General features: G+C 66.8%; 203 protein-coding genes, 6 tRNA genes and 1 pseudogene (2 of these 210 running past the window's edge). 80 read left to right on the plus strand and 130 right to left on the minus strand.

The window, feature by feature from the left end; genetic code table 11:
* On the minus strand, nt 1-474 hold the start of the coding sequence (locus AC07PV_RS08135) for a putative bifunctional diguanylate cyclase/phosphodiesterase (RefSeq protein WP_218297314.1). 1,833 nt of this gene lie to the left of the window's left edge; the window shows 474 of its 2,307 coding nt (coding positions 1-474); it begins with the start codon at nt 472-474; its stop codon lies beyond the left edge, outside the window.
* 53 nt (nt 475-527) lie between these two features.
* On the opposite strand from AC07PV_RS08135, the gene purU reads away from it, so the two are divergent.
* The 6 genes from purU to AC07PV_RS08165 all read left to right on the plus strand — a co-directional run bounded on the left by purU (nt 528) and on the right by AC07PV_RS08165 (nt 7,074).
* Nucleotides 528-1,379: a formyltetrahydrofolate deformylase gene (gene purU / locus AC07PV_RS08140; RefSeq protein ID WP_218297315.1), complete on the plus strand. Its 852-nt coding sequence runs from the start codon at nt 528-530 to the stop codon at nt 1,377-1,379.
* 13 nt (nt 1,380-1,392) lie between these two features.
* Entirely contained in the window at nt 1,393-2,298 is a 906-nt protein-coding gene (locus tag AC07PV_RS08145; protein WP_218297316.1) for a LysR substrate-binding domain-containing protein, read from the plus strand.
* Nucleotides 2,299-2,503: 205 nt separating this feature from the next.
* Complete coding sequence (locus AC07PV_RS08150) at nt 2,504-4,498, plus strand: UvrD-helicase domain-containing protein (RefSeq protein WP_218341370.1); 1,995 nt, start codon at nt 2,504-2,506, stop codon at nt 4,496-4,498.
* Nucleotides 4,499-4,688: 190 nt separating this feature from the next.
* Complete coding sequence (locus tag AC07PV_RS08155) at nt 4,689-6,188, plus strand: FAD-linked oxidase C-terminal domain-containing protein (protein ID WP_494629936.1); 1,500 nt, start codon at nt 4,689-4,691, stop codon at nt 6,186-6,188.
* Between the two features lie 94 nt (nt 6,189-6,282).
* Nucleotides 6,283-6,525: a hypothetical protein gene (locus tag AC07PV_RS08160; protein WP_494629937.1), complete on the plus strand. Its 243-nt coding sequence runs from the start codon at nt 6,283-6,285 to the stop codon at nt 6,523-6,525.
* 114 nt (nt 6,526-6,639) lie between these two features.
* Nucleotides 6,640-7,074, plus strand: a complete 435-nt coding sequence (locus AC07PV_RS08165) for a hypothetical protein (protein ID WP_494629938.1) — start codon at nt 6,640-6,642, stop codon at nt 7,072-7,074.
* Between the two features lie 459 nt (nt 7,075-7,533).
* Here AC07PV_RS08165 and AC07PV_RS08170 read toward each other — a convergent pair whose 3' ends face one another.
* Complete coding sequence (locus tag AC07PV_RS08170; RefSeq protein WP_494630238.1) at nt 7,534-8,835, minus strand: DUF445 domain-containing protein; 1,302 nt, start codon at nt 8,833-8,835, stop codon at nt 7,534-7,536.
* 139 nt (nt 8,836-8,974) lie between these two features.
* On the minus strand, nt 8,975-9,190 hold the full coding sequence (locus tag AC07PV_RS08175) for a hypothetical protein (protein WP_494629939.1): 216 nt from the start codon (nt 9,188-9,190) through the stop codon (nt 8,975-8,977).
* A gap of 436 nt (nt 9,191-9,626) precedes the next feature.
* On the opposite strand from AC07PV_RS08175, the gene AC07PV_RS08180 reads away from it, so the two are divergent.
* A complete protein-coding gene (locus AC07PV_RS08180) occupies nt 9,627-10,052 on the plus strand; it encodes an XRE family transcriptional regulator (protein WP_218297323.1) in 426 nt (141 codons plus the stop codon).
* Between the two features lie 189 nt (nt 10,053-10,241).
* On the opposite strand, the gene AC07PV_RS08185 is transcribed toward AC07PV_RS08180, so the two are convergent.
* The 3 genes from AC07PV_RS08185 to AC07PV_RS08195 all read right to left on the minus strand — a co-directional run bounded on the left by AC07PV_RS08185 (nt 10,242) and on the right by AC07PV_RS08195 (nt 16,435).
* Nucleotides 10,242-11,381, minus strand: coding sequence for an aminotransferase class V-fold PLP-dependent enzyme (locus AC07PV_RS08185; RefSeq protein WP_494629940.1), 1,140 nt, complete (start codon nt 11,379-11,381; stop codon nt 10,242-10,244).
* Nucleotides 11,382-11,474: 93 nt separating this feature from the next.
* A complete protein-coding gene (locus AC07PV_RS08190) occupies nt 11,475-14,747 on the minus strand; it encodes an acetyl-CoA carboxylase family protein (RefSeq protein WP_494630239.1) in 3,273 nt (1,090 codons plus the stop codon).
* Nucleotides 14,748-14,827: 80 nt separating this feature from the next.
* Nucleotides 14,828-16,435: an AMP-binding protein gene (locus tag AC07PV_RS08195; RefSeq protein ID WP_494629942.1), complete on the minus strand. Its 1,608-nt coding sequence runs from the start codon at nt 16,433-16,435 to the stop codon at nt 14,828-14,830.
* A gap of 159 nt (nt 16,436-16,594) precedes the next feature.
* Between AC07PV_RS08195 and AC07PV_RS08200 the strand changes: the two genes are divergently transcribed.
* The 4 genes from AC07PV_RS08200 (at nt 16,595) to ltaE (ending at nt 20,886) form a co-directional block, all read left to right on the plus strand.
* Nucleotides 16,595-17,242 carry a TetR/AcrR family transcriptional regulator gene (locus tag AC07PV_RS08200; RefSeq protein ID WP_218297326.1) on the plus strand — a complete coding sequence of 216 codons (648 nt, stop codon included), beginning with the start codon at nt 16,595-16,597 and terminating at the stop codon, nt 17,240-17,242.
* 52 nt (nt 17,243-17,294) lie between these two features.
* Nucleotides 17,295-18,275 carry a Bug family tripartite tricarboxylate transporter substrate binding protein gene (locus AC07PV_RS08205; protein ID WP_218297327.1) on the plus strand — a complete coding sequence of 327 codons (981 nt, stop codon included), beginning with the start codon at nt 17,295-17,297 and terminating at the stop codon, nt 18,273-18,275.
* A gap of 78 nt (nt 18,276-18,353) precedes the next feature.
* A complete protein-coding gene (locus AC07PV_RS08210; RefSeq protein ID WP_218297328.1) occupies nt 18,354-19,622 on the plus strand; it encodes a branched-chain amino acid ABC transporter substrate-binding protein in 1,269 nt (422 codons plus the stop codon).
* A 193-nt stretch (nt 19,623-19,815) separates the two neighbouring features.
* Nucleotides 19,816-20,886: a low-specificity L-threonine aldolase gene (ltaE, locus tag AC07PV_RS08215; RefSeq protein WP_494629944.1), complete on the plus strand. Its 1,071-nt coding sequence runs from the start codon at nt 19,816-19,818 to the stop codon at nt 20,884-20,886.
* Between the two features lie 16 nt (nt 20,887-20,902).
* Here ltaE and AC07PV_RS08220 read toward each other — a convergent pair whose 3' ends face one another.
* Complete coding sequence (locus AC07PV_RS08220; RefSeq protein WP_494629945.1) at nt 20,903-21,619, minus strand: YggS family pyridoxal phosphate-dependent enzyme; 717 nt, start codon at nt 21,617-21,619, stop codon at nt 20,903-20,905.
* Between the two features lie 36 nt (nt 21,620-21,655).
* Between AC07PV_RS08220 and AC07PV_RS08225 the strand changes: the two genes are divergently transcribed.
* From AC07PV_RS08225 to AC07PV_RS08240, 4 genes are all read left to right on the plus strand, one after another.
* Nucleotides 21,656-22,699 carry a type IV pilus twitching motility protein PilT gene (locus AC07PV_RS08225; protein WP_010463046.1) on the plus strand — a complete coding sequence of 348 codons (1,044 nt, stop codon included), beginning with the start codon at nt 21,656-21,658 and terminating at the stop codon, nt 22,697-22,699.
* 60 nt (nt 22,700-22,759) lie between these two features.
* Nucleotides 22,760-23,395, plus strand: a complete 636-nt coding sequence (locus AC07PV_RS08230) for a Crp/Fnr family transcriptional regulator (RefSeq protein WP_218297331.1) — start codon at nt 22,760-22,762, stop codon at nt 23,393-23,395.
* A gap of 64 nt (nt 23,396-23,459) precedes the next feature.
* Nucleotides 23,460-24,596 carry a PilT/PilU family type 4a pilus ATPase gene (locus AC07PV_RS08235; RefSeq protein WP_218297332.1) on the plus strand — a complete coding sequence of 379 codons (1,137 nt, stop codon included), beginning with the start codon at nt 23,460-23,462 and terminating at the stop codon, nt 24,594-24,596.
* A 167-nt stretch (nt 24,597-24,763) separates the two neighbouring features.
* Complete coding sequence (locus tag AC07PV_RS08240) at nt 24,764-25,678, plus strand: NAD(P)-dependent oxidoreductase (RefSeq protein WP_369641207.1); 915 nt, start codon at nt 24,764-24,766, stop codon at nt 25,676-25,678.
* 223 nt (nt 25,679-25,901) lie between these two features.
* On the opposite strand, the gene AC07PV_RS08245 is transcribed toward AC07PV_RS08240, so the two are convergent.
* From AC07PV_RS08245 to AC07PV_RS08255, 3 genes are all read right to left on the minus strand, one after another.
* Nucleotides 25,902-26,570 carry a BON domain-containing protein gene (locus AC07PV_RS08245; protein WP_218341359.1) on the minus strand — a complete coding sequence of 223 codons (669 nt, stop codon included), beginning with the start codon at nt 26,568-26,570 and terminating at the stop codon, nt 25,902-25,904.
* Entirely contained in the window at nt 26,567-27,169 is a 603-nt protein-coding gene (locus AC07PV_RS08250) for an SIS domain-containing protein (RefSeq protein ID WP_218297335.1), read from the minus strand. The genes AC07PV_RS08245 and AC07PV_RS08250 overlap by 4 nt, the downstream gene beginning before the upstream one ends.
* Before the next feature lie 99 nt (nt 27,170-27,268).
* On the minus strand, nt 27,269-27,679 hold the full coding sequence (locus AC07PV_RS08255) for a YraN family protein (protein WP_492805894.1): 411 nt from the start codon (nt 27,677-27,679) through the stop codon (nt 27,269-27,271).
* Between AC07PV_RS08255 and rsmI the strand changes: the two genes are divergently transcribed.
* Nucleotides 27,679-28,632 (plus strand): 16S rRNA (cytidine(1402)-2'-O)-methyltransferase, encoded by a 954-nt coding sequence (gene rsmI, locus AC07PV_RS08260; protein ID WP_218297337.1) that lies wholly within the window; start codon nt 27,679-27,681, stop codon nt 28,630-28,632. The two genes, AC07PV_RS08255 and rsmI, sit on opposite strands and share 1 nt — an antisense overlap.
* Nucleotides 28,633-28,770: 138 nt before the next feature.
* On the opposite strand, the gene AC07PV_RS08265 is transcribed toward rsmI, so the two are convergent.
* Nucleotides 28,771-30,027, minus strand: coding sequence for an Hsp70 family protein (locus tag AC07PV_RS08265; RefSeq protein ID WP_218341357.1), 1,257 nt, complete (start codon nt 30,025-30,027; stop codon nt 28,771-28,773).
* Between the two features lie 458 nt (nt 30,028-30,485).
* Nucleotides 30,486-30,911, minus strand: coding sequence for a Fur family transcriptional regulator (locus tag AC07PV_RS08270; protein WP_218297339.1), 426 nt, complete (start codon nt 30,909-30,911; stop codon nt 30,486-30,488).
* Nucleotides 30,912-31,203: 292 nt separating this feature from the next.
* Between AC07PV_RS08270 and AC07PV_RS08275 the strand changes: the two genes are divergently transcribed.
* Nucleotides 31,204-34,569, plus strand: a complete 3,366-nt coding sequence (locus AC07PV_RS08275; protein ID WP_218341356.1) for an EAL domain-containing protein — start codon at nt 31,204-31,206, stop codon at nt 34,567-34,569.
* Nucleotides 34,570-34,623: 54 nt separating this feature from the next.
* On the opposite strand, the gene AC07PV_RS08280 is transcribed toward AC07PV_RS08275, so the two are convergent.
* On the minus strand, nt 34,624-37,509 hold the full coding sequence (locus tag AC07PV_RS08280) for an IPTL-CTERM sorting domain-containing protein (RefSeq protein ID WP_494629947.1): 2,886 nt from the start codon (nt 37,507-37,509) through the stop codon (nt 34,624-34,626).
* Nucleotides 37,510-37,896: 387 nt separating this feature from the next.
* Between AC07PV_RS08280 and AC07PV_RS08285 the strand changes: the two genes are divergently transcribed.
* Nucleotides 37,897-38,643, plus strand: a complete 747-nt coding sequence (locus tag AC07PV_RS08285; protein WP_218297342.1) for a helix-turn-helix transcriptional regulator — start codon at nt 37,897-37,899, stop codon at nt 38,641-38,643.
* Nucleotides 38,633-40,600 carry a sensor histidine kinase gene (locus AC07PV_RS08290; RefSeq protein WP_494629949.1) on the plus strand — a complete coding sequence of 656 codons (1,968 nt, stop codon included), beginning with the start codon at nt 38,633-38,635 and terminating at the stop codon, nt 40,598-40,600. The genes AC07PV_RS08285 and AC07PV_RS08290 overlap by 11 nt, the downstream gene beginning before the upstream one ends.
* 174 nt (nt 40,601-40,774) lie before the next feature.
* Here the strand turns inward: AC07PV_RS08290 and AC07PV_RS08295 are convergent, their stop codons facing one another.
* From AC07PV_RS08295 to pdxR, 7 genes are all read right to left on the minus strand, one after another.
* Nucleotides 40,775-42,130, minus strand: a complete 1,356-nt coding sequence (locus AC07PV_RS08295) for a sigma-54-dependent transcriptional regulator (protein WP_218297344.1) — start codon at nt 42,128-42,130, stop codon at nt 40,775-40,777.
* The gene (locus AC07PV_RS08300) at nt 42,130-44,034 is read right to left on the minus strand and encodes a sensor histidine kinase (protein ID WP_494629950.1); all 1,905 of its coding nucleotides are present in this window, start codon (nt 44,032-44,034) and stop codon (nt 42,130-42,132) included. The genes AC07PV_RS08295 and AC07PV_RS08300 overlap by 1 nt, the downstream gene beginning before the upstream one ends.
* A 50-nt stretch (nt 44,035-44,084) precedes the next feature.
* Nucleotides 44,085-44,666, minus strand: coding sequence for a poly-beta-1,6-N-acetyl-D-glucosamine biosynthesis protein PgaD (gene pgaD, locus AC07PV_RS08305; protein ID WP_218297346.1), 582 nt, complete (start codon nt 44,664-44,666; stop codon nt 44,085-44,087).
* A complete protein-coding gene (gene pgaC / locus AC07PV_RS08310) occupies nt 44,656-45,933 on the minus strand; it encodes a poly-beta-1,6-N-acetyl-D-glucosamine synthase (protein ID WP_218297347.1) in 1,278 nt (425 codons plus the stop codon). The genes pgaD and pgaC overlap by 11 nt, the downstream gene beginning before the upstream one ends.
* Entirely contained in the window at nt 45,930-48,026 is a 2,097-nt protein-coding gene (pgaB, locus tag AC07PV_RS08315) for a poly-beta-1,6-N-acetyl-D-glucosamine N-deacetylase PgaB (protein WP_494629951.1), read from the minus strand. The genes pgaC and pgaB overlap by 4 nt, the downstream gene beginning before the upstream one ends.
* The gene (gene pgaA, locus AC07PV_RS08320) at nt 48,026-50,515 is read right to left on the minus strand and encodes a poly-beta-1,6 N-acetyl-D-glucosamine export porin PgaA (RefSeq protein ID WP_494629953.1); all 2,490 of its coding nucleotides are present in this window, start codon (nt 50,513-50,515) and stop codon (nt 48,026-48,028) included. Before pgaA ends, pgaB begins: the two co-directional genes overlap by 1 nt.
* 805 nt (nt 50,516-51,320) lie before the next feature.
* Nucleotides 51,321-52,805 carry a MocR-like pyridoxine biosynthesis transcription factor PdxR gene (gene pdxR, locus AC07PV_RS08325; RefSeq protein ID WP_492245723.1) on the minus strand — a complete coding sequence of 495 codons (1,485 nt, stop codon included), beginning with the start codon at nt 52,803-52,805 and terminating at the stop codon, nt 51,321-51,323.
* 110 nt (nt 52,806-52,915) lie between these two features.
* Between pdxR and AC07PV_RS08330 the strand changes: the two genes are divergently transcribed.
* Genes AC07PV_RS08330 through AC07PV_RS08340 form a run of 3 tightly spaced genes read left to right on the plus strand, consistent with a single transcriptional unit; the run spans nt 52,916 to nt 55,705 of the window.
* The gene (locus AC07PV_RS08330) at nt 52,916-54,181 is read left to right on the plus strand and encodes a benzoate/H(+) symporter BenE family transporter (protein ID WP_494629954.1); all 1,266 of its coding nucleotides are present in this window, start codon (nt 52,916-52,918) and stop codon (nt 54,179-54,181) included.
* Entirely contained in the window at nt 54,174-54,989 is an 816-nt protein-coding gene (locus AC07PV_RS08335) for a YggS family pyridoxal phosphate-dependent enzyme (RefSeq protein ID WP_494629956.1), read from the plus strand. Before AC07PV_RS08330 ends, AC07PV_RS08335 begins: the two co-directional genes overlap by 8 nt.
* Nucleotides 54,986-55,705, plus strand: coding sequence for a glutamine amidotransferase (locus AC07PV_RS08340; protein ID WP_494629958.1), 720 nt, complete (start codon nt 54,986-54,988; stop codon nt 55,703-55,705). Before AC07PV_RS08335 ends, AC07PV_RS08340 begins: the two co-directional genes overlap by 4 nt.
* A gap of 138 nt (nt 55,706-55,843) precedes the next feature.
* On the opposite strand, the gene AC07PV_RS08345 is transcribed toward AC07PV_RS08340, so the two are convergent.
* On the minus strand, nt 55,844-56,902 hold the full coding sequence (locus AC07PV_RS08345; protein ID WP_494629959.1) for a DMT family transporter: 1,059 nt from the start codon (nt 56,900-56,902) through the stop codon (nt 55,844-55,846).
* A gap of 138 nt (nt 56,903-57,040) precedes the next feature.
* Entirely contained in the window at nt 57,041-57,835 is a 795-nt protein-coding gene (locus AC07PV_RS08350; RefSeq protein ID WP_218297355.1) for an SDR family NAD(P)-dependent oxidoreductase, read from the minus strand.
* A gap of 234 nt (nt 57,836-58,069) precedes the next feature.
* On the opposite strand from AC07PV_RS08350, the gene AC07PV_RS08355 reads away from it, so the two are divergent.
* The gene (locus AC07PV_RS08355; protein ID WP_218297356.1) at nt 58,070-58,513 is read left to right on the plus strand and encodes an ester cyclase; all 444 of its coding nucleotides are present in this window, start codon (nt 58,070-58,072) and stop codon (nt 58,511-58,513) included.
* A gap of 30 nt (nt 58,514-58,543) precedes the next feature.
* Here AC07PV_RS08355 and AC07PV_RS08360 read toward each other — a convergent pair whose 3' ends face one another.
* Nucleotides 58,544-59,548, minus strand: a complete 1,005-nt coding sequence (locus AC07PV_RS08360) for a LacI family DNA-binding transcriptional regulator (protein WP_218297357.1) — start codon at nt 59,546-59,548, stop codon at nt 58,544-58,546.
* 101 nt (nt 59,549-59,649) lie between these two features.
* Here AC07PV_RS08360 and AC07PV_RS08365 point away from each other — a divergent pair, with 101 nt between their 5' ends.
* The 4 genes from AC07PV_RS08365 to AC07PV_RS08380 are packed head-to-tail and all read left to right on the plus strand — an operon-like array spanning nt 59,650 to nt 63,116.
* Nucleotides 59,650-60,153, plus strand: a complete 504-nt coding sequence (locus AC07PV_RS08365; protein WP_494629960.1) for a 2,4'-dihydroxyacetophenone dioxygenase family protein — start codon at nt 59,650-59,652, stop codon at nt 60,151-60,153.
* Between the two features lie 37 nt (nt 60,154-60,190).
* Nucleotides 60,191-61,177 (plus strand): Bug family tripartite tricarboxylate transporter substrate binding protein, encoded by a 987-nt coding sequence (locus AC07PV_RS08370; protein WP_218297359.1) that lies wholly within the window; start codon nt 60,191-60,193, stop codon nt 61,175-61,177.
* 34 nt (nt 61,178-61,211) lie between these two features.
* Nucleotides 61,212-62,108 (plus strand): MBL fold metallo-hydrolase, encoded by an 897-nt coding sequence (locus AC07PV_RS08375; RefSeq protein WP_218297360.1) that lies wholly within the window; start codon nt 61,212-61,214, stop codon nt 62,106-62,108.
* 33 nt (nt 62,109-62,141) lie between these two features.
* A complete protein-coding gene (locus AC07PV_RS08380) occupies nt 62,142-63,116 on the plus strand; it encodes a Bug family tripartite tricarboxylate transporter substrate binding protein (protein WP_218297361.1) in 975 nt (324 codons plus the stop codon).
* A 275-nt stretch (nt 63,117-63,391) separates the two neighbouring features.
* Here AC07PV_RS08380 and AC07PV_RS08385 read toward each other — a convergent pair whose 3' ends face one another.
* The 4 genes from AC07PV_RS08385 to AC07PV_RS08400 form a co-directional block, all read right to left on the minus strand.
* Entirely contained in the window at nt 63,392-63,685 is a 294-nt protein-coding gene (locus AC07PV_RS08385) for a DUF4148 domain-containing protein (RefSeq protein ID WP_369641186.1), read from the minus strand.
* 260 nt (nt 63,686-63,945) lie between these two features.
* On the minus strand, nt 63,946-64,941 hold the full coding sequence (locus AC07PV_RS08390; RefSeq protein WP_494629962.1) for a Bug family tripartite tricarboxylate transporter substrate binding protein: 996 nt from the start codon (nt 64,939-64,941) through the stop codon (nt 63,946-63,948).
* Between the two features lie 93 nt (nt 64,942-65,034).
* The gene (locus tag AC07PV_RS08395; protein ID WP_494629963.1) at nt 65,035-65,901 is read right to left on the minus strand and encodes an HTD2 family dehydratase; all 867 of its coding nucleotides are present in this window, start codon (nt 65,899-65,901) and stop codon (nt 65,035-65,037) included.
* Nucleotides 65,902-65,915: 14 nt separating this feature from the next.
* Entirely contained in the window at nt 65,916-67,007 is a 1,092-nt protein-coding gene (locus AC07PV_RS08400; RefSeq protein WP_494629965.1) for a CaiB/BaiF CoA transferase family protein, read from the minus strand.
* Here AC07PV_RS08400 and AC07PV_RS08405 point away from each other — a divergent pair.
* A complete protein-coding gene (locus tag AC07PV_RS08405) occupies nt 67,006-68,106 on the plus strand; it encodes a LysR family transcriptional regulator (protein WP_494629967.1) in 1,101 nt (366 codons plus the stop codon). The two genes, AC07PV_RS08400 and AC07PV_RS08405, sit on opposite strands and share 2 nt — an antisense overlap.
* Before the next feature lie 25 nt (nt 68,107-68,131).
* On the opposite strand, the gene AC07PV_RS08410 is transcribed toward AC07PV_RS08405, so the two are convergent.
* From AC07PV_RS08410 to AC07PV_RS08435, 6 genes are all read right to left on the minus strand, one after another.
* The gene (locus AC07PV_RS08410) at nt 68,132-68,551 is read right to left on the minus strand and encodes a helix-turn-helix domain-containing protein (RefSeq protein ID WP_218341336.1); all 420 of its coding nucleotides are present in this window, start codon (nt 68,549-68,551) and stop codon (nt 68,132-68,134) included.
* Between the two features lie 126 nt (nt 68,552-68,677).
* Entirely contained in the window at nt 68,678-69,985 is a 1,308-nt protein-coding gene (locus tag AC07PV_RS08415) for a glycerate kinase type-2 family protein (protein ID WP_494629969.1), read from the minus strand.
* Entirely contained in the window at nt 69,982-70,944 is a 963-nt protein-coding gene (locus AC07PV_RS08420) for a D-2-hydroxyacid dehydrogenase (RefSeq protein ID WP_494629971.1), read from the minus strand. Before AC07PV_RS08420 ends, AC07PV_RS08415 begins: the two co-directional genes overlap by 4 nt.
* A gap of 122 nt (nt 70,945-71,066) precedes the next feature.
* Nucleotides 71,067-72,035 (minus strand): Bug family tripartite tricarboxylate transporter substrate binding protein, encoded by a 969-nt coding sequence (locus AC07PV_RS08425; protein WP_494629973.1) that lies wholly within the window; start codon nt 72,033-72,035, stop codon nt 71,067-71,069.
* A 38-nt stretch (nt 72,036-72,073) separates the two neighbouring features.
* Nucleotides 72,074-72,925, minus strand: coding sequence for an HpcH/HpaI aldolase/citrate lyase family protein (locus tag AC07PV_RS08430; protein WP_369641177.1), 852 nt, complete (start codon nt 72,923-72,925; stop codon nt 72,074-72,076).
* 4 nt (nt 72,926-72,929) lie between these two features.
* On the minus strand, nt 72,930-74,147 hold the full coding sequence (locus AC07PV_RS08435) for a CaiB/BaiF CoA transferase family protein (RefSeq protein ID WP_494629975.1): 1,218 nt from the start codon (nt 74,145-74,147) through the stop codon (nt 72,930-72,932).
* A gap of 87 nt (nt 74,148-74,234) precedes the next feature.
* Between AC07PV_RS08435 and AC07PV_RS08440 the strand changes: the two genes are divergently transcribed.
* On the plus strand, nt 74,235-75,170 hold the full coding sequence (locus AC07PV_RS08440) for a LysR substrate-binding domain-containing protein (RefSeq protein WP_494629976.1): 936 nt from the start codon (nt 74,235-74,237) through the stop codon (nt 75,168-75,170).
* A 40-nt stretch (nt 75,171-75,210) separates the two neighbouring features.
* Here AC07PV_RS08440 and AC07PV_RS08445 read toward each other — a convergent pair whose 3' ends face one another.
* The 5 genes from AC07PV_RS08445 to AC07PV_RS08465 all read right to left on the minus strand — a co-directional run bounded on the left by AC07PV_RS08445 (nt 75,211) and on the right by AC07PV_RS08465 (nt 80,391).
* Nucleotides 75,211-76,725 (minus strand): carboxylesterase/lipase family protein, encoded by a 1,515-nt coding sequence (locus tag AC07PV_RS08445; RefSeq protein WP_494629978.1) that lies wholly within the window; start codon nt 76,723-76,725, stop codon nt 75,211-75,213.
* A gap of 51 nt (nt 76,726-76,776) precedes the next feature.
* Complete coding sequence (locus tag AC07PV_RS08450) at nt 76,777-77,739, minus strand: Bug family tripartite tricarboxylate transporter substrate binding protein (protein WP_494629980.1); 963 nt, start codon at nt 77,737-77,739, stop codon at nt 76,777-76,779.
* Between the two features lie 90 nt (nt 77,740-77,829).
* Nucleotides 77,830-78,231 carry a VOC family protein gene (locus tag AC07PV_RS08455; RefSeq protein ID WP_494629982.1) on the minus strand — a complete coding sequence of 134 codons (402 nt, stop codon included), beginning with the start codon at nt 78,229-78,231 and terminating at the stop codon, nt 77,830-77,832.
* A gap of 8 nt (nt 78,232-78,239) precedes the next feature.
* Complete coding sequence (locus tag AC07PV_RS08460) at nt 78,240-79,220, minus strand: hydroxymethylglutaryl-CoA lyase (RefSeq protein ID WP_492254433.1); 981 nt, start codon at nt 79,218-79,220, stop codon at nt 78,240-78,242.
* Entirely contained in the window at nt 79,213-80,391 is a 1,179-nt protein-coding gene (locus AC07PV_RS08465) for a CaiB/BaiF CoA transferase family protein (protein WP_494629984.1), read from the minus strand. The genes AC07PV_RS08460 and AC07PV_RS08465 overlap by 8 nt, the downstream gene beginning before the upstream one ends.
* 112 nt (nt 80,392-80,503) lie before the next feature.
* Here AC07PV_RS08465 and AC07PV_RS08470 point away from each other — a divergent pair, with 112 nt between their 5' ends.
* A complete protein-coding gene (locus AC07PV_RS08470) occupies nt 80,504-81,415 on the plus strand; it encodes a LysR family transcriptional regulator (protein ID WP_494629986.1) in 912 nt (303 codons plus the stop codon).
* A gap of 159 nt (nt 81,416-81,574) precedes the next feature.
* On the opposite strand, the gene AC07PV_RS08475 is transcribed toward AC07PV_RS08470, so the two are convergent.
* Complete coding sequence (locus AC07PV_RS08475; RefSeq protein ID WP_494629988.1) at nt 81,575-82,507, minus strand: LysR substrate-binding domain-containing protein; 933 nt, start codon at nt 82,505-82,507, stop codon at nt 81,575-81,577.
* A gap of 104 nt (nt 82,508-82,611) precedes the next feature.
* Here AC07PV_RS08475 and AC07PV_RS08480 point away from each other — a divergent pair, with 104 nt between their 5' ends.
* Both AC07PV_RS08480 and AC07PV_RS08485 read left to right on the plus strand, forming a co-directional pair.
* Entirely contained in the window at nt 82,612-83,592 is a 981-nt protein-coding gene (locus tag AC07PV_RS08480; protein ID WP_494629990.1) for a Bug family tripartite tricarboxylate transporter substrate binding protein, read from the plus strand.
* A 14-nt stretch (nt 83,593-83,606) separates the two neighbouring features.
* On the plus strand, nt 83,607-84,026 hold the full coding sequence (locus AC07PV_RS08485) for a 5-carboxymethyl-2-hydroxymuconate Delta-isomerase (RefSeq protein ID WP_218297381.1): 420 nt from the start codon (nt 83,607-83,609) through the stop codon (nt 84,024-84,026).
* 504 nt (nt 84,027-84,530) lie between these two features.
* Here the strand turns inward: AC07PV_RS08485 and AC07PV_RS08490 are convergent.
* The 21 genes from AC07PV_RS08490 to AC07PV_RS08590 form a co-directional block, all read right to left on the minus strand.
* Nucleotides 84,531-84,606, minus strand: a tRNA-Phe gene (locus tag AC07PV_RS08490).
* 68 nt (nt 84,607-84,674) lie between these two features.
* Complete coding sequence (locus AC07PV_RS08495) at nt 84,675-85,358, minus strand: response regulator (RefSeq protein WP_218297382.1); 684 nt, start codon at nt 85,356-85,358, stop codon at nt 84,675-84,677.
* A gap of 38 nt (nt 85,359-85,396) precedes the next feature.
* Nucleotides 85,397-87,697: a sensor histidine kinase gene (locus tag AC07PV_RS08500; protein WP_218297383.1), complete on the minus strand. Its 2,301-nt coding sequence runs from the start codon at nt 87,695-87,697 to the stop codon at nt 85,397-85,399.
* A complete protein-coding gene (locus tag AC07PV_RS08505) occupies nt 87,694-88,266 on the minus strand; it encodes a DUF4390 domain-containing protein (protein ID WP_492255352.1) in 573 nt (190 codons plus the stop codon). The genes AC07PV_RS08500 and AC07PV_RS08505 overlap by 4 nt, the downstream gene beginning before the upstream one ends.
* Before the next feature lie 46 nt (nt 88,267-88,312).
* Nucleotides 88,313-89,740, minus strand: coding sequence for a 16S rRNA (cytosine(967)-C(5))-methyltransferase RsmB (gene rsmB / locus AC07PV_RS08510; protein WP_494629991.1), 1,428 nt, complete (start codon nt 89,738-89,740; stop codon nt 88,313-88,315).
* An 18-nt stretch (nt 89,741-89,758) separates the two neighbouring features.
* A complete protein-coding gene (locus AC07PV_RS08515) occupies nt 89,759-90,325 on the minus strand; it encodes a LemA family protein (protein ID WP_218341323.1) in 567 nt (188 codons plus the stop codon).
* Nucleotides 90,326-90,475: 150 nt separating this feature from the next.
* Nucleotides 90,476-94,711, minus strand: coding sequence for a DNA-directed RNA polymerase subunit beta' (gene rpoC, locus AC07PV_RS08520; protein WP_218297385.1), 4,236 nt, complete (start codon nt 94,709-94,711; stop codon nt 90,476-90,478).
* A gap of 21 nt (nt 94,712-94,732) precedes the next feature.
* Nucleotides 94,733-98,845: a DNA-directed RNA polymerase subunit beta gene (gene rpoB / locus AC07PV_RS08525; protein ID WP_218297386.1), complete on the minus strand. Its 4,113-nt coding sequence runs from the start codon at nt 98,843-98,845 to the stop codon at nt 94,733-94,735.
* 266 nt (nt 98,846-99,111) lie between these two features.
* Entirely contained in the window at nt 99,112-99,489 is a 378-nt protein-coding gene (rplL, locus tag AC07PV_RS08530; protein ID WP_008907085.1) for a 50S ribosomal protein L7/L12, read from the minus strand.
* Between the two features lie 40 nt (nt 99,490-99,529).
* Entirely contained in the window at nt 99,530-100,054 is a 525-nt protein-coding gene (gene rplJ / locus AC07PV_RS08535; protein WP_218297387.1) for a 50S ribosomal protein L10, read from the minus strand.
* 236 nt (nt 100,055-100,290) lie between these two features.
* Nucleotides 100,291-100,986 carry a 50S ribosomal protein L1 gene (gene rplA / locus AC07PV_RS08540; protein ID WP_218297388.1) on the minus strand — a complete coding sequence of 232 codons (696 nt, stop codon included), beginning with the start codon at nt 100,984-100,986 and terminating at the stop codon, nt 100,291-100,293.
* A complete protein-coding gene (gene rplK / locus AC07PV_RS08545) occupies nt 100,987-101,418 on the minus strand; it encodes a 50S ribosomal protein L11 (protein ID WP_063459212.1) in 432 nt (143 codons plus the stop codon).
* Between the two features lie 164 nt (nt 101,419-101,582).
* A complete protein-coding gene (gene nusG, locus AC07PV_RS08550; RefSeq protein WP_082437456.1) occupies nt 101,583-102,179 on the minus strand; it encodes a transcription termination/antitermination protein NusG in 597 nt (198 codons plus the stop codon).
* Nucleotides 102,176-102,562: a preprotein translocase subunit SecE gene (gene secE / locus AC07PV_RS08555; protein WP_218297389.1), complete on the minus strand. Its 387-nt coding sequence runs from the start codon at nt 102,560-102,562 to the stop codon at nt 102,176-102,178. Before secE ends, nusG begins: the two co-directional genes overlap by 4 nt.
* A 91-nt stretch (nt 102,563-102,653) precedes the next feature.
* Nucleotides 102,654-102,729, minus strand: a tRNA-Trp gene (locus tag AC07PV_RS08560).
* Between the two features lie 15 nt (nt 102,730-102,744).
* Nucleotides 102,745-103,935 (minus strand): elongation factor Tu, encoded by a 1,191-nt coding sequence (gene tuf / locus AC07PV_RS08565; RefSeq protein ID WP_056642984.1) that lies wholly within the window; start codon nt 103,933-103,935, stop codon nt 102,745-102,747.
* A 74-nt stretch (nt 103,936-104,009) separates the two neighbouring features.
* Nucleotides 104,010-104,084, minus strand: a tRNA-Thr gene (locus AC07PV_RS08570).
* Nucleotides 104,085-104,146: 62 nt separating this feature from the next.
* Nucleotides 104,147-104,220, minus strand: a tRNA-Gly gene (locus AC07PV_RS08575).
* Between the two features lie 76 nt (nt 104,221-104,296).
* Nucleotides 104,297-104,382: transfer RNA gene (locus tag AC07PV_RS08580), tRNA-Tyr, on the minus strand.
* 101 nt (nt 104,383-104,483) lie between these two features.
* Nucleotides 104,484-104,559, minus strand: a tRNA-Arg gene (locus tag AC07PV_RS08585).
* 101 nt (nt 104,560-104,660) lie between these two features.
* Complete coding sequence (locus AC07PV_RS08590; protein ID WP_218298049.1) at nt 104,661-105,320, minus strand: TetR family transcriptional regulator; 660 nt, start codon at nt 105,318-105,320, stop codon at nt 104,661-104,663.
* 195 nt (nt 105,321-105,515) lie between these two features.
* Here AC07PV_RS08590 and AC07PV_RS08595 point away from each other — a divergent pair, with 195 nt between their 5' ends.
* The 4 genes from AC07PV_RS08595 to AC07PV_RS08610 all read left to right on the plus strand — a co-directional run bounded on the left by AC07PV_RS08595 (nt 105,516) and on the right by AC07PV_RS08610 (nt 112,442).
* Nucleotides 105,516-106,808, plus strand: coding sequence for an efflux RND transporter periplasmic adaptor subunit (locus AC07PV_RS08595; protein WP_369641168.1), 1,293 nt, complete (start codon nt 105,516-105,518; stop codon nt 106,806-106,808).
* Between the two features lie 13 nt (nt 106,809-106,821).
* Nucleotides 106,822-109,977, plus strand: coding sequence for an efflux RND transporter permease subunit (locus AC07PV_RS08600; protein ID WP_218298047.1), 3,156 nt, complete (start codon nt 106,822-106,824; stop codon nt 109,975-109,977).
* Complete coding sequence (locus tag AC07PV_RS08605) at nt 109,970-111,397, plus strand: efflux transporter outer membrane subunit (protein ID WP_492254428.1); 1,428 nt, start codon at nt 109,970-109,972, stop codon at nt 111,395-111,397. The genes AC07PV_RS08600 and AC07PV_RS08605 overlap by 8 nt, the downstream gene beginning before the upstream one ends.
* A gap of 172 nt (nt 111,398-111,569) precedes the next feature.
* Entirely contained in the window at nt 111,570-112,442 is an 873-nt protein-coding gene (locus AC07PV_RS08610) for a c-type cytochrome (RefSeq protein WP_492245744.1), read from the plus strand.
* Nucleotides 112,443-112,548: 106 nt separating this feature from the next.
* On the opposite strand, the gene AC07PV_RS08615 is transcribed toward AC07PV_RS08610, so the two are convergent.
* The 3 genes from AC07PV_RS08615 to AC07PV_RS08625 form a co-directional block, all read right to left on the minus strand.
* Complete coding sequence (locus AC07PV_RS08615; protein WP_492254427.1) at nt 112,549-113,121, minus strand: DUF2946 family protein; 573 nt, start codon at nt 113,119-113,121, stop codon at nt 112,549-112,551.
* Complete coding sequence (locus AC07PV_RS08620) at nt 113,114-114,133, minus strand: YheT family hydrolase (protein WP_369641164.1); 1,020 nt, start codon at nt 114,131-114,133, stop codon at nt 113,114-113,116. Before AC07PV_RS08620 ends, AC07PV_RS08615 begins: the two co-directional genes overlap by 8 nt.
* Nucleotides 114,134-114,199: 66 nt before the next feature.
* On the minus strand, nt 114,200-114,649 hold the full coding sequence (locus tag AC07PV_RS08625) for a YybH family protein (protein ID WP_494629993.1): 450 nt from the start codon (nt 114,647-114,649) through the stop codon (nt 114,200-114,202).
* A 235-nt stretch (nt 114,650-114,884) separates the two neighbouring features.
* Here AC07PV_RS08625 and AC07PV_RS08630 point away from each other — a divergent pair, with 235 nt between their 5' ends.
* The 6 genes from AC07PV_RS08630 to AC07PV_RS08655 all read left to right on the plus strand — a co-directional run bounded on the left by AC07PV_RS08630 (nt 114,885) and on the right by AC07PV_RS08655 (nt 119,107).
* Complete coding sequence (locus AC07PV_RS08630) at nt 114,885-115,484, plus strand: LemA family protein (protein ID WP_218341852.1); 600 nt, start codon at nt 114,885-114,887, stop codon at nt 115,482-115,484.
* A 35-nt stretch (nt 115,485-115,519) separates the two neighbouring features.
* Nucleotides 115,520-116,452, plus strand: a complete 933-nt coding sequence (locus tag AC07PV_RS08635; RefSeq protein WP_494629994.1) for a TPM domain-containing protein — start codon at nt 115,520-115,522, stop codon at nt 116,450-116,452.
* A 1-nt stretch (nt 116,453) separates the two neighbouring features.
* Nucleotides 116,454-116,999: a TPM domain-containing protein gene (locus AC07PV_RS08640; protein WP_494629996.1), complete on the plus strand. Its 546-nt coding sequence runs from the start codon at nt 116,454-116,456 to the stop codon at nt 116,997-116,999.
* Nucleotides 117,000-117,426: 427 nt separating this feature from the next.
* Nucleotides 117,427-117,714, plus strand: coding sequence for a DUF4148 domain-containing protein (locus AC07PV_RS08645; protein ID WP_218293877.1), 288 nt, complete (start codon nt 117,427-117,429; stop codon nt 117,712-117,714).
* A 92-nt stretch (nt 117,715-117,806) separates the two neighbouring features.
* Nucleotides 117,807-118,103, plus strand: coding sequence for a DUF4148 domain-containing protein (locus AC07PV_RS08650; RefSeq protein WP_218298038.1), 297 nt, complete (start codon nt 117,807-117,809; stop codon nt 118,101-118,103).
* 146 nt (nt 118,104-118,249) lie between these two features.
* Nucleotides 118,250-119,107, plus strand: a complete 858-nt coding sequence (locus tag AC07PV_RS08655) for a hypothetical protein (protein ID WP_494629997.1) — start codon at nt 118,250-118,252, stop codon at nt 119,105-119,107.
* Nucleotides 119,108-119,238: 131 nt separating this feature from the next.
* Here AC07PV_RS08655 and AC07PV_RS08660 read toward each other — a convergent pair whose 3' ends face one another.
* The 9 genes from AC07PV_RS08660 to AC07PV_RS08700 form a co-directional block, all read right to left on the minus strand.
* Complete coding sequence (locus tag AC07PV_RS08660; RefSeq protein WP_218298036.1) at nt 119,239-119,655, minus strand: F0F1 ATP synthase subunit epsilon; 417 nt, start codon at nt 119,653-119,655, stop codon at nt 119,239-119,241.
* 81 nt (nt 119,656-119,736) lie between these two features.
* On the minus strand, nt 119,737-121,143 hold the full coding sequence (gene atpD, locus AC07PV_RS08665) for a F0F1 ATP synthase subunit beta (protein ID WP_055396243.1): 1,407 nt from the start codon (nt 121,141-121,143) through the stop codon (nt 119,737-119,739).
* A gap of 33 nt (nt 121,144-121,176) precedes the next feature.
* Nucleotides 121,177-122,043: a F0F1 ATP synthase subunit gamma gene (atpG, locus tag AC07PV_RS08670; protein ID WP_218298035.1), complete on the minus strand. Its 867-nt coding sequence runs from the start codon at nt 122,041-122,043 to the stop codon at nt 121,177-121,179.
* A gap of 18 nt (nt 122,044-122,061) precedes the next feature.
* A complete protein-coding gene (gene atpA, locus AC07PV_RS08675) occupies nt 122,062-123,615 on the minus strand; it encodes a F0F1 ATP synthase subunit alpha (RefSeq protein ID WP_055396240.1) in 1,554 nt (517 codons plus the stop codon).
* Nucleotides 123,616-123,657: 42 nt separating this feature from the next.
* Nucleotides 123,658-124,200, minus strand: coding sequence for a F0F1 ATP synthase subunit delta (locus AC07PV_RS08680; RefSeq protein ID WP_218298034.1), 543 nt, complete (start codon nt 124,198-124,200; stop codon nt 123,658-123,660).
* 10 nt (nt 124,201-124,210) lie between these two features.
* Nucleotides 124,211-124,681, minus strand: coding sequence for a F0F1 ATP synthase subunit B (locus AC07PV_RS08685; protein WP_007847746.1), 471 nt, complete (start codon nt 124,679-124,681; stop codon nt 124,211-124,213).
* A 34-nt stretch (nt 124,682-124,715) separates the two neighbouring features.
* On the minus strand, nt 124,716-124,985 hold the full coding sequence (gene atpE, locus AC07PV_RS08690; RefSeq protein WP_099657604.1) for a F0F1 ATP synthase subunit C: 270 nt from the start codon (nt 124,983-124,985) through the stop codon (nt 124,716-124,718).
* A 58-nt stretch (nt 124,986-125,043) separates the two neighbouring features.
* The gene (gene atpB, locus AC07PV_RS08695; RefSeq protein ID WP_218298033.1) at nt 125,044-125,922 is read right to left on the minus strand and encodes a F0F1 ATP synthase subunit A; all 879 of its coding nucleotides are present in this window, start codon (nt 125,920-125,922) and stop codon (nt 125,044-125,046) included.
* Nucleotides 125,923-125,941: 19 nt separating this feature from the next.
* On the minus strand, nt 125,942-126,415 hold the full coding sequence (locus AC07PV_RS08700; protein WP_218298032.1) for an ATP synthase subunit I: 474 nt from the start codon (nt 126,413-126,415) through the stop codon (nt 125,942-125,944).
* A 276-nt stretch (nt 126,416-126,691) separates the two neighbouring features.
* On the opposite strand from AC07PV_RS08700, the gene AC07PV_RS08705 reads away from it, so the two are divergent.
* Genes AC07PV_RS08705 through lipA form a run of 3 tightly spaced genes read left to right on the plus strand, consistent with a single transcriptional unit; the run spans nt 126,692 to nt 128,759 of the window.
* A complete protein-coding gene (locus AC07PV_RS08705; RefSeq protein WP_218298031.1) occupies nt 126,692-127,009 on the plus strand; it encodes a YbeD family protein in 318 nt (105 codons plus the stop codon).
* Nucleotides 127,010-127,056: 47 nt separating this feature from the next.
* Nucleotides 127,057-127,755, plus strand: a complete 699-nt coding sequence (gene lipB, locus AC07PV_RS08710) for a lipoyl(octanoyl) transferase LipB (RefSeq protein WP_369641159.1) — start codon at nt 127,057-127,059, stop codon at nt 127,753-127,755.
* A gap of 14 nt (nt 127,756-127,769) precedes the next feature.
* Entirely contained in the window at nt 127,770-128,759 is a 990-nt protein-coding gene (gene lipA, locus AC07PV_RS08715) for a lipoyl synthase (RefSeq protein WP_218298029.1), read from the plus strand.
* Nucleotides 128,760-128,806: 47 nt separating this feature from the next.
* On the opposite strand, the gene AC07PV_RS08720 is transcribed toward lipA, so the two are convergent.
* The gene (locus AC07PV_RS08720) at nt 128,807-130,288 is read right to left on the minus strand and encodes a TolC family outer membrane protein (protein ID WP_492244700.1); all 1,482 of its coding nucleotides are present in this window, start codon (nt 130,286-130,288) and stop codon (nt 128,807-128,809) included.
* 138 nt (nt 130,289-130,426) lie between these two features.
* Between AC07PV_RS08720 and AC07PV_RS08725 the strand changes: the two genes are divergently transcribed.
* Both AC07PV_RS08725 and AC07PV_RS08730 read left to right on the plus strand, forming a co-directional pair.
* Nucleotides 130,427-131,125, plus strand: a complete 699-nt coding sequence (locus tag AC07PV_RS08725; RefSeq protein WP_492808073.1) for a transglutaminase-like cysteine peptidase — start codon at nt 130,427-130,429, stop codon at nt 131,123-131,125.
* A gap of 30 nt (nt 131,126-131,155) precedes the next feature.
* Nucleotides 131,156-133,069, plus strand: a complete 1,914-nt coding sequence (locus AC07PV_RS08730) for an EAL domain-containing protein (RefSeq protein WP_218298026.1) — start codon at nt 131,156-131,158, stop codon at nt 133,067-133,069.
* 269 nt (nt 133,070-133,338) lie between these two features.
* Here the strand turns inward: AC07PV_RS08730 and AC07PV_RS08735 are convergent, their stop codons facing one another.
* The 5 genes from AC07PV_RS08735 to AC07PV_RS08755 form a co-directional block, all read right to left on the minus strand.
* On the minus strand, nt 133,339-143,181 hold the full coding sequence (locus AC07PV_RS08735) for a retention module-containing protein (RefSeq protein ID WP_494629998.1): 9,843 nt from the start codon (nt 143,179-143,181) through the stop codon (nt 133,339-133,341).
* A 141-nt stretch (nt 143,182-143,322) separates the two neighbouring features.
* Complete coding sequence (locus AC07PV_RS08740; RefSeq protein ID WP_255591960.1) at nt 143,323-143,553, minus strand: hypothetical protein; 231 nt, start codon at nt 143,551-143,553, stop codon at nt 143,323-143,325.
* Complete coding sequence (locus tag AC07PV_RS08745; protein ID WP_218298024.1) at nt 143,546-144,211, minus strand: response regulator transcription factor; 666 nt, start codon at nt 144,209-144,211, stop codon at nt 143,546-143,548. Before AC07PV_RS08745 ends, AC07PV_RS08740 begins: the two co-directional genes overlap by 8 nt.
* Before the next feature lie 5 nt (nt 144,212-144,216).
* The gene (locus AC07PV_RS08750; protein WP_218298023.1) at nt 144,217-145,632 is read right to left on the minus strand and encodes an HlyD family type I secretion periplasmic adaptor subunit; all 1,416 of its coding nucleotides are present in this window, start codon (nt 145,630-145,632) and stop codon (nt 144,217-144,219) included.
* 1 nt (nt 145,633) lies between these two features.
* Nucleotides 145,634-147,796, minus strand: coding sequence for a type I secretion system permease/ATPase (locus AC07PV_RS08755; RefSeq protein ID WP_494630000.1), 2,163 nt, complete (start codon nt 147,794-147,796; stop codon nt 145,634-145,636).
* A 136-nt stretch (nt 147,797-147,932) separates the two neighbouring features.
* On the opposite strand from AC07PV_RS08755, the gene AC07PV_RS08760 reads away from it, so the two are divergent.
* From AC07PV_RS08760 to AC07PV_RS08770, 3 genes are all read left to right on the plus strand, one after another.
* Nucleotides 147,933-148,679, plus strand: coding sequence for an AraC family transcriptional regulator (locus AC07PV_RS08760; RefSeq protein ID WP_218341843.1), 747 nt, complete (start codon nt 147,933-147,935; stop codon nt 148,677-148,679).
* 146 nt (nt 148,680-148,825) lie between these two features.
* The gene (locus AC07PV_RS08765; RefSeq protein WP_218298020.1) at nt 148,826-149,659 is read left to right on the plus strand and encodes a DMT family transporter; all 834 of its coding nucleotides are present in this window, start codon (nt 148,826-148,828) and stop codon (nt 149,657-149,659) included.
* A gap of 75 nt (nt 149,660-149,734) precedes the next feature.
* A complete protein-coding gene (locus AC07PV_RS08770; protein WP_494630001.1) occupies nt 149,735-150,340 on the plus strand; it encodes a class I SAM-dependent methyltransferase in 606 nt (201 codons plus the stop codon).
* A 66-nt stretch (nt 150,341-150,406) separates the two neighbouring features.
* Here AC07PV_RS08770 and AC07PV_RS08775 read toward each other — a convergent pair whose 3' ends face one another.
* The 6 genes from AC07PV_RS08775 to AC07PV_RS08800 form a co-directional block, all read right to left on the minus strand.
* Nucleotides 150,407-151,651, minus strand: coding sequence for an MFS transporter (locus tag AC07PV_RS08775; protein ID WP_492254414.1), 1,245 nt, complete (start codon nt 151,649-151,651; stop codon nt 150,407-150,409).
* 185 nt (nt 151,652-151,836) lie between these two features.
* Nucleotides 151,837-153,594, minus strand: coding sequence for a phosphoenolpyruvate--protein phosphotransferase (gene ptsP / locus AC07PV_RS08780; RefSeq protein WP_218298017.1), 1,758 nt, complete (start codon nt 153,592-153,594; stop codon nt 151,837-151,839).
* Nucleotides 153,591-153,860: an HPr family phosphocarrier protein gene (locus tag AC07PV_RS08785; RefSeq protein WP_218298016.1), complete on the minus strand. Its 270-nt coding sequence runs from the start codon at nt 153,858-153,860 to the stop codon at nt 153,591-153,593. Before AC07PV_RS08785 ends, ptsP begins: the two co-directional genes overlap by 4 nt.
* Nucleotides 153,829-154,281, minus strand: a complete 453-nt coding sequence (locus tag AC07PV_RS08790) for a PTS sugar transporter subunit IIA (RefSeq protein WP_218298015.1) — start codon at nt 154,279-154,281, stop codon at nt 153,829-153,831. Before AC07PV_RS08790 ends, AC07PV_RS08785 begins: the two co-directional genes overlap by 32 nt.
* Nucleotides 154,278-155,549 carry an MFS transporter gene (locus tag AC07PV_RS08795; protein ID WP_494630002.1) on the minus strand — a complete coding sequence of 424 codons (1,272 nt, stop codon included), beginning with the start codon at nt 155,547-155,549 and terminating at the stop codon, nt 154,278-154,280. The genes AC07PV_RS08790 and AC07PV_RS08795 overlap by 4 nt, the downstream gene beginning before the upstream one ends.
* Nucleotides 155,546-156,100 carry a hypothetical protein gene (locus AC07PV_RS08800; protein ID WP_218298013.1) on the minus strand — a complete coding sequence of 185 codons (555 nt, stop codon included), beginning with the start codon at nt 156,098-156,100 and terminating at the stop codon, nt 155,546-155,548. The genes AC07PV_RS08795 and AC07PV_RS08800 overlap by 4 nt, the downstream gene beginning before the upstream one ends.
* Nucleotides 156,101-156,260: 160 nt before the next feature.
* On the opposite strand from AC07PV_RS08800, the gene AC07PV_RS08805 reads away from it, so the two are divergent.
* Entirely contained in the window at nt 156,261-156,764 is a 504-nt protein-coding gene (locus AC07PV_RS08805) for a TlpA disulfide reductase family protein (RefSeq protein WP_218298012.1), read from the plus strand.
* A gap of 227 nt (nt 156,765-156,991) precedes the next feature.
* On the opposite strand, the gene AC07PV_RS08810 is transcribed toward AC07PV_RS08805, so the two are convergent.
* Complete coding sequence (locus AC07PV_RS08810; RefSeq protein WP_218298011.1) at nt 156,992-157,447, minus strand: c-type cytochrome; 456 nt, start codon at nt 157,445-157,447, stop codon at nt 156,992-156,994.
* A gap of 170 nt (nt 157,448-157,617) precedes the next feature.
* Between AC07PV_RS08810 and AC07PV_RS08815 the strand changes: the two genes are divergently transcribed.
* A complete protein-coding gene (locus tag AC07PV_RS08815; RefSeq protein WP_494630003.1) occupies nt 157,618-158,301 on the plus strand; it encodes a cytochrome b/b6 domain-containing protein in 684 nt (227 codons plus the stop codon).
* Nucleotides 158,302-158,350: 49 nt separating this feature from the next.
* Nucleotides 158,351-158,842, plus strand: coding sequence for a GNAT family N-acetyltransferase (locus tag AC07PV_RS08820; protein WP_218298009.1), 492 nt, complete (start codon nt 158,351-158,353; stop codon nt 158,840-158,842).
* A gap of 67 nt (nt 158,843-158,909) precedes the next feature.
* Here the strand turns inward: AC07PV_RS08820 and AC07PV_RS08825 are convergent, their stop codons facing one another.
* The 21 genes from AC07PV_RS08825 to AC07PV_RS08925 all read right to left on the minus strand — a co-directional run bounded on the left by AC07PV_RS08825 (nt 158,910) and on the right by AC07PV_RS08925 (nt 174,018).
* Nucleotides 158,910-159,416, minus strand: coding sequence for a peroxiredoxin (locus tag AC07PV_RS08825; RefSeq protein WP_218341849.1), 507 nt, complete (start codon nt 159,414-159,416; stop codon nt 158,910-158,912).
* 134 nt (nt 159,417-159,550) lie between these two features.
* On the minus strand, nt 159,551-159,820 hold the full coding sequence (gene rpsQ / locus AC07PV_RS08830; protein ID WP_218298007.1) for a 30S ribosomal protein S17: 270 nt from the start codon (nt 159,818-159,820) through the stop codon (nt 159,551-159,553).
* A gap of 9 nt (nt 159,821-159,829) precedes the next feature.
* On the minus strand, nt 159,830-160,024 hold the full coding sequence (rpmC, locus tag AC07PV_RS08835; RefSeq protein WP_008906429.1) for a 50S ribosomal protein L29: 195 nt from the start codon (nt 160,022-160,024) through the stop codon (nt 159,830-159,832).
* 16 nt (nt 160,025-160,040) lie between these two features.
* The gene (gene rplP, locus AC07PV_RS08840) at nt 160,041-160,457 is read right to left on the minus strand and encodes a 50S ribosomal protein L16 (RefSeq protein ID WP_218298006.1); all 417 of its coding nucleotides are present in this window, start codon (nt 160,455-160,457) and stop codon (nt 160,041-160,043) included.
* A 2-nt stretch (nt 160,458-160,459) separates the two neighbouring features.
* The gene (gene rpsC / locus AC07PV_RS08845) at nt 160,460-161,341 is read right to left on the minus strand and encodes a 30S ribosomal protein S3 (protein WP_142149114.1); all 882 of its coding nucleotides are present in this window, start codon (nt 161,339-161,341) and stop codon (nt 160,460-160,462) included.
* A 15-nt stretch (nt 161,342-161,356) separates the two neighbouring features.
* Entirely contained in the window at nt 161,357-161,689 is a 333-nt protein-coding gene (gene rplV / locus AC07PV_RS08850) for a 50S ribosomal protein L22 (RefSeq protein ID WP_007847806.1), read from the minus strand.
* Nucleotides 161,690-161,698: 9 nt separating this feature from the next.
* Nucleotides 161,699-161,974, minus strand: coding sequence for a 30S ribosomal protein S19 (gene rpsS / locus AC07PV_RS08855; RefSeq protein WP_010467177.1), 276 nt, complete (start codon nt 161,972-161,974; stop codon nt 161,699-161,701).
* 10 nt (nt 161,975-161,984) lie between these two features.
* Nucleotides 161,985-162,809 (minus strand): 50S ribosomal protein L2, encoded by an 825-nt coding sequence (gene rplB / locus AC07PV_RS08860; RefSeq protein ID WP_010467175.1) that lies wholly within the window; start codon nt 162,807-162,809, stop codon nt 161,985-161,987.
* A gap of 2 nt (nt 162,810-162,811) precedes the next feature.
* Nucleotides 162,812-163,126, minus strand: a complete 315-nt coding sequence (gene rplW / locus AC07PV_RS08865; RefSeq protein ID WP_007847815.1) for a 50S ribosomal protein L23 — start codon at nt 163,124-163,126, stop codon at nt 162,812-162,814.
* On the minus strand, nt 163,123-163,743 hold the full coding sequence (rplD, locus tag AC07PV_RS08870) for a 50S ribosomal protein L4 (protein WP_008906425.1): 621 nt from the start codon (nt 163,741-163,743) through the stop codon (nt 163,123-163,125). Before rplD ends, rplW begins: the two co-directional genes overlap by 4 nt.
* Nucleotides 163,743-164,417, minus strand: coding sequence for a 50S ribosomal protein L3 (rplC, locus tag AC07PV_RS08875; RefSeq protein WP_218298005.1), 675 nt, complete (start codon nt 164,415-164,417; stop codon nt 163,743-163,745). Before rplC ends, rplD begins: the two co-directional genes overlap by 1 nt.
* Before the next feature lie 225 nt (nt 164,418-164,642).
* Nucleotides 164,643-164,954, minus strand: coding sequence for a 30S ribosomal protein S10 (gene rpsJ / locus AC07PV_RS08880; RefSeq protein ID WP_005796953.1), 312 nt, complete (start codon nt 164,952-164,954; stop codon nt 164,643-164,645).
* Between the two features lie 26 nt (nt 164,955-164,980).
* Nucleotides 164,981-166,171 (minus strand): elongation factor Tu, encoded by a 1,191-nt coding sequence (gene tuf / locus AC07PV_RS08885; RefSeq protein ID WP_056642984.1) that lies wholly within the window; start codon nt 166,169-166,171, stop codon nt 164,981-164,983.
* Nucleotides 166,172-166,392: 221 nt separating this feature from the next.
* On the minus strand, nt 166,393-168,495 hold the full coding sequence (gene fusA / locus AC07PV_RS08890; RefSeq protein WP_218296707.1) for an elongation factor G: 2,103 nt from the start codon (nt 168,493-168,495) through the stop codon (nt 166,393-166,395).
* A 151-nt stretch (nt 168,496-168,646) separates the two neighbouring features.
* Nucleotides 168,647-169,120: a 30S ribosomal protein S7 gene (gene rpsG / locus AC07PV_RS08895; RefSeq protein WP_005798541.1), complete on the minus strand. Its 474-nt coding sequence runs from the start codon at nt 169,118-169,120 to the stop codon at nt 168,647-168,649.
* A gap of 171 nt (nt 169,121-169,291) precedes the next feature.
* Nucleotides 169,292-169,669: a 30S ribosomal protein S12 gene (gene rpsL, locus AC07PV_RS08900; RefSeq protein WP_007851137.1), complete on the minus strand. Its 378-nt coding sequence runs from the start codon at nt 169,667-169,669 to the stop codon at nt 169,292-169,294.
* Between the two features lie 288 nt (nt 169,670-169,957).
* Nucleotides 169,958-171,127, minus strand: a complete 1,170-nt coding sequence (locus tag AC07PV_RS08905; RefSeq protein WP_494630005.1) for a D-alanyl-D-alanine carboxypeptidase family protein — start codon at nt 171,125-171,127, stop codon at nt 169,958-169,960.
* 100 nt (nt 171,128-171,227) lie between these two features.
* Nucleotides 171,228-171,881 carry an alpha/beta hydrolase gene (locus AC07PV_RS08910; protein WP_218339103.1) on the minus strand — a complete coding sequence of 218 codons (654 nt, stop codon included), beginning with the start codon at nt 171,879-171,881 and terminating at the stop codon, nt 171,228-171,230.
* Between the two features lie 87 nt (nt 171,882-171,968).
* Nucleotides 171,969-172,328 carry a (2Fe-2S) ferredoxin domain-containing protein gene (locus AC07PV_RS08915; protein ID WP_218296704.1) on the minus strand — a complete coding sequence of 120 codons (360 nt, stop codon included), beginning with the start codon at nt 172,326-172,328 and terminating at the stop codon, nt 171,969-171,971.
* A 9-nt stretch (nt 172,329-172,337) separates the two neighbouring features.
* Entirely contained in the window at nt 172,338-173,435 is a 1,098-nt protein-coding gene (locus AC07PV_RS08920; protein WP_369641147.1) for a VanZ family protein, read from the minus strand.
* A gap of 154 nt (nt 173,436-173,589) precedes the next feature.
* Nucleotides 173,590-174,018, minus strand: coding sequence for a CopD family protein (locus AC07PV_RS08925; protein WP_218296702.1), 429 nt, complete (start codon nt 174,016-174,018; stop codon nt 173,590-173,592).
* Nucleotides 174,019-174,350: 332 nt separating this feature from the next.
* Here AC07PV_RS08925 and hemB point away from each other — a divergent pair, with 332 nt between their 5' ends.
* Both hemB and AC07PV_RS08935 read left to right on the plus strand, forming a co-directional pair.
* On the plus strand, nt 174,351-175,358 hold the full coding sequence (gene hemB / locus AC07PV_RS08930; RefSeq protein ID WP_494630006.1) for a porphobilinogen synthase: 1,008 nt from the start codon (nt 174,351-174,353) through the stop codon (nt 175,356-175,358).
* Between the two features lie 60 nt (nt 175,359-175,418).
* The gene (locus tag AC07PV_RS08935) at nt 175,419-176,552 is read left to right on the plus strand and encodes a magnesium transporter CorA family protein (protein ID WP_369641145.1); all 1,134 of its coding nucleotides are present in this window, start codon (nt 175,419-175,421) and stop codon (nt 176,550-176,552) included.
* A 23-nt stretch (nt 176,553-176,575) separates the two neighbouring features.
* On the opposite strand, the gene AC07PV_RS08940 is transcribed toward AC07PV_RS08935, so the two are convergent.
* The 3 genes from AC07PV_RS08940 to AC07PV_RS08950 all read right to left on the minus strand — a co-directional run bounded on the left by AC07PV_RS08940 (nt 176,576) and on the right by AC07PV_RS08950 (nt 178,914).
* Nucleotides 176,576-177,229, minus strand: a complete 654-nt coding sequence (locus tag AC07PV_RS08940) for a glutathione S-transferase family protein (RefSeq protein ID WP_218296699.1) — start codon at nt 177,227-177,229, stop codon at nt 176,576-176,578.
* A 66-nt stretch (nt 177,230-177,295) separates the two neighbouring features.
* Nucleotides 177,296-178,213: an amidohydrolase family protein gene (locus AC07PV_RS08945; protein WP_494630007.1), complete on the minus strand. Its 918-nt coding sequence runs from the start codon at nt 178,211-178,213 to the stop codon at nt 177,296-177,298.
* 11 nt (nt 178,214-178,224) lie between these two features.
* Entirely contained in the window at nt 178,225-178,914 is a 690-nt protein-coding gene (locus AC07PV_RS08950) for a dienelactone hydrolase family protein (protein ID WP_494630009.1), read from the minus strand.
* A gap of 171 nt (nt 178,915-179,085) precedes the next feature.
* Here AC07PV_RS08950 and AC07PV_RS08955 point away from each other — a divergent pair, with 171 nt between their 5' ends.
* The 4 genes from AC07PV_RS08955 to creC all read left to right on the plus strand — a co-directional run bounded on the left by AC07PV_RS08955 (nt 179,086) and on the right by creC (nt 182,947).
* Nucleotides 179,086-179,841, plus strand: coding sequence for an SDR family oxidoreductase (locus tag AC07PV_RS08955; RefSeq protein WP_218296697.1), 756 nt, complete (start codon nt 179,086-179,088; stop codon nt 179,839-179,841).
* Nucleotides 179,842-179,988: 147 nt separating this feature from the next.
* Complete coding sequence (locus AC07PV_RS08960) at nt 179,989-180,624, plus strand: MarC family protein (RefSeq protein WP_218296696.1); 636 nt, start codon at nt 179,989-179,991, stop codon at nt 180,622-180,624.
* Between the two features lie 99 nt (nt 180,625-180,723).
* The gene (creB, locus tag AC07PV_RS08965) at nt 180,724-181,413 is read left to right on the plus strand and encodes a two-component system response regulator CreB (RefSeq protein ID WP_218296695.1); all 690 of its coding nucleotides are present in this window, start codon (nt 180,724-180,726) and stop codon (nt 181,411-181,413) included.
* A gap of 73 nt (nt 181,414-181,486) precedes the next feature.
* Nucleotides 181,487-182,947 (plus strand): two-component system sensor histidine kinase CreC, encoded by a 1,461-nt coding sequence (gene creC / locus AC07PV_RS08970; protein ID WP_369641143.1) that lies wholly within the window; start codon nt 181,487-181,489, stop codon nt 182,945-182,947.
* Here creC and AC07PV_RS08975 read toward each other — a convergent pair.
* Nucleotides 182,944-183,324 (minus strand): phosphopantetheine adenylyltransferase, encoded by a 381-nt coding sequence (locus AC07PV_RS08975; protein WP_218296693.1) that lies wholly within the window; start codon nt 183,322-183,324, stop codon nt 182,944-182,946. The genes creC and AC07PV_RS08975 overlap by 4 nt on opposite strands.
* Before the next feature lie 172 nt (nt 183,325-183,496).
* Here AC07PV_RS08975 and creD point away from each other — a divergent pair, with 172 nt between their 5' ends.
* A complete protein-coding gene (gene creD, locus AC07PV_RS08980) occupies nt 183,497-184,939 on the plus strand; it encodes a cell envelope integrity protein CreD (protein WP_218296692.1) in 1,443 nt (480 codons plus the stop codon).
* A complete protein-coding gene (locus AC07PV_RS08985) occupies nt 184,936-185,259 on the plus strand; it encodes a hypothetical protein (RefSeq protein WP_255590917.1) in 324 nt (107 codons plus the stop codon). The genes creD and AC07PV_RS08985 overlap by 4 nt, the downstream gene beginning before the upstream one ends.
* Before the next feature lie 140 nt (nt 185,260-185,399).
* Here the strand turns inward: AC07PV_RS08985 and AC07PV_RS08990 are convergent, their stop codons facing one another.
* The 3 genes from AC07PV_RS08990 to AC07PV_RS09000 form a co-directional block, all read right to left on the minus strand.
* A complete protein-coding gene (locus AC07PV_RS08990) occupies nt 185,400-185,927 on the minus strand; it encodes a hemerythrin domain-containing protein (protein ID WP_494630010.1) in 528 nt (175 codons plus the stop codon).
* A 170-nt stretch (nt 185,928-186,097) separates the two neighbouring features.
* On the minus strand, nt 186,098-186,679 hold the full coding sequence (locus tag AC07PV_RS08995) for a hypothetical protein (RefSeq protein ID WP_218296690.1): 582 nt from the start codon (nt 186,677-186,679) through the stop codon (nt 186,098-186,100).
* A gap of 69 nt (nt 186,680-186,748) precedes the next feature.
* Entirely contained in the window at nt 186,749-186,967 is a 219-nt protein-coding gene (locus tag AC07PV_RS09000; RefSeq protein WP_492254403.1) for a CsbD family protein, read from the minus strand.
* A gap of 360 nt (nt 186,968-187,327) precedes the next feature.
* Here AC07PV_RS09000 and AC07PV_RS09005 point away from each other — a divergent pair, with 360 nt between their 5' ends.
* The 3 genes from AC07PV_RS09005 to AC07PV_RS09015 are packed head-to-tail and all read left to right on the plus strand — an operon-like array spanning nt 187,328 to nt 192,086.
* A complete protein-coding gene (locus AC07PV_RS09005) occupies nt 187,328-189,202 on the plus strand; it encodes a DUF1800 domain-containing protein (RefSeq protein ID WP_494630012.1) in 1,875 nt (624 codons plus the stop codon).
* Nucleotides 189,203-189,237: 35 nt separating this feature from the next.
* Entirely contained in the window at nt 189,238-190,677 is a 1,440-nt protein-coding gene (locus AC07PV_RS09010) for a DUF1501 domain-containing protein (protein WP_218339109.1), read from the plus strand.
* A 32-nt stretch (nt 190,678-190,709) separates the two neighbouring features.
* Nucleotides 190,710-192,086, plus strand: coding sequence for an NAD(P)/FAD-dependent oxidoreductase (locus tag AC07PV_RS09015; protein WP_494630014.1), 1,377 nt, complete (start codon nt 190,710-190,712; stop codon nt 192,084-192,086).
* A 122-nt stretch (nt 192,087-192,208) separates the two neighbouring features.
* On the opposite strand, the gene AC07PV_RS09020 is transcribed toward AC07PV_RS09015, so the two are convergent.
* The 4 genes from AC07PV_RS09020 to AC07PV_RS09035 all read right to left on the minus strand — a co-directional run bounded on the left by AC07PV_RS09020 (nt 192,209) and on the right by AC07PV_RS09035 (nt 196,098).
* Nucleotides 192,209-192,916, minus strand: a complete 708-nt coding sequence (locus AC07PV_RS09020) for an ABC-type transport auxiliary lipoprotein family protein (RefSeq protein ID WP_494630015.1) — start codon at nt 192,914-192,916, stop codon at nt 192,209-192,211.
* A 9-nt stretch (nt 192,917-192,925) separates the two neighbouring features.
* A complete protein-coding gene (locus tag AC07PV_RS09025) occupies nt 192,926-193,891 on the minus strand; it encodes an MlaD family protein (RefSeq protein ID WP_218296684.1) in 966 nt (321 codons plus the stop codon).
* Nucleotides 193,891-194,751 carry an ABC transporter ATP-binding protein gene (locus tag AC07PV_RS09030; protein WP_218339112.1) on the minus strand — a complete coding sequence of 287 codons (861 nt, stop codon included), beginning with the start codon at nt 194,749-194,751 and terminating at the stop codon, nt 193,891-193,893. Before AC07PV_RS09030 ends, AC07PV_RS09025 begins: the two co-directional genes overlap by 1 nt.
* 219 nt (nt 194,752-194,970) lie before the next feature.
* Nucleotides 194,971-196,098 (minus strand): MlaE family ABC transporter permease, encoded by a 1,128-nt coding sequence (locus AC07PV_RS09035; protein ID WP_218296682.1) that lies wholly within the window; start codon nt 196,096-196,098, stop codon nt 194,971-194,973.
* A 275-nt stretch (nt 196,099-196,373) separates the two neighbouring features.
* On the opposite strand from AC07PV_RS09035, the gene AC07PV_RS09040 reads away from it, so the two are divergent.
* Nucleotides 196,374-198,053, plus strand: coding sequence for a GMC family oxidoreductase (locus AC07PV_RS09040; RefSeq protein ID WP_218339114.1), 1,680 nt, complete (start codon nt 196,374-196,376; stop codon nt 198,051-198,053).
* A 20-nt stretch (nt 198,054-198,073) separates the two neighbouring features.
* Complete coding sequence (locus tag AC07PV_RS09045) at nt 198,074-198,424, plus strand: antibiotic biosynthesis monooxygenase family protein (RefSeq protein WP_369641137.1); 351 nt, start codon at nt 198,074-198,076, stop codon at nt 198,422-198,424.
* A gap of 42 nt (nt 198,425-198,466) precedes the next feature.
* On the opposite strand, the gene AC07PV_RS09050 is transcribed toward AC07PV_RS09045, so the two are convergent.
* Nucleotides 198,467-198,799, minus strand: a complete 333-nt coding sequence (locus AC07PV_RS09050; protein ID WP_494630017.1) for a hypothetical protein — start codon at nt 198,797-198,799, stop codon at nt 198,467-198,469.
* 173 nt (nt 198,800-198,972) lie between these two features.
* Nucleotides 198,973-200,328 carry an ammonium transporter gene (locus tag AC07PV_RS09055; RefSeq protein ID WP_218339116.1) on the minus strand — a complete coding sequence of 452 codons (1,356 nt, stop codon included), beginning with the start codon at nt 200,326-200,328 and terminating at the stop codon, nt 198,973-198,975.
* A gap of 365 nt (nt 200,329-200,693) precedes the next feature.
* On the opposite strand from AC07PV_RS09055, the gene AC07PV_RS09060 reads away from it, so the two are divergent.
* The 6 genes from AC07PV_RS09060 to AC07PV_RS09085 all read left to right on the plus strand — a co-directional run bounded on the left by AC07PV_RS09060 (nt 200,694) and on the right by AC07PV_RS09085 (nt 206,584).
* Nucleotides 200,694-201,452, plus strand: a complete 759-nt coding sequence (locus AC07PV_RS09060; RefSeq protein WP_218296677.1) for a sulfite exporter TauE/SafE family protein — start codon at nt 200,694-200,696, stop codon at nt 201,450-201,452.
* 365 nt (nt 201,453-201,817) lie between these two features.
* The gene (locus tag AC07PV_RS09065) at nt 201,818-202,579 is read left to right on the plus strand and encodes an ABC transporter substrate-binding protein (RefSeq protein WP_492254399.1); all 762 of its coding nucleotides are present in this window, start codon (nt 201,818-201,820) and stop codon (nt 202,577-202,579) included.
* Nucleotides 202,580-202,613: 34 nt separating this feature from the next.
* Nucleotides 202,614-203,396 carry an amino acid ABC transporter permease gene (locus AC07PV_RS09070; protein WP_494630020.1) on the plus strand — a complete coding sequence of 261 codons (783 nt, stop codon included), beginning with the start codon at nt 202,614-202,616 and terminating at the stop codon, nt 203,394-203,396.
* Entirely contained in the window at nt 203,393-204,139 is a 747-nt protein-coding gene (locus AC07PV_RS09075; RefSeq protein ID WP_218296674.1) for an amino acid ABC transporter ATP-binding protein, read from the plus strand. Before AC07PV_RS09070 ends, AC07PV_RS09075 begins: the two co-directional genes overlap by 4 nt.
* Nucleotides 204,140-204,185: 46 nt before the next feature.
* A complete protein-coding gene (locus AC07PV_RS09080; RefSeq protein ID WP_218296673.1) occupies nt 204,186-205,481 on the plus strand; it encodes a DcaP family trimeric outer membrane transporter in 1,296 nt (431 codons plus the stop codon).
* Between the two features lie 215 nt (nt 205,482-205,696).
* A complete protein-coding gene (locus AC07PV_RS09085) occupies nt 205,697-206,584 on the plus strand; it encodes a DMT family transporter (RefSeq protein WP_494630022.1) in 888 nt (295 codons plus the stop codon).
* Between the two features lie 136 nt (nt 206,585-206,720).
* Here the strand turns inward: AC07PV_RS09085 and mrdA are convergent, their stop codons facing one another.
* The 4 genes from mrdA to AC07PV_RS09105 form a co-directional block, all read right to left on the minus strand.
* On the minus strand, nt 206,721-208,661 hold the full coding sequence (gene mrdA / locus AC07PV_RS09090) for a penicillin-binding protein 2 (RefSeq protein ID WP_218296671.1): 1,941 nt from the start codon (nt 208,659-208,661) through the stop codon (nt 206,721-206,723).
* 124 nt (nt 208,662-208,785) lie between these two features.
* Nucleotides 208,786-209,304 (minus strand): rod shape-determining protein MreD, encoded by a 519-nt coding sequence (gene mreD / locus AC07PV_RS09095; RefSeq protein WP_218296670.1) that lies wholly within the window; start codon nt 209,302-209,304, stop codon nt 208,786-208,788.
* An 82-nt stretch (nt 209,305-209,386) separates the two neighbouring features.
* The gene (gene mreC, locus AC07PV_RS09100) at nt 209,387-210,310 is read right to left on the minus strand and encodes a rod shape-determining protein MreC (RefSeq protein WP_218296669.1); all 924 of its coding nucleotides are present in this window, start codon (nt 210,308-210,310) and stop codon (nt 209,387-209,389) included.
* Between the two features lie 129 nt (nt 210,311-210,439).
* Nucleotides 210,440-211,483: a rod shape-determining protein gene (locus AC07PV_RS09105; RefSeq protein ID WP_008907364.1), complete on the minus strand. Its 1,044-nt coding sequence runs from the start codon at nt 211,481-211,483 to the stop codon at nt 210,440-210,442.
* A 204-nt stretch (nt 211,484-211,687) separates the two neighbouring features.
* Here AC07PV_RS09105 and gatC point away from each other — a divergent pair, with 204 nt between their 5' ends.
* From gatC to gatB, 3 genes are read left to right on the plus strand one after another with little or no spacing between them, the layout of a single operon-like run.
* Nucleotides 211,688-211,987, plus strand: a complete 300-nt coding sequence (gatC, locus tag AC07PV_RS09110) for an Asp-tRNA(Asn)/Glu-tRNA(Gln) amidotransferase subunit GatC (protein ID WP_218296668.1) — start codon at nt 211,688-211,690, stop codon at nt 211,985-211,987.
* A gap of 7 nt (nt 211,988-211,994) precedes the next feature.
* Nucleotides 211,995-213,497 carry an Asp-tRNA(Asn)/Glu-tRNA(Gln) amidotransferase subunit GatA gene (gene gatA / locus AC07PV_RS09115; RefSeq protein WP_494630024.1) on the plus strand — a complete coding sequence of 501 codons (1,503 nt, stop codon included), beginning with the start codon at nt 211,995-211,997 and terminating at the stop codon, nt 213,495-213,497.
* Nucleotide 213,498: 1 nt separating this feature from the next.
* Nucleotides 213,499-214,953, plus strand: coding sequence for an Asp-tRNA(Asn)/Glu-tRNA(Gln) amidotransferase subunit GatB (gene gatB / locus AC07PV_RS09120; RefSeq protein WP_494630026.1), 1,455 nt, complete (start codon nt 213,499-213,501; stop codon nt 214,951-214,953).
* A 91-nt stretch (nt 214,954-215,044) separates the two neighbouring features.
* Here gatB and AC07PV_RS09125 read toward each other — a convergent pair whose 3' ends face one another.
* A complete protein-coding gene (locus tag AC07PV_RS09125) occupies nt 215,045-215,752 on the minus strand; it encodes a DUF4124 domain-containing protein (protein WP_218339121.1) in 708 nt (235 codons plus the stop codon).
* Nucleotides 215,753-215,757: 5 nt separating this feature from the next.
* Nucleotides 215,758-216,456, minus strand: coding sequence for an orotate phosphoribosyltransferase (pyrE, locus tag AC07PV_RS09130; RefSeq protein WP_218296664.1), 699 nt, complete (start codon nt 216,454-216,456; stop codon nt 215,758-215,760).
* A 10-nt stretch (nt 216,457-216,466) separates the two neighbouring features.
* On the opposite strand from pyrE, the gene AC07PV_RS09135 reads away from it, so the two are divergent.
* Nucleotides 216,467-217,270, plus strand: a complete 804-nt coding sequence (locus AC07PV_RS09135; RefSeq protein WP_494630027.1) for an exodeoxyribonuclease III — start codon at nt 216,467-216,469, stop codon at nt 217,268-217,270.
* Nucleotides 217,271-217,292: 22 nt separating this feature from the next.
* On the plus strand, nt 217,293-219,200 hold the full coding sequence (locus AC07PV_RS09140; protein ID WP_494630028.1) for a GspE/PulE family protein: 1,908 nt from the start codon (nt 217,293-217,295) through the stop codon (nt 219,198-219,200).
* A 144-nt stretch (nt 219,201-219,344) separates the two neighbouring features.
* On the opposite strand, the gene AC07PV_RS09145 is transcribed toward AC07PV_RS09140, so the two are convergent.
* The 3 genes from AC07PV_RS09145 to gstA are packed head-to-tail and all read right to left on the minus strand — an operon-like array spanning nt 219,345 to nt 220,591.
* Complete coding sequence (locus AC07PV_RS09145) at nt 219,345-219,722, minus strand: nuclear transport factor 2 family protein (RefSeq protein ID WP_369641130.1); 378 nt, start codon at nt 219,720-219,722, stop codon at nt 219,345-219,347.
* Complete coding sequence (locus AC07PV_RS09150) at nt 219,719-219,946, minus strand: tautomerase family protein (RefSeq protein WP_218339123.1); 228 nt, start codon at nt 219,944-219,946, stop codon at nt 219,719-219,721. Before AC07PV_RS09150 ends, AC07PV_RS09145 begins: the two co-directional genes overlap by 4 nt.
* A 36-nt stretch (nt 219,947-219,982) precedes the next feature.
* Nucleotides 219,983-220,591, minus strand: coding sequence for a glutathione transferase GstA (gstA, locus tag AC07PV_RS09155; RefSeq protein WP_218296661.1), 609 nt, complete (start codon nt 220,589-220,591; stop codon nt 219,983-219,985).
* A gap of 111 nt (nt 220,592-220,702) precedes the next feature.
* On the opposite strand from gstA, the gene AC07PV_RS09160 reads away from it, so the two are divergent.
* Nucleotides 220,703-221,620 (plus strand): LysR family transcriptional regulator, encoded by a 918-nt coding sequence (locus tag AC07PV_RS09160; protein ID WP_494630030.1) that lies wholly within the window; start codon nt 220,703-220,705, stop codon nt 221,618-221,620.
* A 65-nt stretch (nt 221,621-221,685) separates the two neighbouring features.
* Nucleotides 221,686-222,324, plus strand: coding sequence for an MBL fold metallo-hydrolase (locus AC07PV_RS09165; RefSeq protein WP_494630032.1), 639 nt, complete (start codon nt 221,686-221,688; stop codon nt 222,322-222,324).
* 161 nt (nt 222,325-222,485) lie between these two features.
* Here the strand turns inward: AC07PV_RS09165 and AC07PV_RS09170 are convergent, their stop codons facing one another.
* The gene (locus AC07PV_RS09170; protein WP_494630033.1) at nt 222,486-225,173 is read right to left on the minus strand and encodes an IPTL-CTERM sorting domain-containing protein; all 2,688 of its coding nucleotides are present in this window, start codon (nt 225,171-225,173) and stop codon (nt 222,486-222,488) included.
* Nucleotides 225,174-225,706: 533 nt separating this feature from the next.
* Here AC07PV_RS09170 and AC07PV_RS09175 point away from each other — a divergent pair.
* Nucleotides 225,707-225,805 (plus strand): annotated as a pseudogene (locus AC07PV_RS09175) (MBL fold metallo-hydrolase); the annotation flags it as partial.
* Between the two features lie 233 nt (nt 225,806-226,038).
* On the opposite strand, the gene AC07PV_RS09180 reads toward AC07PV_RS09175, so the two are convergent.
* Nucleotides 226,039-226,796, minus strand: the 3' portion of a protein-coding gene (locus tag AC07PV_RS09180; protein ID WP_494630034.1) for a TonB-dependent receptor. 1,372 nt of this gene lie beyond the right edge of the window; only the last 758 of its 2,130 coding nucleotides appear in the window; its start codon lies beyond the right edge, outside the window; the stop codon is at nt 226,039-226,041.

Raw genomic sequence — 226,796 nt, forward strand, 5'->3', positions numbered from 1 at the left:
GCGCTCGTCCACGCAGTGGTCGATCTCTCCCGCCAGCAGGCGCACCAGCTGGGCGGTGGCCCCCTCGGGGTCGGGGGACTGCATCACATCGTGGAAATTGAGGTGGCGCACCTGCGCCAGGGACACGCCCAGCAGCTCGCACAGCCGCTCATTGGCCCAGAGGAAGCGGCCGTCCGGCGCCACGCGCGCGAAGCCCGCGGGTGCATGGCGCACCACCTGGGCCAGCTCCCGGGCCATGGCCCAGCGCACCTTCTCGGCGTAGCGCATGCGCCGCAGCATGCACCAGGCGAGCACGCTGGTGGCCAGCACATAGCCCCAGCCTTTCCAGGTCTGCCAGTGCGTGAGCTGGGCCGGGTCGGTCACCCAGCGGGCCAGCAGCGCGTCGCCCGCGAACACCCAGGCCACCCCGAGCACCAGGTACAGCAGCATCCCCCGCCAGGGGGCAAGACGCGGGGCATCGCCCGGATTGACCATCGATTCCCTCGTTCCTTGGGCGCCTGTAGCCATGCTGCGACAATTGGGCAGCTATGACGACCAACGCCTACATCCTTACTCTGTCCTGCCCCGACCGCCTCGGGCTGGTGCACGCAGTCTCCGGCTTCCTGCTGGAGCACGGCGGCAACATCGAAGAAGCCGCCCAGTACAACGACCACGCCACCGGCCTGTTCTTCATGCGGGTGCAGTTCGCCTGCGACCAGCATGACCACGCCACGCTCAAGACCCGCCTGGCCAGCTTCGCGGAGCCCCACACCATGCGCTGGAGCCTGCACGCCACGGCCGCCCCCATGAAGACGGTGCTCATGGTCAGCAAGGAAGGCCATTGCCTCAATGACCTGCTGTTCCGCTGGAAAAGCGGCCTGCTGCCCATCGACATCCGCGCCATTGTCAGCAACCACCGCGACTTCTACCAGCTCGCGGCCAGCTACAACGTGCCGTTCCACCACATCCCGGTGACTGCCGCCAGCAAGCCGCAGGCCGAAGCGAAACAGTTGGAGATTATCGAGGCCGAAGGGGCCGAGCTGGTGGTGCTGGCGCGCTACATGCAGGTTCTTTCTCTTGATCTGTGTCAAGCTTTGGCCGGACGGGCGATCAACATCCACCACAGCTTCCTGCCCAGCTTCAAGGGCGCCAAGCCCTATTACCAGGCGCACGACCGGGGCGTGAAGCTCATCGGCGCCACCGCGCACTACGTGACGGCCGACCTGGACGAAGGCCCGATCATCGAGCAGGACGTGGCCCGCGCCGACCACACCGACACGGTGGAAGACCTCACGGCCCGGGGCCGCGACACCGAAAGCCAGGTGCTGGCCCGCGCCGTGAAGTGGCACAGCGAGCACCGCGTGCTGCTCAACGGCCACAAGACCGTGGTTTTCCGCTAGCCCGTTCTGCCCCATGGCCACGGCAGCTCCGTCCTCCTTCCTCAGCAGCGCGGCACGGCGCATCCCGCCGATACAGTGCCTGCTGACGTTTGAAGCCCTGGCCCGCCTGCGCAGCGTGACGCAGACGGCGGACGAGCTGTGCGTGACGCCCAGCGCGGTGAGCCACCGGGTCAAGCAGCTCGAACAGATCCTGGGCGTGCGGCTGTTCGGGCGGGCCGATTTTTCGCTGACCACCGAGGGCAGCGCCTACCTGGCCCACGTGCGCGAGGGGCTGGGCGCGCTGCAGCGGTTTCCGGGGGCCGCTGCGGCGCCCGGGCGCCGGCGGCTCAAGCTGGCCGTGACACCCACGTTCGCGCGCACCATCCTCATTCCGCGCCTGCGCCAGTTCACCGAGGCCTACCCCGAGATCGACCTGGCGCTGCAGGTGTCCATCCCGCTGCTGGACGTGGTGGCCGAGGACGCCGACCTGATGGTGCGCTTTGGCCCCGGCCACTACGCCGACGTGGAGCATGTGGAGCTGGCCCGCGACGTGGTCACGCCCCTGGCCTCGCCCGCGTTCGTGCGCGAACACGGCCCGTTCGACCGGCCGGAGGACCTGGAGGGCGTGCCCCTGCTGCGCAGCCCGCTGGAGCCCTGGCGCACCTGGTTTGCCGCCACGGGCCTGGACTGGGCCGAGCCCAGCGAGGGCTCGCAGTTCAACGACATCGGCCTGATGTGCGACGGCGCCGCCGCCGGCATGGGCGTGGCGCTGGTGCGCCTGAAGCTCGGGGCGCCGTGGCTGGAGAACGGCACGCTGGTGCGCCTGTTCGACACCGATACGACCAGCCCCCACGCACACTACCTGTGCTGGCGCACGGGCACCATGGACCGCTGGGAGTGCGCGGCGTTCGCCGAGTGGCTGCGCAAGACCATGGCCTGAGCCCTCGCCGCATTCAAGGCCATTCTGGCCTCCAGCGCTTACCTATAAAGCGTCAATAGCTATACATTTTATAGTACACCGGATCCACCCTGCCCTCCCCTGTGGCGCGCAGGGTTCCAGATTCACGCAGCCCGCCTGACGCCGTCACCCGGCACGCGCCTCTCGCCTGTCCTGTCTCTTGACCTCTCCACCATCTCACCACGCCGTGCCACAAGACGCCCACTTCAAGAAGAGATACCCCACGCTGGAGCAGAACGCGGTGCTCAACGCCACGGCGAGCGCGGTGCTGGTCAACGCGCTCGCGGGCACGGGCAAGACCACCACCCTGGCCATCAAGGCCGCCGACCTCCTGCGCACCCAGGGCGCAAGCCGCATCCTGATGCTCGCGTATTCGGAGGCCGGGCTGGCCGCCATTGCGCAGCGCCTGGAAAAGCTCGTTCCGGCCATTCCGCGCCAGGTGCAGATCATGACCGTGGAGCAGCTGTGCGCCACCGTGCTCAAGGAACAGGGCGACGAGCTGGTGCGTGTCACCGAGCCCCTGCAAAAGAACCTGCTGGTCCGCCAGGCCCACACCGCGCTGCTCCAGGACCCGGCGCTGGACAGGGCGCCCGAGGCCGGCGACTTCCTGTCGCGTGAACTGGACGTGCAGGCCTTCGCCGACTTCGAGGCCCGGGCCAAGCAGCAACTGCTGCTGCGCGACATGGACCGCTCGGACCTCGGCGCCCTGCCCTACTGCCGCGAGCACCAGCTCGACTACGGGCTCTACCAGCTGCTGGTGAAGTACGAACGCCTGCGCCGGGGGCTGAACCACGAACCGCATTTCTACGCACCGGGCGACTGCACGTATGAAGTGGCCACGCAGCTCGGGGAGCTGGATTTCGGCGATGCCTTCGCGCCGCTGCAGGGGCGCTTCGATGCGGTGCTGTTCGATGAGCTGCAGGACCTGGACGAAGCCGCCATGCTGGTGCTGCGGCATCTGGTGCAGGGCGGCAACGGTCTGTTCGTCGGCGCGGGAGACTTCAACCAGCACATCCTGCCCGGCGCGTTCTCCGTCTTCGGCGACAGCCTGGCCCGCATCCGGCAGGAGCTGCCCGCGGACACCCAGGTGGTCGCCCTCAACACCACCTACCGCTTCGGCAACGCCATCTGCCAGGGGCTGAACCCCCTGTTCGGCGTGGAATTTGCCGCGCACTACCCCACCAAGCCCTCCGCGTTCGAGCGGCGCAGCTACACCGACGACGAGGATTGCGCCCGGCAACTGCTGGCGATCCACGACGCCGTGCTGCACCAGCAGCCCCCCGCGCCCGGCGGCACCACGCCCCCTCCTTGCCTGAACGTGGTGCTGCGGTCGCCGGAAGACTCCATCCTGCTGGAATGGATGTTCGCCCACGAAGGCGTGCACTACGCCTGCTTGGGGCTGAAGCGCTTCTACCAGCGCCGCGAGATCGCCCTGGTGCTGGCCATCATGGGGGCCATGCAGGGCTGCGGCACCGGCGTGCGGCTCACGCAGGGCATTCTGAGCAGCGCCATGGAAGGCCTGCTGCGCTACGTGCGGCGCGGCAGCCAGCCGGACCAGGACGTGCTGGCCAACGGCGCGTTCGACATGCAGGCGCTGGTGGAGGACTCCCCCGTCGAAATGGACACCCGCGCCGTGGCGGCGGAACTCATCGGCAGGCAGGACCTGGTGCGCCGGTTTCTGGTGCGCGCCAGCTTCAACCCCCAGGCCCCGGTGGCGTCCCCCGTGTGCGAACAATTGCTGGCCTTGCCCCCCGAGGCCTGCGCCGACGCGGGGCAGCTGTGCGCGCACCCGCTGGTGCACCGCTTCTTCGCGCAGGCGCCCATCAGCCCGCAGGAGCTGCGCTACTGCAGAGACAGCCTGGCGGCGCTGGCCCGCATCTGCGCCGGCTTGTCCGTGGACGAATTCCTGGGCCGGCTCACGCTCATGGTGCAGGCCAGCATCCACCAGCACACCCAGCAGGAAGCCTCCAGCCTGCAGCTGCTGACGGTGGAGCGCTGCAAGGGGCATGAATACGACCATGTGGCCGTGCCCCTGGTGGAGCGCGGGCGCTTTCCGCGCAGTGCCGCCCGGCAGGAGGCCTATCGCGAACGCAACATGCTGTATGTCGCCATGACGCGCGCCAGCAAACGCCTGTGGCTTCTGGAAGGCAGCCAACGCCCGGTGAGCCCCGGGCCGGTGTGAGGAGGAGGAAGAGGAGGGGGGGCTGCGGGCCGCCCACCGGCCCAATTCAAGGCAAAGGAGCCTCCAGCGCTTTGTCCATATGCGCCAGCCGCTCATTGATTGATAGCAAACGGCCACACCCAGGCCATTTCACAGACCGCTGCAAGAAAACTCACGCTCCCGCGCGCGGGCTTCCTCTACAGTGGCGGCCATGAACACTGCCGCCGAACCCACCACAGCCCTGTCCGAACGCGCCGCACGCCAGGCCGAGGTTGTCCAGGCCCTGAGCCGCGTGGTGCCCGCGCACGCGCTGCTGTGGCACGCCGAAGACACCACCCCCTACGAATGCGACGGCCTCACCGCCTACCGCCAGCGCCCGCTGGTGGTGTGCCTGCCCGAAACATACGAGCAGGTGCAGGCCGTGCTCAAGGCCTGCCACCACCTGCAGGTGCCCGTGGTGGCGCGCGGCGCGGGCACGGGCCTGTCGGGCGGCGCCATGCCGCATGCCCTGGGCGTCACGCTCTCGCTCGCCAAGTTCAACCGCATCCTCGACCTCGACCCGGTGAGCCGCACGGCCGTGGTGCAGTGCGGCGTGCGCAACCTGGCCATCAGCGAGGCCGCCGCGCCCTACGGCCTGTACTACGCGCCCGACCCCAGCAGCCAGATCGCCTGCACCATCGGCGGCAACGTGGCAGAGAACTCGGGCGGCGTGCACTGCCTGAAATACGGTCTCACGGTGCACAACGTGCTCAAGGTGAAGGGCTTCACGGTGGAAGGCGAGCCGGTGGAGTTCGGCAGCGATGCGCTGGACACCCCTGGCTACGACCTGCTGGCCGCCGTGATCGGCAGCGAAGGCATGCTCGCGGTGATCACCGAGGTGACGGTGCGCATCATCCCCAAGCCCATGCTGGCGCGCTGCATCATGGCCAGCTTCGACGACGTGCGCAAAGCGGGCGACGCCGTGGCGGCCGTGATCGCCGCCGGCATCATCCCCGCCGGCCTGGAGATGATGGACAAGCCCATGACCGCCGCCGTGGAAGATTTTGTGCACGCAGGCTACGACCTCACGGCCGAAGCCATCCTGCTGTGCGAAAGCGATGGCACGCCCGAGGAGGTGGAAGAAGAAATCGGCCGCATGAGCGACGTGCTGCGCGCGGCGGGTGCCACCGCCATCTCGGTCAGCCAGGACGAGGCCGAACGCCTGCGCTTCTGGAGCGGCCGCAAGAACGCCTTCCCCGCCAGCGGCCGCATCAGCCCCGACTACATGTGCATGGACTCGACCATCCCGCGCAAGCGCCTGGCGGACATCCTGCTCGCCATCCAGGAGATGGAAAAGAAATACCAGCTGCGCTGCGCCAACGTATTCCACGCGGGCGACGGCAACCTGCACCCGCTGATCCTGTTCGATGCGAACGATGCCGACCAGCTGCACCGCTGCGAACTGTTTGGCGCGGACATCCTGGAGACCAGCGTGGCCATGGGCGGCACGGTGACGGGCGAACACGGCGTGGGCGTGGAGAAGCTCAACAGCATGTGCGTGCAGTTCACGGCCGAGGAGAACGCGCAGATGCTCGGGCTCAAGCATGCGTTTGACCCGGCGGGGCTGTTGAACCCAGGGAAGGTGATTCCCACGCTGAACCGGTGTGCGGAGTACGGGAAGATGCTGGTGCGCGGGGGGGCGATCAAGCATCCGGATTTGCCGAGGTTTTGAGGACAGCGGCCCCACCTGCCCGGTTTGTTGACTAAGTCGAAGTTAGCATTCCGGTCAGTAAGATCGCTTGAATCGCTTTCAGACCAGGAAAATCTTGAGCTTTGACACACTGTTGCTTATCTGCTTTGCCCTCGCGTTGGTTCAGTGGATCGTCATCGCCGTAAAAACGAAGAAGCATCGCAAGTTTCTTGATCAATTCAAGGCAAACTCACACGCTTATGCGATGGCGCAACTAGCGCAGACCCATCCGCAGGACGCGTTTTTGATCCGCGCGTGCTATGCGCTTTTTGGTGTTGAAGTAGCTGTGGCAACGCTCTTGAAGACGTTGTTTTATTAAGCCCCCAAAGGCGTTGAAGTTCGTTTCTGACTGAACACGAACGGTCGGTACGGAGCGATAGCAGCCGGCAAACCGCCGACAATCCGAACGCCTATCCTCTGCCATTTTGACCAGATGCTCAGCGACTCCCCCTCCACCCTCCTCCAGTCCGGCAACGCCCTCGTCGCCCAGGCGCAAGCCGTAGCCACGCAAGACTTCGCCGCAGCGCGGGCGCTGTGGCGGCAGGCGGGAGTGTTGTTTCAACGGGCGCATGACGCCGACCCCACTCAACATGCTGCTGCGTTTCGCCTGGGGCAGGCGTGGGTCGCAGAGGCCCATGCGCTGCAGAAAGAAGGATCAGAAGACGCGGCCGCGATGTGGCGCCAGGCGGCGCTGCAGTGCGAGGTGGCCTTTGCGCTCGACCCGCACCATGCAGTGACGGCCATGCACATCGCCAGTTGCTACGCCTGGGCGCAGGACGCCGAGGCCAAACAGGCGTGGGCGCAGATTGCGCAGCATCTGCAGGAAGAACACGCGGCCAACATGGTGGCGGATCAGGCAGCACGCTAGCTGACGCAGCCCAGCCGCGGCCGAGCAACGCGATGGCCCGTGTGGCTGCTCGGCTGTTGGCTGTTCGGCTCCCACCCCCTGCTGGCTGCGCCTGCGGCGGGGCGGTTGCGGGGTGAGCATGGGCGTCGCAGCGCCCATGCCTCGTGCTCTGACTCGCCGTGGTTGTCCGAGCGGCGCGCCGCAGGCGCAAAGCGAGTTCCACGGCGCACCCCGCAACCGCCCCGCCGCAGGTTTGCCCCGTAGCGAAGCGCAGGGGTCGCAGACTGTGGGTCGCCTTTCTTTTGGGTACTTTTCTTTGGCGAAGCAAAGAACAAGTACCTCGCCCGCCGGGGCGAGTCCCGGCCTCCGCCCTCAACACCAGCATGCTTTTCGAACCAGCACGCCCTGGCTGCGACAAGCTCAGCCCGAACGGTTGGGGTGGAACGCACCGGCTTCGACAGGCTCAGCCCGAACGAGTGGTCAGCTGCCCACCACCGCCCGCCAAATCTCCCCAGCGTGCGACACCACAAACAGCATCAGCCCGATCAGCCCGCCCACCACGGTGCCGTTGATGCGGATGTACTGCAGGTCCTTGCCAATGTTCAGCTCAATCAGCTGCGTCATCTCCTCGGTATCCCATCGCCGCACGGTGTCCTCAATGTGCTGCGCAATGAACGCCGACACATCCGGCGCCAGGCCCTCCACCCACCGCTCCAGCCGGTCATTGAGCGACTGCCGCAGCGCCGCATCCCCCGCCAGCGACTGACCCAGCCACTGCCCCAGGTTGCGCACCTGCCGCGCCAGCACCGAATCCGCGTCGGCCAGATCGCGCTGCAGCGCCCCGCGCAGGTCCTGCCACAGCGCCTGCACATAGCCCCCCACCGTGGCATCGGTCTGCAGCCAGGCGCGGATCTCTTCGCCCTTGCGCGCCCAGTCGGGGTCGCCGCGCAGGCGCTCGATGAAGCGCTGCACCGCCGCATCGAACTGCGCGCGCAAGGCGTGCTGCGGGTTGGCGGCCACATCGGCCATCACGCTCTCCAGCGCGCGCGCCAGCAGGGCCGAGCCCTTGTCGCCCAGCCAGTCGCTGGGCAATAGCTTCTCGGTGCGCGGGTGGTCCTTCTTGAGCCAGGCCACGATGGTCTGCGCCACCCAGGCACGGGTCTGCTCGTTCTGCAGCAGCTCGATGAGCTTGCCCAGCACGTCGTCCAGCAGCGCCTGGTGGCGGCCGTTGTGCGTGAGGGTGTCGAGCACCGCCGCCAGGGCCCGCGACATGTCCACCAGCCCGATCAATGCGCGCGCCGCCTTCTGGATGAAGCGCTCCACCTGCGCGTCCTGCACCGTCTCGAGCGCGGCCGACGCCAGGCGGGTGGCCTGGTGGCCCAGGAGCGCGGCGTTGCCGGGTGCCGTGAGCCACTGCGCCAGCCGCTCGGCGGGGTCGTGCCGGCGGATCAGCGCCACCAGCGAGGGCACGTCCAGGAACTTGTCGCGCACGAAGACCGCCAGGTTGCGGCCGATGCGCGCCTGGTTGCGCGCGATGACCGCCGTGTGCGGGATCGGCAGGCCCAGCGGGCGGCGAAACAGCGCCACCACCGCGAACCAGTCGGCCAGCGCGCCCACCATCGCGGCCTCGGCCACGGCCTTCAGGCAGTTCAGCCACAGGCCGCGCTCCACCACGCTGGTGGCCACGAACACGGCCGACACCAGCACCAGCAGCCCCAAGGCGTGGCGCCTCGCACGTTGCAGGGCAAGGGCTTGTGGCAGCGGTTCGGATTCCTGGGTCATGGCATCGGACAGGCAGCATGCGGGCGGGCGGGCGGCGGGCCGGCCGGCGGGGGATTCAAGATGCATTCACCCTACCATGCCCGGCCCCGGCGCATGCCCCGTCTCCACTCGCGCCCCGGCCGTCCAGGCGCACCCACTGTCATTCGCGGGGCGCGGGCTCGCTGGCCAGGATGCCGCGCGCGGCGCGCTCCTCCTCCCGCAGCTCCCGCAACCGCCGCACGTTCGCCAGGATCATCTGCCGCTGGGCGGGCGTCAGGATGAGCCGCTGGCGTTCACGGTCGTCCACGGGCGGGGCGGGCACCACTGCCGCCACCGCCGCCACCGGCCGGGCGCCGTCCTGGGAGCAGCCCCCCACGGGGTGGTCCCGCCCTGCGCAGGGCGGCAGCGATCCTTCGCGGGGGTGGCGGGGGCCGCTGCTGCACACGTCCCGGCCCCCTGTCAGTGCGGCAGCCCGCGCACCGCGGGCGTCACCGCCGCGCAAGTACATGGGTGACTGTGGCGCAATGCAGAACCCCGCACAATGGGCTGGCGGCCGGGCCACCCGCGCGGCCGCCGCCCGACCGGCAGGGCTGCCGCGCGCATGCAGGCACCGGGAAACCAGCCCACCCGCTCCCGCCGGGCTTCCCAGGTTTCCATCCTTCGGTGTTCGACAGCCACGCCACCCTCCTTGCAAGGCCGCTCGTTGCCCCTGAATTGGCGGGCAGACCCGCTACGTAACCAACGAGCAAATTGATTGCGTGACTATATACAAGAATCACCGCAGCTCCTGCGCGCCTTTTTAGTGTGACTGCATGCAGGATGCAAAAAGACAGTTTGCGGACCGGTTACGCAAGGCGATGATGGACGCAGGCTATGAACCCAGGCCGGCGGTGCTGGAGCGCGAGTTCAACACCCGCCACTGGGGCAAGCCCATGACGCTGCACGGCGTGCGCCGCTGGCTGCTGGGCGAGACCATGCCCGACCACAAGAAGCTCACCACCCTGGCCGAATGGCTGCAGGTGCCGGTGCAGCAGCTGGGCTACGGCGATGCAGAACCCCTGCGCGTGCGGGAGCGGCAGGCGCAGTGGCATGCGGGCCTGGGCTACCAGGACCGCGAGCTGTTCGACATCTACCTGCGCCTGCCCGTGCCCAAGCGGCGCCTCGCGCGCGACGTGATCCTGGCGATCGCGCGCGCCCACGCGGCCGAAGAGGCCGAGCGCGAAACCCAGGCCCCCTAGGGATTCTCTGCACGCATGAATCACCGCGCCGTGTGCATCTGCGGTCTCGGGCGGTCCGCGGCGCGCACTTGCCGCCCGGTGCGTGCCGAGCCCCCAGGCACCACCACCGCGCCCGGCCACCACGAAAAAAAGCCACCCGCGGGTGGCTTTTTTTTCAAGAGGCCCGCGAAACACGGGCGGCGGCCCGGTTCAGCCGCGCGGGGCCACCTGGTCGAGCGCGGTGCTCAGGTGGCCCACCGTGCGGTCCACGTTGTGCCACTTCTCCAGGCCGAACAGGCCGATGCGGAAGGTCTTGAAATCCGGCCCCTCGTCGCACTGCAGCGGCACGCCGGCGGCGGTCTGCAGACCCACCTCCATGAACTTCTTGCCGTTCTGGATGCCGGGGTCGGTGGTGTAGCTCACCACCACGCCGGGGGCCTTGAAGCCCTCGGCCGCCACGCTCGGGAAGCCGCGCGACTCGAGCAGCGCGCGCACCTTGGCGCCCAGCTCGATCTGCTCGTCGCGCACCTTGGCAAAACCGTATTCGCGCGTCTCGGCCATCACTTCGGAGAGGCGCACCAGCGCGTCGGTGGGCATGGTGGTGTGGTACGCGTGCTGGCCCTTTTCGTAGCCCTCGGCGATCTGCATCCACTTCTTGAGGTCGCACGAGAAGCTGCTGCTCGTGGTGCCGTCGATGGCCTGGCGCGCGCGCTCGCTGAGCATCACCATGGCGCAGCAGGGCGAGCCGCTCCAGCCCTTTTGCGGGGCCGAGATCAGCACGTCCACGCCGGTGGCTTGCATGTCCACCCACATCGCGCCCGAGGCCACGCAGTCGAGCACGAACAGCGCGCCCACCTCGTGGGCCGCGGCCGTCAGGGTGCGCAGGTAGTCGTCGCTCAAGATGATGCCGCTGGCCGTTTCCACATGGGGCGCGAACACGACCTTGGGCTTTTCGGCGCGGATGGTGGCCGCCACTTCCTCGGCCGGGCACGGCACCCAGGGCGCCTGCGGGCCGCTGCCCTGCGGGCGCGCCTTGCACACCACGGAGCCGCCGCCCAGGCCCTTGTCGGCGTCGAAGATCTGCGTCCAGCGGTAGCTGAACCAGCCGTTGCGCACGATGAGCACCTTCTCGCGATTGGCGAACTGGCGCGCCACGGCCTCCATGCCGAAGGTGCCGCTGCCGGGCACCAGCACGGCGGTGTGGGCGTGGTAGACCTCCTTGAGCGTGGCCAGGATGTCCTGCATCACGCCGGTGAAGCGCTTGGACATGTGGTTGAGCGCGCGGTCGGTGTAGACCACCGAAAACTCGAGCAAACCATCGGGATCGATATCGGGCAGCAGTCCGGGCATGGTGAAAAGTCTCCGTCAAACAGGGGCGCCGCCCCGGCGTGGGGCGGGCAAGGCGGGCCAGCTTAGCATGCAGAGCGCGGCCCGCGCGCTGCCCTACCAGGTGTCCACGAACCGGTGCCCGGGCGGCGCCACCTGCGCCGATGCCAGGCCCCGTGCCAGCCATGCGCGCGTGTCGGCCGGGTCGATCACCGCGTCGATCTCCAGCGTGGTCGCCATGTGCAGCGCCTCGCCGTTGGCGTACGACCTGGCCAGCAGCTTGGCGAACAGCGCGTCGCGCTCGGCGCCCTCGGGCAAGGCCTCCAGCTCCTTGCGGAAACCCAGGCGCACCGCGCCTTCGAGCCCCATGGCCCCGAACTCGCCCGTGGGCCAGGCCACGGTGAACACCGGCGCATGGAAGCCCCCGGCCGTCATGCCCATGGCGCCCAGGCCGTAGCCCTTGCGCAGCACCACGCTGAAATATGGAACGCGCAGGCTGGCGGCGGTGACGAACAGGCGGCTCACGTGGCGCACCTGGGCCGTGGCCTCCACCTCGGGGCCGACCATGAAGCCGGGCGTGTCCACCAGGCTCACGATGGGCAGGCCGTGCGCGTTGCACAGCTGCATGAAGCGCGCGCCCTTGTCGGCCGCATCGGCGTCGATGGCGCCGCCCAGGTGCAGCGGGTTGTTGGCCAGGATGCCCACGGGGCGGCCCTCGATGCGCGCCAGCGCCGTGTGGATGCCCGCGCCGAAGCCGGTGCGCAGCGGCAGCAGGCTGCCGTCGTCCACCAGGCCGGCCATCGCCGCGCGGGTGTCGTACACGCGCAGGCGGTTCTCGGGCACCACGGAGCGCAGGGCGCGTGCGTCCGGCGCCGTCCAGGCACCGGTGCGCCCCTGGAAGAACGACAGGTAGTGCCGCGCGGCCGCCACGGCCCCGGCTTCGTCATCGACCAGCACGTCGATCACGCCATTGGCATGCTGCACGCGGCTGGGGCCGATGTGCTCGGGCTTGAACACGCCCAGGCCGCCGCCCTCGATCATGGCCGGGCCGCCCATGCCGATGTTGCTGCCGCGCGTGGCGATGATCACGTCGCTGCAGCCCAGCAGGGCCGCGTTGCCCGCAAAGCAGCGCCCCGCCGCGATGCCGATCACCGGCACCTGGCCCGAGAGCGCGGCGTAGCTGGCGAAGGTGTGCACGTGCAGGCCGGCCACCACGGGCATGTCGGTGTCGCCCGGGCGGCCGCCGCCGCCTTCGGCGAACAGCACCACGGGCAGTTTCTGCGCCAGCGCCACGCCCAGCATGCGGTCGGTCTTGGCGTGGTTGCGCGCGCCCTGGGTGCCCGCGAGCACGGTCGCGTCGTAGGACATGACCACGGCGCGGGACTTCTCGGGCCCGAACAGCGCACCGTTGATGCCGCCGATGCCCGTGACCATGCCGTCGGCGGGCGTGTTGGCGATGAGGTCATCCAGGCTGCGGCGGCGCGTCTGCGCGGCGATGGCCAGCGTGCCGTATTCGATGAAGCTGTCCGCGTCGCACAGGTCGGCGATGTTCTCGCGCGCGGTGCGCCCGCCCTGGGCGTGGCGCCTGGCGATGGCCTCGGGCCGCGCGGCGTCGAGCGTGAAGGCGTGGCGGTCCCGCACGCGCTGCAGGTCGGGGCGAATGGCATCCAGGTCCTGCTGCGCGCCCTGTGCGTCCTGGGCGGCGTCCGCCCCCTCCACGGCATCGAGCACCAGCAGCGGCTGGCCCTGCACGAGGTAGCCGCCCGGCACCGCGAGCAGCGCGCGCACGCGGCCCGCATGCGGCGCCAGCAGCATGTGCTCCATCTTCATGGACTCGAGCACGGCCAGCTCGGCACCCGCGGCCACCACGTCGCCCTCGGACACGCTCAGTTGCACGAGGCGCGCGGGCATGGGAGCGAGCACGGAGCCTTCGGGTGCGGGCGCTGACGGATTTTGGGGGTTTTGAGCGCTAGCGCCCGAATCATATGCGCCATTAGCTATATTTTTAGTAGCAACCAGCAGTTCTGGCAGCACCGACTCCAGCCAGCGCGTGTGCACCTGCTGGCTTTCCATTTCGGGCCGCGCGGCCAGGGCCTGCAGCAGCGCGAGGTTGGTGGCCACGCCACCGATGCGGCACTCGTCCAGCGCGCGCCGCGAGCGGCGCAGCGCATCGGCAAAGCGCGGGCCGCCCGTGTGCACGATGAGCTTGGCCAGCAGCGTGTCGTAGTGCGGCGAGGGCGTGGCGCCCGCTGCGCCGTGCGTGTCCACGCGCACGCCGGGGCCGGTGGGAAGGTCGAAGCGGGTGAGCGTGCCGCTGCCGGGGGTGGCACCGCCCTGCGCGTCCAGCGTCTCGGCGTTGATGCGCCACTGCACCGCAAAGCCGCGCACGGCGGGCGGCGCGGCGGGGTCGAGCCCGATGTCTTGCAGCCTGCGGCCGGCCGCCAGCGCGATCTGCGCCTGTACCAGGTCCACGCCGGTCACCTCTTCGGTGATGGTGTGCTCCACCTGCAGGCGCGGGTTGCATTCGATGAACACGAAGGGCACGTCGCTGGAGGCCAGGTCCACCAGGAACTCGAAGGTGCCCAGGCCCTCGTAGGCCACCGCGCGCGCCATGGCCAGCGCGGCGGCGATGATGCGTTCACGCAGCGGCGCGGGCAGCGAAGGGCTGGGCGCGATCTCCACCACCTTCTGAAAGCGCCGCTGCAGCGTGCACTCGCGCTCGCCCAGCGCGACCACGTCCTGGCCGTCGCCCAGCACCTGCACCTCGATGTGGCGCGCGTTGGACATGAGCCGCTCCACATACACGCCGTCCACGCCAAACGCTGCCTGCGCCTCGCTGCGGCAGCGCGCGTAGGCGGCGGGCAGGTCGTCCTGCGCCTGCACGGCGCGCATGCCGCGCCCGCCGCCGCCGCCAATCGCCTTGATCACGATGCCGGCGCCGCCCTGCTGCGCGAAGAAGGCCTGGGCCTCCTCCAGCGACACCGCCGCCTGGGTGCCCGGCATGAGCGGCACGCCCTGCTGCAGCGCCAGCGCGCGGGCCTGCGCCTTGTCGCCGAACAGCGCGAGCTGCGCGGGCGTGGGGCCGATGAAACGCAGGCCGGCCCCGGCGCAGGCGCGCGCGAAGTCGGCGCGTTCGCTCAGGAAGCCGTAGCCGGGGTGCACGGCGTCGCAGCCCTGCGCCTGCGCGATGGCGATGATGCGCGCGCCGTCCAGGTACGCGGCGGGCCCGGTGGCGCCCAGGGCGACGGCGGTGCCCGCGGCCTGCACGTGCGGGCTGGCCGCATCGTCATCGGCAAACACGGCCACGCTGGCGATGCCCAGGTCATGAAGGCCGCGCACGGTGCGCAGCGCAATCTCCCCCCGGTTGGCGACAAGAACTTTGGTGAACAGAGCGGGCGATGGCATGGGGTGTTGCTATGGTTGGTGGAGCTGCCAGCGCAGGATGGGCAAGCGCTGGAATCGTTTCTGGTTCAGAGGTCGCGCAGCAGGCGGCGCAGCACCTTGCCGGCGCCCGTGGCCGGCAGCGCGTCGATGAAGCGCACCTCGCGCGGGGCCTTGTAGGGCGCCATGTTCTCGCGGCACCAGGCCACCAGGGCAGCGGCGTCCACGTCCTGGCCGGGTTTCTTCACGATGAAGGCACGCACCACCTCGCCCTTTTCCGCGTCGGGCACGCCGATGACGGCGGCCTGGGCCACGGCGGGATGCTTGATGAGCAGGGTCTCCACCTCTTCCGGGAACACGCTGTAGCCGGAGACCTTGATCATCTCCTTGAAGCGGCCGATGAAGGTGACGTAGCCGTCGGCATCGATCTTGCCCATGTCGCCGGTGTAGACCCAGCCGTCCCGCAGGGTCTTGGCCGTGGCCTCGGGCTTGTTCCAGTAGCCCTTGAAGTTGCCGGGGCCATGGATGGTGATCTCGCCCACCTCGCCCGTGGCCAGCGGGGCGCCGGTGTCGGGGTCGACGATGCGCAAGGTGTTGCCCGGCACGGGCTTGCCCTGGGTGCCCCAGCGGATCGCGTCCACGGGCATGGCGGTATCCACCGTGTGGGTTTCGCTCAAGCCGTAGGCGGCCTCGTGCGCGATGCAATGGGGCGCGAACTGCCGCCACTGCTGGGCGAGCGCCTCGGTGAAGGTGATGCCAAAGCTCGTGACCGGGTTGCGGCGCAGCGCGCTCCAGTCCATGGCGCGCGCGCCCGGCACCTGCATGAGCGCGCCGTTCATGGGCGCGATGCTGTACCACCAGGTGATGCGGTGGCGCTCCAGCGCCTGGGCCACGCCCAGCGGATCGAAGCGGTACAGCAGCACGGCCGTGGCGCCGGTGTAGACGGGCAGGTTCACGCCCATCACCATGCCGGCGATGTGGTACAGCGGCGCCACCGCGAGCAGCGTCTCCTGCTGCGTCATGCCATTGCAGTCGGCCGACGCGGCGGTCTTGAAGGTGGCGTTGCCGTAGCTCAGCATCGCGCCCTTGGGCAACCCCGTGGTGCCCGAGGTGTAGGTCATGAGCGAGACATCGTCCATGGACAGCGCCATGGGCGCGGGCCGCTGCCCGGTGCGCGTGGCGGCCAGGAAGTCCTCGCAACCCGCGGGGGCTGGCGCCATGGCGGCACGCATGGCCAGCAGCTCGGCGGGCGCGTCGATGCTGAGCGCGCCGTCGGGCAGCAGCTCGGCATAGCGCACCACGAACACGTGCCGCAGCGCCGTGCTGGCGCGCACCTTGTCCACCACGGGCAGCAGCACGTCGGCCGCGACGATCACGCGCGCCTGCAGGTCGGTGAGCTGGTATTCCAGCTCGTGCTCCTTGTTCAGCGGCCCGCAGGGGCAGACGATGGCGCCGATCTTCTGGATGCCGTAGTGCGCCATCACGTACTGCGGGCAGTTGTTCATGAACAGCGCCACGGGCTCGCCCTTGCCCACGCCCAGCGCCTGCAGGCGCGCGGCGAAGGCGTCGCTGGCCGCGTCGAGCTCTGCCCAGGTGACGGGCTGGCCGTACCAGAGGTACGCGGTGCGGTCGGGCGTTTCGCGCGCGTGGCGGCGCAGGTGTTCGTGCAGCGGCAGCTGCGGTGCGGTCTGTGGCATGGCGTTGTCTCCGAGGTGTCTGGAATCGCTGGTTCTAAGGGCTTGCTAAGGGTTTGCGATAGGCACCCCTGCCCGCCAGCGTCTTGCCAATATATACCGACTGGTAGAACAATGCTACCCATGGGTATAAATCAACCGTCACACAAAGGACAGCCTGCCATGGGCCAGCAGCTCCCCATGCAGGCCAGCGGCCGGCAGAAAGCCGCCACGGCCGGGTCGGACGAGAAGCGCGAGCGCATCCTGCGCGCAGCAGAGGCGCTGTTCGATGCGCAGGGCTACGCCAACACCACCATCGAGCAGATCGTGCAGAAGCTGGGGGTGACCAAGCCCTTCGTCTACTACTACTTCCGCAACAAGCAGGAGATCTTCGAGACCCTGTCGTGGGCACCCGCCGTGGCGTGCTTCACGGCCATGGACTTCGCCGAGGACGACCCGCGCCCCGCGCACGTGAAGGTGGCCGAGGGCATCGACCGCCTGATTCGCGCCACGCTCGCGCACCACCCGTCTGCGTTCTTTCCGTACCGCGAACCCCAGGTGTACCGCCCCGAATACCTGGCCACCCAGAAGCAGCTGGCCAACCATTTCTACGACAAGCTCTGCGCCCTGCTCGAGGAAGGCCGCGAGGACGGCATGTTCGAGTTCCACGACACCAAGATCACCGCCCTGGCGGCCTGCAGCCTGCCGGGCTTTCTCTACAACTGGTACCGACCGGACGGCCGCCTGTCGGCCGACGAAGTGGCGCAGGAGCTGTCCACGCTGGCCTACCGGGTGCTGGGCCTGCGCGCCCGGCGCCGGCCCGCGCGCTGAGCGCGGCGAGAGTCTTTCGTCCCCACACACCCCTCAAGGAAACCTAGCCACCATGCTGCTGTCACGACGATCCACACTGGCGCTGCTCGGCGCCACATCGCTCGGCCTGAGCCGCGCGCTGCACGCCTCCGCCCCTTTCCCGGCCAAGCCGCTGCGCTGGATCGTGCCCTACCCCGCGGGCGGCGGCTCCGATTTCATGGCGCGCACGGTGGGCCAGCCCATGTCGGCCGCCGTGGGCCAGAGCGTGGTGGTGGACAACAAGCCCGGCGGCAATGGCGCCATCGCCGTGGCCGACGTGCTGCGCGGCCCGGCCGACGGGCACACGCTCATCAACGTGGACAACGGCACGCTGGTCTTCAACCCGGTGCTGTACCGCAAGCTCGGCTACGCGCCCGACAAGGACCTCAAGCTCGTGACGCTGCTGGCGCGCGCCCCGATGATCCTGGTCGTGGGCCCCGCCTGCGACGCCAAGGACGCAAAGGAGTTCATCGAGCAGGCGCGGCGCCAGCCCGGCACGCTCAACTTTGGCTCGGCGGGCGCGGGCACGCCGCAGCACATGGCGATGGAGATGCTCATGCACCACGCCCGACTGAAGATGACGCACATCCCCTACAAGGGATCGTCGCCCGCGCTCGCCGACCTGGCGGGCGGGCAGATCCCGGCGGTGATGAGCGACTACGCGGCCGCGGGCGGCTTCCTGCAGGCGGGCAAGCTGCGCGCGCTGGCGGTGGCCGACAGCCGGCGCCACCCGCGCCTGCCCGATGTCCCCACGTTCGAGGAACTGGGACTCAAGGGCGTGGAGGCCACGGCGCTGGTGGGCGTGGCGGTGCATGCGTCCACGCCGGATGCCACCGTGCAGGCGCTGCAGAAAGCCATCGCCCAGGCCCTGCTGTCGCCGCAGACCAGCGCCCGGTACCGCGAGGTGGGGATCGAGCCCGTGGGCAACACGCCGCAGGAGTTCACGCAGATGATCACGGCCGAGGTGTCGCGCTGGCACCCGCTGATACGCAGCCTGGGCATCGCGCTCGACTGACGGGCCCAGCCTTCTCCCTCCCGCCGGGGTGGCAAGCCCGCCCCGGTCTCACCACGACAAGAAAGCGAGACAAGCACCATGCTGCGCCACCCCCTGACGCGTTCCCTCACGCCCCTGGCCGCCTGTGCGGCCCTGCTGTGCACCGCCGCCGCCTCCACGGCCTGGTCGCAGGAGACCTTCAAGGTCGCCTACATCGACCCGCTCTCGGGCCCCTTCGCCAACGTGGGCGAGCTCATGCTCACGCACACGCAGTACGCCATCGAGGACATCAACGCCAAGGGCGGCGTGCTCAAGGGCACGAAGCTGCAGTTGCTGCAGTTCGACAGCAAGCTCTCGGCCCAGGAGAGCCAGAGCGCGCTGCAGGCGGCCATCGACCAGGGGGCCAAGGCCATCGTGACGGGCGGCTCGGGCTCGTCGGTGGTCACGGCGCTGGTGCAGGCGGCGGCGCGCCACAACCAGCGCAACCCGGGCAAGGAGATCCTGGTGCTCAACCACTCCTCCATCGACCCCGAGCTCACCGGCAAGGCCTGCAACTTCTGGCACTTCCAGTTCGAGGCCAACACGGCCATGAAGATGAAGGCCATCGCCAACTACATCAAGAAGCAGCCGGACATCAAGAAGGTGTACCTGCTCAACCAGGACTACGCGCATGGCAAGCAGTGGGCGCACTACGGCCGCGAGATGGTGGGCCTGGCGCGCCCCGACATCCAGTTCGTGGGCGAGGCGCTGCACCCCATCGGCCGCGTGAAGGACTTCGCGCCCTATCTCGCCAAGGTCAAGAGCACCGAGGCCGACTCGGTCATCACCGGCAACTGGGGGCAGGACATGACACTGCTGCTCAAGGCGGCGGGTGACGCGGGCTACAACCTGCGCTACTTCAACCACAGCGCGGGCTCCATTCCCGGCACGGTACTGGCGGTGTCGCAGGCCAAGCAGGGCCAGCTGACATGGGTGGCCGAATGGCACCCGGGCCAGGCCGACACCCCCAAGGTGGACGCGCTCGCCAAGGCCTACCAGGCCAAGACGGGCAAGGACTTCCTCGCGCCGCGCATCGAGATGACGCCGCGCTTTCTGGCCGCGGCCATCAACAAGGCACAGTCCACCGACCCGGTGAAGGTGGCCCGCGCGCTGGAAGACCTGACCATCGACTCGGTGGTGGGCCCCGTGCGCATGCGCGGCGAGGACCACCAGCTGCTGCTGCCGCAGGTGGTCAACACCATCGCGCCGGTGGACGGCAAGACCGTGAAGGTGGGCTGGGAAGGCACGAACTATGGCTTCCGCACCGATGCCGCCTACACCGGCAATGAGCTGGCGCAAGGCACGGACTGCAAGATGACCAGACCGTAGCCCCCCTGAGTCGCCTTCGGCGCCTTCCCCCCAGGGGGACGACGCCCTCGCTGCGGGGCGGCCCTGGCTCGGCGTCCCTGGCCTCGGCAGCGCCCATGTCGCCGGCCGAGCGCCTTGCGGCCGCAGGGGAGGCCAACGCGACTAACATGGCCGGTCTTTGCATTCATTGACCCGACCCACGAGGACCGCGCCCATGCCCGACTTTCGCAGCGACACCGTCACCCAGCCCACGCCCGCCATGCGCGAGGCCATGTTCAAGGCCCCGCTGGGCGACGATGTGTTTGCCGACGACCCTTCCGTGAACGCACTGCAGGAGCATGCGGCGCAGTTGCTGGGCTTCGAGGCCGCGCTGCTCGCACCCTCGGGCACGCAGACCAACCTGATCGCGCTGTGGGGCCACTGCCAGCGCGGCGACGAGGCCATCGTGGGCCAGAGCTGGCACACCTACCGCTGGGAGGCCGGTGGCATGGCGGTGCTGGGCTCCATCCAGCCGCAGCCGGTGGAGACGCAGCCCGACGGCACCTTGCGCATTGCCGACATCACCGCCGCCATCAAGCCCGACGACCCGCACTTTGCCCGCACCCGCCTGGTGGTGCTGGAGAACACGACCGGCGGCCAGGTGCTGCCGCCCGCCTACATCACCGAGGTAGCCCAGCTGGCGCGCAGCCGGGGGCTGGCGATGCACCTGGACGGCGCTCGCCTGTTCAACGCCGCCACGGCCAACGCGGCGCGCCACGGCACCGATGTGTACGACGAGGCGCGTTCGCTGTGCAGCCATTTCGATTCGGTGTCGCTGTGCCTGAGCAAGGGCCTGGGCGCCCCCGTGGGCTCGCTGGTGCTGGGCTCGCGCGACTTCATCCGCCAGGCGCGCCGCACCCGCAAGATCCTGGGCGGCGGCATGCGCCAGGCCGGCGTGCTGGCCGCCGCGGGCCACCATGCGCTGGAGCACCACGTGCGCCGCCTGGCCGACGATCACGCGAACCTGGCACGGCTGGCCCAGGGACTGAGCGATATCAACCAGCGCCATCCGGTGCTGCAGGGCAAGATCACGGTCCACCCCTGGCAGACCAACATCCTGTTCACCGACCTGCATGCGGACGTAGCCCCCGCCTTCACGGCCTGGCTGGCAGAGCATGGCGTGCGGGTGACGAGCAGCCTGTACGGCGTCGCCACGCGCCTGCGCTGGGTGGCGCATCTGGACGTGAGCGAGGCCGATGTGACAGCGGCGCTGGACTGCGTGGGGCGGTTCCAGCTGCCGGGCTGATCGACCGGCTCATGCTTCAGGCGGGGTAAGTCCGACCTCCAAAAATGCCGGTGCCCACGCGCACCATCGTGCTGCCGGCGTGGATGGCGGCCTCCAGGTCGGCCGTCATGCCCAGGGACAGGGTGTCGAAGCGCTCGAGGCGGGGTTCCTGCAGCGCCGCTATCTGGTCGAAAAGCGCCTTGGCGCTCGCATGAAGGGCGCGTTGCGCTTCGAATTCAGGAGCATGGTCCGGAATGCTCATGATCCCGCGCACCACCAGCCGTGGCAGTTTCGCGACAGCGCGGACCAATTCCAATGCCTCAGTCGGCGCCACGCCCGACTTGGTACGGCCGCCATCGATGTTGACCTGCACGCATATTTGTAACGGCGCCAGGTGCTCCGGGCGCTGGGCCGACAGGCGCTCGGCGATCTTCAGGCGGTCCACCGTGTGCACCCAGTCGAAGTGTTCGGCCACCAGGCGCGTCTTGTTGCTCTGGATGGGCCCGATGCAGTGCCACTGCAGCGCCACGCCGGGCGCGGCGGCGCGCAGGGCGATGATCTTGTCCACCCCTTCCTGGATGTAGTTCTCGCCGAAGTCGCGCTGCCCGGCGGCCACGGCCTCGGCCACGGCGCCGGCGCCAAAGGTCTTGGAAACCGCCAGCAAGGACACGCTGGCCGGGTCGCGCGAGGCGGCTGTGCACGCCTGCGCCATCCTGCCCAGAACCTGTTGGAGGTTGTTAGCAATCGTGGTCATAATGTTTGACAGCGTATCAAACGATAGAGGGATTCCGTGGACATTACCCAACTGCTCGCTTTCAGCGTCAAGAACAAGGCCTCCGACCTGCACCTTTCCGCAGGCCTGCCGCCCATGATCCGGGTCCACGGGGATGTCCGCCGCATCAATGTCGATGCGCTCGACCACAAGACGGTGCATGCCATGGTGTACGACATCATGAGCGACTCGCAGCGCAAGACATATGAAGAGTTCCTGGAGGTCGACTTCTCGTTCGAGATCGAAGGCCTGGCCCGCTTTCGCGTCAACGCCTTCAACCAGAACCGCGGCGCGGCCGCCGTGTTCCGGACCATTCCCTCCAAGATCCTCACGCTCGAGCAGCTCAACGCGCCCAAGATCTTCGGCGACCTGGCCCTGAAGCCGCGCGGACTGGTGCTGGTGACCGGCCCCACGGGCTCGGGCAAGTCCACCACGCTGGCCGCCATGGTCAACTACCTGAACGAAACCGAGTACGGCCACATCCTCACGGTGGAGGACCCGATCGAGTTCGTGCACGAATCCAAGAAGTGCCTGATCAACCAGCGTGAAGTCGGCCCGATGACGCTGTCGTTCGCCGCCGCGCTGAAGTCCGCCCTGCGCGAAGACCCGGACGCCATCCTGGTGGGCGAAATGCGCGACCTGGAAACCATCCGCCTGGCCATGACGGCGGCGGAAACAGGCCATTTGGTGTTCGGCACGCTGCACACCTCCAGCGCCGCCAAGACCATCGACCGGATCATCGACGTGTTCCCGGCCGAAGAAAAGGAAATGGTCCGCGCGATGTTGTCCGAATCGCTGCAGGCCGTGATCTCGCAGACGCTGTGCAAGACCAAGGACGGCTCGGGCCGCGTGGCAGCGCACGAGATCATGCTGGGCACCAGCGCCATCCGCAACCTGATCCGCGAGGCCAAGGTGGCGCAGATGTATTCCACCATCCAGACCAGCAACAGCGTGGGCATGCAGACGCTGGACCAGAATCTCACCGACCTCGTTCGCCGCAACATCATCAGCCCGGCCGAGGCGCGCGCCAAGGCCAAGATCCCCGAAAACTTCCCGGGCTGATCCGCGCGCGGCACCCATGTACCCTGCGGCCCGACGAGCTGCCGCACACCGGAGCACTGTATGAAAGGCATTCTGAGCCTTCTGAAAATGAAAACCCGCGGCGGCAAGCCCATGGAGGACAACACGGATTCGGTGCTGTTTTCCACGGCCTTCGCCGGCCAGGGCGTGGACGATTCGATGCTCGTGCCCTGGGAGGCGCGTGCCGTGGAAGTGGGCGCCAAGCGCCTGCCCACCAGCCGTGGCGGCAAGCTGCTGCAGGGCCTGTGGGCCAAGGACAAGTACATGGCGCACCTGGACAAGGACGCCGTGGAGCGCATGGAGCGTTTCTTCGAATTCGCGGCCATCCCGTCCAACCGCGACGTGATCCGCCAGGACGAATACGGCAACTTCATGGTGGTGCTGCTCACCGGCACCATCGCGGTGGACCGCGTGCAGCCCTGGGGCGAACAGCTGCGCCTGGCCGAGACCCGGCCCGGCGACATCCTGGGCGAGATGTCGCTGCTCGACAGCGGCATCCGCTTTTCGGCCTGCACCACGCTCACCGACTGCGAGATCGCCGTGCTGAGCGCCGAGGCCATGGACGACATGATGACCAAGGACCCGCAGCTCGCCGCCAGCCTGATCGCGCTGCTGGCCCGCAAGCTGTCGCTGCGCCTGCGCGTGGTGAGCGCCCGCCTGAGCGACAACCAGAAATGATGATGCGCGGATACCACCTGCACAACGACCACCCGACAGACGAACACCCCCGGGAGAAATTCTGATGGAACGCGATCAGGCCAGTAAATTCATCAATGACCTGCTCAAGTTGATGGTGAGCCGCAATGGCAGCGACTTGTTCATCACGGCGGAATTCCCCCCCGCGATCAAGGTCGATGGCAAGGTGACCAAGGTGTCGCCCCAACCGCTCACGCCCAACCACACGCTCACGCTGGCGCGCGCCATCATGAGCGACAAGCAGGTGGCCGATTTCGAACGCACCAAGGAGTGCAACTTCGCGATCTCGCCCGCCGGCATCGGGCGGTTTCGCGTCAACGCGTTCATCCAGCAGGGCAAGGTCGGCATGGTGCTGCGCACGATTCCGCTCACGCTGCCCACCATCGACGGCCTGGGCGTGCCGCAGGTGCTGAAAGAAGTGACGATGACCAAGCGCGGCCTGTGCATCCTGGTGGGTGCCACGGGCTCGGGCAAATCGACCACGCTGGCCGCCATGGTGGACTGGCGCAACGAGAACTCGTTCGGCCACATCATCACGGTGGAAGACCCCATCGAATTCGTGCACCCGCACAAGAACTGCGTGGTGACGCAGCGCGAGGTGGGCCTGGACACCGACAGCTGGGAAGCAGCCCTGAAGAACACGCTGCGCCAGGCGCCCGACGTGATCCTGATGGGCGAAATCCGCGACCGCGAGACCATGGAGCATGCCGTGGCCTTTGCGGAAACCGGCCACCTGTGCCTGGCCACGCTGCACGCCAACAGCGCCAACCAGGCGCTGGACCGGATCATCAACTTCTTCCCCGAAGAGCGCCGCGCGCAGCTGCTGATGGACCTGTCGCTCAACCTGCGCGGCATGGTGTCCCAGCGCCTGATCCCCAAGCAGGACGGCAAGGGCCGTGCTGCGGCCGTGGAAATCATGCTGAACACGCCGCTGATCTCCGACCTGATCTTCAAGGGCGATGTCTCCGAGATCAAGGAGATCATGAAGAAGAGCCGCAACCTGGGCATGCAGACCTTCGACCAGGCACTGTTCGACCTGTACGAGGCCAACGTGATCAGCTATGAAGACGCGCTGCGCAACGCCGATTCGCTCAACGACCTGCGCCTGCAGATCAAGCTCAACAGCCAGCGCGCCAAATCGCCGGACCTTGCCTCGGGCACCGAGCACTTCGCGATTGTGTGACAACCCCCTGAGCGGCTGCGCCGCTTCCCCCTTCTCTCGCGCTGCGCGCGGGAAGGGGGACGACGCTGGTGGCCTGGCAAAGCCAGTTCCACGGCGTCCGCTGGCCTGGACCGCGCCAGTTTCAAACGCTGCCCCCGTGGCGGCCTTTTTTTGCAAGAACCACTCCCATGCCAAGCACCAATCCCCGCAACTACGACGCAACCCCATCCCGCAAGGTCGCCTTCCTGGGCCTGGGCGTGATGGGCTATCCGATGGCCGGCCACCTCGCACTGGCCGGGCATGAGGTCACGGTCTACAACCGAACCGCTACAAAATCCATAGCTTGGTGCGCGGAGTACGCCGGCGCCAAGGCGCCAAGGCATGCCGCAACGCCGCGCGAGGCCGCGGCCGGTGCCGACATCGTGTTCTGCTGCGTGGGCAACGACGATGACCTGCGCTCCGTCACCCTGGGGGCCGACGGCGCCTTTGCCGGGATGAAGCCGGGCGCGATCTTCGTGGACCACACCACCGCGTCGGCCGAGGTGGCGCGCGAGCTGTACGCAGCCGCCCGTGCCCTGGGCCTGCACTTCGTGGATGCCCCCGTCTCCGGCGGCCAGGCCGGCGCGCAGAACGGCCTGCTCACCGTGATGTGCGGCGGCGACGCGGCGGCCTTCGAGGCGGCCCAGCCCGTGGCCATGGCGTTCTCGCGCGCCTTCACGCTGCTGGGTGACAGCGGCGCGGGCCAGCTGGCCAAGATGGTCAACCAGATCTGCATCGCCGGGCTGGTGCAGGGGCTGTCCGAGGCGGTGGCGTTTGGCCAGAACGCGGGCCTGGACATGAAACAGGTGCTGGAGGTGATCGGCAAGGGCGCGGCCCAGAGCTGGCAGATGGACAACCGTGGCAAGACCATGGTGGACGGCAAGTTCGACTTCGGCTTTGCGGTGGACTGGATGCGCAAGGACCTGGGCCTGGTGCTCGACGAAGCCAAGCGCAACGGCTCGCGCGTGCCCGTGACGGCGCTGGTGGACCAGTTCTACGCCGATGTGCAGAAGATGGGCGGCAACCGCTGGGACACGTCGAGCCTGATCAAAAGGCTGACGTAGCCCCCTGGGTCGCCTGCGGCGCCCCGGTGGCACGCGCCAGAAGCGCGCGCGGCCTCTTCGGCCTGGCGAAGCCGGCTCTGCGGGTGCACTCGCTTGTGCCGTGCCAGCTTCATGCCGCAACGCGCGATGCAGGGTCTTCAAGAAAAAATCCCGGTCCGCGTCATGCGAACCGGGATGTTTCGACCCAGGGGCTGTGCAGGCTATCGAGCCTGGCCGCCCGCTTTCAACCGCCGGGCGATGCGCTGTTGTCGGTGGTCACTGGCGCGGGCTGCGGCGCGATGCGGCGCAGCTCTTCTTCCGAGACGATCTCGAACACGCGCACGACCTTGCTCACGCCGCTCACGCCCCGGGCGATCTCGGTGGCGCGGTTGGCCTCGCGCTGCGACACGCGGCCCATCAGGTAGACGATGTTGCGCTCGGTCACCACCTTGAAGGAATTCGCCGAGATGTCCTGGGCGTCCACCAGGCTGGCGCGCACCTTGCCGGTGATGAAGGTGTCGTTGGAGCGCTGGCTCAGGCTGCTGGCGGGCATCACGGCCAGGTCATTGACGACCGAGCGCGTGTTCTCCACCTGCGACACGATCTGCTCGACGGTCTGGCGGTCCTGGGCGCTCGGTACCTCGCCGGTCAGCAGGGCCTGGCGGTTGTAGCTGGTCACGTTGACATGGGCGCGGTCGCCCAGGGTTTCGCGGATGCGGTTGGCGGCGCGCAGCTCGATGCCTTCGTCCTCGATCTGCGTACCGGTCGTGCGGCGGTCCACGGCCATCACGCCGCCCACGACGGCGCCGCCCACGATCAACGGCGCGCAGGCCGACAGGCCCGCGGCCAGCGCGGCGGCGGCCAGCACCGTGCACACGGTGCGTCGGGTACGTTTCAGGGTGGTTTGCTTCATAGGGGAATCTCCTGTTCGCCAAGTAACTGGGCGTCCACGCCATCGCTCAGGCAATGCAGCACCAGGGCATGGACTTCGCGCACGCGCGCGGCGCGGTCGTGCGGAACGCTGATCAACACATCGGTCTCGCGCAGCAGGGCGGCCAGCTTGCCGCCCGTGCGGCCGGTCAGCACCACCACGGTCATGTCACGCTCGTGGGCGGCCTCGGCGGCGGCCAGCAGGTTGGCGTCATTGCCGGTGACCGACAGCGCCAGCAGCACGTCGCCCGCCTGGCCCAGCGCACGCACCTGGCGCGCAAACTGCTGCGCCGCATCGTGGCTGCCACCCGTGGCGGCCGTGAGCAGCGTGCTGTCGGAGGTGAGGGCCAGCGCGGCCAGCTCGGGCCGGTCGCGCTCGAAACCGGCCACGCAGAACGCGGCGAACTGCTGCGCCTCGGCGGCCGAGGGGCCGTTGCCGCAGGCCAGCACCTTGCCGCCGCTGGTCACGCAGGCCAGCACGGCCTGCACGGCGGCGGCGATGGGGTGGCTCAGAACCTGCGCGGCCTGGTACTTCAGGTCGGCGCTGTCGATGAAATGCTGTTGGATGCGTTGCTCAAGCATGAGGGCCCGATGATACCCGCCGCGTGTTACAGCTTTTGTAGCAAACCGTAGTTCCCTGCATGGCGCCGGCGCCAGGGATGGCGGCCACCGGGCGCGCGCCTACTGCGCATCGAAGGCGGCCTGCAGCCACTGCACGGACTCCTCGACCAGCACCACGTCGAAGCGGCACGGCGGCGGGGAAGGCAGGCGCAGCAGGTAGTGCCGGGCCGCGAAAATGATGCGCTGCTGCTTGGTGGCGCCGATGCTGGCCCCTGCGCCGCCAAACGCGCGGCCCGCGCGGCTGCGCACCTCGACGAACACGAGCGTGCCGTCCCGTGCACGCATCACCAGGTCGATCTCGCCGCCGCCGCGCCCGGGCGTCCGATAATTGCGCTGCACCAGGTGCAGGCCCGCCGCCTGCAGGTGGGCCAGGGCCTGGTCTTCCGCCGCATTGCCGCGCTCGCGCGTGGTGGCGGGTTTGGCGGCCGGGCCAGGGGCTTCCGCCGGTTTTCTCTTTCCAAGGAATTTCATTGAGCGCATCTTTCGCTTCAGCCCAGGGCGCCGCGCGTGAAGCGGCGGCTGCGCAGCATTATCCCGAGGGCGCCCTGTACGTGGTGGCCACGCCCATCGGCAACCTGGCCGATATCACCCTGCGCGCGCTGCATGTGCTGCAGATGGCCGACACCGTGGCCTGCGAGGACACGCGCCATACGCAATCCCTGCTGCGCGCCTATGGCATCGACAAGGGGGCCTCGCAGCTGCTGGCCGTGCACCAGCACAACGAGGCCGAAGCCGCGCAGAACGTGGTGCAGCGGCTGCAGCAGGGCCAGCGCGTGGCGTACGTGAGCGACGCGGGCACGCCCGGCGTGAGCGACCCCGGCGCCCGGCTGGTGGCCGCCGTGCAGGCGGCCGGCCTGCGCGCCGTGCCCCTGCCCGGCGCCAGCAGCATCACCACCGCGCTGAGCGTGGCTGGCGCCGTGGCCCACAGCACCGAACACGGCGGCTTCGTGTTTGCGGGCTTCCTGCCCGTCAAGAACGCTGAACGCGCCACGGTGATTGCGCAGCAGCTGGCCCATGAGCCCCGCTGCGTGGTGCTGCTCGAAGCCCCGCACCGCATCGGCGAACTGGCCCAGGCCCTGGCAGTGCTGGGCGATCGCCCGGTGACGCTGGCGCGGGAATTGACCAAGCAGTTCGAGGAAGTGACCACGCGGCCCGCCCATGAGCTGGCGGCGTGGCTGGACGGCGCCCCCCAGCGTTCGCGCGGCGAGTTCGTGGTGCTGCTGCACCCGGTGGCGGTGGCCAGCGACGATGGCTCCAGCCTGCGGGTGCTGCGCCTGCTGGTGCAGGAGCTGCCGCTGAAAACCGCCGTGCGCCTGGCCGCCGAGATCACCGGCGCATCGCGCAATGTGCTGTACGACACGGCCCTGGCATGGAAGCGCAGCGGTGCGGACGACGGTGGTGCAGACAGCGGCACCGCGGACTGATTCCGGCCCGGATTTCATGCCAAATTGGCCTTAGACCCTTGGCAGGAAAGCGCCAAAAGCTACATTTTCAATAGCAAACCGACCCGCCACGGCGAGTACCGGCACCGGCCAGGGTGCGCGGCACCTCCCGCCGGACTCTCACCCCGACACCGCCAGCCCGGCCGCCACGCCGCCGAACAGGTCGCCTTCCACCTGGGGGGTGCCGGGAAATGCCGCCTTGAGGGCCTGGCGCAGCGGCCGCAGGGCCGACGAGCCGCCCGTGAGATAGATCGCATCGACCCCCTGCTGCCCCAGGCCCGCCAGCTGCACACATTCCTGCGCGCAGGCCACCACCTGTTCGAGGGGCTGCGACAGGAACCGCGCCAGCCCCTCGGGGGTGACGGATTCAGCCAGCCCGGCCTCGATCCAGTCCAGCGGCATGGGCGCATCGGCATCGCCCAGGGACGCGGCGATCTTGGCCTGCTCCACGGTGTTGGCCATGCGGTGCCCCAAGCGCTCGTGCAGCACCCGCATGAGCCGCGCGTGCAGCCGGGCATCTGAATAGTCGGTGCGCAGGTTCTGCGCGTCGCGCAGCGCGCGCGGCGAGTACAGCCACTGGATCAGGTGCCAGGTGGACAGGTCGAAGAACACCCGGCTGGGCACCTCTCGCCCCGCGGGGCCGGTGTGCCGAAATCCGAGCAGGGGCATCAGCAGGTCCAGGCTCAGCCGCCGGTCGAAGTCGGTGCCGCCCACGTGCACGCCGGTGGTGGCCAGCACATCGCTGCCGCGCTCGGCGCGCGCCATGCGCTGCGGCCCCAGCCTCACCACCGTGAAGTCCGACGTGCCCCCGCCGATGTCCACCACCAGCACCAGCGACTCGTGCGTGATGCGCTGCTCGTGGTCCAGCGCGGCGGCGATGGGCTCCAGCTGGAACGACACCTCGGCGAACCCCGCGTCCACCGCGGCCTGGCGCAGCGCATCTTCCGCCTGCTGGTCGCGGCCGGCGTCCCCGTCCACGAAATGCACCGGGCGCCCCATCACCACCCGGGCCGGCATGCCGCCCAGGTCATCGCGCGCCTTTTGCACCAGCATGCGCAAGAAGAGGCTGATGATGTCCTGGTAGCTCACCAGCTTGTTGTGCACCGCCGTCTTGTCCTGCAGCAGCGCGCTGCCCAGCAGGCTCTTGAGCGAGCGCATCAGGCGCCCCTCCGTGCCCGCCAGGTACTGCCCCACGGCATCCCGGCCAAAGTGGGTGCGGTGGTCTTCCGCATTGAAGAACAGCGCGGTGGGCAGTGTGGGGGCGCCTCCTTCGAGCGCGATCATCCGCGCGGGCCCGGTGCCCTGGCGCACGGCCATCGCGGAGTTGGAAGTGCCAAAGTCGATGCCGAGGGTGGTGTCCTTCAGGAAGGGTGTCATGGGAGGTCAGAGAATCGGTGGCGAAGTCACTCTGCACGGCCGAACTGTCGTGCCCGGGCCGGCGAGTGGCGGCGGTGGCCGCGTGGAACAGGGTGAATGGCATGCCGCGAGGCATGCCGGGGGAAACCGTCCGGCGCCCAGGGCGCCCATTGAAAAGAAAAGGCCCTTGATTCCTTCATCAAATCAAGGGCCTTCGGCTGTGCAGGCGGGTACCGGCACATCGGCCGCGCATTCACACGCCGTTGCCTGGCGTTGCCGCCGGGCCTGGTGCCTGCCACGGCATGGCGCCCTCGGATCGGCAGCGGCAGTGGGGCTCCCGTGGAGCCGCTGCGCAGCGGCGGCATTGTCTCACGCTCCGCGCGCCCTTGGCCCGAAGCGGCATGCCGCCCCCGGCAGGTGCGCATGGAAACCGGCGACCGCCCGCCGCGGCCACCGGCGGGCACGGGAAAGGCAGGCCGTCAGCCCCGGGTGAGGCCCCGGCGCGCCGGGGCCGGCGCCTTCTTCGCCGGCGGCGGGGGCTGGCAATCGCTGCACTGGCCGTACAAGGTGATGTCGTGGCCGTCCACGGTGAAGCCCGGCGGGGCCAGGTGCGCGAAGCCGCCGGGGCATGCATGGATATCGAACACGCGGTGGCAGACCCGGCACAGGAAATGGTGATGGTGGTCCTGCCCCGCCATCTCGTAGCGGGCGCTGCTGCCGGGCAGGGTCACCGGCTCGATCGTGCCGTCCTCCATCAGCGCGCGAAGATTCCGGTAGACGGTTGCCACCCCCAGCGAGGGGATGTCGGCGCGTGCTGCCTCCAGGACCTCCTGCGGCGACAAGGGACGCCCTGCGGTGGCTATCGCGGCGTGGATTGCCGCACGCTGGCGGGTTGCTCGTTCCATGGTCGTGTTTCTTGGGGGGTCGGTGGGCTCCCGCGATTCTAGGGACTCGCCGCGCCCCACGGGACCGGCGGGCGGCGCGCCCTGAGGGGGCCCACAAAGCTCCACCATGCCATCTATTGGTTCCCCGCAAGGCCTCCAGTCGGTATATTCGAACTGGCCGATAGCAGCCAGCCAACGGATTCCTGATGTGCTGCACGATGCAGCAGGCATGGCGAACCCCGTCCTTCCGGTGCCGGCGTACTGTTCGATCCGGGTCCCTCCGGCCGGGTCTCCTCACGGAAAGGTCAATACGGTGGCACGCTGGTCCAGTTTCGAAAGCAAGGTCGCCATTGCATTCGGCGCCGCCGTGCTGGTGGTGGCGGCGCTGGTGGCGGCCACCTGGCGGGTGGCGAACGATGCGTCCCAGACCGCGCTGATGCTCGCGCATACCCATGAGGTGCTCAACAACCTGGCCCGCACCCGTGGCTACACCCTGCAGATCGAGCTGGCCACGCAGAACTTCCGGCTCAGCGGAGACCCCGCCCACATCGCCGAACGCGACGACACCATCGCGCAGAGAGAGCGCACGCTGGAGAGGATCCAGTTGCTGACCGCCAGCAACCCCGACCAGCACCAGCGCTGGGGCCAGCTGCGGGAAATCGTGAACCAGCGGATGGTGATCTCCCGGCAGGTCGAGATGCTGCGCAAGACCCAGGGCCAGGAGGCCGCCAATGCCTTCGTGGCCACGGCGCCGCTGCGGGCCACGCGCGCACGCACCTACGAGCTGCTCGGCGACATGGACACGGCGGAGCGCCACCTGCTCACGCTGCGCGCCAACGCGCATGCCCAGGCACGGCAGAAACTGGTGGTGGCGGGCTCCATCGCCGCCGCGATGCTGGTGGCCCTGCTGGGCGCGACCTACGTGCTGATCCGCCGGCAGCTGCGCGAAACCGAAACCAGCCAGCGCGCGCTGGCGGACAGCGAAGAGAGCCTGTCGACCACGCTGCACTCCATCGGAGATGCCGTGCTGGCCACCGACACCGAAGGCCGCATCCTGCGCATGAACCCCGTGGCCGAGCAGTTGACGGGCTGGCCCATCGCGCTGGCCCGGGGGTTGCCGGTGGAAGTGGTGTTTCGCATCGTCAACGAACAGACCCGCGAGCCCGCCCTGGTGCCCGTGGCCGCCGCGCTTGCCACCGGCGAGATTCAAGCCCTCGCCAACCACACGTCGCTGCTCGCGCGCGACGGCACGGAATGCCCCATCGCGGACAGCGCGGCCCCCATCCGGGATGCCAACGGCCAGCTGCATGGCGTGGTCCTCGTCTTCCGTGACGTCACGGCGGAGCGCCAGGCCGAGCAGACCATTCGCGCGCAGAACATCCTGCTGGAGTCGCACGTCCGGGAGCGGACGACGCAGCTCAAAGAAAGCGAAGACCACCTGCGCAGCGTCATTGGCGCGGTTCCCGCGCTGATCGCGTTCGTGAGCGCCGAGCGGCGCTATGTGTACGTGAACGACCAGTACCGCCAGAGCTTCGCCCCGGAACGCGCGGACATCACGGGGTGCACGGTGCAGGAAATACTCGGCGACGAACGCTACGGCCAGGCCGCCCCGATGATCGACGGCGTGCTGGCGGGCACCCCGCAGGCCTATGACTGGCAGCCCTTCCCCGGGGTCTGGCAGGCCATCCGCTACCTGCCCAGGTTCGAGGCGCACGACAAGGTGGGCGGCTACTACGTGCTGGGCACCGACATCACGGACCGCAAGCACTTCGAGAACCGCATACAGACGCTCAACACCGAACTGGAGCAGCGCATACGGCAGCTGGAGCACGCGACCCGCGCCCTGCGCACCCTGAGCGCCGGCAACCGCACCATGCTGCGGGCCAGCGAGGAACAGGATCTGCTGGACAGCATGTGCCAGGCCATCGTCACGGCCGGCGGCTATGGCATGGCCGTGGTCTGGTACTGCGGCAGCCGCCCGGAGCTGCCCCTTGAACCCATGGCCGAATGCGGCTACCCCGGCGGCATGGACGCGCTGCGGCAGCTGGGGCTGGACCTGAGCGGCACGGCCCTGGGCCAGGGGGTCACCTCCAGCGCCATCCGGACCGAGGAGGTCTGCCTGGTGCGCAACATGAACACCGACCCCGGCCATGCGCCCTGGCACGGCAGGCCCCACGGGCCGAGATCCGGCATCTCGTGCCCGCTGCGGGTGGCAGGCCAGGTCATTGGCGCCTTGTCCATCTACGACCCGGAACCCGACACCTTTGGCGAGGACGAAATCGCGCTGCTCACGGAGTCCAGCGATGACCTTGCCTATGGCATCGCGACCTTGCGCTCGCGCGTCGAACAGGAGCGCGTGCAGGCCGCCATGCACCACTTCACCCGGCATGACCCGTTGACGGGCCTGCCCAATGCCCTCCAGTTCGAAGAGGCGCTGGCCGCCGCCATCCACGAAGGCGGCGAACAGCCGCGCTCGCTGGCGGTGCTGCAATTCAATATCGAGCGCCTGAGCGAAATCAACGAAGCGCTGGGCTTTGCGCACGGCGACGACATCCTGCGCGAGTTCGCACGGCGGCTGCAGCGCAGCGCCCCGCCATCGGCCCTGGTGGCCCGCCTGCGCGGCGATGAGTTCGCGGCCCTCTTGCCGGACAGCGACCTGCACGCCGCCCGCCACACGGTGAACATGCTGGAGCAGAACTTGTCACAGCCGATTTCGGTGGCCGGCATCGCGCTGGATGTGGTGGCCAAGGCCGGCATCGCGCTGTTCCCGGAGCACGGGCGAACCGTGCACGACCTGCTGCGCCGCATGGACAAGGCGGTTCACCAGGCCAAGAGAATGGGCGTGGACCACGTCGTTTTCATTCCTCAGCAGGAACAGGACCAGGCCGAGCGCCTGAACATGGCGGGCGAGCTGCGCCACGCGATCGACGCCGGCCAGCTGCGGGTCTACCTGCAGCCCAAGGTCGATTTCGCCAGCGGCCGCGTCTGCGGCGCCGAGGCACTGGTGCGCTGGCTCCACCCCCAGCGCGGCCTGCTGGCGCCCGGGGTCTTCATCGAACTGGCGGAGCACACGGGGCTCATCAAGCCGCTGACGGAATGGATGCTGGTGTCCGTGCTCGACATACTCCAGGCCTGGCAGCGCCAGGACTGCGCCCTGCCCATCGCCGTCAACCTCTCGGCGCGCAACCTGCGCGATGAGCAGCTGTTCGCCAAGTTCCGCCACTGGCAGCGCGAGCGCGGCGTGGCACGCGGGCTGCTGGAGGTGGAGATCACCGAGAGCACCGTCATGGAGGATGCGCAATACGCCATGGGCGTGCTCCACGCCCTGCGGGAGGAAGGCATTCCGCTGTACATCGACGACTTTGGCACCGGCTACTCGTCCCTGGCATACCTGCAGAAGCTCCCCGTGGACTGCATCAAGATCGACCAGTCTTTCGTCGCCGCCATGACACACGACAAGAGCTCCGCCAAGATCGTGCGCTCCACCATCGACCTGGTCCATGACCTGGACCGCAAGACAGTGGCCGAGGGCATAGAGACCCGCGAGCACTGGGAGCAGCTCTTGCATCTGGGGTGCGACATAGCGCAGGGCTACTTCATTGCCAGGCCCATGCCGGCGGACGAGTTCCCGGCGTGGGCCGCCAGCTTCAGGGCACCGGCTCCCCCGCCCGGGGGATGACCGCGTTCACGCGCCGGGCAGAGGCCGTGCGCCGTGAGGGCCCCTGCACGCCCATCAGCCCCGGCGGCGGCGCAACCCCAGCAAGGCCATGGCGGCCAGCGTGGCCCCCGTCAGCACCACGCCCCATTCGCTCAGCGTGGGAATGGCGGTGGCCAGGCCCGCGGCGGCCAGTGGCATCACCGGGTCCACGATCACGCCGTTCTGGGCCCAATCGTCGTCTCCCAGCTGGCCGTCGGTCAGGTCGAAACTCACGGCGTTGCCGTCGATGGTGAGATTCCTCGGCGCAAAGAAGCTGGCGCTGGCGGCGCCGCTGCTGGCCTTGCCGTACTTGGTGAAGCCGGCGACCGGCTGCGGCCACAGGGTGGTCACGCGCACCGTGGCGCCCGGGGTGCAGTCCACCAGCCGGACGCGGAACGCGCCCTGCGGTGCGCTCTGCCCCGGCGGGGCGGCGCTGGCGGCCATGAAGCCGGTGGCGGCGGGGTCGAACCGGCAGCCGGCGCCTCCACCCGTGAAGCTGGCGCTGGCCGGGCCGCCCGCACCCGTGGTGGGCACGGTGGTGCCGCTGTAGGTGACAGGGATGGCGATGGTCTGCTGCACCTGGGCGGCAGCGGCGTAGTTCGCGTCGCCTGCCTGGTTGGCATTGACGGTGCAGGTGCCCGCGCCGGCAAATGTCACCACGCTGCCCGCGACCGAGCAGGCCCCGGCCGTCGAGGCGGCATCGATGGTGAACACGACCGGGTTGCCCGAGCCGCCGCCGAGGGCTGACACCGCATAGGCCCCGCCCACGACGGGGTACGCCGGTGGCGTGGAGGTGAACGTGATCGCCTGGCCGGGCAGGACCACCTGGTTGACGAGGACGTTCATCGTCGTCTTGATCGTGCCGTCGCCCTTGCTCGTCGCCGTGAGCGTGCGCGAGCCGGGCCCGGCAAACGTCGCCGCGAACGCCGCGCTGCCTTCGCTTTGCTGGATCTCGCCCGGCATCGTGTCGCCCGGGTTGCTGCTCGTGATCGCCCAGCGTGTCGTATCGTCGATGTTCGCATTGATCGGGTCGACCACGGTCAGCCGGAACGGGATCGGCGCATTGGCCGCGACCGTCACCGACGCGGCGCCGGGCACCATGTCGATGGTGCCCGGGCCACCGAGCGACGGCGCGGGCAGCGGCAGGTTCTCGAAGTGGATGACGGCGCGCAGGTTGTGCCCCGGCATGCTGATGATTCCCTGGTACTGGCCCGCGACGCGGTTGGCCCGGGCGTCGTAGATGTAGTAGCCGGTGCCGCCATCGCCCATGAAGCCCTGCTCCGCCGGATCGGGATCACTCTGGATGATCGCGCTGGCGCCGCTGGACGGCACCGCGACGTTGATCGGGGTCGCATAGGGCAGGTAGGAACCTTCGGGGGTCGATGCCCTTGGGTCGATGACGATGGGGTTTCTCGTGAAGAGCTGCCCCAGGCGCGCGCGCAGCGACAGCGACGGGTTGCACATCCCATCGCCCAGCGCAAGGCAGTAGTTGCGGGTGTGTTCGCTGTCGTCCCTGTCGAACTTCATGAAATTGCGCATCCTGTCCGACACGGGCGTGATCGCGGCGACGAAACGCGGCATGTGCCCGGTCCGGGTGTTGTTGTCGCTGTCCAGCGTCAGCGGAGCCTGCAGGTTCGTCGAGCCGGCGATGGCGAAGTTCTCGCGGCGATCCGCGTTGTAGGCACCCGCGAGCGCGGAGACATAGCCCTCACTGGCATCGACGAACAGGGACTGGTTCTGCGCATCCCGGTCGAGCGGTGCGGTGGCGAACAAGGCTGCTGCGGATGGTTCGGTCCAGCCCCCGTTCCAGGAGGTGACCTGCTGGTTCTGCGAGGTGAATCCCGGCCTGGTGTAGAAATTCGCCTGCGGCTGTGCCGTGGCCTGTTCCGGCACCGGCGCATTCACGAACGCCACCATGGTTTGCTTGACCCCCACGGAACCCATCTCGTTCAGGGCGGTGCGCAAGGTGAAGGCGCCCGTGGGCAATGATTGCGGCTGTATCAGCGCATATGCCCGGTTGCCCGGGACGCCGCTCAGCCACAGATTTTCGTCCTGGGCAAAATTCCGTGAAGCCACGGAGGGGTCGATGGACGACTGGCGCACGCTGGTCGCGGCATAGGCGTTCCTGGTGGCGCCCACCGCATCGCTGAGCGTGATCAGCAGCTGGGGCTGGTGCAGTACATGGGCCTGCCCCGCTGGCAGCTCCTTGCTCGCGAACTCGAAACTGCCAAAGGTGTTGTCGTTGGGATCGGGGGCCGCGCCCACACGCATCATCGACTCGACGTTGTTGGCCAACCGGTATTTGACCAGCTTGGTGACATCGAAGCTGTAGAAACCCGGCGTGGTGATGCGCAGGGGCTGCGCGGGACTGTCCGCATCGGTGGCGGCTGCATCGGCGCTGGCCACGGACTGGCCGCAGTGGGGCGCCGTGTCCTCGCGCTCGAAGCAATCGGCACCGTCCTGATGGGCGCTGAATATCGCGATATAGCCAGGCGCGGCCACTTTCTCCACATAGAGCACCAGGCGCGCGCGCGCGACCTTGTCGGCATTCAGCGTGTAGGCTTCCTGCCCCACGGAGGCCGTCGTGCTCGCCTTGTCCACGACCAGCTTGGTCAACGTTCCGCTCGGCAACGTGGCGTACGAGAACTTCAGCTGCGCATTCGCGTCGGGGTTCACGAGCAGCGTGGGCTCGAAGGGGAAATAGTCCGCGTTGCGGGTGTAGCCGTCGGCGACAAGCGGCGCCTCGATCCACGACGACAAGGTCGCTCCGCCGCAGGCCTGCAGCAAGACCACCGCCGCCGCAAGCGCGAGCCCCCGGACCGCCCGGGACCTTTCCAGGGATGCGCCCGCGCTGCGCCCTGGCCGGGAGCTGTGGCGCGCCGTTGCGCCCGGCCGCATCGCGGCCTCTACCATCCGAATCATGTATTCCTCACTCCGTGGTGCGTTCGAGAAAAGCCGCTCGGGCTTGCCCTGAATGGAACGGTGTCGGCCACCGTGTTCTTGTGGATTCAGGTGCAGGCCCCTGCTTGCGGGACCGGAAGTTACCGGATGGGCACGGTTTTGTATGTCCCCCGTTTGGGCGACATGACAAGGGCCCCGGGGGATGGCAGCATGGACAGAGCACCCGCCGAATGGGCGCGCATTGACGACCTGGAACCCATGCAGAAACCCACCGACCCCGCATGCAGCCCGAAGAACCGACCATGATCCGCCGCTTGCCACCGTACCGGCTGGCGCAGCCGGCCTGCCGGGCACAGCAGCCCCGCCAGGCCCGGCGCTTTTGACCTGGGCCTGTGGCAGCATCGGCGCATGGTTTCCCTTCCTCGCACAACTCCCTGGGCGCCGGATGCGGCGCCTGCGCCCCCTGCCATCCGCGTGGCGGTGGTGGAGGACGACTTCGTCTGCCGCAACGCGCTGGCGCATGCCTTGCAAGGCGCGGCCGACATGCATCTGCAGTGGGTGGCGGCCAGCCGCGCCGAAGCGCTGGCGGCGCTGCAGGCGGACGATGCGCCGCTGGACGTGCTGCTGCTGGACCTGGGGCTGCCCGATGGCAGCGGGCTCGACGTGCTGGCCGTGCTGCGCGCGCGCTGGCCCGGGGCGGCGGCCATGGTGAGCACGATCTTTGGCGATGAGGCGCATGTTCTGGGCGCCATCGAGGCCGGTGCGATGGGCTACCTGCTCAAGGACCTGCCACCCAGCGCCGTCGTGGACGAAGTGCGCAGCCTGCATGCGGGGGGCAGCCCCATCAATCCGATGGTGGCGCGCAAGCTGCTGCTGCGCCGCGCGCAGTCTCCCGTGACAGCCAAGCCGTCAGCGGGCCTGGAGCCGGGGTTGGCGGCGGCGGAGATCACGGAGGTGGCACCTTCGGCGCGCGAGGCCGAGTTGCTGCGCATGGTGGCACGCGGCTACACACTGGACGAGGTGGCGCGGGCGATGGGCGTGTCGCGCCACACGGTGCGTACCTTCGTGCGGCGCGTGTACGCCAAGCTGCAGGTGACGACCCAGGCCGAAGCGGTGAGCGCCGCGGCGCGCAAAGGGTGGATCGATGTGGCTTGATCTCGCGCGCCTGGCGCTGCGGCTCTTGCTGGCCGGTGCCGCCGCCGGGGGCGCGGCGCTGGCAGGCATGCTGCCCGCGCACCTGGTGCAGGCGCAGGCGTGGAACCCCGCCAGCGGGGGCTGGGCACCGCCGCCCTCGCTGCACGAATCACCCGATGCAGTGCTTTCGAGCACCATACCGTGGAGCACGGTGGACCTGCCACATGCCCGCGCACGCAGCACGGTCTCGACAGCCGCGCAGGCCGATGCGCCACCCGAGGTGTGGTGGTACCGCCTGCGGGTGCCGGGCGAGGCGCTCGCCGCCACGCCCCAGGGCACGCGCCTGTACATCCCGCGCTGGCAGACAGTGGGCACGGTGGCGGTGTATGCCGATGGGCACCTCGTCTGGCAGTCGCACGGCAGCCGGGTCTGGAACAGCTTCAACCGCCCGGTGTGGGTGGACCTGGCGGGCCATGCTGCGCCCGGCGTTCCCCTGGAGGTGCATGTGCGCATGGCCAACCTGCCCGGCGTGGGCGGCGCGCTGTCCAGCGTGTGGGCCGGGCCGGCCGAGGCGCTCTGGCCGGGGTGGCGGCTGCGCAGCCTGCTGCAGACCGACCTGGTGGCCTACCTGCGCGGTGCCTACCTGGTGCTGGGTGTGTTCGCGCTGGCGGTGTGGCTGGTGCGGCGCGGCCGGGGCGAGGCGGGCTACCTGCTGTTCTTCCTGCTGTCGGTGGGGCATTTGCTGGCCACGCTGTTCTACCTGGTCGATGCCGAGGGCTTCGGCGTGCCCGATGAATGGTTCTCCTGGCTCACGCTCGTGGGCTCGCTGGGGTCGTCGGCCTGCTCCTTCTTTCTGTTGTGCCGGATGCAGGGCCGGGGCTATCCGCGGCTGGCGCGCGCCGTGGTGGCCTATTGCGGCTTGGTGGCGCTGGCGGCCCTGCCACTGTGGGACCTGCGGCACGAGGCGATGCTGCCGCTGTTGCGCCTGGCGCTGTTTCCTCCGGCCCTGGTGGTGCTGTGCGTGGCGGCGCTGGGCGCGTGGCGCGAACGCTCCTGGTCCAGCGTGCTGCTGGCCGGGGCCGTGGCGCTCTCGTTTCCCCTGGCCATCCACGACCTGGCGATGCAGCGCTACCGCATCAGCATCGAGCACATCTACCTCACGCCCTACGTGTACATGGGCGTGTTCACCATGTTCCTGCTGGTCGGGTTCACGCGCTACCACCGCGCGCTGGAAGTCGCCGAGCAAGCCAATGCCGTGCAGGCCGAGCGCCTGGCCGCGCAGGAATTGCAGCTGCGCGAAACACACGAGCTGCTGCGCGCCGCCGAGCGCGAGCAGACGCTGCTGCACGAGCGCCAGCGCCTGATGCGGGAGATGCACGACGGCGTGGGTTCCTCGCTGATGAGCGCACTGCGGCTGGTAGAGACTGCGCCGGCGGCACCCGTGGACGTGGCGCAGGTGCTGCGGGAGTGCATCGACGACCTGAAGATCTCCATCGACTCACTGGAGCCCGTGAATGCGGATCTGCTGGCACTGCTGGCCGGCCTGCGCTATCGGCTCGGGTTGCGGCTGGAGGGCGCGGGACTGGTCATGCACTGGCAGGTGGACGACCTGCCGCCGCTGCCCTGGCTGGACGCGCAAAACGCGCTGCACGTGCTGCGCATCCTGCAGGAGATCCTCACCAACATCCTCAAGCACAGTGGCGCGACGGAGATCGTGCTGAGCACGGCCGAGGCCGTCTGGCCCCCGCCAGAGGGCGGCGGCGATGGCACGCGCGGCGTGCAGGTGTGCATACGGGACAACGGCCGTCCATTCAGCCCCCCGGCGTCCGAGGCGCTGGCGCCCGCCCGCCGGGGCCTGCCCAACGTGCACAGCCGCGCGCTGGCGCTGGGCGCGCATTGCACCTGGAGCACCAGTGACGGCGCCCAGGCGCAAGGTTCCACCTTCACGCTGTGGCTGCCGCTGCACAAGCAGGGCTGACACCCCGCCCTCCGCGCGAGCCAGCCGCCACGGGATCGTTGGCACCGGTTCAGGGCCGATGGCGCCAGCACAAGGCATCCACCGCAGCGACAGCGGTGGCGATCCAGAGGGCATGAAGTGCCGCCATCGAGCGAAGAAGACTGTGCGATGGGGACTTCCGTGCGCAGCGGGACCCTAGCCGCGCAGGAAGTCTCTTGCCACCAGGCCATGCCGGCGCAACTTGTCGTACAGCGTCTTTCGGGGGAGATGGAGCTGCTCGGCGGCCTGGGCCACGCGGCCCCGTGCCTGGCGAAGCGCTTCACGTATCAGCGCGGCCTCTGTTTCGTCCACGCGCGCGGTGAGCGACGTAGAAACCGGCGGCGGATCGGCTTGCGAAAGCCCGTCGGGCAGGCCCAGGCAAAGCCTCTCGGCAACGTTGCGCAGCTCGCGGATATTGCCGGGCCACCGGTGGGCCTTCCAGCGGCGCAGGTCGTCATCGCTCCATTCCGGTTGCGCCATGCCGTGGTGTTGGGCGAACTCGCGCAGGAAGTGGGCCATGAGCAGCGGGATGTCCGGCATGCGATCGCGCAATGGCGGGACGTCGATCGTCACCACATTGAGCCGGTAGAACAAATCCTCGCGGAATCGGCCTGCCGCCGTCATGGCCTTGAGGTCCCCCTTGACGGCGGCGAGCACGCGGCAATCGACGGGTATGGAGACATTGCTGCCCAGCCGTTCGATCTCGCGCTCCTGCAGCACCCGCAGCAGCTTCAGTTGAACGGAGAGCGGCATCGACTCGATTTCATCGAGGAACAATGTGCCTTTGTTGGCGAACTCGATGCGCCCCACGCGCCGCTTGGCGGCGCCGGTGAAGGCACCCACCTCGTGGCCGAAGATTTCACTCTCGATGACGCTCTCTGGCAGGGCGCTGCAGTTGAGCGCAACAAAGGGCCCGCTGCGGCCGCTGGCGGCATGAATCGCCCTTGCCACGACCTCCTTGCCCGCGCCCGTCTCACCGGCGATCAGGACATCCACGTTGGTCGCCGCCAGTGCGCGAACCAGCTGGCGGACACGCTGCATGGCGGGTGTCTGGCCAATGAGCGGACGCCCCTCTTCGCAAGGCAAGCGCTCACGCAGGCGCCGGTTCTCTTCCAGCAGCACGCGCCGCTCGACGGCCCGGCGCACGACGCCGACCAGCGTTTCCGAGGAAAACGGCTTCTCTATGAAATCGTAGGCGCCTTCGCGCATTGCCTGCACCGCCATGGCGACGTGCCCGTGCCCGGTGATGAGAACCATCGCGACTTCACGATCATGCTGGCGCAATCTGTTGAGCAGCTCCAGGCCATCCATGCCGGGCAACTTGACGTCGCTCACGACGGCCCACGGCTGCACGTCCTCGAAAACATCCAGCGCGGCCTCCGCGCTGCCGACCGCCTTCACGGCGATGCCGGCAAGCACCATGGCTTGCTCGAGGCCGCGCCGCACGGCGGGCTCGTCATCCACGAGGAGAACTCGCGGCCTTTCGTCGGCAGGGATGGGTGGCACGGGCATCAATAGACCTCCAGCGTGATGGTGAAGAGCGCGCCCTGCCGGTCCAGGTTGCGCGCTTCGATGCGCCCGCCGAAGCTCTCGACGATGCTTTGCGAAAGGGCGAGCCCAAGACCCAGCCCCGCGCCCGCGGGCTTGGTGGTGTAGAACGGTTCGAACAGCCGTTGCATGGCCTCTGGCGCGATGCCGCCGCCCGTGTCGCTGACGGAGATGACGGCATGGCGCCCTTTTTGCCGGACCGCCACCCTCACCAGGCGCTCCGCCCGGGACTCGACCGCGTCGAGCGCATTGCGCATCAAGTTCACGAGCACCTGTTCGAGCCGGGTGGCGTCGGCCCGCACCGGGCGGGTCGCCAGCGTTGAGCTGACCAGGATATCCGCCCGCACCTCGCACCGCCGAGACTCTACGAGCATGAGCGCATGATGGATCGCCATGTCCATGGCCACGGGTTCGAGGCTGGTGCTGTCGGCGCGGGCAAAGGCCTTGAGCAGCGCCATGATGCGCCCCATGCGGGCGGTGAGTTCGCTGATGAGGTGAAGGTTCTCGCGCACCTCTTCCAGGCGCGCGCCGTCAAGCAGCGTGATCGCGTTGTCCGACAGGGTCCGCAGCGCGGTGAGCGGCTGGCTGAGCTCGTGGCCCATGCCCGCAGACATCTGCCCGAGCACGGCGAGCTTGCCCGCATGCACCGCACCGTCCCGCGTCTCATGAAGAATCGCCTCGGTACGACGCAGTTCTTCTATCTTGCGTTCCAGCGAGGCATTGGCGTGGCTGATATCCGCCGTGCGCTCGATGATGCGCTGCTCAAGCCGGGCATTCGCTTCCACCAGCGCGCGCTTGGCTTTGCGCATCTCCTCACGACGATACCGGCCTTCCTGAAAGCCGATGGTGAGCGCCCCCAGGAAGGCGACGACGGAGGCGGCGGCCAGTGCGGCCAGGACGGCGGCGCGGCGCGAGGGTGCCTGGTCCACCAGAAGTGCGGCACGCCAACCCAGATCTTCGCTCGCATGGGTGGCCATGGTGTAGTGCGTGATGCCCCCTTCGCGCACGAGCGTTGCGTGGGACCGGGTGAAATCCAGCCCCGGCCCGAGCAGCGCGAGCAGCGGCAGGTCCCCATACTGCCGCGATTGCCGGATGCGGTCGCGCGCGGCCGGTGCGAGCGCGGCGACGGTGCGGTACCGCCACTCGGGAACGGAGCTGAGAATGACCACGCCCTCGCGGTCCGTGAGGATCACCACGTCGGTGCTCTGCCGCATGGCTTCCTCGAACTTTTCGAGCGAGAGCTTGACCGCGATCACACCGCGGGCGCCGCCCGGCGCCACCACGCCGGCCGCCAGGAAGTAGCCGGCTTCGCCGGTGGTGGATCCGATGCCGTAGAAGCGCCCGGTGCGGCCCGCCATCGCATCCTTGAAGTAAGGCCGATAGGCATAGTTCTCGCCAACGAAGGTCAGCACCTGGTTCCAGTTGCTCGAAGCCAGCGTCGTCCCGCCGGCATCCAGCAGGTAGACGGCAGAAATGCCGGAGGCCTTCGCCACTGTTTCAAGATACGCGTTGGCGGCGGCCTGGGCCGCCAGCGTGTTCGTGTCCAGCAGCGAGCCAAGCGTTGACTTGAGTCCGATGATGCCTGGCAGGGCTTCGTTGCGATGGACGAGCGCCTGCAGGCTGAGCACGACAAACTCGAGGCGTTTCGCGGCGCCCCGGGCCTGCTCTTCCCGATAGAAAGTGAAGGAGGCCACATAGGCGACCGCGCCGCACAGCGCGCATGCCGCCAGCACGACAACGTGGCGCCACCGCCAGCGGAGCGTCGTGCCCGCCCGGGCGGGTATCGAGAGATCGCCCGAGGATGCATCGCGCGCCGGATCCGCCGCAGGCAAGACCCGCAGCGAAGAGGCATTGCGGGGTGTCGTCATGGGCGATCCGTGGGGTCAACCTGCCTGCACGGCGCAGGCCCATTCTTCCATCAGCGCCGTCCCCGGCGCGATGCAGGGGGCTCGGGCTCCAGCTCCCCGGGGGTGGTGTCGGTGGCATCCCTGAGCTGCCCTTCATGGTCGTGGTGAACCAGCAGCTGCCGCGTGCGCTGCCAGGACGACAGGCGGGCGGGCGGCACGTCAATGTAGGAGGCCAATGCGGACAGCGACGATGGCTCATGGGTGGATGGCGCCTCGCGTTCATGCTGGCGGCGGCGCCACGGTGCCACCACCAGCATCGATACAAGGATCGCGGCGATCACTGCCGCGTACAGGCCAAGCAGATGTAGCACTTCGGGCTGCGAGCGGGCATTGAGCACATAGGGCCAAGCGTACCAGACCGCACAGAACCAGATCGCGAGGGTGAGCGCAGGGCGCAGCACGCGCAGCCAGAGGTACATGGCGAGCGTGCGCCGCGGTGACCGCCCCGCGCCGAACGCCTGCAGCGAGACCCGGGCGGCATCGATGATCGGCTCCTCGCCCACTGGCTGCCCCCAGGAATGCCGCCGGCTCGGTGGGCGCACGTCGGCGTGCGGCGCGGGCGGCAGGGAATGGTCGTCAGGCTCATGAGACATCGGAGACTCCTCGGTCGGGGCTCGTCCACACAGCGCGCTTGCCGCGGCGGCGCATCAGAGCGTTGGGAAGCGCGACCACGGTGGTGGTCATCGTGATGGTCCAGAATGCGATCGGATACCAAATCGTTCCCGCGAAATAGCGCATGAGATCGCGGTCGTAGCGCCGGTCGATCCACAGGCTCAGCAGCATCTGCAGGATGCAGGTCATGGCCAGCAGCGTGCCTTGCCAGTGCGGAAGAAGCGTGGAGTGCCAGACCGACTCCTGCGGCAGCAGCGGACGCATCGCGCTGATCAGCAGCACGATCGCCATCGCGTAGGCCCACACCACGCTCGCCATGTATTCGCCATAGATGAGCCACAGGCGCCAGCTGCGCAGACGCAGGATGGAGGGCGTGATGCGCAGCATGGTCTGGATACCGCCCACCGCCCAGCGCAGGCGTTGTTTCCAGAGGCCGCGCAGGGTTTCCGGCATCAGAATCCAGCACAGCGCGCGCGGCTCGAACCGCAGCCGCCAGCCAAGGAGCTGCAACTTCCAGCTGATGTCGATGTCTTCGGTGAGCACATCGGGGCTCCAGAAGCCCACCTCGAGTACCGCGCGGCGGCGGAACATGGCGAGCACGCCGGACACCGTGAACAGCGTGCCGACAAGCTGCTGCGAGCGCTTGATGAGACCGATGATCGAGGAGAACTCACCCACCTGCATGCGCCCGAGCAGCGTGGTGCGCGTACGGATGCGCGGGTTGCCCGTGACGGCGCCAATGCGGTCCGAGACCAGCATGCGCCGCAGCATCCAGGCGATGGCGTTGGGGTCCACCAGCGCGTCCCCGTCGATGCCGAGAATGTACTCGCCGCGCGCGAGCTGGCTCGCGGTGTTGAGGCCGACGGCCTTGCCCTGGTTGCTGGCGTTGTGGATCACGCGCAGGCGGCTGAACTCCAGCGTCATCGCGTCGAGCAGCTCGCCAGTTCCATCGGTGCTGCCATCATTGACGGCGATCACTTCATAGTTCGGGTAGCGCGTGCGCATCAGCTGCTCGATCACTTCTCGCAGGTGAGGCGCCTCATTGAAACAAGGGACCACCACCGTGACGAACGGCCGCGAGGGCAATGCCAGCAAAGGGTCGGTCTCTACGTCGTCCTTGCGTTCGAACGCCCACGCGTGCGAAAGGCCGCCGGCCATCCACACCCACGCCATGAAGAACGGGTAGTAGAAAACGAAACCGAAGAGCAACGAGGGCAGCGCCTGGACGAGCCACGGGCCGGAGGTCATCGGGATTCCCCGGCCTGCGCAGGGACCGCAGGCCCCGTCTGTGGAGGGACCGTCGCCGCTGCACCCGCCGGCGAGCGCAGCGCGCGCGGCAGCAGCTTGCGCACCGAGATCGCGCGGCGCACCGTGTCGAGCGAGGGATGGTTGCCAAGAAAGTCATCCGGGTAGTAGCCCAGGTGCCGCACGCCTGCGCGCTGCAGCTGCGCCCACTGGCGCGTGAGCTCGTCGTTGGGCACGGGCTTTCCGGTATGCCAGTCGCGGGCCTGCAATTCGAACACGGTGCCGTCCAGGCCACGGGGGGTGTCGGCTGCGCGGCGCGCCAGCCGGGCAAGCCAGCCCTGGGCATCGCTCTCGCGCTCCATGCGCGGCATGGCCATCAGCGCAACATAGTCGTAGGCCGCGAGCGATGCTTCGTAGTTTTGCGCGAACCATTGCTCCGCCTCGGGTTCGAGCACGGGCCGGGCGTACAGGTTGCGCGCGGTTTCCAGCGTCGGCCGCCAGGCGCCCACCCGGCCCAGGAGCTCCTGGGTGAACTCGATGAGGTGGCGGGTCTTGGCGGTGGTCCAGCGGGACCGCAGCGCCGGATCGGAGTGGATGGCGCCCACGTCGGGCGGCAGGCCCCAGCGGGCGTAGGCGGACAGCGCGTCGGGAGAGGCGTCCTCGTCGTCGGCCAGCATTGCGTCGTCGTGGAACAGCAGGCCATCGAAGAAGGTGTAGCGGCCCAGGTCTTCATAGATGTCGCCGATCAGCGTGCGCACCGCCGGATGGAAGGGCGTGAGCCGGTGATAGCGGTCGGCCGGCGCCTTGCCGCCCCGCGTCATCACCGTATGGGCAGACAGCGGATGCGAAGCCGGCAGACGGTAGGCCATCACCGGCATCCAGGCATAGACCTTCACGCCGGCGCGGCTGCGCAGCTGCCAGGCAGCGCGGCCGAACAGGTCGGCGCGCACGGGCAGATGGCGGTTCGGGAAGTACATGGCATCGGCCACGCCGTCGCCATCGGGGTCGGCGTAGGCCTGCAGGAACACCGAGCGCGGCCGCACGGCGGCCACACGCTCGATCAGTGCCGAAAGGTTGCGCTCCTGCTGTCCCGGATCGGGGTCGTACACATAGTCAAGGTCCACGTGCATCACGCGGTTGACAGGCCGCGTCTCGCCGCCCGCAGGGCTGCGCAGGAGCTGGGCGTATTCGGGCGCCGCATTGTCGTAGACGGCCAGCGCGCGGCGGATGCGTGCGAGCGGCACGGCGGCCGTATTGGGGCCATCGTCCAGCGTGAAGGTGATCGGCATGCCCGCGCGCTCGGAGGCCCGCAGCGCCATCGCGTTGTAGGCGCCATAAGGCCAGACGGTGGCGCGGACCCTGGCGCCGGTGCGCGCCTCGATGATCTCCCGGCTGCGGCGCAGGTCGGTCTCGATGCGGTGCAGGTAGGCGGCATCTTCTTCGTAGCGGCCGGCCCCGGGATCGTAGCGATGCGTGGCGGCGGCCGCCAGCATGTTCCCCTGCGGGTTGGCCTGGATGCCCATGTGCATGGCATCGCTGTGGCTGGCGAACTCGGCCAGGCCCGAGCGCGCCATTTCGGCGGCCTCGCGCCAGAGCAGGAAGTTCTCGCGCGGCGCCGGCTTGTCGCCCCAGTGCACCGGCTGGCCTTCGGGCACCTCGAGCCAGCTCGTCACCAGCGCGAACAGCGCCGGGTACCCGTAGCGCTTGAGCAGCGGAAACACCTTGGTGTAGGCGCTGCGGTAGCCGTCGTCGAAGGTCAACAGCACGGGCCGGACGGGCAGGGGCCGGCCGCCCGCACGCGCGTCGATGATCTGCTGCAGGCTCACCGGGTGGTAGCCGCTGTACTGCAGCCAGGCGAACACCTCCACGAGCGTGCGGTCGTCAATGGCGGTGGCATCGGGCGAGCTCTCGAAACTGGCGCGCACGCCGGTGCGCACGTCATGGAACGAGATCACGCGAAAGCTCACGCCATCGTCGGGGTCAGCCGGCGGCAGCGGTTGGGCGGGCGCAAGCCGGGACAGCGCGCACAGCGCAAGCCCGATCAGCAGCCATGCCATGGCGGCCCGCAGGAAGGGGAAGGTGTTCTTTGCGGACATCACTGCAGGGGCATCGAGAAGTTCAGAAAGACGCTGCGCTGTCGTTCGCGCACGCCGTCGTAGGGATGGCTGGCGATGCCCAGGCCGTAGCGCAGCGTGAGCCGCTGGCCCAGGCTCCAGCTGTGTTCATAGCGCAGGCTCCACAGCGGTCCGCTGCCGAAGCCGCGCTGGTGATAGTTGCCGCCACCGACCTCGATGGCCTGGAAGAACTGCCGGTCGTCGCTCTTCCACGTGAGCCATTGGGCCCGCGCCGCAAGCCGCACGCTGGCATCGCGCGGCGGGTTGAAGTACGGCGTGTCCAGCACGCGGCCACGGCCCGTGCCGGCCTCGAGCCGGGTCTCGGCCTGGACGCGCGGCGTGCTGACCCAGCGCTCGGTCCAGCCCAGGCCCAGGCCGCTGCGCACATTGCCGTCGCTGAAATCCAGGCGCTGCCACTGCAGGTTGAAGCGGCGCGCCTCGTTCACCACATGGCCCACGCCGCCCGCCATCTCGCGCGCGCCTGTGCCAGCTACCCGCGCCTTCCAGGGCAGTTCCTTGCTGTCGCCATCGTAGGCAGCCCACAGCCGCCAGGCATCGCTGGCGCGGTAATCGACGCGACCGGCCACCCCGTTGCGGTAAGGGCCGGCAGCGGCATGCTGCAGAGCACCTTCGGCCACCCAGGGACCGCGCTGCCAGCGCAGGCCGAGGCCACCACGGACCCTTTTGGCGTTGCCGGCCTCGGTGCTGCCCTGGGCGAGCGACTGGTCGTAGAACACGCGCCACTGGTCTGCGGTGAGTCCCGAACTCAGCCGGCTGTCGATGCGCCACTCGCTGCTGGCGATCACGGCGCCACCACGCGACGCCGCGGCGTCGACCTCAAGCCGCGCACCGGTGAGGGTATCGCGCTTGCGTTCCATGTCGCGCACCTGCAGGCTGTCGGGAACATCGGCCACCAGCGATGCGGCGCGCTGGCGGGCTTCGCCGAACCAGCCCGCACCGAGCAGCGCCTCGACATGGCCGACGCGCATGCCGATGTCGTCGGGATGGTCCGCCATCTGCGCCTCAAGGCGCGCGAGCCCGGCCTCGGGGCGTTCGCGCAAGCGCTCGGTGAGACTGGCGCCAAGGGCATAGCCCGCGTTGAGCGGCGCGTCCAGCGTCAGCGCCGTGAAGCTCTGCTGAGCAAGCGCGAGCCGGTCGGTGTAAAGCTGCATCAGCGCACGCATGCCAATCACCTCGGTGTATTGGCTGTTGGGCCGGCCAGGTTCGGGTGCCAGGCGCGTGAGCGCCGGCGTGCTCTCCTCGAGCCGCTTGAGCAGCGCTTCAGCCTGTTCGAAGCGGCCGGTGTCCAGGTAGGCATAGACCAGACCGAAGTGGATTTCGCCCGGCATCGGCACGTCCGCCCCACCCTTCGCGATGGCGGCTTCATACAGGGGCACGGCCTCGGCCGAACGGCGCTCCTGCGCGAAAGCGCGGGCCGCCGCGGCGAGTCCGTGGAACGGCAGGTCGATGCCCGCCAAGCTCAGGGTTTCGTAGAGCGCGACGGCGTCCCCGGGACGGCCACGCTCCACCAGCGCGAGCAGCCGATCGGACTCAAGATTCCTGCGCAGCACGCGCCAGGCCTCGGCGTCCGCGCCGCGGGCCTGCTGCGCCGCGGCTTCGAGCCGGACCAGGGCGGCCTCCTGGTCGGCCAGCACCTTGTCGAGTGCGACCACGCGCGCCACGCCCCGGCGTTGGTCGCGCTCCTGGAGGGCCCAGCGCAGCCGCTGGGCCAGTGCCTTCTGCTGCAGCATGGACAGCGCCAGCGCGGAAAAGGCGCCGGGGTTTTTCCCTGCGGCTGCTTCGGCGTCGTCGAAGGCGGTAGGCGCCGCGCCGTTGTCGGCGAGCAGAAAGTCGGCCTCGCGGCGAATGTCCAGGCGCTCGGGGCGCAGCGCACCGGCCTCGGCGTAGGCGGCCATCGCGATCAGTGGCTGGTCTTCGGCGCGGGCCACGGCAGCGCGCAACTCCAGCAGCGCGACACGGACTTCGATGTGCTCTACCGCTTTCCGCATGAGCGCCTCGCTGATTGTTTTCGCGCCCAAGACATCTCCGCTGTCGAGGCGCCAGAAAGCTTCGTGGATGCGGGGTCCGAGCGCCTGCGGCTGCCGCGCGCGCCAGATGCTGATGGTGTCGCCTTGCAGCGCGGTGTCCTGCACGCGCCGCGCGGCCACGGCGAGCGCCTCCAGCGCGTAGTCGCTCAACCCCGCCGCGGTTTGCTGGCGTCCCAATGTCACGGCTTCGGCGAACTGGCCGCCGGCGGTCGCCATCACGACGGCGTCGGAGACCAGACGCTGGCGCACGCTGTCGCTCAATGGCACGTCGAGCCAGTCCTTCAACTGCTGCAGCGCTTGGGCCGGGGGGACATGCCCCCCGCGGTGCGCCAGGATCAAGGCATCATGCCGCTGCGGGTCATAGGCCATGGAACTGCGGCCCGTGGCAGCTGGGGCGGAGTCCGCCGGGTTCGCGAATGCCACCGAGGCACCCAGCATCAATGCGCAGGCGATGGGAGGGAAAGCCGTTGACCACCCTCGATGCCGCAGCGGAACTGCGCCGACAGCCCCGGATGGCCGTTCCGCGGCAAACGATCCGCCGTCTTGTTGGAGGACTGGCACTCGGCAATCCGGCTATCGATGGAATTTGGCAGCAGTGCGCGGCGCCCATGCACACCCCAGGCGCTCGCCGTCATCGCCGATGACTGCCTGGCAAGACGGGTGGAGGCAGGGTGGAGGGGCGTGCGGCTTGGGGTGTGACAGCATGGAGATGGGGGTTCCTGAACCTGTGTTGGACGAAGCCGCCTTGTTCATGGCGGCTTGAAATCACGCAAGAAGATGGTTCACACGGCATCCATTTCTGCAATCGATGAACCGATCAACGAATGTCCATCTAGCAACGCATGTGCCACACGGCGCCATCCTTGGAAGTCATTGATTTCAAAGAGATTTCCATTTCCATGGCGGCACCTTTCCCGCATTCCTGGATGAAAATCCATCCCAGAAAACCGGAGAGGCTGGAAATCCGCACATGCCGCGCGGTGGTGCCCTGCGCCCGCGTTCACCCGGGACGCGGCATGTGCCTGAAGGAAAGACAACCCCGGGCTTGTCCGGCCCGTGCCGGCGGCCAATGAGCCGACAGACCGCCCCCATACGCTGGGCGCCTTGCGGCTGGGGGGTGTCGCTGCGGGTGGATGGCCGCGCTGCGCATCCACAGAATGGCCATGGGGCTTCGGCAGCAACCTCGACGGATCCGAAACCTTTCCAGCCACGGACTGGGCGGCCGCCTTCAACGATCCAGCGTGCGCAACACCTGCGCGAGCTTCTTCACAGCGGTCTCCAGTTCCTTCGGCGCATACGCGGCAAACCCCATGAGGAATCCGGCCCGGCTCGTGCCCGCTGCATGCAATGGCGTCAGTCCCAGCAGATCGATATCGGCACGCTGCGCTGCGCCCATGGCTTCCAGCTCGGGAATGTCGCGAATGAACCGGCAGGGCATTTGCATGCCGCCGTCCGGCACTTCAGGCTCGACGAAGTCCGCCAGGTGCCTGCGCACGAGCAGTTCCAGGGCATCGCGCCGCTCACAATAGACGGCACGCATGGTCCGCACGTGGGCCCCGAAATGGCCACCCTCCATGAAGCGCGCCAGGGTCAGTTGCGGAATCGGCGCACTGTGCCCATCCAGCAGGGTGCGTGCGGCGGTCATCGGAGCCACGAGTTCGGGCGGCAGCACCATGAAGGCAATGCGCAAGCCCGGAAACATCGACTTGGTGAATGTGCCGATGTAGATCGTTCGCCGGTTCGGGTCCAGGCCCTGCACGCAGGCCGTGGGCTTGCCCGCGTAATGGAACTCGCTGTCGTAGTCATCCTCGATGATCCAGGCCTGGTGCTGCCGGGCCCACTCGATGATGTCCAGCCGCCGGTCCAGCGCCAGGGTGGCTCCGGTCGGAAATTGATGCGAAGGCGTGAGAAACACCGCCTTGCCCGGTTGCCGCGCCTTGCGCAGAGGCTCCACCCGCATTCCCTCCCCATCCAGCGGCACGGGCACACATTCCAGCCCCGCGGCGTCGAACGCCTTGCGCGCGCCGTGGTACACGGGGTCTTCAACGAAGATGCGGTCGCCAGCGTCCAGCAGCACGGTAGCGCACAGGGTCAGGGCCTGCTGGGAGCTGGTGAGCACCAGCACACGCTCGGCCGTGGCATGCGCGCCGCGTTCGAGATTGACGTAGTTCGCAATCGCACGCCGTAGCGGCTCCATCCCTTGCGGTGGGCTGTGCAGCAGTGCCGTGGTGCCCCAGTCCTTCAGCACCTGCCGCTCCAGCCGCTCCCAGGTGGCCAGCGGGAAGCCGCGCGTTTCCGGCACGCCGGGAGCGAACGGGCGGGGAGCCAGGAAGTCCCGCACCCCACCGCCGCGGAACATGGCCGATCCGCGCTGGCTCAGCCGCAGAGGTTCCCGCAGTGCTGCAGGGCGCCGCCCCGTGCCCCGCCCCCGCAAACGCTGAGCCCTCTCCGAAACGAAGCTGCCGCTGCCCACGCGCCGTTCGATAAACCCCTCGGCATGCAGCTGGCTGTATGCCGCCTCCACCGTGTCGCGGGACAGGCCCAGCGACTTTGCCAGTGCGCGCGACGCAGGCAGTGGCGCCCCCACCTCCAGCGCACCGTCGAGGATGAGTTGCCGGATGGCGCGCTGAATGCGCGCGTGCAGGGGCAAAGCGCCATGCGCTGGATCGAGCACCCAGGCTTTCACGGATTCGAGTTGCGCATGCTTGAACAATTGGCCGGTATCTCATCGAAAAATTGGCTGGGCACAGTATGCCATTTCAAGCCTATAAATCCGCACCATGGCCCGCTCCATGGGGCCACTTTCAGGAGCCCCGATCCCACATGCCGTCCCCACCGCCCGCCTCCTCTTCCCGCTGGTCCGATCTCGCCCATCCCATTGTCGCGGGCCTCATTTCCGTCATCGTCAACTACGGCGGTACCTTCATTCTCGTGTTCCAGGCGGCCAGGGTGGCAGGCCTGAGCCCGGAGCTGACGGCATCGTGGGTGTGGTCGATTTCGATTGGCGTGGGCGTCACGGGGCTCATGCTCAGCTGGCGGACGCGCGAGCCGATCATTACCGCCTGGTCCACGCCGGCAGCGGCGTTCCTGGTGACTGCACTGGCCACCACGCCCTATGCCGAAGCGGTGGGCGCGTACCTGATCTCCGCCGCGGCCTTTGTGGCGCTGGGGCTGTCAGGCTGGTTCGAGCGCTTGATCCGGCTGATTCCTCCTGGCGTGGCCGCAGGCTTGCTCGCGGGCATCCTGCTGCAATTCGGCATCCAGGCTTTCGGCGGCATGGGCATCGATCCGGTGCTGGCTGGCTTGCTGATCATGACGTATGTGGTGCTCAAGCGCTTCAGCGCACGCTATGCCGTCGTGGGCATCCTGGTGCTGGGCCTGCTCTTTCTGCTCATGCAGGACCGGGTGGACCTGTCGGGACTGAGCTTGAAGCTCGCCGCCCCGGTCTTCACCATGCCGGCGTTCTCGCTCAATGCGCTGCTGAGCGTCGCCTTGCCGCTGTTCCTCATCACGCTGACCGGCCAGTACATGCCCGGCATGCTGGTGCTGCGCAATGACGGGTTCAGGACCAGCGCCAATCCCATCGTGGCGCTGACCGGGCTCGGCTCGCTGCTGATGGCGCCGTTCGGTTCGCATGCCTTCAACATCGCCGCCATCACCGCAGCCATCGCCACGGGCCGCGAGGCGCACGAAGATCCGTCCAAGCGCTGGATCGCGGGCATCGCCGCAGGCGTGTGCTACATCCTCGTGGGCGTGTTCGGCGTGACGCTGGCGGCTGTCTTCATGGCATTCCCGGCAACCTTCATCACCACGCTGGCGGGGCTGGCGCTGCTGGGCACCATCGGCGGCAGTTTGGCCACCGCACTGGCCGATGCCAAGACCCGTGAAGCGTCGCTGATCACCTTCCTGGCCGCGGCGGCCAATATCACGCTGCTGGGCATCGGTGGTGCGTTCTGGGGCCTGGTGGTGGGCCTGGCGGCGCACGCCGTGCTCAATGGCACACTGCCGCGCCGCGGGCGCCCCGCCACCGCGGCAGCGGCCGCAGAGCCCGCGATCATCAAGAGGGAAAGGAACCAGGCCAATGCTTGAGCCACCGGACACCCAGACCCGCCACGGCCAGCATGGCCGCTATCCGCAGGCAGCTTCCGTCGACGACTTCCGGCACAACCTGGCGGCGGTGCGCGCCCGCATGGATGCCGCCTGCCGCCGCGCGGGGCGCGACCCGGCCGGGGTGCGCCTGCTGCCGGTGAGCAAGACCAAGCCCGAGTCCAGCCTGCGCCTGGCCTACGCGGCGGGTTGCCGCCTGCTGGGTGAAAACAAGGTGCAGGAAGCCTTCGGCAAATGGAAAGCCATGCAGGACCTGGCCGATCTGCGCTGGTCGGTCATCGGCCATCTGCAGACGAACAAGACCAGGCTGGTGGCACGCTTCGCCAGCGAGTTCCAGGCACTGGACAGTCTGCGCGTGGCCGAGGCGCTGGAGCGCCGCCTGCAGGCCGAGGGCCGCGCGCTGGATGTGCTCGTGCAGGTCAACACCTCGGGCGAGGCAAGCAAGTACGGTCTGTCGCCCGAGGACGTTCCGGCGTTCCTGCGCGCGCTGCCCGCTTTCCCCGCGCTGCGCGTGCGCGGGCTGATGACGCTCGCGCTGTTTTCGCCAGAGGCGGGGCGGGTGCGGCAGTGCTTCATTCTGCTGCGCACTTTGCGCGACCGCTTGCGCCAGAGTGCGCCCGCCCACATCGCCCTGGAGGAACTGTCCATGGGCATGTCCGGCGATTTCGAGATCGCCATCGAGGAAGGCGCCACGGTGGTGCGTGTCGGCCAGGCCATCTTTGGCGCCCGCCCCCTGCCCGACAGCCACTACTGGCCCGGCGAGCCCAGCACCCAGGAGCCACGTCCATGAAAACCGCCATCGCCCTGCGCCATCTGCATTTTGAAGACCTGGGCACGCTCGAGCCGCTGCTGGCGGCGCGTGGCTATGCCGTGCGCTATCTGGACGCCACCACGGATGATCTGCACGCCGTGGACACGACCGCGGCGGATCTGCTGGTGGTGCTGGGCGGCCCCATCGGCGCTTTCGATAACCACATCTACCCCTTCATCCACGACGAGCTGGCGGTGATACGTCAGCGGCTGCAAAGCCGGCGACCGCTGCTGGGCATCTGCCTGGGCGCGCAGCTGATTGCCCGCGCGCTGGGTGCGGGTGTTGCCAGCATGGGCATCAAGGAAATCGGCTTTGCGCGCCTGGTGCTGACCCCGGAAGGCGAGGCATCGCCGCTGGCGGCGCTGGCCCACATGCCCGTGCTGCACTGGCATGGCGACCGCTTCGACATTCCCGAGGGGGCAACGCGACTGGCGGGTACACCCACCTGCGCCAACCAGGCCTTCCGCATGGGACGCCACGTGCTGGCGCTGCAATGCCATCTGGAAGCCGACCCCCGCCAGATCGAGCGATGGCTGGTCGGCCATGCCTGCGAACTCGCGCAGGCGGGCATCGATCCGCGCGCATTGCGCGCCGAAGCGCAAGCCTTGCAACCCGGTTTGCCGCTGGCGGCACGGGCGGCTTTCACCGCCTGGCTGGACGGGATCGAGGCAGGCCTTCAGGAGGAGACTCCGTGAGAAAAACCCGGCATTCCACCGCATCTCGACCGCCATGAACCGGCCCGGCCTGGACCGACCCCGGGCCAGAAATGGATAGCCCCATTTCTGGCCCGGGACGCACGACGCCGTCGCATGCGCTGAGGGCTGCGGGGCCCCTCAGTGCCTGTGCGAATGATGGGCATCCGGCACGTGGGCGTGGCGGTGCCGCACCGGACCGTGGACGTGCACATGGCTGTGCGGCCTCGCGGGCATGGGCTCATGGGCGTGCCCATGGTGACCGTCGTCATGGGTGTGGGCGTGCTCATGTTCCAGGAACTCGTGCGCATGCTCGTGGTGATGCGACTCCATCAAATGAACGGCCACCCCCAGCAGCATCAGCGCGCCCCCCGGCAGCATGCCCCACCCCCCGGGGCGATCCCCCAGCATGAGCGCCAGCGCCGCGCCCATGAACGGAGCAAAGGCAAATACCGATCCCGTGCGTGCCGCCCCGAACGCGCGCTGTGCAAGCAGGTAGAAACGCAGGCTCAGGCCATAGCCGCTCGCACCCACGGCCAGAAGCCCCAGGGCGGGCCCCGCTGCGGGAGCGGGCTCGTCCGTCAGCCAGGCCAGCGCCAGCGTGGCGGTGACGCCCAGCACGGCCTTCGCCACCACGACCTGCCCCGGGTCACGCTCCGCCAGCGCACGTGACAGCGTGTTGTCCAGACCCCAGGCTGCCGTGGCGCCCACAACGGCCATCAGTCCCCAGAACTGACTGCTGTTTCCGCTCTGCCCCTGGTCCAGCACGAGGGCGATCCCGCCGGCCAGCAGCAGTGCCACGGCCAGTCCCACTCTGCGGTCCATGGTTTCGCCGTAGAGGCGCCAGGCCAGCAAGGCCGTGAACAGCGCCTCCAGGGTCAGCATCAGCGACGCGCCGGTGCCGCTCGTGCGCTGCAGACCCCAGGCCAGGGCCACGGGGCCGATGCTGGCGCCCAGCAAGGCCATCGCCAGCAGGCGCGGAAAGTCTGAACGCCGCAGGCGCGCCTCCCGCTCGGCGGGCTGGCGCAGCAGTGCGCCGATGAAGGCAGCGCCTGCATAGAGCAGCGCCGCCGTGGTGAACGGGCCAACGCCCAGGCCGAGTTTCTGCACCAGCGGCGTGCTGATGCCAAACAGGACGGCCGCCAGCAACGCAAGCAGGCCGCCCCGCAGGGCGGGAAGGGTGTGGGTCGGATCTTTCATCAGCGCTCCATTCTTGCCCATCGGCCCGATCGGCGCCCCCGCCCTGCTGGCATTCTTCTTTCTTTCCCGCCTCCAAAAAAGGCTCCGGCCAGGGCGCTGTTCGCACCCGCAGCGCTGGCCCTTGCCTGCCATGTGTGGCTACAAGCTCGAGCCCCCATCGACGACCAACTGGACCCCGGTGATGTAGGACGAATCGTCCGAGGCAAGAAACAGCGCGGCCTTGGCGATGTCCCAGGGCGAACCCTGGCGCCCCATCGGGCATCGCGCATCACGGGCCCGGTGGCCGGCTGCAGCCTCTTCCGCGCCGCCGTACAGAGCGTCGGCATGGGGGGTGCGGATCATGCCGGGGATGATGCAGTTGCAACGCACCTGGTCCGCGGCATATTGCCGGGCAATGACACGGGTCATGTGGTTCAGGCCGGCTTTGGACGTGCTGTACGACAGAAACTGCATGGGACTCCACTTCAGGCTTGCCGTGGACGAGACATTGATGATGGAGCCCGACTTGCGGGCGCGCATCCCGGGCACCACAGCACGTGACGTGGCCATCGCTCCGCGAAGGTTGATCTCCATGACCCGGTCCCAGTCCTCATCCTTCACCTCCAGGAGGTCGCCCTGCATTTCAATGCCCACGTTGTTGTGCAACACGTCGATGCGCCCGTGCTGCGACAGAAGCTGGCGCACGACATCGTTCACTTGCGCCGTGTCGGTGACGTCCATCTGCACGGCCTGGGCGCGGCCGGATTCCCCGTGAATCATCTTTGCAGCGAGCCCGGCGGCGTCCAGCGAGCGGTCTGCACAAACCACGATCGCGCCTTCCCGCGCGAAGGTGAGCGCACACGCGGTCCCATTGCCCACCTGCCCTGCGTCCGTGAAGTCCTTGCGCAGGGTACCGGCACCCGTGACGAGCACCACCTTGTCTTTCAGTTTCATAGCCCATCCTTTGAGGAAACGTTTCCTCTCATGCTATGCCAACCTCGTCATGGAGCGGATGGGGATAACCCCACGGTCTCGCGGCTCGCCGGGTGAATTTGTGCAACTGGCCTATTGCCTTAGGGGAATTTCAGAAATCAACACCTGTCGGCATGGCAGGGTAAACCCCGGTCAACCCTTTGGCAGAATCTGCGCAAAATAGCGCAAACGTTTCCACAACAAGGAAAAGGACCCATGACCAACGAAGAGTTGCGCCAGGCGCGCATCCAGACCGTGCGAGACCACATGGCGCTCGAGTGCACCCAGGACTGGGACGGTGTCATCGACACCTTCGAGCACCCGCGGTATGAGATGTATGGCAATGGCGCTGTCTACGACGGCGAAGAGCAGGTTCGCGCCTACTTCCACGCTTCGCGCCAGGCCTTCCCGGACCAAGCCAACGAAGTCATCGCCATCGCCGCCGACGATGCACAGAACACCGTGCTGGTGGAGTTCTTCCTTTTCGGAACTCACCTGGGCGAGTTCCGCGTGCGCGACAGGACGTTTGCGCCGACCGGCAAGAGCTTCAAGGTGCGCATGGCGGCCACGTTCCTGTTCAAGCCGGGCTCGGCGAAAATCATCTGCGAGCGCCCCTACACCTCGCCGGACCTCAAGCTTCAGCAACTCGGGCTCCTGTAGGTGCAACACCCACCCCTTCAGGCCGGCGCGCTAGATGGTCGCGCACGACTCCCGCTCGATGAGCCGCATCTCCACAACGGCCGAACGGGGGCCTGTGGATTCGTCTCGCATCTGGGAGAGCAGCAGCGAGGAGATGTCGCCCGACAACGCCTTGATGTCCCAGGCCAGCGAGGTGATGGACGGGCTGTGCAGTTCCGAGAAGTCCGAGTCGCCGATGGATATCACGCTCACGTCTTTCGGGATGGCCCGCCGAGCGCTGCGTATCGCGGCCAGGACGCCCGCCAGAATCTTCGTGCCCAGGCACAGGAAGGCCGTGGGCCGCTCTCCCGGCATGTTCAGGAGCATCTGGGCCCGCTCGGGAGGAAAGTTCATCGACGAATCCGCCAGGCAAATCAGGCTGGGGTCGAAGCCTATGGACGCTTCCACGAGGCAGTCCTGATAGGCCCGGATCCGGTCCTTGATGGGCTGGATCTGGCTGCCCGGTGTCAGAAGGGCGATGCGCCGGTGGCCCCTGGCAATCAGATAGCGCATCGCGGAGCACGTGCCCTGGTAGTGGTCGACCTTCACCGAACTCAGTGCGTTTCCTCCATCGCGGTCGAACAGAATTGTTGGCGTGCCTTTGATTTCAGACACCAGGTGCGCGATGGAGTCGGTTTGGCACGGGCCAAGAATGATGCCGTCGACCTCTCGGCTCTTGAACAGGCGCACGAGGTTGACTTCGGTCGAGATGTCGTTGTTGGAACTGGCGACAAAGCAGGCGTAGCCACTTTCGGACAGGCTGCGCTCGAGTGTCTTGACCAGGCGGCCGTAGAACGGATTGGAGATGTCGCTCACGATAACGCCCACCGCATGGCTCTGCTTGGAACGCATGGCCCGCGCAATCGCATTGGGCTGGTAACCCAGGCGCGCCGCAACCTCCTGAACCTTTTTCACCGTGTCTTCACTGACACGGCCCGCCCGGTTCATGGCCCGAGATGCGGTGCTGATCGAAACGCCCGCCACGCGAGCCACATCGTGAATGCTAACTGCTGCCATCGAATCCGCCGTACGTTCAAATCATTCAATCGCCGCAATTTTACGCCTATTTTTAGTTTTTGCGGAAACGTTTCTTCATATTAACGCGGACAGGATACCCCATGGCAACCCCCACCTCGCTGACCCCACAAGATGAGCTGCTCACGGTCAATATCAGGAACATGGACTATTTCCCGGGCGGAGCACCGGGCTCGGAAATCATTCCGCTCTTTCTCGACCGGGAAAATGGAATATGGGTGCTTTATGGGAAATTCGCCCCTGGCACCAGGCTTCCAAAGCACTTCCACACGGGTACGGTGCACTTTTTCACCACCAAGGGGCAATGGAACTACGTCGAGTACCCCCAAAACCCGCAGACCGCCGGGAGCTACCTCTATGAGCCGGCGGGCTCCATCCACACTTTTTGCGTGCCTGACGACGCACCGGAGCCGGCGGAAGGATTCATGGTCGTTCACGGAGCCAATGTGAATTTCGATGGCGAGGCCTTCATGAATGTCCGCGATGCAGGGGCCATCGAAGACGGGATATTGAATTATGCAAGGACACAAGGGCATTCCATACCCGAATATATCTCACCCAGGGCTGCCGGATACAAAAACAGATAATCCCGGCCTGATTTTCAACCGCAAAAGGAGACATGATATGAAGTCGCGCAGAAACGTTCTGAAAACCACTGCGGCGGTCGCCGCCTCGGTGTTTGCTCCTGCCCTGTCATGGGCGCAAGCCAAATGGACGGCGAAAAAGCCGATTCAATTGATTGTTCCTGGCCAGGCGGGGGGCAACTCCGACATCTTTGCCCGACTGATCTCCAACGCCATCGGCAATGCCCTGGGCCAACCCATCGTGGTGGACAACAAGCCTGGCGCCTCGGGAACCTTGGCATCGGGCATTCTGAGCAAGTCGCCAGGAGACGGCCACTACCTGCTGGCCGCCAGCAGCGACACCCATACCATCTACCCGCACTTCTTCAACAATCCGAACTTCCGCCCCGAAGGCCACGTCCCCGTGGCCGTGCTGTGCTTCGTGCCGTTCGCGCTGGCCGTGCGCAAGGACCTGGACGTGAAGGACGTTGGCGAATTCATCGCGCTCGCCAAGCGCCAGCAAGTGAGCTTCTCGACCTGGGGCGTGGGCACCACCGGCCAGGCCGCCATGATGCTCTTCGGCCGCGCCGCCGGCACCAGGGAGATGCTGCACGTGCCGTTTACCGGCAGCGCTCCGGCTATTCAGGCGCTGATGGCTGGCCAGGTGGATGCCATGATGGGCGCCATTCCGCTGATTTCATCGGCACGCGCACACCTGAAGCCGCTGGCGGTCATGTCCAGGAACCGATCGCCGGCCATGCGCGATGTCCCCACGATGGACGAGGCAGGACTGGTCATCAACGAGACCAAGGAGTTCTGGGTGGGCATCATGGCGCCGCCCGGAACCCCCGCCGATGCCGTGCACACCATCGCCGACGAGGTGCGCAAGGCGATGGCCCTTGCGGCCGTGAAGAGCCGCATCGAAGAGCTCGGTGCCATCGCCGAATTCGTCGGGCCAGAGGACTTCAAGAAGGTCATCTCCCACGAGTTCGCCCAGTGGGCCCGGATTGCCCGTGAAGCGGGTGTGACGCGCCAGAACATTGGCTAGGTGCCCGCATGTCGTCATCCGTGCTTTTCCTGCGATGAAACAGCTCCACCTGGGCAACACCACGGTCGACAAGGTCGTGGAAATCGACAATTTCTGGGTAGACCCCACTTGGCTCTATCCCAACATTGAACCGTCAGCAGTCTTGAAACACCAGGAGGCCTTGGGCCCGACGTTGATTCACCCAGAGACGAAGAAACTCAACCTGAGCTTTCACAGCTATCTGGTGCGCACGGGGACGGCCAATATCCTGGTGGACACCTGCAACGGAAATCACAAGGACCGGCCCCGCGCGAAGTGGCAGCACATGTTCAAGTCGCAGGAGTACTTGCGCAATCTGGCACGCCTGGGCCTGGGCCCCGAGGACATCGACATGGTTCTGTGCACCCACCTCCACACCGACCATGTGGGGTGGAACACCGTGCTCAGTGATGGCCGATGGATGCCGACTTTTCCCCGCGCAAAGTACATCTTTGCACGGGAAGAGTTCGAACATTTCCTTCGGCAGCACCAAAGCGGGCCGGAATTTCCGGTGGGTCAGGGCTCCTTCCTGGACAGCGTGCTGCCGGTCGTGGAGGCCGGGCAGGCCCTGTTGGTCGACTCCAACCACAGGGTGGATGGAGACCTGGCCAAAGGCGTCTGGCTCGAGGATGCCAAAGGGCATACGCCAGGCCACGTCACGGTCCATGTGAAGGACAACGGACAGCACGGGGTCATGACGGGCGACATCTTCCATCACCCCATCATCTTCCTGGAGCCCGGGCTCATCAACACCGGCGACTGGAACCCCACGCTGGCGCGGGAGACGCGGCAACGGCTTTGTGAGCGATTTGCCGACACATCGTCCGTCCTGCTGACGATGCACTTCCCCGCGCCGACCGCCGGCCGCATCCATTCATGCAGTCACGGCTTCAAGTTCAAGTACCTCAGCTGACGGGCCAGTGCAACCCCAAAAAGGAGACAACCGATGACGAAGACATTCAAGCTATCTCGCGTTCTTGCCGGCCTCGTGATGCTGGCGAGCGTGGCGGCCCTTGCGCAAGGCAAGGACTATCCCCACCGTCCCATCAAGCTCTTGCTTCCCTTGTCCGCGGGCAGCGGCGGCGACGCCCTGGGCCGCCTGGTCGCCGAAGCGATGGGCAAGCGCTTGAACGGATCGTTCTTCGTTGAAAACAGGGTGGGGGCCGGCGGCACCATCGGGGCCGCCCAGGCGGCCAAGTCGCCGAGCGACGGATACACCATCACGATGGGAGGCATGACGTCCCACATCATTGCGCCGGCCGTCTATGCGAAGCTGCCCTACGACCCCGTGAAGGACTTCACTCAAATTGGCCGCATCGGTACCGCAGGGGTCGTGGTGGTTTCCACGATGGCATTTCCCGCCAAGGACCTCAAGGGGCTGGTCGCGCACTCCAAGACCCTCGACAAACCGCTTCAGTACGCGACCTGGGGTCATGGTTCCACCGGTCACCTGTGTGGCGAAGTCATGGTTCAGAAAGCGGGAGCGAAATTCGACCACATCCCCTTCAAGTCTTCGTCCGACCTGGTCACAGGCCTTCTGGGCAACCACATCAACGTGGCGGTGCTCGACATGGGCACCGCGTCGCCCCTCGTGAAAGCAGGCAAGATCCGGGCGCTGGGCATCTGCGGAACACGCTCGCCCAGCATGCCGGACGTGGGGACCTACCCGGACCAAGGCATTGATTTCAAGAGCGAGCTCAGCTGGGTGCTGTTGGCCCCCGGGGGGTTGCCGGCGGAGTTGACGCTCAAGCTCACGGAGGCGCTGAAAGAATCGTTGGCGGACAAAGGCGTTGCGGACCGGATGCTGGAACTCGGAATACAGCCGGCCTACCTGCCGCCAGCGCAACTGCGCCAGCTGATGGCCGAAGACGTGGCAACCTGGAAGCAGGTGGCGGAAGCCGCGAACGTGCTGCCAAACTGAGCGCCACGCCCACATTCCTGCCAAGGCGGCGGATGCGGGCCGATTCTGCGAGTTGGCTCACTCGCGGGAAGCTGGGGACCACGGCGCAGGAGCGGTCACCGCACTCGCGGCCTATCGCCCGCCGCTGGCAAGGATGCGCTGCACCAACAAAAAGGGCTCCCAAAGGGAACCCAGTTTGCTTGTCATCAGTGCGGGCCTGTTCAAAACACTCCCCATGGCAGCGGCACCCGCGAAGTACCGCCACCATGGGAAGGCCCGCAACTGCGTCAATTCAATTACATGGCGCTGAATTCGCCCGAAGGGATCTGGCCGGTGCGCACGGCTTCGGCAGCCTGGGCACGCACGGCGGCGCGGTCGGCGGTGGACTTGTAGGTCACCACACGCGAACCGGCGGGTTCGATGGAGCGGGTCTGTGCCACGGTGGCGGCTTCGGCTTGCACTTCAGCGCGGGTGCGGTTGGTCTCGAACTTGGTGGCGAACTGCGAAGCATCGGCTTCATCGGCCTGGGCACCGAAAGAAGCGAAAGCAGCCACAGCGGCGATGGAGAGGAAACGTGCGGTCGTGTTCATGATGAAAATCCTTGAAGTTAAAAAAGCGTCTCAAAAAAGCCGGGACAAAAACCATTTCTGAACCGGGTTCGGTGAGTCGCCTTGCGGGTTCGGCTCATCGATGGGTTGAACTGTACGTCTGGGGTATCCAAAGAAAAACTACCTGGTCGCGAACTAACTGTTCCAGTATTGAGAACAATCGAAAAGGAGCGCAGCTCCCCAGACCATTCTCAACAGCAAGCCGAACATCAACCCCTCGCCCTCCCATGTCCAAGCCCGCCTCAGTCGAGGGACACACTGGCGCTCTTGACGATGGCCTGCCAGCTTTTCAGGTCGTTGGCCAACAAGGTGGCCAGTTCTGCCGGCGTGGAGGCGACGGGCTCCGCACCTTGTTCTTTCAAACTCCGCACGACGGCGGGGTCTACCAGCACTTCGTGAAGCGCCTGGTTCAGGCGGCCAAGGATCGGGGCAGGCAGCCCCTTGGGCGCAAAGACGCCGAACCAGGAGTCCACGACCATGTCTTTCAGGCCGCTCTCCCTTGCGGTGGGCAACTGAGAAAAGAGAGGGGATCGCTGAGCGCCGGTGACGGCGATCGCTCGCAACTGGCCCGATTTGATGAAAGGCAGCGCGGTGGGTATGGTTGAAAACATGACCTGTGTCTGGCCCGCCATCAGATCCGTCAGCGCGGGAGCGGCGCCTTTGTAAGGCACATGGGTCATGGAAATGCCGGCCTGCTGCGACAGCATTTCCCCCGCGAGGTGAAAGATGCTGCCGGGTCCGGCCGAACCATAGTTCACCTTGCCCGGATTGGCCTTCGCATAGGTCACCAGTTCAGGCAAGGTCTTGATCGGAAGTGTCGGGTTGACGACCACCACGTTGTTGACACGCGCCACGAGCGACACCGGATCGAAGCTGTTCACGGGATTCCAGGACAGCTTTTTATACAGCGATGGATTGATCGCATTCGTTCCGTTGTAGCCCATCAGCAAGGTGTAGCCATCGGCCTTGGCGTTGGCGACTGCCGCCGCGCCGATGTTGCCGCCAGCACCGCCACGGTTGTCGACGATCACGGGCTGGCCCAGCTTCTTGCCCAAACCATCCGCCACGATGCGGCCGAGGATGTCGGTGGTCCCACCCGCCACGAAGGGCACCACGAGGGTGATGGGCTTGGTGGGGTAGTCCTGCGCACAGGCAAGTTGCGTGGCGAGCGGCAGTACAGCCGCCAGAGCGGCCTTGGCGGTCGCGGCGAGAACGGATCGGCGAGATGTAGCGGGCATGGTTGTCTCCTATGGATGTGTATGGATGTGGCGAGTCCTCGGGCCGCCAGGGGCGGCCCGTGCTCGGGTTTTCGCGAAAGTGGGAAAGGTCGTCTAGAACGACGCCTCGGCCTGCATGGACACCGCGCCGTCCGGCTGCGCAGTCCACAGCGTCAGGACGTCGCCGCTGGGCGCCGCATTGACGGTCAGCGGGGTGCCGAGCAGATTGGGCTGCACGCCGCGGTAGCGGAATTGCCGGAGCGGCCGCGTCCCCAGTCGTGCCGCAAGTCCCGCCAGGAGGGTGGCCTGCAGCGGTCCGTGCACGACCAGGTTGGCATAGCCCTCGACGTTGCGGCAGTAGTCCAGGTCGTAGTGGATGCGATGGCCGTTGAAGGTGAGCGCCGAGTAGCGGAACAGCACCGTGGAGGTCGCCTCGAAAGGTTCGCTGTGGCTCGGTGCCGGCATGGCCACCGCGGCGGCGCGCGTCGTGCCAGGCGGCGTGGGTTGCTTGTAGACGATGTCGTGGTCTTCGGTGATCGCCACCGTTTGGCCATCGAGAATCTCGTGCCGCACCGTGACGAAAACCAGGTCGCCGCTGCGGCCGCGCTTGTGCTCGACCGAGGTGACGGCGGAGCGCTTGCGCACCGTGGTGCCCAGCGCCACCGGTGCGTGGAACGCGAGGCGACCGCCTGCCCACATCCGGTTCGCCAGGGGCACCGGAGGCAAGAACCCACCCCGGGCCGGATGGCCATCGCGGCCGAGTTCGCTGGCGGGAAGCCCTTCCAGGAAATACAGCCAATGCCACAACGGCGGCAGCGGCGTGCCTTCGGCGAATTGCGCCTGCGGCAGCCCCAGCGTGGCGGCCATGAGGCGGGCATGGCGTACCGACAGCGTGTCTTCTGCGACAGACTCCCGGCCCATCCAGGTTCGAAGGAAATCCAGATCGATGGCGCTGCCATCCGAGGTGTTCAGTGTGCTCATGGAGTGATCTCGTGTCATGCGGGAAGGAATTCGGCGCGCACGGCGGCGCCGTGCTGGTCCAGACCTGGCGCGGCCGTGAAGCGCCCGCTGTCCCAGGGGGCGCGGACGGGCGGTGCGACCAAGTCGAGTTCCTTGTCGCCGACAGCCATGGGCCAAGTGCGCAGCGCGGGGTGCCGGGCCATATCGGCAACGGATCGCACCTGGCCGTAGGCGGTGTTGGCGACCTGCAACTGCTGCAAGGCCTGCGCAAGATCCAGTTCAGCGAACCTCCGGGCGATGAGTGCGTTGAGTTCCAGGCGGTTCTGCACACGCAGGTAGTTGCTGCTGAAACGTTCGTCCTGCGCCAGCGCGCCCTGCCCCAGGAAGGATTCGCAGAAGTTGCGCCATTCGCGCTCGTTCTGGATGCTGATGACCACGCTGCCACCATCGCGCGTGGCGTAGGCCCCGTAGGGGGCGATGGAGGGATGCTGCAAACCCTGGCGCGTGGGAGCGCCGGCACCGTAGATCGCGTGCACGTACGGCACCGTCATCCAGTCGGCGGCGCCATCGAAGAGCGAGACGGAGATGCCGCAACCCTTGCCGGTGCGTGCGCGTGAAGCCAGGGCGGAGAGGATGCCGATCGTCGCATTGAGGCCGGCACCGATGTCGCAGATCGACACGCCAATGCGACCGCACGCCTCGGGGGAGCCAGTGATGCCCGCCAGGCCGCTCTCGCATTGCACCAGCAGGTCATAGGCCTTGAGCGTGCTGGCGGGCCCCTCGGCGCCATAGCCGCTGATGTCGCAGGTGATGAGCCGGGGGTGGCGCACGCGCAGTGCGTCGCTGTCGAGCCCGGCGCGGGCCAGCGCCCCCGGAGCGAGGTTCTGCACGAAGACATCGGCCTTCGCCAGCAAGGCGTCGAGCACCGCGCGGTCATGCGGCTGCTTGAAGTCCAGCGCCACGGATTCCTTCCCGCGGTTGGTCCAGACGAAGTACGAGGCCTCGCCGTTGGCCGCACGGTCGTAGCCACGCGCGAAGTCGCCTTCGGGGCGTTCGATCTTGATGACCCGTGCGCCCATCTCGGCCAGCCTGCACGTTGCGAACGGTGCCGCCAGGGCTTGCTCCATGGCCACGACAAGAAGACCTTCGAACGGTTTTTTTGAAGGGGCGGTCGACGCCAAGGAGGTTGAAAGCAGTTCGGTGTTCATAGGCCGAAGTTTCAAACTCTGCGTCTCTGCCAACAAGCGAGTTTTTCCAAACCCAGCCTTCGTCTTGCGCGAACGCTCTTTGTACATACTAGGCGCTACTGAAGCTCCTGTGCGGGATCAATTCATGCGCTACGACTTGATGGATCTGAGAGTGTTTCTGGCCGTGGCCGATGCACAGAATCTCTCCCGCGGCGCCGCCCGCTGTTTTCTGGCACCGTCTTCAGCCAGCCTGCGCCTCAGGGAGCTTGAGGAAGCCGTCGGGACACCACTCTTCAAACGCCATGCCCGCGGAATGGAACTCACGCCGGCTGGAGCCGTCATGCTGGAACACGCCCGCCGGTGTATTGCTCAGCTCGAACAGATGCATGCCGACCTGGCGCCATTCGCTGATGGAATTCGAGGCCACATCACCCTGTTCGCCAACAACAATGCCATCAGCAGTCACCTGCCTGGCGATCTGGCGCGATTCTTCGCGCGCCATCCATCGGTGCGCATCACCCTGGAGGAGCGGCCGAGCCTGGACATCGTGACAGCCGTCATGGCAGGGCGCGCCGATCTCGGGGTCGTGGCCGTCGAACAACCGCACTCGGAACTGCGCTACCTGCCTTACCGAGAAGACGAACTGATTTTGCTCGTGCCTCGTTCCAGCCCGCTGGCGGGACGCGGCAGCATCAATTTCGGCGCGTGCCTGAGTGAGCCTTTCGTCAGCCTTCAGTCCGGCATGGCCCTGCACACATTTCTGGCCAATCACGCGGTGGCGCTGGGCGGCAAATTGGATATCCGGGTGCAGGTATCGGGCTACCGCGCCATCGCGCAGCTCGTGGCCTCCGGGGCTGGCATCGGCGTCGTGCCACGCTCAGCGCTCCAGGATGCTGACCTGCAGCACCTGGCAGTGCTTGATATCAAGGAAACCTGGGCCATGCGCCATCTGCAGATATGCCTTCGGGAGCAGACCCTGCGCAGCCCTTTCGTTGCGCAGTTCATCGACACACTGTGCGAAGGAAACGCAAGCTCCTGATCACGGGCACCCGGCGGCCACGGGTTCATGCATGCTGGACACTGTCCAAGCGACTGCTCAATGTGACCTGGCGGTGGCCAGCCCGGCCGCAGTTCTCATGGATGTTGCCGGAAGGCCTTGGCGCAGACACGGCGTCAGCGACCATCTGGTCCAGTTTCACGAGCAGCTCTTGCGAAGTGGTTGCGACGATGTGCCCGGCATCGGTCGGTACCAGCCCCCCCTTGCGGCGATAGAAGAGCACAACGCCCAGGCGCTCCTCAAGAATCCTCAAGCGACGGCTGGCACACATGACCGACATGTGGCACAGCGGAGACGCATGCGTCAACGAACCTGTTTGCGCGCAGGCGACCACCAGCCGCAGGGACAACAGGTCCAGCCGAGCCATGTTGGTGGAGGGCGCCGACACCTTCTTCACCGATGCGACTTCATTCGCATTGCGCGACATTCACGCCGCATCCAGGGCTGTTTCGCGGGCAGCGCGCATGCATGGCGCCTGGCGCGCGCCCCACGCCGAAAATGCGGATGGCATATCTCATGGCTCCGTTCAACGGGAAAGGGCACTCCAGGACCTCTACAGAATCAACAACGCTCGGAAGTCATTGACATTGGTATGGGTGGGCCCGGTGACGAAAAGATCCCCGAGCGCCGAGAAGTAGCCGTACGCGTCATTTCTCTCCAGGTGATCGGCCAGCGTGAGGCCAGCCCCGCGGCCACGGGCGATCGTGTCGGGCATCACGAAGGCCCCCGCGTTGTCTTCAACACCATCGATTCCATCGGTGTCGGCTGCCAGCGCCCAAACGCCTGGCTCCCCCTGAAGAGCGTGGGCTAGCCCCATGCAGAACTCTCCCGCTCTCCCACCTCGGCCACGCAGGCTGCCAGCAGGTTGGGACCTGACCGTGACCGTGGTCTCTCCGCCAGAGAGCAGCAGCAACGGGCTCGTTCTGGAGTTGCCATCGCGCAGGGCATATCTTGCCAACGCAGCATGCACTTTGCCTACCTCCCGCGACTCGCCCTCGATGTCGTCGGAGAGGATGCGCGTCTCCATGCCCAGGCGGCGCGCTTCCTCGGCGGCTGCCAGCAATGATTCGTGGGGCGTGGCAATGAGGTGCACGCTGTTCCGCGCAAAACGCTTGTCTCCCGGCTTTGGGGTTTCCAGCTTTCCCTCGGCCAGGGCTGCGTGGACCGCCTCTGGCACCGCGATGGAGTAGCGGGCCAGGATGCCGAGCGCGTCACGACAGGAGGTGGCGTCCTCCACCGTGGGGCCGCTGGCGATGACCGAAACGTCGTCGCCGGGCACGTCGCTGATCGCGAGGGTGACGACCTGCGCGGGCCAGCATGCCGCAGCCAGCTGCCCGCCCTTGAGGCGCGACAGGTGTTTGCGGACACAGTTCATCTCCCGGATGTCGGCGCCACTTTCCAGCAGCTCCTTGTTGACGCGTTGCTTGTCGGCCAGATCGAGTCCGGCGACCGGGAGGGTGAGCAGCGCCGAGCCACCACCCGATATCAGGCAGACCACGAGGTCGTCCTCGCAGAGGCCCCGGGTCATTGCATGGGTGCGCACGGCGGCGATTCGGCTTGCTTCGTCAGGTACGGGATGAGAGGCTTCCATGATCTCTATGCGTTCCGGCAATCCCTTCGGGCGCGGCGGGGTGTGGCCATATCGCGTGACCACCAGCCCGCTCATTGGCGCACCCTCGGGCCACGCCGCCTCCAACGCGTGCGCCATCGCCCCTGCTGCCTTTCCGGCTCCAAGCACCAGCGTGCGGCCTTTCGGGGCAGGAGGTAGATGGGCCGCCAAGGTCTCCGACGGCTGTGCGCGCCGCACCGCCACCCTGAAGAGGCGCTCAAGAAGCGCCCGGGGGTCGGCAATCGGGTTCACGCTGCGGCCCCCACCACGTTGACGGGCTCACCACGGACAAACGCCTCCAGGTTGTCGACGAGCTGGTCTGCAAGGCCCTGGATGGCTTCCTGGGAAGCCCAGGCGACGTGCGGGGTCAGGATGAAGTTCGGCAGGTCCAGGAGCGCCATGAAGGGGTGGTCGGCTGGCGGCGGCTCGGCGGAGACGACGTCGAACGCCGCTCCGGAAATCTGCCCGCCGCGCAGGGCGGCGGCCAACGCTGCCTCGTCCACCAGGCCGCCCCGTGCCGTGTTGACGATGAGCGGCTTGCGCGCCATCTTGGCGAACTCTTCGGCGCCCAGCATGTTGTGGCTCTGGGCGTTCAGCGGGCAATGGAGCGTGATGATGTCGGAACGCGCAAGGACGTCGTCGAATGGGGTGTAGAGGCTGCCCTGGCCAGAACGGCCCTTGAAGGCCGAGAAGAGCACCTTCATGCCGAGCGCGCGCCCGATGGCCGCCACCGCATTGCCAAGCACGCCGTCGCCCACGATGCCCAACGTGGAGCCGGCGAGGTCGCGCACGGGGTAGTCGAAGTAGCAGAACTGGCCTGACTGCTGCCACCGGCCAGCCTTCACCGATTCCCGGTAGGCACAGATGCTCCGCCGGAGCGCGAACATCAGCGCAAAGGTGTGCTCGGGAACTGTGTTTCCAGCGTAGTTGCGGATGTTGGTGACCGTGATGCCATGCTGGGCGCATGCCTTCAAGTCGATGTTGTCGGTTCCGGTGGCCGCCACGGCCACCAGCTTCAGCCTGGATGCCTGCTGCAGGGCCTGGGCGCCGAGCTTCACCTTGTTGGTGATGACGATGTCGGCGTCCGCGATGCGCTGCGCCACCTCGCCAGGCTGCGTGTTTTCGTAGCTCACGAGCTCATGCTCGAACGAAGGTGCGCGCAGAGTGGTGTCAGGGGACAGCGTGGAACGGTCAAGGAATGCAATCTTCATGGCGGTCCTGGCAGCGGCCAGCTTAGTAGTGGAGGCGAATAGGAATGTGGAAACGCAAAAATCAGCTGTCCCCCATTGCAGGGACAGCTGACGAGAGGGTCTACGTCGAGAGAGGCAAAGGTCTAGTCAACAACCGCCCCCGACGCCTTGACGATGGGTGCCCATCGGGCAATGTCTTCCTGCAGCAGCTGCGCAAGCCGTGTCGGCCCCCCGCTCAGCGGCTCGACGCCTGCAACCTTGAATCGCTCCAGCACATCGGGGGCGGCGACCGCGGCGGTGACCCATTGGGTCAGCTTGGATACCACGGGTGCTGGCGTGCCACGTGCCGCGAACAGGCCTACCCAGAGGTCTCCGACGTAGCCAGGAACCACTTCGCTGATGGAGGGCACATCGGGAAGCGCGGGAGACCGCTTGGCGGAACTCACGCCCAGGGCGCGCAGCTTGCCGCTCTTGATGAACTCGATGCACGAGGGCAGGCTGGCGAAGGCCACGGGGACCTGTCCACCCATGACGTCGGTCAACGCAGGTGCCACACCGCGGTACGGAACATGCTGCAGCGGCACGCCCGTGCTCGTGGAAAGCATGGCCCCCAGGAGGTGGTTCAGCGAGCCGTTGCCCGCGGAGGCGTACTGAATCTCTTCCTTGCTGGCGCGAGCCACCTTGATGAAATCGGCCAGGTTCCTGGCGGGAAAGGATGCATTCACCACCAACACGTTGGGCACGACGCCCACGGGGGCGATGGGCTCGAAGTCCTTGACCGGGTCGAATGGCACCTTTTTATACAAGGCAGGGTTGATGGCCTGTGTGCTGCTGATGGTCAACAGCAAGGTGTAGCCATCCTTGGGCGCGCGCGCAGCGAAATCGGTGCCGATGTTCCCGCCGGCGCCGGGACGGTTGTCCACGATGACCCGCTGGTTGCTCAGCTCGCTCAGCTTCTGGGCCAGGATGCGGCCGACCGTGTCGTTGGTGCCACCGGGCGCCTGCGGCACGACGATGGTCACCGGCTTGGACGGGTATGTATCGGCAAAGGCATTCAAGCCCAGCAGGCCCGTTGCGGCCAGGACGCTGAACTCGCGGCGTGTTGGATTCATGGTTGTCTCCTGTATTTCTGGTGTGGGGAACGGGGTTCCTAGAGCTGCGCGAGCAGCTCCTGGGCACGGAGGTACACGGGCTTGTCGACCATGGCTCCATCGAGCTTGATGGCTCCTTCTCCGCGGGCGGACGCCTCGTCAAAGGCATCCACCACTCGCTGGGCCCGCTGGATTTCGTCGGCGGTCGGCGTGTAGCACTCGTTGACCACATCGACGAACTTGGGGTGCACGACGACGGCCCCCCGAAACCCCAGCCCGCGGGCACGCAGCACCACGGCACTGAAGTCCTCGGGAGTACCAAGCTCGGCAATCGATGCAATGAAGCCGATGGGTTGGATCCGGGCCGCACGTGCCGCGGTCAGGACGGCCATGCTGGGATAGAGCAATGCGTCGGCGGTCGGGAGGCCTCCGCAATCGAGCGAGTAGTCCTCACTGCCGAGCATCATTCCCATCACGCGGGGCGAAGACGCCGCGATGTCGTGGAGATGCGGCAAGGCCGCCGCGCTTTCAATCTGCAGGAGAAAACGCACATGCCCCGGTGGCACCGACGCCGCTGCTTCCAGGTCCGTGACCATCTGCGCGATGATCTGAACGTCGCGTGCATGCTCCACCTTCGGGAGCACGATGATGTCCAGGCCGGGCAACACCGCGGATTTCAGGTCCACGACCGCGGTGAGCCAGTCGCCGTTGATGCGCACGGCGGCCAGCTTGTTCACCGCCTTCAGACGGCCCATCGAATCCGCGAGCCGCTCACGGGCAACCGGTCGCTGGGAAGGGTGGGTTCCATCCTCGAGGTCCAGGATGACAGCGTCGCTGGACTTGGTGACGGCGCTCCGCAGCAGCTTCTCATTGGCTGCCGGAACGAAGAGGAAAGAGCGGACAGTTTTCATGGCATCAAGTCGGTTGTGCGGCTGCAGCGGGACCTGCGTCGGCAGACGGCTTGGCGGCGCCAAACCAGGCGGTGTTGTCTTGGCCGAGCGCAGGCGCACCGCGGCGAATAGGGGGGCGCTGCCCATTGATGCGGTAAGGCGCCGCATGGACGGAGACCGTCCGGCCATCTGGAGCGACCTGGTCGACCAGAAGCTGGCTTTCGGCGATATAGGGATGCTCCAGCAGGTCCGCGATGTCACAGACCGGGCCGGCAGTGATGTCCCGCACCGCGAAGAACTCCAGCGCCTCCGGCAGCGTGAGTTGGGTGATATGCCCCTGGATGAGCGCATCCAGGGCGTCTATGTTCTTCAGCCGCGCCTCATGGGAGGAAAACCGCGGGTCCTGAAGGCCTTGCGGGTAGCCGATGCCTTCGAACAAGCGGGCCAGCGTGCCCTCCATGCCGGCCGACAAGGCCACCCACTTCTCGTCGCGGGTCTTGTAGACGTTGCGCGGTGCATGGGTGGGCGAACGGCTGCCCGACCGCGGCGTCGACTTGCCCGTCAGCTGGAACTCCGCTGCCTGGGGCCCGAGGATGGAGAACAGCGGTTCGAACAACGACAGGTCAATCTCCTGGACCGATGCGTTCGCATTGCCACGCTGGCCATGGAGCGCGGCGAGCGCCAGCGCGGCGCCGTAGATGCCGGCCACGGAATCGGCCATGGCGAAGGGTGGAAGCACCGGCGGCAGGTCGGCGAAGCCATTCATGGCCGCGAAGCCGCTCATGGCTTCAATCAGCGAGCCGAAACCACCCTTGCTTGCAAACTGGCCCGTCTGGCCCCAGCCGGAGATGCGAACCACCACCAGCTTCGGGTTCAAGGCATTGAGCCGGTCCTTGCCGAGTCCCATGCGCTCCAGCGTGCCAGGGCGGAAGTTCTCGACCAGGATGTCGGCATCGGCCAGGAGAGCCGTCAGCCTGGCCATGTCGTCCCCGGTGCGCAGGTTGAGCTCGACGCTGTCCTTGTTGCGGCTGTACGCGAGCCAGTAGGTGCTCATGCCTTCGCGCTGCCAGGCGCGCAGCTCGTCGCCCTTGCGCGGCGGCTCCACCTTGATGACCGTGGCGCCGAGGTCTGCGAGCACGTGGGTCAGCATGTTTCCAGACACCAGGCGCGAGAGGTCGACGACTTTCACCCCCGACAGGGGTTGCGTGCCGCCACGGGCCGAAGAGTGGTTTTGTGGGTTCATCAGTAGCTCCTGGGGCAAGTCTCTGTTTTCAGCTGATATCTGTAAAATACATTCGACATCTACTGGATATCGCAAAAATCAATATCAATGGAACTGCGCCAACTTCGGTACCTGATTGGGGTCTGTGAGGCGGGGGGCGTGCTGGCTGCGTCCAAGACCTTGCATGTGGCGCAGCCAGCGCTGAGCCAGAGCATTTCCTCGCTGGAGGGCGAGCTGGGGGTGCAGCTGTTCGTGCGGACGAACCGGGGAATGACCCTCACGGATGCGGGTCGTACCATGCTTGAACACGCGCGGGTTGTGCTTGCCGACATCGAGCGGGCCCGCAGTGCCGTTCAGCATTCGGCGCTGGACATCCAGGGTGAGATGGCCGTGGGGTTGCCGACGACCGTGGCGCTGGTGGCAACGCTGCCCATCCTGCGCGCCACCAGGACGCGGTACCCGAAGCTGAAGCTCAAGATCATCGAGAGCCACAGCGGCTTTCTGGGCGAGTGGCTGCGCGCCGGACGGCTGGACCTGTCGGTTCTGTTCGTATCCGGCAATGAGCCGGCTTTCGAGTACCGCCTGCTTCTTGAAGAACGGCTCGCGCTGGTGACCACGCCCCAGGACACACCTGCCACCAGGGAGATTTCCTTGAAGTCTCTGGCCTCCCGCCCGCTCGTGCTTCCCGCCCAGGAACACGGGTTGCGCAGGATCATCGACAGGGTGTGCGCGGAGCATGGAGTGGAGCTGGAAGTGATTGCGGAGATTGACTCTCTGCCGAACATCAAGAAGGCGGTGCAGGAAGGCATGGCCAGCACCATCCTGTCGCCGGGCGCGGTTGCCGACGAGGTGCAGGCGGGCCGCCTGGCGGTCACCACCATCACCCGGCCGCACATCCCGCGCCAGGTGGCATGTGCGACCTCGATGACGCGCCCCGTGACGCCGGCGACCGCGGCCATGATTTCGCTGGTGACCGAGGAAATGCGCTCGCTGGTTGAGCAAGGGCTCTGGCCAGCGGAGTGGATTGGCGACGCGCCTGCCTAGGTGGCCAGACAGCGGCGGGGATACCCCTTGCGCAGGTGCATCAGCGCCCCGCTGAGCTGAAGTGGTCGCGCACGAAGTCGATGCCCTTGCCGTTGTAGCCTGCGCGCAGGGCCGGACTGGCTCCAAACTCCATGTACGACTGCTCTTGGGCGCTGTACGGCTTCCAGGCACTCAAGCCCTGGCCGTTGGGGTCGCCGGTCTTTGCGAACTGCACCCAGGCATCCGCCATCGTTCTTGCGACGGTTGCATCGACGGCATTGAAGGGGCGGTTCTTCCCGCGGTGCGGTGACTGCAGGTTGTCGAAGACGAACTGCAGCTCATCCCCGTGGATGGGCATTGCCGCCGCCTCATTGCGATGGCGGGTGAACACGTAGCGGTAGCTTTTCAGGCCATGGTCCTGGTAACGCGCCAGCAGTTCCCGCGTGCCAAAGAGGTACTCCGTATCAGCGTAGAGGTCGGCCAGCGCCTGAGGAACCCTGTCGTCGCTGGCCACGGCGTACGCGGCCCAGGCTGCCTGCTCCCTGCCCTTGAAGGACTGCTGGACGAAGCCCTGGAAATCCGCCACGGTCTTGATGGACCAGTTGCGGGTGGCCCCGCCCCCTTCGTTCTCGTTGTTTCCAACAAGGATGGGGACCTTGGCGAACTTGCCGGTGGCGTACGCCTGGTAGTCGGGCGTCTTCACGGCGTAGCCATCGTTGATGATGCTCACCGGCCTTCCGGTGGCGAGAGACCGGCCAGAGGGCTGCTTCTTGATCAATTCCACGAAGTCGGTAGCAGGGAGCTTGCGCAGCGCGCCCAGGTCGCTGCCGAAACGCAGGCCGTACAGCTCCGCATCCTTCAGCGCCATCGTCGGGCGCATCACACCCACGCTCTGCATGAGCGCCTTCTGGAACGTGCCCTGGGCCATGTCCGTGGTCATGAGCGTGCTGATGGCATGGGCGCCGGCGGATTGGCCCATCACGGTCACCCTGGCCGGGTCGCCACCAAAGGCCGCGATGTTCCGCTGCACCCACTTGAGCGCGGCCGCCTGGTCCATCAGGCCGTAGTTGCCCGAGGCCCGATGGGGCGACTCCGCAGTGAGGTGGGGGTGGGCCATGAAGCCCAGCAGGCCGAGGCGGTAGTTCAGTGTGACGACGACCACGCCGCGGCGGGCAAGGGCTTCGCCATCGTAGGAGGGATGGGAGCCTGCGCCGTACGCGAACCCGCCACCATGGATCCAGACGATGACCGCCAGGCGTTCATCTTTGCGCCGGGCCGGTGTCCAGACATTCAGGTTCAGGCAGTCCTCGCTCATGCCACCGCGCTGCTCAGGGTACTCCTGCGGCTGGACGCAGTAGTCGCCGAACGCGGTGCTGTCGCGCACACCGGTCCATGGGGCGGCTGGCTGCGGCGGCTTCCAGCGCAGGTCGCCGGCGGGCGCGGCGGCGTAGGGAATGCCGTAGAACTTCTTCACGTCCGTGCCGTGGCCACGGACAACGCCCGACTCGGTCCGTGCCGTGGCGAGGCCGGTGTCAGCGCCACCACCGGGGGATGCGCAGGAAATCAGGAGGCCCATGGACAGACCCGTCGTCAGTAGACGTAGTGCGAATTTCATGCCCTTGCCCCCTCACTCGGCTTTGATGTTGCCTTCGCGAACCACCTTGGCCCACGCGGCTGTTTCCTGGTCCACGAACTTGCCCAGTTCTGCGGGGCCCATGTAGGCGGCGAAGGCGCCCTGGTCTTCGATCTTTTTCTTGTAGTTGTCGCTCTCGACGATGGTCTTGATGGCTGCGGCGAGGCGGGCCGTGATGGCGGAAGGTGTCTTGGCGGGGGCGAAGACGGCGAACCAGCTTTCAACTTCGTAGCCGGGCAGCCCCGCCTCGGCAGCGGTCGGCACATTCGCAAGGGATGGATGGCGCTTGGGCCCCGCATACGCCAGGGCCTTCAACTTGCCCGCTTGCACCTGGCCAATGACGGATGGCGGCGTCGTGATGAACATGTCGACCTGGCCGCTGATGAGGTCGGTGATGACCGGACCAGCGCCCTTGTAGGGCACATGGGTCACAGGGACCTTGGACTGCTTGCCGAACATCTCGCCGGCAATGTGCTGAATCGAGCCATTGCCAGAAGATGCGTAGAACAGGCCCTTGGGATTCTTCTGACCGTAGGCGATGAACTCCTTCAGGCTGTTGACCGGAAGGGTGGCACTGACCGCCACGACGTGCGGTGCGCGCATCACCAGCGCGATGGGCGCAAAGTCAGAGGTCTTCCAGCGAATCTGCGAGAACAGCGCGGGGTTGCCCACGTGATAGCCCGAGTACTGGACCAGCAGCGTATGGCCATCGGCCGGTGCGCGGGCCGCAAACTCGGTGCCGATGTTCCCACTGCCGCCGGGCCTGTTGTCAACCACGACGGCCTGGCCAAGCGCCGTCTGCAGCTGCTCGCCAATCAGGCGGGCCACGATGTCGGTGGAACCCGCCGGGGCACTGGGCACCACGAGCGTGACGGGTTTGGAGGGGTAGGTTTCCGCGTGCGCAGCCCCGAACGCCGCGCACACCGCGATGCCCAGCAATGCATTTCTACGAATCATGTCTGTCTCCTTTTTTTGTGGAAAAAGCATCCCCATCCCGGGTGCCGTGAGGCCATCCGGGCTGAGAGGATCGGGGGAAGTGTTCGGCGGCTAGCCCACAGGCGCCAGCTCAGAAATCTCGATGAGGTTCAAGTCGGGGTCGCGCAGGTAAATCGAGCGAATCCTGGAAGTGGCGCCCGTGCGCAGGACCGGGCCCTCGGCGATGGGAATCGAATGCTGCCGCAGGCGCTCGATGACCTGGTCGAGCGGAACCGATGCCAGGAAGCACAGGTCCAGCGCGCCGGGTACAGGCGTGTGGGCCTTGGGCTCGAATTCCCGCCCCTTCACATGCAGGTTGATTTTCTGGCTGCCGAACTTGAAGGCCCGGCGCTCCACCGGGGGCGTGCCACCTATGAAGGACTCCAGCTTCATCCCCAGTACTTCGGTGTAGAAGCGAACGCACTCTGTCTCGTTGGCAGTGGTAAGGACCAGGTGGTCGAGGTGGCTGATCATGGTGTGGACTACTTTGCAGATGCCGTGTTGCGAGCGATGGCGCGCTCCCGGATTTCATCGAAGCCCGCCGGTGGCGCATGGCGCTTGAGGCGTTCGCCGGCGCGGCTCACCTGGGCGGGGAGCTCGTGGCCAATCAGCCGCTCCAGCTCGTGGGCCGCCTGGATGAGACCAGGAACATCGACACCCGTGTCGTAGCCCATCCACTGCAGCATGTGGACCACGTCCTCCGTGGCCACATTGCCGGACGCACCTGGGGCATAGGGACAGCCACCGATACCGCCCAGCGACATGTCGAACTGGCGTATGCCAGCCTCGACCGCCGCAAGTGTGTTGACCAGGCCCATCCCCCGCGTGTTGTGGAAGTGGCCGGTGATGTTCAGTTGGGGATAGGCCTTGGCGACTGATTCGCAGATGCCATGGACCTGGGTGGGGTATGCCATCCCCGTCGTATCGCACAGGGTGACGCCTGTAGCCCCCAAGCCAGCGAACTGACCCACCAGGTCCAGCACGGTGGCCTGCGGCACCTCTCCCTCCATGGGGCAACCGAACACGCAGGACAGCGAAATGTTCACAGGTACCTTGGCCGACACGGCAAGGGCAGCCACATCACCCAGCTGGCGCAGCGACTGTGGACGGGTCATCCTCAGGTTGGCCAGATTGTGGGTTTCGCTGGCCGACATCACCAGGTTGAATTCGTCTACCCGGCACTCCAGGGCGCGCTCGCCACCACGGACATTGGGAATCAACGCGGTGTACACAACACCGGGCTCGCGCCGAATGCGGTGCATGACGGCCTCGGCATCCCTGAGCGCAGGGATTGCGGTCGGCGAGGTGAACGACGTCACTTCGATCTTGGAGTACCCCAGTCCGCTCAGATGGTCCACCAACCGCACCTTGTCGTCGGTCTCTACGAACGCGGCCTCGTTCTGAAGGCCGTCGCGGGGGCCGACCTCATTGATCTTGAGCTTGATCGCCCTGCCCTCAAACATGGTGGGCCTCCTTCTCGCTGCGTGCTGGCCATCCTGAGGTTTCCGACAGAACGTGGGTGTGTTCTCCCAGCAGAGGCGCTGGATATGAAACACGTCCGGGTGTGGCGCTGAGCTTGGGAACGATGCCAGGTACCTTCACTCGCGTTCCGTCGGCGGTTTCCTGCTCGACAATCATTTCCCGGGCGATGTACTGGGGGTCGTGCACGATGTCCTCCACCGTGTAGACCTTGCCTGCAGGCACCTTGGCCTCGTCGAGCACGTTGAGCACTTCGGCCAGCGACTTGGTGAGTGTCCATGCCTCGATGGCGGCGTCGATTTCCTGAACCCGTGCGACACGGCCGTCGTTCTGGGCAAGTGCCGGTTCATGCTCCAGGTCATGCCGGCCTATGGCAGCCATGAGCCGTTTGAAGATGCTGTCGCCATTGCCCGCAATCAGCGCATAGCCACCATCAGAACACCGATAGACATTGGTCGGCGCGATTCCTGGCAGCGCGCTGCCCGAGCGCTCACGCACAGCGCCGAAGGCGTCGTATTCGGGCACCAGGCTCTCCATCATGTTGAAGACACTCTCATAGAGGGCGACGTCAATCACCTGGCCTTCGCCGCCCCGGGCATCACGGTGGTAGAGAGCCAGCATGACGCCGAGGGCTCCGTGCATGGCGGACAGACTGTCCCCAATGGAGATGCCGCAGCGCACCGGCACCCGCCCAGGCTCGCCCGTCAGGTGGCGCAGGCCGCCCATGGCCTCGCCGAGAACGCCGAAGCCGGGCTTCTGCCTGTAGGGCCCCGTCTGCCCATACCCAGAGATACGCAGCATGATGAGCCTGGGATTGAGCGCATGCAGCGTCTCCCAACCCAGACCCCAGGCCTCCATGGTTCCGGGCTTGAAGTTCTCGATGACCACGTCTGCCTCGGTGAGCAGCGCACGGGTTGCGTCCTGGCCTTCGGGCGTGCGAAGGTCCAGTGCGACCGACCTCTTGTTGCGGGATTGGACCTCCCACCAGACCGAGGTGCCCTCCCGGAGCAGGCGCCATTTTCGCAGCGGGTCGCCAACCCCTGGCGGCTCTACCTTGATGACATCCGCGCCGAAGTCGGCCAGAGTCTTGCCAGCAAACGGGCCCGCAATCAGCTGCCCGAGTTCCAGTACCTTGATTCCGTGGAGTGCTTGCACGTTCGCCTTATCCGTTGTCTGTGGGGCGACTGTAGGAGGATCATTGCTGTCGTGGAATTGCTCATTTGTGGCACGGCATTCGCGTTTTGCGAAACCTTCCTAGAATTGACCCATGCCCACGCTCATCAACCCCGCACGCGTTGACTTCGTCACCCTCAGGCTCTTTTGCGCAGTCGCGCAGGCGGGCAGCGTTACACGGGGGGCTGAAGCCTGCAGTCTCGCTGTCTCGGCCGCGAGCCGGCGGCTGTCGGACTTTGAAAACGCTTCGGGAACAAGGCTCTTCGATAGAACATCCCGTGGAGTCCAACTGACACCTGCTGGCCACTTGGCAATGCAGCATGCGCTTCGGCTTTTCCAGGGGTTCGAACAGTTCAGCAGCGAGATCCGGGACTACACCAAAGGGATACGCGGCCATGTCCGCCTGTGGGCCAACATGTCCGCACTGACGGAGTTCCTGCCTGGCTGCCTCTCCACGTTCATGGCCGAGTACCCCGACATCCATGTGGAGCTCGAAGAGCAACTGAGCGGTGACATCGTCCGCGCGGTGGTCGAAGGCGTTGCGGACATTGGCATATTCGCCGAGAACACGGCGGTCGGCGACTTGAACGTGGAGCGATTCCAGCAAGACCTTCTTGTGGCCGTTTGTGCGCACAACCATCCATTGGGAAAGCGGAAGCGGGTCAGCTTCAGGGAATGCCTGAAGTACGACTTTGTGGGCCTGAATCGTGGGAGCTCTTTGCTTGAACTGACCTCGCGAGCCGCAGAGCAATACGGCGAAGTGATGCGCGTTCGCGTGCAGGTCCGCAGTTTCGACGCGATGTGCCAGATGATCAACGCGAACCTCGGGATTGGAGTCTTGCCAGTTGCTGTCTTGAGAAGTACGCAACCTCATCCACTCAAGACGGTCCATTTGAGTGAGCCGTGGGCCAGGCGCAACCTTCTCCTCGGAGTGTCGCCGTCCTGTTCAGCCGCGGCGGGACTTCTGCGAGACCACCTGAGGCTGTCCGCCGCGAGTTCCTGTTGAGAACCGGCAGTGTGCGCAAACCGCGGGACGGCTCAGTGCCAGTCCACTGGTTCTTGGGAACGTCGATGCAAGGGTAGCTAGCCTAGGCGACATGGAAGTCGAGACGCATGGCGAAGTGTTCCCACTCAAGGCCATGGCAGCTACCGGGCCTTGTCTTCTTCAGTTTTTTGATCGTCGGACCCACGATACCGGCTGCCTGGGGCTTGCGGCCGACAGCGCATCCCAAAGGTGCCGGGCAGCCAGGCTGTGATGCCGGCTGCGTGAGCGCACCAGGCAGGCTTGCCTGCGTAGTTTCTTGTCAGCCAAAGGGGTGGCGTCGTTCACATCCAGGCTCAGCGCGGCGGCGCCGTTGAGCAGTGCAACCATGCTGTTCTCACGCGCCGCATGCACAAGATCTTCAAGCGCATCGGACTCAAGTTGGACGTTTGGCTTCAGCCCCAGCGCGGCAAAGGCGTTGTCGAGCTGGCGGCGCATTGAATACTCGGCGGGAAGCAATGCCAGAGGGTGCTTCGCGACGTCGGCGAGGCTCAGCGAGCGCCTTCTGGCCCCCAACCCGACAGCAACAGCAGACTCCTCGAAACATGCCAGGACTTCAAGATCCGCATGTGGTTCCGGGTCGAAACTGACAGCAAGATCAAGATCACCGCGCAAAACGCCTTCGGTCAAGGCTTGTGCAGTCCGTCTGCGCAGCGCAATCGAAAGCTCCGGCCACTGAGCTTGCGCGGTGCGCACCACGGGGAGTACCCAGCATCCAGCGTAAGACTGCACCAGGCCGACGCGGACCAGCCCTGCCACGGTGTTCGCACGTTGGCGCGCATCGCGCAGGGCCGACTGCAGTTCCATCAGACAGGTCGAAACCCGGCGGTCAAGCTCCTGCCCAGAGACCGTCGCAATGGCGCGCCCGCTCGTACGGTCGAACAGATGCACATCGAGGGTCGATTCCAACAAGGCGATTTGCTCCGACAGGGCCGCCTGAGAGATCGAGGCATCGCGCGAAGCTGCATTGAAGCTGCGCGCACGCATCGCTGCCGCGAAGTAGCGCAACTGGCGCAAGGAGACAAGATCAAGTGGATCGCGGTCGCGTGTGCCCATTGTTATCGGATTATCCGATAGATACGACCAGAAAATGCAAATTGCGCAGACCCGCTGCACTGTCGACACTACAACACGAGATAACTCCAACCAACTGTGCACCGATGAAAAGACGCAACTTCCTTCAGTACGCTGGCGCGGCCACGGCACTTCCCGCCCTCGGCGTGACGCCCTGCGCTCACGCGCAGGCTTTTCCCTCAAGGCCGATCCGGATCGTGTGCCCCTATCCAGCAGGCGCTACTACGGATGCGGTTTCGCGCCTGATGGCGAATGCCTTGCAAACGCACAGTGGTGCCACGGTGATGGTCGACAACCGCAGTGGTGCGGGCGGGAACATCGGCACCGAGGCGGTCGCACGCGGTGAGGCCGACGGATATACGCTGCTGCTGGGTGCGCTTGGCCCGTTGGCCGCCAACCCTGCGCTGTATCCCAAGCTCAACTTCGATGCAGCAAAGGACTTCACACCGCTGGCATGGGCCGCTTCGGTGCCGTTGCTCTGGGCCGTGCACCCCTCCTTTGCTGCGACGACGGTCAACGAAGCCCTCGAACTGCTGCGCAAGAGCCCCGGCAAGTACTTCTACGCGTCTGCTGGCAATGGCACACCTCAACACTTGGCGGGCGAACTGTTCAAGCAGCAGACCCGTACGTCCATCCTCCACATTCCGTACCGCGGCTCCGCCCCTGCACTCAACGATGTGCTGGGAGGGACAGCTCACATGGTGTTCGAGGCCATGCCGGCCATCTTGCAGCATGTGCACAGCGGGCGCCTGAAGGCGCTTGCGGTGACGGCAGCCCAGCGCATTCCCTCCTTGCCCAATGTGCCAACGCTCAAGGAATCGGGTGTGGATGCCGAAATTGGCGGCTGGTACGGTTTCCTGGCCCCCGCTGCCACGCCGGCCGACCGCACGGACTGGTTGGTCAAACACATGGGCGCAGTGCTCGCAACCAAGACCACTCAAGACAAGCTGGCCGCACTCGGCTCGGTACCTGTCGATAGCTCCCCCCAGGCTTTCGCGCGGCTGATGGCGAGCGAGCGAACACGCTGGCAGAAGCTGATCCGCGATGTCGGCATCAAGATCGACTGAACACGGAGCCCCCCATGCCGCATATTGCCATCCAGGTTTCACCGCCGCTGCTTGCAGCGATTGAATGGGAGCCTGTATTGCGGGCTCTGCACCATGCGCTGGCGGAGCGCGGATGGGCAGTGCTCGCAGACCTGAAGTCGCGCGTGACTCCCATCGCCGCCGAGTTGTGCGGAGTAGATCCGCAAGCGCAGCAACTGATCGCGACCCTCATGCTGACCAACCCGCGCCCGCCGGATACCTGCGCCGCGATGGCCGCGATGGTGTTGGATCATCTTTCTCACGCAATCGACGCCCACCCGGCGACCATGGACTGGGTGCAATGCTGCGTGTTTCTGCGTGAGCATCCGAAGACACACTACCTCAAGCGGGAGTGGAATGGACCACTTCCAACCGCAAGACAACGACCTGATCTTGCCGAACGGCAACCAGCTTAGGAGCAGCGTCCTGCCCAACGTCCCAGACTATGTCTCCCCCGGAAAGGGATACAGGCATCGTTGCAATGCCCGCAGAGTTCCACCGGTCGCCTTTAGGCGCCGCTATCGAAGACCGCAAGCCGCACGCAGCGCGAAGGGCTACCGTGAGCGAGATCGAACGCCATGCTCGCTCCGTCCAATGCTGATCTGAGCTGAGCGGCAGTCCGTCTGCGGGATTCGAATGCCCTGGTCCAGCTTGAAGCACGCCAATCGGACCAAAGGGCTGATCCGCAGCGGCATTGGCGGATCGTCTCGATCCATCACTGCGCTCAATGGTGAATGAAAGCGCGTCGCCCGGACATATTGCTCCCGAGCCCAGCAGTTGCCCCCAAAGTTGCCCCCACTTTGCGCTGGCTTGGGGTGGATAACTACGGACGGGCCCGGAATGGGAAAAGCCCTAAGTCGTTGATTTACTTAGGGCTTTTTGACTTCTGCAGTCGTCTATGTACGACTACAAAATGAGAGTGGTGGCCTGGGGCGGAATCGAACCACCGACACAAGGATTTTCAATCCTCTGCTCTACCGACTGAGCTACCGGGCCTGAGCCTCAAATTATAACCAGAAAAATCGAGGCTTCTGAAGAACCTGAAGGAATTTATTGCGGTGCTGCTAGGTGCGCTTGCCTCGCCCCAGGTCCACGCCCAACTGGCGCAACTTGCGGTACAGGTGGGTGCGCTCCAGGCCGGTTTTTTCGGCTACCCGCGTCATCGAGCCGCCCTCGCGGGCAAGGTGGAATTCGAAATAGGCTTTCTCGAAGCCATCACGCGCTTCGCGCAGGGGGCGGTCCAGATCAAACCCCTGGTGGGCGTGCGGGCCGGCGTCCACGCTGGCCATCACGGCCGATACGGCCGGCAGTTGCGAGAACGTGGGGTCGGCGGGAGCGTGAACGGGCGCCTGGGTGGCGGCCGCCGGGGCCGATTGGTGGGCGGCATTGCGCGCCAGGCCCTGCTCCACCGCCTTGAGCAGCTTTTGCAGGGTGATGGGCTTTTCAAGGAAAGAGAACGCGCCGATGCGCGTGGCCTCCACGGCGGTGTCGATGGTGGCGTGGCCGCTCATCATGATCACGGGCATGGTGAGCACGCCGGCCGTTGCCCATTCCTTGAGCAGCGAGACACCGTCGGTATCGGGCATCCAGATATCGAGCAGCACCAGGTCGTAAGTATTGCCCGACCGGGCAGCACGCGCCTGGGTTGCGTTTTCTGCGAGGTCTACGCTGTGACCTTCGTCGTTCAGGATTTCCGACAACAGATCACGAATGCCGAGCTCATCGTCGACCACCAGAATGTTTGCCATGTGTGTTGAAGCGCCTTGGGTACTGCGGGGCGGTGTTGTTATGACGCCACCGCTGGTTCAGGGGCGAATGATAACGACACTTGGGCTCCCCGCACCACGCCATCTTCGATGCGATTCGACAAGTCGATGCGTGCGCCGTGCTCGTCGGCAATCTTTTTGACCACGGCCAGCCCCAGGCCGGTACCCCGCGGCTTGGTGGTGACGTAGGGTTCGAAGGCCCGCTGAAGGATGTGCGCGGGGAAGCCGGCGCCGCTGTCCGATACCGTGAGCCGCACGCGCCGCGAGGACTCGCTCCAGCGCGTGCTGATGCGCACCGCGGGCACGGGCTCGGAGGTGCTGGCACGGGCCTGTTCCGTGGAATCCTGCGCGTTTTGCAGCAGGTTGTGCACGACCTGGCGCAGTTGCTGCGCGTCGCCCGCGATGCTGGGGCAGCGCGGGTCCAGCTCGGCTTCCACACGCACGGTGGCGTTCTCTTCCCCATACAGGTGGAGCACATCCGCGACCAGCGCATTGAGATCCAGCGCATGCAGCTCTGCGGCGGGCAACCGTGCGTAGTCTCGGAATTCGTTGACCAGCCGCTTCATGGCGTCCACCTGGTCCACGATGGTCTTGACGGACTTGGCCAGGATGGCTTGCTCTGGATCCGGCAGTTTGCCCGAGAGCTTCATTTCCAGCCGCTCGGCGGACAGCTGGATGGGCGTCAGCGGATTCTTGATTTCATGCGCCAGGCGCCGTGCCACCTCGCCCCAGGCCTGCGCACGCTGTGCTGAAACAATTTCCGAAATGTCGTCAAAAACCAACAATCGGGCCGAATCAGGCAGTTCGGCCCCCCGGGCCACGAGGCTGGTGGCGTGCTGCCCCACGCCGCCGGACGACGCATGCAGTTCAAACGGTTGCTGCCAGTGGTCCAGCCCATGGCGTTCGGTGTCCCCCAGGAAGGCGTCGAAATGGCCCTGGATCGATGCCGCAAACTCGGCAAGGCCGGGCACCTCGGACAGCGGACGCCCTTCGTACACCGCCATGGGTGCGCGCAGGATCCGCGTGGCGCCGGGGTTGGACGACCGGATCAGCCCCTGCGCATCCAGGACGATGACCCCCGCTGTCAGGTTGTCCAGAATGGTCTGGAGATTGGCGCGGGCGGCATCGACCTCACCCATGCTCTGTTCCACGGCCTGCCGGGCATCCGCCAGTTGCTGGGTCATCAAGGCGAAGGACCGCGTGAGGCCGCCCAGTTCGTCCTTGCCCTGCAGCACGGCCTTGGGGCTGAGGTTGCCGGCCGCCACCTCGCGCACCCCTTCGGCCAGCACGAGCAGGGGGCGTGCCAGCTGATTGCCCAGCAGCACCGCCAGCAGCACGGCTCCAAATACCGCCAGGAAAAGGCTCAGCGTGAGCGTGCCCACGTACATGCGCCGCAGGCCTCCCCGCGCCAGCGCGCGCTCCTGGTATTCACGGTTGGCCTCCTGCACGGCGATGGCGTTCGCCACCAGCGCGGGCGGCAGCGGGAGCGTGGCTTGCAGGTACCGGGGCTCCACGAGCAAGCCCACACTGGGACTGCTCACCAGGGCCAGCACCTTGACCCGCGCGTTCTGCGCGGCGGCAGGGTCCGATATATCGTCCAGTCCCTCGATCTGCGCGGTGGCGCGCTGCTGGCGCACGGTGCGCAGCAGGGGCACCCCGGGGCGGTCGGGATTCAGGCTGAAGCGCGACTGGCCGGCGCTGGCCACCGCCTGCCCTGCAGCGTTCCAGAGCACGACATCGGTGGCGCCCAGCTGCTCGCGGATGCGTTCGAGCACCAGCCCGGCGGCGGCATCGGGCACCTGGGCCACCTGCGCACCCGCGTTGCGCGTCTTGGCGGCCATGTCGGTAGCCAGCGAGTCGAGTGAAACCCGGGCCAAATTCACCCCCGCCGACAGGGCCCCTTCCACCTTCACATCGAACCAGCTCTCGATGGAGCGGGTGACGAACTGGTAGGACACCACGTAGATCAGCAGCCCCGGCATCAGGCCCACCAGCGCGAAAATGGCCGCCAGCTTGACGAGCAGCCTGCTGCCAAAGCGCCCCTTGCGCAGGCGCATGCCCAGGCGCACCGCCACCCAGACCAGCACGGCCAGCAGCAGCAGCGCCACCAGCACGTTCACGCCAAAGAGCCAGGCGTAGTTGCGCTCGTACAGCGCGCGGTTGTTGGTCGCCAGGGTAAGCAGGAACATCAGCACCAAGCCGATGGCAGACATGGCGGCGGCGCCCACCCCCACCGCCCAGCGCACGGCGCGCGACTGGCGTGCGGCGGCGTGGGCTGATGCGGAGGCCGCCGCCGGCCGGGGAGCGCCGGGGTGACTCACTTCGCAGGCTCCGCTGCCAGGCGCTGGCTGCGCGAAACCAGCAGATTCCATCCGGATCGCCCCACGGCCCCAATCTGAAACGGGCGGGGCAGCTGGGACATGTCGAGCCTGAACCGGAAGTTGACCGTGTGCACGGCATCTGCCTCGATCACCTCGTTTTCAGCGATCTTCCAACGCGAAATCCGCTGAATGGCAGACAACGCGTCGGCATAGTCGTCAAAGTTCTGCCCCAGCACCACGCCCAGGCCGCTGTTGGTGAACGGTACGGGGGAGATGTTCAATCGCCATCTTCGCGTCAATGGCTGATAACTTAGGCGCAGATAGCGGGTGGTTTCCGCCACTTGGCGGTCAGACCAGTACCAACGGTCGCGCAGCACCTGGGCCTCCGCCACGAAGAACATGGGAATGCCTTTGTTCAATGCATCTTCTGCGAGTTCCGGCAGCATGAACTGCAGGTTGGTGCTGAGGTACAGGCCGTCTTCGGCCCGCTCGAGCCGCAGTTCGCCCACCTCGGGCGCGGCGGCTTGCCCTGCCGCGGCCAGCCCCGGCAGCAGGGCGGCACATCCCATGAGCACAAAAATTGCGCAAACCACCATCCACCGAGCCATCACGGACTCATTGCGGCGATTTTTGCAACAGTGCGTAAAAAAATCCGTCGTGGTCACCCGGTTGATTGTCCGGGACAGCCCCGGGCTTGTCCCCGTTGCCGGGAATTAAATGCCCCGGCGACGGCAGCAATTGCGCATCGGTGTTGTGTGCAAGAAACGTTTGCACCTGGTCGTCGCCTTCGGCGCGGAACACGGAACAGGTGCAATACAGCAGCCGCCCGCCTGGGCGCAGAAGGGGCCAGAGCGTCTTCAGCAGGCGGGCCTGCAGGGCGGCCAACTGGGCAATGTCGCTCTCGCGGCGCAGCCAGCGCACGTCGGGGTGGCGCCGCACGATGCCCGAGGCGGTGCATGGCGCATCGAGCAAGATGGCATCGAACAGTTCACCCCCGCAGTGCTGCTGCCACCAGTCCTGGGGGCGTGCGGCGTCGGCCACGACCACCTGCGCACGAAGCCCCAGGCGCTGCATGGTGTCACCGATGCGGGCGCTGCGGGCGGCGTCGATCTCCAGCGCGGTGACCTGTACAGGGGCGCCAGCACCGGCCAGCTCCAGAAGGTGGGCCGTCTTGCCCCCCGGTGCGGCGCAGGCGTCGAGCACACGCAGGGGCTGTGCGAGGTCCAGGCCGTCCAGCAGCAGGGGCGCCGCCATCTGCGCGGCGGCGTCCTGCACCGACACCCAGCCCTGGTCAAAGCCCGGCAGGGATTGCACAGGCACGGGATGCCGCAGCACCAGCCCGGCATCGCCCCACGAAGACGCTTCCAAATTAATAGCACCTAGCGCTTGATGGTATTGCGCCAGAGTGCATTTTTGCTTGTTAACCCGCAACGCCATTGGCGCGTGGGCGTTGTTGGCCTGAAGGATCTGCTCCCAATGCTGGGGATGGTCCTTGCGCAGCCGTGCGATCCACCACTGGGGATGGTTCCAGCGGGCCAGCGGGTCGTCGCCGGTGCGGGCGACCAGCGCATCGCGCTCGCGCAGAAAGCGTCGCAAGCACCCGTTGATGAACGAGGCCTGCGCGCGGGTGGATGCGCTCCGCTTGGCCGCCTCCACCGCCTGATTCACCAGCGTGAAGGCCTCATACGGCGATTCGTCCGGGTTCCAGCACAGCGCCAGCGCCGTGCACAGCAAGGCATCCGCCGCCGGCGGCGGCGTGCGGGCGACCATCTGGCGGCGCAATGCCTCGGCGCGCCCGGCCTGGCGCAGCACCTGGAACAGCAGAGACTGCACACCCGGGCGCAGACCCACGTCCACCGCCGCCATGGCGGCGGTTCCGGACTGGCCCCCGCGAATGGCCAGCAAGGCGCCGGCCACGGCATCCAGCTGCTGCCACAGCGCCACCGGCTGTCCGCCCCCGGACGGCGGGTGGGCGGGGCTGCGGGGCGAAGGAGGTTGTCCCCCGGAAGAAGACATGGGGCGGCGCGCAGGGGGTTGGGTCATGGTGGTCCTGAAAACGGTCTACAGGCCCCGGGCGGCCTTGAATCCGAACACCCAGGCCAGCAGGTTCGCGGGAAACTGGGCAATGGCGGCGTTGTAGTGCAACACCGCATCGTTGAAGACGCGAATGGCCTGGTCGTTCTGCTGGACATGTTCATCCCACCGGATTTGCCAGGGCGACGGCAAGGCGTCCCGCGCGTCAGCCGCTGTGGGCGGTGGGTCGCCCTGCCCTTCCCTGCGCCCCGCCTTCTGCCAGCAAGCCTGCAGCACATCGCGTGCGGCCGTCAGAGCGGCGATTGCATCTGCCTGCAGGGGACGGGCACGCGCCATTGCGAGCGACGCACTCAATTGGGTGGTGGCGCCCTGCAGTGCTGCCATCTCCTGTTCCGGGGCACTCAAGGTGGAGGGCTGGACAGCATGCGCGGCTCCAAACTCTCCCAGCAGCGCCACCAGCCGCACCATGTGCGCGTCAAAACTGCCGAACGCCTGCACGACGGCAGAGCGCAGCCGCATCAGGCGGTTGTAGGCGCCCAGGGCCCAGAAGACGGCGATGGCAAAAACAATCCAGAAAAGAGGCGATGACCACATGCACAGCTGCCGTCTCCGCGTGCACCACGCGTTCCGGCCCGAAAAGTAAATGGAGAAAGGAAAAGAAGAAAGGTGCGCAGACGATGTCCAAAAAAAAGCTCCCGGCCTGCCAGGGACAGGGCGGGAGCTCTTCAGTGACAGCCCTCGGGCTTAGTCAGCAGCTGCGTCGGTGGCCGTGGAGGCACTGCCCTCGACTTCGGTGGCATCCGCCTGGGCTTCCATCTCGGCCGCTTCGGCTTCGGCGATGGCGCGGCGCTCGGCGTCGTCCATGGCATCCTTGGCCTTGCGTGCCTGGTGGTAAGCCAGACCCGTACCAGCCGGGATCAGGCGGCCCACGATCACGTTTTCCTTCAGGCCGCGCAGCTCGTCGCGCTTGCCCATGATGGCAGCCTCGGTGAGCACGCGGGTGGTTTCCTGGAAGGAAGCCGCCGAGATGAAGGAGTCGGTCGACAGCGAAGCCTTCGTGATACCCAAGAGCAGGTTGCTGTAGGTCGCGGGAATCTTGCCCTCGGCCTGCAGCGCCTCGTTGGTGTTGAGGATCTCGGAGCGCTCAACCTGCTCACCGGCGATGTAGTTCGACTCGCCGACGTTCTCGACCACGACGCGGCGCAGCATCTGGCGAACGATCACCTCGATGTGCTTGTCGTTGATCTTCACGCCCTGCAAGCGGTACACGTCCTGCACTTCGTCCACGATGTAGCGCGACAGTTCCTCGATGCCCAAGAGGCGCAGGATGTCCTGCGGATCGGCGGGGCCGTCCACAATCGACTCGCCCTTGTTCACCACCTGGCCTTCGTGCACCAGGATGTTCTTTTCCTTGGGCACGAGCTCTTCGAACACGTGGCCTTCAGGATCGGTGATCTGCAGGCGGACCTTGCCCTTGGTTTCCTTGCCGAACGACACGGTACCGGTCATCTCGGCCAGCGTGCCCTTGTCCTTCGGAGTGCGGGCTTCGAACAGCTCAGCCACGCGGGGCAGACCGCCGGTAATGTCGCGGGTCTTCTGGCCTTCGACCGGAATACGCGCCAGCACTTCGCCGGGGCCCACGTCCTGGCCGTCGCGCACCTGGATCAGCGCGCCGACCTGGAAGCCGATGGTCACCGAGTGGTCGGTGCCAGGGATCTTCACTTCGTTGCCCTGCGCGTCGATCAGCTTCACCTGTGGACGAACGACCTTGGCAGCGCCGCGGCGCTTCGGATCGATCACCACCAGCGTGGACAGGCCGGTCACTTCGTCGACCTGCTTGGCCACCGTGAGACCTTCTTCGACGTTCTCGAACTTGGTCTGGCCGGCGAACTCGGTGATGATGGGGCGCGTCAGCGGATCCCAGTTGGCCAGGATGGTGCCGGCCTTGATCTGCTGGTCGGCCTTGACCGTCAGCGTCGCGCCGTAAGGCACCTTGTGGCGCTCGCGCTCGCGGCCATGCTCGTCGTGGATGATGATCTCACCCGAACGTGCAATGACGACCAGCTCACCCTTGGTGTTGCTCACGTAGCGCATCGTGGCATTGAAGCCGATCACGCCGTTGGACTTGGCTTCCACGCTCGATGCGATGGCGGCGCGCGAAGCGGCACCACCGATGTGGAACGTGCGCATGGTCAGCTGCGTGCCGGGTTCGCCGATGGACTGGGCAGCGATCACGCCCACGGCTTCGCCGAGGTTGATCAGGCCGCCACGGCCCAGGTCGCGGCCGTAGCACTTGGCGCACAGGCCATAGCGGGTCTCGCAGGTCAGCGCCGTGCGCACCTTCACTTCGTCGACGCCAGCGGCTTCGAGTTCCTCGATGAGGTCTTCCTCGAGCATGACGCCCGCCTGGACCAGCACCGCCCGGGTTTCCGGATGCAGCACGTCTTCTGCGGCCGTGCGGCCCAGGATACGGTCGCGCAGCGATTCGATCACTTCGCCGCCTTCGACGATGGCGCGCATCAGCGAACCATTGGAGGTTTCGCAATCCTCCTCGGTCACGACCAGATCCTGCGTCACGTCCACCAGGCGGCGGGTCAGGTAACCGGAGTTGGCGGTCTTGAGCGCCGTGTCGGCCAGACCCTTACGGGCACCGTGGGTGGAGATGAAGTACTCCAGCACATTCAGGCCTTCGCGGAAGTTCGCGGTGATGGGCGTTTCGATGATCGAGCCGTCTGGCTTGGCCATCAGGCCCCGCATGCCGGCCACCTGGCGGATCTGGGCGGCGGAACCGCGGGCACCGGAGTCGGCCATCATGTAGATGGAGTTGAACGACTCCTGGTCCACTTCCTTGCCGTGGCGGTCCATGACCTTCTCTTTGGACAGCCGGGCCATCATCACCTTGGACACTTCGTCGCCGGCCTTGCCCCAGATGTCCACCACCTTGTTGTAGCGTTCGCCAGAGGTGACCAGACCGGACACGTACTGCTGTTCGATCTCCTTCACTTCCTTCTCGGAGCGCTCGATGATGCCGGCCTTCTGTGGAGGCACCAGCATGTCGTCGATGGCGATGGAGATACCGGCGCGCGTGGCCAGACGGAAGCCGTTTTGCAGCAGCTTGTCGGCGAACACGACCGTTTCCTTCAGGCCGCACTTGCGGAAGGACACGTTGATCAGGCGCGAGATTTCCTTCTTCTTGAGCGCCTTGTTCATGTTGGAGAACGGCAGGCCCTTGGGAAGGATCTCGGACAGCAGTGCGCGGCCAGCGGTGGTTTCCACGAGCGAGGTGGACGGAACGAATTCGCCCGTTTCCTTGTTCTTGGTCCACTCGGTCATGCGCACCGTGATCCTGGCGGCGAGTTCGACCTCGCCGGCGTCCAGAGCACGTTGCACTTCACCGGTGTCGGCGAACACCAGGCCTTCGCCCTTGCCGTTGATACGGTCACGGGTGGCGTAGTACAGGCCCAGCACCACGTCCTGCGAAGGAACGATGGAGGGTTCGCCCGATGCGGGGAACAGCACGTTGTTGGAGGCCAGCATCAGCGTGCGGGCTTCCATCTGCGCTTCCACCGACAGCGGTACGTGAACAGCCATCTGGTCACCGTCGAAGTCGGCGTTGAAGGCCGCGCAGACGAGTGGGTGCAGCTGGATGGCCTTGCCTTCGATCAGGATGGGCTCGAAGGCCTGGATACCCAGACGGTGCAGCGTAGGCGCACGGTTGAGCATCACGGGGTGTTCCTTGATGACCTCTTCCAGGATGTCCCACACCACCGGCGTGCCGGATTCGACTTCCTTCTTGGCAGCCTTGATCGTCGTCGCGATGCCCATGGCTTCCAGGCGCGAGAAGATGAAGGGCTTGAACAGCTCCAGGGCCATCAGCTTGGGCAGACCGCACTGGTGCAGCTTGAGCGTAGGGCCCACGGTGATCACGGAACGACCGGAGTAGTCCACGCGCTTGCCCAGCAAGTTCTGGCGGAAACGGCCGGACTTGCCCTTGATCATGTCGGCCAGCGACTTCAGGGCGCGCTTGTTGGCGCCCGTCATGGCCTTGCCACGGCGGCCGTTGTCCAGCAGCGAGTCGACGGCTTCCTGCAGCATCCGCTTTTCGTTGCGGGCGATGATTTCAGGGGCCTTCAGCTCCAGCAGGCGGCGCAGGCGGCTGTTGCGGTTGATGACGCGGCGGTACAGGTCGTTCAGGTCGGAAGTCGCGAAGCGGCCGCCGTCCAGCGGCACCAGCGGACGCAGGTCCGGTGGCAGCACGGGCAGCACTTCGAGCACCATCCACTCGGGCTTGATGCCCGACTTCTTGAACGCTTCCAGCACCTTCAGGCGCTTGGCGTTCTTCTTGACCTTGACTTCGGAGCCGGTCAGGTCGCCACGCAGGCGTTCGATCGACAGGTCGATATCGATGGATTCCAGCAGGTCCTTGATGCCTTCGGCGCCCATCTTGGCGATGAATTCGTCGCCGTATTCCTTGCGCTTGGCGTCGTAGTCGTCCTCGGACATGATGCTGAACTTCTTCAGCGGGGTCATGCCGGGGTCGGTCACCACGTAGGCTTCAAAGTACAGCACGCGTTCGATGTCGCGCAGCGTCATGTCCAGCACCAGGCCCAGGCGCGATGGCAGCGACTTCAGGAACCAGATGTGAGCGCAGGGCGCGGCCAGGTCGATGTGGCCCATGCGTTCGCGACGCACCTTGGTCTGCGTGACTTCAACACCGCACTTCTCGCAGATCACACCGCGGTGCTTCAAACGCTTGTACTTGCCACACAGGCATTCGTAGTCCTTGATGGGGCCGAAGATCTTGGCGCAGAACAGCCCGTCGCGCTCGGGCTTGAACGTGCGGTAGTTGATGGTTTCGGGCTTCTTCACTTCGCCGAAGGACCACGAGCGGATCTTTTCGGGCGAAGCCATGCCGATGCGGATGGCATCGAAATGCTCATCCGGCGTGAATTGCTTGAACAGGTCGAGTAGCGATTTCATAGTGACTCTTTCCTTTTCTGCTTAGGAGCGTTCCAGCTCGATGTCCAGGCCCAGCGAACGGATTTCCTTGACCAGCACGTTGAACGATTCCGGCATACCGGCTTCGATGGCGTGTTCGCCCTTGACGATGGATTCGTACACCTTGGTACGGCCCACCACGTCGTCGGACTTCACCGTCAGCATTTCCTGCAGCACGTAGGCGGCGCCGTAAGCTTCCAGCGCCCACACTTCCATTTCCCCGAAACGCTGGCCGCCGAACTGCGCCTTGCCGCCCAGCGGTTGCTGCGTGACGAGCGAGTAAGGACCGGTCGAACGGGCATGCATCTTGTCGTCCACCAAGTGGTGCAGCTTCAGGTAGTGCATGTAGCCGATGGTCGTCGGACGCTCGAAACGCTCGCCGGTGCGGCCGTCGAACAGGTAAGCCTGAGTGCGGGTGGGCGTGAGGCCCTTGCGCTCGGCAATGTCGTCCGGGTAGGCGATCTTCAGCATGTCCTTGATTTCTTCTTCCGAAGCACCATCGAACACCGGAGTGGCATAAGGCACGCCGCTGGTGAGGTTGGCCGCCATGTTCAGCACATCCTCATCGCTCAGTTGCGAGAGGTCTTCGGTACGGCCGCGGGAGTTGTACACCTCTTCCAGGAACTTGCGCAGCTCGGAGGCCTTGGCCTGCTGCTGCAGCATGTCGCCAATGCGCTGGCCGATGCCCTTGCCGGCCCAGCCCAGATGGACTTCGAGCACCTGCCCGATGTTCATCCGCGAGGGCACGCCCAGGGGGTTCAGCACGATGTCGGCAGGGGTGCCGTCGGCCATGTAGGGCATGTCTTCGACCGGAACGATCTTGGAGACCACCCCCTTGTTGCCGTGGCGGCCGGCCATCTTGTCGCCGGGCTGCAGGCGGCGCTTGACGGCCAGGTAGACCTTGACCATCTTGAGCACGCCCGCTGGCAGCTCGTCGCCTTGTGTGAGCTTCTTGCGCTTTTCTTCAAAGGCCAGGTCGAAGCTGTGGCGCGTCTGCTCCAGAGCGTTCTTGATGGACTCGAGTTGCGTGGCGACTTCGTCTTCGGCGGGACGGATGTCGAACCAGTGGAACTTCTCGACCGACGCCAGGTAGGCCTTGTCGATCTTGGTGCCCTTGGCCAGCTTCTGCGGGCCGCCATTGGCCACGCGGCCGTTGAGCAACTTTTCGATACGGTCGAAGGCGTCGGCCTCGACGATGCGCAGCTGGTCGTTCAGGTCCAGGCGGAAGCGCTTGAGTTCATCGTCGATGATCTGCTGGGCGCGCTTGTCGCGCTGAATGCCTTCGCGGGTGAACACCTGCACGTCGATCACGGTGCCTTGCGAGCCCTGGTCCACGCGCAGCGAGGTGTCCTTCACGTCGGAAGCCTTTTCGCCGAAGATGGCGCGCAGGAGCTTCTCTTCAGGCGTCAGCGTGGTCTCGCCCTTGGGCGTGACCTTGCCTACCAGCGTGTCGCCGGGCTGCACTTCGGCGCCCACGTAGATGATGCCGGACTCGTCCAGACGGTTCAGCTGCTGTTCCGACAGGTTCGGAATGTCGCGCGTGATTTCTTCGGCGCCCAACTTCGTGTCGCGGGCCATGACCACCAGTTCCTCGATGTGGATCGAGGTGTAGCGGTCTTCGGCCACCACGCGCTCGGAGATCAGGATCGAGTCTTCGAAGTTGTAGCCATTCCAGGGCATGAAGGCGATCAGCATGTTCTGGCCGATGGCGATCTCGCCGAAGTCCGTCGATGCGCCGTCGGCGATCACGTCACCCTTGACCAGCTTGTCACCCTTCTGGACGATGGGGCGCTGGTGAATGTTGGTGTTCTGGTTGGAACGCTGGTACTTGATGAGGTTGTAGATGTCCACGCCCACTTCACCGGCCACGGCCTCGTCGTCGTTCACGCGCACCACGATGCGGGTGGCATCGACATAGTCGACGATACCGCCACGGGTCGCGGTGACCACGGTGCCCGAGTCCACGGCGGCCACACGCTCGATGCCCGTGCCCACCAGGGGCTTCTCGGGACGCAGCACGGGCACGGCCTGGCGCGACATGTTGGCGCCCATCAATGCGCGGTTCGCATCGTCATGCTCCAGGAATGGAACCAGCGAGGCGGCCACCGACACGATCTGCGCGGGCGACACGTCCATGTACTGCACACGGTCTGCACCGCACAGGATGGATTCACCCTTTTCGCGGGCAGAGACCAGTTCGCCCGTCAAGCGGCCGTCCTTGTCGAGCACGGCGTTGGCCTGCGCGATCACGTACTTGCCTTCCTCGATGGCCGACAGGTAGTCGATCTCGTTCGTGACCTTGCCTTCCACCACGCGGCGGTACGGGGTTTCGATGAAACCGTATTCGTTCAGGCGTGCGTACAGGGCCAGCGAATTGATCAGGCCGATGTTCGGGCCTTCAGGCGTTTCGATAGGGCAGACGCGGCCGTAATGGGTCACGTGCACGTCGCGCACTTCGAAGCCTGCGCGTTCGCGGGTCAGACCGCCCGGGCCCAGTGCGGAAACACGGCGCTTGTGCGTGATTTCAGCCAGGGGGTTGGTCTGGTCCATGAACTGCGACAGCTGCGAGGCGCCGAAGAATTCCTTCAGCGCAGCCGAGATCGGCTTGCTGTTGATCAGGTCGTGGGGCATCAGCGGCTCTTGCTCGGCCTGGCCCAGACGCTCCTTCACGGCCTTCTCGATACGTGCCAGGCCGGTGCGGTACTGGTTCTCGGCCAGTTCGCCCACGCAGCGCACGCGGCGGTTGCCCAGGTGATCGATGTCATCGACTTCGCCGTTGCCGTTGCGCAGGTCCACCAGGATCTTGACCACGGCAAGGATGTCCTCGTTGGACAACACCATGGGGCCGGTGGATTCGTCGCGGCCGATCTTGGCGTTGAACTTCATGCGGCCCACGCGCGACAGGTCGTAGGTGTCGGGGTTGTAGAACAGGCGCTGGAACAGGGCCTGCACGGCGTCTTCCGTGGGCGGCTCGCCGGGGCGCATCATGCGGTAGATGGCGACGCGCGCTGCGAACTCGTCCACCGTTTCGTCGATGCGCAGGGTCTGCGACATGTACGCGCCCTGGTCGAGTTCATTGGTGTAGATGCACTGCACGTCCTGCACGCCGGCACTGCGCAGCTTCTTGAGCAGTGCCTCGGTCAGTTCGTCATTGGCCTTGGCGATGATCTCACCGGTGTCCGCATCCACGATGTTGCGGGCCACCACGCGGCCGATCAGGAAGTCTTCGGGCACGCTGATGTGCGTGGTGCCGGACTGCTCCAGTTCGCGGGTGTGGCGCGCGGTCACGCGCTTGTCCTTGGCCACGACGACCTTGCCGGACTTGTCGGTGATGTCGAAGCGCGCCACTTCGCCGCGCAGGCGCTCGGAGACGAACTCCATCTGCGCGCCGCTGTCCATCAGGCGGAAATTGTCGTTGACGAAGAAGTTCGCCAGGATGGATTCCGGGTTCAGGCCGATGGCCTTGAGCAGGATCGTGACCGGCATCTTGCGGCGGCGGTCCACACGGAAATACAGGATGTCCTTCGGGTCGAACTCGAAGTCCAGCCAGGAGCCGCGGTAAGGGATGATGCGCGCCGAGAACAGCAGCTTGCCCGAGCTGTGCGTCTTGCCCTTGTCGTGCTCGAAGAACACGCCGGGCGAGCGGTGCAGCTGGGACACGATCACGCGCTCGGTGCCGTTGATGATGAACGAGCCCTTGTCGGTCATGAGCGGCACTTCGCCCATGTAGACCTCTTGCTCCTTCACTTCCTTGACCACCTTGGACTGCGACGTCGAGGACTCGCGGTCATAGATGATCAGCTGCACCTTGGCCCGCACGGCCGACGCGAACGTCAGGCCACGCGTCTGGCACTCGCGCACGTCGAAGGCGGGCTTGGCCAGGTTGTACTCGATGAATTTCATCTCCACGAAACCGTTGTGGGAGACGATAGGAAAGGCAGCGTCGAATGCAGCCTGAAGGCCTTCGATGGTTCTTTTCTGGGGTGCTTTATCAGCCTGCAGGAAAGCGGTGTATGCGTCCTTCTGCATCTGCAGCAGATAAGGAACTTCGAGCACGCTATCGCGGGTGCCGAAGCTTTTGCGAATTCGCTTGCGTTCGGTGTAGGAATAGGCCATGAGATCTCCGGGCAAAGACATGAGTCCTGGGTCTTCGACGACTGACCCGCAAGGAGAGGTGTCCTTGCGGGCTTGGCGGTTGGCCACTACCAACCATGGCGGACGGTGATGCATTGCACATCACCCGAACCAAGGCGTCTTCTGCTGTCGGGGTTGTCAGAAGACACTCGAAAGACTCGTGGAAAACGAGGCTTGCGGGTGCGCTCTGAAAGCACCAAAGGCTGGAGGCCCTTTGAGGAGCACTCCAGCCCTTGAACGAGACCGAATTACTTGAGTTCGGCCTTGGCGCCGGCTTCCACCAGCTTCTTGACGGCAGCTTCGGCGTCGGCCTTGGCAATGCCTTCCTTGACGTTCTTGGGAGCGCCGTCCACCAGGTCCTTGGCTTCCTTGAGGCCCAGGCCGGTGATTTCGCGCACTGCCTTGATGACGGACACCTTGTTGGCGCCGGCTTCCGTCAGCACCACGTTGAATTCCGTCTTTTCTTCAGCAGCAGCAGCGCCAGCACCGCCACCAGCGGCAGCAGGAGCAGCCATGGCTGCAGCGCTCACGCCAAACTTCTCTTCAATGGCCTTCACCAGGTCATTGAGTTCCAGGACCGTCATGCTGTCCAGCGCGGTCAAGAATGCGTCTTTATCGAATGCCATTTTGATTTCCTAACAATTGTGTTGGTTGACTGCCCGGCTATCAAGCCGCGGCAGGTTCGGCGGCCGGTGCGGCTGCGCCTTCGCCTTTTTTCGCCGCCAGTGCGCCCAGCACAACGGCCGTACGCGACATGGGGGACATAAGCAAGCCACAAATCTGAGCCAGCAGCACTTCCTTGGAAGGAATGTTGGCCAGTTGCTTAACGCCGTTGACATCCAGGGCCTTGCCACCGAAAGCGCCACCACGAATCACCAGCTTGTCGTTGGTTTTCGCGAAATCGGCCACCACCTTGGCGGCGGCCACAGCGTCTTCGGAGAAGCCATAGATCAGCGGACCGGTCATCTGGTCAGCCACCACGTCAAACGCGCTGCCAGCTACAGCACGGCGAGCCAGGGTGTTCTTCAGAACACTCAGGTTCACGCCCTTGCTGCGAGCTTCCACACGCAGTTTGGTCATGTCGGCGACCGTGATGCCGCGGTACTCCGCGATCACAAGCGTTTGAGCTTTAGCGGCGAGGCTGGTCACTTCACTGATGACCGCTTCTTTCTCACTGCGATTAAGACTCAAGGTCTACTCCTTAAATTGCACATTCAGGCTTGCACCCTCCTGCGCGCTCTTGTTGCAGCGACCAACTGTTTCGGAACGGATTCCATCTGCAGCGGGATCGCCATCTGCGTTGGCCCCAGGGGGATTAAGTGCGAACTTGCACACCAACGGTCTTGGATGGCCTGAAGGCAGCTTGAATGCCAGCTTCAGCCCACCACATCGGACCCTTTGACAGGTCCGAAGATTTCTTTTCGCAATTACGCTGCGATGGATTGCGTATCCACGCGGACGCCCAGACCCATCGTGGAAGACACGGCGACCTTGCGCAGGTACAGACCCTTGCTCGAAGCAGGCTTGGCCTTGTTCAGTGCATCGATCAGGGCAGCCAGATTGCCTTGCAGCTTCTCGTTGTCGAACGAACGGCGGCCAATCGTGCTGTGCACGATACCGGCCTTGTCCACGCGGAACTGCACTTGACCAGCCTTGGCGTTCTTCACGGCCGTGGCAACGTCAGGCGTCACTGTGCCCACCTTGGGGTTGGGCATCAGGCCACGCGGGCCCAGGATCTGGCCCAGCGTACCCACGACGCGCATCGCATCAGGGGCAGCAATCACCACGTCGAAAGGCATGTCGCCAGCCTTGACCATGGCGGCCAGGTCGTCCATGCCGACGATGTCGGCACCCGCGGCCTTGGCTTCTTCAGCCTTGGCACCCTGGGCGAACACGGCGACGCGCGTCGTCTTGCCGGTACCGTTGGGCAGCACCACGGCGCCACGCACCACTTGGTCGGACTTCTTGGCATCAATGCCGAGCTGCACGGCCACGTCGATGGATTCATCGAACTTGGCGGTGGCGGCTTCCTTCACCAGGGCCACTGCATCCGCGAAGGCGTACAGCTTGGTGCTGTCAACCTTGCCCTGCAGGGCTTTTTGCTTTTTCGTCAACTTGGCCATTTACAAACCCTCCACCGTCACGCCCATCGAGCGTGCGGAACCAGCCAGCGTACGGACAGCTGCGTCAACATTCGCGGCATTCATGTCCTTCATCTTGGTCTTGGCGATTTCTTCGAGCTGTTCGCGCGTGATCTTGCCGACCTTGATCTTCAGCGCATTGGCCGAACCCTTTTCGAGCTTGATGGCCTTCTTGATCAGAGTCGTCGCAGGCGGCGTCTTGATGATGAAGGTAAAGCTCTTGTCTGCGAAAGCCGTGATGACCACGGGCAATGGCAGGCCTGGCTCCACACCTTGGGTCTGCGCATTGAATGCCTTGCAGAACTCCATGATGTTGAGGCCACGCTGACCCAGTGCCGGGCCGATGGGTGGGGATGGATTGGCCTTACCAGCTGGGACTTGCAGCTTGATAAAACCGACGATTTTTTTCGCCATGTTTTACTCCTTACGGGTCATAACGCCTGCGCTGCACCATGCAGCAACCGGCTCCCCGGGGTTAACGACTCGCTATCACGATGTTCGCACCGAGCCGAAAAGCGCGACATCCAATTGCTTGCCCTGGCGTGCCAGGGCGATCAGGGTTTTTATCGAAGACGTTCTTACGTCTTTTCGACCTGACCAAATTCCAGCTCGACCGGCGTGGAGCGGCCGAAGATCATCACGGAGACGCGCACGCGGCTCTTTTCGTAATTGACTTCTTCGACGGAGCCATTGAAATCCGTGAACGGACCTTCCTTGACGCGAACCAGCTCGCCCACCATGAATTCGATCTTGTGGCGCGGCTTGTCCGTGCCTTCCTGCATCTGGCTGACGATCTTCTGGACTTCCTCTTCGGAAATAGGGGCGGGGCGGTTCTTGGCCCCCCCCACGAAACCGGTCACCTTGTTGGTGTGCTTCACCAAGTGCCAGGTATCGTCGTCCATCACCATCTCGACGAATACATAGCCAGGGAACAAGCGACGCTCCGTCGTCTTGCGCTGGCCGTTTTTCATCTCCACCACTTCTTCGGTCGGCACCAGAATGCGACCGAACTTGTCTTGCATGCCAGAGCGACCAATGCGTTCCTGGATATTGCGCTCCACCGCCTTTTCCATGCCCGAATAGGCATGGACGATGTACCAGCGCAGATCCGGATTTGCCGAAGCAGAAGCGCCTGCAGGAGCTTCTGCTCCAGTGATTTCCGCAGCGGTCGTCATGACTTTCTCCAACCCAAAACCAAGTCGTACAAGACCCATTCCAGCGTCTTGTCCGTGAACCACAGGAAAAGCGCCATGATCACCACGAAGGCAAACACATACGCCGTCATCTGCAAGGTTTCCTTGCGGGTAGGCCAGACGACCTTTTTCACCTCGCGCCATGCATCCTTTGCGAAGGCAACGAACTGACGGCCAGACTCCGACACCAGGAACACGCCCGCAGCCGCCACCAGACCGACGATCAGCGCAGCCCATTGGACGAGAGCACCCTGCTTGCTCAGCAAATAAAAGCCCGCAACCGAGGCGATGACCAAAGCCACCACCGCTGCGAGCTTGGCCTTGTCTGCGCCTGTATTGACAGTTTCAACCTGTGAAGTGGCCATCTTTGAGTATTTCCTGCTTCCGATTCACGGCATCACTTAAGACACCGAAGCCCGCCAGGGCCTGGCGGGCTTGTTCTGAGCCACATTCAAGTGGCAGGGGCAGTAGGAATCGAACCTACAACCTTCGGTTTTGGAGACCGACGCTCTGCCAATTGAGCTATACCCCTGTATACCTTTGCCAGTTAAGCAATGATCTTGGCCACGACGCCAGCGCCGACCGTACGGCCGCCTTCGCGGATGGCGAAGCGCAGGCCTTCTTCCATGGCGATGGGGTTGATCAGCTTGACGGTGATCGACACGTTGTCGCCAGGCATGACCATTTCCTTGTCGGCCGGCAGCTCGATGGCGCCGGTCACGTCGGTCGTGCGGAAGTAGAACTGTGGGCGGTAGTTGTTGAAGAACGGGGTGTGGCGGCCGCCTTCGTCCTTGCTCAGCACATACACTTCAGCGGTGAAGTGGGTGTGGGGCTTGATCGAGCCGGGCTTGCACAGCACTTGGCCGCGCTCCACGTCTTCGCGCTTGGTGCCGCGCAGCAGCAGGCCAACGTTGTCGCCAGCCTGGCCTTGGTCCAGCAGCTTGCGGAACATTTCCACGCCGGTGCAGATGGTCTTTTGCGTGTCGCGGATACCGACGATTTCGATTTCTTCGCCGACCTTGATGATGCCGCGCTCGACGCGACCGGTCACCACGGTGCCGCGGCCGGAGATGGAGAACACGTCTTCCACGGGCATCAGGAAGGCACCGTCCACAGCGCGCTCTGGCGTGGGGATGTAGGTGTCCAGGGCTTCGGCCAGCTTCATGATGGCTTCTTCACCCAGCTTGCCCTTGTCGCCTTCCAGGGCGAGCTTGGCCGAGCCACGGATGATGGGGGTGTCGTCGCCTGGGAAGTCGTACTTGTCCAGGAGTTCGCGCACTTCCATTTCGACGAGTTCCAGCAGTTCTTCGTCGTCCACCATGTCGCACTTGTTCAGGAACACGATGATGTAAGGCACGCCCACCTGGCGGGCCAGCAGGATGTGTTCGCGGGTCTGGGGCATGGGGCCGTCAGCGGCCGAGCACACCAGGATGGCGCCGTCCATCTGGGCAGCACCGGTGATCATGTTCTTCACATAGTCGGCGTGGCCTGGGCAGTCCACGTGGGCGTAGTGGCGGTTGGCCGTTTCGTATTCCACGTGCGCGGTGTTGATCGTGATGCCGCGGGCCTTTTCTTCGGGCGCCGCATCGATCTGGTCGTATGCCTTGGCTTCGCCGCCGAACTTGGCGGACAGCACGGTGGCGATGGCCGCCGTCAGCGTCGTCTTGCCATGGTCCACGTGGCCGATCGTGCCCACGTTGACGTGAGGCTTGGTGCGCTCGAACTTTCCTTTTGCCATTTTTCCGACTCCGAAAAAAATCTATACCAATACGACAGGATCTCGGCGCAACCAGAATCGGACGCACCTGAAAGTGGTGCCCATGGCGGGAATCGGACCCGCGACCTCTCCCTTACCAAGGGAGTGCTCTACCACTGAGCCACATGGGCAACTTGATGCCGCTCGCACAACATCAAAATCTCTAACTCAACAAACCAGCACAAGCGAGCAATGGAGCGGGAGACGGGAATCGAACCCGCGTCATTAGCTTGGAAGGCTAGGGTTCTACCATTGAACTACTCCCGCATCGGCCAACAGCCTCTGCGCGCCCGGCCTTGCAATCAAGCAAAACCGGACATCACTCTCAACACTACTCTCTCACTGGTGGAGGGGACTGGATTCGAACCAGTGTAGGCGTAAGCCAACAGATTTACAGTCTGCCCCCTTTAGCCACTCGGGCACCCCTCCGGAGAATTTCGAATTATAGCACTAGTTTTTTGCAACACGGAGAAATTAGCAGCCCCGCAGGATCACCCGAAGAGACACATTCCCTGGATTGCACGCGTCATTGGTGCGGCTGGCGGGGATCGAACCCACGACCCTTGGCTTCGGAGGCCAATACTCTATCCACTGAGCTACAGCCGCACGACCGAACTGGCACAGCCTTGGATTATCGCATGCAACCGCCGCCAGCAAACGCACACCACCCCGATGCACCACAACCAACACGAGCACCCACAGACGCACTAGGGCACAACACGGCAATCCTGGGCATCAACAACCCCTGGCAATGCCAGGCCCAACCCCACAAGAAAGGCATCGGTACTCACCCCGCCGACACCCACCAGATCGAAGCCGCCTTCGCCCAGGATCCAGTTGCGAATGAGCCCATCGAACAAGGCATGCAAGCCCACGGCCGCCTCCATGGGCGTCATTGGCAAGACGACCCCTTGCAACTGCGCAGCCAGCTCGAAGTCGCGCGCCAACTGGCGGGTGAAACCATCCGACGCAGCCACGTGACGATCACGCACCCCCACGAGCTCGCTCACATATTCCACCTTGTAGAGCGCAATCTCGAAAACCCGGCGCGTCCGCTCGTCAGAGGCCACGCTGCGCAGCACAAGCGCCATCACCGCACGCAGCCGCTGCACCGGATCCGGACAGGTGCTGCACTCGAATTCCCCATAGCCCTGCTCGAGCGGAAGGGTCACCCGGTCCATCATGGCACTGAAGAGGTCCACCTTGTCCTTGAAATGCCAGTAGATCGCCCCCCGCGTCGCCCCCGCAGCCTGCGCGATATCGCTCAGGGAAGCACGCGAAACCCCCTTCTCCCGGAAGACCTGCTCCGCAGCATCTATCAGGCTGTTGCGCGTGGCAATTGCATCCTCTTTGGTTCGACGCGCCATGGGGTGTATGTCTCCTCGTTCTCAATGCCTAGTCACCGGCCGGATGCACCAAGACATCCGGCGGTCGCAATTATACATTCATGTTTGTATGTATAATCGCGCACTTATTTTGTCGGGCTCTCATCTTGGGGCGCTTCCAGCCAGCGGCCCTTTCCCCTACAACCCAATTCCTTGACGCCAATCAAAAGGACTCCCATGCCCACACCGCGTGACGCATCTGCCATTCCCTCCTTTCGCGCCTCTACAACCCACAAGGCCATCTCCCTGGTCGCAGCCACCGCAGCGGCGGTGTTGCTGGCTGCCTGCGGCAAAAGCGACGGCCAAGCCCCGGCCGGCGGGCAGCAGATGCCCCCCGTCGAGGTTGGGGTTGTCACCGCAACGCCCGGCGATGTGGGGCTGATCACCGAATTGCCGGGCCGCGTGGAAGCTTCCCGCGTCGCCCAGGTGCGCGCCCGGGCTGCGGGCATCCTGCAGCAGCGCCTCTTCAAGGAAGGCAGCGACGTGAAGGCGGGCCAGCCACTCTTTCGCATTGACGCTGCCCCGTACGCGGCAGCGTCGGAAAGCGCCCGCGCCAGCCTCGCCAAGGCCCAGGCCAACCTCGCGCAGGCCAGCGCCCAGGTGGAACGCTACCGCCCGCTCGTGAGCGCCAATGCCATCAGCAAGCAGGACTTCGTCAATGCGGAAGCCGCCGAAAAGCAGGCCCAGGCAGACGTGGCCGCCGCCAGGGCGTCGGTGCGCACCGCCGACATCAACCTTGGCTATGCCAGCGTGACCTCCCCCATATCGGGCCGCATCGGGCGGGCGCTGGTCACGGAAGGTGCATTGGTCGGGCAGGGAGAAGCCACTGCCCTGGCCGTCGTGCAGCAGATCGACCCGGTGTACGTGAACTTCACCCAATCGGCCAGCGATGTCTTCCAGCTGCGCCGCGCCATGGAAAGCGGCCAGTTCAAGCGCGCCGGCGGCACCGAGGCCGCCAGCGTCAAGCTCGTCCTGGGCGACGGATCGGAATACGCCCAGACCGGCAAGCTGCTGTTCACCGACCTGTCGGTGGACGCCACCACGGGACAGGTCACGCTGCGCGCGGAAGTCCCCAACCCCAAGGGGGAGCTGCTGCCCGGCCTGTACCTGCGCGTGCGCATCGAACAGGCCCAGGCCAGCAATGCCATCACCCTGCCCCAGCAGGCTGTCACACGCACCCAGCAGGGTGACACGGTCAGCGTGGTGGGCGAGGACGGCAAAGTGTCCCAGCGCCCCATCAAGGTCAGCGCGGCCCAGAACAACCGCTGGGTGGTTCTCGACGGGCTGAAGGCTGGCGAGAAGGTCATGGTGGACGGCTTCCAGAAGCTGCAGATGCTGCCGCCCGGCACGCCGGTGAAGCCGGTTCCATGGCAAGCGCCGGGAGCGCCATCCGCGGCCCCCTCGTCGCCGACCGCAGCAGCAGCACCTGCGGCACCCGCCGCTTCTGCCGCGTCTTCGTCGAAGCCATAAAGGGCACCCCAGCATGGCCAAGTTCTTTATCGACCGACCCATCTTTGCATGGGTGATCGCCCTGTTCATCATGGTGATGGGCGGCGTGGCGATCACGCAGCTGCCCATCGCGCAGTACCCACCGGTGGCTCCGCCAGCCATCGTCATCAACGCGGCCTATCCGGGCGCATCCGCGCAAACGCTCGAAGACAGCGTGCTGTCGGTCATCGAGCGCGAGATGAACGGATCACCGGGGCTGATCTACATGGAATCCGTCGCCCAGGCCGACGGCTCCGGCAGCATCACGCTGAGCTTCCAGCCCGGCACCAATGCCGATCTGGCCCAGGTGGATGTGCAGAACCGCCTCTCGCGCGCCACGCCACGGCTGCCCTCGGCCGTGACACAACAGGGCGTGCGCGTGGACAAATCGCGCTCCAACTTCCTGCTGTTCACCATGCTATCGTCGACCAACCCGGCGACGGACACGGTGGCCCTGGGCGACTACGCGTCGCGCAACATCGTCCCCGAGCTGCAGCGGCTGCAGGGCATCGGCCAGGCACAGCTGTTCGGCACGGAACGCGCCATGCGCATCTGGATCGACCCCGCCAAGATGGTGAGCTTCAACCTTTCGGCCGCCGAAATCACCGCCGCCATCCGCGCCCAGAACGCCCAGGTGGCCAGCGGCACGATCGGCGACCTGCCCAACATCGCGGGCCAGGGGATTGCGGCCACGGTGGTGGTCAACGGCCAGCTCTCCAGCGTGGAGCAGTTCGGCAACATCGTGCTGCGCGCCAACACCGACGGCTCCACCGTGCGCATCAAGGACGTGGCGCGCGTGGAGCTGGGGGGCCAGGCCTACGCCACGGCCGCGCGACTGAACGGCAAGCCCGCCGTGGGCATTGGCGTCCAGCTGTCGCCCAGCGGCAATGCCCTGGAAGCCGCGAAAGCCGTGCGCACCAAGATGAATGAGCTCTCGCGCTACTTCCCCGAAGGCATGAGCTGGAGCATTCCCTACGACAGCTCGCGCTTCGTGGACATCTCCATCAAGCAGGTGGCCGAGACCCTGCTGGAAGCGGTGGCGCTGGTGTTCCTGGTGATGTTCCTGTTCCTGCAGAACTGGCGCTACACCATCATCCCCACCATCGTGGTGCCGATCGCTCTGCTGGGCACCTTCGCCACGCTGCTGGCGCTGGGCTTCTCGATCAACGTGCTGACCATGTTCGGCATGGTGCTGGTGATCGGCATCGTGGTGGACGATGCCATCGTGGTGGTGGAAAACGTCGAACGCATCATGAGCGAGGAAGGACTGTCCCCGCTCGAGGCGACGCGCAAGGCCATGCGCCAGATCTCGGGCGCCATCATCGGCGTGACCGTGGTGCTGATCTCGGTGTTCGTGCCGCTGGCCTTCTTCGCGGGCTCCACGGGCAACATCTACCGCCAGTTCTCGGCGGTGATGGTGGCCTCCATCGGCTTTTCCGCCTTCATGGCCCTGTCGCTCACGCCGGCCCTGTGCGCCACGCTGCTCAAGCCCGTGGAAGCCGGGCACCACCACGAGAAGACCGGCTTCTTCGGCTGGTTCAATCGCGGCTTTTCGCGCACCGCCAAGGGCTATGAAGGCTTCGTGGCGCGCATGCTCAAGCGGGCAGCACGCTACCTCGTCATCTACGCCGCCATCATTGGCGCCGTCGCCGTGGTGTACATGCGCCTGCCCACCTCGTTCCTGCCCAGCGAAGACCAGGGCAACATCATCGTCAACGTGCAGCTGCCCCCCGGCGCGACACAGGAGCGCACGCTGGCCGTGATGCAGCAGGTCGAGGAGTTCATTCTCAAGCAGCCCGAAGTGCAGAGCATGGTGGGCGTGCTGGGCTTCAGCTTCTCCGGCCAGGGGCAGAACGCCGCCCTTGCCTTCGTGACCTTGAAGGACTGGAGCGAACGCCACGGCCCGGGCCAATCGGCGCAGGACGTTGCCAACCGGGCCTTCGGCGGCCTGATGGGAATCCGCGATGCGTTCATCTTCCCGCTGAGCCCGCCTCCCATTCCCGAGCTGGGCAATGCCAGCGGCTTCACGTTCCGCCTGCAGGACCGCGGAGGCGCCGGCCACGAGGCGCTCGTGAAGGCACGCAATCAGCTGCTGGGCATGGCCTCGCAAAGCAAGGTGCTCACGCAGGTGCGCCCGGACGGCCTGGAAGACGCCCCACAGCTGCAGATCGACATCGACCGCGACAAGGCCAACGCCCTGGGCGTGCCGTTCGATGCCATCAACTCCGCGCTGTCGACCGCGCTGGGCTCGAGCTATGTGAACGACTTCCCGAACCAGGGCCGCCTGCAGCGCGTGGTCGTGCAGGCCGACGCGCCTTCGCGCATGCAGCCCGACGATCTGCTGAAGATCAACGCCGCCAACAGCCAGGGCAAGCCGGTGCCGCTCTCTGCCTTCGCCACCACCCGCTGGGTCAATGGCGCACAGCAGACGGTGCGCTACAACGGCTATCCCGCCATGCGGATCTCGGGCTCGCCAGCCCCCGGTTTCAGCACGGGCGCCGCCATGGCCGAGATGGAAAAGCTCGCGGGCCAGCTGCCCGCAGGCTTCGGCTTTGAATGGACCGGCCAGTCGCGCGAGGAAAAACTGGCGGGCTCCCAGTCGCTGATCCTCTACAGCTTCGCCATCCTGGCCGTGTTCCTGTGCCTGGCCGCGCTGTACGAAAGCTGGTCGATTCCGCTGGCCGTGATCCTGGTGGTGCCCCTGGGCGTGCTGGGCGTGCTGCTGGCGACCCTGCTGCGGGGCTATGCCAATGACGTGTACTTCCAGGTGGGCCTGATCACCATCATCGGCCTGTCGGCGAAGAACGCCATCCTGATCATCGAATTTGCCAAGGACCTTCAGGCCCAGGGCAAGGGCGTGATCGAGTCGGCGCTGGCGGCCGCGCACCTGCGGTTCCGCCCCATCGTGATGACCTCGATGGCGTTCGGCCTGGGCGTTCTGCCGCTGGCCATCGCGTCGGGCGCGGGCTCGGCCAGCCAGCGCGCCATCGGCACGGGCGTGCTGGGCGGAATGATCACGGGCACGGCACTGGCCGTGTTCTTCGTGCCCGTGTTCTTCGTGGTGGTCCGCAGCCTGTTCAAGGGCAGCGCGCGCCAGCAGGAAATGAACCGCCGCCACGCAGAAGAAGCAGGAGTTGGAACCCATGACTAATCACCGCAGCACCTCCATCGCACTGGCAGCGGCAGCGCTGCTGGCCGGCTGCTCGTTCATCCCCGTCTACGAGCGACCCGCGCCCCCCGTGCCGGCCACGTACACCACGGCGGCTTCCGCCAGCGGCACCACGCAGGGCGCTGCGGCCGCGACCCCCTGGCAGGACTATTTCGCCGAGCCCCGGCTGCGCCAGCTCATCGAAGCCGCGCTGGCCAACAACCGCGATCTGCGCGTGGCCGTGCTCAACATCGAACAGGCACGCGCCACGTTCCAGGTGCGCCGGGCCGACCTGTACCCGGGCGTGGGCCTGGCGGCCAACGCCAGCCGCGCACCGGCCGCGGGCACGGGCGACCTGACCAACTCGTTCAGCGTCGGACTTGCGGTTTCGGCCTGGGAGATCGACTTCTTCGGCCGCATCGCCAGCCTCAAGGAGCAGGCGCTCGCGCAGTACCTTGCCACCGAAGAGGGCCGCAATGCGGCGCAGGTCAGCCTGGTGGCCGCCGTGGCCAACGGCTGGCTGAACCTGCTGGCCGACGAGGAGCTGCTGGACCTGTCGCGCCAGACCCTCGCGTCGCGCGAGGAATCGGTGCGCCTCACGCGCATGCGGCTGGACGCGGGCGTGGCCTCGGAGCTGGACTTCCGCCAGGCAGAGTCCCTGACCCAGGCGGCACGCGCCACCCTGGCGCAGCAGCAGCGCCAGCGCGCGCTGGACGAGAACGCCCTGGCCCTGCTGCTCGGACAGTCCCTGCCCGACGACATCCGCGCCAGCCTCACGGGCAGCCGGCTGGCCGCTGCGCCCGCCATGGCGCAGTTGCCCGCGGGCCTGCCGTCCGAACTGCTGACGCGCCGCCCCGACATCCGCCAGGCAGAGCAGCAGCTGATCGCAGCCAACGCGAACATCGGCGCGGCGCGGGCCGCGTTCTTCCCGCGCATCTCGCTCACGGCCCAGGCAGGCACCGCCAGCGGCGAACTGTCGGGCCTGTTCAAGAGCGGCTCGTGGGGGTTCACGATCGCGCCGTCCCTGCTGCTGCCCATCTTCGACGCGGGCCGCAACCAGGCCAACCTCGAGAGTGCGCAAGCCGGGCGGGGCATCGCCATCGCGCAATACGAAAAGGCCATCCAGACGGCCTTCCGCGAAGTCTCGGATGCGCTGGCGGGCCAGGCCACCCTGGGTGAGCAGGCCGAGGCCCAGCAACTACAGGCCCAGGCGGAAGGCGCGCGGCTGCAGCTGGCCGATCTGCGCTACCGCAACGGCGTATCGAGCTACCTGGACCTGCTGGACGCCCAGCGCTCCCTGTTCGCCACGCAGCAGGCCGTCGTGCAGGTCAAGCTCGCGCAGCTGCAAAACCAGGTGGCGCTGTACAAGGCCCTGGGCGGCGGCGCGCCCGAAGCCGCGGCGGTGGCGGGCAATCCGTCCTGACGCGCACGGCGGCGCCAGGCCACGCGCGCCCGCACCGCAGGGTGGCGGCGCGCGCGGGCTGTCTCGCGCATCTGGCGCGGCGCCTGTGCGATGCTCACGGGGAGGCACCAGCCCCGCAGATATAATTGAGGGTTGATTTCATCAAAGCCCCCCGATACACCCTGAGGACGTCATGAGCGACAACCACCACGAAGAAGCCCATACCGGCCCGATCAAGAACCCAAAGCAGTTGCTGGTCGCGGTACTTTTCTCGTTTGTGATTCCGATCTTTGCCATCATTGGCTTGGTCCTGTATGTCACGTCGGCCGACAAGCCGGCCGCTGGCGCAGCCAATCCCGAGAAGGCCATTGCCGAGCGCATCCAGAAGGTGGGCATGGTCGAAATCCGCGATGCCAACCGCCCCCTGCGAAGCGGCGAAGACGTCTACAAGGGCCAGTGCGCGGCCTGCCATGCCACAGGCGCCGCGGGGGCTCCCAAGTTCTCGGACGCCGCTGCCTGGTCGGCCCGCATCAAGACCGGCTTTGAAGCGCTGGTCCAATCCGCGCTGAAGGGCAAGGGCGCCATGGCGCCGCAAGGCGGCGGCGACTTCAACGACACCGAAATCGCGCGGGCCGTCGCATACATGGCCAACGCCGCCGGCGCCAAGTTCGCGGAACCCGCGGCACCCGCCGGAGCAGCCCCCGCGGCTGCCGCCGACGCCGCGTCCGCAGCCCCTGCCGCTACGGCGGCCGCAGCAGCGCCCGCTGCCGAAGCCGCTCCTGCTGCTGCAGCAGCAGCGCCCGCTCCTGTGGCCGCTGCCGCCGCAGGCGCTGGCGAAGCCCTGTACAAGCAGGCGTGCCAGGTGTGCCACGCGGCTGGCGTGGCCGGCGCCCCCAAGTTTGGTGACAAGGCCGCCTGGTCGGCCCGCCTGCCTGCCGGCATCGATGCGCTGTACAACAGCGTGGCCAAGGGCAAGGGTGCGATGCCTCCCCGCGGTGGCGCCGCTCAGGCGTCGGATGCCGATCTGCGTGCCGCCGTCGAGTTCATGGCCGCGGCCGCCAAGTAAGCCCTTCTCTCCCGCATGCGGCGGAGCGCCGCGCGGGCCCATGAAAAAGCCGGTTCTGTGGACCGGCTTTTTTACTTTCTGCGCCCTGGTTCCTTCTCTTTCTTCTTCAGGTGCGCGCCATGCCCGCCCTGGGCGCCCGCCCCTGCATTCCACCGGCGCTCCAGCGGCCATGCGGGCTCATGACGAAGCCGTAGCGCCCCGGCAAATCCTCTGCCCGCACATCCAGCGGTACCCAGCGGCCCGCCTCCACCGCCTCGGCGGCCAGGGGCACGTCCAGGGTGTGCACCAGCCCCACGCCCAGCTCCGACATCAGGTAGACCCGCCCCTGCGCATCCACCAGGCAGTCCTGCACCGCGCCCCCCCGGCCGGTGTGGGAAAGCACGGAAAAATCCGGCTGTATGCGCCACACGAGGGGCGTGGCTTCCAGTTCCACATACACGCGCTGCGGCCCGTTCTGGAAAAACCATTGCCCCTGCGCGTCGTGCTCGTAATTGCGCGCGATGAATTCGACCAGCTTTTCATGCTGCAGCAGGGACCCCTTGCTGCGCGGAAAGGGGCCCGCGGCCTGGACCTGGTCGTCGCGCAGGTACCAGTGGCCGCGCGCATCCAGGCCGAGCCATCCGTAGCAGTCGGGCACATTGGGCCACTTGGCCAGCGCCTGCTTGACGATGTCATCCATGCGGCGATTGTGCTCCCGCGCGCGCCACGGCCCCCGCATGCTCTGCCAGCCATCCCCCGACTGCATCGGGCATGGCGCGCACATGCCCCGGCAAGCGCCCGTGGGCAAAGCCGACATGGCCGCCGTGCGGGGGCTGCCAGAGCGTGACGAACCCGTTGGCCACCTCCTGCGGCAGCGGCAGGCTGGCGGCCGGAACGAACGGGTCGTTGCGCGCATTGACGACCAGGGCCGGAAGGCGGATGCGGTGCAGCAGCGGCTTGGCGGAGGCGCGCAGCCAATAGTCTTCGGTGTTGCGAAAGCCGTGCAGCGGTGCGGTGAACACGTTGTCGAACGCATACAGGTCACGCGCCGCCACCAGGGCCTGCCGGTCGAACAGCCCCGGGTGCTGCGCCAGCTTCTGCAGCGCCTTGGGCACCAAGGTGCGCATGAACATGCGCGTGTAGACCTGCCGGTTGAAGCCGCGCCCGATCGCGTGCCCGCCTGCGGCCAGGTCGATGGGCGAGCACACGGCGGCCACCGCGTCCGCGCTGCGCGCGGCGTCCTCGCCCACTTCGGCGGCCCAGCGCAGGAGCGCGTTTCCCCCCAGGGAGACACCCACCGCCATCAGCGGCCCCCGGTGCGATGCACGCAGGCGCTGCAGCATCCAGCCGATCTCGGCGTGGTCGCCCGAGTGGTAGGCGCGCGGCGCACGGTTGATCTCGCCACTGCACCCCCGGAAATGCGGCAGCGCGCAGGCCCAGCCCTGCTCGCGCGCCAGGTCGGCGAACGCTTCGCAGTAGTGGCTGCGCGACGAACCCTCCAGGCCATGAAAGACCACCAGCAACGGCCGGGGCGCGCCGGCCGCCGCCACGCCATCCTGCAGGAAGTCCACATCCACGAAGTCACCATCCGGCGTCTCCCAGCGCTCGCGGCGGTACTCGGGGCGGGGCCCGAACACCCGGCGCGAGTACAGGGCCGGCCAGATGGTCTGGAGCTGGCCTCCGGGCAGCCAGCGGGGTGCTACATATTTCATAGCTGCCAGCGCTTACAGTTCCGGGGCAAGAAGGCAAAAAGGCTCGAACATGGGAAGGCCATCGGCTCAATGGAGCACGGGCCGCTGTGCGTCCGCCGTCTGCACGTCCGGCGCGGCCCCGGGGCTGGCGTGGTGCGCCACCATGCGCCAGCCTTCGGGGGTCTTGTGGTAGACGTTGGTGGTCAGCACCACGGCCTGGTGCAGGCCGTCGGGCAGCATCACCTCCACCTGTTCGGCGACGCTGTGCACGGCGCTGGTGAGGGCCACCACCCGGTGCACCTGCACGGGCCGGGCCCGCACCGTGCCATGCGAAAACATGGCCTCGAATGCCGCCCGGATCGCCCCCGCGCCCAGCAGCCGCGGCCCGCCGGGGTGCACGCAGACGATGTCGTCCTCGTCGGCCCAGCAGGACATCAACAGCTCGATATCGCCACGCTGCAGGGCCTCGTAGAACGCGGCTTCGGTTTCGTCCGAGGAACCTCCAAGGGTGGCGGCGCTGGAGCGGGGACGGGGCATGGTGATCGGCAGGATGGGGTGAAGGAAAGGCATGGCGGCCGGGGGCCCGTCCACGCGCAGGGCACTATTGTGCGGCCATCCCCTCGCGGGCGTGGTGACCATGTGCGGCCTGCCCGGCACCGGAAAGCGGTGGCGGCGCGCGCACTTGTTGCAGAATCTGCCGGGTGGCCACTGTCTGGCCCATTCGCACCCCGGTCCCTTGTCCTGACTCCACCTGGCGAACACCACCATGATGATGAAACGCATCCTTGCACTTCTGGCAGCCGTGCTGGCCCTGAGCGGCTGCGGCTACAACGACTTCCAGCGCCTGGACGAGCAGTCCAAGGCCGCATGGAGCGAGGTCCTCAACCAGTACCAGCGCCGTGCCGACCTGGTGCCCAACATCGTCGCCACCGTCAAGGGCGAGGCGAATTTCGAGCAGGAAACCCTGACCCGCGTGGTCGAGGCGCGCGCCAAGGCCACCTCGATCCAGGTCACGCCCGAAACCCTGAACAACCCCGAGGCGTTCAACAAGTTCCAGCAGGCGCAGGGCGAATTGTCGGGTGCGCTGTCGCGGCTGATGGCGGTCTCCGAGCGGTATCCCACGCTGCAGGCCAACCAGGGCTTCCGGGACCTGCGCGTCACGCTGGAAGGCACCGAGAACCGCATCACCGTGGCGCGCAACCGCTACATCCAGACCGTGCAGGAGTACAACGTGCTCGCGCGCAGCTTCCCCACCAACCTGACGGCCATGGCCTTCAGCTACCAGCCCAAGCCCAGCTTCACGGTGGCCAACGAGGCCCAGATCTCCGCGCCCCCCACCGTGGATTTCTCCGCCTCCAAACCCAAGCCCTGAGCGGACTTGCCCTTCCACCGGACAACCGAGAAAATATGCCCCTAGCGCTTATCCACAAAGCGCTGATAGCTATATTTTTTATAGCATTCGCCTTGCCCTGGGCCCGGGCCGACGGGGGCCTGCTACCCGTGCCTGCGCTCACCGGCCCAGTCATCGACCAGACCGGCACGCTGGACGCCGCCGACACGGCGGCGCTGGAAGCGCAGCTGCGCGCGCTGGAGCAGGCCCGGGGTGCCCAGATCGTGGTGCTCATGGTGCCTACCACCGCCCCCGAAGACATCGCGTCGTTCGCCAACCGCGTGGGCAACACGTGGAAGATCGGCCGCAGGGAGGTGGGCGATGGCGTTCTGGTGATCGTCGCCAAGAACGACCGCAAGATGCGCATCGAGGTCGCCAAGGCCCTGGAGGGCGCCATCCCCGACATCGCGGCGGCGCGCATCATCGACGGCGCCATGAAGCCCAGATTCCAGCAGAACGACTATGCGGGCGGCCTGCGCGACGCCATCGCCCAGCTTGGCGCGCGCATCGCCGGCGAGGCACTGCCCGCGCCCAGGGATACCGGCACAGGCCCATCGACGCCGCAGGACAGCGGCCGCGGAGGCTTCGACTGGACCGACCTGGCCATCTTCCTGTTCTTCGGCGTGATGGTGGCCGGTCCGCTGGCGCGCAGCATCTTCGGCGGGCGGCTGGGAGGCCTGTTCATGGGCGGGGGCGTGGGCTTTCTTGCCTTCGTGTTCACGTCCAGCCTGCTGGTGGCCGGCGGCGCGGGGATCATCGCACTGCTCTACACCTGGCTCTTCAGCGGCGTGGGCGGCGGCGCCCGGCAGGGCCGAAACGCCGGCCCGATCGGCGGCTGGGGCCATGGCGGCGGCGGGGGCTGGGGAGGCGGCACCAGCGGCGGCGGCGGGGGCTTCAGCTCCGGAGGGGGTGGAGATTTTGGTGGCGGCGGCGCCTCGGGAGACTGGTGACATGGGCCCTGAAACTGCAGCACCCTCGACCTTTCCGGGCCTGGCCACCGCCCTGTGGCGCCTTGCGCGGCATCGCTGGGGCGAACCCGATGCACGCCGTGCGCTCTCCAGCGAAGCCCTGGAGCGGCTGGCCGCGCGGGTTGCGGCCAGCGAGCGGCAGCACACGGGCCAGATCCGCATCGTCGCCGAAGCCAGCCTGCCCTGGAGCTACCTGCGCCGCCATGCCAGCGCGCGCGAACGCGCCATCATGCTGTTCAGCAAATACCGCGTGTGGGACACCGAGCACAACAACGGCGTGCTGATCTATCTGCTGCTGCCCGAGCATGCGATAGAGATCGTGGCCGACCGGGGCCTGGCCCGCCATGTGGCGGGCAGCGAATGGCGGGATGTGATCGCACAGATGTCCACCCACTTCCGCCAGCGGCACTACGAAGAAGGCCTCGCGCAAGCCATCGAGGCCGTGTCGTCCCGCCTGGGCAGGCACTTCCCGCGGACATCGGACACGCCCGGCGACAACGAATTGCCGGACGCCCCCGTGGTGCGCTAGGAGTCCACCCGGCTGCAGCCCGGGGCGCGCCGAGCGCCGCCGGAAACGGGCGGGCGGACCGCGTGCGGGGGACGCAGGTGCGCCGCCACCCTTCGCAAGGGTGCGGCAGCCGCCGCGACGGCCTTTCCCAAGCCATTCACACTGTCCCAAACTCGCACCAGGGTTTTCCTCTAAAAACGGCTTCAGATGCCGCGTCGTGCCGCGAAATCCGGTGGGTTGCGGCAGAGTTCCCTCTTCATTGTTTCCAATACTGGAACAGTTAGTTTGCGACCCGGTGGTTTTTCTTAGCGCCCCATCCACGTACAGTTCATCCCATCGATGAGCCGATCCCGCAAGGCGACTCACCGAACCCGGTTTGAAGCAGTTGTCACTTTCCGCTTTGTCCCGGTTTTTCTGAGACGCTTTTTTAACTTCAAGGATTTTCATCATGAACAAGACCGCGCGCTTCCTCTCCATCGCCGCCGTGGCCGCTTTCGCTTCTTTCGGTGCCCAGGCCGACGAGGCCGATGCCTCGCAGTTCGCCACCAAGTTCGAGACGAACCGCACGCGCGCCGAAGTGGCCGCCGAAGCCGCCACCGTGGCCCAGACCCGCTCCATCGAGCCCGCAGGTTCGCGTGTGGTGACGTATCAATCCACGGCCGACCGCGCCGCCGTGCGTGCCCAGGCCGCCGATGCCGTGCGCACCGGCCAGATCCCTTCGGGTGAGCGTGGTTGATCAGCGCTTGATTCGCTGAATCCAGGCCCCCTCCTGCTGCGTATTTCCAAGTACATCGCCCTCATTTTTTTGAATTTCACCGGAGTTTCACCATGAACAAGACCGCACGTTTCCTCTCCATCGCCGCCGTGGCCGCTTTCGCTTCTTTCGGTGCCCAGGCCGATGAAGCCGATGCTTCGCAGTTCGCCACGAAGTTCGAGACGAACCGCACCCGCGCCGAAGTGGCCGCCGAAGCCGCCACCGTGGCCCAGACCCGCTCCATCGAGCCCGCAGGTTCGCGTGTGGTGACCTACAAGTCCACCGCCGACCGCGCTGCCGTGCGTGCCCAGGCTGCTGAAGCCGTGCGCACCGGCCAGATCTCCGCGGGCGAAATCGGCAACGCCATGTAATGCCCAGATCCCGCATGCGGCGCATGCGGGACGGAAGGTGCAGATGCAAGCCAAAAAGGCTGGGGCCCCGCGAAGGGCCCCGGCCTTTTTCGCATGGGCCGGTCGGTCACAATGGCCGGGCTGATGGTTCCCGCCACGCCGCCGCCATGCCCCCCTTCCGATCCATCGACCACGTCATGCTGCGGCTCCCTGCGGCAGAGCCTCTGTTCGAACTGTTCAGCCGGACCTTCGGCCTGCCCGTGGCGTGGCCCCTGCAGCGCACCGGCTTCGCCACCTATGGCTGGGTGCACGTGGGCAACACGGACCTGGAGTTCTGGGCGGCAGCCGACAATGGCGACCTGCCGGCCTGCGCGCGGCCGCCGCTGGTCCATGGTTTCGCATTGGAGCCCTCCGGGCCCTTGCCCGGCGCCATGGCCCACGCCACCTCGCTGGGCATCGCCTGCAAACCTGCCCGCCCCTTCCAATCTGCAGGCCACCGAGGCGAAGTGGTCACGAACTTCACCAACTCTGTCCTGCTGGATCTGTCAGCCCCCAGCTGTTGCGTGTTCTTCTGCGAATGGGCACCGGGCGCCCCCATCTACCCCTGGGACGATGCCACCACACCCGTGGAACGCCGAATGCGGCACAGGCAGGTGCTGGAGGCAAGCGGTGGCGGCCCCCTGGGGTTGCTCGGGCTGCACGCGGTCCGCATGGGCACGCCGGATCTGGCGGCCCATCGGCGCCATTGGCAGGCGCTGAGCGGTTCTTCCCCCGGCGGCCACTCCATCGCGCTCACCCCGGAGGTCTCGCTGGAACTGGTGCCGGGCGAGCACCTGCGGATTGAATTGCTGTCCTTCAGGGTCCGTTCGCTGGCCGTGGCACGCACCTTTCTGGCCCACCACCAACTGCTGGGGGCCGGCACGGAGGATGGTCAGCTTGGCGTGGCCTGCGAAGGCCTGCACATCCATCTGGTGGAGGCACCGGCTCCGCCCGGCGTCCGCGGCTGCGGCTGCGGCAGTCCATGAAACACCTGCGCCCGCCCAGGCGCTGCAGCCCGGATGGCGCGGGGTGTGGAGGCTCCTTCATTGCATTGCGGCATAAAAAAACCCGGCAAAGCCGGGTTTTCTCTGGGCAGATCCGCGAGGGTCTGAATTGCTTACTTCTTCTGACGGAACTTGCGCAGTGCCGCGATCTGCGCAGCCATCACAGCCAGTTCGGACTGCGCCTTGGCCAGATCGATCTCGCTCTTGGCATTCTTCAGTGCTTCCTCGGCAGAGGCCTTGGCAGCATTGGCCTTCTCGTCGTCCAGGTCCTTGCCGCGGATGGCGGTGTCGGACAGCACGGTCACACAGTTGGGCTGCACTTCCAGAATGCCACCGGCCACGAAAACGAACTCTTCGCTGCCGTCGGCCATTTCGATGCGCACCGAGCCCGGCTTGATGCGCGTGATCAGCGGGGTGTGGCGGGGAAAGATGCCCAGTTCGCCAGCTTCGCCAGGCAGCGCGACAAAGCGTGCTTCACCGGAGAAGATGGACTCTTCGGCACTGACCACATCAACGTGGATGGTGTTCATCATTGCTCCTAGGAAAAGGGGATGGGTTGCTTGATTGCAGGGGAAGGCCGAGCGGCGGTAGGCTGCTCAGCCGCCGGGCAATCAGGCCACCTTCTTGGCCTTTTCGAAGGCTTCGTCGATGGTGCCCACCATGTAGAACGCCTGTTCCGGCAGGTGATCGCATTCGCCGTTCACGATCATCTTGAAACCACGGATGGTTTCCGACAGGGGAACGTACTTGCCTGGCGAGCCCGTGAACACTTCGGCCACGTGGAAAGGCTGCGACAGGAAACGCTGGATCTTGCGCGCGCGGGCCACGGCCAGCTTGTCTTCAGGAGCCAGTTCGTCCATCCCCAGAATGGCGATGATGTCGCGCAGTTCCTTGTAGCGCTGCAGCGTGCCTTGCACCGCACGGGCCGTGGCGTAGTGGTCTTCGCCCACGACGTTCGGGTCCAGCTGGCGGCTGGTGGAGTCCAGAGGGTCCACGGCAGGGTAGATACCCAGCGAAGCGATGTCACGCGACAGCACCACGGTGGAATCCAAGTGGGCAAACGTCGTGGCAGGCGATGGATCGGTCAAGTCATCGGCAGGCACGTAAACGGCCTGGATGGAAGTGATCGAACCCACCTTGGTCGAGGTGATACGTTCTTGCAGACGGCCCATTTCTTCCGCCAGCGTAGGCTGATAGCCCACGGCGGAAGGCATGCGGCCCAGCAGGGCGGACACTTCGGTACCGGCCAGGGTGTAGCGGTAGATGTTGTCCACGAAGAACAGCACGTCACGGCCTTCGTCACGGAAGGACTCGGCGATGGTCAGGCCGGTCAGCGCCACGCGCAGACGGTTGCCTGGGGGCTCGTTCATCTGGCCGTACACCATGGCAACCTTGGACTCTTCGAGCTTCTCCAGGTTCACCACGCCGGAATCGGCCATTTCATGGTAGAAGTCGTTCCCTTCGCGGGTACGCTCGCCCACACCAGCGAACACCGACAGACCGCTGTGGGCCTTGGCGATGTTGTTGATGAGCTCCATCATGTTCACGGTCTTGCCCACGCCGGCACCACCGAACAGCCCCACCTTGCCGCCCTTGGCGAACGGGCACACCAGGTCGATCACCTTGATGCCGGTTTCCAGCAGCTCTTGCGAAGGCGACAGTTCGTCGTACGCAGGGGCCTTGCGGTGGATGGATGCCGTCAGTTCCTGGCTCACGGGACCACGTTCGTCGATGGGCGCGCCCAGCACATCCATGATGCGGCCCAGCGTCGCCTTGCCCACGGGCACGGTGATGGAGTTGCCGGTGTTGGTCACCATGATGCCGCGGCGCAGGCCGTCGGACGAACCCAGCGCAATGGTACGCACCACGCCGTCGCCCAGCTGCTGCTGCACTTCCAGCGTCAGGGTCGAACCGTCGAGCTTCAGAGCGTCGTAAATCTTGGGCATCTGGTCGCGTGGGAACTCAACGTCCACCACAGCGCCGATACATTGAACAATCTTGCCTTGCACTTGAGCCATTTTTCGCTCCAATAAAGATGTTGGTTGAGCTGCTTACACAGCAGCGGCGCCAGCCACGATTTCCGAAAGTTCTTTCGTGATCGCTGCCTGGCGCGTCTTGTTGTAGACCAGCTTCAACTCGCCAATGACGCTGCCGGCGTTGTCGGTGGCGGCCTTCATGGCCACCATGCGTGCCGACTGCTCGGACGCCATGTTTTCCGCAACCGCCTGGTAGATCAGGGACTCGACATAGCGGACCAGCAGATCGTCGATCACGGTCTGTGCATCGGGCTCGTAGATGTAGTCCCAGCCATGCTCGGTCTTCTCGGCCTGCATCTGCGCGGACGACAGGGGGAGCAGCTGCTCCACCACCGATTCCTGCTTCATGGTGTTGATGAACTTGGTGTACGAGAGGTACACCGCGTTGATCTTGCCTTCCGCATAGGCGTCGAGCAGCACCTTGACCGGGCCGATCAGCTTGTCCAGATGGGGCGTGTCGCCCAGGCCCGTCACGTGCGAAACCACCTTGGCACCGACACGGTTCAGGAAACCCAGGCCCTTGTTGCCGATGGCAACCGCCTCGGTGGACACGCCAGCGCCCTGCAGCTCACGCAGCTTGGACGTCACGACGCGCAGCACGTTGGTGTTCATGCCACCGCACAGGCCCTTGTCGGTCGTCACCACGATCACGCCGGCCGTCTTGGCATCGTTCACCTTCATGAACGGATGCACATATTCCGGATTGGCGTGGCCGAGGTTGGCTGCAATGTTGCGGATCTTCTCGCTGTAAGGGCGGGCAGCCCGCATCCGTTCCTGCGCCTTGCGCATTTTGGATGCAGCCACCATTTCCATGGCTTTGGTGATCTTCTTGGTGTTTTCCACCGATTTGATCTTGCCGCGTATTTCCTTGCCTGCTGCCATGATGGATCCTCGTCCGGTTTAAGCGAACGACTTCTTGAACGCGGCGATGGCAGCGGTCAATTCGGCTTCTGCGTCCTTGTCCATGGCCTTGGCCTGTTCCAGCTTGGCCAGCAGTGCGGCGTGGCTGGTCTTCAGGAACTGGTGCAGGCCGTGTTCGAAGTCGAGAACCTTCTTGACGTCGATGTCGTCCATGAAGCCCTTGTTCACCGCGAACAGCGTGGAAGCCATCAGCGAGATGGACAGCGGGCTGTACTGTGCCTGCTTGAGCAGTTCGGTCACGCGGGCACCGCGGTCCAGCTGCTTGCGGGTGGCTTCGTCCAGGTCGGAAGCGAACTGCGCGAACGCAGCCAGTTCACGGTACTGGGCCAGGTCGGTACGGATACCGCCGGACAGGTTCTTCACCAGCTTGGTCTGGGCAGCACCACCGACGCGCGACACCGAGATACCGGCGTTGATGGCGGGGCGGATACCGGCGTTGAACAGGCTGGTTTCCAGGAAGATCTGGCCGTCCGTGATCGAGATCACGTTGGTAGGCACGAAAGCGGACACGTCGCCGGCTTGCGTTTCGATGATCGGCAGTGCGGTCAGCGAACCGGTCTTGCCCTTGACTTCACCCTTGGTGAAGGCTTCGACGTAGTCGGCGTTCACGCGGGCTGCGCGCTCGAGCAAACGGCTGTGGAGATAGAACACGTCGCCAGGGTAGGCTTCGCGGCCTGGTGGGCGGCGCAGCAGCAGCGACACCTGGCGGTAGGCAACAGCCTGCTTGGACAGGTCGTCATACACGATCAGGGCGTCTTCGCCACGGTCGCGGAAGTACTCGCCCATCGTGCAGCCCGAGTAGGCCGACACGTACTGCATGGCGGCCGATTCGGAGGCCGATGCGGCCACGACGATCGTGTATTCCATGGCGCCGGCTTGTTCCAGCGCGCGCACCACGTTCTTGATCGACGAAGCCTTCTGGCCGATGGCGACGTAGATGCAGGTCACGCCCTGGCCCTTCTGGGCGATGATGGCGTCGATGGCCACGGCGGTCTTGCCGGTCTGGCGGTCGCCGATGATCAGCTCGCGCTGGCCACGGCCCACGGGCACCATCGAGTCGATGGACTTCAGGCCGGTCTGCAGGGGCTGGTCCACCGATTTACGGGCGATCACGCCCGGCGCGACCTTTTCGATCACGTCGGTGAGCTTGGCGTTGATGGGACCCTTGCCGTCGATAGGCTGGCCCAGGGCGTTCACCACGCGGCCGATCAGCTCGGGGCCGACCGGCACTTCCAGAATGCGGCCCGTGCACTTGACGGTGTCGCCTTCGGAGATGTGTTCGTACTCACCCAGAATCACGGCGCCGACAGAGTCGCGCTCGAGGTTCAGGGCCAGGCCGTAGGAGGGCTGGCCGTCCTTGGTGGCGGGGAACTCAAGCATTTCGCCCTGCATCACGTCCGACAGGCCGTGAACGCGCACGATACCGTCGGACACGGACACCACGGTACCCTGGTTGCGGATATCGCTGCTGGCGGCCAGACCTTCGATGCGGCTCTTGATGAGTTCAGAAATTTCTGCGGGATTGAGTTGCATGACTCTTTCCTTCTTTCTTTGGTTCGCTGTCCTCGCCGCGCGTTACGCGGTGAGGGCCGCTTTCATTTGTTCAAGACGGGCCTTGACCGAAGTGTCCAGCACCTCGTCACCCACCACTACGCGAATGCCACCGATCAGGGATTCATCCAGCTGAACGGCGAGATTGAGCTTGCGGCCAAAGCGCTTTTCCAGCGCAGCGCTGACCTCGGCCAATGCTGCTGCGTCCATCGGAAAGGCGCTGTGCACCACGGCATCCGAAGAGCCGCTGCGGCGATTCACGAGGGCACGGAACTGCGCGGCGACTTCCGGCAGCGCGTTGAGGCGCCCGTTGTCGATGACCGTGCGCAGGAAATTCTTGGCCGTGTCGGACAGCGCCGAACGCGCAACCCCCGTGACAACGGCAAACACCTGGTCTGCCGTCACCTTGGGGTTGTCCGCCAGCTGACGCAACTGGGGGTTGGCGGCAATGGCCGCCAGTTCATCGACCCAGGCAGCGGTGCTGGCCAGGTCCATGCCCGCACCCGCGGTAGCGGCCTTGAACAGGGCATCGGCGTAGGGGCGGGCAATGGTGGCGAGTTCAGCCATGTGTGTCCCCTTACAGCTCGGTCTTCAGGCGGTTGAGCAGGTCGGCGTGAACGCCGGCATTGACTTCCTTGCGGAGAATCTGCTCAGCACCCTTGACGGCCAGCGCAGCCACCTGCTCGCGCAGGGCTTCGCGGGCTTGCACCGTTTGCTGTTCGGCTTCGGCACGGGCGGAAGCAACGATCTTGTTGCCTTCTTCCGTGGCGCGTGCCTTGGCTTCTTCGATGATGGCCTGGGCACGTCGGTCGGCGTCCGCAAGACGCGAGGCCGTTTCGTTGCGTGCCTGTGACAGTTCCTTCTCGACGCGCTGGTTCGCAGCGGTCAGTTCGGACTTGGCACGGTCGGCAGCAGCGAGGCCTTCGGCGATTTTCTGGGCTCGTTCATCCAACGCCTTCGCGATCGGGGGCCACACGAATTTCATCGTGAACCACACCAGGATCAGGAAGACGATGGCCTGAATGAACAGGGTCGCGTTGATACTCACGGCAACACCTTTCTAGAGTGGCGTTGAGTGGGAATTACTTGGGCAGGTTGACCAAGAACGTGGAGACGAAGGGGTTGGCGAATGCGAACAGCAGGGCGATGGCCACGCCGATCAGGAAAGCAGCGTCGATCAGACCGGCCAAGATGAACATCTTGGTTTGCAGTTCGTTGATCAGCTCAGGCTGACGTGCCGACGATTCGAGGAACTTGCCACCCATCAGTGCGATACCGATGGAAGCGCCGATAGCGCCCAGACCAACGATCAGACCACAAGCCAGAGCGACGAGACCGAGAATGTTTTCCATGATGACTCCTGAGTTAAAAAAGAAAGGTTGAAAAGGAAAGAGAAACGAAAGGGAACCGTTAGTGCGCGTTGTGCGCCTGACCGAGGTAGATCAGCGCAAGCATCATGAAGATGAAGGCTTGCAGCGAGATCACCAGAATGTGGAACAGCGTCCAGATGGTGCCAGCGATGACGTGGCCCACAGGCAGCAGCACACCCGACAGCGACAGTGCAGCCGCGCCACCCATCAGGGCGATCAGCATGAACACCAGTTCGCCAGCGTACATGTTGCCGAACAACCGCATGCCATGCGACACGGTGTTGGCGACATATTCAATGACCTGCATGAGCAGGTTCACCACGCCCAGGATCAGGGCGAAGATGGGATTCTTGCTGGTGCCGAACGGGGCCGACACGAGTTCGTGCGCCCAGCCGCCAGCGCCCTTGATCTTGACGCTGTACCAGAAGCGCAGCACCAGGATGGCGAACGCCAGGCCCAGGGTGGTGGACAGGTCGGCCGTGGGCACGACGCGCAGGTAGGCGTGGTGCGGGTCGTGGCCGGCGGCGCCATAGATCTGGGCCCAGATCGCGGGCAGCAGGTCCACGGGCAGCATGTCCATGAAGTTCATCAGGAAGATCCAGACGAACACCGTGAGGCCCAGGGGGGCGATGAACTTGCGGCTTTCGGCGTTGTGGATGTTGGCCTTGGCCTGGTTGTCCACCATCTCGACCAGCATCTCCACAGCCGCCTGGAAGCGGCCCGGCACGCCGGAGGTTGCCTTACGGGCAGCTGACCACAGGATCAAAAGAGTGAGGGCACCCAGAACCAAACCCACGATGATCGAGTCATAGTTGATGACCGTGAAGTCAACAATCTTGGTCTGGTTGATGTTTTGAAGATGCTGCAGGTGGTGAACGATGTATTCACTTGCAGTCGGAGCGTGCGCTTCTGCGGCCATCGGACAACTCTTCTCTCTATCAATCGGTTTTTCGGACACCGGGCCGCACCAACAGTGCCACCCAGTACGTTTTCATTGTGATCACCATGCCTACCAGCAGGGCAATCCAGTTCAGGCCCGCCACCAGCCGGGGTGCCGCTGCGAGCAGCGCCACCGTCAACACGATCTTGGCGATTTCCCAACCAAAGAACCCCACCATGGCGGCACGCGGATTGGAAGACGCCTTGTGGCGCAACACCCCCCGTGCAAACAAGCCAGCCGGAACCACCACCGCCAGAGCACCATAAGCCGCAGACCAGCCTACCGACGCCCTGCCCGTCAGAAGCCAGGCCACCAGGGCCACCAGCATCCCGACCAGCGCCTGACCCGCCACCACCTTCCATACGGAGATGGGAGGATTGCGACTGCGCCACTGTTCGGCCTCTTGGGCCGTCAGGGGCTTGAAGTCAGATTCTTCAGCCTCAGTTTCAGTCTCAGGCGCGATTGTTTTCATTGTTGAATGACGCCCGCGTTACAGACTGCAACTTTCACAAAGCCTCTAATTATAAGTAAAAACCCGTGGCGCTCGACAAAGACCCGCAACCCCGGTCCAAAACCGGTGCGCAAGCCTGCGCCGTTGTGGTGACGGGCCAACGGCTTTTTCCCTTTCCCTGCGGCCCCCGCGCACCGATCTGGCGCATGCCGCCCGGTCAGGGTTTTCACAACGGACACGCCGTTGAAGCACAATGGCAAAGCCCTGCCAGCTCCTGAAACCGAAGCACTTTCCGCCATGACATCCTCCAGCCTGCCGCCTGAAAACGGCCCCGACACACAGCCTAACGATCCCCGCAAGGACTCTCTGATCGAATACCCCTCCAGGTTCCCGATCAAGGTCATGGGTGCGAAGGTGGATGGCTTCGTGCATGCCGTGACGGAACTGGCCCGCCAGTTCGACCCGACCTTCGACGCTGGCACCATTGAACTGCGCGACAGCCGGGCCGGCAATTACCTCGGAGTTACCATCACCATCACCGCGACCAGCCGGGAGCAGCTCGACAATCTGTACCGCGCGCTGTCGTCGCACCCCATGGTGAAGGTGGTGCTGTAAGGCCCGCGCCCGCATCAGCCAGACAGAGATAGATAGAGATAGCACTCATGGCCATCGACCTTCGCGTGCTTGGCCGCGTGGACTATGCCGCCACGGTGCAGGCCATGCAGGACTACACGGCCACCCGCGCAGCCGAGACCGTGGATGCGCTATGGATATGCGAGCACGCGCCGCTGTACACCCAGGGGCTGGCCGGTAAAAGCGACCACCTCCTGCACCCTGGAGATATTCCTGTCGTTGCCACCAACCGGGGGGGCCAGGTCACCTTCCATGGCCCCGGCCAGGTCGTGGCCTATCCCCTGATCGACCTTCAGCGCGCGGGCTACTTCGTCAAGGAGTATGTGTACCGCGTGGAGGAAGCCGCGATCCGCACGCTGGCGCACTTTGGCGTCACGGGCCATCGCGTCGCCGGGGCCCCCGGCATCTACGTGCGCCTGGACGACCCGCACAGCCATGCACTGCTGCCGCAGCGCCCCCAGAAGCGCCCGGAGAACGGCGCCATCGCCGCGCCGGACTTCACGGGCCTGGGCAAGATCGCGGCCCTGGGCATCAAGGTCAGCCGGCACTGCACCTACCACGGCGTGGCGCTCAACGTGGCGATGGACCTGGAACCCTTTGAGCGCATCAACCCTTGCGGTTACGCAGGATTGCGAACGGTGGACCTTTCTACAATCGGGGTCCACACCACCTGGGAGGAAGCCGCACAGGTGCTGGGCCAGCAGCTCAGCATCCGGCTCGCGCCCTGAACCGCCTACACGCCATGAGCACCCCTGAAGTCGTCCGCGAAGCGCAATCCACAGAAGCCTACAACCCGCTGGCCAAGCAGAAGGCCGCGGCCAAGCTGTCGCGCATCCCCATCAAGGTGGAGCAGGGCGAGGTGCTCAAGAAGCCTGAGTGGATCCGGGTGAAAGCCGGCAGCCCGACAACGCGCTTCTATGAAATCAAGGAGATCCTGCGCGAGCACAAGCTGCACACGGTCTGTGAGGAAGCCTCCTGCCCCAACATCGGCGAATGCTTCGGCAAGGGCACGGCCACCTTCATGATCATGGGCGACAAATGCACGCGACGCTGCCCGTTCTGCGACGTGGGCCACGGCCGCCCCGATCCGCTGGACAAGGACGAGCCGCTGAACCTGGCCAAGACCATCGCCGCCCTCAAGCTCAAGTACGTGGTGATCACCAGCGTGGACCGCGACGACCTGCGCGACGGCGGCAGCGGCCACTTCGTGGAATGCATCCAGAACATCCGCGAACTGTCGCCCGCCACGCAGATCGAGATCCTGGTGCCCGACTTCCGGGGCCGCGACGACCGCGCGCTCGAGATCCTCAAGGCCGCGCCGCCCGACGTGATGAACCACAACCTGGAGACCGCGCCCCGCCTGTACAAGGAAGCGCGCCCCGGCTCCGACTACCAGTTCAGCCTGAACCTGCTCAAGAAGTTCAAGGCGCTGCACCCCAAGGTACCGACCAAGAGCGGCATCATGGTGGGCCTGGGCGAGACGGATGAAGAGATCCTGCAGGTGATGCGCGACATGCGCGCGCACGACATCGACATGCTGACCATCGGCCAGTACCTGTCGCCCAGCAACAGCCATCTGCCGGTGCGCCGCTACGTGCATCCCGACACCTTCAAGATGTTCGAGCAGGAGGCCTACAAGATGGGCTTCAGCCACGCTGCGGTGGGCGCCATGGTGCGCAGCAGCTACCACGCGGATCAGCAGGCGCACGCCGCGGGCGTCGCCGCCGCCTAGTCCGAACGCCTCGCGAAGCCAGGCGGCCGGGGCCTTCGCCCCGCCCCCTAGCGGGCAGCGGCGGGCCGGGGCGCACCCGTGGGCTGCGCGGGCAGCGTGGCACGCGGGCGTGCCGGCGTATCGGCAACCGCCCTCGCCTTGTCCACGGCGATCGATACAGGGACTTCGGCGGGACACAGATCGGCGGGGTCGATGCCACTGCGCTGCTGGCCCGCGTCTGCGGGCGAGGGCATGTCGGTCCGGCTCACATTCAACGCGGCCAGCAGCTGCCCCATCGCGCCCAGGGTCCGCGCCTGCGCCACCACCTGGTCGTAGCGCGCGTTGACATAGGCCCGGCTCGCCTGGAATGCCTCGTTCTGCGTGTCCAGCAAATCCAGCAGGGTGCGCTGCCCGAGATCGAATTGCTGGCGGTAGGCTTCCCGGGCCTTTTCCGTCGACAGGCGGTGCTGGTCCAGATAGGTCATCTGCTCCACCAGCCTCCGCGCATCATTGAACGCGATCGCCGTGGTCTGGCGCACGTCCCTGCAGGCCTTTTCCTTCAGCTCCCGGGCCTGGAACTTGTTCTCCACCGCCTGCTGCTCCCGCGCCTTGTCGGCACCGCCCCTGAAGAAGTTGTAGGTCAGCACCAGCTCCACGGTGCTGTCGCGCGAGCGCCCCTGCTCCCCGATGAGGTTGCGGTCCCACGACTGGCGGGCCCTGAAGTCGACCCGGGGCATGAAGCCGGCCTTCTGCGATGCAATGCCTGCCTCGCTGGCCAGCATGTTCTCGATGGCAGCGTTGATCGTGGGACTGTTGTTGAGCGCAAGGGCCACCACCTCGTCGGTCTTTTGCGGCAGCTGGGTGAGCCGAAAGCCTTCGGGCAAGGGCGGCAGCGCGGGCGGCGGCAGCTCGCCCACCAGCCGCTGGTAGCGGGCGCTGACATCGTGCAGGTTGGAGATTTCCGTCAGCAGATTCGACTCCGCCAGCGCGAGGCGGCCCGTCGCCTGTTCGAGATCGACGCGGCGCCCCACGCCCGCGGAAGTGCGCTCGTCAATCTGGTTGGTGGTCAGCTTGTGCTCCACATAGTTCTGCTTGGCCTGCTCCACCAGTTCGCGGTACCGCGCCACATCGGCATAGGCGCGCACCGCTTCCAGCGCCGCTGTCTCGGAGGCCTCCACCAGTTCGTAGTACCGCGTGAGCTTGGCGTGGCCGAGCCGCCGCACTTCGCTGCTGGTGAAGAAGCCATCGAACAGCATCTGGTTCAGCGTGAGCGCCGCGCCGGTATGGTGGTACGAGCCCGTGCTGCCGGAAGGCCGCACACGGTTCTCGCGGCCGGTGCTGGCCACCGCGTCCAGCTGGGGAAGGAAGCCGGCGCGCGCAACGCTTCGCTCTGAATCGGCTGCCCGGAAACCGAACCATCGCGCCTGGACGTCCGGGTTGCTCACCACCGCCTTTCGGGCTGCGTCCACAAGGCCTTCCGGGAGAGCTTGTGCGGATGCACTAGTGCTGACCACGACGGCCGCGGCGATCAGGGTAAGAGGAAGTTTCATGACAACTCCGAATCATTTGTGATGCAGAATTGAAACGTAGCATTTCGATTGAAACTCGCACAGTTTTTTTTTACAACTCTGCAACCACTGGTTGAATCCAGTTACTTCCGCGCAAGGTAGCCGCGTTTCGCGTGTTCCATGCATTTCCTGCAGCCACTTTTCCAGCACGCGCCCCGGGCCACCGCGCACTTCCGGGTGGTGCTGGCATTGGCCGTCGCAACCCTGCTGGGGGCCGTATTCAGCGCCCCTGACCTGGACAGGATTCAAGCCCTCGCCCTCCAGCGCCACGGCCCCAAGGGGGCCGAGCAGGTCAGCGCCTGGCGCGCCATGCTCAACGAGGGCCAGCACCTGAGCGAGGTGGACAAGCTCGCCCACGTCAACAGCTTCTTCAACCGCCGCATGCTGTTTGAAAGCGATGCGGTGGTCTGGCAGCAAAACGACTACTGGGCCACGCCGCTGGAGTTCATGGGGCGCGGCGCGGGCGACTGCGAAGACTTCTCCATCGCCAAGTACATCACGCTGCTGCACATGGGCGTGCCCAACGACAGGCTGCGGATGATCTACGTGAGGGCCCGCATCGGCGGCCCCAGCAGCAGCAAGAGCGAAGCCCACATGGTCCTGGGCTACTACGCCCATCCGGCCGAAGAGCCGGTGGTGCTGGACAACCTGATCACGGCCATCCGCCCGGCCTCGTCCCGGCCGGACCTGTCCCCCGTGTTCAGCTTCAACAACGAAGGGCTGTGGGTGTCCGGCGCATCCACATCGTCGGCAGACCCGACGACGCGGCTGTCACGCTGGCGCGACGTACTCGAACGCATGCGGCAAGAGGGTTTCTGACCCCTGCACCAATCACCGGAGATAGCGACCATGTCACTCACCAAACAACTCTGGCTTGCCATCGGACTGGTCATGGCGCTGGCCTTTGGAGGCAGCATGCTCGTCAGCGTCCTGTCCGCGCGGCACTACCTGCAGCAGCAGTTGCAGATCAAGAACTTCGACAACGCCACGTCGCTGGCGCTGGCGCTTTCGCAGCTCGACAAGGACCCGGTCACGGTGGAGCTGCAGGTCGCCGCGCAGTTTGACGCTGGCCACTACCGCTTCATCCGCATCGCCTCGCCCACGGGCCAGACGCTCGTGCAGCGCACCTTCGACGGGCAGCTGGAAGGCGCGCCCGGCTGGTTCGCCCGGCTGATCCCGATCAGCGCGGAGCCTGGCAGGGCGCTGATCCAGGATGGATGGAAACAATATGGAACGCTGACCCTCGCAAGCCACGACCAGTACGCCTACCGCAGCCTCTGGAGCGGCACGCTGGAGCTGCTGGCCTGGTTCGTCCTGGGCAGCCTTGTCGCGGGCGGCGCGGGAACCATCGCGGTGCGCCGCATCACGCGCCCCTTGCGCGATGTGGTCGCGCAGGCCGAGGCCATCGCGGAGCGGCGTTTCATCAAGATCACGGAGCCGCGGACACCCGAACTGCGCAGCGTGGCGCGGGGCATGAACGACATGGTCGCGCGCCTGCGGTCCATGTTCGGGGAGGAGGCGGCCCGCCTGGAAGGGCTGCGCAAGAAGGTCAACCGCGATGCAGTCACCGGGCTCTCCAGCCGCGAGTACTTCCTGTCGCACCTGCGCGAAGCCCTGGAAGGCGAGCAATTCCTCTCATCGGGCAGCCTGGTGATTGTCCGCCTGGCCAATCTGGAGAGGCTGAACGCGCAACTGGGCCATCAGCGGGTGGATGCCCTGCTCAAGCACCTGGGCTCCGTGCTCTACAAGAGCGGCGAGGGCAAGCCCGGCCAGCGCGCGGGGCGCCTCAACGGCGGTGAGTTCGGCGTCCTGTGCCCCTCCACGCCGTCCCCGTCCGAGGCCGCGCAGGATATCTTCGCGCGCCTGTCATCGCAATGGCTGCCCCACTGGTCTGCCACGGCCCCCGACCTGTTCCACATCTGCGCCGTGGGCTACCGGCGCCAGGAAACCCTGGGCGCGCTTTTCAGCAGGGCGGATGAGGCGCTGGCGCGGGCGCAATCCCTGGGCCCCAACAGCATGTTCGCCGACGAAGGCGAGCACCCCGCCGAGGCCCGGCCCGCCGAACAATGGCGCACGCTGCTGACCGAAGCCGTCACCGGTGGCAGGCTGCAGCTGGCCTTCTACCCCGTTGTCGACGGACGCGGCGAAGGCGCCATCCACCAGGAAGGCGTGATCCGCCTGGCGTCCGACGCCTCGGGCGCCCTGCTGTCCGCGGGCGACTTCATGCCGATGGCCGCGCACCTGAACCTCACGGCCCCCATCGACCTGCGCGTGGTGCGCCTGGCCATCGAGCACCTGCGCGGCACGGCCGGCGACATCGCGATCAACCTGTCGTCCGAGACCATCGCGGACTTCCACTTCCGCAACGAGCTGATGCAGTTGCTGCGCGCCTACCCCGACATCTGTCCACGCCTGCTTTTCGAGGTGCCGGAGTACGGGGTGTTTCGCGCCTTCGATGCGTTCAAGGAGCTTGCCCACACCCTGCAGCAACTCGGATGCCGCGTGGGCATCGAATACTTCGGCCAGCGGTTCACCGAAGGCAACAAGCTCGCCGACCTGGGGCTGGACTACATCAAGGTGCATCCCAGCTACGTGCGCGGCATCGCGGGCAATCTGGGCAACCAGGAGTTCCTCAAGGGGCTGTGCAGCATCGCCCATGCCATTGGTATCCAGGTCATCGCGCTGGGGGTCGAATCGCGGGACGACCTGCCCCTGCTGGCCTCGCTGGGCTTTGATGGCGCCACGGGGCCGGGCATCCGTTGAGGCGTTCGGCGGCGCCTGGCATCTTCCTTGCCATCCTCGCGCGCTGCCGCACGCAAGGGATGCCGCTCTGGCGCGGCGTCATGCGCCGCGGCGGCTCCGCGCGACATGAAGGGTCCGGTGCCAGCGAGGGCGAAGGCACTCTGCCGCCGGCCTCTTGCCTGTCATCAAAACAGATAGCTGCCACCGCTTGATCCACAAGCGGTGGCAGCCTTTTTCTTGCCCATCCACAACCCACGCACCCCAGGCCCCTTGCGCCTGGGGTGCGTGGCTCAGTCGTCGTTCGGCTTGGTCACCGTCGCCACATCGGGGGTCCCCAGGGCCAGGTCCACGGCCAGGGCCTCCGGCGTGGTGTCTTCCACCACCACGGTCTGGGACGCTCCGCCCGCCGCCGGTCCGTTGCTGTCCACCGCGATGTTCGTGTCGCCCGAGGCATCCGCCGCCAGAGGCAGGCTTGCGAGCAGGTCGCCACCGTCGTCCGTCAGCAGGTCCGCCACCTCGATCTTGTCGCCCTCCTCCAGGTCCTTGACGACATCCTTGTCGGTGCCGCCGGGGCTGCTGTCCGCGAGGTTGATCTCGATAGTGTCGTCGCCATCGCCGCCGGCCAGGATGTCGCTGCCAGGGCCCCCATCCAGCACATCGTCGCCGTCACCTCCCTGCACGGTGTCATTGCCCTCGCCAGCCTGCACGGTATCGTCGCCCGCGCTGCCCACGATGGTTTCCGGCGCATCGCCACCCTTGATGGCCAGCCCGCCCGCCGCCGCATCGGACAGCTCCACCTCGTCGCCATCGAGCGTGTTGCCGGTGTCGATGACGATCTTGACGTCGATCGGGTCCGCCAGCGTGTCGCCGTCGCCATCGACGATCACGGCCTGCAGGTCGATCCACATCTGGTCGGCATAGACAGGCGTCGTGACCGGAGGTGTCGTCACCGTCTCGGTGTAGGTCAGGGTGGCCGCATCGGTCACCCGGTAGTCCGTGCAATCCTCGGCGGTGAACTGGACGGTGTTGAATGTGGCCGAGCCCGCCGGATCCACCCTGACGGGCGTCTCCACGCTGGCGGTACCGCCATTGGTGTTGCCGCCGCTGGCCGTGCCCTCCTGAACGATGGGCGATCCCACCACGGTCGTGGCGCCGCCGCTGCCGGTGTTCACGGCCGTGACCACGGCGGCTTCCTCCTTGCCCAGGTGGTCGAGCTTGAAGTCGGCGGAGGTCACGTTCAGGCGCGTGCCATCGGCCTTGAAGAACTCAACCACCAGGCGCTCGCCCGCGCCGTCGCCGGCCTTCACGGCATCGCTCCTGTCGGAATCGCGCTCGCCCACCGAGCTGTCGTTGCCGATGAAGTTGTCGCCGACGCCAAAGCCCCCGCCGCCATTGCCGTTGCCCGTGGACGACCAGTTGACCTCGGGGTCGTTGGCCTGGTTGCCGTCGGTCTGCAGCGAGGTGTCGTCCTGGGTGACCTCCCACTTCCCGTTCTTCCACTGCACGGTGTTGGCCTTGGTCTCGTCCTTGTCGGCCGAGATCTGCATGTAGATGCCCGTGGCGGAGTCCACGTACCGCGCGCCCATTTCGCTGCCGCCAGCCGACGAGTGGGTATAGCTGCTGGGCTTGAACACATCGTCGTTCTTGCTGTCGCCGAAGACCACGGTCTTCTCCACGGTCGTCGTGCTGCCGGGTGTGACCGTCTCGCCCACCTGCACCTTGTCGGCCACCGCCACCATGTTGGTGACGTAGCTGGTCGTGCCGTCGGCATTCACCACGCCGTTCACGGTGAACGCGGTCTTCAGCACACCGCCGTCGTCGTACACCGCCTTGATGCTGCCGTCGCTCGTGGCCTGGTAGAACACCTTGTTGCCGTCCACCGTCATCACGGTGGAATGCACATCGCCGCCCTGCAGGTACGACATGGAGACATACCGCACGGGGGACGTGCCCACGGTGGTGGCCGAGGTCGCCGTGAGGTTCACGTCCGCCCCTACCACGTCGGCACCCACGCGTGCGCCCAGGTCCGCCGTGACCTCGCCCACGCCGCTGTTGGCGACCAGGGTGTCCTGCGTACCGCCCACGTAGACCGGCGCGTCGTCCTGGATCTTGATGTTGAAGCCCTGGACCTCGGTCTCGCCGTCCACCGTCTTCTGCGCCACCAGCTGCAGGTACAGGTTCTCCTCGCCGCTCTCGGTGTAGGCGTGGTCCACCTGGCCCTTGAGTTCCACCTTGTACTGGCCGCTGTCGTCGATGGTGGCCACGGCCACCGTGCGCACATCGGCGCCCGCGCCGGCCGTGCCGGTCAGGGTCTTGCCATCGGCCGACGTGCTCCAGCGCACCTCTTCGCCCGCCGAGGTGATCTTCTGCACCGGGGCCACCAGCGCGTAGGTGGCGCCCCCCATGCCCAGCGTGCCAGCCGTATCGGTGGTGTGCGGGCTGCTGTCCACGTTGCCCGTGGCCAGGCCGTCCTCGTACACCATGCCCAGGCCCTGCGTGCTCTGCTGGTGGCCGGTTTCGATGGTCAGCGTGGCGCTGTCGGTGTCGCCATCGCCGTCCTTCATCTGGTAGCTGAACGTGTCCGTCGTCTCGGGCGCCACGGCTTCCTCGAAGCTGACCGCCTTGACGAAGTAGTCCGAGCTGTCGCTGCCCTTGTCACCGGCGAGATAGTCCACGCCCGAGAACACCACGTTCTGGAAGGCGATGGGGTTGCCGTCGGCGCCCAGCACCTCGATCTCCACCTGGCCCTGGTGCACGGGGTCGCTGCCGTTCGCGCCGTTGTGGAACAGCGCGCCGCCGATCATGCCCTCGCCCACCTTGTTGCCGGCGGCGTCGAACGCCTCCCAGCGCCCGGTCTCGCCCTGGTTGCCCGTCTGGCCCGATTCGTTCTGGAACAGGTTGGAAATGTCCACCACGGCCCGCACGGCCATCGTGCCCAGGTCCACCGACAGGGCCTCCGTGCCCTGGCTGGGCGAGTAGCCCACCTGCTCGGGTGTGCTGGCGCCCACGTCGCCCGGCACGGGCTCGGTGGGGTCGTCCACGCCCGCGCCATTGCCCTGGCTGGTGACCACGGCGCCGCCGGTCTGCGCGGGCGTGGGGCTGGTGATCAGCTGTTCGCCCAGGTTCGTGGTGTAGGGCTTGCCGTAGTCGAAGGCATCGGTGCCGGCCGGCACGCCCGCGCCCCCTCCGAGCTGCACGGTGGTCTGGTGCCCGGTGTAGGTGTAGTCGCCATCGGACTCGATGGTGAGCGAGCCGTACTGGCCCGCCACCGTGGCGCTGCCACCGCTGGCCACGGCCGTGCCAGGCGTCCACACGGCGCCCTCTGCACCCGCGCGCACCTGCACGACCTCGGCCTTGGCGCCGTCCTGCATGCCCTCGTGCTGGTCCTTGCCGGCATCGCCCGAGGTGGTGCCCACCCCCGTGAGCACGTTGCCGGTGGCGACCCAGTGGTCCACCACCCACTGCGTGCCATCCGTGTCGTCCTTCGCCACGGGGCCGTCGTCCGCGATGAACAGCATGCGGCCCAGGTCGATGCTCGCGTTGACATGGTCGCCATCGCCATCGGTGGCCGTGAGCTGCAGGCCGATCTTGCCCGCCAGCGCCGACTGCACCTCGTTGGAGTCGCCCGGCGTCGAATGCACCACCGTGCGCTGCTGGTCGAACGTGACCTCGCCCGTGGCGGCATCGACCGACAGCTGGAAGACCGTCTTTTCCACGCCGTCCACCGTCACGTAGCCGATGAGCGTGCCGCCGGGCCCGCTCTTGAGCAGCACATCGGCGGGCTGGCCGTTCGAGTACTGCGCGGTGTCCTTGAAGCCCGAGGGCGTGCCTTCACCACCGGTCAGGACCAGCCCATAGGCCTTGCCCTGCAGCGCGGCCGCACCGTCGGCGCCGTAGCTCACGGTAAAGCGCGTGGAGCCCACATCGGACTCCGCGTCGATGTTCAGGAAGCTGTCGTCCACCAGCAGCGGCATGGTGACGTTGAGCAGCACGTCGTTGTAGTCGAGGTCGCCGCCGCCCGCGATGTCCTCCCAGTTCTGATTGCCCGAGACAGGGCCCACCGCGAGGGTGTTCACATGAGACAGGCCGTCGAGATTGAGCGCGCTGTTGTCGAACAGTGCGGCCGCGCCCTGCCCGGCGAGCGGAGCGCCACCCGCGTGCGCGACCCACTGGCCGCCGCTGTCTTGCGAGAAGGTGACCGCCGTGTTGTTGCCCAGCGAACCATTGAGGCTGTCGCCATTGGGGATCATGAAGAAGCCGACCTGGCCGGGCAGCACGCCCGGCGGCAGGGTGACGCTGGTCACCGGCTGGTTCTTCACGTTGTCCCACACCACCGTGCCCGTGGTGGGCATGCCGCTGGCGTCCTTGATGTAGTAGCCCCAGGTGTTGTTGTAGCCCGCGTCGCTGCCCACCAGTTGCACGGTGATGCCCGGCACGGGCACGGGCTCCACCGTGGTGATGACGGGGATGTCGTCCTTCACGCTGGCGGCCAGCTCCACGCCGATGGCGTCGCCGTCACGGTCCTCGCCCACGATCTGCACGCGGCCCAGGTTCAGCGTGTCCTCGCCTTGCGCCGAGTGCATGAGCGCCCCCGTCACCGTGAGCGTGTATTCGCCATTGGCCTGGACCTCCAGCACGGCGGCCGCCCCCGTGGAACTGCCTTGCGGCTGCCCGTCGGCATTGAAGTACACCTTGCCCCCCGTGCCCAGATCCACGTTCACGGTGGTGCCGCCGAACTGCAGGCCGGTGACCTTGCCGAAACCGTCGGCGCCCCACTTCACAGCGCCGGTCATCACCTGCACGCCGGTCGATGCCTCCAGCTGCGCGCCATGGACCAGGTCGCTCGCATCCCGTTCGTCATTGCCGATCTTCGCGCCGCCACGCAGTGCGGACTCTTCCTCGAGCGTGGCGCTCAGCACCATGGCGGCGCCATCCACGAGCCTGGCGGTGGGGGCGTCGTCCTCCACCGTCACCTTGAGCGCCATGGTGTCCGTGAGGCCGGTGGACGGGTTGAGCGGGCGGTCGTTCGCGATGACCGTGAAGTTCAGTTCCTTCACATCGCCATCGGTGGCCGTGCCCGCGGGGGGCGGTGCATGGTCCACGGGGCCCAGCAGCACCACGCTGCTGGTGTAGCCGCTTTCATAGGTGCCCCCGATGGTCACCTTGATGATCTCGGTGCCGCCCACCTTGCCGATGAGTTCCGTGCCCGACGCGTTGGGGGTCCAGACGATGGGCGCACCGCCCGAGGTCAGCGCTGGCAGCAGGCTGCCCGTCGTATCGAAGCGCACGCCCACGGTGTCGCCGATGTCGGGGTCGGCCACACCGAAGCTGGCCGCATCCGTGGTGGTCTGGTCCGGGCTCTCGCGGTTGCCCGGCTCCAGCGCGTCTTCCTGCACGCTCACCGCGATCTGGTCGGCATTCGGCCCGGAATAGCGCGAGACCTCGTCGCCGTCCTTGTTGCCATCACCATCCTTGTCCACCCAGATCTCGGTCGTCTGGTCGTTGCCGGTCACGAATTCGGGCGCGTCGTTCACGCCCTGCACCGTCACGCGCACGTTGGCCACGTCGGTGTCGCCATCCGCATCCTTCATCTGGTAGTTGAAGCTGTCGGTGACCGAGGCGCCTTCGCCCAGCGCCATCGCCTTGAGGTCATTCAGCGCATAGGTGGCATCGCCATTGGCCGCGATCCTGAGTGTGCCCAGGGTGCCGTTGGCATCGAACGACGGGCCGTCCAGGTCGGTCGTGTTGCCCGACCTGTCGCCACCGGCGCGGTTGAACACCACTTCGGCATGGGCGCCATCCGCCTTGGCCTCGTACATGTCGTTGCCCAGCACATTGCCCACGGCATGCTCCGTGGTGCCCATGGTCCCCGCCGAGGCCGTGAGATTGGCGGCATCGTCCGCAGCCACCGGGCCCGTGTCCTGGAAGTTGATCTGCCGGCCGATGTCGTAGGTGGCGGTATTGGACTTGTCGCCATCGCCATCCTTGGCCTGCGCGGTGAGCTGGATCACGCCGCCGCCGATGTTGACGATCTCGTGCGGATCGTTGGTGGGGTGCACCACCGCGCGGTACTGCTCCACCGTCACCTGGCCGTTGTTGGCCGCGTCGCCCGCCACCGAGACCTTGAACACATTGGTCTGCACACCGCCGATGAGGATGTAGCCGACGGCCGCGCCGCCCTCCATCTTCACCAGAACGGCAGAGCCGGTCGCGGTGTCCTTCAGCGCCGACGCCTGGCCCTGCGCGCCGACGCTCAGGCCGAAGGTCTTGCTGCCGCTGGCCGCCGCGCCATCCGCGCCGAAGTGGAACTGGAAGCTGCCCGACAGCGCCTTGCCGTCGTTGTCCGAACTCGTTCCCAGATCGGCTTGCGCATCCTTGACCAGCAGCGGCACGTTCCAGTTCAGGTCCAGGTTGACGTCGTCGTAGTCCTTGTCCGAGCTGCCGGAGGTGATCTTGAGATCTTCCCAGTTGAAGTTGCCCCTGCTGTCCTGGCCGGCCGCCGTGCCCGACGGCGTTTGCTGCAGGTGGGACTGCCCATCGCTGTTGAGCGCCTGGTCGGAGAAGTAGATGGGTGCCCCCTCGCCCGCGAGCGGCGATCCGCCGGCGAACGCGGTCCACTTCCCGCCCACGAGCTGGAACGACACCGCCTGGGCGTCGCCCAGCGCGCCGTTCTGGCTGTCGCCGTTGGGGATGATGAAGAAACCGATCTGGTCGGCCGTCACGCCCGTGGGCAGCGACACGGTCATGCCGCCTTCGGTCTTGACGTTGTCCCACAGCACGAACCCGCCCCTGGAGGTGTCGATAGAGCCATCCGGGTTCTTGAAGTAATAGCCGAAGCTGTTGTTGTAGCCGGCCTCGCCGCCCTTGTACTCCACCGTGAAGCTGTGCTCGGCGACCGGCACGGCGTCGGACACCGTCACGATGGGCACGTCGTCCTGGATGGAGGCGTTCAACTCCACGCCGATCCTGTCGCCATCGCCATCCTCGCCCACGAAGGTGATCCTGGGCAGGTTCAGCCAGTCTTCGCCCGCGCCTTTGTGAATGAGGTTGTCCAGCACCTCGAACCGGTAGGCGCCGTCCGCCTCCACCGTCAGCACCGCCGCGCCGCTGGTGGCCCCGGGGGGCAGGGCCTTGCCGTTCTGGTCGAAGTACACGGTCACCACGCCGGCCACCGGGCTGTAGCTGTTCTCGGTGAAAATGCCCGTCTGCACCTTGACGCCCGTGATGCCGCCGAAGTCATCGGCGCCCCACTTCACGGCGCCCTGGAAGCCCGTGGCGTCGGTGTGGGCGTGGCTCAGTCCATCCGCCGTTTCGTTGTTGCCCAGCGTGCCGCCGCTGTGGGGCACCGACTCTTCCTCGACTTTCAGGCTGAGCTTGACGGCACTGCCATTCTCCCTGGCGTGCTCGGGCACATCATCCTGGATCTTGGCGTAGAGATCCACGCCGATCCGGTCGCCGTCGCCATCGACACCCACGAAGGTGAAGGTGCGCAGCATCAGGTTCTCGCCCTGGCCCGGATCGTGGTCCAGCGGCCCGATGACCGTCAGGCGGTAGCCGCCCGTGGCGCCGTCGATGCGCAACTCGACCGACCGGGGGGTTGTGGTGTCCCCATCTGCAATGGGCTGGCCCTCGCGGTCCAGGTACACGGTGGCAATGGTGTTGCCCACGGCATATTCCTGGGCGCCGACCTGGACGGCGGCCACGCCGCCGAACTGGTCTGCGCCCCAGCGCACCACCCCCGTCATGGACTGGGCACCCGTCGATGCGCTCAGCGAGCCCACGGGGATGATGGCCAGCCAGTCGAGCGACTCGTCATTGCCGATCACGCCGCCGTCGCCGTTGGACGCGGACTCCTCCTCCAGCAGCGCGACCAATGGCACCGGGATGCCCAGCAGCTTGACGTGCACGGGGATGTCGTCCTGCACCCGCGTTTCCAGCGCGACGGTGATGGCATCGCCGTCGCCATCTTCGCCGACGAGGCGCACGGTTTCGAGATTGAGCCAGTCCTCGCCCTGCACCACGGTGCCGCCTGCGGCGTGGTTCATGGTGGCAAGCACCGTGAGCGTGTAGCTGCCCGTGGCCTCGACCACCAGGCTGGCGGCGGCCCCGTCGGGCTGCGCTCCACCGGGGCCCGAGGGAATCACTTCGCCGTTGGCATTGAACCAGACCGCCTGGCCGACAGGAACGTTGGTCGCGCCTTCACCGCTGCCCACGCGCACGCCCGTGAGCTTGCCAAAGCCATCGGCGCCCCAGTTGATCGCGCCATTGATCTGGGTCAGGCCTCCACTGTCGACGGATGTGAGCGGAAGGTCGTTCTCGTCGTTGCCTATCGTGTGTCCGCCCTCCATGGCGGACTCTTCTTCGGCCTGCAGCGAGAGGACGCGCTCCACGGGTTCCCCGGGGCCCTCGCCCTGCCCGGGGGCCTCGTCATAGCGGTGGACCGGCACGTCGTCGCCAAACAGCAGGCGCCCGCCCAGGTCCAGCTCGGCCGCCACGGTATCGTCGTCGTTGTCGGTGGCCTCCAGCACCACGCTGAGAACCCCGGTTCCCAGCGCCTGCAGCTCGTCGCCGCCGCCGTCCACGCCATCGGGCGCGGCATGCCGGATGGCCCCGGTCTGCGTCATCACCACGGCACCGGTCTGCGGGTCGATCTGCAGCGTCAGGATCACGTTGCCGCTGCCGTCGCGTCCCACCACCACGGAGGGGTCCCCGGTCGTGCTCAGCACGATCTCTGTGTTGGTGCCGGTGGCGTAGAGCCCCGTGGCTCCGCCATTGCCGATCTGGAATGCGAAGGCATAGCCGTCGCGCACGGCAGGGCCTTCTCCCTCGCTGCCGCCAGGCAGCAGCTTGGGGCCGTCCGCCCCGAAGGACACCACAAAGGCCGTGCCGTTGAAGGTGTTGCTGTCCGTGTCCGAGTCCACGGCGTCCGGGTTGTTCTCCGTGCCCTCGTACCCCGTGTTGGTGGCCTGGTTGACGCCGCGGTCCGACGTCGTCAGCGTGGGCGCGTCCTCGGTGCTGGTCGTGATCACGGGGATGTCGTCCTGGACCGACATGTTGAGCTCCGCAGTGAACTCCCCACCTTCCCCCGTGACACCACTGAAAGTCACCACGGGCAGCCCGAGGAAGTTCTCGCCGTCACCCGGCGCATGCTGCAAAGGTCCGATGACGGACAGGCTGTAATTCCCGTTGGGCGCGATGAACAGACGCACTGCGGGCGGCGTGGAATCACCTTCCGGAATCGGCTGACCCAGTGCGTCGAAATAGATGGTCACCCCCTCTGGGGGAACCGGCACATTCGCGAACCCAGGCAACCCGATGGAGAAAACCGTCCCGCCCTCCAAATCCAGGGTACCTTTGTGGAAGCTGAGGAGGCCATCGTCCTCCTCGTTGTTGCCCAGGATCCCACTGGGTCCCCCGGACGGGGCGGATTCTTCTTCCAGCGTCGTGCTCACGTTCAGGCGCACCGGTTCCGGCGCAGGCGGAGGTGGCGGTGGCGAAGCAGGGGGAGGGCCGGGTGGGGGGGGAGCCGGCGGAGGAGGAGGTGCGGGCACCGGGGGAGTGGGTGGCGCAGGGGGAGGAGGCGCTGGCACCGGCGGGGGCGGCGGAGCCACGGGCGGGGGCGGCGCCGGCGTGGGCGCCGCGTCGACGGTGAGCACCGCCAATGGATTGAAGTCGATGTCGGGCGCCGATTGCGGTGTGAAGCTGTATTGGTAGGCCAGCGGGTCCACCCCCTCGAAGATGCGTAGCAGCTGCACGAAGCTGCTGCCCTCGCCTTCGCCCCCGGCACCGCCGCCCAGGCCGGCGGCCGTGGCGTCCAGCTGCTCGTTGAGGTCGCCCCCACGCTGCAGCGCCTGGATGACCGTGTCGATGGTGCCCTGCCCGACGCTGGCCTCCTGGGCGGTGGGGCGTTCAGCGGTCTGCGTGACGCTGTCATCGATCTTGACGCTTTGCGCGGGCGCCACGGCCAGCGTCTGGCCGTCGTCCAGCAGCAGCTCCACCCGGCCTCCTGCCGTGGTCTGGACGATTTCACCCTTTTGCAAGGCGTCTCCGGCCTTGAGGGGACGGCGATGGCCATCGGCATCGACCGCGAAAGCGGTGCCGGTGACGGCAACCACGGTGGCGATTTGGGACATGGGCTGGCTCCGGTAAACCCCTACGCCCTGCGCAGCGGCAGGAAGTAACGGCATGTGACTGATGTCAGTGAAGGCTACTGACGCCGCCCCTTATCCACTATTGGACTTAGGTCCACTTTTGGGCCCGCCGGCCCCGGAAACTCAAATAGTTTCGTTGCCCGAATCGTCACCCAATAGATCCAGGCTATTGCTCAGGCGGGCCCGGGTCTCCTTGCGCTCCAGGAGCTTGTTCTGCGCGGCCAGCGGCAGGTCGGTGAAGCGGATCACGCCGCGCACGATGAGCAGATCTATCAGGTCCTCGGTCACCCGGGCCAGCCCGGCGTCGGAGGAGCTCAGCGGATTGCCGTGGGGCGGCAGGCTCTTGTCAGGCATGGGATGCGGGCCCCTGTGCAACCTGCGGGCCCTGGTTCATGCGCAGCACGAGCTGCACCCGGTCGCGCACGCCGAGCTTCTCGAAGGTGGCCCCCAGGTGCGCCTTGACGGTGCGCTCCGAGATGAACAGCCGGTCCGCGATCTCCTTGTTGGACAACCCCTGGGCCACCGCGCGCGCGACCTCCAGCTCCCGCGAGGACAGCCGCAGCTGCAGGTCCTGGTGCGCCTGTGGCACGGCGTGCGGCGCCGTCAGGCCCGCGGTGGCGGCGGCCAGGCGCGACACCAGTGCCCGGCCCACCCACAGGCCGCCGTGCTGCACCACCAGCGCCACTTCCTGCAGCATCTCGGGCACGGCAAACAGGTGGCAATAGGCGCGAGCGCCTTCGTTGATGGCCTTCAGGCCTTCGCGGTCGTCCGGTACGCCGGTGGCCACCACCACGCGCGCGCGCTTGTCCGACTGGACCAGTTCGCCCAGCAGCGCCGGCCACTCGGGGTACTCGGTGCTCAGCCACACGATGGCCGAGCGCCCCCCGCCGCCGCCGCGCAGCGCGGCCACCATGGCGGGCCACTGCGCCTTGTCGATGCGCGTGCCCTGCGGGAATGCGGCCCCCCAGCGGTCCAGGGACTGCGGCACATCGCTGGCCAGGTAGTGGTTCATCGCATTCACCTCTCGGACAAGGCGTTCGCCTTGGCGCGCAGCACCGGCTTGAGCAGGTAGGCCAGCACGGTCTTCTTGCCCGTGAGGATGTCCACCTGCGCCACCATGCCGGGGATGATGGGCAGGTTCGCCCCCAGGCTGGCCTTGCGCGTGCGCACGCGCACCAGGTAGTTGGCATTGCCCTTGTCATCGACGACCGAGTCCGCGCTGATGTTCACCACCTCGGCCGCCAGGCCGCCGTAGATCGAAAAGTCGTAGGCCGTGAACTTGACCATGGCCTCCTGGCCCGGGTGCAGGAACGCGATGTCGCGCGGACTGACCTGCGCCTCCAGGATGAGCGCGTCGTCCAGCGGCACGATCTCCACCACCTCCTTGCCAGGCTGCACCACGCCGCCCACGGTGTTGACCAGCAGGCGCTTGACGGTGCCCCGCACCGGCGAGCGGATGTCCGCGTGCTTGACCTTATCGGCCAGCGCCCGGCCGCCCTCGGACAGGCTGGAGAGCTTGCTCATGGTCTCCGACAGCTCGGCGCTCATCTGGTTGCGGGCCGTGAGCTGCACCTCCTCGATGCGCCGCGAGGCCTCCTGGATCGCGGCCTGCACGCGGGAGATCTGCGCATCCGCCTGCTCGCGGTCGCCGCGCAGGCGCGCCACCTCGCGGTCCAGCCGCAGCACCTCCACCTCGGACACCGCGCCCGTGGCCACCATGGGCCGCGTGGCGTTCAGCTCCTTGAGCATCAACTCCAGGCCACGCTCGGCCTGCTCCTTGCGGGCACGCACCTCATTGAGCTCCTGCTGGCGCTGCAGGAGCTGGTTCTGCGAGATGGACACCTGCGCGCTGATCTCCTCGCGCCGCGAGCGGTACAGGCGCATCTCCTGCGCAACGATGTCCGGCGCGTCCCGCAGGAGGTCCGGCGGAGGAATGAATGTGCCGCCCTGCGTCAGTGCCTGCAGGCGCAGGGCCTTGGCCTGCAGCGCGAGCAGGCTCGCCCGGCTTTCCAGCATGTTCGACATGAACCGGGTGGAGTCCACGCGCAGCAGCAACTGGCCCGCTTCGACGATCTGCCCCTCCCGCACCGGCAGCACTTCCACGACGCCGCCATCCACGCTCTGGATGACCTGCACCTGGCTCGTGGGCACCACCTTGCCGTCGCCCCGCGTGACTTCGTCGAGCTCCGCATACGCGGCCCAGAGCACCAGCAGCAGCAGAAAGAGCACCGCCAGGCGCAGAAGGACCCGGGCGCGCAGGGGCTCCTGCTGCAGCCGCGCCCAGTCGGCATCGTCCGCCCAGTCCAGCGTGTCGGCCGCGCCCGCGGGCGTCAGGCGCCGGACCATGCGCCCGAAGACGGATTCGCTGGCCGCCCCGCCCGTCCTGACGGCACGGCCGATCTGCTCGAAGGCTTTCTCGTTGAGTTCGGCCATCTCACACCGCCTTTCCGATGCGGCCCTGGCGCAGGGCCTGCACCACCTGCTCCTTGGGGCCATCGGCCACGATGCGGCCCGCGTCCATCACGATGATGCGATCCACCAGGGCCAGCAGCGAGGTCCTGTGGCTGATGAGCACCAGCGTGCGCCCCTTCGAGAAATCGGCCAGCCTGCGCTTGATGTCCTCCTCGCTGGAATGGTCCATGGACGAGGTGGGTTCGTCCAGCAGCAGCACCACGGGATCGTTGATGACGGCGCGCGCGATGGACACGCCCTGCCGCTGCCCGCCCGACAGCGACTCGCCCCGCTCCCCCACCAGCATGTCGAAGCCCTGCGGGTGCGCATTCACGAGCGGCAGGATGCCGCCGATCTCGGCCGCCCGCACCACGGCCGCGTCGTCGGCCAGCGGGGCGCCCAGCGTGATGTTCTCGCGCAGCGAGCCATAGAAAAGCACCACGTCCTGCTGCACGTAGCCCACCTGGCGGCGCAGCTCGGCGGGGTCCAGCTGGCGCTGGTCGATGCCGTCGATGAGCACCGCGCCCGAGGTCGGCCGGTACAGCCCCAGCATCAGCTTTTGCAGCGTGGTCTTGCCCGAGCCGATGCGCCCGAGGATGGCCACCCGCTCGCCGGGCTTGATGGACAGCGTCACGTTGCGCAGCGAGGCCGTCTGCTGGCCCGGGTAGGTGAAGCCGACATCCCTGAACTCGATCGCGCCCTGCAGCCGCCCCCGGCTGATGAAGCTGGCGCCCTCGGGGCGGTCCACCTCGCGCTTCATCATCTCGTTGAGCGAGGTCAGGGCCGTCGATGCCGTGTGGTACTGCACGAGCAGGCCCGCCACCTGCCCCACCGGCGCCATGGCCCGCGACGCGAGCATGGTGCATGCGATCAGCCCCCCCATGGTGAGCTGGCGCTCGCCGATCATGTGCACGCCCACGATCACGATCACCAGGTTGATGAGCTGCTGCAGGAAGGCCGAGGTGTTGCTGGCCGTGGCCGACAGAAGGCGCAGCTGCACGCCCACGCGGGCCAGCAGCGCCGTGCTGCGCTCCCACTTGCGCTGCAGGGGCGCCTCCGCGCCCAGCGCCTTCACGGTCTCGAAGCCCACCAGCGCCTCCACCAGCGTGGCATTGCGCTGCGCGCCCGCGCGGTAGGTTGTTTCGGACAGCGCGTGCATGCGCCCCTGCACGGCCAGGGCGTAGAGCAGCATCACCGCCGCGCCGCACAGCAGCGGGATCAGCATCGGCCACGAGATCCAGCCGATCACCACGATGAAGATCAGGCCGAACGGCAGGTCGATGAACGCCACGACGGACGCCGAGCTGATGAAGTCCCGCACCGACTCGAACGAGCGCAGGTTCGACGCGAACGAGCCCGCCGAGGCCGGCCGCTGCTCCATGCGCGTGCCCAGCACCTTTTCCATGATGTAGGCCGACAGCTTCACGTCGGCACGGCTGCTGGCCAGGTCCACGAAGCGCCCGCGCAGCGTGCGCAGCACCAGGTCGCCCACGAGCATGATGGACAGCCCCAGCGCCAGCACCCACAGGGTGTCGATGGCGTTGTTGGGCACCACCCGGTCATAGACATTCATCGTGAAGATGGGCATGCCCAGGGCGAACAGGTTGGCCAGGAAGGCGGCCATGAGCACGTCGCGGTACAGCCCGTGGTTTTCGGCCAGCACGGTCCAGAACCAGTGCCCATGGCGGCCCGCCCTGACCTGCGGGGCGCGCGCATCGAAACGCTGGGAAGGGCGCACATACACCGTGGTGCCCAGGTAGTCCGCCTCCAGCGCCGCGCGCGACACCTGGATGGGCGCGTCCCCCAGTTCGGGCAGCACGACACGCGCTTCGCTGTGGCCGTCGCTCCAGCCCAGGAGCACGCACGCGCGCTCGCCCTGCAGCAGCAGGACCGCCGGGAGCAAGGCGTCCTTGACGCGGGTCAGCGGCTCCCGCACGAGACGGCTGCTCATGTGCGCGCGCTGGGCCGCACGGGCAAAGAGGCCGGGGGTCAGCCGGTGGTTTTCAGCAGGCAACCCGGCCATCACCGCCTCGGGCGTCGAAGGCAGGCCGTGGGCCTTGGCAACAATGAGCAGGCACGCCAACAGCTCGTCGGAACCGCTGCCTGAAAGTTCTGCAGGCTGCGCCAAGCCCGCACTTGAAACCATATGAATTCCTTGTTGCCACTTGTTGAAATTCACTCTAGCAACATAAATTCAAAGCGCGAAGGAAAAAATCGCCACCCCGGCGCGCGCCCGCCCGGCTGGTGGTCCGTGTGCGGTTGCAGCAAAATCCACGGTGCACATGCCCTCCTCCGAACAGCTTTCGCTGCGCCGCTACGGTGCCTCTCCCGGCAGCCACAGCCATGACCACTTCCAGGTCCTGCTGGGGCTGTCCGGCGCCCTCGACCTCGAAGTCGAGGGGCGCGGCGTGCGCGTCAGCCCAGGCGGGGGGTGCGTGATCGCCCCGGGCGACCGCCATGACTTCGAGTCGGCGCGCGGCAGCCTGTGCCTGGTGCTCGACAGTGCGCAGCCCGGATGGGCGCGCTGCCTGCGGCCGCACGGCCAGGGCGCCAGCGCGCCCCCCGCCGAGGCCCTGCCGCTGGCGCACTACCTGGCGGGCGCACTGCAGCAAGGCCGCCCCCTGGCGCAGGCCCACGGCCCGGCGCTGTTGCTGGAGGCGTGGCTGGCAGGCTCCGGCCCCCGCGCCTGGCCCCCCGGCCTGGCACCCTCGCGCCAGCGGCCGATCGACTGGGCCGCGCTGCGGCAGTGGGCCGCGCAGCAGTGGGACGGGGCGCTCTCGGTCGCCGACCTGGCCGCGCGCGTGCACCTGAGCCCCAGCCAGTTCGCGGCCCGCTGCCGCGACGAGCAGGGCCTGGGGCCCATGGCCTGGCTGCGCGGCCAGCGGCTGGCACAGGCCCGGCTGCTGCGCGGCGGCGGGATGGCCGTGGCCGAAGTGGCGCAGCGCACGGGCTACCGTTCACCCTCGGCGCTGACCGCGGCGCTGCGGCGCCAGGCGGGCGCGGCGGGGAGCCCGGGCCCCGGTGAATGAATCGGCGAATGGGTGAGTGAGCAAATGAATGGATGCATGGATCGGTGAGGGAATGACCGGTGCGGCGCCGCCGCACCGCCGCTGCGCGACGAGCGGCCGCCGTTGCGCGACGATGCGGGCCGCCGCTCGCGCATACAGTCAAGCCCATGCAAGCCAATCTCTATGCCCTCGGCGCCATCGCCCTGTGGGCCTCGCTCGCCTCGCTGGGCGTGTCGCTCACCCACATTCCGCCGTTCCTGCTCACGGGCATCGCGCTCATCATCGGCAGCGTGCCGGCCTGGCCCTTCGTGCTGCGCGATCCGTCGCAGTGGCGCATTCCGGCGCGCACGCTGGCGCTGGGGGTGTACGGCCTGTTCGCCTACCACTTCCTGCTGTTCATCGCGCTGCGCCACGCGCCGCCGGTCGAGGCCAACCTGGTCAACTACCTGTGGCCGCTGTTCATCGTCGTGCTCTCGCCCGTGGTGCTGCCCGGCGTGTCGCTGCGCACGCCGCATGTGCTGGCGGCACTGCTGGGCTTTGGCGGGGCCGCCATCGCCATCGCGGGCGGGCGCGCGCTGAGCGGCACCCTCGCCTGGGGCTACCTGCCGGCGCTGGCGGCGGCCTTCATCTGGGCCACCTATTCGCTCATGACCAAGCGGGTGGCGGCGTTCCCCACCACCGCCATCGGCCTGTTCGGGCTGGTGTCGGGCGTGCTGTCGCTGCTGTGCCACGCGCTGCTGGAGCCCGCCGTGGCGCTGCAGCCGCGCGACTGGGCGCTGCTGGCCGTGCTGGGCCTGGGCCCGCTGGGCGCCTCGTTCTTTCTGTGGGACAAGGCACTCAAGCTGGGCGACGCGCGGCACATCGGCATCCTGAGCTACATCACGCCGCTGGCGTCCACCGCGCTGCTGATCGCGGTGAGCGGCCGCCCGTTCACCTGGAGCATCGCGCTGGCCACGGTGATGATCATCGGCGCGGCCGTGATGGGCATGCGGGCGCGCTGATTCAATCAAAATGGCCCAGGCGCTTGCCCATCAAGCGCTGATAGCTATCTATCCGATAGCAAACCCGATCCTCGCATGGACACCCTCCCCATCCCCGGCACGGCGGGCTATGGCACGCACGCCGCCGCGCTGGCGGCGCAGTATGAAAGCATCGCGTTCGCCGATGTGCACCGCAGCACGCTGCACCTGTTCCCGCGCACGCCCAGCCGGGTGCTCGACATCGGCGCGGGCTCGGGACGGGACGCTGCCGCGCTGGTGCGCGCGGGCCACCATGTGGTGGCCGCCGAGCCCACGGCGGCCTTGCGGCAGGAGGGGCAGCGCATCCACGCGGGGCTGACCATCGAGTGGGTGGACGACCACCTGCCCGCGCTCACCGGCCTGCGGGGCCGCCAGTTCGACCTGGTGCTGCTGACCGCCGTGTGGATGCATCTGGACGCCGCGGAACGCGCCGCCGCCATGCGGGCCGTGGCGGACCTGCTCGCGCCGGGCGCGCTGGTGGTGATGTCGCTGCGCCATGGCCCCGTGCCCCGGGGCCGGCGCATGTTCGACGTGTCGATGCAGGAAACGGCGGCGCTGGGCGCACGGCACGGGCTGGCCACCGCGCACAGCGGCACGCGGGACGACGCCCAGGGGCGGCCGGACGTGCGCTGGAGCGTGCTGGCCCTGCGGCGGCCCGTGTGAATCTGCATCCAGCGGGCCTCCCGTGCTTGTCCGGAAAGCGCGGAAAGCTATCTATTCAGGAGCAATTCACGGCATGCGCGGGGCCGCGCGCTCCCGGCGCACGCGCAGGTAGAGCCAGCCGGTGATGGAGAGGTTCAGCAGGTTCCAGCCGATGCCGTTGAGAAAGGCGGCGTGGTAGCTTCCCGTGGCGTCGAATATCCAGCCGGAAAGCCAGCCGCCCAGCGCCATGCCGACGAGCGTGGCCATGATGACGCCCCCCACCCGCACGCTCGCCTGGCCGGGCGGGAAGTACTCGCGCACGATGATGGCGTAGGTGGGCACGATGCCGCCCTGGAACAGCCCGAATAGCCCCGAGATGACGTACAGCGGCACCAGGCCGTCGTAGGGAAGGAAAAGCACGAGGGCGATGCCCTGCAGCGCCGATCCCAGCAACAGGGTGCGGATGCCGCCGATGCGGTCGCAGATCAGCCCGAACACAAGACGGCTCACGATGCCGCAGGCCAGCATGAGCGACAGCATCTGGGCGCCCTGGGCGGCGCCGAAGCCCAGGTCCGTGCAGTAGGCCACGATGTGGACCTGCGGCATGGCCATGGCGACGCAGCACGCGATGCCTGCCAGGCACAGCAGCGCCATCGCGTGGTTCGGAGCCAGGCCGAAAGGGCGGGCACGGTCCGGCGCCGCCCGGTTCGCGCCCGCTGCCGCAGACGCCGGAATCGCGGGAGGGCGCTGGCGCATGCGCAGGGACAGCGCGAGCATACCCACGCCGCAGATGCTGCCCAGCACCATGTAGGTAGGCCGCCAGCCGATGGAGTCGACGCCGTATTGCACGATGGGCGGCCAGACCGCGCCCGCCACGTAGTTGCCGCTGGCGCACACCGCCACCGCGATGCCCCGCCGGCGATTCCACCAGAGCGCCGTATCGGCCAGCAAGGGCGCGAACGTCGCGGAGCCGCCAATGAACCCCATCACCGCGTGCGCCAGGCCGAAAGCCCAGATGCTGCCCGACAGGCTCGCCCCCATGAAGCCGCCAAACACCGCCAGGGCACCCAGCCAGAGCACGGGCATCAGGCCGTGGCGGTCCGCCAGCCGCCCTGTCCATAGCCCGCCCAGGCCCAGGCAGACCATCATCAGGGTATACGGCAGCGAGGCGCTGGCGCGGCCGATTCCGAACTCGCTCTGCACCGCCGGAAGCACCACCGACACCACGTACATGCTGCTGTTCCCCAGCACGACGAGGCCCAGGGTCGCAAGAAGCCGCCGCAGGGCCTGGGGCGAGTCGATGAGGGACGGGTCTGCGTGGGCAAGCTGCATGGGAGGCATGGGTTTTTCTGGATGCAGCGCAGGCCATCAGAACGGGCGGGGAGAAGTGCATCCGCCGGCCTTGCAGGCTGGCGGACGCCGCGCTTCACTTTTCAAAAAAATCTGGCAAAACCGGCCCCTGGTGCCGGTCCATAAAGCGCAGAAAGCTATCAATTAAGGAGCATTTCAGCACCACCCTACGGCGCCAGCGCGGCCGCGGGTTCGTCCCCCTCCAGCACCTGGCGCGCCCACGGCGCGAGCTTGCGCGTGTCGGCGCGCAGCACCTCCTGCTTGATGGCCAGGATCTGCGCGGGGTGCATGGAAAAGCTGCGCAGGCCCAGGCCCAGCAGCAGGCGCGTCATGGTCACGTCGCCGGCCGTTTCGCCACACACGCAGACGCTCTTGCCCTGGCGTTCGCCCTCGGCGATCACATCGCCCACCAGGCGCAGCACGGCGGGGTGCAGCGGGTCGTACAGGTGCGCCACCGCCTCGTCCGCGCGGTCGATGGCCAGCGTGTACTGGATCAGGTCGTTGGTGCCGATGGAGAGGAAATCGAAATACCGCAGGAAGGTGCGCACCATGAGCGCCGCCGCGGGCACCTCGATCATCGCGCCCAGCTGCACCGGGCCGTAGGGCACGCCGCGCGCATCCAGCTCGGCGCGGGCCAGGTCCACCTGCGCGATGGTCTGCTGGATCTCGTGCGTGTGCGCCAGCATCGGGAACAGCAGGTTGACCTTGCCATGCGCCGCCGCGCGCAGCACGGCGCGCAGCTGGGTGCGGAACATGGCCGGGTCGGCCAGGCTCCAGCGGATGGCGCGCAGGCCCAGGGCCGGGTTCAGGTAGCTGTCCTTGTGGCTCTTGTGGTCCAGCGGCTTGTCGGCGCCCACGTCGATGGTGCGGATGGTGACGGGCAGGCCCTGCATGCCGTCGATGGCTTCGCAGTAGGCGCGGTACTGCTCGTCCTCGCCGGGCAGGTTGCCGCTCTTGCCCATGAACAGGAACTCGCTGCGGAACAGGCCCACGCCCACGGCGCCGGCGCGCACGGCGGCGGCGGCGTCGCCCGGTTGCTCGATGTTGGCCAGAAGCTCGATCTTGTGGCCGTCGAGCGTGATGGCCGGGGTGTGGCGCAGCCGGGCCAGGCGCTCGCGTTCCAGCTCCACCTGGCGCTGGCGAAAGCCATACTCGGCCAGGATGATGGGCGACGGGTCCACGATGACCACGCCCGCATCGCCGTCGATGATGACCCAGTCGTCCTGGCGCACCAGCTGGCTGGCCGCGCGCGCGCCCACCACGGCCGGAATGTCCATGCTGCGCGCCACGATGGCGGTGTGGCTGGTCTTGCCGCCCACGTCGGTCACGAAGCCCGCGAACACGCTCTGCTTGAACTGCAGCATGTCGGCGGGCGAGAGGTCGTGCGCGACCAGCACCAGGGGCACGTCCACCGTGTCGTCGAGCAGCAGGTCCTGCTGGGTCTTGCGGCGCGGGCTGCTGGCGGGCGGCGCCACGGGGCTGGCCACGCCCTTCATGTAGCGCAGGATGCGCTCGACCACCTGTTCCAGGTCGGCCTTGCGCTCGCGCAGGTATTCGTCCTCCATCTCGTCGAACTGGCGCGCGATGACTTCGAGCTGCGTGGTGAGCGCCCACTCGGCGTTGTACAGGCGCTCGGTGATCCAGTGCTTGACCCCGCCCGTGAGGGCCTCGTCCTGCAGCAGCATCAGGTGCACGTCGAGCAGCGCGGTCAGTTCATGCGGCGCATCGGCGGGCATCTCCACCTGCAGGCGCTGCAGTTCCTCGACCACGGCATTGCGCCCGTTGCGCACCCGCTCGATCTCGCCCTCGATCTGCTCGGGCTTGACGAAATAGTGCGCCACGTCCACCCGGCTGGACGCCACCAGCACCGCACGGCCGATGGCGATGCCGCGGGCGACTGCGAGACCGTGGACGGAGAAGGTCATTCACCCTCGCCAAACTTGTCGGCAATCAGGGCCAGGAGCCCGTCCATGGCCTCCTGTTCGCGCTCGCCGCTGGTTTCGATCTCCACCTCGGTGCCCATGCCGGCGGCCAGCATCATCACGCCCATGATGCTCTTGGCGTTGATGCGCCGGTCGCCACGGCTCATGAAGACATCGCAGGGAAAGCTGCCGGCCAGCTTGGTGAGCTTGGCCGACGCGCGGGCATGCAGGCCCAGTTTATTGTTGATGGTCGTACGGGTCTTGATCATGTCGGTTGCGGGTATTCTGGTTCTGCGGTGCGGAGATGGCCACCTGCATGACGCCCTGGGTGCCTCCCACCACGGCGCGGGTGACCACCGAATCAAGGGGCTCGTGGCGGTAGCTCACGGCCCGCAGCAGCATGGGCAGGTTGGCGCCCGTCACCAGGCGCGAGCGCACGTTACCGATGAGGCGCTGCGCAATGTTGCAGGGCGTGGCGCCGAACACGTCGGTGAGCACCAGCGTCGAATCCGCGCCCAGTTGATCGAGCATGATGCGGGCCTGCGCCAGCGACTCCTCGGGCGGCTGGTTGGGCTGCACGTCGAGCGCGGACACGCTGCCCCCGCAGTCGGGGAACACATGCAGCGCGCATTCGCGCAGCGCATGGGCCAGCGGGGCGTGGGCGATGATGAGGATGCTGGTGGTGCTCATGGCGCGGTGGTTTGCAGCACATTATGGCGCCGCCCCCGCAGCAGGAACCACGCGTAGGCGCCCGCGTTGCACGCGAGGTACACCGCCATCGCGGCCTGGAAGGACTGCACCGCGGACAGGCCCGCGGCGGCGAAGGCGTCCACCGCCAGGCCGATGCCCCACTGCACCACGAACACCCCCGCAAAAATCACGAGGTTGTAGGCCGACAAGGCCCGCCCCGCGAGCGCCTGCGGGAACGCCATGGCCACCGCGGGCTGCGACAGCGATACGAACGTGCACGACATGCAGAACAGCGCCCACGCCCCGCCCCCGGCCCGGGGCCCCGCCACGATGGTGCCCAGCAGCACCACCAGGCACAGCGGGAGGCCCGCCGCCATCAGGCGGTCGGCCCCCAGCCCTTTTCGCAGCAGCCAGGGGTTGAGCATGCCCCAGGTCCAGAACGTGCACAGCATGGAGACATTGATCCAGAAGAGGCCCGTGGCGGCCTCCAGCGGCGTGTAGCCCGCCACGCGCTGCATCCAGGGCCCGGCCCACAGGGTCTGCATCGCCACCATGCCGCCGTACACGAAGAACCCCAGGGGCGCCAGGCGCTGGAAGTAGGGATGGCGCCACACCATGGCGTAGCCGTGTTGCGCGCCCTCGGTGGCCCCGGCAGGAGGCACCGGTCCGTCTGCCCGCGGGGTGGTGGCGCCCCAGGCCGGCACCCAGACGGCAATCACCACCATCGATACCGCGATCAGCGCGGCCAGGACCCAGAACAGGGGCCGCCATCCCACCAGCGGCAGCGCCCATTGCACCGGCAGCGTGGACGCCACCATGCCCAGCGAGCCGGTCATCAGCATCCACGAGTTCGCCCGCATCTGCAGGGTGGGCTCGAACCAGCGCCGGTAGCCGGTGAGGGGCGCCATCAGGCAGGCACTGACGCCGGCGCCGCACAGCACGCGGCCGGCCAGCAGGCCCGAGAACCCCGTCGCCACCGAGAACACCAGGCTGCCCACCACGGCCACGCCCAGGAAGCCGAGGGCGACCTTCTTGGGCCCGTGCCGGTCCAGCCAGGTGCCCAGCGGCAGCTGCGTGGCCGCGAACCCCAGGAAGTACCCCCCGGCCAGCAGCCCCAGGTCGCTGGCGTGCAGCGAGAACTCCTGCGACAGCGTGGGCGCCAGGGTGGCCGTCACCGCCCGCACCAGGGCCGACAGGAAATACGCGAAGGCAAATGCCAGGAAGACAATCACCGCGGCCCGCCGCGGCAGCACGCCGGGGGCCGTCATTGGAGCGTGATCCCGGCAAAGAACTGGTCGGCCACCTCGGGGCGGGGCTTGGGGGTGTAGACCACCGCGTGGTACAGCCGCACCTGCGGGCCCACGGCGCGCGCGAACCACACAGCCTGGGCCGTGACGGCGCTGCCATCCGGGCGCTGGCCCTGGACCACGGTGCGCACCGACTGGGGCAGGGGCAGCACGCCCGGCGGCGCGTACGGCGTGTCGACCGCGCGGGCGGCCGCGCCGCTGCCCAGGTTGGCGATCGCGGCCGCCCGCCAGTGCGTGAGCGCCGCGCCCACCTGCGCGGGGTCGGCCAGCGCGGCATGCGACACCGCAAAGGTCGCGCCATCCGCATCGCAGCCCGCCATGGCCAGCTCGACGGGCGAGCCCGCCAGCTCCACCGGGCGCACGGCCCGGTCGGGCTTGCAGGGCAGCGTGATGGTGATGGCCGCCTCGGGCAGCGGCACGCTGCGCCAGTTGAGCGCGGGGCTGCAGCCTGCCAGCCACGCCAGCAGGAGCATGGGCGGCAAGGCGGCCGCGCGGGTTGGTGTTCGGTTCATGGGCCGATTATCGGCACAGCACGCAGCGCGGGCCGCGTGCGCCGTTTTGCGCGAACTTTTGCGCAGCACACGACTCCACCCAAGCTGCGACAATCGGGGCACCGGCTGCGGCCGGGTTTCGGCGCGGGCCCGGCCCACAGTTCTGGATGGATAGGAAGTCATGGCGATCAAGCATTGGGCAGCAGGTGTGGCGGTGGCGGCGTTCGCGGCCGTGGGCGCCTATGTGTACCTGGATACGGGCCGCTCCGTGGCGCCGGAGTCGAACTTCGTGCTGCTGGACGGCTCCAGCAAGTCCACCGCCGATCTGCGCGGCAAAGTCACGCTGGTGAATTTCTGGGCCACGAGCTGCACCACCTGCGTGGCCGAGATGCCCGAGATCGTGGCGACCTACAACAAGTACCACGCCAAGGGCTTCGACACCCTGGCCGTGGCCATGAGCTACGACCCGCCCAGCTACGTGGTGAACTTTGCCGAAACCCGCAAGCTGCCCTTCCAGGTCGCCATCGACAACACCGGCAAGGTGGCCCAGGCCTGGGGCGATGTGCGGCTCACGCCCTCGACCTTCATCGTGAACAAGCGCGGCGAGATCGTGAAGACCTACGTGGGCGCACCCAACTTCCCCGAGCTGCACCAGCTCATCGAAAAGCTGCTGGCCGAGACCTGAGCCGCTACGGCACCTTCAAAGGCAAAGGCCGATTTCATGCGAAATCGGCCTTTGCCGCTTATGGGTTCAGCGCAAACAGCTACCATTTTAATAGCATCCGCATTGAGCGCGCGCGGCCCCGGCCAGCGGACGCCGCACAAGGGCTGCCCCGCCGCGCTGGCGTCGTCCCCCTCCCGGAGCGCGCAGAGAGAAGGGAGAAGCGGCAACGCCGCTCAGGGGGATGCACTTTATTTGGCGCGGTAGTTGTCGTGGCAGGCCTTGCAGGTGCCCGCGGCAGCGCCAAAGGCCGTCTTCAGGTTGTCCAGGCTGCCGGTCTTGGCCGCGGCGGCCAGCTTGACGGATTCGGCCTCGAGCTTCTCGGAGTGTTCCTTGAACTTGGCCTGCTCGGTCCAGATCTCGGGCAGCGCCTTGGTGGGAGCGCCCTTGTCCGTGCCCGCCCCAAAACCCGCCCAGGGCAGCTTGGCCATGTGGGCCACCACATCCGCGTTCTCCTGCGCCGCCTTGGCATCGAACGGAATGCGCCCGTTGGCCATGGCACCGAGCCGGCCAAAGTGCTGGCCCATCACGAAGAGTGCGCTCTGGCGGTATTTGATGGCGTCCTCGGCCTTGGCGAACTGGGCGGAGGCCGGTGCCGACACGGTCAGCGTGGCAGCGGCAAGGGCGAACGCGGCAAGTGCTTTCATGGGGGTATTTCCTTTTTTCGTGGGGGGGGGTAAATGCAAAAACCTTTTGACCCGCAGGGAGTATGCCGGTTTACCACGGGTTTCGCAGCGGCGCCCTCCTTCCGGGTTTACCCCGCCTCCTTCACAATGCGGCCATTCCCCTCCTCCTCAACACCCAGCCCACCGCCACCATGACGCAGCAGCACACCGTACGCATCTGGGACCTTCCCACCCGCATCTTCCACTGGACCCTGGCCGCCTGCGTCGTGGCCCTGGTGGTCACGGCCAAGGTGGGCGGCAACGCCATGGAGTGGCATTTCCGGCTGGGCCACGTGGTGCTGGCGCTGCTGGTGTTCCGCGCCGTCTGGGGACTGATCGGCGGGCGCTGGTCGCGTTTCGCGAGCTTCCTGTACTCCCCCGCCCGGGTGCTGCGCTATGTGCGCGGCGCGGCGCACGCCGAGGACAGCATCGGCCACAGCCCCCTGGGGGCGCTGTCCGTGTTCGCGCTGCTGGCCGTGCTGGCCGCGCAGGTGGCAACCGGCCTGCTCAGCGATGACGAGATCGCCTTTGCCGGCCCGCTCACCCGGTTCGTGCCCAATGCGGTGGTGGGCCAGGCCACGGGCTACCACCAGGAAATCGGGCAGTACCTGGTGCTGGCGCTGGTGGCCTTGCACCTGCTGGCCATCGTGTTCTACGTGCTGGTGCGCAAGCAGCGCCTGGTCAAGCCCATGCTGCACGGCGACAAGCTGCTGGCGGCGCCCGCGCCTGCATCGCGCGACGATCTGGCCACCCGGGTGGTCGCGCTGGTGGTGCTGGGACTGAGCTTCGGGCTGGCCTGGTGGGTGTCGACACTGGCGGCGGCGCCCGGGTTCTGAACCGAACTGGCTACACTGCGGCTTCCGTCGTTTCACACCACTTTGTGCCTTGGACAAGCCTGCCGTCACCCTGCGGATCCCCTCCTCGCCTGCCGAGCTTCAGGCGGTCCGCGACATCTTCCGCGAATACGCCGACACCCTGGGCGTCGATCTGTGCTTTCAGGACTTCGAGAGCGAGCTGGCCCACCTGCCCGGCGACTATGCCGCGCCGCGCGGTGCCCTGCTGCTGGCCGAGGTGGAGGGCGCGATAGCGGGCTGCTGCGCCCTGCGGCCGCTGGATGCGGCCGACTACCCCAATGCGAGCGAGATGAAACGCCTGTACGTGCGCAAGGCGTTCCGTGGATTCGGCCTGGGCCGCGAGCTGGCCGAAGCCATGCTCGACCTCGCGCGGCAGGCAGGCTATGCCTGTGTGCTGCTCGATACCCTCGACGACATGGAGTCGGCGCGCGCGCTGTACACCGACCTGGGCTTCGAGGAGATTCCGCCCTACTACCACAACCCCATTGCGGGGGCCCACTACCTCAAGGTCGATATCTTCTGAGGTTTTTGGGCTCTGGCGCCTGGTTCACAAGCGCCAGAAGCTACCAATTGAATAGCAAATCAGGGCATCACGCCCTGGCCTGGGCCAGCAGGGTGTCGGCGTCGCTCACCTCGAACTTGCCAGGGGCCTCCACGTTGAGCGTGACCACCTTGCCATCGCGCACCAGCATCGAATAGCGGTTGCTGCGCAGGCCCAGGCCCTTGCCGTTCAGGTCCAGCGTCAGGCCGGTCGCCTTGGCGAAGGTGGCATCACCGTCGCCCAGCATGCGCACCTTGCCGTCGGTCTTCTGGTCGCGCGCCCAGGCACCCATCACGAAGGCATCGTTCACGCTCACGCACCAGATCTCATCCACGCCGGCGGCCTTGAACTCGGCTGCCTTTTCCACGTAGCCAGGCACGTGCTTGGCCGAGCAGGTGGGCGTGAAGGCGCCAGGCAGCGCGAACAGGGCAATCGTCTTGCCTGCCGTGGCCTTGTCCACCGGCACGGGATTCGGACCGATGGAGCAGCCTTCGCCCTCGACTTCCGAGTATTCCATCAGGGTGCTGGCTGGCAGGGTGTCACCGACTTTGATCATTGATCTCTCCTTGGGTTGCTGGGGGTATTGAACACATTCGCCTGCAGGCCTGCAAAAAAACGCGGCCCACAAAACAAAACGACCCACATTGTGGGTCGTTTTGAGGGGCTGTGCTGCCTGTAAGCCGGGAGGGCTTAGAGCAGGCCGGCCTTTTGCACCAAGCGGGTGGCAACCCAGTTCTTGGTCTTGGAGAGCGGACGGCTCTCGGTGATTTCGATCACGTCGCCCAGCTTGTACTCGCCCTTTTCGTCATGGGCGTGGTACTTGCTCGACTTCGCAACGATCTTGCCGTAGAGCTCGTGCTTCACACGGCGCTCGACCAGCACGGTCACGGTCTTTTGACGCTTGTCGCTGACCACCTTGCCAACCAAGGTGCGCTTGAGGGATTTTTTAGGTTCCGTCATGTGGGCTCCTTACTTGGCGGCTTGCTTTTCAGCAAGAATGGTCTTGGCACGGGCGATATCGCGGCGGGTGGTGCGCAGCGTGTTGGTGTTACCCAGTTGCTGCGTGGCCTTTTGCATGCGCAGGCCGAAATGGGCCTTCTGCAGCGCCTTGATTTCGGCTTCGATGCCGGCGACGTCTTTTTGGCGCAGTTCAGTAGTCTTCATTGCTTGTTCTCCTGAATTACGCGCCGATCAGGCGGCTGACGAACGTGGTGCGCAGCGGCAGCTTGGCGGCAGCCAGGCGGAACGCTTCACGGGCCAGTTCTTCGGGCACACCGACGATCTCGAAAACGATCTTGCCGGGCTGGATTTCGGCCACGTAGTACTCGGGGTTGCCCTTACCGTTACCCATACGCACTTCTGCGGGCTTGGTAGAGATTGGCTTGTCCGGGAACACGCGGATCCAGATACGGCCGCCACGCTTGACGTGACGGGAGATTGCACGGCGTGCAGCCTCGATCTGACGGGCCGTCAGACGGCCACGGTCGGTGCACTTCAGACCGAAATCACCGAACGCAACGGAGGAACCCCGCGTTGCGACACCAGTGTTACGGCCCTTTTGCTCCTTGCGGTATTTGCGGCGAGCAGGTTGCAGCATAGTTATTCTCCTTTACCGTCCGCTGCTGTAGCGGGCGCGGCGACTTTGCGTACGCGCTTAACGGCGGTGTTATCAGCGCCACCAGCTTCCGCTGGCTTGTCGCTGCCGTCGGCCGGAGCGGTGTTGCCACCGACAGGACGACGTGGGCCACGGCCTGCGCCTGGACGGTCGCCACCTGGGCGGCCATCACGGCGTGGACCGCGTGGGCGGCGCTCTTCGTCTGGACGAGGCGTTTCCACGGCGGGCAGGTCATTGCGGCCCAGCGTGTCACCCTTGTAGACCCAGACCTTGACGCCGATCACACCGTAGGTGGTCTTGGCTTCAGAGGTACCGTAGTCGATGTCCGCACGCAGCGTGTGAAGTGGCACGCGGCCTTCGCGGTACCACTCGCAGCGAGCGATTTCGATACCGTTCAGACGGCCGGACGACATGATCTTGATGCCCTGGGCACCCAGACGCATGGCGTTCTGCATGGCGCGCTTCATGGCGCGGCGGAACATGATCCGCTTTTCGAGCTGTTGCGTGATGCTGTCGGCGATCAGCTTGGCATCGATTTCAGGCTTGCGCACTTCTTCGATGTTCACTGCGACGGGCACGCCCAGGCGAGCAGCGAGTTCCTTCTTCAGGTTCTCGATGTCTTCACCCTTCTTGCCGATCACCACACCAGGACGAGCCGAGTAAATGGTGATGCGGGCGTTCTTGGCAGGACGCTCGATCAGGATGCGCGACACGGCGGCGTTCTTCAACTTGGCCTTCAGGTACTCGCGCACCTTGATGTCTTCGGCCAGCATGCCCGCGAAATCGCGGTTGCTGGCGTACCAACGGCTGGACCAGTTGCGGCTGACCGCAAGGCGGAAGCCGGTAGGATGGATTTTCTGTCCCATAGTCTTCCCGAGCCTTTAGTTGCCAACCGTCACGTACACATGGCACGTGGGCTTGCTGATGCGATTGCCGCGGCCTTTGGCGCGCGCGGTGAAGCGCTTGAGCGTGGTGCCTTGTTCGACGTAGATGGTCTTGACCTTCAGTTCGTCGATGTCGGCGCCATCGTTGTGTTCGGCGTTGGCGATGGCCGACTCCAGAACCTTCTTGACGATTCCCGCAGCTTTTTTCTGCGTGAAGTTCAGGATGTTCAGAGCCTGGTCCACCTTCTTGCCGCGGATCAGATCGGCGACCAGACGGCCCTTGTCGACCGACAGACGGACGCCCCGGAGGACTGCACGTGTTTCAGACATGGTCGTTCCTTACTTCTTCGCTTTTTTGTCAGCGGGGTGACCCTTGAAGGTGCGCGTCAGGGCGAATTCGCCCAGCTTGTGGCCCACCATCTGGTCGGTGACATAGACAGGTACGTGCTGCTTGCCGTTGTGCACGGCAATGGTCAGACCGATGAACTCGGGCAGAACCATGGAGCGACGCGACCAGGTCTTGACTGGTTTCTTGTCCTTGGTGGCAACGGCCTTTTCGACCTTGGCCAGCAAGTGATGGTCAACAAATGGACCCTTTTTAAGAGAGCGAGTCATCTGTTACCCCTTACTTCTTGCGACGCGACACGATCATGATCTGTGTGCGCTTGTTGTTACGGGTGCGATAACCCTTGGTCAGATTGCCCCAAGGATCGACTGCATGGCGGCCTTCGCCGGTGCGGCCTTCGCCACCACCGTGAGGGTGATCCACCGGGTTCATGGCAACGCCGCGAACCGTGGGACGAATACCCATCCAGCGCTTCACACCGGCCTTGCCCAGTTGGCGCAGGCTGTGTTCTTCGTTGGCCACTTCGCCAATGGTGGCGCGGCATTCGATGTGGATCTTGCGAACTTCACCCGAGCGCATGCGCACCTGGGCGTAAACGCCTTCGCGGGCCAGCAGCGTTGCCGAAGCACCAGCCGAGCGGGCGATCTGCGCACCGGCACCGGGCTTGAGCTCGATGCAGTGGATGGTCGAACCCACGGGGATGTTGCGGATCGGCAGCGTGTTGCCAGCGCGGATCGGGGCTTCCGAACCGGACAGCAGGGTTGCGCCCACTTCCAGGTTGCGGGGAGCGATGATGTAGCGGCGCTCGCCATCGGCATAGCACACCAGAGCGATGTGGGCCGTACGGTTGGGGTCGTACTCGATGCGCTCAACCTTGGCCGGAATGCCGTCCTTGTTGCGCTTGAAGTCCACCACGCGGTAGTGGTGCTTGTGACCACCGCCCTTGTGGCGGGTGGTGATGTGACCGTTGTTGTTACGGCCGGCCTTCTGGAATTGTGGTTCCAGCAGGGGGGCGTACGCTTCACCCTTGTACAGGTGGTCACGCGTGACCTTCACCACGGCACGTTGGCCGGGCGAAGTGGGTTTCATCTTGATGACAGCCATGATTACGCGGCCTCCCCGGAGAGGTTCAGCTCTTGACCTGGCTGCAGCGTGACGTATGCCTTGCGAACGTTGTCGCGGCGGCCGACGGTCTTGCCGAAGCGCTTGGTCTTGCCTTTGGTGTTCACCACAGAAACGCCCTTGACCTCGACCTTGAACATCAATTCCACAGCGGCCTTGATTTCTGGCTTGGTAGCGTTCTGCAGCACCTTGAACGTCACAGCATTGGACTTCTCGGCAACCATGGTGGCCTTTTCGGACACGATGGGAGCGACCAGCACTTGCATCAGACGACCTTCGTCAAACTTGAGTGTGCTCATGCGAACATCTCCTTGAGTTTGTCGATTGCACCCTTGGTGACGAGCACTTTCTTGAAACGGACCAGCGACACGGGATCTGCGTAACGGGGCTCGACGACGAGCACGTTCACCAGATTGCGCGAAGCCAGGTACAGGTTTTCGTCCACTTCATCGGCGATCACCATCACCGATTGCAGGTTCATCGCCTTGAACTTGTCGGCCAGGACCTTGGTCTTGGGCGAATCAAGCTTCAGGGAGTCGACCACAGCCAGACGGCCTTCGCGGGCCAGCTGCGACAAGATGGCAGACATACCAGCGCGGTACATCTTCTTGTTGATCTTCTGCGTGAAATTTTCGTCAGGCATGTTCGGGAAAATCCGACCGCCCCCGCGCCACAGTGGCGACGAGGTCATACCTGCACGTGCGTTACCCGTACCCTTTTGCTTGAAAGGCTTCTTGGTCGAGTGACGGACTTGCTCGCGGTCCTTCTGGGCGCGAGTGCCTTGGCGTGCGTTGGCCTGATAGGCCACCACGATCTGGTGCACCAGATCTTCGTTGTATTCACGACCGAACACGGTTTCAGGAACATCCAGCTTGGATGCGCCCTGGCCTTGGTCATTCAGGAGTTCGAGCTGCATTAGTTCGCTCCTTTGGAGGCTTTGGCCTTGACCGCTGGACGCACCGTCACGAACCCACCCTTGGAGCCCGGAATAGCGCCCTTGATCAAGAGCAGTTGACGCGCTTCGTCGATGCGGATCACATCGAGGTTTTGCGTGGTCTTGGTGACATCGCCGAGGTGGCCCGTCATGCGCTTGCCGGGGAACACGCGACCTGGGTCTTGTGCCATACCGATCGAGCCAGGCACGTTGTGCGAACGGCTGTTGCCGTGCGACGCGCGCTGCGAGCTCATGTTGTGGCGCTTGATGGTACCGGCGTAGCCTTTACCGATCGAGGTGCCTTGCACGTCGACCTTCTGACCCACGGAGAACACGGACGTCACAGCCACCGAGGCGCCAGCTTGGTACTGGGCTGCGGTATCGGCGGTCACGCGGAATTCCTGGATGATTTCACCGGCTTCCACACCTGCCTTGGCAAGGTGGCCGGCTTCTGGCTTGGTCACGCGCGATGCTTTGCGCGAACCGAACGTGACCTGCAGGGCCACGTAGCCATCGTTCTCTTGGGTTTTGATCTGGGTAACGCGGTTGTTGGACACATCCACCACCGTGACAGGCACTGCGTCCCCATCATCGGTGAACAGACGCATCATGCCCACTTTGCGACCCAGCAACCCGAGGGAGTTGCTCAGACTCATTGGTTTTCTCCAAAACTCTCACCGCCGCAACTTCAATTGGCTACGGCGTTTCCGCAAGCTCTCGCCTGCGTGCATGAAAGAAGGTTAATAAAACTCCGCACGGCCGGCACCTTTTCAAAGGCGCAAATCGAGCGAAGCCCTAAAGTATAACGCGAACTGCTTTCGCAAGCAAGTTCGCGTTATTTCGGACCTTGCGGGGTGGGCGAACCCACCCCGCAAAAGCCATTACTGCAGCTTGATTTCGACGTCCACGCCCGCGGGCAGGTCGAGCTTCATCAGGGCATCCACGGTCTTGTCCGTAGGATCCACGATGTCCATCAGGCGCTGGTGCGTGCGGATTTCGAGCTGGTCGCGGCTGGTCTTGTTGACGTGCGGCGAGCGCAGGATGTCGAAACGCTTCATGCGCGTCGGCAGGGGCACGGGGCCCTTGACGATGGCGCCGGTGCGCTTGGCGGTGTCAACGATCTCGGCAGCGGACTGGTCGATCAGCTTGTAGTCAAACGCCTTCAGGCGGATGCGGATTTTTTGCTTGGACATGGCAAGTTCCTTGTTCTGCTTATGAATTAAGCAATGATCTTGGCCACGACGCCAGCGCCGACCGTACGGCCGCCTTCGCGGATGGCGAAGCGCAGGCCTTCTTCCATGGCGATGGGGTTGATCAGCTTGACGGTGATCGACACGTTGTCGCCAGGCATGACCATTTCCTTGTCGGCCGGCAGCTCGATGGCGCCGGTCACGTCGGTCGTGCGGAAGTAGAACTGTGGGCGGTAGTTGTTGAAGAACGGGGTGTGGCGGCCGCCTTCGTCCTTGCTCAGCACATACACTTCAGCGGTGAAGTGGGTGTGGGGCTTGATCGAGCCGGGCTTGCACAGCACTTGGCCGCGCTCCACGTCTTCGCGCTTGGTGCCGCGCAGCAGCAGGCCGACGTTGTCGCCAGCCTGGCCTTGGTCCAGCAGCTTGCGGAACATTTCCACGCCGGTGCAGATGGTCTTTTGCGTGTCGCGGATACCGACGATTTCGATTTCTTCGCCGACCTTGATGATGCCGCGCTCGACGCGACCGGTCACCACGGTGCCGCGGCCGGAGATGGAGAACACGTCTTCCACGGGCATCAGGAAGGCACCGTCCACAGCGCGCTCTGGCGTGGGGATGTAGGTGTCCAGCGCTTCGGCCAGCTTCATGATGGCTTCTTCACCCAGCTTGCCCTTGTCGCCTTCCAGGGCGAGCTTGGCGGAGCCACGGATGATGGGGGTGTCGTCGCCTGGGAAGTCGTACTTGTCCAGGAGTTCGCGCACTTCCATTTCGACGAGTTCCAGCAGTTCTTCGTCGTCCACCATGTCGCACTTGTTCAGGAACACGATGATGTAAGGCACGCCCACCTGGCGGGCCAGCAGGATGTGTTCGCGGGTCTGGGGCATGGGGCCGTCAGCGGCCGAGCACACCAGGATGGCGCCGTCCATCTGGGCAGCGCCGGTGATCATGTTCTTCACATAGTCGGCGTGGCCGGGGCAGTCCACGTGGGCGTAGTGGCGGTTGGCCGTTTCGTATTCCACGTGCGCGGTGTTGATCGTGATGCCGCGGGCCTTTTCTTCGGGCGCCGCATCGATCTGGTCGTATGCCTTGGCTTCGCCGCCGAACTTGGCGGACAGCACGGTGGCGATGGCCGCCGTCAGCGTCGTCTTGCCATGGTCCACGTGGCCGATCGTGCCCACGTTGACGTGAGGCTTGGTCCGTTCGAATTTACCTTTTGCCATTTTGAATCTCCAAAGAGCAATGCCTGTGTTGGGGTTTAACGTCTGCACCCGATTGCTGGTTCGTCCCGCACAGGGCAACAGGACGGCACCGGGTCGCAGATTGCAAGAATTTTGCTACTGTTTTAATAGCTGCTAGCGCTTTATAGACAAGCGCCAGCAGCCAATTTGACTCAAAAAAAAAGAGGAAAGGCTGCCCAGGGCAAACCTTTCACTCGACGCGCTTACTTGGCGCGTGCAGCCATGATGGCTTCGGACACGTTGCGAGGCGCTTCGCTGTAGTGCTTGAATTCCATCGAGTACGTGGCGCGGCCTTGCGTCGCGGAACGCAGCGAGGTCGAGTAGCCGAACATTTCCGACAGCGGCACTTCGGCGCGGATGGCCTTGCCACCGCCCGGGATGTCGTCCATGCCCTGGACCATGCCACGGCGGGAGGACAGATCGCCCATCACCGTGCCGGCGTAGTCTTCAGGCGTTTCCACTTCCACGGCCATCATGGGTTCCAGGATGACGGGGTTGGCCTTGCGGCAGCCTTCCTTGAAACCGAAGATGGCAGCCATCTTGAACGCCAGTTCGTTCGAGTCCACATCGTGGTACGAACCGAAGTGCAGCGTGACCTTGACGTCCACCACGGGGTAGCCGGCCAGCACGCCTTGCGTGACGGCTTCGTTGATACCCTTTTCCACGGCCGGGATGAATTCGCGAGGAACCACACCGCCCTTGATCGCGTCGACGAACTCGATGCCCTTGCCGGCTTCGTTGGGTTCGATCTTGAGCACGACGTGACCGTACTGGCCCTTGCCGCCGGACTGGCGCACGAACTTGCCTTCGGCTTCTTCCACCGTCTTGCGGATGGTTTCGCGGTAGGCCACCTGGGGCTTGCCCACGTTGGCTTCCACGCCGAATTCACGCTTCATGCGGTCCACGATGATTTCCAGGTGCAGTTCGCCCATGCCGGCGATCAGCGTCTGGCCCGATTCTTCGTCGGTCTTCACGCGGAAGGATGGATCTTCTGCAGCCAGGCGCTGCAGCGCGATGCCCATCTTTTCCTGGTCGGCCTTGGTCTTGGGTTCCACAGCCTGCGTGATCACAGGCTCAGGGAACACCATGCGCTCCAGAATGATCTGGGAGTCGATGTCGCTCAGCGTTTCACCGGTCGTCACGTCCTTCAGGCCCACGCAGGCAGCGATGTCGCCGGCGCGGATTTCTTCGACTTCCTGACGCTCGTTGGCGTGCATCTGCACGATACGGCCGATACGTTCCTTCTTGCCCTTGATGGGGTTGTAGACGGTGTCGCCCTTGCTCAGAACGCCGGAGTACACGCGCACGAAGGTCAGCTGGCCCACGAACGGGTCGGTCATCAGCTTGAATGCCAGGGCCGAGAACTTCTCGTTGTCATCCGCCTTGCGGGTGACAGGCTTTTCGTCTTCGTCCGTGCCGGTCACGTCAGGAATGTCCGTCGGTGCTGGCAGGTAGTCGATCACGGCGTCCAGCATGCGCTGCACACCCTTGTTCTTGAAAGCGGTACCGCACAGCATCGGGTGGATTTCCGTGGCGATGGTACGCGTACGCAGGCCGAACTTGATCTCGGCTTCGGAGAGGTCGCCCTCTTCCAGGTACTTGTTCATCAGCTCTTCGGAGGCTTCGGCAGCGGCTTCCACCATCTTCTCGCGCCATTCCTTGGCGGATGCGACCAGGTCGGCTGGAATTTCTTCGTAGGTGAACTTCATGCCCTGCGAGGCTTCATCCCACAGGATGGCCTTCATCTTGAGCAGGTCGACCACGCCGGTGAACTTGTCTTCGGCGCCGATCGGGATCACCACGGGCACGGGGTTGGCCTTCAGGCGCAGCTTCATCTGCTCGTAGACCTTGAAGAAGTTGGCACCGGTACGGTCCATCTTGTTCACGAAGGCCAGACGGGGCACCTTGTACTTGTTGGCCTGGCGCCAGACGGTTTCCGACTGGGGCTGCACGCCACCCACGGCGCAGTACACCATGCAGGCGCCGTCGAGCACGCGCATCGAACGTTCCACTTCGATCGTGAAGTCCACGTGACCGGGGGTGTCGATGATGTTGAAGCGGTGCTCTTCGTAGGAGTTGTCCATGCCCTTCCAGAAGCAGGTCGTGGCAGCCGAGGTGATCGTGATGCCGCGCTCTTGTTCCTGCTCCATCCAGTCCATGGTGGCAGCGCCGTCGTGCACTTCGCCAATCTTGTGGCTCACGCCCGTGTAGAACAGGATACGTTCGGTGGTCGTGGTCTTGCCAGCGTCAATGTGGGCCGAGATACCGATATTGCGGTAGCGCTCGATGGGAGTCTTGCGAGCCATGGTGGATCCTTGGATGGGTCGTGTTATTCAGGGGAAGGGCCCAGCATTGTGGCGCTGCGACCCGTCAATTTTGTGACCGCCTCAATCGCCACAAGGCTGCAGGCAAGAATGCCGGCAGCCTTGCGCTTGGCGACGAGGGCAGTTCGTCGATTTAGAAGCGGAAGTGGCTGAATGCCTTGTTGGCTTCGGCCATGCGGTGCACTTCGTCACGCTTCTTCATGGCGCCGCCACGGCCTTCGGTGGCTTCGAGCAGCTCGTTGGCCAGACGCTGGGCCATCGACTTCTCGCCGCGCTTGCGGGCGGCTTCCTTGATCCAGCGCATGGACAGGGCCAGGCGACGGACAGGGCGCACTTCGACGGGCACCTGGTAGTTGGCACCGCCCACGCGGCGGGACTTCACTTCGACCATGGGCTTCACGTTGTTGATGGCAACGGTGAACGCTTCCAGAGGGTCCTTGTCAGGGTGCTTCTTCTCGATCAGTTCCAGGGCGCCGTAAATGATGCGCTCTGCAACTGCCTTCTTGCCGCCTTCCATGATCACGTTCATGAATTTGGACAGCTCTACATTGCCGAACTTGGGATCCGGCAGGATTTCACGTTTGGGGACTTCGCGACGACGTGGCATTTTTCACCTCTATCTTTGCTTCAGTTGGCATCTTTTCAGACACCGCGAGAGCCAATCAGGACTCCCACTTACTCGACCCGCGCAGAACACCTGCGTTTGGGGTCACTACGCTGCATCACCGCGCCACGCGGGAGACAGCACCGAAAATTCTGTTGTGCAAAAGCGCAGGGCTTACTTGGCCTTGGGCTTCTTGGCACCGTACTTGGAGCGCGATTGCTTGCGGTCTTTCACGCCTTGCAAGTCGAGCGAACCGCGCACGATGTGGTAACGCACACCGGGCAAGTCCTTGACACGACCGCCGCGAACCAGCACCACGCTGTGTTCCTGCAGGTTGTGGCCTTCACCGCCGATGTAGGAAATCACTTCGAAGCCGTTGGTCAGGCGAACCTTGGCGACCTTCCGCAGAGCGGAGTTAGGCTTCTTTGGCGTCGTGGTGTACACACGGGTGCACACGCCACGGCGCTGGGGGGAGTTCTCCATCGCAGGGCTCTTGGACTTGATCTTTTCGACCTCGCGCCCCTGACGGACTAGTTGATTGATGGTTGGCATGAAATACGTCCCTAAACGTAAAAAACGAAAACGTGAAACCCTTCGGAAATTCCGAAAAGCCTTCTAATGTAGCAGCATGGACCCCAACGGGCAAGTGCCGTGGGGTGTTCCCCTTAAAACCTATCCCGGTACGCCAGCATTGCCCGCCGCTCTTGAAAGCGTGCGGCCCATGCCAGAGCAGCCGTGCAAGGGCCGCCCCGCTGCACTGGCTGCGCGCCCCTTCCCGAATGGCGCAGCCATTCGGGAGACGGGGTGAAGGCGCGGCAGCGCCTCAGGGGGATGGTCCTGCTACTTGATCCACAGCCGGATCGCATCCCAGGCCCGGCCCAGGATCCCCGACTGCTCCACGCCTTCGAGCGCGATGAGGGGCACCTCGGCCAGGGCCTGCTCGCCCAGCATCACCTTGAGGTGGCCGACGGACTGGCCCTTGGTGAACGGTGCCACCAGCGGGTCGGGCCGCGCGATCTGCGTGGTGATCTTGCCTGCGCTGCCCGAGGGCACCGCCACGACGATGGCTTCCTCGCGGCCGATCTTGAGGATGTTTTCCGTGCCCTTCCAGACGGCGGGCGTGGCCACGGGCTTGCCGGCCTCGAACAGCTTGACGGCCTCGAACGCGGTATAGCCCCAGTTCAACAGCTTCTGGCTTTCATTCGCACGCGCATTTTCGCTGGCGGCCCCGAGCACGATGGACAGCAGGCGGCGCTGGCCCACGCCGGGGAATTCACGCTTGGACGTGGCCACCAGGCAGTAGCCCGCGGCAGCGGTATGGCCGGTCTTGAGCCCGTCCACCGTCGGGTCGCGGAACAGCAGCGAATTGCGGTTGCTCCCGTTCGACGCGGGGGTGCCGGGGTAGCTGTACTGCTTGGTGGAGTAGTAGTGCATGTACTCCGGGAAGTCCTTCATCAGGCGCATGGCCAGCACGGAAAGGTCGCGCGCGGTGGTGGTGTGGCCGGGTTCGGTGAGGCCTTCGGGGTTCTTGTAGCTCGTGCCCTTCATGCCCAGTGCCTGGGCCTGGTCGTTCATGAGCTTGACGAAGTTCTCGGCCGTGCCGCCCACGCCTTCGGCCAGCGCCATGGTGGCGTCGTTGCCCGACTGCACGATCATGCCCTTGATGAGGTCTTCCACCGGCACCTGCATCTTGGGGTCGATGAACATGCGCGAGCCGGGCATCTTCCAGGCGCGCACGCTCACGGGCAGCTTCTGCTCCAGGGATATCTTCTTGGCGCGCAACGCATCAAACACCAGGTAGCCGGTCATGAGCTTGGTGAGCGAGGCCTGCTCGACGGGAGCATCGATGTCCTTGGCCGCGAGCACCTGGTTGGCGGTGACATCCACCAGCAGGTATGTGCGCGCGGCGATTTCGGGAGGTTGTGGCGCCTGGGCAAAGGCCCCGAAGGCGGCAGGGGCCACCGCAGCAAGGACGGCCAGGGATCGCAGCGCGGACAGGATTCGTTTCATGGGGCAATAGGGGGCTGGAAAGGCTCGAGGAAAAAAGGGAATGAAGAAGAAAGACGGGACAGGAAGGCGCGGCGGCGTGGCCTGCCGCGGCCGGGGCGTTTCAGCCCCCCGACCGCAGGTGGCGCACCACCAGATTTTTCAAAAGCGGCAATTGTCCGTGAAAGAAATGGCCGCCCGCGGGAATGACTGTGACAGGCAGTATCTGGGGCCGCGCCCAGTCCATCACGGCGGAAAGCGGCACGGTGTCGTCCTGCTCGCCATGCACGACCAGGGTCTGCAGATGGGCGTCGGGGGGCACCGGGGCGACGGTGAAGCGGCTGGCTGCGGTGCCCACCAGCACCGCGTGGTCCACGCGGCCCTGCGGCCAGAGGGCGGCCAGCGCGTGGCTGGTGACGAATGCGCCGAACGAAAAACCCGCCAGCGCGATGCGCGGCCCCGCGTCGCCCGCGGGCGCCACCTGTTCCACCACGGCCAACAGGTCCTGTAGTTCGCCCCGGCCTTCGTCGTGCACGCCTTCGCTGCCGCCCACGCCCCGGAAGTTGAAGCGCACCGCCGTCCAGCCGCACTGCACGAAGGCGCGCGCCAGCGTCTGCACCACCTTGTTGTCCATGGTGCCGCCAAAGAGGGGATGGGGGTGCGCGATGATGGCCACGCCCCGGGGAGGCGCGCCGCCGTCTGGCGCGGCGGCATCGCGCACGGCCTCGATGGCGCCAGCGGCGCCGGACAAGCTCAGGCGTTCGGTTTGGGCATTCACGAATTGCTACTCAATCAATAGCTGTTAGCGCACGGCAGTCGTGCGCCAGCGGCTGAAATCATTCCAAAGTCCAGGATGGAGGCGCTTTCAGCGCCCGAGTTCCGCCGGTGGCACCAGGCGTTCCACGATCTGGCCATTCTTGAGGTGCGACTCGACGATCTCGTCGATGTCGGCATCGTCGACATAGGTGTACCAGGTGCCTTCGGGGTAGACCACCGCGACGGGGCCGGCCGCGCAGCGGTCCAGGCAGCCCGCCTTGTTCACGCGCACCTTGCCGGCGCCCGCCAGGCCGGCCGCCTTGACCTGCGCCTTGCAGCGGTCAAAGCCCGCCTGGGCGTTGTGGTGGGCGCAGCTGTCTTCGCCGTTGGTCCGGTCGTTCAGGCAGAAGAAGATGTGGCGCTGGTAGTAGCCGGGCGCTGCGGCCGGCGAGGGGTTGGTGTCGCTCATCCACCCATTTTAGGTTTGCGACTCGCGCCGGGACACGCGCAACAGCACATACAGCAGCGTGGCATAGGGCCACAGCCAGCCCAGCCACTGGCCCAGGCCGTAAAAACGGATGAACCGGCCCTGCTCCCAGATCTGCAGCGTCTGCGCGAAGTAGGCGCTGGTGGGCGCCTGGTTGAGCAGCGCAAGGTGCCAGACCAGCGCGACCAGCAGCACGGCCGCGCAGGCACGCCGGGGCAGCGCCAGCAGCAGCAGCGCCAGCGCCAGCGCACCCCACACGCCCACGCGCGTGGGCAGGCCCATCCACTCCCAGGCATGCACGGGCCCCCAGCTCAGGGCGGCCGACAGCGCGGTGAGCGTGACGCCCACGGCCACGACCCCCAGGGCAAACAGCGCGCGCCGGCCCACGGAGCGGATCACGCAGTAGCCCAGCAGGCAGGGGGTCAGCAGGCCCAGCGTCACGCACAGGAGCTCGCCGCTGGGCGAGAGCGGGTCGAACGCGGCGTCGCGCAGCGGAAGCCATTCCAGGAACGGGGTATCGGCCAGCAGCTCGATGAGCGCGGCCTCCAGCCGCTCGAGCACCTGGCCCAGCCCGAACGGCACGGCCGCCGGGAACAGCAGCGCCAGGGGCCACAGCGCCAGCAGCACGATGGCGCCGCTGGCATCGGCGACGAACCAGCGCCCCCTGAAGTCGCTCCAGCGGTCGATGGCGCCCGCGCGCTCCAGCAGCGCGGCACTCAGCGCCCCCGCCAGCGCCCCCGCCGCGTTGAGCAGCAGGTCCAGGTTGGAGGGCACGCGCCGGGGCAGGTAGATCTGCAGAAACTCCATGGCCAGCGACAGCAGCACGCCCACCAGCGTGGACAGCAGCACCGCGCCGCGCCGCCAGCCCGAGCGCAGCATGGCCAGCACCAGCAGAAAACCCAGCGGCGCATAGCCCACGACATTGGTGGCGATGTCGAAGCCCGTCCAGTACGGCGGCGGCAACGGCGCCAGCAGGAACACCAGGGGATCGATGCCCTGCGCGCGCCACCCGTCGAACGGGAACAGGCTGGCGAAGACGATCAGCGCCGTGTAGATCAGCGCCAGAGGCCAGGCGGAGGTCTTGTGCATGCCGTCTCAGCCATCCATGGCGCCATGCATCACCCGTGCCCCGCAAGCACGGGCGCGGTACAGGGCAGGGGCGCCGCGCGGGGCCCGGCCACCGCAGCGGGCCGGTAGAAGGGACCAGGGAGAAGGCGCGCGGCGCCGCAGGGAGCTGCCCACTTCAGAACGGCTTGACCACCACCAGCACCACGGCGGCCAGCAGCAGGACCACCGGCACTTCATTGAACCAGCGGAACCACGCATGGCTCCTGCGGCTGGTGCCGTTGGCCAGCTTGCGCAGCAGCACACCGCAGGCGTGGTGGTAGCCGATCACCAGCAGCACCACCGCCAGCTTGGCGTGCATCCAGCCGTTGCCCGGGCCGCGCCCGATGCCATAGCCCATCCACAGCCACGCGCCCAGCGCCAGCGCGGGCACGGCCAGCAGCGTGGTGAAGCGCAGCAGCTTCCTGGCCATGAGCAGCAGGCGGTCACGCTCCGCGGCCGAGCCCGGCGCCACCATCGCCAGATTGACGAAGATGCGCGGCAGGTAGAAAAGGCCGGCAAACCAGCTGGCCACGAAGACGATGTGAAAGGCTTTGACCCAGAGCATGGGGGCAGTTTAAGGGCCCGCACAATGCCGCCGGGGCCACGCCAAAAAAAAGCCCGGCAAATCCGCCGGGCCGGGAAAGCCTGTTTTGCATCGCTGCAATCCAAGGCCCCGCTCAGGGAGGGAAAGCGGGGGGCAGCAAGCCGCCCGGCGCCAATTTAGCACCGGGCAAGAGGTGTTACAAGCGGCATTTCCAGGGCGCGGCGCTGCGGCGCCAGCGTTTGGCAACGGGCGCTCCGCCATGCCAGTGCACCCGTGGATCCGGCTTTGCCGGTCCACCGGGTGCGTCCCCCTGTGGGGGAAGCCGCGCAGCGGCTCAGGGGGATAATCTTCACATGCATCTCCAAAGTCCCGCCCCCTTCCCCCAGAACCGCCCGCGCCGCCTGCGCCGCGATGCCTTCACCCGCAATCTGGTGCGTGAGAACTCCGTCACGCCGCACGACCTGATCTACCCCGTGTTCGTGCACGAGGGCCAGGGCCGCAGCGAGGCCGTGACCTCCATGCCCGGCGTGGACCGCCTGAGCCTGGACCTGCTGCTGCCCGTGGCCGAGGACTGCGTGCAGCTGGGCATTCCGGTGCTGGCGCTGTTCCCGGCCATCGACCCGGCGCTCAAGACACCCGACGGCAAGGAGGCGCTCAACCCCGACGGCCTGATCCCCCGCGTGGTGCGCGCCCTGAAGAAGGAATTCCCCGGCCTGGGCGTGATGACCGACGTGGCGCTGGACCCGTACACCAGCCACGGCCAGGACGGCGTGCTCGACGACACCGGCTACATCATCAACGACGACACGGTGGAGATCCTCACCGGCCAGGCGCTCACGCACGCCGAGGCGGGCGTGGACATCGTCGCGCCCAGCGACATGATGGACGGGCGCATCGGCGCCATCCGCGAGGCGCTGGAGGTGCAGGGCCACATCCACACCCGCATCATGGCCTACAGCGCCAAGTACGCCAGCGCCTTCTACGGCCCCTTCCGCGACGCGGTGGGCACGCGCGGCGCCTTGGGCAAGGCCGACAAGAACGTCTACCAGATGGACCCCGGCAACAGCGACGAGGCCCTGCGCGAGGTGGCCATCGACATCGCCGAGGGCGCCGACATGGTGATGGTCAAGCCCGGCATGCCCTACCTGGACATCGTGCGCCGCGTGAAGGACGAGTTCAAGGTGCCCACGTTCGCCTACCAGGTGAGCGGCGAGTACGCCATGATCAAGGCCGCCGCCGCCAATGGCTGGCTGGACCACGACGCGGTGATGATGGAATCGCTGCTGGCCTTCAAGCGCGCGGGCGCCGACGGCGTGCTGACCTACTTTGCGCGCGATGCCGCGCGCTTGCTCCGAAAATAAGAGCTGCCAGCGCTTGATGGACAGGCGCCAGAAGCACTTTTTATTGCCACCCGGGGTCGCATGCGCATTTTTCACATCCACAGCGGCAGCGTGCAGGAGCTGGCCGAGCTGCCCACGCAGATGCCTGCCCAGGGCTTTGTCTGGATCGCCTGCGCGCGCCCGGCCTTCCAGGCGCGGCTGGCCGAGATCCAGGCGAGCCTGCAGGCCCTGGTGGGGCTGCAGCTGGTGGACCTGCATGTCTCCGACCTGCTGAACGCGCAGCTTCCCTCGCACTACGACTACACCTCCCAGTACGACCTGCTCGTGTTCCGCCGGCTGGCCACCGCGCAGGGCGGCGGCCCGGAGGCCGAGGCGGGGCAGCCCGGCGACGCCGCCTCCCCGCTCAGGCGGGCCGGTCCGCCGGTGCTGCGCCGCATCGACACCAGCCCCGTGGGCTTCGCGGTGTTCGACCAGCTGCTGCTGACGGTGCACCCCACGGACTGCGCCGTGCGCGATGCGTATGCCGCGCGCCTGCTGGCCGCCACGCCCGCCCCCGCGAGCGAGGGCCGCAGCAGCCCCGTGCCCGGGGCGCGCCGGCCCACCAGCCCGGCCGACCTGATGCTGCGCGTGGTCAACCTCATGGTGGACGGCTACCTGGACCTGCGCCGCGAACTCACGCGCCAGCTGGACCACTGGCAGACCGAACTGCTCAAGCCCCGCGCCCGCTACGTGAACTGGAGCTCGCTGCTCGAGGCGCGGCTGGCGCTGCACAAGCTCGATGAAATCTGCGAGGACCAGCGCACCGCCGTGCAGGACTGGATCGACGCCCTCGAAACCTGGGCCCTGCCCGACACCCCCGCCGGCCTGCGCGAGCTGGACCTGCTCAAGGTGCGCAGCCGCGACGTGCTGGAGCACATCGAGCGCGTGGTGCACCACGTGCGGCGGCTGGAGCAGAGCACGGAGACCGCCGTGCAGATGCACTTTTCCGTGCAGAGCAACCGCACCAACGACATCATGCGCACCCTCACGGCGCTCACCGCCGTGTTCCTGCCGCTGAACCTCATCGCCGGCATCTTCGGCATGAATTTCGAGTTCATTCCGCTGATCCACAAGGCCAACGGCTTCTGGTGGGCGATGGGCTCGATGGCGTTCATCGCCGTGGCGCTGGTGCTGGTGTTCTGGCGCAAGCGCTATCTGGCGCGCACGAGCAGGTAAGGGAGCGCGCCTGCCCGCCGCCGTCAGACGAAGGGTTCGGCCAGCGCCTCGTTGAACAGCACCCGCTGCACGGCCGGGCGCTCCAGCATGCGCCGCAGGTACGGCCCCAGGTGGGGACGGCTGCGGGCCGGCGCGGTGCGCTGGAAGTTGCGGGTCCAGCGGCACAGCGTGAACACGTAGGCGTCGAGCGCGCTGTAGCCCGCGCCCAGGAACCACGGGCCGCCGTGGCGGGCCAGCTCGGCGTCCAGCTGCGCCAGCAGGCCGTCGATGCGCAGCTCCGCGTGGCGCTGCAGCTCCAGCATGCCGGCCTCATGGCCCTCGTCCACCCAGCGGTGGGGATAGAAGTACACGATGAGCGTCGCCTGCAGCGTGTTGGTGAGCCACATCAGCCACTTGTAGAACTGCGCGCGCTGTGCCGTGCCCAGCGCGGGCGCCAGGGCCGCGGCGGGGTGGGTGTCGCACAGGTGCAGGGTGATGGCGGCCGTCTCGTAGAGCACCAGGTCCCCGTCGGTGAGCACGGGCACCAGCCCGTTGGGGTTGAGCCGCAGATAGGCGGGCGCCTGGTGGGCGCGCTGGCCGATGTCCACGGGCACGCGCGCGTAGGGCGTGCCCAGCTCTTCAAGCAGGATGTGCGGCACCATGGCGGCGCTGCTGGGGGCGTGGTGAAGCTCGAGCATGGTGTTGTGCGGGAGGGAGCCGATGGCCTGAAAAAGAGGAGGATGCGCGGACCGCGCGGGGATCGATCAGGGCCGCGCCACGCCGAACAGGCCGGCGCCGTTGTCCCACGCGACCTTGCGCGCCACGTCGGCGGGCAGGCCGCCCAGCCAGGTGCGGTAGCCCTGCATGAGGTTTTCATAGTGCTGCCAGCGCTGGTTCACCCAGGTGTCGGAGCCCACGACAAAACGCGTGGGGTGCTTGAGCAGCAGCGCGCGCCACGCGGGGCACAGCTGGTCGTCGTCGCACACCAGGCCCGGCCGGTACGAGAGTTCGCCCACGAGGCCGGGGTAGCGCGCGAGCAGCGCGTCCACCCGCTCGGCCGGCGCGCCGCCGATGCCCGTGTGCGCCCAGATCAGGCGCAGCTTGCGCCCTTGCGTGGGAGTGTGCGCCATGAGCTTGTCGATGGCCACGTCGTCCACATGGGCCAGCACCACCAGGTCGCGCTCCTCGGCCAGCGCCATGAGCTTCCTGGCCACCGGGCCGTCGGCATTGGCGCTGTCGTACAGGTGGAACTCGCCGATGCCCCGGTACGGCCCGGCCGCCGTGCCGCGCGCCAGCTCGGCCTGCACCATGGCGTAGATGCTCTCGTCGGCGAACCAGCCGGTGTAGTCGGCGCGGCTGCGGTACAGCCGCACGAAGGGCACCACGGCGACGCCGGCCTCGCGCGTCTCGCGCAGGCCGGCCAGCGTGAGCGAGCCGGTGTTGGCCACGATGGCCCGCACGCCGCTTTTCTGCATGCGGCCCAGCACGTCGGCCGGCGGGTGCGGGCCGTTCTTGCCGTCCCACGCCTCTTCGTTGTAGTGGAGGTGGGCGTCGAACAGCGGCCCGGGATAGTCGGCCGCATGAGGCTGGATCCCGAACGCTATCAAACCGATAGCTATCAGCACCTTACCAGCAAGCGCCAGATGCCAAAAAGGCTTCATGCTCTGAAGCGGGGCGGCCATGGTGCCGGCCCTCAGGCGAGATGTTTGTCGAAGAACGCCAGCGTGCGGTCGCGCGCGGCCATGGCCGAAGACTCGTCGTAGCTGCCGCGCTGGTCGCAGTTGAAGCCGTGGTCGGCGTCGTAGATGTGGACCTCGACCTCGGGATGGGCGCGGGCAAATGCCTGCACGGTGTCGAGCGGGATGTAGTGGTCGCGCTGGCCGAAGTGCGCCAGCACCGGCACCTGCGGGTGGCGCGCTGCTTCGTCGGCTGAGGTCATGCCGCCGCCGTAATAAGGCACGGCCGCCGACAGCCCGCTCAGCGTGCAGGCCGCGCGCCAGGTCAACAGGCCGCCCCAGCAAAAGCCCACGATGCCGACCTTGCGGCCGCTTTGCTGCGCGGCGTAGTCGATGGCGGCCTGGATGTCGGGCATCACGCCTGGCGCGGGCAAGGCCTCGACCGCGGCCTTCAGACCCATGCCGGCCTTCATGTCGTCGCCGGTGTAGCCCATGTCCACATCCTGCTGCACGCGGTGAAACGTCGATGGTGCGACGGCCAGGTAGCCGCGCGCGGCAAACCGGTCGGCCACCGCGCGGATGTGCGAGTTCACGCCAAAAATTTCCTGCAGCACCACAATCGCACCGCGCGGCGCCGCATCGGGCTGCGCCACCCAGGCGGGCACGGCGAGACCATCGCTTGATGTCAGATTGACGAATTGACCCATGGCATTGACTCCTTGCTGCGTTGATGGACTGATGTGTGACTCGGGGGCATGCGGCCAGCGCGGGTGCCGGAGCTCCCCCACGCTCCGGTCCCGGCGCCCGCTGAACGCGCCATTCTGGCCGCTGAGCGGACCTCTGTTCAAATGCGGGCCATTTTCAGAGGAGTCCTTGCAGTGACCCACACCCACAAAGTAGCACTGATCACCGGAGGGTCGCGCGGCATCGGCGCGGCCACCGCCCGGCTGGCGGCGCGCCAGGGCTGGGCCGTGGCCGTCAACTACGCCCGCGACGCGCGCGCCGCCGAGGCCGTGGTCGCCGCCATCGCCGCCCAGGGCGGCCGCGCCCTGGCGGTGCAGGCCGACGTGGCCGACGAGGCGCAGGTGATGGCCATGTTCCGCACGGTGGACGCGCAGCTGGGCCGCCTCTCGGCCCTGGTGAACAACGCCGGCGTGGTGGACGTGCCCGCGCGGGTGGAGGCGATGGGCGTGGCGCGCCTCAAGCGCATGTTCGACATCAACGTGATCGGCAGCTTCGTCTGCGCGCGCGAGGCCGTGCTGCGCATGGGCACGCGCCACGGCGGGGCCGGCGGCAGCATCGTCAACGTGTCCAGCGCCGCCGCGCGGCTGGGGGCGGCGGGCCAGTACGTGGACTACGCGGCCGCCAAGGGCGCCATCGACACCATGACCCTGGGGCTGGCGCGCGAGGTGGCCGCCGACGGCATCCGCGTGAACGCCGTGCGCCCCGGCCTGATCGAGACCGACATCCACGCCAGCGGCGGCCTGCCCGACCGCGTGCGCGACCTCTCGCACCAGGTGCCCATGCTGCGCGGCGGCACGGCCGAGGAGGTGGCCGAGGCCATCGTGTGGCTGATGTCGCCCGCCGCCAGCTACACCACCGCCACGCTGATGGACGTCTCGGGCGGGCGCTAGAGCGCTGCGGTGCAGCATGCGCGGGCGCCAACCCGCGCCAAAAACACCGCATACTCGCGCACAGCAGCCCGGCGGCGGCGCCCTTGCGCTGCCTTGCCGGGCCCAGCCCGATCCACCGCCCTGCCCCCTGCCTCCCGGAGCGCCCTGATGGACCTCAAACCCCTCATCACCCTGCTGGCCATCGTCAACCCGCTGGCCATCGTTCCCTTTTTCATCCACTACACGCAGGGTTTCTCGTATCCCCAGCGGCGGCGCACCATCCAGGTGGCGAGCTTCAGCGTGTTCTGCGTGATCGCCGCCTGCGCCCTGCTGGGCCTGCAGATCCTGGACTTCTTCAACATCTCGCTGCAGAGCTTCCAGGTGGGCGGGGGCATGCTGCTGCTCATCAGCGCGATGAACATGCTCAACGCCCAGCCCGCCGAGGCCAAGCCCAGCACCAACGAATACGAGGAAGGCGCCGAGAAGGCCGCCGCGGGCAGCAGCATCGCCGTGGTGCCCCTGACCATCCCGCTGCTCACCGGGCCGGCCAGCATGTCCACCGTGGTGATCTACGCCGACCGCGCGCAGACCTTCTGGCAGCATGCCGCCCTGGTGGGCTACGGCGTGGTGATCGCCCTGGCCACGGCCGTGTGCTTCGCGCTGGCCGACCCGATCGCGCGCGTGCTGGGCAAGACCGGCATCAACGTGATGACCCGGCTGATGGGCCTGATCCTGGCCGCGCTGGCCGTGGAAGTGATGGCCGACGGGCTGGGCAAGCTCTTTCCCATCCTCATCTCCCGCTGAGATGGAGCACCCCCTGAATCGCCTTCGGCGGCCTTCCCGGCCTGGACCGTGCCAGTTTCGTATGCGGCGGGTGTCTCGCAGCACGAGGGGCGACTAGGCATGTCTGCAAGGCTTCTGCTGCTGGAGGACGACCCCGCCATCGCCCGCACCGTGGCGTACGCGCTGGAACGCGACGGGCTGTCCGTGACGCACAGCCTGCTGGTGCACGACGCGCGCCAGCAGATGCTCTCGCACCGCTTTGACCTCCTGGTGCTGGACGTGGGCCTGCCCGACGGCAGCGGGCTCGACCTGCTGCGCGATGTGCGCGGCGCCCCGCAGACCGCGGCCGTTCCCGTGCTCATGCTCAGCGCCCATGGCGAGGAGATCGACCGCGTGCTGGGCCTGGAGCTGGGCGCCGACGACTACCTGGCCAAGCCCTTCAGCCCGCGCGAGCTGGCGGCCCGCGTGAAGGCCCTGCTGCGGCGCGCGGGCACCCGCCTCGCCGCGGCGCCCACCGCCACGGCCAGCCTGTTCCATGACGACGAGGCCGGGCAGCGCATCAGCCTGCACGGCCAGGCCCTGCCGCTGACGCGGCGCGAATACCGCCTCCTGTCGTGCCTGCTGCGCGGCGCGGGCCGCATCCACTCGCGCGACGCGCTGCTGGCCGCCGCCTGGGGCGACGACAGCGACAGCACCGACCGCACGGTGGACACGCACATCAAGACCCTGCGCGCCAAGCTGCGCGAAGTGGACCCGGCGCGCGAGTACATCAGCACGCACCGCGGCATGGGCTACTGCCTTGACGTCTGAAACCAAATGGGCCACTGGCGCTTGCCCATCAAGCGCTGACAGATATTGTTCTTGAAGCAGACCCCACAGATCCATGCGCCTCGGCATCCGCCTGCTCTTTGCGTTTTTCCTCATCAACGGCATCGCCGCGTTCTTCGTGCTGCGCGTGTTCATGGCCGAGATCAAGCCCAGCGTGCGCGAGGTGATGGAGGACATGATGGTGGACACGGCCAACATCCTGGCCGAGCTGGCCAGCGAGGACCTGGCGGCCGGCCGGCTGTCCGACGGCACGGGCCAGCACAGCCCGTTCGCGCAGCACGTGCGCCGCTATGCAAGCCGGCCCATCGACGCCGCGATCTGGGGTTTCTCCAAGCAGTCGCTGGACTACCGCATCTACGTGACCGACACCACGGGGCGCGTGCTGTTCGACTCCGAAAACCGCGCCATCGGCGCTGACTATTCGCGGTGGCGCGACGTGGCCCGCACGCTGCGCGGCGAGTACGGCGCGCGCTCCACGCGCGACGTGGAGGGCGACGACACCAGCGGCGTGATGCACGTGGCGGCCCCCATCTACGTGAACAATGAGATCGCCGGCGTGCTGACCGTGGCCAAGCCCACGCGCACCGTGCAGCGCTTCATCGACCGCGCCGAGCGCAAGGTGTTCATGGGCGGGCTGCTGCTGCTGGCGCTCTCGGCCGCCGTGGGCGTGGCCGTGACGCTGTGGATGGTGTGGAACGTGCGCCGCCTGCGCGACTACGCCCTGAGCGTGCAGGGGCCGGCCGACGGCGAACACCGCGACCCCGACACCCCGCCCATGGCGGCCCTGGCCGTGCCCCAGGTGCCCGGCGAGCTGGGCGACCTGGCCCGCGCCATGGACCGCATGCGCGCCCGGCTGGAAGGGCGCGACTACATCGAGGGCTACGTGCGCGCCCTCACGCACGAGCTCAAGAGCCCCGTGGCCGCCATCCGGGGCGCGGGCGAACTCCTGCAGGACGACCTGCCCGCAGCCGACCGCGCCGAATTCGCCACCCAGGTGGTGCAGCAGAGCGAGCGCCTGCAGCGCATCATCGACCGGCTGCTGGAACTGTCCAAGCTGGAGCAGCGCCACCACGCCGAGGGCCGTGCGCCCGTGGCCCTGCACGATTGCGCCCGCGCCGCCATCGGCCAGACCCGCGCGCGCGCGGCTCAGCGCGGCATCACGCTCGCGCTGGCCGGCACGGGAAGCAGCGGCCCCTGGGAAGCCGAACTGGTGACGCTGGCGCTCACCAACCTGCTGGACAACGCCATCGACTTTGCCCCGCAGGGCAGCACCGTGCAGGTGGAGCTGGAAGGCAGCTGCGTGGCCGTGCAGGACAGCGGCCCGGGCGTGCCCGACTACGCGCTGCCGCGCCTGGGCGAGCGCTTCTTCACCACGGCGCGCCCGGGGGGCGAGCGCAGCGGCTCGGGCCTGGGCCTGGCCATCGTGCGGCGCGTCATGGCGCTGCACGGGGGGCAGCTGGTGGTGCGCAACACCGCACCGGGGCTGCGCGCCACGCTGGACTTTGCCGCGGCCTAGCTCCGCTGGCGCAGGTGCACGGCCACCCCCGCCACCAGCAGGGCCAGCGCCACCGCGTCCACCCGCACGACCACGGCCAGCGGGGCGCCCAGGCCGCTGCCCCGCTGCAGCCACGCCAGGAGCAGAAAGGACACCACGCTCACCAGCCCCGCCACCAGGGCCAGCCGATGGAGTCCGGGGCGCATGGCGGCATACCCCATGAAGGCGGCCAGCAGCCCGAACAGGACGGCCCGGTGCCGCAGCAGCAGCTCCAGCCCCGCATCCGGCACCGGGGTGCCGTATAGCTGCGCCAGCCTGCCCGCCCCCAGCACCCCCACCACGGGCAGGGCGTGGACCACCGCCACCACCCCCAGAATCACCGCGACCACATGGCGCATGCCAGCCCCTTTGTTGTGAAGCGGTGGTTGTAGGCGCAAGGGGCGCGGCCGTCGATGACCTGGCAGGTCATGGCGGCGCGGCACCAGACTTCACACTGGCCTCACAAACTTCATAGCGCCCTCACACCGGCCCACAACACTGCCTCCACAACATTCACTTGTGGAGGACCTCTTGTTCAAGCACCCCCTGTTCACCAAACTGGCCGCGCTCGCTGCCGTCACCCTGCTGCTGCTCCTTGGCCTGGGCATGATCGACAACGTGGTGCGCGACCGCCAGCGCTACCGCAGCCTCACCGCGCAGAGCGTGGCCGACAGCCTGGCCGGGCCGCAGACGCTGATGGGCCCCATGATCCACAGCGCCTGCGTGGAGACCTGGGACGTGGAAACCGGCAAGGGCGACGAGCGCCGCATGGTGGAGCAGCGCCGCGAGTTCCTGCTCACAGCCATGCCCGAGCAGCTCAAGCTGAGCACGGGCGCGGCGATGGAGGAGCGCGCGCGCGGCCTGCACAAGGTGAACACCTACAACCTCAAGGCCCACGTCACGGCGCAGTGGGGGTCGCTGGCCAGCCTCGAGCCGCAAAGCACCATGAAGAACTCGCGCATGCACTGCGGCGCGCCCATCGCGATGATGGCCGTGGGCGACGCGCGCGGCATCCGCACGGCGCAGCTCACGCTGGCGGACCAGGCCCTGGCCCTCAAGCCCGGCACCTTCCACCCCACCTACAGCCGGGGCCTGCACGCCGTGCTGCCCGAATCGGTGCGCGGCAAGGCCGATGGCCTGACCGCCACGCTGGACCTGGAACTGGTGGGCACCGAGCGCCTGGCCATCGTGCCCCTGGGGGGCAGCACCGAGGTGGTGATGACCAGCAGCTGGCCGCACCCCTCGTTCGCGGGGCGCTTCCTGCCATCGGAGCGGGAGGTCAAGAAGACCGGCTTCTCGGCGCAATGGCGGCTGTCGTCGCTGGCCACCACGGCGCAGGCCGATGTCGCCCACGGCAAGCGCATCTGCCTGGGGGGCGCGGACGACGGCGCCCGCGGCGACGACGCGCCCTCCGGCGCCACGCCGGGCGACTGCGCGGACAGCTTCAGCGTGGCCTTCGTCGACCCGGTGAACCCCTACTCCCTCTCCGACCGCGCCACCAAGTACGGCGTGCTGTTCATCGCACTCACCTTCGTGGCCGTGGGCCTGTTCGAGCTGATGAAAAAACTGCGCGTGCACCCCGTGCAGTACCTGCTGGTGGGCAGCGCGCTGTGCAGCTTCTTCCTGCTGCTCGTGAGCCTGTCGGAGCACCTGCCGTTCGGCGCCTCCTACGCCGTGGCGGCGACCGCCTGCGTGCTGCTGCTGGCCTACTACGCCAGCCACATGCTGGGCAGCCTGGCGCGTGGCATTCCCCTGGGGGCCGGCATCGCGCTGCTGTATGGCCTGCTGTACCTGCTGCTGCAGCTGGAGCAGACGGCGCTGGTCGTCGGTGCCATCGCGCTCTTCCTGGTGCTGGCGGCCGTGATGGTGCTCACGCGCAAGGTGAACTGGTACGGGCTGTCGCAAGGCGGCGCGCCAAGCCGCCCCACCCCGCCCGCCGCCCGCCCCACCGCACCCCGCGCGGAGGCCGCATGAGAACGCACACCGCGCCGACAGCCTGGGCGCAGCACCTGGCAGACCCGGCGGCATGCACCGGCGCACCCGTGCCCACGCTGACCCCGGCGGAAGCCGAGCGCGTCCAGCGCCACCGCGACCAGCTGACGGCGGCCCTGCGGGCGCAGGACCGGGCGGCGCTGCTCAGTGCCAAGCAGCACGTGCTGGAAGCGGCCTACCACCCGTGCGGCGCCCCCGATGCGGCCTGCGGCCCCACCGACTCCCCCGCCTTGCGCAGGGCGCTGCGCGACCTGTCGTGGCGCATGGCGGGCCTGCTGCTACCGCGCAGCCCGCGGCACTGAGTGCCCGGCGCCGGGTTCTTGATGAAAATAGCCGCCATCGCTTGATTGGCAAGCGCTGGCAGCTATCAAAACAGAAGCGCATTGCCCATCCCGGCCATTGCGGCTGGCCGGGCCTGGCGCACCGGCAGGCGGGAGAAAGGTCAGGCCACCGCTTCCTGCGGTGCGCTGGCGGCGGCGGGCGATGGAGCCCCCGCGTCCTCCGAGCAGGTCGCACCGCCGCATCCGTGGATCAGCTCGCCCGGCAGCGCCCCGGGGGCGTGCACCACGCCCGAGACGGGGTCGAATCCCACGCGGCGCAAGTGCAGGGCCAGCGCGGCATCCATGCTCTGCGCATGCTGCGGAAACCACAGGGCCAGTTCGCTGGCCATCACGCGCAGCACCGCGAGGTCGCCCTGCTGCGCACGCGCGGTGCCTTCACGCATCACCTGCAGCACCACCCGGTGCTGCATGCTGTGGCAGTTGCCCGATGCGAAGCGCGTGGAGGCCATCCAGGCGTCCTCCTGCGCGAAATGGTGGTCGGTGTGCTCCACCAGCGCCTGCCAGGCAGCCAGCAGGCGCGCGTCGTCCGCGCCATCGACGGCGGCCAGCAGGTCGACGAACTCACGGTGGGTGTCGTCCATCAGGGCCAGGTCCAGGGCCAGGGCGTCGGACCATTCGAGTTGAGCCATGCAAATCCCCTTGTGCACCAGGTCAAAGACAGGGGAGCGAGGTTAGTTTTTCGCGGCGGCCCGCATATTGATGCAGGTCAGGGTTCCGCCCCAGGGCCGCGGCCATCCCATGAAAAAAGCCCCGCACGGGGCGGGGCTCCTGGGTGGGCGCGGGCCGGGGCCCTGCGCGCTCAGCTCTTGCCGTACATGCGCTTCATGTCATCCACGCACTTGGACTTCAGGTCGCCGGACATCGCGTCGCAGCGCTCCTTGGCGGCCTTGTAGGCGGCATCGTTCTTTTCGGCGTTGGCATCCTTGCGGGCCTCGGCCACCGCCGCGTTCTTCTCGGCGGCGTTGTCCGCGGGCTTGGCCTGGGTCTCGGCCACCTTGGCATCTTCCTTGGCCTTCACGCGGGCTGCCTTCGCATCCTTCTCGCACACGTCCTTGTCATTGCCCTTGAGGTCGTCGCACTTTTCCTTGGCGACGCCGTAGGCCGCATCCGCCCGCGCGTCGGCGACCTTGCGGGTGGCCTTGGGGCTGGGCTTGTGCTGCGCGTCGAGCTCGGCCTTGGCCACGTCCTCGGCGCCCTTGGCCTCCTTCACACAGATGTCCTTGGCGTTGCCTTGCAGGCCATCGCACTTTTGCTTGCTGGCCTTGTAGTCGGCGGAAATGCGTTCCTTGCCAGCCTTGTATTCGGCGTCCGTCAGCGCGAAGGCGGAAGTGGCCAGCAGGCCGGCTGCGACAGAAGCCATCAGGGTGCGGGTGAATTTCATGGGTTTCTCCTCGATCGGTAATGGATAGAAATAGGAAGGGAGGGGCCGGGAAACGAAGGGGCCGTGGCCTCAGTCGTTGAAGCGGAAATCGGGGTGGCGGGCCTGCCAGTCGCTGAGCTGCTTCTCGGCCGCGTCGCGGGCGATGCCCTGGCGTTCCTGCAGCTTGCCCAGGAACTGTTCGCGCTTGCCATCGATGACGTCGAAATCGTCATTCGTGAGCTTGCCCCACTGCTCGATCATTTTTCCCTTGAACTGCTTCCAGTTGCCCTTGACGGTGTCTTCATTCATGGCGTGCATCCTCGAAAAGATTTCGCGTCAGCCATCCACCCGGAATGCGTGGAACAGGTGCGTGATGCGATGGGATTGACTCTAGAAATGATTCGCGGCGGGGACCGTAGGCCATGCCACGCAGCACGCGTCAGCACAGGACTACGGCGGCTGAAGGACAGGGCGCGGCGGCGAGGGCGGCTCCCCTCGCCAGCGGCCAACAAAGTGTTGCAATTTGCCATCACTGCTCCACTGTTACGCGCGGCCCCTTCCCAGCAAGCTGTTTCGTTTGGTAACGCTTGTGTTTCCACGCCGCAACGGCATGTGGTGAAGTCCTGAAATGCGCTGGTTTTGAACGCGCACCTTCACCCCCCACGATCCATGCACACCACCTCCGAGGCGCCTCCCGCAACGCAGACTGCGGGCGAGGCACAAGACAGCCCGCGCCACCCCGCGCCGGCCGCCGTTTCTTCCCAAGACACGAAGAACCCCCTTCCCCTGCTGGCCGGGCTGGCCGCATCCGCGGCGCTGGCGGCCTGCGGCGGTGGCGGAGGTGGCGGGGAAGAGGGCACGACAGCCAGCCCGGGCGCCGGTTCCGCGCTGCCCGGCGCAACCCACACGGCGCCGCTGACGGACGCGGAGGCCGCGCGCTTCCTGCTGCAGGCCCAGTTCTCCGCCTCCACCGCGGACATCGCCGCCCTGCGCTCCACCACCTACGCCAGCTGGCTGGAGAGCCAGTTCAGCGCCCCCCCGTCGCTGAGCGGCTGGGACTGGCTGAACCAGCGCGGCTACGCCGACGTCAACAAGGACACGGCCTACTACGACAACACCTACCCGGGCGACTACATGATCTGGCACCAGCTCCTGCAGTCCAGCGACGGGGTGCGCAAGCGGGTGGCGCTCGCGCTGTCGGAGATCTGCGTGGTGTCGCTCTCGGGCCTGGACCTGAGCTGGCGCAGCCATGCCCTCGCGTGGTACTGGGACCAGCTGGTGGCCAACGCGTTTGGCAACTACCGCAACCTGCTGCAGGACGTGACGCTCAACGCGGCCATGGGCTACTACCTCAATACGCGCGGCAACCAGAAGGAAAACGCCGCCACCGGCCGCCAGCCCGACGAGAACTACGCGCGCGAGGTGATGCAGCTCATGTCGATCGGCCTGGTGCTGCTCAACCCCGATGGCACGCCCCAACGCGACAGCGCGGGCAAGCCCATCGACAGCTACACGCAAAGCGACGTGACCAACCTGGCGCGCGTGTTCACCGGCTACGACTACGACCAGTCGCAGAACACGCCGACCACCGTGCCGGGAACCACGCGCGTCGTGCCCGGCACCACCTTCGCGCGCCTGCCGATGGCGCTCACCGAGTCGCGCCATTCCACGCTGGCGGCCTCCTTCCTGGGCACCACCATCCCGGCCGGCACGCCGGGCGCGGCGGCCCTCAAGACGGCGCTGGACACCCTGTTCAACCACCCCAACGTGGGCCCGTTCATCGGCAAGCAGCTCATCCAGCGGCTGGTCACCAGCAACCCCTCGCCGGCCTACGTGGCGCGCGTGACCGCCGCCTTCAACAACAACGGTGCCGGCGTGCGCGGCGACATGCGCGCGGTGGTCCGCGCCATCCTGCTCGACGACGAGGCGCGCGCGCCCGCCGGCCTCGCCCAGCCCGGGTTTGGCAAGCTGCGCGAGCCCATGCTGCGGTTTGTCCAGTGGGGCCGCACCTTCGGGCTGGAGTCGGCCCAGGGCAGCTGGAAGATCGGCAACTTCAGCGATCCGGGCTCGCGGCTGGGGCAAAGCCCGCTGCGCTCGCCCTCGGTGTTCAACTTCTTTCGGCCTGGCTACATCCCGCCGTCCACCGCGCTGGCGGCCAATGGCGCGGTGGCGCCCGAGTTCCAGCTGGTCAACGAAAGCAGCGTGGGCGGCTACCTCAACTTCATGCAGGGCGTGATCCGCAACGGCATCTTCGTGAACGCGCCGGAGCTGCCCCACAACGCCAGCACCGCCAACAACGGCTTCGACCTGAAGGCCAGCTACGCGCAGGAACTGGCGCTGGTCGCCGACGCGGACGCGCTCGTCGCGCGCATCAACCTGCTCATGTGCGCGGGCCAGCTCTCGGCCGGCACCGTCAAGCTCATCACCGATGCGCTCAAGGCCACCAACGTCACCGCGGCCAGCGCGGACAACGTCCGGCGCGACCGCGTGGCGGCCGCCGTCTTCCTGGTCATGGCCTCGGCCGAGTACCTCATCCAGAAATAAGCAACAAGCCCGGACCGCACCCGAGAAGCCACGCCATGCACCTGCTTCAACCCGAACTCCACACCCGCCGCGCGTTCCTGCGCCGCTCCACCCAGCTGGGCCTGGCGGGCACGGCCCTGCCCTTCGCGATGAACCTCGCCGCGATGGGCGAGGCAGCCGCCTTCGCGGCCAACGACTACAAGGCCCTGGTCTGCGTGTTCCTCTATGGCGGCAACGACTACGCCAACACCGTGGTCACCTACGACGACGCCAGCCACGGCCGCTACAGCGCCATCCGCGGCAGCATCGCGCTGCCCAAGGCCTCGCTCACGCCCACGCTGCTCAACCCCTCCACGCCGCTGCCCGACGGGCGCCAATACGCGCTGCACCCCGCCATGACCGGGCTGGCGGGCCTGTTCAACAGCGGCAAGGCCGCCGTGCAGCTGAACGTCGGCCCGCTGGTCGTGCCCCTGACGCGCGCGCAGTACAACAGCCCCGACCGCAAGGCCTACCCCGTCCCGCCCAAGCTGTTCTCGCACAACGACCAGCAGTCGGTGTGGCAGTCGTCCTCGCCCGAGGGCTCCACCGTGGGCTGGGGCGGCAACATCGGCGACCTGGCACTCTCGTCCAACGGCAACTCGCTGTTCACCTGCATCGCCGTCACCGGCAACGCGGTGTTCCTCTCGGGCGACTCGGCCCTGCAATACCAGGTCAGCACGAACGGCGCCGTGGCCATCAACGGCGTGAAGAACAATGTCTACGGGTCCAGCGCGGTGCGCGGCGCGCTGTCGGCGCTCATCCAGCAGCCCAGCGCGCACACGCTGGAGAACGAGTACACCCGCGTGACCACCCGCGCGGTCACGTCCGAAAGCCAGATCACCGGCGCGCTGGCCGGCACCACGCTGGGCACGACGTTCCCCGCCAACAATTCGCTGGCCGACCAGCTCAAGATGGTGGCCCGCCTCATCGGCTCGCGCAACGCGCTGGGCAGCAAGCGCCAGGTGTTCATGGTGTCGCTGGGCGGGTTCGACCTGCACGACAACCTGATCTCGCAGCAGCCCTTGCTGATGCAGCGCGTGAGCGACGCCCTGACGGCCTTCCACAGCGCCACGGTGGAACTGGGCGTGGCCGACAAGGTGACCGCGTTCACCGCGTCGGACTTCGGCCGCACGCTGAGCTCCAACGGCGACGGCTCGGACCACGGCTGGGGCAGCCACCACCTGGTGGTGGGCGGCGCCGTCAAGGGCAAGGCGTTCTACGGCAGCGCACCGCCCGTGAGCATCACCAACACCGCGGCCCCCGAGGACCAGTGGCACGTGGGCCAGGGCCGCCTGCTGCCCACCACCTCGGTGGACCAGTACGCGGCCACCCTGGCCAGGTGGTTTGGCGTGGCCGACAGCGAAATGGCCGGCGTGCTGCCCAACATCACGCACTTCGGCGCCGCCGCCGGCCGGCCCGACTATCCGGTGGACATGGGGTTCATGGGCCCTCCCTGAAGCGGCGCGGGCAGTGCCCCAATAATGGGGGCATGACCCCAGCCTCCACACCTTCGTCCCGCCCCCGCGTCGTCATCATCGGCTGCGGCTTCGGCGGCCTGGAAGCCGCCCGGGCGCTGCGCGGCGCGGCCGTGGACATCACCCTGGTCGACAAGACCAACCACCACCTCTTCCAGCCGCTGCTGTACCAGGTGGCCACCGCCGGTCTGTCGGCCCCCGCCATCGCGGCCCCCATCCGCCACCTGTTCCGCCAGCAGCCCAACGCCACCACCTTGCTCGGGGAGGTCACGCACATCGACGTGGCGGCGCGCACCGTGTATCTGAAGGACGGCCCCCATCCCTCCGCCCCCCTGCCGTACGACCATCTCATCGTCGCGGCCGGCGCGACGCACAGCTACTTCGGCCAGGATGCGTGGGCCACGCACGCGCCCGGGCTCAAGACGCTGGACGATGCCTTCGAGATCCGCCGCCGCATCCTGCTGGCCTTCGAGGCCGCCGAGAAGGAGCCCGACCCCGTCCGCCGCGCCGACTGGCTCAACTTCGTGGTCGTGGGCGCCGGGCCCACCGGCGTGGAGATGGCGGGCACCCTGGCCGAGATCGCGCGCCACACGCTGCCCGGCGAATTCCGCCACATCGACCCGGCCAGCGCCAGGATCATCCTGCTCGAAGGCGGCACGCGGGTGCTGCAGGCCATGCCGGAAGCACTGAGCCAGCGCGCCAGGGAGCAGCTGGAAAAACTGGGCGTGGAAGTGCGCCTGCAGGCCCGCGTCACCACCATCGACGGTGACGGCCTGAGGGTCGAATCACCCCCTGACGCTGACTCATCAAGCGTAGTCAGCTATCAAATCAAGAGCAAATGCATCATCTGGGCGGCCGGGGTGGCGGCCTCCCCGCTGGGCCGCCATCTGGCCGAGGCCACCGGCTGCACGATCGACCGCGCGGGCCGCGTGGTCGTGGCGCCCGACCTCACGCTGCCCGGCCACCCGGAGATCAGCGTGATCGGCGACCTGGCCGCCGCCCAGAGCCACGCGCCCGGCCAGCCTCCCCGGCCGGTGCCCGGCGTCTCGCCCGGCGCCAAGCAGATGGGCCGCGCGGCGGCCGCCAACATCCTGCGCCGCCTGCGCGGCCAGGCCACGCAAGCGTTTCGCTACCGCGACTACGGCAACCTCGCCACCATCGGCCGCAACTCCGCCGTGGTGGACCTCACCTCGCCCGCGGGGCCGGTGCGGTTCTCGGGCTACTTTGCCTGGCTGTTCTGGCTGTTTGCGCACGTGTATTTCCTGATCGGCTTCCGCAACCGGCTGGTGGTGCTGCTCGACTGGGCCTGGGCGTACTGGAGCTTTGCACGGTATGCGCGTGTGGTGACGGGGATCGAGCCGGGCACGGCCCCGCCGCCCCCGCGGTCCTGACGCGGGCCAGGCACCACACCGCGCGGCGAACGCCGCTGCCGCGAGCGGATGGCGCGGGGGGCCCGGGAGCGCGCGCGCCGCGAGAGGGCGCACGGGCGGGGACCGGTGGTGCCCCCGGCAGCTCAGTTCGTGCGCCGCGTCACCTGCTCCAGCCAGTCCGCCAGCTCCTGGGCGACCTGTGTGGAGGCCTCCGCCAGGGCCTTCACGCCGCCGGCCGCGTCGGCGCTGGGCGCCGGGGTGCGCACGATGAACACACGCTGGCCGCGCAGCGACTCGCCCGCCAGCGTCAGCTCCACCACCGTGGCACGCAGGCGCACCACGCCAGCGCTTTCGGTGGGGCTGGCGAAGAGGTGGCTGAATTCCTCCAGCTCCACGCGCAGCACCGGGGGCAGCCGGCCGCCCTGGCTGGCGTCGCGCGCCTGGGCCGCACCGTCGTCGGCCTTGAGGATGGCGCGCCGCTGGCCCAGCTGCTCGCGCAGCCGCTGCTGCAGCAGCTGGGCGGGGGGCTGGCTCCAGCGGGCCTGGCTGTAGGGGCGCAGCTGCTGGGCGTCGGCATAGCCCAGGCGGTAGAGCACGGCATTGCTGCCCTCGGGCAGGCCGGGCGCCTCCACGTCGGCCAGGGCCAGGGGCTGCAGCGGTGCCCGGCGGTCGGCCGGCGCCGGGGCCACCGGGCCGGGGCCAAAGTCGTACAGCACGGGGCGCGAGGGCGGGCTGGGCAGGGCCGAGCAGCCGGCCAGGCCGATCACCACCACCAGAACCATGCCGCCCAGCAGGCCGCCAGCGCTTTTCGGGAAGGCGCCGGCAGCTATGTTTTTAATAGTACTTTTCATGAACACTCCTCACGGTGCCGCAAAGCCGGGCTCGCCGGGGCCGGGCGGTATGCGGCCGGACCCATAGATGAACAGCTGCGGGTTGTCGGTGACGCCGCCCGCCGTGCGGCCGAGCTGGCGGGCCGCGCGCGACGTGTCGTCGGCGGCGCGGTTCAGGCGCGGCAGCGTGGAGGCGCCGAACTGGTCGGCCGCGCGGGCGAGGGACTGCGTGCCGATGGTGATCTGGTCGATGGGGCCGCCCTCCGCGCCCAGGCGCTGGGTGGTCTTGCTGACGTCGGCAGCCAGGGACGTCACGCTGGCGCCGGCCTGCTGCAGCGACTGCAGCGTCTTGCGCGCGTCGCTGGCCAGCGGCGGCAGCGCGGCCAGGGCCGGGTCCAGCCGCTGCGCGACGGTGGCATCGAGCCGCTGGGTCAGGGTGTTGACGCTGCCCGCGGCCTGGCCGATGTTGGCGAGGGCTTCGGTGAGCTTTTGCTGGTTGGTGTCGCCCAGCAGCTGGTTGATGCGGCGCGTGGCCTCCTCCACCTGCGCCAGGATGGCCGGCGCCTGCTCGGCGAGCTTGCCAAACGGCGAGGGCTTGAGCGGCAGGCGGGGCAGCCCGCTGGGGCCGGGCGGCAGTTCGGGATAGGGCTTGTCGGCGTCGTCCAGCTGCACATGGGCCAGGCCCGTGACGCCCTGGTAGCCCAGCACGGCGAAGGTGGTGGGGCTGATGGGCGCCTGTTCGTTGACGGCGATGCGGATCAGCACGTTGCCGGTGACCTGGGGGTCGAATCCGATGCGCGTGACCTTGCCCACGGCCACGCCCTTGTAGCGGACGGTGGCCTGGGGCTGCAGGCCGCTCACGCCGTCCTTGGTGGACAGCTCGTACTGCTCGTAGTTGGCGTTGTCGCGCGTGAGCCAGATGGCCAGGCCCGCCAGCATGGCGGCCACCACCAGCACGAAGATGCCTGCGGCGAGGGCGTGTGATTTGTTTTCCATCAGGGATGTTCCTTGTCTGGCGGGGAGGCGGCCGGCCGCGCCGCCGCCGGTACCGGGGCCATGGCGCGCTGGCCGCGTTCGCCCATGAAGAAGTGCTCGATGAAGGGGTGCCTGAAATGCGCGACCTCGTGCGGCGGGCCGGTGACGATGACCTTCTTGTCGGCCAGCACGGCCACGCGGGTGCTGAGCGCGAACAGCGTGTCCAGATCGTGCGTGACCATGACCACCGTGAGCCCGAGCGCGGCGCGCAGCTCGCGCAGCAGCGCGCAGAAATCGTCGGAGCTGCTCGGATCCAGCCCGGCGGTGGGTTCGTCGAGCAGCAGCAGCGGCGGGTCCATGATGAGCGCGCGCGCCAGCGCCACGCGCTTGACCATGCCGCCCGACAGGTCGGCCGGCATGCGGCTGGCGTGCTCGGGCTTGAGGCCCACCATCTGCAGCTTGACCAGCGCGGCATCGCGCACCAGGTCGTCGGGCAGGGTGCCCTGCTCGCGCAGCGCGAAGGCCACGTTGTCGAGCACGTTGAAGGCCGAGAACAGCGCGCCGTGCTGGAACAGCATGCCCACGCGGCTGGCCGCGCCCTCGCGCCCCATCTCGGACGCCGGCCGCCCCAGCACCGTGACCGTGCCGCGCGCCGGCCTGGCCAGCCCCAGGATCTGGCGCAGCAGTACCGTCTTGCCCGTGCCCGAGCCCCCCACCAGCGACAGCATCTCGCCGCGCTGCACGGTGAAGTTCAGGTCCTGGTGCACGGTGAAGGCTTCGTCGCCCTTGCCGAACACCGTCCACAGGCCCTGCACGTCCACGATGGGCGGCTCGCCCGGCGCGACTGCGATGTGCTCGGGCTTGGCGATGCGTTCAGTCATGGCCACGCTCCGGTAGAAACTGGCGCGGCGCAATACCCGTGCCTCCGTGGAACTGGCTTTGCCAGGCCACGGGTGGCGTCCCCCCTTGGGGGGAAGACGCGAAGCGGCTCAGGGGGGGCTTCACATGCGGGTGCTGGCGGCGTCCCCCTTCCCGAGCTGCGCAGCAGTTCGGGAGAAGGGGGAAGCGGCGAAGCCGCTCAGGGGGAAGCCACCTCATCTTCATATTCCGATGTTCTTGAAGGCCACCGCGAACAAGGCGTCCACGATGATGACCATGGTGATCGACGTGACCACCGAGGCCGTGGTGCCCTCGCCCAGGCTCTGGGTGTTGGGTTTCACGCGCAGCCCCCAGTGGCAGCCGATGAGCGCGATGAAGGCGCCGAATACCACCGACTTGGCCATGGCGAGCCCCAGGTTGCCCACCTTCACCGCCGCGGGCAGCGCCTGCACGAAATACGCGGGCGAGATGTCCATGGAGATGTCGGCCGCCAGCATGCCCCCGGCCAGCGCGGCCAGCGTGGTCCACACGCTGATGAGCGGCATGGCCAGCGCCAGCGCCAGCGTGCGCGGCATCACCAGCCGAAAGCCGTGCGGGATGCCCATGACGCGCATGGCATCGAGTTCCTCGGTCACGCGCATCACGCCGATCTGCGCGGTGATGGCCGAGCCCGAGCGCCCCGCCACCAGGATGGCCGCCAGCATGGGGCCCAGCTCGCGGATGAGCGAGATGCCCAGGATGTTGACGATGAACGACTCGGCCCCGAACTGGCGCAGCTGCAGGCTCATCAGGTAGGCCAGCACCACGCCGATCAGAAATCCCACCAGCGCCGTGATGGGCAGCGCCGTGGCGCCCATGCGGTACAGGTGGCCCGACACGTCGCGCCACGGCCCCCGGCGCGGCGCGCGCGCCAGGCGGCCCAGGTCGAGCAGCAGCTGCCCCACCATTTCGAGCATGTGCCGCGCATGGCTGAGGCCGTGCAGCACCAGCACGCCCAGGTGGTCCGCCTGCTCGGCCAGGCGCCAGGGCTCCCGGGCCGGCGGGGTGGCCGTGGTGAACTCCGCCACGCGCTCCAGCATGTCGCGCTGGCCGTCGGTACAGGCCAGTTGCGCCGGCCAGGCCCGCTGCCAGTGGTTCCACACCAGCTGCGCGCCCACGTGGTCCAGCCACTGCAGCTGCGTCAGGTCCCAGCCCAGCCCGGGCGCGGGGGGGCTGGCGCGCAGCTGCTCGCAGACCGCCTCCCACTGCGGCCGTGTGCCCAGTTCGGCCGCGCCCCAGCGCCCATGCAGTTGCGCACTCGCCCCCTGGGGCGTGTCGGCGCGAACAATGCGAGGTGCGTGGTCGGTCATGGACTGGGCGGCGCGGCCGCCAAGAGGGAAAGAGAGGGTGCATGGTAGCGGAGCCACGCACAGGCGGCGCGTAGGATTTACGCCCGCCCGCACGGGCCGCCAAGCACAGGCCGGCCGGGGCCGCGTGAAATTAATATCAAACAGGCCTCCAGCGCTTTGGCATCAAGCGCTTCAAGCTACATATTTAGTAGCAATAGGCACTGACCCTCTCGACACGCGTGGTGCCATCCGCACAATGGCCCTCCGTCCCAACCCTTGCACCGCACCGCCTGCCCATGAGCGACCACACCACGTTTGACACCATCATCATCGGCGGAGGCACCGCCGGCGCCCTGCTGTGCAACCGCCTGAGCGCCGACGGCCGCCACCGCGTGCTGCTGATCGAAGCAGGCCGCAAGGACGACTACCACTGGATCCATATCCCCGTCGGCTATCTCTACTGCATCGGCAACCCGCGCACCGACTGGCTCTACAACACCGAGCCCGACGCGGGCCTGAACGGCCGCACCCTGCGCTACCCGCGCGGCAAGACGCTGGGCGGCTGCAGCAGCATCAACGGCATGATCTACATGCGCGGCCAGGCGCGCGACTACGACCAGTGGGCCGAGCTGACCGGCGACGCCAGCTGGCGCTGGGAGAACGCCCTGCCCTACTTCCGCCGCCACGAGGACCACTGGCGCCTGGACCAGCCCGATGGCGTGAATGAAAATTTCAAGCGCCTGCACGGCAACAAGGCCACGGGCAGCTCCGGCGAGTGGCGCGTGGAAAAGCAGCGCCTGCGCTGGGACGTGCTGGACGCCTTCGCCCAGGCCGCGCAGCAGGCCGGCATCCCCGCCACCGACGATTTCAACGGCGGCAGCAACGAGGGCGTGGGCTACTTCGAGGTCAACCAGAAAAGCGGCTGGCGCTGGAACACCGCCAAGGCCTTCCTGCGGCCCACCTGCTACGGCCGCCCCAACTTCGAGATGTGGACCAGCGCGCAGGCCGCCAAGCTCCTCATCGAGACGCAACCCGACGGCAGCAAGCGCTGCACGGGCGTGCAGGTGTGGGACGGGCATGAGATGGTCACGGCCCGCGCCACGGGCGAGGTCATCCTGAGCGCCGGTGCCGTCAACTCGCCGCAGCTGCTGCAGCTCTCGGGCATCGGCCCCTCCGCGCTGCTGCGCCAGCACGGCATCGACGTGGTGCACGACCTGCCCGGCGTGGGCGCCAACCTGCAGGACCATCTGCAGATCCGCGCGGTGTTCAAGGTGGGCGGCGTGCCCACGCTCAACACCATGGCCAGCTCGCTCTGGGGCAAGGCCAAGATCGGGCTCGAATACGCGACCAAGCGCAGCGGTCCCATGAGCATGGCGCCCTCGCAGCTGGGCGCCTTCACGCGCAGCAGCGCCGACCAGCCCTGGCCGAACATCGAGTACCACGTGCAGCCGCTGTCGCTCGACGCGTTTGGCGAGCCGCTGCACAGCTTTCCGGCCTTCACGGCCAGCGTGTGCAACCTCAACCCCACGAGCCGGGGCACGGTGAACATCAAGAACGCCGACTTCAAGGCCGCACCGGCCATCGCGCCCAACTACCTGAGCACCGCCGAAGACCGCCAGGTGGCGGCCGACAGCCTGCGCGTCACGCGCCGCATCGTGGCCCAGCCCGCGCTGGCCAAGTACCGGCCCGAGGAATGGAAGCCCGGCGTGCAGTTCGAGAGCGACGAGGACCTGGCGCGCCTGGCCGGCGACATCGCCACCACCATCTTCCACCCCGTGGGCACGACGAAGATGGGGCGGGATGATGACCCGATGGCCGTGCTGGACTCGCAACTGCGCGTGCGCGGCATTGCGGGCCTGCGGGTGGTGGATGCGGGGGCCATGCCCACCATCACCAGCGGCAACACCAACTCGCCCACCCTGATGCTGGCCGAGAAGGCGGCGGAGTGGATCATCCAGGCGCGGCGCACGGCATAGGCGTGGGTACCATCGCGCCCATGTACTCCTCCACCTTCATCTTCGCCACCAAACAGTTCGACGACGCCTTCCACCGCCTGGACGAGGCGATTGCCACCGCCGCCCGCTCCATCGACGGCTACCTGGGCGAGGAATCGTGGGAGGACACGGGCAAGGGCCTGGTGTCCAACGTGTACTACTGGCAGTCGCTCGAGGCCCTGCAGGCATTGATGCAGCACCCCGCCCACCTGAAGGCCAAGGCGGCGCAAGCGCAGTGGCTCAACGGCTACCAGGTCGTGATTGCGCAGGTGCTGCGCACCTATGGCGACGACAAGCTGGCCGGGCTGCTGCCCACGGCGGGCCTGTTCGTGCAGGGCGCGGCAGCGCACTGATATGGATCCCGCCCACGCGCGGGCCCCACGGCCGCGGCGCGGTCAGCGGATTCCCCCGACATACCGGGGCACCTCGGGCGCGGGCTCCGGCGGGGGCGGCGCCATGCGCTGGCGCACCGCCTGGGTGGCCACATCCAGCAAGGGGCGGCGCGGGGCGGGCGGTGGCGCGGCATGGATGGCCTGGTCCAGGCGGTCCGCCCATTCGCTGAGTTCGGGCGCGTTGTCCTCCTGCGCGCGCTGGCGCGCGAACCGGACGATCTCCAGCGCGTACTCGGCGTTGGCCGCCATCCACTCGGTGTCGGTCACGCGCCCCGTCTTGCGGCGCAGCAGCACATGCAGGTGGGCGGCAATGGCGAGCTTGTCGGAATCGGGCATGGTCGGCTCCTTACTGCATTTCAGTCATCCATTGCGCTGCGCACAACCCGCGGCGAATGAAACCGGTGCGGCCCAGGCGCGGGCCGCCGCGCTGGCTGCGCCCCCCGGCCCGCATTGCGCGGCGGTGCGAGAGCGGGGGAAGGCCCGCAGGGCCTCGGGAGAGCGGGCTTCATTCAGCCGCCCAGGTGTTCGCGGTGCTGGGCGATGTCGAGCCCGGTCTGCTCGCTCTGCGCATCCACGCGCACGCCCATCGCAAAATTGATGATCCACAGCAGCGCGGCCGTCACCACCAGGCTGTAGGCCATCACGGCGCCCACCCCGATGGCCTGGGTGAGCAGGCTGCCCTGCACGCCCCCCACGGTCTTGCTGGCCAGCACCCCCGTGAGCAGCGAGCCCACGATGCCGCCAATGCCATGCACGCCAAACACATCCAGCGAATCGTCGGCACGCAGCAGGCGCTTGAGCCCCGTGGCGCCCCAGTAGCATGCCAGCCCGGCCACCAGGCCAATCACCACCGCCGAGCGCAGCGTGACGAAGCCTGCGGCGGGCGTGATCGCCACGAGCCCCGCGACCAGACCCGAGCACAGCCCCAGCAGCGAAGGGCGCCCGCGCACCACCCACTCGCCCAGCATCCAGGACAGCGCACCAGCGGCGGCGGCCAGGTGCGTGACCGCCATGGCCAGGCCCGCCCGGCCATCGGCCGCCACGGCCGAGCCCGCGTTGAAGCCGAACCAGCCCACCCACAGCAGGCCCGCGCCCGCCATGGTGAGCCCCAGGTTGTAGGGCTCGAAGGGCTCGCGGCCATAGCCCGTGCGGCGGCCCAGGAACCACGCGCACACCAGCCCCGCCACGCCCGCGTTCACGTGCACCACGGAGCCCCCGGCGAAATCCAGCGCGCCCATCCGCGCCAGCCAGCCCCCCGGCTCCCACACCCAGTGCGCCACCGGGGCATAGACCAGCAAGGTCCACAGGCCGATGAAGATCAGCATGGCGGAAAACCGCATGCGCTCGACGAACGCGCCCACCAGGAGCGCGGCCGTGATGATGGCGAAGGTGAGCTGGAACATGGCGTACACCGATTCGGGAATGTGCGGCGCGACATGGCTCACGGCGAGCTTGCCGCCCGCCAGGTCGAAGTCCAGCCCCGTGAACCCCGCGCGCTCCCAGCCGCCCACCCAGGCGTTGCCGGGCGTGAACGCCAGCGAGTAGCCCGCCCCGAACCACAGCAGGCTGACCAGCGCCGCGATGGCGACCACGCTGGCCATGGTATTGAGCACATTCTTCTTGCGCACCATGCCCGCGTAGAACAGGGCAATGCCGGGCAGCGTCATCAGCAGCACGAGCGCCGTGGAGGTCATCATCCAGGCGGTGTCCGCCGCGCTGACGGCGCCGTGCGCCACCAGGCCAGGGCGCGCCAGGGGCGCGGCGGGGGCCGCCGCCACCTCGGGCACGGCCTGCGCCAGCGCGCTGGCGCACAGCCCCAGACCCAACGACACGACCGCGATGAACCGGTGGTTGACTGCCCGCATGAAGGCTCCCTTTCGCAAATTGTTACAAGCGCATTGCATGAGCCGTGCCAACCCGCGAACCCCGATTCGTGGCCCCGCGCGCGGTTTTCCCGCCCCACAACGGGGGCGGGAAACCCCCAATGCACCAGTGGGGTGCAGCCGTTACAGTTGCAGCACTCGAAAGCGCGCTTCGGTGTGCCAAGCGAGGGGCCCGAGGAGACATCCTTTCTACCAATAACCAAATTTCAAGCACCCAACGAGGTGCGTTTTTTTTCAGGCGCTGGCGATCCCAGCGCCTTTTTCTTGCCCGTTCGTCGCCGGGCCCGGTGCGCTGGTCTCTGTATCTGTTCCTAAATCCATAGCAGGCTGGGTGCGAAAATACTGCGATGGAATGGATTTTTATTACCCTGGCCTCGCTGCTCGCGGGCTTCGTGGACGCCATCGTGGGTGGCGGCGGGCTGGTGATGGTGCCGGCGCTGTTCGCGGCTTTTCCGGGGGCGCCACCGGCCACGCTGCTGGGCACCAACAAGGCCGCCTCGGTGTGGGGCACGGCCATGGCCACCTGGCAGTACAGCCGCCGCGTGCAGATCCGCTGGCCGGCGATGCTGCCGGCCGCGGCGGCCGGTTTCGCCGGCTCGTTCGCCGGCGCCTGGGCGGTGACGGTGATGTCGGCCGACTTCCTGCGCAAGCTGCTGCCCCTGGTGCTGCTGGGCGTGCTGGCCTACACGCTGGCCAAGAAGGAACTGGGGCGGCACCATACGCCGCGCTTCGCGGGCCGCGCCGAAGTGCTGGCGGCCTGCCTGATCGGCGTGCTGATCGGTTTCTACGACGGGTTCTTCGGCCCGGGCACCGGCAGCTTCTTCGTCTTCCTGTTCGTGCGGCTGCTCGGCTACGACTTTCTCAATGCCTCGGCCTCGGCCAAGCTGCTCAATTGCGCCACCAATGTCGCCGCCATCGTGCTGTTTGCCGCCAAGGGCCACGTCTGGTGGCACTTCGCAGTGACGCTGGCCGTGGCCAACGTCGTGGGCAGCCTGCTGGGCACGCACCTGGCGCTCAAGCACGGCACGGGTTTCGTGCGCGGCATCTTCATCGTGGTGGTGAGCACGCTGATCCTCAAGACGGGGTACGACGCGTTTCTTCGGTAACCCCCTGAGTCGCCTTCGGCGCCTTCCCCCTGAAGGGGGACGCCCCCAGCGCGGCGGGGCGGCCCTTGCGCGGGGGCACTGGTCTGGCTCGCGCCGGTAGCGCAGACCGGGCCCTGTAGTCGGGGGCCCAGCCCCTGCGTCCGGTTGGGGACGCCGCTCTAAACCTGTTGTGAATTGGCACACAACGGGGCTTTGAGGGTTGTCCGCAGGCCCAAGGAAAAAATTCGCATATTTATAATCGTTACTACTTGATGACGGCAGGCTTCGCGTTTCGCGATGCCTGTGCATCCGATCCACCAGCCTCCGGCCTGCTACCCGCATGCCGGATTTTTTGTACCTGAAATACCCCCGACAGGACCCATCCCATGAAATTGTTCAAGGCTGTTGCCACCGCCCTCGCGCTCTGCGCCGCATTCGCCGCCCAGGCCCGCACGCTGGACGAGGTCAAGAAGGACGGCAAGATCCTCATCGCGACCGAGGGGCAGTTCGCTCCGTTCAATTTCTTCAACGGCACCACGCTGACCGGCTTCGAGGTGGAGACGGCCGAACTGGTGGCCAAGAAGATGGGCCTCGCGATCCAGTGGAAGACCCTGGGCTTCGATGCGCTGCTCACCGGCCTGCGCCAGGACCGCTGGGACCTGGTGATCGCCTCGCACGGCATCACCGAAGAGCGCGCCAAGGCCGTCACCTTCACCGACCCGCACTACTGCTCGGGCGGCATGATCATCGCCATGGACCCCGCCATCAAGAGCGCCAAGGACCTGGCGGGCAAGGTGGTGGCCGTGCAGACCGGCACCAGCTACCTCGAGAACGTGCAGAAGGTCTCGTCCATCAAGGAAATGAAGAACTTCCCCACCGACGTGGACGCCCGCAGCGCCCTGAACTCGCGCCGCGTGGACGCCTGGGTGACCGACCGCTTCGTGGCCAAGGCCGTGGCAGAGAAGAACCCCGGCGCCGGCTTCAAGCTCGGCGACATGCTGTTCATCGAGCGCATCGCCGCCGCCGTGGCCAAGGGCAACAGCTCGCTGGCCGCCGGCTGGAACAAGGCGCTGGCCGAAGTCATGGCCGACGGCAGCTATGCCGCGCTGTCCAAGAAGTATTTCAACGAAGACGTCCGCTGCCAGTAAGCACGACCCGCATGTAGTCACAGGGGTCTTTTTCATGCTCACCGCCTTTTGGCCGCAGCGCTGGAGCCGCCAGCAGCGCAGCAACGCCACGCTCGTCTCGGCCGTCATCCTGATGGTGCTGGTGCTGGCACTGCTCGGCAAGCTGCTGTCCTTCCTGCCCGAGCCCATCGGCCCCAACGCCCAGGCGTTCTCCGACGGCGCGCGCACCACACTGTGGCTCACGCTGATCAGCGGCAGCGTCGGGCTGGTGCTGGGAACCGCCGCCGCGCTCGCCCGCACAGCGCGTTTTGCCGCCGTGCGCTGGGTGGCCAGCTTCTACATCTGGGTCATCCGCGGCACGCCGCTGCTGGTGCAGATCCTGTTCGTGTACTTCGCGCTGCCGGTGCTGGTGCCGGGCCTGAACCTGCCCGACTTCGCGGCCGCCGTGCTGGCGCTGGGCCTGAACGTGGGCGCCTACAACGCCGAGGCCATCCGCGCCGGGCTGCTGGCCGTGCCGCGCGGCCAGACCGAGGCCGCCAAGGCCCTGGGCCTGGGCCGCATGCATGTGTTCCTGGACGTGGTGTTTCCACAGGCCTTCAAGATATCGCTGCCGCCGCTGGTCAGCAACTTCGTGGCGCTGCTCAAGGACTCGTCGCTGGCCTACGCCATCGGCGTGGTGGAGCTGACCAACGTGAGCAACCGCATCCAGTCCGCCACGTTCCAGCCCATTGCCACGCTGTCCACCGTGGCCATCACCTACCTGCTGCTGACCACCCTGGTCACGCAGATCTCCAACGCGGTGGAATACCGCTTCGACGTGGAAGGCCGCAACCAATGACACGCCAGGCCACACCCTTCATCGTGGTGGACCGGGTCTGCAAGTCGTTCGGCGCCCACCAGGTGCTGCGCGATGTGTCCACCGTGTTCAACACCGGCGAGGTCACCGTGATCATCGGCGCCTCGGGCTCCGGCAAGAGCACGCTGCTGCGCGCCATCAACCGGCTCGAACCCCATGACTCCGGCCGCATCACCATCGGCGGCGAGGAAGTCACCGACGACCTGGCCACGCTGCAAAAGCAGCGCAGCGAGGTCGGCATGGTGTTCCAGCAGTTCAACCTGTTCGGCCACATGAGCGTGCTGGACAACGTGACCCTGGCGCCCCGCCGCATCCGCCGCACGCCGCGGGCCCAGGCGAACGAGCAGGCGATGGCCCTGCTGCGCCGCGTGGGCATGCAGGACCACGCGCACAAGTACCCCTGGCAGCTGTCGGGCGGCCAGCAGCAGCGCGTGGCCATCGCCCGCGCGCTGGCGATGCAGCCGCAGGTGATGCTGTTCGACGAGCCCACCTCGGCCCTGGACCCGGAGATGGTGCAGGAGGTGCTCGACGTGATGCGCGAGCTGGCCCGTGGCGGCATGACCATGATCGTGGTGACCCACGAGATGGGCTTCGCCCGCGAGGTGGCCGACCGCGTGATGTTCTTCGACCAGGGGCGCATCGCCCACGACGCCACGCCCGCCGAATTCTTCAACAACCCCGCCAACGACCGAATCCGCGCCTTCATCGGCCGCATGAGCGCCTGAGATCCAGGCCCATGCAATGCCATTACCAGCCCCTACCGGAGTGACCATGAAACTGAACCCCACGTTCCTCGCCCTGCTGGCCGCCGGCCTGTGCAGCCTGCCCCCCGCCGCGTTCGCGCAGTCCGCCAAGGACTTCGAAGAGATGCGCAACGAGCTCAAGGCCCTGCGCGCCGAGCTCAACCAGCTCAAGGCCCAGCAGGCCCAGGCGCCTGCCGCGCCCGCCGCGTCGGCATCGGCCTGGAACGACCGCATCGAGGCCGTGGAACTCAAGCAGAAGGACGCCGTGGTGCTGGGCGACATTCCGGGCAGCTTCCGCCTGCCGGGCAGCGAGACCTCGATCCGCGTGTACGGCTTTGCCGAGGCCAACATGGTCAAGGACTTCAAGGGAACGGCGCCCGGCGACACCTTCACCAACCTGATGGAGCAGCCCCTGGGCGACAGCCGCCACGGCAAGAGCAGCCTGACGGCGCAGACCTCGCGCTTCGGCTTCGAGACCTCCACGCCCACCTCCATCGGCACCTTCAACACCAAGATCGAGGCCGACTTCTACGCCTACTGCGGTGCCGAGTGCAACCGCAACCGCCTGCGCCTGCGCCACGCCTACGGCGAGTACGCCGGCTGGCTGATCGGCCAGACCTGGTCGACCTTCATGGACGTGGACAACCTGCCCGAGACCGTGGACTTCAACGGCCCGCCCGGCGCCACCTTCCGCCGCCCGGCCCAGGTGCGCTACACCTACAACAACCCGGACCTGGCCAAGTTCCAGTTCGCGGTGGAAGAGCCCACCGACGGCGCCAAGAGCCTGAACTTCGTGGCCCGCGTGGACAAGGCCTTCGACTGGGGCAACATCAACGCCCGCCTGCTCTCGCACGAGCAGCGCGTGGACGGCATAGGCAAGCGCGGCACCGGCTTCGGCCTGGGCGCGGGCTACAAGATCACCGGCACCACCACGCTGATGGCGCAGTACACGCGCCTGGACGGCGACGGCGACGGCGCCTACCTAGTGGGCACCAACTACCCCGTGCTGGACGGCGGCACCGTGCGCCTGGACAAGTCGCACGGCGTGGTGCTGGGCCTGTCCAACGTGTTCAGCGAGAAGCTGCGCGGCACCGTGTCGCTGGGCATGGTCCGCTCGCGCCACAAGCTGGGCGACGCCTACGTGGACGCCTACGGCGCCGAAGGCAACCACAAGCTGTACCAGTGGCATGCCGGCATGTACTACCTGCCCATCAAGAACGTGGAGCTGGGCGGCGAGCTGATCGGCGGCCGCCGCACGACCTTCGACGGCCAGCAGGGCGAGATGCTGCGCCTGAACCTGCAGGCACGCTATCTTTTTAATTGACACCCCCTGAGGCGCTGCGCGCCTTCACCCCTCTCTCTACGCGCTGCGCGCCAAGGGAGGGGGGCGCCACCGGTGGCCTGGCAGAGCCAGTTCCGCGGCTACCTCGCTGAGGCCGCGCCAGTGCGACGGCAGCAGGTCGTGCGCAGGCGCTGCGAGGACATCTTCTGCAAGTGGCTGGCCGGGGAACCGACCAGCCCTTTCTTGTTTTGGAGCCTATGAAACCCGAACGTCTGGGCCTGATTGCCCTGCTGGTGGTGACCGTGGTGTGGGGCACCACCTTCCCCGCCATGAAGCTGTTGTCCGCGCACCTCGATGCGCTGCAGATCATCTGGCTGCGGTTCGTGATCGCCCTGGTGGTGCTGGCCCCGCTGTGGTGGGGCATGCGGCGCCACGAGCGGCGGTGGGGCTGCGCGCTGGGGGTCCTGCTGTTCCTCGCGTTCTGGCTGCAGATCGAGGGGCTGGCGCGCACCAGCAGCAACCGCAATGCCTTCGTGACCGGGCTCAATGTGCTGGTGGTGCCATTGATTGCGATGGCGGCGCTGGGGCGCCGCTACGGCTGGCCGCTGTGGGCGGCGTGCGCTCTGGCCTGCACGGGCATGGCGCTGATGTTCCACGAGAACGAGCCCTGGAACCTGGGCGATACGCTGACGCTGGCGAGCACGGTGTTCTACGCCATCTACATCCTGGCGCTGGAGGAGTGCGCGCGCCGCACGGCGGCAAGCCCGCCGCGGGCCACGCGCATGGCGGCCGCGCAGGCGACCGTCATGGCACTGGCTTCCACGTTCATGCTGCTGGGCCAGGGCGGCGGCATGGGCTGGCTGCACACCGCCGCGCAGTTGCCCGCCGATGCCTGGGTGGCGCTGCTGTACCTGGGCCTGCTGGCCAGCGTGGTGGTGGTCACGCTGCAGGCCTGGGGCCAGCAGCGGGTGGACGCCATGCGCAGCGCCATCGTGTTCGGGCTGGAGCCGGTGTTCGCCGCGCTCACCGCCTGGGCCCTGCTCGGCGAGCGGCTGGGATGGGCGGGCCTGGGCGGCGCGGCGCTGATCGTGGCGGCGCTGGTGTTCAGCCAGCTTCAGCCACCGCCAGCGCGGGCGGCGGCCTGAGGGCGGCACGGCCCGGCATGGGGCAGCGCCCAGGCGCAGGCACCGGGTTCATTTCGAGAATGGCCGGCACCGCGATTCGATGCCGGATTGGGCTCCAGCGCTTATCTGTATTGCGCTAACAGCTATTGTTTTTATATCAAGGCGCCGCCACGGGCACATCCGCCGCCTTGCGCGGCTTGCCAATGGGAGCGCCGGCCTGGCCCTTTTGCACCGCCGCGATGTCTTCCTCGCTCGGGTAGTCCCCCATCAGCCAGTAGTCGAATACGCGGCGCGCGATGGGCGCCGCATGGGCCGCGCCAAACCCGGCGTTCTCGACAATCAGCGCCAGCGCTATCGTGGGCTGCTCTGCCGGGGCGAACGCCGCATACAGCGAGTGGTCGCGCTGGTGCTCTTCCAGCGCCTTCGCGTTGTACTTCACGTTCTGGCCCATGGTCACCGCCTGCGCCGTGCCGGTCTTGCCGCCGGAGGTGTACGGCGCCCCGGCAAACACGCGCGTGCCGGTGCCGCCCTTGTTCACGGCGACCATGGCATTGCGCACGATGTCCACGTTCCGGGGCAGATACCCCAGGTCTTCGCCGGGCGGCTGCACGATCTCGGTGACGACGCCCGTGACCGCGTTCTTCACGGCCTTGGCCATGTGCGGCCGGTAGCGGATGCCGCCGTTGGCCAGCGTGCCCTGCGCCAGCGCGAGCTGCAGCATGGTGAAGTTGTTGTAGCCCTGGCCGATGCCCAGGGACACGGTCTCGCCGGGAAACCAGCGCTTCATGTCCGGGCGCTTGTAGGCATTGCGTTTCCACTCGGTGCTGGGCAGCGTGCCCCGCACTTCGCCATTGAGGTCGATGCCGGTGGACTGCCCAAAGCCCAGCGGCTTCATGAAGTCATGGATGGCATCGACGCCCATGTCCACCGCCAGCGAGTAGAAGTAGGTGTTGCTCGACTGCTGGATGGCGCGGTGCATGTCCACACCGCCCAGCCCGCCCTCGTGGCTGCGGAAGGTGTGGCCGCCGAAGGTGTAATACCCCGGATCGTTCACCACCAGGCTGGGCGAGCGCTTGCCCAGCTGCAGCGCGGCCAGCGCCATGAAGGGCTTGTAGGTGGAGCCTGGCGGGTACGTACCCCGCAGGGCCCGGTTCAGCAGCGGCTTGTCGATGGATTCGTTGAGCGCGGTCCAGTTCTCCACATCGATGCCTTCGACGAAAAGATTGGGGTCGAACGTGGGCTTGCTGACCAGGGCCAGGATCTCGCCGTTGCGCGGGTCGATGGCCACCAGCGCGCCACGGCGGGTGCCGTACAGTTCCTCGACGAGTTTCTGCAGCTTGATGTCGATGGACAGCATCACGCTGTCGCCGGGCGTGGCCGCGTGGCTGGAGAGCTTGCGCACCGCCCGCCCGCCCGCCGAGGTCTCCATCTGCTCGACCCCGGTGGCGCCGTGCAGCGCGGACTCGAAGCTCTGCTCGATCCCCAGCTTGCCGATGTATTCCGTGCCCCGGTAGTTGGCCTCGTCCTCGGAATCCTGGATGCGCGCCTTCTCGCTCTGGTTGATGCGGCCGATGTAGCCGATGGCGTGGCTGGCCACGTCGCCCAGCGGGTAGTTGCGGAACAGGCGCGCCTTGATGTCCACCCCCGGGAAGCGGTAGCGCTGGGCCGTGAAGCGGGCCACTTCCTGGTCGGTCAGGCGCGTGCGGATGGGCAGCGATTCGAAGTTGCGCGACTCTTCCATGAGCCGCTTGAAGCGGCGGCGGTCGCGGCTCTGGATCTCCACCACCTTGGACAGCTCGTCGATGGTGTCGTCGAGCGTTCCAGCCCGCGAGGGCGTGATCTCCAGCGTATAGGCCGAATAGTTGGTGGCCAGCACCACGCCGTTGCGGTCCAGGATGAGCCCCCGGTTGGGCACGATGGGCACCACCGCCGTGCGGTTGCTCTCGGCCTGCGCCGCCAGGTCTTCGTGCCGGACCACCTGCAGGAACACCAGCCGGGCCGCGATGAGGCAGAACGCACAGAACACCAGGGCGCCGACGATCAGCGCCCGCACGCGAAAGCGCGAGGCATCGGCCTCGCTGCTGCGCACCTCGGTCATGCGGCAGCTCCATCGCGCCACGCCCCGAAGGCGTGCGCTGAAACCGGCGCGCGCCCGTCCCCCGGCCCGCAGCGCTGCGGGACAAGGGGGATGCGGCGCGGGCGCTCAGGAGGTTGCTTCATGGCTACAGAGGCCGGTTCTGGTCGCGGTCGGGAGGCCGGCGCTGCGGCGCCAGCAGCACCCAGCTGGCCAGCGGCCAGAGCAGGGCTTCGAGCACCGGCGCCAGAAAGCTCCACAGGCCCGGGAATATGCCCCCGGACGCCATCCGCAGCAAGAGCTCGATGGCATGGGCCAGAGCGAACAGGGGAAGCACCTGCAGGGCCTGCGACGGCACGCTGAACCACAGCAGGCGGCGGTGGATGGCGATGGCGCCAAACGACAGCACGGTGTAGGACAGCGCGTGCTGGCCCAGCAGCGCCGACTGGCTCACATCCATGCACAGGCCCAGCACGAAAGCCACGCCCATGCCAATGCGCAGGGGCTGGTGCACGCCCCAGAAGACCAGCAGCACCATCAGGACATCCGGCGTCCAGACAATGCGGCCCAGCGGCAGCATGTTGATGGCCAGCCCCGCAGCGAGGCTGGCGACGATGAAGACCGGATTGACCGGAAGCAGCAGCGGCTCGCCGCGCGGCATGATCATCGCGCACCTCCCCGCGGCAGCCACGGGCCATCGCGCAGGACGCGCGGCCCCACAAGGGCCATGGCAGGCACAGGCGATGCCCTCATCCCTTGCGCCCCCCGCGTTTCGCTGGCGCCGGGTGCGCGGGCTCCGGCCGCGGCAGCTCGTTGTCGGCCAGCGGCTTGAGCACCACCACATGGCGGGCGCCCTGCACCTGTGCCAGGGGCACGCAGTAGATGCGCGCGAAGGCGGAATCGGCCCTGCGCTCCACGCGCACCACCCGCGCCACGGGGAGCCCCGACGGGTACAGGCCATCCACGCCGCTGGTGGTCAGCAGATCGTCCTCCCGCACATCGGCGTTGGCGGGCATGAAGCGCAGTTCCATGCCGCCGCCATGCCCGGCCACCGGATCCCCATAGGCGACACCCCGCGCACCCGTGCGAATGTTGAGGACCGGAATGGCCTGGTCGCGGTCCACCAGCAGCGTGACCTCGCTCACGAGCGGAAAGACACGCGTCACCTGGCCGAGCACGCCCGCCTCATCCATCACGGGCGCGCCCATCTCCACGCCGCCCATCTGCCCCCGGTCGATGACCACGCGGCGCGTGTAGGGGTCGGCGGTGTCATAGATCACCTCGGCGGCCTGCGCGGGCGTCTCCAGGCGGCCGCGCAGCGCGAGCAGCTGCCGCAGCCGCTCGTTCTCCAGGGCCAGCTGTTCCGCCTGGTTGGCGCGCTGGCCCATCACGGTCATTTTCTTGCGCGCGGCGTCCAGTTCCTGCTGCGCGGTCTGCAGCGACTGGAAGTACCCGGAACCATGGCTTGCGAACTCCACCGGCTTGAGCATCAGCCACTGCACCGGGTAAAGCACGGTGGCAACCGCCTGGCGGAACGGCCCCGTGAGCTGGAAACGTGCATCGGCCACCATGAGGAACAGCGCCAGCGCGCTATAGACGGCCAGGCGCGAAAGGGCCGAAGGGCCCTGTTTGAAGAAAGGCGGAGCGCTGCGCTCGAGGGTACCCAGTGGCATCGTGCGCAGCGGTCAGGATCTGTCGCGTGGAGCCGGGGCCACGGACGCATGCTCAAAAAGCATTGGAGCGGGTGCAATCATGCAGTTCAGAGCGCAAAAAAAGTGCCTGCAGCATACAGGCCCGGGGGCTTACTCGCTCGTGAAAATGCTGCCCAGGCGGTCCATGCGCTCCAGCGCGATGCCGCAGCCGCGCACCACGCAGGTCAGCGGATCTTCGGCCACCAGCACGGGCAGGCCGGTTTCCTCGGCCAGCAGGCGGTCCAGGTCGCGCAGCAGCGCGCCGCCACCCGTCAGCATCATGCCGCGGTCGGCGATGTCGGCGCCCAGCTCAGGGGGGGTTTGTTCCAGCGCGTTCTTCACGGCGGAGACGATCTGGTTGAGCGGGTCGGTCAGGGCTTCGAGCACTTCATTGCTGGAGATGGTGAAGCTGCGTGGCACGCCTTCGGACAGGTTGCGGCCCTTGACTTCCATCTCGCGCACTTCGGAGCCGGGGAAGGCCGAGCCGATGTTCTTCTTGATGGCTTCCGCGGTGGGCTCGCCGATCAGCATGCCGTAGTTGCGGCGGATGTAGCTGATGATGGCTTCGTCGAACTTGTCGCCGCCCACGCGCACACTGCCCTTGTAGACCATGCCGCCCAGCGAGATCACGCCGACCTCGGTGGTGCCGCCGCCGATGTCCACGACCATGGAGCCCGAGGCTTCGGAGACGGGCAGGCCCGCGCCGATGCCGGCGGCCATGGGTTCCTCGATCAGGTACACCGCCGTGGCGCCGGCCGCTTCGGCCGCGTCCTTGATGGCGCGCCGCTCGACCTGGGTGGAGCCGCAGGGCACGCAGATGATGATGCGCGGGCTGGGGGTGAACAGCGTGCGCGGGTGCACCATCTTGATGAACTGCTTGATCATCTGCTCGGTGATCACGAAGTCGGCGATCACGCCGTCCTTCATGGGGCGGATGGCTTCGATGTTGCCGGGCACCTTGCCCAGCATGGCCTTGGCCTCGTGGCCTACGGCCTGGATGACTTTCTTGCCATGGGGCCCGCCTTCGTGGCGGATGGCGACGACAGAGGGCTCGTCGAGCACAATGCCTTTGTCGCGGGCGAAGATGAGGGTGTTGGCTGTGCCAAGGTCAATGGCAAGGTCGGTGGAGAAATACCGACGGAAAGCTCCGAACATTCAAAAATCCTCTCAGGCACGGCATGCACGTCGGCCTGCCATCGCCGGGTTTACGGGGTCAAATATCGCTTTTTTCGCACAATGACCGGCAGGTAGGAGGGTATTGCGGCAAAGCCGGGATAATACCCCATCCCCTGTGAATAACTCCCTCCGGCGCGGCCCGGATCACAGCTTTACTTCTGGTTTCCCTCAATTCTCCTCCCTATGGCACTGACCCCCCAGGACATCGGCCGCATCGCCAATTTGGCACGGCTTGAGCTGACCCCCTCTGAAAGTGAGCGCATGCTGACCCAGCTCAATGGCTTCTTTGACATCGTGGAACAGATGCGGGCTGTGGATACCTCGGGCATCACGCCCCTGGCGCACCCCGTCGCGGCCGTCCAGGACGTGGCCCTGCGGCTGCGCGAGGACGTGGCCAGCGAGCCCAACCAGCGCGAAGCCAACCAGAAGAGCGCCCCCGCCGTGGAGCGTGGCCTGTTCCTCGTCCCCAAAGTGATCGAGTGAGGCGCGCATGAGCACGACAACGACCAAAGCCCTGCACGACCTGGGCGTTTCCGAGCTGGCCGCCGGCCTGCGCAACAAGCAATTCTCCGCCGTCGAAGCCGCCCGGCATTTCCTGGCCCGCGCCAAGGCGCACCAGAACCTGGGCGCCTACGTGGCCCTGAACGAAGACGCCACCCTGGCGCAGGCGCAGGCCGCTGACGCCCGCCTTGCCGCCGGCACGGCGGGCGCGCTGGAAGGCGTGCCGATCGCCCACAAGGACATCTTCGTCACGCGCGACTTCCCCAGCACCGCAGGCTCCAGGATGCTGGCGGGCTACCAGTCTCCGTTCGACGCCACCGTGGTCACCCGCCTGGCCGACGCGGGCGCCGTCACCCTGGGCAAGCTCAACTGCGACGAGTTCGCGATGGGTTCGTCCAATGAAAACTCGGCCGTGGCGCCCGTGGGCTTCGACGCCCCCGCGCCCGTGCGCAACCCCTGGGACACCCACCGCATCCCCGGCGGCTCGTCGGGCGGCAGCGCCGTGGCCGTGGCCGCGCGCCTGGCCCCTGCCGTCACCGGCACCGACACAGGCGGCTCCATCCGCCAGCCCGCATCGTTCTGTGGCATCACCGGCATCAAGCCCACCTATGGCCGCGCCAGCCGCTACGGCATGATCGCATTCGCCTCCAGCCTGGACCAGGCCGGCCCCATGGCCCGCAGCGCCGAAGACTGCGCGCTGCTGTTGTCTGCCATGTGCGGCCCCGACCCGGACCGCGATTCGACCAGCCTCGATGTGCCAGCCGAAAACTTCAGCGCCCACCTGAACGGCAGCATCGACGGCCTGCGCATCGGCATTCCCGCCGAGTTCTTTGGCGAGGGCCTCGCGCCCGACGTGCGCGCCGCGGTCGACGGCGCCCTGAAGGAATGCGAAAAGCTCGGCGCCAGGCTCGTGCCCATCAGCCTGCCGCGCACCGAACTGTCCATCCCGGTGTACTACATCATCGCGCCCGCCGAGGCGTCGTCCAACCTCAGCCGCTTTGACGGCGTGAAGTTCGGCCACCGCGCCAAGGACTACACCGACCTGGTGGACATGTACAAGAAGACCCGCGCCGAAGGTTTTGGCGACGAGGTCAAGCGCCGCATCATGATCGGCGCCTACGTGCTGAGTCACGGCTACTACGACGCCTACTACCTGCAGGCGCAGAAGATCCGCCGCATGATCGCCGACGACTTCCAGAACGCGTTCAAGGAATGCGATGTGATCGCCGGCCCCGTGGCCCCCACCGTGGCCTGGAAGCTGGGCGAACATGGCAACGACCCGCTGGCCGACTACCTGGCCGACATCTTCACCCTGCCCGGCTCGCTGGCCGGCCTGCCGGGCATGAGCGTGCCCGCCGGCTTTGGCGAAGGCGGCATGCCGGTGGGCCTGCAGCTCATCGGCAACTACTTCCAGGAAGCCCGCCTTCTGAACGCTGCGCACCGCCTGCAGCAAGCCACCGATTTCCACCTCCGCCAACCCGGAGGTCTGTGACATGACGACGACCAGCAAATTGATCCACGGTTATGAAGTCGTCATCGGCTTCGAAACCCACACCCAGCTTGCCACGCAGAGCAAGATCTTCAGCCGCGCGCCTACCGCCTTCGGCGCCGAGCCCAACACGCAGGCTTGTGCAGTGGACCTGGCCCTGCCCGGCACGCTGCCCGTGATGAACCGCGAAGCCGTGGCCTGCGCTATCAAATTAGGACTTGCCCTGGGCTCCCACATTGCGCCCGTGAGCATTTTTGCGCGCAAGAATTATTTCTATCCCGACCTGCCCAAGGGCTACCAGATCAGCCAGTTCGAGATCCCGGTGGTGCAAGGCGGCGAGGTGGAGTTCTTCCTGGGCGACGAGAAGAAGACCGTGCGCCTGGTGCGCGCCCATCTCGAAGAAGACGCGGGCAAATCGCTGCACGAGGACTTCATCGGCCAATCGGGCATCGACCTGAACCGCGCCGGAACGCCCCTGCTGGAGATCGTGACCGAGCCCGACATGCGCTCGTCCGACGAAGCCGTGGCCTATGCCAAGGAGCTGCACAAGATCGTGACCTGGATCGGCATCTGCGACGGCAACATGCAGGAGGGCAGCTTCCGCTGCGACGCCAACGTGTCCGTGCGCAAGCCCGGCGGGCCGCTGGGCACGCGCCGCGAGATCAAGAACCTGAACTCGTTCAAGTTCATGCAGCAGGCGATCGACTACGAGATCCGCTGGCAGATCGACCAGATCGAGGACGGCCACGCCATCCAGCAGGCCACCGTGCTGTTCGACCCGGACACGGGCGAAACGCGTGCGATGCGGACCAAGGAGGACGCGGCGGACTACCGCTACTTCCCCGACCCGGACCTGCCGCCGCTGCACATTTCGGAGCAATGGGTGCAGGAACAGCGGGCGCTGATGGCCGAATTGCCCCGCACCATGGCCGCGCGCTTCGTGGCCGACTACGGCCTGCCCGAGTACGACGCCACGACGCTCACGCAGAGCAAGGCGATGGCGGCGTACTTCGAGGCCGTGGCCAAGGCCTGCGGCCAGCCCAAGCTGGCCAGCAACTGGATCATGGGCGAGGTATCGCGCCGCCTGAACACCAGCGAATCAGGCATCGAGCAGGCGCCCGTGGGTGCATCGCAGCTGGCGGCCTTGATTGCACGCATCGCCGACGGCACGGTCTCCAACAACGCCGCCAGGCAGGTATTTGACGCGCTGTGGACGGGCGAATCGACGGACGTGGACGCCACCATCGAATCCAAGGGCCTCAAGCAGATGAACGACTCCGGCGCGCTGGAGAAAATCATCGACGAAGTCATCGCCGCCAACCCCGACAACGTGGCCCAGTTCCGCGCGGGCAAGGACAAGGCGTTCAATGCGCTGGTCGGCCAGATCATGAAAGCCAGCAAGGGCAAGGCCAACCCGCAGCAGGTCAATGATCTGCTGCGCGCAAAGCTGGGCAGCTGACGCCTGACCAGCCTGCCCTGCGGGGCAAAGGCACAGTAAAAAAACAAAGGGGCCGCAGGGCCCCTTTTGTTTTTACTTCCCCAGCCCCGCCCTAGGGCACGCGCGCTGCCGGTGCGCCAACGGGGGGAACGGCACTGGCCGAGCCCATGGCGGGAGGCACACGCTGCGCGTCCCACAGCTTGCGCAGATGGGCCAGTTCCGCATCGAACCGCGCGTGCACGCGCCGCTTTTCCTGGTCCTGGCCGGCAATGAACCGCTGCTGCTCGGCAACGCTGTCATCGACTTCACCGATCTTGCGGCGCAGCGTCATGGGTGCCTTGTTGGGGTCCTTCTTGTAGAACTCCATTTCCACATCCAGCTTCTTGCGCTCCGCTTTCAGCTCGGCAATGCGCTTTTCGGCGGTGGCGGTCACATCGTCCACCAGCTGGATCGCGGCCGCGCGCTCCACATCGTGGGCCGCCTTGTCGGGGTAGCGCGTCACCAGCACGCGTTCGCGCCGGCGCTCCTCCACCACGCGGGCCCGCTCCTCGGCATCCTTGCGGTTCTGGGCGTCCTGGGCCGCACGCTCCAGCTCGGTGAGCGACGGCCCGATCTGTCGGCGCGTGATGCCCGAGGGGCTCAGCTCGCGCTGCTCCCGGTCCAGGCATTCGGGAATGGGCCGGTCGGCCGTCAGCCGGCGCCCACTGCGGTCCACACAGGTATAGATGCTGCCGGGCGCACCCTGGGGCTGTGCCAAGGCCAGCTCGGCGCCCAGGGTGACCAGCAGAACACCGCCCATGATCCACGCCGACTTGCTCAAATCATCTACCCTTCGTTGACGCCATACCGCTGGCGGTAGGCCAGCACTTTCTCATGATGGGAGCGCATCCCCTCTTCCCCGTTGTGCGAGAGGTACAGCAATAAGTCTGCCAGTCGGGCAATCGCGCACACCTGCATGCCCAGTTGCCCGCGAACGTACTGCACCGCGCTGTGGTCCACATCCTGGCCATTCTCCGTGGCTTTTTCCTGCCGGTCCAGCGCTATGGCCACCGCGTGGGGCGTGGCGCCCGCGGCGCGGATGATGGCGATCGATTCGCGGGCGGCGGTCCCGGCCGACATGACGTCGTCCACGATCAGCACCCGCCCCTTGAGCGGGGCGCCCACGAGCGTGCCGCCCTCGCCGTGGTCCTTGGCCTCCTTGCGGTTGTAGGCAAAAGGCACGTTGCGCCCCAGCCGGGCCAGCTCCACCGCGACCGTGGCCGCCAGGGGAATGCCCTTGTACGCGGGGCCGAAGACCATGTCGAATTCAATGCCGCTGGCCAGCAGGGCTTTTGCATAGAATTCCGCGAGCCGGCCGATCTTGCGGCCATCATCGAACAGGCCCGCATTGAAGAAATACGGACTCAGGCGGCCCGCCTTGGTCTTGAATTCACCGAACCGCAGCACGCCTGATTCGACGGCAAACCGTACAAAATCCTGCGCGAGCTGGCCCTGCTCTGAGGTTTGCGCGCCAACATCCACCATGGGGAAATCCTTGTTCAAGTTAACCAGCCTCAATCTCAATGGCATCCGCTCGGCCACCAGCAAAGGCGTGGAAAGCTGGATGGCAGCCACGCGGCCGGATTGTATTTGCGTGCAGGAAGTGAAGGCCCAGGCGGCCAACATGGCCAACCGCTTCGAGCGCCTGGCCGGCCTGCAGGGCCACTTCCACTTTGCCCAGAAAAAGGGCTATTCCGGCGTGGGCATCTATACCCGGCATGAACCCTCTGATGTAGTCATTGGCTATGGGTCGCCAGAGTTCGATACAGAAGGCCGCTACGTGGAACTGCGCTTTGACACGCCGGCCCGCAAGCTGTCCATCATCAGCGCCTATTTTCCCAGCGGCTCGTCCGGCGAGGAACGCCAGCTGGCCAAGTTCCGCTTCCTCGCCGAGTTCCATCCCCATCTGATGAAAGTCAAGGGCGAACGCGACTTCATCCTGTGCGGCGACATCAACATTGCGCACCAGCAAATCGACCTCAAAAACTGGCGCAGCAACCAGAAAAACAGTGGTTTTTTGCCCGAAGAACGGGCCTGGATGACAAAGTTGTTGCACACAACTGATGAAGGCGGCGGCATCATAGACGTTTACCGCCAGTTACAACCTACCGCCACCGACACCGCCTACACGTGGTGGAGCAACCGGGGGCAGGCGTATGCCAACAACGTGGGCTGGCGGCTGGATTACCACCTGGCCACCCCCGCGATCGCGGCGCTGGCACGTGCTGAATCCATCTACAAAGGTGAGAAATTCTCGGACCACGCGCCCATCACGGTGGACTATGACTTCAGCCTTTGACGATGCCCGCCTCTGACCATTGATGCCCGACACCGCTGCCTCCACCGCCCCCCCGCCCCATGGTTTTCGCCCCGTCAACGCGGAATCCTTGTGGAAGCAGCTCTCCACTCCCCACCCCACCGTCGGCAAAGCGCGGCACCTGGGCGAGGCGCTGATCCATGCCGGCATGGTGTCACCCTCGGCCCTGCAAGACGGCCTGCAGACCCAGCAGCAGGAGCGCAGCGGCGGGCAGCACCGGCTGATCGGACAGATCCTGGTGGAGGATGGCGTCCTGACCCAGGAGCAGTTGCGCCAGGTCATTGCCGCGTGGCTGGGCGAGTACACCGTGCACCCCGGCGACATCACGCCCGAGGCGGCGGCCCTGGCCCTGGTGCCCCGGGCGATGGCCGAACGTGAATCCGTGCTGCCGCTGATCGCCCGCGAGGATGCGCTGGTACTGCTGATGGCCGACCCGCTCGATCGCGTGCTGCTGGACGAACTGCGGTTTCTCACGCAGCGCCGGCTCATTCCGCTGCAGGCCGCGCCAGGCACGCTGATGCCCGCCATCCACAGCGCCTACCGCACCCAGCCTGGCGGCGCCTCTGACGCCACCGCCGCCGCCCGCGCCACCTCGCGCGAGCTGGCCGCCAACCTGGGCAGCACCGTCCCGGACACGGACTCCGAGCAGGCCGACGTGATCAGCGAGTCGGACAACACCCTGGTGCGGCTCATCAACTCGGTGATCGACGAAGCCATCCACCACCGCGCGTCCGACATCCACATCGAGACCGAGCCCGCCCCGCAGAACGTGCGCATCCGCCTGCGCATCGACGGCGACCTCACGCCCCACCTGGAGCTGCCAGCGCGCTACCGCTTCGCGATGGTGGCGCGCATCAAGATCATGGCGGGCATGGACATCTCCGAGCACCGCAAGCCCCAGGACGGCAAGATCGACTTCGCCCGCTTCGGCGGCCCGCCGGTGGAGCTGCGCGTGGTCACCGTGCCCACCTCGCGCGGGCTGGAGGACGTGGTGCTGCGCCTGCTGGCGGGCGCCAAGCCGCTGCCTCTGGAGAACATCGGCCTGAGCCCGCCCAACCTGCAGGCCCTGCGGGCGGTGGTGCAGAAAAGCTATGGCCTGGTGCTGGTGTGCGGCCCCACGGGCTGCGGCAAGACGACCACATTGCACTCGGTGGTGCGCGACATCAACACCGCCGGCCGCAAGATCTGGACGGCCGAAGACCCCATCGAGATCACCCAGGAAGGGCTGCGCCAGGTGCAGGTGAACCCGCGCATCGGCTGGACCTTTGCCGCCGCCATGCGCACCTTTCTGCGCGCCGACCCGGACGTGATCATGATCGGCGAGATGCGCGACGAGGAAACCGCGCGCATCGCCATCGAGGCCTCGCTGACGGGGCATCTGGTGCTGTCCACCCTGCACACCAACTCGGCGCCCGAGAGCATTGCGCGGCTGCTGGAGATGGGCCTGGACCCGTTCAACTTCTCCGATTCGCTGCTCGCCATCCTGGCCCAGCGCCTGGTGCGCCGCCTGTGCACAGCCTGCCGCGCGCCGCGTGTGGCCGACCACGACACGCTGCTGGGCCTGGCATCGCAGTACCTGGACAGCGGCACCCACAACACCCCCGAGGCCCGCGCGGCACAGGTGGCGCGCTGGCGCCAGCAGCACGGCGGAGCGCAGGGCGAGCTGCGCCTGTGGCGCCATGTGGGCTGCACGCAATGCGACGGCCATGGCTACCACGGCCGCCTGGGCATCCATGAGCTGATGCTGAGCGACGAGACCATTCGCCAGCACATCCGCCACCGCGCCCCCGCGTCGGACATCCGCCATTCGGCACTGGCCGCGGGCATGCTGACGCTGCGCCAGGACGGCATCGAGAAGGTGCTGCAGGGGCTGACCGACATGTCGGAAGTGGTCGCGGCGACCAACCTGTGATGCGGGCACACTGCCGGTGGTGCCTGCCGCCGGTTTTTTAGCCAAAATGGGCTCTAGCGCTTATCTGGCAAGCGCTAGCAGCTATCAATAAATGAGTCCTTCCGAAAGGAGGAACTCGCCCACCGGCTTGCACGCACCGCCGCCTCAGCGATCCAGTTCGTAGTGAAACACCTTGGCAATGATCTGCCAGCGCCCGTCCACATGGATCAGGGTCAGCAGGTCAGTGAAGTGCTTGGGCAGGATGGCGCATTCGACCTTGGCCAGGGCCGTCACCGGTCCGGCGAATTCAATCGACAGGATGCGCTCCTGCACCGTCTCGCCCCGGCTGGCAGGCGAGGGGCGCTGGTCCACGATGGGGAAATACGCCTCCATGCGCAGGATCACCGCAGGCTCCGCCGTGGCGCAGGCATAGACCGCCTGCGGGTGGAACACGCGGCGCAGGCGCTGCGTGTCGCTGTGGCACAGGCCGTCGAAATATTCCTGCAGCACGGCGGCGACTGCGTCGAAGCGCGGGTCACTCATGGCGCATTCCCTGCGGCGGCCACCCGGGCACGCTGGCGCCGCACGGTCACCGTCTCACCGGCCACACCCCAGTTGTCGGTCTCGACCTCGTCGATCACGACAAAGGTGGTGGCGGGCTCCTTGTTCAGAACGCGCACCAGCAAATCGGTCGCACCCTGGATCAGTGCGGCCTTTTGCGCACTGCTGACACCTTCGCGCGTCACTTTGATGTTGATGTAAGGCATGGCGTGTTCCTTGTGGATGGATGAATGAACGGCGTCTCAGCCCAGCAACCCTTCGGCCCGCATCGCGGCCTGTACCGCGGGGCGCGCGGCCACACGGCGCATGAACGCCTGCAAATGGGCCAGGTCGCTGATGTCCAGCTTCACGAACTTGGCCCAGCCCAGCACCACAAAAAGATAGGCGTCGGCCGCCGTGAAGTGCTCGCCCGTCAGGTAGTTGCCGTCCTGCAGTTGCGCGTCCAGCCACTCCATCTTCTTGCGCAGCAGGGCGGCCAGCGCGGCCTTGGCCTTGTCGTCCAGCCCGGCCTGGAACAGGGGCGTGAAGGACTTGTGCAGCTCGGTGCTGACGTAGTTCTGCCACTCCATGACCCGGTAGCGCGCCCGCGTGCCGGCGGCCGGCATCAGTTGCGTGGCCTGGGCCTGGTCGGCGATGTATTGCGCAATGACCGGGCCTTCGGTGAGGCGGGAGCCGTCGTCCAGCTCCAGCACGGGCACCTGGCCTTTGGGGTTGATCGCATGGAAATCCTGCCCGTCGGCCGTCTGGTGGCGCGCGGTATCGACCTTCTCCAGCACAAACGGCAAGCCACATTCCAGCAGCAGGATGTGGGGCGACAAGGAGCAGGCGGCGGGGGAAAAGTACAGCTTCATGGAGAGGCCCTGGGGGTGTGGTGGAAAGGTGAAGCGATGGTATTGGCGATGTAAACAGCAATAAACTAGGTTCTGGGAATTTCACTGATTACATGAAGTAATAAACAAGACATGGCGCGCCAATTCGACGACCTGAAGCTGGGCAGCATCGAGCTGTTCTGCCTGACCGCGCAGTGGCAAAGCTTCACGGCCGCCGCCCAGGCGGCCGGGCTGACGGCGGCGGCCGTGAGCCGATCGGTGGCGCGCATGGAGGCGCGCCTGGGCGTGCGCCTGTTCCAGCGCACCACGCGCCAGGTGCGGCTGACCGACGCCGGCAAGCGCTACTACGAGCAATGCCGCCAGGCGCTGGGGCAGCTGGCCGAGGCAGAACGCGAGCTGTCGGGCCAACAGCAAAGCCCGGCAGGCCTCGTGCGCTTCAGCCTGCCCACCTCCTACGGGCACTGCCGCATCCTGCCCCTGCTGCCCGCATTTGCGCAGGCCTACCCCGACGTGGAGCTGGAGCTGCAGTTGAGCAACCGCAACGTGGACTTCACCGAAGAAGGCTTTGACCTGGCCGTGCGCGGTCGCGCGCCCATCGACTCGGGGCTGGTGGCGCGCAAGCTGGAGGACGCCGCCCTGGTGGTGGTCGCCGCCCCGGCGTACCTGGCGCGTCGCGGCACGCCGCACGAAACGGCCGACCTGGCGGCGCACGAGTGCATCCAGTTCGTGCTGCCCAGCAGCGGCCAAGCGGTGCCATGGATACTGCGCGACGCCGCCGGGCGCGATGTGGAGGTGCCCACCCAAGGCCGCCTGCGCTGCGCCGACGACATCCTGGGCCCCGTGACCCTGGCGCGTGCCGGCGCGGGGCTGCTGCAGACCTACCGGTTCATTGTGGAGGCCGACCTGCGCAGCGGCGCGCTCCAAGAGCTACTGCCCGCGCACGCGGGCGCCTCCCGCCCGTTTTCGCTGCTGTACCCCGCCAACCGGCACATGCCGCTGCGCGTGCGCGTGCTGGTGGATTTCCTCGTCGATCGGCTGGCGCGGGCTTGAGCCTGGCCCGTCCACCCTGCGCCATGCGCCGGACCGCAAAATACACACAACCACCCTCACCCACCATGCTCCGCTACCTCACCATCCCTGTTACTGCGTTCCAGCAAAACTGCTCCCTCGTCTGGTGCGACGCCACCCACAAAGCCGCCGTGATCGACCCTGGCGGTGACCTGGATGTGCTGCTGGCAGAAATCCGGCGCCTTGACCTCACGCTCGAACAGATCTGGCTCACCCACGCCCACATCGACCACGCGGGCGGCACGGGCGAGCTGGCAGAGCGGCTTTCGCTGCCCATCGTGGGCCCCCACCCGGGCGACCAGTTCTGGATCGACGGCCTGCCGCAGCAGAGCGCGATGTTTGGTTTTCCGCCCGCGCAGCACTTCACGCCCACGCGCTGGCTGCACGATGGCGACCAGGTGCAGATCGGCAACGAGACGCTGAACGTGCGCCACTGCCCGGGGCACACGCCGGGGCATGTGGTGTTCCACGCGCCGCAGATCGACCGCGCGTTTGTGGGCGACGTGCTGTTCGCAGGCAGCATCGGCCGCACGGACTTCCCGCAGGGCAACCACCAGCAGCTCATCGACAGCATCACGCAGCGCCTGTGGCCGATGGGAGATCAGACGGTGTTCATTCCCGGCCACGGCCCCGAGAGCACGTTCGGGCGGGAGCGCCAGAGCAATCCCTACGTGGGCAATACCTGACCTGGGCCGTTTCGCTGCCAGCGGACTTCGCCCAGGATGCAGTGGCGCAACGGCTACTACCTGGTGACGCCTGCCATGGCGGCGCCGGCGCGCAGCGAGCATGTCGACAAGGACGTGAAGTTCTCGGGACGTGCCCCGCCACGCAAGTCTACGATTTCGCCCTATGCCCCCCAGGCACGGGACCGGAAGGCGCTGCTACGGCGCATCTGGTGCATGCCCAGGCCAGCCGCCATCAGCGACAACAGGATCAGCCCCCACTCGCTCAGGGTGGGAATGGAAGCTGGGCCTGACGTGCCGGGGATCGCAGCCAGCAACACCGGTGCGAACGGGTCTTCAATCACCCCCGCATCGGCTGTATTGCCATCGCCCATGCCGTTGTCGGTGATCGCGTACGCCACAGTCAACCGGTCTGCACTCAGCGTTGCACCGGTCATTGGATACCAGCTGCTGGCGGCCCCCGCGCTGGCAGGCCCATACTTCATCAGCTGCACCCCGGCAGGAAGCGCGTGGGGGTAGGTGATTCGCACCGTCAGCGTATTGCCCGCGCAGCCTGTGGAGCGGAAGCGAAACATCCCGGCGGGCGTGCTGGCGTTGGCTGGCAGGCCTGAAGGCACCGCGCTGCTGAACCCCGTGGCAGTGGTATCGAGCGCGCAGCCTGGCGCGCCGCCGCTGATCGCTACCGACCCCACACCCGTGCCCACGCTCCCCCCTCCTCCCGGCCCGCCACCCACCAGAACGGACACCATGGCGCTGTATGTCTGCACTGCAGGGGCAGAAGTTGCATAAAGCTCGACGCTGGCGTCAGAGCTGCCGCTGCCCCCTGTAGCCAGGACCCTGCCGTCAGCGAGCAGGGTGGCTCGGTGGTTGACGCGCCCGGTGTTCAGGCTGCCCGTGGCGCTCCAAGTGGCGGTGGCCGGGTCGTAGAGCTCAGAGCTGGCGAAATCGCCGCTGCTTCCGCCCGCGAGGAGGACCTTGCCACTGGGCAGCAGGGCGGCCGTGTGACCTGTGCGGGTGCGTACCAGACTGCCCGCGGCGCTCCAGGTATTTGCGCCAGGGTCGTAGAGTTCTGCATCGGCCGGCATGCCACTGACGCCCCGCCCCCCCGCGACGATGACCTTGCCGTCGGGCAGCAGGGTGGCCGTGTGGGAATAGCGCCAGGTGGCCATGCCGCCCGCGGGGCTCCAGGCGTTGGATGCGGGGTCGTAGAGTTCAGTGCTGGAGAGCATGCCGACGCTGGTGTATCCACCTGCGACAAGCACTTTGCCATTGGGCAGAAGGGAGGCCGTGTGATAAATGTGCTCATCGGCCATGTTGCCTGTGACACTCCACTGGTTCGTCTCGGGATCGTAGAGCTCGCCTTTGGTGAAGACGCTGCCAGTGCCCTCACCTCCCACGACAAGCACCTTGCCATTGGCCAGCAGAGTGGCCGTGCGGTTGTAGCGAGCGACGGCGAGGGTGCCGGCAGCACTCCATGTGCCAGCGACGGGATCGTAAAGTTCTGCGCTGGCAAGCGCACCGCCGTTCGCGACCCCTGAAGTGACCAGTACCTTGCCGCTGGGCAGCACGGTGGCGGTGTGAAAAGTGCGCCCGGTGATCATGCTGCCCGTGGGGCTCCAGCTATCTGTGGCGGGGTTGTACCGTTCAGCGCTTGCAAGAAAACCCCCGCCACCGCCGAACCCGCCGGTGACGAGCACTTCACCACTGCGCAGCAAAGTGGAGGTGTGGACACTGCGCCCGCCAATCATGCTGCCGGTAGCCCTCCAGGCGCCAGGGCCTACTTCGTATCGCTCGGCACTTGCGAGGTAGCCACCAGTATTCCACCCGCCTACAACGAGCACTCTACCGTTGGACAGCAGGGAGGCCGTGTGGCTGACCCGGCCGGTGGCCAGGCTGCTGGTAGTGTCCCAGGTGCCGGTAGCGGGGTCGTAGAGCTCAGCGCTAGCGAGGTAAGTGCTGCCATCTCCTCCGGCAACAAGCACTTTGCCGCTGTGCAGCAACGTGGCGGTTTGAGAACTGCGCTTGTTGGCCAGGTTGCCAGTGGTGCTCCACGTGCCTGTGGCCGGGTCGTACAGCTCGGCACTGGAGCGTGCGCCGTTGCCTCCCCCACCAGCCACTAGCACTTTGCCACTGGGCAGCAGGGTGGCGGTGTGACTGATACGCGGTGTGGTCATAGTGCCTGTGACGCTCCATGTGCCAGTGACCGGGTCGTAAAGTTCAGCGGTGGCAAGGTAGCCAACGTCCGCGTTGTTCCCCCCCGCGACGAGTACCTTGCCGTTGGGCAACAACGTGGCAGTGTGGGCGTCGCGCGTGGTGACCATGGTGCCCGTGGTGCTCCACTGGCCGGTGGCCGGGTCGTAGACCTCTGCGCCATTCCCCGCGACAAGCACTTTGCCATTGGCCAGCAGGGTGGCGGTGTGGAACAGACGTGCGCCGGACATGCTGCCCGTGGCACTCCAACTGCCTGTGCCAAGGTCGTAGAGTTCGGCGCCGGCAAGCGCGCCGCGGCTCCCTGCTCCACCGGAAACCAGCACCTTGCCATTGGGCAGCAGGGTGGCGGTGTGGTACGCGCGCCCAGCATTTAGATTTCCTTTGGCGCTCCAGGTGCCTGCGACCGGGTCATGCAACTCGGTGCTGGCAAGGTTGCTGCTGCTGTAGGCCCAGCCCCCCGCAATCAGCACGGTGCCATCGGGCAGGACCGTTGCGGTATGGGCTTTGCGTGCGGTAGCCAGGCTGCCGCTGCCAGCCCAGGTGTTGGTCTGCGCCTGCACAACACCTGACAGCAGCACCATGGCCAACGCGACGGTGCAGCGCAAAAGCGCCCCCGGGACGGAGCGGCGGATCATCGCCATGGCCCCGCAACGGGAGCCAGGCGTCTGGTAAATCCGGGACAGCGAACGCCGGATCTGATGAATGCGAAATAAGACCGCTGTGCACTGGGCTTGCAATGGCTTCACTGGAACCGTCTTCCCTGAATGAGTCTTGGGGGAGAAGGCGCCGAATGAAAGCCAGTACCTCCTGGCTGGAGTGAGCGCGAGACGAACATCGCTGACCAGCTATCGCATCCTAGGAGGGTCAACCATATCCAGATTGACTGGGAGTTTCAGACAAATTGACTGTGCGTATCAAAATCTGCGTGCGGGCATGCCCGACGTGGCACAACATCCTCCGGCGGCTTGCCTGGGCACGGGCCCATGCGACGCCCCCAAGCATCCACGGCATCCTGATGGTGCTCCAGCGCGGCCCCGCGAGATCGTCAATCCCTGTTTGCAACCGCCTATCTCTGTCAGCAACACCCCACCAGGTCGTCATGATGGACCCCGTGAGCAACCTGGACCTGCTGTTCACGGAGGTTCGGAGCCTGGGCCTCACGTTGTCACAACAGTGGCCGATGGGAGATCAGACGGTGTTCATTCCCGGCCACGGGCCCGGGAGCACGTTCGGGCGGGAGCGCCAGAGCAATCCCTACGTGGGCGGGACCTGAGCCCCGCTGGACAGACCCGCGGCGGCGCGCGGCCCGTGGCCCGGCTTGCATGCCGTGCCGACGGAAGTCTTGATGTTTTGGATGTTTTTGGCCGTCAGCGCCTATCCATCAAGCGCCAATAGCTACTATATTTATAGCATAACCAGCCCCACCACAGGCGCCTGGCGTGCCCACCAGGACACACGCCAGACCCCGTGGCGGGGTTGCTTCGCTCGCGCCGTCCTTCGCCAGGATCAGAAGTCGAACGAGGCCGACAGGCGCACGGCGCGCGGCGCGCCCACGTTCACCCGGCCCGCGCCCCAGATGCTCTCGAAATACGCGCGGTTGGCGAGGTTGGTCACCGTGGCGCGCAGCACCACCGGTTGCGCGCCAAGACGCGTGGCATAGCGGGCGCCCACGTCCAGGGTGGTCCAGGACGGCAGCTTCACGCTGTTGTCGCCCGTGAGCCATTGCGAACCGGTGTGGTTCACGCGGCCGTTCACCGACAGGCCCTGCACGCCGGGAACCGCCCAGTCGGCACCCAGGTTCAGGGTGAGCCGGGGCACGCCGAACTGCGCGCGGCCCTGGTTCATGCCCTTGTTCGTCCGGGTCTGGTCGGCCTCGGTGTAGGCCACGCCGCCCAGCAGGGAAAGCGCCGGGGCCAACTGCCCGAACACGTTCCACTCCACGCCCCGGTTGCGCTGCTCGCCGTCGAGCACCTGGCGGTTGTCTTGCTCGATCAGGGCGGGCTTGCTGATCTGGAACAGGCTCACGGTCTGCGTCAGGCTGCCGCTCACCCACTTCACGCCGACCTCCATCTGCTTGCTCTTGTACGGCGCGAAGGTCTGGCCTTCGTTGGCATAGGGCGCCTTCACGGTCGTGCCCGCGCTCAGTCCTTCCACGTAGTTGCCGTACAGCGCAACGGTCTCGCCCCAGGGCTTGGCCACCACGCCCACCAGCGGCGTCACGGCGCTCTCCTTGTACTTGTTGAGCTTTTGGTGCACCCGCTGCG

This window comes from Acidovorax sp. GW821-FHT09A11, from assembly GCF_059418365.1.

Bases quoted from the DNA above. Each gene is read 5' to 3' on its own strand.
- creB (WP_218296695.1), top strand. From the start codon at position 180,724: ATGTCTGCAAGGCTTCTGCTGCTGGAGGACGACCCCGCCATCGCCCGC.
- AC07PV_RS08735 (WP_494629998.1), bottom strand. From the start codon at position 143,181: ATGTCCCAAATCGCCACCGTGGTTGCCGTCACCGGCACCGCTTTCGCG.
- AC07PV_RS08650 (WP_218298038.1), top strand. From the start codon at position 117,807: ATGAACAAGACCGCACGTTTCCTCTCCATCGCCGCCGTGGCCGCTTTC.
- AC07PV_RS08800 (WP_218298013.1), bottom strand. From the start codon at position 156,100: ATGAACCGAACACCAACCCGCGCGGCCGCCTTGCCGCCCATGCTCCTG.
- AC07PV_RS08445 (WP_494629978.1), bottom strand. From the start codon at position 76,725: ATGGGCCTCCTGATTTCCTGCGCATCCCCCGGTGGTGGCGCTGACACC.
- secE (WP_218297389.1), bottom strand. From the start codon at position 102,562: ATGGCCACTTCACAGGTTGAAACTGTCAATACAGGCGCAGACAAGGCC.
- AC07PV_RS08440 (WP_494629976.1), top strand. From the start codon at position 74,235: ATGGAACTGCGCCAACTTCGGTACCTGATTGGGGTCTGTGAGGCGGGG.
- AC07PV_RS08625 (WP_494629993.1), bottom strand. From the start codon at position 114,649: ATGCCCCGTCCCCGCTCCAGCGCCGCCACCCTTGGAGGTTCCTCGGAC.
- AC07PV_RS08475 (WP_494629988.1), bottom strand. From the start codon at position 82,507: ATGGGCACACGCGACCGCGATCCACTTGATCTTGTCTCCTTGCGCCAG.
- AC07PV_RS09085 (WP_494630022.1), top strand. From the start codon at position 205,697: ATGAAACCCGAACGTCTGGGCCTGATTGCCCTGCTGGTGGTGACCGTG.
- AC07PV_RS08795 (WP_494630002.1), bottom strand. From the start codon at position 155,549: ATGACGGCCCCCGGCGTGCTGCCGCGGCGGGCCGCGGTGATTGTCTTC.
- AC07PV_RS08480 (WP_494629990.1), top strand. From the start codon at position 82,612: ATGAAAAGACGCAACTTCCTTCAGTACGCTGGCGCGGCCACGGCACTT.
- AC07PV_RS08725 (WP_492808073.1), top strand. From the start codon at position 130,427: ATGCATTTCCTGCAGCCACTTTTCCAGCACGCGCCCCGGGCCACCGCG.
- rplB (WP_010467175.1), bottom strand. From the start codon at position 162,809: ATGGCTGTCATCAAGATGAAACCCACTTCGCCCGGCCAACGTGCCGTG.
- AC07PV_RS08205 (WP_218297327.1), top strand. From the start codon at position 17,295: ATGCTGCTGTCACGACGATCCACACTGGCGCTGCTCGGCGCCACATCG.
- rplP (WP_218298006.1), bottom strand. From the start codon at position 160,457: ATGCTGCAACCTGCTCGCCGCAAATACCGCAAGGAGCAAAAGGGCCGT.
- AC07PV_RS08755 (WP_494630000.1), bottom strand. From the start codon at position 147,796: ATGGTTTCAAGTGCGGGCTTGGCGCAGCCTGCAGAACTTTCAGGCAGC.
- mrdA (WP_218296671.1), bottom strand. From the start codon at position 208,661: ATGACCGAGGTGCGCAGCAGCGAGGCCGATGCCTCGCGCTTTCGCGTG.
- AC07PV_RS09150 (WP_218339123.1), bottom strand. From the start codon at position 219,946: ATGCCTTACATCAACATCAAAGTGACGCGCGAAGGTGTCAGCAGTGCG.
- AC07PV_RS08470 (WP_494629986.1), top strand. From the start codon at position 80,504: ATGCCCACGCTCATCAACCCCGCACGCGTTGACTTCGTCACCCTCAGG.
- AC07PV_RS09010 (WP_218339109.1), top strand. From the start codon at position 189,238: ATGCACCTGCTTCAACCCGAACTCCACACCCGCCGCGCGTTCCTGCGC.
- AC07PV_RS09025 (WP_218296684.1), bottom strand. From the start codon at position 193,891: ATGGAAAACAAATCACACGCCCTCGCCGCAGGCATCTTCGTGCTGGTG.
- gatA (WP_494630024.1), top strand. From the start codon at position 211,995: ATGAGCACGACAACGACCAAAGCCCTGCACGACCTGGGCGTTTCCGAG.
- AC07PV_RS09035 (WP_218296682.1), bottom strand. From the start codon at position 196,098: ATGACCGACCACGCACCTCGCATTGTTCGCGCCGACACGCCCCAGGGG.
- AC07PV_RS08235 (WP_218297332.1), top strand. From the start codon at position 23,460: ATGGAACGCGATCAGGCCAGTAAATTCATCAATGACCTGCTCAAGTTG.
- AC07PV_RS09020 (WP_494630015.1), bottom strand. From the start codon at position 192,916: ATGAAAAGTACTATTAAAAACATAGCTGCCGGCGCCTTCCCGAAAAGC.
- AC07PV_RS08265 (WP_218341357.1), bottom strand. From the start codon at position 30,027: ATGACACCCTTCCTGAAGGACACCACCCTCGGCATCGACTTTGGCACT.
- ltaE (WP_494629944.1), top strand. From the start codon at position 19,816: ATGCCCGACTTTCGCAGCGACACCGTCACCCAGCCCACGCCCGCCATG.
- atpE (WP_099657604.1), bottom strand. From the start codon at position 124,985: ATGGAAAACATTCTCGGTCTCGTCGCTCTGGCTTGTGGTCTGATCGTT.
- AC07PV_RS08825 (WP_218341849.1), bottom strand. From the start codon at position 159,416: ATGATCAAAGTCGGTGACACCCTGCCAGCCAGCACCCTGATGGAATAC.
- pgaC (WP_218297347.1), bottom strand. From the start codon at position 45,933: ATGACCTCCGGCCCGTGGCTCGTCCAGGCGCTGCCCTCGTTGCTCTTC.
- AC07PV_RS08360 (WP_218297357.1), bottom strand. From the start codon at position 59,548: ATGGCAGCAGTTAGCATTCACGATGTGGCTCGCGTGGCGGGCGTTTCG.
- AC07PV_RS08940 (WP_218296699.1), bottom strand. From the start codon at position 177,229: ATGCTCGAGCTTCACCACGCCCCCAGCAGCGCCGCCATGGTGCCGCAC.
- AC07PV_RS08185 (WP_494629940.1), bottom strand. From the start codon at position 11,381: ATGCCCGGACTGCTGCCCGATATCGATCCCGATGGTTTGCTCGAGTTT.
- AC07PV_RS09000 (WP_492254403.1), bottom strand. From the start codon at position 186,967: ATGAATGAAGACACCGTCAAGGGCAACTGGAAGCAGTTCAAGGGAAAA.
- AC07PV_RS08155 (WP_494629936.1), top strand. From the start codon at position 4,689: ATGAACACTGCCGCCGAACCCACCACAGCCCTGTCCGAACGCGCCGCA.
- AC07PV_RS08345 (WP_494629959.1), bottom strand. From the start codon at position 56,902: ATGAAAGATCCGACCCACACCCTTCCCGCCCTGCGGGGCGGCCTGCTT.
- rplK (WP_063459212.1), bottom strand. From the start codon at position 101,418: ATGGCGAAAAAAATCGTCGGTTTTATCAAGCTGCAAGTCCCAGCTGGT.
- AC07PV_RS08655 (WP_494629997.1), top strand. From the start codon at position 118,250: ATGCCCCCCTTCCGATCCATCGACCACGTCATGCTGCGGCTCCCTGCG.
- gstA (WP_218296661.1), bottom strand. From the start codon at position 220,591: ATGAAGCTGTACTTTTCCCCCGCCGCCTGCTCCTTGTCGCCCCACATC.
- AC07PV_RS08945 (WP_494630007.1), bottom strand. From the start codon at position 178,213: ATGGCCGCCCCGCTTCAGAGCATGAAGCCTTTTTGGCATCTGGCGCTT.
- AC07PV_RS08785 (WP_218298016.1), bottom strand. From the start codon at position 153,860: ATGATCAAGACCCGTACGACCATCAACAATAAACTGGGCCTGCATGCC.
- AC07PV_RS08390 (WP_494629962.1), bottom strand. From the start codon at position 64,941: ATGCCCGCTACATCTCGCCGATCCGTTCTCGCCGCGACCGCCAAGGCC.
- rplD (WP_008906425.1), bottom strand. From the start codon at position 163,743: ATGCAGCTCGAACTCCTGAATGACCAAGGCCAGGGCGCATCCAAGCTG.
- gatB (WP_494630026.1), top strand. From the start codon at position 213,499: ATGACGACGACCAGCAAATTGATCCACGGTTATGAAGTCGTCATCGGC.
- AC07PV_RS08590 (WP_218298049.1), bottom strand. From the start codon at position 105,320: ATGGCGCGTCGAACCAAAGAGGATGCAATTGCCACGCGCAACAGCCTG.
- AC07PV_RS08810 (WP_218298011.1), bottom strand. From the start codon at position 157,447: ATGAAAGCACTTGCCGCGTTCGCCCTTGCCGCTGCCACGCTGACCGTG.
- tuf (WP_056642984.1), bottom strand. From the start codon at position 103,935: ATGGCAAAAGGAAAGTTCGAGCGCACCAAGCCTCACGTCAACGTGGGC.
- AC07PV_RS08995 (WP_218296690.1), bottom strand. From the start codon at position 186,679: ATGAAATTCACCCGCACCCTGATGGCTTCTGTCGCAGCCGGCCTGCTG.
- AC07PV_RS08350 (WP_218297355.1), bottom strand. From the start codon at position 57,835: ATGAAACTGAAAGACAAGGTGGTGCTCGTCACGGGTGCCGGTACCCTG.
- gatC (WP_218296668.1), top strand. From the start codon at position 211,688: ATGGCACTGACCCCCCAGGACATCGGCCGCATCGCCAATTTGGCACGG.
- AC07PV_RS08400 (WP_494629965.1), bottom strand. From the start codon at position 67,007: ATGGAGCAAGCCCTGGCGGCACCGTTCGCAACGTGCAGGCTGGCCGAG.
- AC07PV_RS08985 (WP_255590917.1), top strand. From the start codon at position 184,936: ATGAGAACGCACACCGCGCCGACAGCCTGGGCGCAGCACCTGGCAGAC.
- tuf (WP_056642984.1), bottom strand. From the start codon at position 166,171: ATGGCAAAAGGTAAATTCGAACGGACCAAGCCTCACGTCAACGTGGGC.
- AC07PV_RS08935 (WP_369641145.1), top strand. From the start codon at position 175,419: ATGCGCATTTTTCACATCCACAGCGGCAGCGTGCAGGAGCTGGCCGAG.
- AC07PV_RS09030 (WP_218339112.1), bottom strand. From the start codon at position 194,751: ATGACTGAACGCATCGCCAAGCCCGAGCACATCGCAGTCGCGCCGGGC.
- AC07PV_RS08370 (WP_218297359.1), top strand. From the start codon at position 60,191: ATGAAGTCGCGCAGAAACGTTCTGAAAACCACTGCGGCGGTCGCCGCC.
- AC07PV_RS08210 (WP_218297328.1), top strand. From the start codon at position 18,354: ATGCTGCGCCACCCCCTGACGCGTTCCCTCACGCCCCTGGCCGCCTGT.
- purU (WP_218297315.1), top strand. From the start codon at position 528: ATGACGACCAACGCCTACATCCTTACTCTGTCCTGCCCCGACCGCCTC.
- AC07PV_RS08290 (WP_494629949.1), top strand. From the start codon at position 38,633: ATGTGGCTTGATCTCGCGCGCCTGGCGCTGCGGCTCTTGCTGGCCGGT.
- rplW (WP_007847815.1), bottom strand. From the start codon at position 163,126: ATGAGCACACTCAAGTTTGACGAAGGTCGTCTGATGCAAGTGCTGGTC.
- AC07PV_RS08380 (WP_218297361.1), top strand. From the start codon at position 62,142: ATGACGAAGACATTCAAGCTATCTCGCGTTCTTGCCGGCCTCGTGATG.
- AC07PV_RS08815 (WP_494630003.1), top strand. From the start codon at position 157,618: ATGACGCAGCAGCACACCGTACGCATCTGGGACCTTCCCACCCGCATC.
- AC07PV_RS09065 (WP_492254399.1), top strand. From the start codon at position 201,818: ATGAAATTGTTCAAGGCTGTTGCCACCGCCCTCGCGCTCTGCGCCGCA.
- AC07PV_RS08300 (WP_494629950.1), bottom strand. From the start codon at position 44,034: ATGACGACACCCCGCAATGCCTCTTCGCTGCGGGTCTTGCCTGCGGCG.
- pyrE (WP_218296664.1), bottom strand. From the start codon at position 216,456: ATGGTGGATGTTGGCGCGCAAACCTCAGAGCAGGGCCAGCTCGCGCAG.
- AC07PV_RS08700 (WP_218298032.1), bottom strand. From the start codon at position 126,415: ATGAAAACAATCGCGCCTGAGACTGAAACTGAGGCTGAAGAATCTGAC.
- rsmB (WP_494629991.1), bottom strand. From the start codon at position 89,740: ATGACCCAACCCCCTGCGCGCCGCCCCATGTCTTCTTCCGGGGGACAA.
- fusA (WP_218296707.1), bottom strand. From the start codon at position 168,495: ATGGCTCGCAAGACTCCCATCGAGCGCTACCGCAATATCGGTATCTCG.
- atpB (WP_218298033.1), bottom strand. From the start codon at position 125,922: ATGGCCGCAGAAGCGCACGCTCCGACTGCAAGTGAATACATCGTTCAC.
- AC07PV_RS09055 (WP_218339116.1), bottom strand. From the start codon at position 200,328: ATGCGGGCAGTCAACCACCGGTTCATCGCGGTCGTGTCGTTGGGTCTG.
- AC07PV_RS09050 (WP_494630017.1), bottom strand. From the start codon at position 198,799: ATGCCCGATTCCGACAAGCTCGCCATTGCCGCCCACCTGCATGTGCTG.
- atpA (WP_055396240.1), bottom strand. From the start codon at position 123,615: ATGCAACTCAATCCCGCAGAAATTTCTGAACTCATCAAGAGCCGCATC.
- AC07PV_RS08420 (WP_494629971.1), bottom strand. From the start codon at position 70,944: ATGAAGATTGCATTCCTTGACCGTTCCACGCTGTCCCCTGACACCACT.
- AC07PV_RS08200 (WP_218297326.1), top strand. From the start codon at position 16,595: ATGGGCCAGCAGCTCCCCATGCAGGCCAGCGGCCGGCAGAAAGCCGCC.
- hemB (WP_494630006.1), top strand. From the start codon at position 174,351: ATGCATCTCCAAAGTCCCGCCCCCTTCCCCCAGAACCGCCCGCGCCGC.
- AC07PV_RS08515 (WP_218341323.1), bottom strand. From the start codon at position 90,325: ATGTGGTCATCGCCTCTTTTCTGGATTGTTTTTGCCATCGCCGTCTTC.
- AC07PV_RS08740 (WP_255591960.1), bottom strand. From the start codon at position 143,553: ATGCCTGACAAGAGCCTGCCGCCCCACGGCAATCCGCTGAGCTCCTCC.
- AC07PV_RS08805 (WP_218298012.1), top strand. From the start codon at position 156,261: ATGGCGATCAAGCATTGGGCAGCAGGTGTGGCGGTGGCGGCGTTCGCG.
- atpD (WP_055396243.1), bottom strand. From the start codon at position 121,143: ATGGCTCAAGTGCAAGGCAAGATTGTTCAATGTATCGGCGCTGTGGTG.
- rpsJ (WP_005796953.1), bottom strand. From the start codon at position 164,954: ATGTCCAAGCAAAAAATCCGCATCCGCCTGAAGGCGTTTGACTACAAG.
- AC07PV_RS08270 (WP_218297339.1), bottom strand. From the start codon at position 30,911: ATGGAACGAGCAACCCGCCAGCGTGCGGCAATCCACGCCGCGATAGCC.
- AC07PV_RS09005 (WP_494630012.1), top strand. From the start codon at position 187,328: ATGCACACCACCTCCGAGGCGCCTCCCGCAACGCAGACTGCGGGCGAG.
- mreC (WP_218296669.1), bottom strand. From the start codon at position 210,310: ATGCCACTGGGTACCCTCGAGCGCAGCGCTCCGCCTTTCTTCAAACAG.
- AC07PV_RS08765 (WP_218298020.1), top strand. From the start codon at position 148,826: ATGCAAGCCAATCTCTATGCCCTCGGCGCCATCGCCCTGTGGGCCTCG.
- AC07PV_RS08460 (WP_492254433.1), bottom strand. From the start codon at position 79,220: ATGTTTGAGGGCAGGGCGATCAAGCTCAAGATCAATGAGGTCGGCCCC.
- AC07PV_RS08920 (WP_369641147.1), bottom strand. From the start codon at position 173,435: ATGCACAAGACCTCCGCCTGGCCTCTGGCGCTGATCTACACGGCGCTG.
- AC07PV_RS08355 (WP_218297356.1), top strand. From the start codon at position 58,070: ATGACCAACGAAGAGTTGCGCCAGGCGCGCATCCAGACCGTGCGAGAC.
- mreD (WP_218296670.1), bottom strand. From the start codon at position 209,304: ATGATCATGCCGCGCGGCGAGCCGCTGCTGCTTCCGGTCAATCCGGTC.
- AC07PV_RS08680 (WP_218298034.1), bottom strand. From the start codon at position 124,200: ATGGCTGAACTCGCCACCATTGCCCGCCCCTACGCCGATGCCCTGTTC.
- rplV (WP_007847806.1), bottom strand. From the start codon at position 161,689: ATGTCTGAAACACGTGCAGTCCTCCGGGGCGTCCGTCTGTCGGTCGAC.
- AC07PV_RS08240 (WP_369641207.1), top strand. From the start codon at position 24,764: ATGCCAAGCACCAATCCCCGCAACTACGACGCAACCCCATCCCGCAAG.
- AC07PV_RS08495 (WP_218297382.1), bottom strand. From the start codon at position 85,358: ATGGCAAACATTCTGGTGGTCGACGATGAGCTCGGCATTCGTGATCTG.
- creC (WP_369641143.1), top strand. From the start codon at position 181,487: ATGCGCCTCGGCATCCGCCTGCTCTTTGCGTTTTTCCTCATCAACGGC.
- AC07PV_RS08455 (WP_494629982.1), bottom strand. From the start codon at position 78,231: ATGATCAGCCACCTCGACCACCTGGTCCTTACCACTGCCAACGAGACA.
- AC07PV_RS08760 (WP_218341843.1), top strand. From the start codon at position 147,933: ATGCCCTCCTCCGAACAGCTTTCGCTGCGCCGCTACGGTGCCTCTCCC.
- AC07PV_RS08615 (WP_492254427.1), bottom strand. From the start codon at position 113,121: ATGGATGACATCGTCAAGCAGGCGCTGGCCAAGTGGCCCAATGTGCCC.
- AC07PV_RS08605 (WP_492254428.1), top strand. From the start codon at position 109,970: ATGACTAATCACCGCAGCACCTCCATCGCACTGGCAGCGGCAGCGCTG.
- AC07PV_RS08330 (WP_494629954.1), top strand. From the start codon at position 52,916: ATGCCGTCCCCACCGCCCGCCTCCTCTTCCCGCTGGTCCGATCTCGCC.
- rpsC (WP_142149114.1), bottom strand. From the start codon at position 161,341: ATGGGACAGAAAATCCATCCTACCGGCTTCCGCCTTGCGGTCAGCCGC.
- AC07PV_RS08630 (WP_218341852.1), top strand. From the start codon at position 114,885: ATGAAACGCATCCTTGCACTTCTGGCAGCCGTGCTGGCCCTGAGCGGC.
- AC07PV_RS09170 (WP_494630033.1), bottom strand. From the start codon at position 225,173: ATGGCGATGATCCGCCGCTCCGTCCCGGGGGCGCTTTTGCGCTGCACC.
- AC07PV_RS08165 (WP_494629938.1), top strand. From the start codon at position 6,640: ATGCTCAGCGACTCCCCCTCCACCCTCCTCCAGTCCGGCAACGCCCTC.
- AC07PV_RS09105 (WP_008907364.1), bottom strand. From the start codon at position 211,483: ATGTTCGGAGCTTTCCGTCGGTATTTCTCCACCGACCTTGCCATTGAC.
- AC07PV_RS08375 (WP_218297360.1), top strand. From the start codon at position 61,212: ATGAAACAGCTCCACCTGGGCAACACCACGGTCGACAAGGTCGTGGAA.
- AC07PV_RS09145 (WP_369641130.1), bottom strand. From the start codon at position 219,722: ATGAGTGACCCGCGCTTCGACGCAGTCGCCGCCGTGCTGCAGGAATAT.
- AC07PV_RS08950 (WP_494630009.1), bottom strand. From the start codon at position 178,914: ATGGGTCAATTCGTCAATCTGACATCAAGCGATGGTCTCGCCGTGCCC.
- AC07PV_RS08905 (WP_494630005.1), bottom strand. From the start codon at position 171,127: ATGAAACGAATCCTGTCCGCGCTGCGATCCCTGGCCGTCCTTGCTGCG.
- AC07PV_RS08610 (WP_492245744.1), top strand. From the start codon at position 111,570: ATGAGCGACAACCACCACGAAGAAGCCCATACCGGCCCGATCAAGAAC.
- AC07PV_RS08720 (WP_492244700.1), bottom strand. From the start codon at position 130,288: ATGAAACTTCCTCTTACCCTGATCGCCGCGGCCGTCGTGGTCAGCACT.
- nusG (WP_082437456.1), bottom strand. From the start codon at position 102,179: ATGACGACCGCTGCGGAAATCACTGGAGCAGAAGCTCCTGCAGGCGCT.
- AC07PV_RS08450 (WP_494629980.1), bottom strand. From the start codon at position 77,739: ATGATTCGTAGAAATGCATTGCTGGGCATCGCGGTGTGCGCGGCGTTC.
- AC07PV_RS08340 (WP_494629958.1), top strand. From the start codon at position 54,986: ATGAAAACCGCCATCGCCCTGCGCCATCTGCATTTTGAAGACCTGGGC.
- AC07PV_RS08960 (WP_218296696.1), top strand. From the start codon at position 179,989: ATGGACCTCAAACCCCTCATCACCCTGCTGGCCATCGTCAACCCGCTG.
- AC07PV_RS09080 (WP_218296673.1), top strand. From the start codon at position 204,186: ATGAAACTGAACCCCACGTTCCTCGCCCTGCTGGCCGCCGGCCTGTGC.
- AC07PV_RS09060 (WP_218296677.1), top strand. From the start codon at position 200,694: ATGGAATGGATTTTTATTACCCTGGCCTCGCTGCTCGCGGGCTTCGTG.
- AC07PV_RS09070 (WP_494630020.1), top strand. From the start codon at position 202,614: ATGCTCACCGCCTTTTGGCCGCAGCGCTGGAGCCGCCAGCAGCGCAGC.
- AC07PV_RS08280 (WP_494629947.1), bottom strand. From the start codon at position 37,509: ATGATTCGGATGGTAGAGGCCGCGATGCGGCCGGGCGCAACGGCGCGC.
- rplC (WP_218298005.1), bottom strand. From the start codon at position 164,417: ATGAGTCTGAGCAACTCCCTCGGGTTGCTGGGTCGCAAAGTGGGCATG.
- AC07PV_RS08595 (WP_369641168.1), top strand. From the start codon at position 105,516: ATGCCCACACCGCGTGACGCATCTGCCATTCCCTCCTTTCGCGCCTCT.
- AC07PV_RS08395 (WP_494629963.1), bottom strand. From the start codon at position 65,901: ATGAGCACACTGAACACCTCGGATGGCAGCGCCATCGATCTGGATTTC.
- AC07PV_RS09015 (WP_494630014.1), top strand. From the start codon at position 190,710: ATGACCCCAGCCTCCACACCTTCGTCCCGCCCCCGCGTCGTCATCATC.
- AC07PV_RS08770 (WP_494630001.1), top strand. From the start codon at position 149,735: ATGGACACCCTCCCCATCCCCGGCACGGCGGGCTATGGCACGCACGCC.
- AC07PV_RS08975 (WP_218296693.1), bottom strand. From the start codon at position 183,324: ATGCGCCATGTGGTCGCGGTGATTCTGGGGGTGGTGGCGGTGGTCCAC.
- pgaB (WP_494629951.1), bottom strand. From the start codon at position 48,026: ATGTCCGCAAAGAACACCTTCCCCTTCCTGCGGGCCGCCATGGCATGG.
- AC07PV_RS09160 (WP_494630030.1), top strand. From the start codon at position 220,703: ATGGCGCGCCAATTCGACGACCTGAAGCTGGGCAGCATCGAGCTGTTC.
- AC07PV_RS08430 (WP_369641177.1), bottom strand. From the start codon at position 72,925: ATGAAAACTGTCCGCTCTTTCCTCTTCGTTCCGGCAGCCAATGAGAAG.
- rpsG (WP_005798541.1), bottom strand. From the start codon at position 169,120: ATGCCACGTCGTCGCGAAGTCCCCAAACGTGAAATCCTGCCGGATCCC.
- AC07PV_RS09075 (WP_218296674.1), top strand. From the start codon at position 203,393: ATGACACGCCAGGCCACACCCTTCATCGTGGTGGACCGGGTCTGCAAG.
- AC07PV_RS08170 (WP_494630238.1), bottom strand. From the start codon at position 8,835: ATGACCCAGGAATCCGAACCGCTGCCACAAGCCCTTGCCCTGCAACGT.
- AC07PV_RS08645 (WP_218293877.1), top strand. From the start codon at position 117,427: ATGAACAAGACCGCGCGCTTCCTCTCCATCGCCGCCGTGGCCGCTTTC.
- AC07PV_RS08425 (WP_494629973.1), bottom strand. From the start codon at position 72,035: ATGAATCCAACACGCCGCGAGTTCAGCGTCCTGGCCGCAACGGGCCTG.
- AC07PV_RS08775 (WP_492254414.1), bottom strand. From the start codon at position 151,651: ATGCAGCTTGCCCACGCAGACCCGTCCCTCATCGACTCGCCCCAGGCC.
- AC07PV_RS08620 (WP_369641164.1), bottom strand. From the start codon at position 114,133: ATGAAATATGTAGCACCCCGCTGGCTGCCCGGAGGCCAGCTCCAGACC.
- AC07PV_RS08600 (WP_218298047.1), top strand. From the start codon at position 106,822: ATGGCCAAGTTCTTTATCGACCGACCCATCTTTGCATGGGTGATCGCC.
- AC07PV_RS08405 (WP_494629967.1), top strand. From the start codon at position 67,006: ATGGCCACGACAAGAAGACCTTCGAACGGTTTTTTTGAAGGGGCGGTC.
- AC07PV_RS08640 (WP_494629996.1), top strand. From the start codon at position 116,454: ATGGGCCCTGAAACTGCAGCACCCTCGACCTTTCCGGGCCTGGCCACC.
- rpmC (WP_008906429.1), bottom strand. From the start codon at position 160,024: ATGAAGACTACTGAACTGCGCCAAAAAGACGTCGCCGGCATCGAAGCC.
- AC07PV_RS08195 (WP_494629942.1), bottom strand. From the start codon at position 16,435: ATGCCACAGACCGCACCGCAGCTGCCGCTGCACGAACACCTGCGCCGC.
- rplL (WP_008907085.1), bottom strand. From the start codon at position 99,489: ATGGCATTCGATAAAGACGCATTCTTGACCGCGCTGGACAGCATGACG.
- AC07PV_RS08990 (WP_494630010.1), bottom strand. From the start codon at position 185,927: ATGGCTCAACTCGAATGGTCCGACGCCCTGGCCCTGGACCTGGCCCTG.
- AC07PV_RS08485 (WP_218297381.1), top strand. From the start codon at position 83,607: ATGCCGCATATTGCCATCCAGGTTTCACCGCCGCTGCTTGCAGCGATT.
- AC07PV_RS08245 (WP_218341359.1), bottom strand. From the start codon at position 26,570: ATGAAGCAAACCACCCTGAAACGTACCCGACGCACCGTGTGCACGGTG.
- atpG (WP_218298035.1), bottom strand. From the start codon at position 122,043: ATGGCAGCAGGCAAGGAAATACGCGGCAAGATCAAATCGGTGGAAAAC.
- AC07PV_RS09045 (WP_369641137.1), top strand. From the start codon at position 198,074: ATGTACTCCTCCACCTTCATCTTCGCCACCAAACAGTTCGACGACGCC.
- AC07PV_RS09040 (WP_218339114.1), top strand. From the start codon at position 196,374: ATGAGCGACCACACCACGTTTGACACCATCATCATCGGCGGAGGCACC.
- rpsQ (WP_218298007.1), bottom strand. From the start codon at position 159,820: ATGACGGAACCTAAAAAATCCCTCAAGCGCACCTTGGTTGGCAAGGTG.
- pgaD (WP_218297346.1), bottom strand. From the start codon at position 44,666: ATGTCTCATGAGCCTGACGACCATTCCCTGCCGCCCGCGCCGCACGCC.
- AC07PV_RS08295 (WP_218297344.1), bottom strand. From the start codon at position 42,130: ATGCCCGTGCCACCCATCCCTGCCGACGAAAGGCCGCGAGTTCTCCTC.
- ptsP (WP_218298017.1), bottom strand. From the start codon at position 153,594: ATGACCTTCTCCGTCCACGGTCTCGCAGTCGCCCGCGGCATCGCCATC.
- rpoB (WP_218297386.1), bottom strand. From the start codon at position 98,845: ATGGCCTATTCCTACACCGAACGCAAGCGAATTCGCAAAAGCTTCGGC.
- rpsS (WP_010467177.1), bottom strand. From the start codon at position 161,974: ATGACTCGCTCTCTTAAAAAGGGTCCATTTGTTGACCATCACTTGCTG.
- AC07PV_RS08230 (WP_218297331.1), top strand. From the start codon at position 22,760: ATGAAAGGCATTCTGAGCCTTCTGAAAATGAAAACCCGCGGCGGCAAG.
- AC07PV_RS08745 (WP_218298024.1), bottom strand. From the start codon at position 144,211: ATGAACCACTACCTGGCCAGCGATGTGCCGCAGTCCCTGGACCGCTGG.
- AC07PV_RS08180 (WP_218297323.1), top strand. From the start codon at position 9,627: ATGCAGGATGCAAAAAGACAGTTTGCGGACCGGTTACGCAAGGCGATG.
- AC07PV_RS08790 (WP_218298015.1), bottom strand. From the start codon at position 154,281: ATGAGCACCACCAGCATCCTCATCATCGCCCACGCCCCGCTGGCCCAT.
- AC07PV_RS08660 (WP_218298036.1), bottom strand. From the start codon at position 119,655: ATGAACACCATCCACGTTGATGTGGTCAGTGCCGAAGAGTCCATCTTC.
- AC07PV_RS08635 (WP_494629994.1), top strand. From the start codon at position 115,520: ATGCCCCTAGCGCTTATCCACAAAGCGCTGATAGCTATATTTTTTATA.
- rplA (WP_218297388.1), bottom strand. From the start codon at position 100,986: ATGGCCAAGTTGACGAAAAAGCAAAAAGCCCTGCAGGGCAAGGTTGAC.
- AC07PV_RS08220 (WP_494629945.1), bottom strand. From the start codon at position 21,619: ATGACCACGATTGCTAACAACCTCCAACAGGTTCTGGGCAGGATGGCG.
- AC07PV_RS08505 (WP_492255352.1), bottom strand. From the start codon at position 88,266: ATGGGATGTGCCGCCCTGCTGCCGGGGCTGGCCGCGGCAGGGCAAGCC.
- lipB (WP_369641159.1), top strand. From the start codon at position 127,057: ATGGCCATCGACCTTCGCGTGCTTGGCCGCGTGGACTATGCCGCCACG.
- AC07PV_RS08730 (WP_218298026.1), top strand. From the start codon at position 131,156: ATGTCACTCACCAAACAACTCTGGCTTGCCATCGGACTGGTCATGGCG.
- lipA (WP_218298029.1), top strand. From the start codon at position 127,770: ATGAGCACCCCTGAAGTCGTCCGCGAAGCGCAATCCACAGAAGCCTAC.
- AC07PV_RS08410 (WP_218341336.1), bottom strand. From the start codon at position 68,551: ATGTCGCGCAATGCGAATGAAGTCGCATCGGTGAAGAAGGTGTCGGCG.
- rpsL (WP_007851137.1), bottom strand. From the start codon at position 169,669: ATGCCAACCATCAATCAACTAGTCCGTCAGGGGCGCGAGGTCGAAAAG.
- AC07PV_RS08925 (WP_218296702.1), bottom strand. From the start codon at position 174,018: ATGCTCTGGGTCAAAGCCTTTCACATCGTCTTCGTGGCCAGCTGGTTT.
- AC07PV_RS08145 (WP_218297316.1), top strand. From the start codon at position 1,393: ATGGCCACGGCAGCTCCGTCCTCCTTCCTCAGCAGCGCGGCACGGCGC.
- AC07PV_RS08365 (WP_494629960.1), top strand. From the start codon at position 59,650: ATGGCAACCCCCACCTCGCTGACCCCACAAGATGAGCTGCTCACGGTC.
- AC07PV_RS09165 (WP_494630032.1), top strand. From the start codon at position 221,686: ATGCTCCGCTACCTCACCATCCCTGTTACTGCGTTCCAGCAAAACTGC.
- AC07PV_RS08915 (WP_218296704.1), bottom strand. From the start codon at position 172,328: ATGAGCGACACCAACCCCTCGCCGGCCGCAGCGCCCGGCTACTACCAG.
- AC07PV_RS08250 (WP_218297335.1), bottom strand. From the start codon at position 27,169: ATGCTTGAGCAACGCATCCAACAGCATTTCATCGACAGCGCCGACCTG.
- AC07PV_RS08335 (WP_494629956.1), top strand. From the start codon at position 54,174: ATGCTTGAGCCACCGGACACCCAGACCCGCCACGGCCAGCATGGCCGC.
- AC07PV_RS08435 (WP_494629975.1), bottom strand. From the start codon at position 74,147: ATGAACCCACAAAACCACTCTTCGGCCCGTGGCGGCACGCAACCCCTG.
- AC07PV_RS08255 (WP_492805894.1), bottom strand. From the start codon at position 27,679: ATGAAATTCCTTGGAAAGAGAAAACCGGCGGAAGCCCCTGGCCCGGCC.
- AC07PV_RS08285 (WP_218297342.1), top strand. From the start codon at position 37,897: ATGGTTTCCCTTCCTCGCACAACTCCCTGGGCGCCGGATGCGGCGCCT.
- rpoC (WP_218297385.1), bottom strand. From the start codon at position 94,711: ATGAAATCGCTACTCGACCTGTTCAAGCAATTCACGCCGGATGAGCAT.
- AC07PV_RS09140 (WP_494630028.1), top strand. From the start codon at position 217,293: ATGCCCGACACCGCTGCCTCCACCGCCCCCCCGCCCCATGGTTTTCGC.
- AC07PV_RS08385 (WP_369641186.1), bottom strand. From the start codon at position 63,685: ATGAACACGACCGCACGTTTCCTCTCCATCGCCGCTGTGGCTGCTTTC.
- AC07PV_RS08705 (WP_218298031.1), top strand. From the start codon at position 126,692: ATGACATCCTCCAGCCTGCCGCCTGAAAACGGCCCCGACACACAGCCT.
- AC07PV_RS08750 (WP_218298023.1), bottom strand. From the start codon at position 145,632: ATGGCCGAACTCAACGAGAAAGCCTTCGAGCAGATCGGCCGTGCCGTC.